Origin of the sequence: Roseomonas sp. AR75, from assembly GCF_005222815.1 — a bacterium.
In the GTDB taxonomy this organism is placed as follows: domain Bacteria; phylum Pseudomonadota; class Alphaproteobacteria; order Acetobacterales; family Acetobacteraceae; genus Falsiroseomonas.
Genome location: NZ_STGB01000004.1, coordinates 995,025 through 1,195,907 on the forward strand (window position 1 = coordinate 995,025; position 200,883 = coordinate 1,195,907).

General features: G+C 70.6%; 181 protein-coding genes and 1 pseudogene. 111 read left to right on the top strand and 71 right to left on the bottom strand.

Annotated elements, in window-relative coordinates:
• Nucleotides 1-155 precede the first annotated feature (155 nt).
• The 3 genes from E4T13_RS18770 to E4T13_RS18780 are packed head-to-tail and all read left to right on the top strand — an operon-like array spanning nt 156 to nt 3,213.
• On the top strand, nt 156-1,166 hold the full coding sequence (locus E4T13_RS18770) for a tripartite tricarboxylate transporter substrate binding protein (protein ID WP_137179800.1): 1,011 nt from the start codon (nt 156-158) through the stop codon (nt 1,164-1,166).
• A gap of 53 nt (nt 1,167-1,219) precedes the next feature.
• Nucleotides 1,220-1,711, top strand: coding sequence for a tripartite tricarboxylate transporter TctB family protein (locus E4T13_RS18775; RefSeq protein ID WP_137179801.1), 492 nt, complete (start codon nt 1,220-1,222; stop codon nt 1,709-1,711).
• Complete coding sequence (locus E4T13_RS18780) at nt 1,708-3,213, top strand: tripartite tricarboxylate transporter permease (protein WP_137179802.1); 1,506 nt, start codon at nt 1,708-1,710, stop codon at nt 3,211-3,213. The genes E4T13_RS18775 and E4T13_RS18780 overlap by 4 nt, the downstream gene beginning before the upstream one ends.
• Before the next feature lie 23 nt (nt 3,214-3,236).
• Here E4T13_RS18780 and E4T13_RS18785 read toward each other — a convergent pair whose 3' ends face one another.
• Nucleotides 3,237-4,172 carry a lipid kinase gene (locus E4T13_RS18785; RefSeq protein ID WP_137179803.1) on the bottom strand — a complete coding sequence of 312 codons (936 nt, stop codon included), beginning with the start codon at nt 4,170-4,172 and terminating at the stop codon, nt 3,237-3,239.
• A 32-nt stretch (nt 4,173-4,204) separates the two neighbouring features.
• A complete protein-coding gene (locus E4T13_RS18790) occupies nt 4,205-4,951 on the bottom strand; it encodes a phosphatase PAP2 family protein (protein WP_240791192.1) in 747 nt (248 codons plus the stop codon).
• A gap of 450 nt (nt 4,952-5,401) precedes the next feature.
• On the opposite strand from E4T13_RS18790, the gene E4T13_RS18795 reads away from it, so the two are divergent.
• From E4T13_RS18795 to E4T13_RS18810, 4 genes are all read left to right on the top strand, one after another.
• On the top strand, nt 5,402-5,953 hold the full coding sequence (locus tag E4T13_RS18795) for a superoxide dismutase family protein (RefSeq protein WP_137179804.1): 552 nt from the start codon (nt 5,402-5,404) through the stop codon (nt 5,951-5,953).
• A gap of 176 nt (nt 5,954-6,129) precedes the next feature.
• Complete coding sequence (locus E4T13_RS18800) at nt 6,130-7,374, top strand: c-type cytochrome (protein ID WP_240791193.1); 1,245 nt, start codon at nt 6,130-6,132, stop codon at nt 7,372-7,374.
• Nucleotides 7,371-7,748, top strand: coding sequence for a cytochrome c family protein (locus E4T13_RS18805; RefSeq protein WP_206030220.1), 378 nt, complete (start codon nt 7,371-7,373; stop codon nt 7,746-7,748). The genes E4T13_RS18800 and E4T13_RS18805 overlap by 4 nt, the downstream gene beginning before the upstream one ends.
• A gap of 118 nt (nt 7,749-7,866) precedes the next feature.
• Nucleotides 7,867-8,313 (top strand): helix-turn-helix domain-containing protein, encoded by a 447-nt coding sequence (locus E4T13_RS18810; RefSeq protein WP_137179805.1) that lies wholly within the window; start codon nt 7,867-7,869, stop codon nt 8,311-8,313.
• 34 nt (nt 8,314-8,347) lie between these two features.
• Here the strand turns inward: E4T13_RS18810 and E4T13_RS18815 are convergent, their stop codons facing one another.
• On the bottom strand, nt 8,348-8,572 hold the full coding sequence (locus tag E4T13_RS18815; protein ID WP_137179806.1) for a bacterioferritin-associated ferredoxin: 225 nt from the start codon (nt 8,570-8,572) through the stop codon (nt 8,348-8,350).
• A gap of 183 nt (nt 8,573-8,755) precedes the next feature.
• Between E4T13_RS18815 and E4T13_RS18820 the strand changes: the two genes are divergently transcribed.
• From E4T13_RS18820 to E4T13_RS18835, 4 genes are read left to right on the top strand one after another with little or no spacing between them, the layout of a single operon-like run.
• Complete coding sequence (locus E4T13_RS18820; RefSeq protein WP_170985072.1) at nt 8,756-9,880, top strand: ABC transporter substrate-binding protein; 1,125 nt, start codon at nt 8,756-8,758, stop codon at nt 9,878-9,880.
• A complete protein-coding gene (locus tag E4T13_RS18825; RefSeq protein WP_206030221.1) occupies nt 9,877-10,944 on the top strand; it encodes an iron ABC transporter permease in 1,068 nt (355 codons plus the stop codon). Before E4T13_RS18820 ends, E4T13_RS18825 begins: the two co-directional genes overlap by 4 nt.
• On the top strand, nt 10,941-11,714 hold the full coding sequence (locus E4T13_RS18830; protein ID WP_137179808.1) for an ABC transporter ATP-binding protein: 774 nt from the start codon (nt 10,941-10,943) through the stop codon (nt 11,712-11,714). Before E4T13_RS18825 ends, E4T13_RS18830 begins: the two co-directional genes overlap by 4 nt.
• Nucleotides 11,711-12,484, top strand: coding sequence for a class I SAM-dependent methyltransferase (locus E4T13_RS18835; protein WP_137179809.1), 774 nt, complete (start codon nt 11,711-11,713; stop codon nt 12,482-12,484). The genes E4T13_RS18830 and E4T13_RS18835 overlap by 4 nt, the downstream gene beginning before the upstream one ends.
• Before the next feature lie 4 nt (nt 12,485-12,488).
• Here E4T13_RS18835 and E4T13_RS18840 read toward each other — a convergent pair whose 3' ends face one another.
• The 3 genes from E4T13_RS18840 to E4T13_RS18850 form a co-directional block, all read right to left on the bottom strand.
• Complete coding sequence (locus E4T13_RS18840; protein ID WP_137179810.1) at nt 12,489-20,966, bottom strand: Ig-like domain-containing protein; 8,478 nt, start codon at nt 20,964-20,966, stop codon at nt 12,489-12,491.
• Between the two features lie 334 nt (nt 20,967-21,300).
• Nucleotides 21,301-22,248 (bottom strand): aldo/keto reductase, encoded by a 948-nt coding sequence (locus E4T13_RS18845; RefSeq protein ID WP_137179811.1) that lies wholly within the window; start codon nt 22,246-22,248, stop codon nt 21,301-21,303.
• 35 nt (nt 22,249-22,283) lie between these two features.
• The gene (locus E4T13_RS18850) at nt 22,284-23,051 is read right to left on the bottom strand and encodes an enoyl-CoA hydratase/isomerase family protein (RefSeq protein ID WP_137179812.1); all 768 of its coding nucleotides are present in this window, start codon (nt 23,049-23,051) and stop codon (nt 22,284-22,286) included.
• Nucleotides 23,052-23,210: 159 nt separating this feature from the next.
• On the opposite strand from E4T13_RS18850, the gene E4T13_RS18855 reads away from it, so the two are divergent.
• The 4 genes from E4T13_RS18855 to E4T13_RS18870 all read left to right on the top strand — a co-directional run bounded on the left by E4T13_RS18855 (nt 23,211) and on the right by E4T13_RS18870 (nt 28,405).
• Nucleotides 23,211-24,461 (top strand): sarcosine oxidase subunit beta family protein, encoded by a 1,251-nt coding sequence (locus E4T13_RS18855; RefSeq protein ID WP_137179813.1) that lies wholly within the window; start codon nt 23,211-23,213, stop codon nt 24,459-24,461.
• A gap of 68 nt (nt 24,462-24,529) precedes the next feature.
• The gene (locus E4T13_RS18860) at nt 24,530-24,790 is read left to right on the top strand and encodes a sarcosine oxidase subunit delta (protein WP_137179814.1); all 261 of its coding nucleotides are present in this window, start codon (nt 24,530-24,532) and stop codon (nt 24,788-24,790) included.
• Nucleotides 24,787-27,765 (top strand): sarcosine oxidase subunit alpha family protein, encoded by a 2,979-nt coding sequence (locus tag E4T13_RS18865; RefSeq protein WP_137179815.1) that lies wholly within the window; start codon nt 24,787-24,789, stop codon nt 27,763-27,765. The genes E4T13_RS18860 and E4T13_RS18865 overlap by 4 nt, the downstream gene beginning before the upstream one ends.
• Nucleotides 27,758-28,405, top strand: a complete 648-nt coding sequence (locus E4T13_RS18870; RefSeq protein WP_137179816.1) for a sarcosine oxidase subunit gamma — start codon at nt 27,758-27,760, stop codon at nt 28,403-28,405. Before E4T13_RS18865 ends, E4T13_RS18870 begins: the two co-directional genes overlap by 8 nt.
• Here the strand turns inward: E4T13_RS18870 and argH are convergent.
• Genes argH through E4T13_RS18900 form a run of 6 tightly spaced genes read right to left on the bottom strand, consistent with a single transcriptional unit; the run spans nt 28,382 to nt 34,686 of the window.
• A complete protein-coding gene (argH, locus tag E4T13_RS18875) occupies nt 28,382-29,890 on the bottom strand; it encodes an argininosuccinate lyase (protein WP_137179817.1) in 1,509 nt (502 codons plus the stop codon). The two genes, E4T13_RS18870 and argH, sit on opposite strands and share 24 nt — an antisense overlap.
• A 26-nt stretch (nt 29,891-29,916) precedes the next feature.
• Nucleotides 29,917-30,627, bottom strand: a complete 711-nt coding sequence (locus E4T13_RS18880) for an amino acid ABC transporter permease (protein WP_206030222.1) — start codon at nt 30,625-30,627, stop codon at nt 29,917-29,919.
• The gene (locus E4T13_RS18885; protein WP_137179818.1) at nt 30,624-31,286 is read right to left on the bottom strand and encodes an amino acid ABC transporter permease; all 663 of its coding nucleotides are present in this window, start codon (nt 31,284-31,286) and stop codon (nt 30,624-30,626) included. Before E4T13_RS18885 ends, E4T13_RS18880 begins: the two co-directional genes overlap by 4 nt.
• 9 nt (nt 31,287-31,295) lie before the next feature.
• Complete coding sequence (locus tag E4T13_RS18890; RefSeq protein ID WP_206030223.1) at nt 31,296-32,129, bottom strand: transporter substrate-binding domain-containing protein; 834 nt, start codon at nt 32,127-32,129, stop codon at nt 31,296-31,298.
• On the bottom strand, nt 32,126-33,502 hold the full coding sequence (locus E4T13_RS18895; RefSeq protein ID WP_137179819.1) for an FAD-binding oxidoreductase: 1,377 nt from the start codon (nt 33,500-33,502) through the stop codon (nt 32,126-32,128). Before E4T13_RS18895 ends, E4T13_RS18890 begins: the two co-directional genes overlap by 4 nt.
• Nucleotides 33,499-34,686 (bottom strand): PLP-dependent lyase/thiolase, encoded by a 1,188-nt coding sequence (locus E4T13_RS18900; protein WP_137179820.1) that lies wholly within the window; start codon nt 34,684-34,686, stop codon nt 33,499-33,501. Before E4T13_RS18900 ends, E4T13_RS18895 begins: the two co-directional genes overlap by 4 nt.
• A 71-nt stretch (nt 34,687-34,757) precedes the next feature.
• On the opposite strand from E4T13_RS18900, the gene E4T13_RS18905 reads away from it, so the two are divergent.
• Nucleotides 34,758-35,651, top strand: a complete 894-nt coding sequence (locus E4T13_RS18905; protein ID WP_170985073.1) for a LysR substrate-binding domain-containing protein — start codon at nt 34,758-34,760, stop codon at nt 35,649-35,651.
• Between the two features lie 98 nt (nt 35,652-35,749).
• Here E4T13_RS18905 and E4T13_RS18910 read toward each other — a convergent pair whose 3' ends face one another.
• A complete protein-coding gene (locus E4T13_RS18910) occupies nt 35,750-36,757 on the bottom strand; it encodes a tripartite tricarboxylate transporter substrate binding protein (protein ID WP_137179822.1) in 1,008 nt (335 codons plus the stop codon).
• 154 nt (nt 36,758-36,911) lie between these two features.
• Here E4T13_RS18910 and E4T13_RS18915 point away from each other — a divergent pair, with 154 nt between their 5' ends.
• The 3 genes from E4T13_RS18915 to E4T13_RS18925 all read left to right on the top strand — a co-directional run bounded on the left by E4T13_RS18915 (nt 36,912) and on the right by E4T13_RS18925 (nt 41,996).
• Nucleotides 36,912-37,838, top strand: a complete 927-nt coding sequence (locus E4T13_RS18915; protein WP_137179823.1) for a LysR family transcriptional regulator — start codon at nt 36,912-36,914, stop codon at nt 37,836-37,838.
• 74 nt (nt 37,839-37,912) lie between these two features.
• On the top strand, nt 37,913-39,967 hold the full coding sequence (locus tag E4T13_RS18920; RefSeq protein ID WP_240791194.1) for a hydantoinase/oxoprolinase family protein: 2,055 nt from the start codon (nt 37,913-37,915) through the stop codon (nt 39,965-39,967).
• Nucleotides 39,968-40,025: 58 nt separating this feature from the next.
• The gene (locus E4T13_RS18925; protein ID WP_206030224.1) at nt 40,026-41,996 is read left to right on the top strand and encodes a hydantoinase B/oxoprolinase family protein; all 1,971 of its coding nucleotides are present in this window, start codon (nt 40,026-40,028) and stop codon (nt 41,994-41,996) included.
• Nucleotides 41,997-42,002: 6 nt separating this feature from the next.
• Here E4T13_RS18925 and E4T13_RS18930 read toward each other — a convergent pair whose 3' ends face one another.
• The 7 genes from E4T13_RS18930 to E4T13_RS18960 are packed head-to-tail and all read right to left on the bottom strand — an operon-like array spanning nt 42,003 to nt 51,474.
• Entirely contained in the window at nt 42,003-43,268 is a 1,266-nt protein-coding gene (locus tag E4T13_RS18930) for an enolase C-terminal domain-like protein (RefSeq protein WP_137179826.1), read from the bottom strand.
• Nucleotides 43,268-44,425, bottom strand: a complete 1,158-nt coding sequence (locus tag E4T13_RS18935; RefSeq protein WP_137179827.1) for an enolase C-terminal domain-like protein — start codon at nt 44,423-44,425, stop codon at nt 43,268-43,270. The genes E4T13_RS18930 and E4T13_RS18935 overlap by 1 nt, the downstream gene beginning before the upstream one ends.
• Nucleotides 44,422-45,636: a mandelate racemase/muconate lactonizing enzyme family protein gene (locus E4T13_RS18940; RefSeq protein WP_137179828.1), complete on the bottom strand. Its 1,215-nt coding sequence runs from the start codon at nt 45,634-45,636 to the stop codon at nt 44,422-44,424. Before E4T13_RS18940 ends, E4T13_RS18935 begins: the two co-directional genes overlap by 4 nt.
• Nucleotides 45,633-47,417, bottom strand: coding sequence for an ABC transporter ATP-binding protein (locus tag E4T13_RS18945; protein ID WP_206030225.1), 1,785 nt, complete (start codon nt 47,415-47,417; stop codon nt 45,633-45,635). Before E4T13_RS18945 ends, E4T13_RS18940 begins: the two co-directional genes overlap by 4 nt.
• Nucleotides 47,418-47,419: 2 nt before the next feature.
• Nucleotides 47,420-48,556: an ABC transporter permease gene (locus tag E4T13_RS18950; RefSeq protein WP_240791195.1), complete on the bottom strand. Its 1,137-nt coding sequence runs from the start codon at nt 48,554-48,556 to the stop codon at nt 47,420-47,422.
• On the bottom strand, nt 48,553-49,539 hold the full coding sequence (locus tag E4T13_RS18955) for an ABC transporter permease (protein WP_137179829.1): 987 nt from the start codon (nt 49,537-49,539) through the stop codon (nt 48,553-48,555). The genes E4T13_RS18950 and E4T13_RS18955 overlap by 4 nt, the downstream gene beginning before the upstream one ends.
• Before the next feature lie 3 nt (nt 49,540-49,542).
• The gene (locus E4T13_RS18960) at nt 49,543-51,474 is read right to left on the bottom strand and encodes an ABC transporter substrate-binding protein (RefSeq protein WP_206030226.1); all 1,932 of its coding nucleotides are present in this window, start codon (nt 51,472-51,474) and stop codon (nt 49,543-49,545) included.
• A 187-nt stretch (nt 51,475-51,661) separates the two neighbouring features.
• Here E4T13_RS18960 and E4T13_RS18965 point away from each other — a divergent pair, with 187 nt between their 5' ends.
• The 4 genes from E4T13_RS18965 to E4T13_RS18980 are packed head-to-tail and all read left to right on the top strand — an operon-like array spanning nt 51,662 to nt 55,252.
• A complete protein-coding gene (locus E4T13_RS18965) occupies nt 51,662-52,399 on the top strand; it encodes a FadR/GntR family transcriptional regulator (RefSeq protein ID WP_206030227.1) in 738 nt (245 codons plus the stop codon).
• Nucleotides 52,396-53,283, top strand: a complete 888-nt coding sequence (locus tag E4T13_RS18970) for an SMP-30/gluconolactonase/LRE family protein (protein WP_137179831.1) — start codon at nt 52,396-52,398, stop codon at nt 53,281-53,283. Before E4T13_RS18965 ends, E4T13_RS18970 begins: the two co-directional genes overlap by 4 nt.
• Before the next feature lie 13 nt (nt 53,284-53,296).
• On the top strand, nt 53,297-54,436 hold the full coding sequence (locus tag E4T13_RS18975; RefSeq protein ID WP_137179832.1) for a mandelate racemase/muconate lactonizing enzyme family protein: 1,140 nt from the start codon (nt 53,297-53,299) through the stop codon (nt 54,434-54,436).
• A 15-nt stretch (nt 54,437-54,451) separates the two neighbouring features.
• Nucleotides 54,452-55,252: an SDR family NAD(P)-dependent oxidoreductase gene (locus tag E4T13_RS18980; RefSeq protein WP_170985074.1), complete on the top strand. Its 801-nt coding sequence runs from the start codon at nt 54,452-54,454 to the stop codon at nt 55,250-55,252.
• 6 nt (nt 55,253-55,258) lie between these two features.
• On the opposite strand, the gene htpG is transcribed toward E4T13_RS18980, so the two are convergent.
• The 4 genes from htpG to E4T13_RS19000 all read right to left on the bottom strand — a co-directional run bounded on the left by htpG (nt 55,259) and on the right by E4T13_RS19000 (nt 60,264).
• The gene (htpG, locus tag E4T13_RS18985; protein ID WP_137179834.1) at nt 55,259-57,088 is read right to left on the bottom strand and encodes a molecular chaperone HtpG; all 1,830 of its coding nucleotides are present in this window, start codon (nt 57,086-57,088) and stop codon (nt 55,259-55,261) included.
• Nucleotides 57,089-57,181: 93 nt separating this feature from the next.
• Nucleotides 57,182-58,303: a mechanosensitive ion channel family protein gene (locus tag E4T13_RS18990; RefSeq protein WP_206030228.1), complete on the bottom strand. Its 1,122-nt coding sequence runs from the start codon at nt 58,301-58,303 to the stop codon at nt 57,182-57,184.
• 156 nt (nt 58,304-58,459) lie between these two features.
• Nucleotides 58,460-59,161, bottom strand: coding sequence for a TVP38/TMEM64 family protein (locus E4T13_RS18995; RefSeq protein WP_137179835.1), 702 nt, complete (start codon nt 59,159-59,161; stop codon nt 58,460-58,462).
• The gene (locus tag E4T13_RS19000; protein ID WP_137179836.1) at nt 59,158-60,264 is read right to left on the bottom strand and encodes an FAD-dependent oxidoreductase; all 1,107 of its coding nucleotides are present in this window, start codon (nt 60,262-60,264) and stop codon (nt 59,158-59,160) included. Before E4T13_RS19000 ends, E4T13_RS18995 begins: the two co-directional genes overlap by 4 nt.
• A gap of 29 nt (nt 60,265-60,293) precedes the next feature.
• Here E4T13_RS19000 and E4T13_RS19005 point away from each other — a divergent pair, with 29 nt between their 5' ends.
• The 5 genes from E4T13_RS19005 to E4T13_RS19025 all read left to right on the top strand — a co-directional run bounded on the left by E4T13_RS19005 (nt 60,294) and on the right by E4T13_RS19025 (nt 64,284).
• Nucleotides 60,294-60,713, top strand: coding sequence for a VOC family protein (locus E4T13_RS19005; RefSeq protein WP_240791196.1), 420 nt, complete (start codon nt 60,294-60,296; stop codon nt 60,711-60,713).
• On the top strand, nt 60,710-61,897 hold the full coding sequence (locus E4T13_RS19010) for a CynX/NimT family MFS transporter (RefSeq protein WP_137179837.1): 1,188 nt from the start codon (nt 60,710-60,712) through the stop codon (nt 61,895-61,897). The genes E4T13_RS19005 and E4T13_RS19010 overlap by 4 nt, the downstream gene beginning before the upstream one ends.
• A 75-nt stretch (nt 61,898-61,972) precedes the next feature.
• Nucleotides 61,973-62,797 carry a transporter substrate-binding domain-containing protein gene (locus E4T13_RS19015; RefSeq protein ID WP_137179838.1) on the top strand — a complete coding sequence of 275 codons (825 nt, stop codon included), beginning with the start codon at nt 61,973-61,975 and terminating at the stop codon, nt 62,795-62,797.
• An 86-nt stretch (nt 62,798-62,883) separates the two neighbouring features.
• Nucleotides 62,884-63,552, top strand: a complete 669-nt coding sequence (locus E4T13_RS19020) for an amino acid ABC transporter permease (protein WP_170985075.1) — start codon at nt 62,884-62,886, stop codon at nt 63,550-63,552.
• A gap of 3 nt (nt 63,553-63,555) precedes the next feature.
• The gene (locus E4T13_RS19025; RefSeq protein WP_137179840.1) at nt 63,556-64,284 is read left to right on the top strand and encodes an amino acid ABC transporter permease; all 729 of its coding nucleotides are present in this window, start codon (nt 63,556-63,558) and stop codon (nt 64,282-64,284) included.
• Here the strand turns inward: E4T13_RS19025 and E4T13_RS19030 are convergent.
• The 4 genes from E4T13_RS19030 to E4T13_RS19045 are packed head-to-tail and all read right to left on the bottom strand — an operon-like array spanning nt 64,229 to nt 67,978.
• Nucleotides 64,229-65,164 (bottom strand): dihydrodipicolinate synthase family protein, encoded by a 936-nt coding sequence (locus E4T13_RS19030; protein WP_137179841.1) that lies wholly within the window; start codon nt 65,162-65,164, stop codon nt 64,229-64,231. The genes E4T13_RS19025 and E4T13_RS19030 overlap by 56 nt on opposite strands.
• Nucleotides 65,161-66,270, bottom strand: a complete 1,110-nt coding sequence (locus E4T13_RS19035) for an FAD-binding oxidoreductase (RefSeq protein WP_137179842.1) — start codon at nt 66,268-66,270, stop codon at nt 65,161-65,163. The genes E4T13_RS19030 and E4T13_RS19035 overlap by 4 nt, the downstream gene beginning before the upstream one ends.
• Nucleotides 66,270-67,709: an NAD(P)/FAD-dependent oxidoreductase gene (locus E4T13_RS19040; RefSeq protein WP_137179843.1), complete on the bottom strand. Its 1,440-nt coding sequence runs from the start codon at nt 67,707-67,709 to the stop codon at nt 66,270-66,272. The genes E4T13_RS19035 and E4T13_RS19040 overlap by 1 nt, the downstream gene beginning before the upstream one ends.
• Entirely contained in the window at nt 67,706-67,978 is a 273-nt protein-coding gene (locus E4T13_RS19045; RefSeq protein ID WP_137179844.1) for a 2Fe-2S iron-sulfur cluster-binding protein, read from the bottom strand. Before E4T13_RS19045 ends, E4T13_RS19040 begins: the two co-directional genes overlap by 4 nt.
• A gap of 74 nt (nt 67,979-68,052) precedes the next feature.
• Here E4T13_RS19045 and E4T13_RS19050 point away from each other — a divergent pair, with 74 nt between their 5' ends.
• The 8 genes from E4T13_RS19050 to E4T13_RS19085 all read left to right on the top strand — a co-directional run bounded on the left by E4T13_RS19050 (nt 68,053) and on the right by E4T13_RS19085 (nt 75,347).
• Nucleotides 68,053-68,793, top strand: coding sequence for an amino acid ABC transporter ATP-binding protein (locus tag E4T13_RS19050; RefSeq protein ID WP_137179845.1), 741 nt, complete (start codon nt 68,053-68,055; stop codon nt 68,791-68,793).
• 14 nt (nt 68,794-68,807) lie between these two features.
• Nucleotides 68,808-69,719, top strand: coding sequence for a DUF6282 family protein (locus E4T13_RS19055; RefSeq protein WP_137179846.1), 912 nt, complete (start codon nt 68,808-68,810; stop codon nt 69,717-69,719).
• A 148-nt stretch (nt 69,720-69,867) separates the two neighbouring features.
• Complete coding sequence (locus E4T13_RS19060; RefSeq protein WP_137179847.1) at nt 69,868-71,430, top strand: sensor histidine kinase; 1,563 nt, start codon at nt 69,868-69,870, stop codon at nt 71,428-71,430.
• A gap of 10 nt (nt 71,431-71,440) precedes the next feature.
• Nucleotides 71,441-71,833, top strand: coding sequence for a response regulator (locus E4T13_RS19065; protein WP_137179848.1), 393 nt, complete (start codon nt 71,441-71,443; stop codon nt 71,831-71,833).
• 67 nt (nt 71,834-71,900) lie between these two features.
• A complete protein-coding gene (locus E4T13_RS19070; RefSeq protein ID WP_240791197.1) occupies nt 71,901-72,677 on the top strand; it encodes an SDR family NAD(P)-dependent oxidoreductase in 777 nt (258 codons plus the stop codon).
• 159 nt (nt 72,678-72,836) lie between these two features.
• Nucleotides 72,837-74,042, top strand: a complete 1,206-nt coding sequence (locus E4T13_RS19075; RefSeq protein WP_137179849.1) for an acyl-CoA dehydrogenase family protein — start codon at nt 72,837-72,839, stop codon at nt 74,040-74,042.
• Nucleotides 74,035-75,036 (top strand): phosphotransferase family protein, encoded by a 1,002-nt coding sequence (locus E4T13_RS19080; RefSeq protein ID WP_137179850.1) that lies wholly within the window; start codon nt 74,035-74,037, stop codon nt 75,034-75,036. Before E4T13_RS19075 ends, E4T13_RS19080 begins: the two co-directional genes overlap by 8 nt.
• Nucleotides 75,036-75,347 carry a DUF6285 domain-containing protein gene (locus E4T13_RS19085; protein ID WP_137179851.1) on the top strand — a complete coding sequence of 104 codons (312 nt, stop codon included), beginning with the start codon at nt 75,036-75,038 and terminating at the stop codon, nt 75,345-75,347. The genes E4T13_RS19080 and E4T13_RS19085 overlap by 1 nt, the downstream gene beginning before the upstream one ends.
• Before the next feature lie 3 nt (nt 75,348-75,350).
• Here E4T13_RS19085 and kynA read toward each other — a convergent pair whose 3' ends face one another.
• The gene (kynA, locus tag E4T13_RS19090) at nt 75,351-76,187 is read right to left on the bottom strand and encodes a tryptophan 2,3-dioxygenase (RefSeq protein ID WP_137179852.1); all 837 of its coding nucleotides are present in this window, start codon (nt 76,185-76,187) and stop codon (nt 75,351-75,353) included.
• A 61-nt stretch (nt 76,188-76,248) separates the two neighbouring features.
• Between kynA and E4T13_RS19095 the strand changes: the two genes are divergently transcribed.
• From E4T13_RS19095 to E4T13_RS19110, 4 genes are read left to right on the top strand one after another with little or no spacing between them, the layout of a single operon-like run.
• Nucleotides 76,249-77,400, top strand: coding sequence for an aminotransferase class V-fold PLP-dependent enzyme (locus E4T13_RS19095; RefSeq protein ID WP_137179853.1), 1,152 nt, complete (start codon nt 76,249-76,251; stop codon nt 77,398-77,400).
• Nucleotides 77,401-77,432: 32 nt separating this feature from the next.
• On the top strand, nt 77,433-77,753 hold the full coding sequence (locus E4T13_RS19100; RefSeq protein WP_137179854.1) for a hypothetical protein: 321 nt from the start codon (nt 77,433-77,435) through the stop codon (nt 77,751-77,753).
• 56 nt (nt 77,754-77,809) lie between these two features.
• Nucleotides 77,810-78,799 carry a 4-hydroxythreonine-4-phosphate dehydrogenase PdxA gene (gene pdxA, locus E4T13_RS19105; protein WP_137179855.1) on the top strand — a complete coding sequence of 330 codons (990 nt, stop codon included), beginning with the start codon at nt 77,810-77,812 and terminating at the stop codon, nt 78,797-78,799.
• Nucleotides 78,796-79,527: a pyridoxine 5'-phosphate synthase gene (locus E4T13_RS19110; protein ID WP_137179856.1), complete on the top strand. Its 732-nt coding sequence runs from the start codon at nt 78,796-78,798 to the stop codon at nt 79,525-79,527. Before pdxA ends, E4T13_RS19110 begins: the two co-directional genes overlap by 4 nt.
• Here E4T13_RS19110 and E4T13_RS19115 read toward each other — a convergent pair whose 3' ends face one another.
• Nucleotides 79,528-79,878, bottom strand: a complete 351-nt coding sequence (locus E4T13_RS19115; RefSeq protein WP_137179857.1) for a hypothetical protein — start codon at nt 79,876-79,878, stop codon at nt 79,528-79,530.
• A gap of 159 nt (nt 79,879-80,037) precedes the next feature.
• Entirely contained in the window at nt 80,038-80,466 is a 429-nt protein-coding gene (locus E4T13_RS19120; protein WP_137179858.1) for a cyclic nucleotide-binding/CBS domain-containing protein, read from the bottom strand.
• Between the two features lie 184 nt (nt 80,467-80,650).
• Between E4T13_RS19120 and E4T13_RS19125 the strand changes: the two genes are divergently transcribed.
• The 10 genes from E4T13_RS19125 to E4T13_RS19170 all read left to right on the top strand — a co-directional run bounded on the left by E4T13_RS19125 (nt 80,651) and on the right by E4T13_RS19170 (nt 89,331).
• Nucleotides 80,651-81,670 carry a dipeptidase gene (locus E4T13_RS19125; protein ID WP_137179859.1) on the top strand — a complete coding sequence of 340 codons (1,020 nt, stop codon included), beginning with the start codon at nt 80,651-80,653 and terminating at the stop codon, nt 81,668-81,670.
• 53 nt (nt 81,671-81,723) lie between these two features.
• Complete coding sequence (locus E4T13_RS19130) at nt 81,724-82,500, top strand: SDR family oxidoreductase (RefSeq protein WP_137179860.1); 777 nt, start codon at nt 81,724-81,726, stop codon at nt 82,498-82,500.
• Nucleotides 82,497-82,901: a dihydroneopterin aldolase gene (gene folB, locus E4T13_RS19135; RefSeq protein WP_240791198.1), complete on the top strand. Its 405-nt coding sequence runs from the start codon at nt 82,497-82,499 to the stop codon at nt 82,899-82,901. The genes E4T13_RS19130 and folB overlap by 4 nt, the downstream gene beginning before the upstream one ends.
• A 293-nt stretch (nt 82,902-83,194) precedes the next feature.
• Nucleotides 83,195-85,075 carry an excinuclease ABC subunit UvrC gene (gene uvrC, locus E4T13_RS19140; protein WP_137179862.1) on the top strand — a complete coding sequence of 627 codons (1,881 nt, stop codon included), beginning with the start codon at nt 83,195-83,197 and terminating at the stop codon, nt 85,073-85,075.
• A gap of 94 nt (nt 85,076-85,169) precedes the next feature.
• Nucleotides 85,170-85,748 (top strand): YqaA family protein, encoded by a 579-nt coding sequence (locus E4T13_RS19145; RefSeq protein WP_137179863.1) that lies wholly within the window; start codon nt 85,170-85,172, stop codon nt 85,746-85,748.
• 68 nt (nt 85,749-85,816) lie between these two features.
• On the top strand, nt 85,817-86,431 hold the full coding sequence (gene pgsA, locus E4T13_RS19150) for a CDP-diacylglycerol--glycerol-3-phosphate 3-phosphatidyltransferase (protein ID WP_137179864.1): 615 nt from the start codon (nt 85,817-85,819) through the stop codon (nt 86,429-86,431).
• A 52-nt stretch (nt 86,432-86,483) separates the two neighbouring features.
• On the top strand, nt 86,484-87,152 hold the full coding sequence (locus E4T13_RS19155) for a hypothetical protein (protein ID WP_137179865.1): 669 nt from the start codon (nt 86,484-86,486) through the stop codon (nt 87,150-87,152).
• Between the two features lie 12 nt (nt 87,153-87,164).
• Entirely contained in the window at nt 87,165-87,416 is a 252-nt protein-coding gene (gene moaD, locus E4T13_RS19160; protein WP_137179866.1) for a molybdopterin converting factor subunit 1, read from the top strand.
• Between the two features lie 5 nt (nt 87,417-87,421).
• Nucleotides 87,422-87,880 carry a molybdenum cofactor biosynthesis protein MoaE gene (locus E4T13_RS19165; protein ID WP_137179867.1) on the top strand — a complete coding sequence of 153 codons (459 nt, stop codon included), beginning with the start codon at nt 87,422-87,424 and terminating at the stop codon, nt 87,878-87,880.
• Nucleotides 87,881-87,885: 5 nt separating this feature from the next.
• On the top strand, nt 87,886-89,331 hold the full coding sequence (locus E4T13_RS19170) for a hypothetical protein (RefSeq protein ID WP_206030230.1): 1,446 nt from the start codon (nt 87,886-87,888) through the stop codon (nt 89,329-89,331).
• Between the two features lie 13 nt (nt 89,332-89,344).
• On the opposite strand, the gene E4T13_RS19175 is transcribed toward E4T13_RS19170, so the two are convergent.
• The 3 genes and pseudogenes from E4T13_RS19175 to E4T13_RS19185 form a co-directional block, all read right to left on the bottom strand.
• Nucleotides 89,345-89,698, bottom strand: a complete 354-nt coding sequence (locus E4T13_RS19175; RefSeq protein ID WP_137179868.1) for a nuclear transport factor 2 family protein — start codon at nt 89,696-89,698, stop codon at nt 89,345-89,347.
• Between the two features lie 51 nt (nt 89,699-89,749).
• Nucleotides 89,750-90,298 (bottom strand): annotated as a pseudogene (locus tag E4T13_RS19180) (N-acetyltransferase family protein); the annotation flags it as partial.
• Nucleotides 90,299-90,311: 13 nt separating this feature from the next.
• On the bottom strand, nt 90,312-91,214 hold the full coding sequence (locus E4T13_RS19185) for a branched-chain amino acid aminotransferase (protein WP_137179870.1): 903 nt from the start codon (nt 91,212-91,214) through the stop codon (nt 90,312-90,314).
• A gap of 186 nt (nt 91,215-91,400) precedes the next feature.
• On the opposite strand from E4T13_RS19185, the gene E4T13_RS19190 reads away from it, so the two are divergent.
• From E4T13_RS19190 to E4T13_RS19200, 3 genes are read left to right on the top strand one after another with little or no spacing between them, the layout of a single operon-like run.
• Nucleotides 91,401-91,979: a MarR family winged helix-turn-helix transcriptional regulator gene (locus tag E4T13_RS19190; protein WP_240791199.1), complete on the top strand. Its 579-nt coding sequence runs from the start codon at nt 91,401-91,403 to the stop codon at nt 91,977-91,979.
• A complete protein-coding gene (locus tag E4T13_RS19195; RefSeq protein WP_137179872.1) occupies nt 91,976-92,701 on the top strand; it encodes a response regulator in 726 nt (241 codons plus the stop codon). Before E4T13_RS19190 ends, E4T13_RS19195 begins: the two co-directional genes overlap by 4 nt.
• A 1-nt stretch (nt 92,702) precedes the next feature.
• Nucleotides 92,703-94,064 carry an ATP-binding protein gene (locus E4T13_RS19200; RefSeq protein WP_408906392.1) on the top strand — a complete coding sequence of 454 codons (1,362 nt, stop codon included), beginning with the start codon at nt 92,703-92,705 and terminating at the stop codon, nt 94,062-94,064.
• Between the two features lie 79 nt (nt 94,065-94,143).
• On the opposite strand, the gene E4T13_RS19205 is transcribed toward E4T13_RS19200, so the two are convergent.
• The 6 genes from E4T13_RS19205 to E4T13_RS19230 all read right to left on the bottom strand — a co-directional run bounded on the left by E4T13_RS19205 (nt 94,144) and on the right by E4T13_RS19230 (nt 97,878).
• Complete coding sequence (locus E4T13_RS19205; protein ID WP_137179873.1) at nt 94,144-94,578, bottom strand: phasin family protein; 435 nt, start codon at nt 94,576-94,578, stop codon at nt 94,144-94,146.
• Nucleotides 94,579-94,646: 68 nt separating this feature from the next.
• A complete protein-coding gene (locus tag E4T13_RS19210; RefSeq protein WP_137179874.1) occupies nt 94,647-95,264 on the bottom strand; it encodes a TetR family transcriptional regulator in 618 nt (205 codons plus the stop codon).
• A gap of 24 nt (nt 95,265-95,288) precedes the next feature.
• Entirely contained in the window at nt 95,289-96,089 is an 801-nt protein-coding gene (proC, locus tag E4T13_RS19215; RefSeq protein ID WP_137179875.1) for a pyrroline-5-carboxylate reductase, read from the bottom strand.
• A gap of 46 nt (nt 96,090-96,135) precedes the next feature.
• Nucleotides 96,136-96,738: a PEP-CTERM sorting domain-containing protein gene (locus tag E4T13_RS30240; RefSeq protein ID WP_206030231.1), complete on the bottom strand. Its 603-nt coding sequence runs from the start codon at nt 96,736-96,738 to the stop codon at nt 96,136-96,138.
• Nucleotides 96,739-96,846: 108 nt separating this feature from the next.
• On the bottom strand, nt 96,847-97,353 hold the full coding sequence (locus tag E4T13_RS19225) for a YbjN domain-containing protein (protein WP_137179876.1): 507 nt from the start codon (nt 97,351-97,353) through the stop codon (nt 96,847-96,849).
• 198 nt (nt 97,354-97,551) lie between these two features.
• On the bottom strand, nt 97,552-97,878 hold the full coding sequence (locus E4T13_RS19230) for an accessory factor UbiK family protein (RefSeq protein WP_137179877.1): 327 nt from the start codon (nt 97,876-97,878) through the stop codon (nt 97,552-97,554).
• A 137-nt stretch (nt 97,879-98,015) separates the two neighbouring features.
• Here E4T13_RS19230 and rfaD point away from each other — a divergent pair, with 137 nt between their 5' ends.
• The 7 genes from rfaD to E4T13_RS29955 all read left to right on the top strand — a co-directional run bounded on the left by rfaD (nt 98,016) and on the right by E4T13_RS29955 (nt 103,817).
• Entirely contained in the window at nt 98,016-99,008 is a 993-nt protein-coding gene (gene rfaD, locus E4T13_RS19235; RefSeq protein WP_137179878.1) for an ADP-glyceromanno-heptose 6-epimerase, read from the top strand.
• A 6-nt stretch (nt 99,009-99,014) separates the two neighbouring features.
• Nucleotides 99,015-99,818 carry a prolipoprotein diacylglyceryl transferase gene (gene lgt, locus E4T13_RS19240; RefSeq protein WP_137179879.1) on the top strand — a complete coding sequence of 268 codons (804 nt, stop codon included), beginning with the start codon at nt 99,015-99,017 and terminating at the stop codon, nt 99,816-99,818.
• A gap of 4 nt (nt 99,819-99,822) precedes the next feature.
• Nucleotides 99,823-100,824 (top strand): class I SAM-dependent methyltransferase, encoded by a 1,002-nt coding sequence (locus E4T13_RS19245; protein ID WP_137179880.1) that lies wholly within the window; start codon nt 99,823-99,825, stop codon nt 100,822-100,824.
• Nucleotides 100,821-101,588, top strand: coding sequence for a peptidoglycan editing factor PgeF (gene pgeF / locus E4T13_RS19250; protein WP_137179881.1), 768 nt, complete (start codon nt 100,821-100,823; stop codon nt 101,586-101,588). The genes E4T13_RS19245 and pgeF overlap by 4 nt, the downstream gene beginning before the upstream one ends.
• Nucleotides 101,589-101,647: 59 nt before the next feature.
• The gene (locus E4T13_RS19255; protein ID WP_137179882.1) at nt 101,648-102,604 is read left to right on the top strand and encodes a hypothetical protein; all 957 of its coding nucleotides are present in this window, start codon (nt 101,648-101,650) and stop codon (nt 102,602-102,604) included.
• Nucleotides 102,605-102,732: 128 nt separating this feature from the next.
• Entirely contained in the window at nt 102,733-103,665 is a 933-nt protein-coding gene (locus tag E4T13_RS19260; protein ID WP_137179883.1) for a ribose-phosphate pyrophosphokinase, read from the top strand.
• Complete coding sequence (locus E4T13_RS29955; RefSeq protein WP_170985076.1) at nt 103,665-103,817, top strand: hypothetical protein; 153 nt, start codon at nt 103,665-103,667, stop codon at nt 103,815-103,817. The genes E4T13_RS19260 and E4T13_RS29955 overlap by 1 nt, the downstream gene beginning before the upstream one ends.
• Before the next feature lie 36 nt (nt 103,818-103,853).
• Here the strand turns inward: E4T13_RS29955 and E4T13_RS19265 are convergent, their stop codons facing one another.
• Nucleotides 103,854-104,555 carry a cysteine hydrolase gene (locus tag E4T13_RS19265; protein ID WP_137179884.1) on the bottom strand — a complete coding sequence of 234 codons (702 nt, stop codon included), beginning with the start codon at nt 104,553-104,555 and terminating at the stop codon, nt 103,854-103,856.
• 65 nt (nt 104,556-104,620) lie between these two features.
• Between E4T13_RS19265 and E4T13_RS19270 the strand changes: the two genes are divergently transcribed.
• From E4T13_RS19270 to E4T13_RS19280, 3 genes are all read left to right on the top strand, one after another.
• A complete protein-coding gene (locus E4T13_RS19270; protein ID WP_137179885.1) occupies nt 104,621-105,493 on the top strand; it encodes an amidohydrolase family protein in 873 nt (290 codons plus the stop codon).
• A gap of 115 nt (nt 105,494-105,608) precedes the next feature.
• On the top strand, nt 105,609-106,670 hold the full coding sequence (locus E4T13_RS19275; protein ID WP_240791200.1) for a patatin-like phospholipase family protein: 1,062 nt from the start codon (nt 105,609-105,611) through the stop codon (nt 106,668-106,670).
• A gap of 3 nt (nt 106,671-106,673) precedes the next feature.
• Complete coding sequence (locus tag E4T13_RS19280; protein ID WP_137179886.1) at nt 106,674-108,128, top strand: GntP family permease; 1,455 nt, start codon at nt 106,674-106,676, stop codon at nt 108,126-108,128.
• On the opposite strand, the gene E4T13_RS19285 is transcribed toward E4T13_RS19280, so the two are convergent.
• Nucleotides 108,120-109,166, bottom strand: coding sequence for an AI-2E family transporter (locus E4T13_RS19285; protein ID WP_206030232.1), 1,047 nt, complete (start codon nt 109,164-109,166; stop codon nt 108,120-108,122). The genes E4T13_RS19280 and E4T13_RS19285 overlap by 9 nt on opposite strands.
• Nucleotides 109,167-109,231: 65 nt before the next feature.
• On the opposite strand from E4T13_RS19285, the gene E4T13_RS19290 reads away from it, so the two are divergent.
• The 14 genes from E4T13_RS19290 to E4T13_RS19355 all read left to right on the top strand — a co-directional run bounded on the left by E4T13_RS19290 (nt 109,232) and on the right by E4T13_RS19355 (nt 129,109).
• Nucleotides 109,232-110,791, top strand: coding sequence for a carboxylesterase (locus E4T13_RS19290; RefSeq protein ID WP_137179887.1), 1,560 nt, complete (start codon nt 109,232-109,234; stop codon nt 110,789-110,791).
• 69 nt (nt 110,792-110,860) lie between these two features.
• Nucleotides 110,861-111,952, top strand: a complete 1,092-nt coding sequence (locus tag E4T13_RS19295) for an efflux RND transporter periplasmic adaptor subunit (protein WP_206030233.1) — start codon at nt 110,861-110,863, stop codon at nt 111,950-111,952.
• Complete coding sequence (locus E4T13_RS19300; RefSeq protein WP_137179888.1) at nt 111,949-115,014, top strand: efflux RND transporter permease subunit; 3,066 nt, start codon at nt 111,949-111,951, stop codon at nt 115,012-115,014. Before E4T13_RS19295 ends, E4T13_RS19300 begins: the two co-directional genes overlap by 4 nt.
• A 109-nt stretch (nt 115,015-115,123) precedes the next feature.
• The gene (locus E4T13_RS19305) at nt 115,124-116,374 is read left to right on the top strand and encodes a patatin-like phospholipase family protein (RefSeq protein WP_137179889.1); all 1,251 of its coding nucleotides are present in this window, start codon (nt 115,124-115,126) and stop codon (nt 116,372-116,374) included.
• A gap of 181 nt (nt 116,375-116,555) precedes the next feature.
• Nucleotides 116,556-117,938: a M20/M25/M40 family metallo-hydrolase gene (locus E4T13_RS19310; RefSeq protein WP_137179890.1), complete on the top strand. Its 1,383-nt coding sequence runs from the start codon at nt 116,556-116,558 to the stop codon at nt 117,936-117,938.
• Nucleotides 117,935-119,467, top strand: coding sequence for an AbgT family transporter (locus E4T13_RS19315; protein ID WP_137179891.1), 1,533 nt, complete (start codon nt 117,935-117,937; stop codon nt 119,465-119,467). The genes E4T13_RS19310 and E4T13_RS19315 overlap by 4 nt, the downstream gene beginning before the upstream one ends.
• 9 nt (nt 119,468-119,476) lie before the next feature.
• A complete protein-coding gene (locus E4T13_RS19320; protein ID WP_137179892.1) occupies nt 119,477-121,291 on the top strand; it encodes an SLC13 family permease in 1,815 nt (604 codons plus the stop codon).
• A 122-nt stretch (nt 121,292-121,413) separates the two neighbouring features.
• Complete coding sequence (locus tag E4T13_RS19325; RefSeq protein WP_137179893.1) at nt 121,414-123,492, top strand: hydantoinase/oxoprolinase family protein; 2,079 nt, start codon at nt 121,414-121,416, stop codon at nt 123,490-123,492.
• On the top strand, nt 123,489-125,048 hold the full coding sequence (locus E4T13_RS19330; protein WP_137179894.1) for a hydantoinase B/oxoprolinase family protein: 1,560 nt from the start codon (nt 123,489-123,491) through the stop codon (nt 125,046-125,048). Before E4T13_RS19325 ends, E4T13_RS19330 begins: the two co-directional genes overlap by 4 nt.
• A gap of 23 nt (nt 125,049-125,071) precedes the next feature.
• Nucleotides 125,072-126,040, top strand: coding sequence for a tripartite tricarboxylate transporter substrate binding protein (locus E4T13_RS19335; RefSeq protein ID WP_137179895.1), 969 nt, complete (start codon nt 125,072-125,074; stop codon nt 126,038-126,040).
• Nucleotides 126,040-126,771: a class II aldolase/adducin family protein gene (locus E4T13_RS19340; protein ID WP_137179896.1), complete on the top strand. Its 732-nt coding sequence runs from the start codon at nt 126,040-126,042 to the stop codon at nt 126,769-126,771. Before E4T13_RS19335 ends, E4T13_RS19340 begins: the two co-directional genes overlap by 1 nt.
• Nucleotides 126,768-127,730, top strand: coding sequence for a tripartite tricarboxylate transporter substrate binding protein (locus E4T13_RS19345; RefSeq protein ID WP_170985077.1), 963 nt, complete (start codon nt 126,768-126,770; stop codon nt 127,728-127,730). Before E4T13_RS19340 ends, E4T13_RS19345 begins: the two co-directional genes overlap by 4 nt.
• 1 nt (nt 127,731) lies before the next feature.
• Nucleotides 127,732-128,064 (top strand): cupin domain-containing protein, encoded by a 333-nt coding sequence (locus tag E4T13_RS19350; RefSeq protein WP_137179898.1) that lies wholly within the window; start codon nt 127,732-127,734, stop codon nt 128,062-128,064.
• Nucleotides 128,057-129,109 (top strand): dihydroorotate dehydrogenase, encoded by a 1,053-nt coding sequence (locus tag E4T13_RS19355; RefSeq protein WP_137179899.1) that lies wholly within the window; start codon nt 128,057-128,059, stop codon nt 129,107-129,109. Before E4T13_RS19350 ends, E4T13_RS19355 begins: the two co-directional genes overlap by 8 nt.
• Here the strand turns inward: E4T13_RS19355 and E4T13_RS19360 are convergent.
• The 9 genes from E4T13_RS19360 to E4T13_RS19400 all read right to left on the bottom strand — a co-directional run bounded on the left by E4T13_RS19360 (nt 129,073) and on the right by E4T13_RS19400 (nt 138,641).
• Entirely contained in the window at nt 129,073-129,912 is an 840-nt protein-coding gene (locus E4T13_RS19360) for an IclR family transcriptional regulator (protein ID WP_170985078.1), read from the bottom strand. The genes E4T13_RS19355 and E4T13_RS19360 overlap by 37 nt on opposite strands.
• A gap of 111 nt (nt 129,913-130,023) precedes the next feature.
• Complete coding sequence (locus E4T13_RS19365; RefSeq protein ID WP_137179901.1) at nt 130,024-131,157, bottom strand: M20/M25/M40 family metallo-hydrolase; 1,134 nt, start codon at nt 131,155-131,157, stop codon at nt 130,024-130,026.
• On the bottom strand, nt 131,154-132,824 hold the full coding sequence (locus E4T13_RS19370) for an FAD-binding protein (protein WP_170985079.1): 1,671 nt from the start codon (nt 132,822-132,824) through the stop codon (nt 131,154-131,156). The genes E4T13_RS19365 and E4T13_RS19370 overlap by 4 nt, the downstream gene beginning before the upstream one ends.
• Complete coding sequence (locus E4T13_RS19375; protein WP_137179903.1) at nt 132,821-133,969, bottom strand: Xaa-Pro peptidase family protein; 1,149 nt, start codon at nt 133,967-133,969, stop codon at nt 132,821-132,823. Before E4T13_RS19375 ends, E4T13_RS19370 begins: the two co-directional genes overlap by 4 nt.
• Nucleotides 133,953-134,798 carry a hypothetical protein gene (locus tag E4T13_RS19380; RefSeq protein WP_137179904.1) on the bottom strand — a complete coding sequence of 282 codons (846 nt, stop codon included), beginning with the start codon at nt 134,796-134,798 and terminating at the stop codon, nt 133,953-133,955. Before E4T13_RS19380 ends, E4T13_RS19375 begins: the two co-directional genes overlap by 17 nt.
• Nucleotides 134,798-135,583 carry an ABC transporter permease gene (locus E4T13_RS19385; protein ID WP_137179905.1) on the bottom strand — a complete coding sequence of 262 codons (786 nt, stop codon included), beginning with the start codon at nt 135,581-135,583 and terminating at the stop codon, nt 134,798-134,800. The genes E4T13_RS19380 and E4T13_RS19385 overlap by 1 nt, the downstream gene beginning before the upstream one ends.
• A 2-nt stretch (nt 135,584-135,585) precedes the next feature.
• Nucleotides 135,586-136,494, bottom strand: coding sequence for an ABC transporter permease (locus E4T13_RS19390; RefSeq protein WP_137179906.1), 909 nt, complete (start codon nt 136,492-136,494; stop codon nt 135,586-135,588).
• Nucleotides 136,487-137,545, bottom strand: coding sequence for an ABC transporter ATP-binding protein (locus tag E4T13_RS19395; protein WP_170985080.1), 1,059 nt, complete (start codon nt 137,543-137,545; stop codon nt 136,487-136,489). The genes E4T13_RS19390 and E4T13_RS19395 overlap by 8 nt, the downstream gene beginning before the upstream one ends.
• A gap of 19 nt (nt 137,546-137,564) precedes the next feature.
• Nucleotides 137,565-138,641 carry an extracellular solute-binding protein gene (locus tag E4T13_RS19400; RefSeq protein WP_137179908.1) on the bottom strand — a complete coding sequence of 359 codons (1,077 nt, stop codon included), beginning with the start codon at nt 138,639-138,641 and terminating at the stop codon, nt 137,565-137,567.
• Nucleotides 138,642-138,740: 99 nt separating this feature from the next.
• Between E4T13_RS19400 and E4T13_RS19405 the strand changes: the two genes are divergently transcribed.
• Nucleotides 138,741-139,529 carry an SDR family oxidoreductase gene (locus tag E4T13_RS19405; protein ID WP_137179909.1) on the top strand — a complete coding sequence of 263 codons (789 nt, stop codon included), beginning with the start codon at nt 138,741-138,743 and terminating at the stop codon, nt 139,527-139,529.
• A 63-nt stretch (nt 139,530-139,592) separates the two neighbouring features.
• Complete coding sequence (locus E4T13_RS19410; RefSeq protein WP_137179910.1) at nt 139,593-140,621, top strand: ABC transporter substrate-binding protein; 1,029 nt, start codon at nt 139,593-139,595, stop codon at nt 140,619-140,621.
• Here the strand turns inward: E4T13_RS19410 and E4T13_RS19415 are convergent.
• Nucleotides 140,584-141,765, bottom strand: a complete 1,182-nt coding sequence (locus tag E4T13_RS19415; protein WP_137179911.1) for an NADH:flavin oxidoreductase/NADH oxidase — start codon at nt 141,763-141,765, stop codon at nt 140,584-140,586. The two genes, E4T13_RS19410 and E4T13_RS19415, sit on opposite strands and share 38 nt — an antisense overlap.
• 101 nt (nt 141,766-141,866) lie before the next feature.
• Here E4T13_RS19415 and E4T13_RS19420 point away from each other — a divergent pair, with 101 nt between their 5' ends.
• Nucleotides 141,867-142,754, top strand: coding sequence for a dipicolinate synthase subunit DpsA (locus E4T13_RS19420; RefSeq protein ID WP_137179912.1), 888 nt, complete (start codon nt 141,867-141,869; stop codon nt 142,752-142,754).
• 16 nt (nt 142,755-142,770) lie between these two features.
• Here the strand turns inward: E4T13_RS19420 and E4T13_RS19425 are convergent, their stop codons facing one another.
• From E4T13_RS19425 to E4T13_RS19440, 4 genes are read right to left on the bottom strand one after another with little or no spacing between them, the layout of a single operon-like run.
• Entirely contained in the window at nt 142,771-145,872 is a 3,102-nt protein-coding gene (locus tag E4T13_RS19425) for an efflux RND transporter permease subunit (RefSeq protein ID WP_137179913.1), read from the bottom strand.
• 3 nt (nt 145,873-145,875) lie between these two features.
• Entirely contained in the window at nt 145,876-148,995 is a 3,120-nt protein-coding gene (locus E4T13_RS19430; RefSeq protein WP_137179914.1) for an efflux RND transporter permease subunit, read from the bottom strand.
• Complete coding sequence (locus tag E4T13_RS19435; protein WP_240791201.1) at nt 148,992-150,404, bottom strand: efflux RND transporter periplasmic adaptor subunit; 1,413 nt, start codon at nt 150,402-150,404, stop codon at nt 148,992-148,994. The genes E4T13_RS19430 and E4T13_RS19435 overlap by 4 nt, the downstream gene beginning before the upstream one ends.
• Nucleotides 150,401-151,792: an efflux transporter outer membrane subunit gene (locus E4T13_RS19440; RefSeq protein ID WP_137179915.1), complete on the bottom strand. Its 1,392-nt coding sequence runs from the start codon at nt 151,790-151,792 to the stop codon at nt 150,401-150,403. Before E4T13_RS19440 ends, E4T13_RS19435 begins: the two co-directional genes overlap by 4 nt.
• 337 nt (nt 151,793-152,129) lie before the next feature.
• Between E4T13_RS19440 and E4T13_RS19445 the strand changes: the two genes are divergently transcribed.
• From E4T13_RS19445 to E4T13_RS19490, 11 genes are all read left to right on the top strand, one after another.
• Nucleotides 152,130-152,912, top strand: coding sequence for a GntR family transcriptional regulator (locus tag E4T13_RS19445; RefSeq protein WP_137179916.1), 783 nt, complete (start codon nt 152,130-152,132; stop codon nt 152,910-152,912).
• Nucleotides 152,912-154,939 (top strand): hypothetical protein, encoded by a 2,028-nt coding sequence (locus E4T13_RS30245; RefSeq protein WP_206030234.1) that lies wholly within the window; start codon nt 152,912-152,914, stop codon nt 154,937-154,939. Before E4T13_RS19445 ends, E4T13_RS30245 begins: the two co-directional genes overlap by 1 nt.
• Nucleotides 154,936-155,721 carry an ABC transporter ATP-binding protein gene (locus E4T13_RS30250; protein WP_206030235.1) on the top strand — a complete coding sequence of 262 codons (786 nt, stop codon included), beginning with the start codon at nt 154,936-154,938 and terminating at the stop codon, nt 155,719-155,721. Before E4T13_RS30245 ends, E4T13_RS30250 begins: the two co-directional genes overlap by 4 nt.
• Nucleotides 155,718-156,497, top strand: a complete 780-nt coding sequence (locus E4T13_RS19455) for an ABC transporter permease (protein WP_170985081.1) — start codon at nt 155,718-155,720, stop codon at nt 156,495-156,497. The genes E4T13_RS30250 and E4T13_RS19455 overlap by 4 nt, the downstream gene beginning before the upstream one ends.
• Nucleotides 156,494-157,261: an ABC transporter permease gene (locus E4T13_RS19460; RefSeq protein WP_170985082.1), complete on the top strand. Its 768-nt coding sequence runs from the start codon at nt 156,494-156,496 to the stop codon at nt 157,259-157,261. Before E4T13_RS19455 ends, E4T13_RS19460 begins: the two co-directional genes overlap by 4 nt.
• Before the next feature lie 22 nt (nt 157,262-157,283).
• Nucleotides 157,284-158,312: an ABC transporter substrate-binding protein gene (locus tag E4T13_RS19465; protein ID WP_170985083.1), complete on the top strand. Its 1,029-nt coding sequence runs from the start codon at nt 157,284-157,286 to the stop codon at nt 158,310-158,312.
• Nucleotides 158,309-159,328, top strand: coding sequence for a Gfo/Idh/MocA family protein (locus E4T13_RS19470; RefSeq protein WP_170985084.1), 1,020 nt, complete (start codon nt 158,309-158,311; stop codon nt 159,326-159,328). Before E4T13_RS19465 ends, E4T13_RS19470 begins: the two co-directional genes overlap by 4 nt.
• Nucleotides 159,328-160,350, top strand: coding sequence for a Gfo/Idh/MocA family protein (locus E4T13_RS19475; protein WP_137179920.1), 1,023 nt, complete (start codon nt 159,328-159,330; stop codon nt 160,348-160,350). The genes E4T13_RS19470 and E4T13_RS19475 overlap by 1 nt, the downstream gene beginning before the upstream one ends.
• On the top strand, nt 160,347-161,327 hold the full coding sequence (locus tag E4T13_RS19480) for a Gfo/Idh/MocA family protein (RefSeq protein ID WP_137179921.1): 981 nt from the start codon (nt 160,347-160,349) through the stop codon (nt 161,325-161,327). Before E4T13_RS19475 ends, E4T13_RS19480 begins: the two co-directional genes overlap by 4 nt.
• Nucleotides 161,324-162,067 (top strand): dienelactone hydrolase family protein, encoded by a 744-nt coding sequence (locus E4T13_RS19485; protein ID WP_170985085.1) that lies wholly within the window; start codon nt 161,324-161,326, stop codon nt 162,065-162,067. The genes E4T13_RS19480 and E4T13_RS19485 overlap by 4 nt, the downstream gene beginning before the upstream one ends.
• 75 nt (nt 162,068-162,142) lie before the next feature.
• On the top strand, nt 162,143-164,764 hold the full coding sequence (locus tag E4T13_RS19490; protein ID WP_137179923.1) for a PAS domain S-box protein: 2,622 nt from the start codon (nt 162,143-162,145) through the stop codon (nt 164,762-164,764).
• Here E4T13_RS19490 and E4T13_RS19495 read toward each other — a convergent pair.
• Entirely contained in the window at nt 164,749-166,317 is a 1,569-nt protein-coding gene (locus E4T13_RS19495) for an ABC transporter substrate-binding protein (protein ID WP_137179924.1), read from the bottom strand. The two genes, E4T13_RS19490 and E4T13_RS19495, sit on opposite strands and share 16 nt — an antisense overlap.
• Complete coding sequence (locus tag E4T13_RS19500) at nt 166,310-167,416, bottom strand: ATP-grasp fold amidoligase family protein (RefSeq protein WP_137179925.1); 1,107 nt, start codon at nt 167,414-167,416, stop codon at nt 166,310-166,312. The genes E4T13_RS19495 and E4T13_RS19500 overlap by 8 nt, the downstream gene beginning before the upstream one ends.
• 475 nt (nt 167,417-167,891) lie before the next feature.
• Between E4T13_RS19500 and E4T13_RS19505 the strand changes: the two genes are divergently transcribed.
• Nucleotides 167,892-168,485 carry a PEP-CTERM sorting domain-containing protein gene (locus E4T13_RS19505; RefSeq protein WP_137179926.1) on the top strand — a complete coding sequence of 198 codons (594 nt, stop codon included), beginning with the start codon at nt 167,892-167,894 and terminating at the stop codon, nt 168,483-168,485.
• Nucleotides 168,486-168,589: 104 nt separating this feature from the next.
• The gene (locus E4T13_RS19510) at nt 168,590-169,576 is read left to right on the top strand and encodes an NAD(P)-dependent oxidoreductase (protein ID WP_137179927.1); all 987 of its coding nucleotides are present in this window, start codon (nt 168,590-168,592) and stop codon (nt 169,574-169,576) included.
• A 52-nt stretch (nt 169,577-169,628) separates the two neighbouring features.
• Here the strand turns inward: E4T13_RS19510 and E4T13_RS19515 are convergent, their stop codons facing one another.
• From E4T13_RS19515 to E4T13_RS19540, 6 genes are all read right to left on the bottom strand, one after another.
• Entirely contained in the window at nt 169,629-170,564 is a 936-nt protein-coding gene (locus E4T13_RS19515) for an MBL fold metallo-hydrolase (protein ID WP_137179928.1), read from the bottom strand.
• 13 nt (nt 170,565-170,577) lie between these two features.
• Entirely contained in the window at nt 170,578-171,549 is a 972-nt protein-coding gene (locus E4T13_RS19520; protein ID WP_137179929.1) for an MBL fold metallo-hydrolase, read from the bottom strand.
• Nucleotides 171,550-171,666: 117 nt separating this feature from the next.
• A complete protein-coding gene (locus tag E4T13_RS19525; RefSeq protein WP_240791202.1) occupies nt 171,667-172,938 on the bottom strand; it encodes a class I SAM-dependent RNA methyltransferase in 1,272 nt (423 codons plus the stop codon).
• Nucleotides 172,935-173,345: a DUF2721 domain-containing protein gene (locus E4T13_RS19530; RefSeq protein WP_137179930.1), complete on the bottom strand. Its 411-nt coding sequence runs from the start codon at nt 173,343-173,345 to the stop codon at nt 172,935-172,937. The genes E4T13_RS19525 and E4T13_RS19530 overlap by 4 nt, the downstream gene beginning before the upstream one ends.
• A 10-nt stretch (nt 173,346-173,355) precedes the next feature.
• Complete coding sequence (locus E4T13_RS19535; protein WP_137179931.1) at nt 173,356-174,564, bottom strand: acyl-CoA dehydrogenase; 1,209 nt, start codon at nt 174,562-174,564, stop codon at nt 173,356-173,358.
• Between the two features lie 82 nt (nt 174,565-174,646).
• Nucleotides 174,647-176,239 carry a DEAD/DEAH box helicase gene (locus E4T13_RS19540; protein ID WP_408906395.1) on the bottom strand — a complete coding sequence of 531 codons (1,593 nt, stop codon included), beginning with the start codon at nt 176,237-176,239 and terminating at the stop codon, nt 174,647-174,649.
• Nucleotides 176,240-176,781: 542 nt separating this feature from the next.
• Here E4T13_RS19540 and E4T13_RS19545 point away from each other — a divergent pair.
• Nucleotides 176,782-177,486 (top strand): alpha/beta fold hydrolase, encoded by a 705-nt coding sequence (locus E4T13_RS19545; protein ID WP_137179933.1) that lies wholly within the window; start codon nt 176,782-176,784, stop codon nt 177,484-177,486.
• Here the strand turns inward: E4T13_RS19545 and E4T13_RS19550 are convergent, their stop codons facing one another.
• The 4 genes from E4T13_RS19550 to E4T13_RS19565 all read right to left on the bottom strand — a co-directional run bounded on the left by E4T13_RS19550 (nt 177,487) and on the right by E4T13_RS19565 (nt 181,413).
• Entirely contained in the window at nt 177,487-178,347 is an 861-nt protein-coding gene (locus E4T13_RS19550; RefSeq protein WP_306768503.1) for a S1C family serine protease, read from the bottom strand. It lies immediately after the preceding gene.
• An 81-nt stretch (nt 178,348-178,428) separates the two neighbouring features.
• Entirely contained in the window at nt 178,429-179,193 is a 765-nt protein-coding gene (radC, locus tag E4T13_RS19555) for a RadC family protein (RefSeq protein WP_137179934.1), read from the bottom strand.
• A 230-nt stretch (nt 179,194-179,423) separates the two neighbouring features.
• On the bottom strand, nt 179,424-180,230 hold the full coding sequence (gene map / locus E4T13_RS19560; protein ID WP_137179935.1) for a type I methionyl aminopeptidase: 807 nt from the start codon (nt 180,228-180,230) through the stop codon (nt 179,424-179,426).
• Between the two features lie 292 nt (nt 180,231-180,522).
• Complete coding sequence (locus E4T13_RS19565; protein WP_137179936.1) at nt 180,523-181,413, bottom strand: methyltransferase domain-containing protein; 891 nt, start codon at nt 181,411-181,413, stop codon at nt 180,523-180,525.
• A gap of 141 nt (nt 181,414-181,554) precedes the next feature.
• On the opposite strand from E4T13_RS19565, the gene E4T13_RS19570 reads away from it, so the two are divergent.
• The 5 genes from E4T13_RS19570 (at nt 181,555) to E4T13_RS19590 (ending at nt 185,505) form a co-directional block, all read left to right on the top strand.
• Nucleotides 181,555-182,169: a cysteine dioxygenase gene (locus tag E4T13_RS19570; protein ID WP_137179937.1), complete on the top strand. Its 615-nt coding sequence runs from the start codon at nt 181,555-181,557 to the stop codon at nt 182,167-182,169.
• A 5-nt stretch (nt 182,170-182,174) separates the two neighbouring features.
• Entirely contained in the window at nt 182,175-183,749 is a 1,575-nt protein-coding gene (locus tag E4T13_RS19575; RefSeq protein WP_137179938.1) for a rhodanese-like domain-containing protein, read from the top strand.
• Between the two features lie 73 nt (nt 183,750-183,822).
• Complete coding sequence (locus E4T13_RS19580; protein WP_240791204.1) at nt 183,823-184,647, top strand: ComF family protein; 825 nt, start codon at nt 183,823-183,825, stop codon at nt 184,645-184,647.
• Between the two features lie 32 nt (nt 184,648-184,679).
• On the top strand, nt 184,680-184,937 hold the full coding sequence (gene grxC, locus E4T13_RS19585) for a glutaredoxin 3 (RefSeq protein WP_137179939.1): 258 nt from the start codon (nt 184,680-184,682) through the stop codon (nt 184,935-184,937).
• A gap of 82 nt (nt 184,938-185,019) precedes the next feature.
• Nucleotides 185,020-185,505 (top strand): DUF1178 family protein, encoded by a 486-nt coding sequence (locus tag E4T13_RS19590; protein ID WP_137179940.1) that lies wholly within the window; start codon nt 185,020-185,022, stop codon nt 185,503-185,505.
• 1 nt (nt 185,506) lies between these two features.
• Here E4T13_RS19590 and E4T13_RS19595 read toward each other — a convergent pair whose 3' ends face one another.
• Both E4T13_RS19595 and ubiG read right to left on the bottom strand, forming a co-directional pair.
• Complete coding sequence (locus E4T13_RS19595) at nt 185,507-186,598, bottom strand: hypothetical protein (protein WP_137179941.1); 1,092 nt, start codon at nt 186,596-186,598, stop codon at nt 185,507-185,509.
• A gap of 3 nt (nt 186,599-186,601) precedes the next feature.
• Nucleotides 186,602-187,324 carry a bifunctional 2-polyprenyl-6-hydroxyphenol methylase/3-demethylubiquinol 3-O-methyltransferase UbiG gene (gene ubiG, locus E4T13_RS19600; RefSeq protein ID WP_137179942.1) on the bottom strand — a complete coding sequence of 241 codons (723 nt, stop codon included), beginning with the start codon at nt 187,322-187,324 and terminating at the stop codon, nt 186,602-186,604.
• A 134-nt stretch (nt 187,325-187,458) separates the two neighbouring features.
• Here ubiG and E4T13_RS19605 point away from each other — a divergent pair, with 134 nt between their 5' ends.
• The 11 genes from E4T13_RS19605 to E4T13_RS19650 all read left to right on the top strand — a co-directional run bounded on the left by E4T13_RS19605 (nt 187,459) and on the right by E4T13_RS19650 (nt 196,914).
• Nucleotides 187,459-188,703 (top strand): aspartate kinase, encoded by a 1,245-nt coding sequence (locus tag E4T13_RS19605; protein ID WP_137179943.1) that lies wholly within the window; start codon nt 187,459-187,461, stop codon nt 188,701-188,703.
• Between the two features lie 71 nt (nt 188,704-188,774).
• Complete coding sequence (locus E4T13_RS19610) at nt 188,775-189,764, top strand: nitronate monooxygenase family protein (RefSeq protein ID WP_240791219.1); 990 nt, start codon at nt 188,775-188,777, stop codon at nt 189,762-189,764.
• A 98-nt stretch (nt 189,765-189,862) separates the two neighbouring features.
• On the top strand, nt 189,863-190,894 hold the full coding sequence (locus E4T13_RS19615; RefSeq protein WP_137179945.1) for a helix-turn-helix domain-containing protein: 1,032 nt from the start codon (nt 189,863-189,865) through the stop codon (nt 190,892-190,894).
• Nucleotides 190,895-190,993: 99 nt separating this feature from the next.
• The gene (gene ispG / locus E4T13_RS19620) at nt 190,994-192,124 is read left to right on the top strand and encodes a flavodoxin-dependent (E)-4-hydroxy-3-methylbut-2-enyl-diphosphate synthase (RefSeq protein WP_137179946.1); all 1,131 of its coding nucleotides are present in this window, start codon (nt 190,994-190,996) and stop codon (nt 192,122-192,124) included.
• Nucleotide 192,125: 1 nt separating this feature from the next.
• The gene (locus E4T13_RS29960; protein WP_170985086.1) at nt 192,126-192,293 is read left to right on the top strand and encodes a hypothetical protein; all 168 of its coding nucleotides are present in this window, start codon (nt 192,126-192,128) and stop codon (nt 192,291-192,293) included.
• A gap of 15 nt (nt 192,294-192,308) precedes the next feature.
• Nucleotides 192,309-192,626, top strand: coding sequence for a nucleotidyltransferase family protein (locus tag E4T13_RS19625; RefSeq protein WP_137179947.1), 318 nt, complete (start codon nt 192,309-192,311; stop codon nt 192,624-192,626).
• A gap of 6 nt (nt 192,627-192,632) precedes the next feature.
• Complete coding sequence (locus tag E4T13_RS19630) at nt 192,633-192,986, top strand: DUF86 domain-containing protein (RefSeq protein ID WP_137179948.1); 354 nt, start codon at nt 192,633-192,635, stop codon at nt 192,984-192,986.
• A gap of 50 nt (nt 192,987-193,036) precedes the next feature.
• Entirely contained in the window at nt 193,037-194,281 is a 1,245-nt protein-coding gene (gene hisS, locus E4T13_RS19635; protein WP_137179949.1) for a histidine--tRNA ligase, read from the top strand.
• On the top strand, nt 194,278-195,333 hold the full coding sequence (prfA, locus tag E4T13_RS19640) for a peptide chain release factor 1 (protein WP_137179950.1): 1,056 nt from the start codon (nt 194,278-194,280) through the stop codon (nt 195,331-195,333). The genes hisS and prfA overlap by 4 nt, the downstream gene beginning before the upstream one ends.
• Nucleotides 195,334-195,340: 7 nt before the next feature.
• Nucleotides 195,341-196,240, top strand: a complete 900-nt coding sequence (gene prmC, locus E4T13_RS19645; RefSeq protein WP_137179951.1) for a peptide chain release factor N(5)-glutamine methyltransferase — start codon at nt 195,341-195,343, stop codon at nt 196,238-196,240.
• A gap of 194 nt (nt 196,241-196,434) precedes the next feature.
• Nucleotides 196,435-196,914: a DUF4167 domain-containing protein gene (locus E4T13_RS19650; protein WP_137179952.1), complete on the top strand. Its 480-nt coding sequence runs from the start codon at nt 196,435-196,437 to the stop codon at nt 196,912-196,914.
• A 115-nt stretch (nt 196,915-197,029) separates the two neighbouring features.
• On the opposite strand, the gene E4T13_RS19655 is transcribed toward E4T13_RS19650, so the two are convergent.
• Nucleotides 197,030-197,782 (bottom strand): MOSC domain-containing protein, encoded by a 753-nt coding sequence (locus E4T13_RS19655; RefSeq protein ID WP_170985087.1) that lies wholly within the window; start codon nt 197,780-197,782, stop codon nt 197,030-197,032.
• A 120-nt stretch (nt 197,783-197,902) separates the two neighbouring features.
• Here E4T13_RS19655 and clpB point away from each other — a divergent pair, with 120 nt between their 5' ends.
• Nucleotides 197,903-200,500, top strand: coding sequence for an ATP-dependent chaperone ClpB (clpB, locus tag E4T13_RS19660; protein ID WP_137179954.1), 2,598 nt, complete (start codon nt 197,903-197,905; stop codon nt 200,498-200,500).
• Nucleotides 200,501-200,883: the final 383 nt, after the last annotated feature.

Consider the following 200,883-nt stretch of genomic DNA (forward strand, 5'->3'; position numbering starts at 1 on the left):
TCCCGATTCCCGCGCAATTCGGCGACGACGCTTGCCGCATGCGCCGAGGGAAGGCAGAGGATGGTTCCCACGGGCGCAGGCTGACGGCAGGATGCCCCGGTTCGCGATTTGGCGCGGCAGGGGCCGCCGCCGTACAGGACGAGGGAGGAAAAGACATGATCACCCGCAGGAGCCTCGGCGGCCTTGCCGCGCTTCCGCTGCTCGCCGGAAGCCGGATGGCGGCGGCGCAGGAGGCCTATCCCACGCGCGACCTGCTCGGCCTGATCCAGTGGGGCGCGGGCGGGGCGACCGACGTCACCGCCCGTGCCGTCACGCCGCATGTCGAACAGGCGCTCGGCGCGAAGATCGTGCTGCAGAACCGGCCCGGCGGCAGCGGCGCCATCGCGATGACTGCGGTGCACACCGCGCCGGCCGATGGCTACACGCTGCTCTACGCGGCGGAGAATCCGCTGCTGTATGGCGTGCTGAACCTGTCCCGCATCGACCTGGTGAACGAGTTCTACGCGGTCAATGTGCTCGCGCGCGGCGTGCCCGTCATCGTCGTCAATGCCGACAAGCCCTGGCGCACGCTGAAGGACCTTGTAGCGGACATGCGGGCGAATCCCGGCCGCATCCGCATGGCCGGCACCGGCCCGGGCGGCCAGCCGCATGTGGTCAGTTCCATGCTCTCCTCGCTCGGCAACATCCGCCACATCTCGATCCCCTTCGATGGCGAAGGGCCGGGGCTGACGGCGCTGCAGGGCGGCCACGCCGACTTCATGCCTGCCGGCTCCGGTGCCGCGGCGCAGCATGTGCGCGCCGGCCGCCTGCGTGCGCTGGCGGTATGGAATACCGAGCCGCTGCCGAGCTTCCCGGGCGTGCCGCCCGCGACCGCGGATTTCCCGGAGTTGGCGCGCTTCATGCCCTGGGGGTCGTTCTACGGTGTGTGGGTCCGCCGCAGCGTTCCGGAGGACCGTCGCGCCAAGCTGGTTGCCGCGTTCAAGGCCGGCGCGTCCAATCCGCAATTCGTCGAGCTGATGCAGGGCAACGGCAACGTCGTGATGAACATCTCCGGCGATGAGGCGGACAACTTCCTCAAGCGCTGGCAGTCCGTGACCACCTGGACGCTGCAGGAGGCCGGCGCGGCGCGCACCTCGCCGGCCGAGCTCGGCATTCCCCGGCCGTGAAAAGCGGGCGCCCCGGCTGACCCGGCCGGGGCGCCGCCAAGGGGAGGTTTGCCATGGAAGAGACCACGCGCCGGCGGCAACCGGGCGAGACGGTGTTCGGCTATCTGCTGCTGCTGTTTGGGCTCTTCGTCGCCACCGAGGGCTACCGCATCGACGGGCTGTACTCGCCGAGCGCCGCGGGCATGTTCCCGGCGCTGGCCGGGGGCGTGATGGCGCTGTCGGCGCTCGCCATCATCCGGCGCACCCATCGGATGAAGCCGGCCCACATACCCGAAGGCTCTGGCACCGCGCGCGAATTCCTGCGACGCACCACGCCGACGGACGTCGCGGTGATGGCGCTGCTCATGCTCGGCTACATGCTGGCACTGGAACCCTTCGGCTTTCCGGTTGCGTCCTTCGTGTTCCTGTTCCTGGCGATCTTCTACCTGCATCGCGGTTCCCTGCTCGCCACGCTGCTGATCTCCGCGGGAACGCTCGCCGCGGTGTATCTCGTGTTCCGCGTGCTGTTCACCGTCGTGCTGCCGACGGGTTGGCTGTTCCGATGAGCGAGGGCCTCACCTATTTCCTGATGTCCTGGACGGATCCGAAGCTGCTGCTGCTGACCGCGGCCGGCACCTTCGCCGGCATCTATATCGGCGCGATCCCAGGCCTCTCCGTCACGATGGCCGCTTCCATCCTGATCTCCTTCACCTTCTCCTGGGACGTGAACCCGGCCCTGGCGTTGATCGCCGGCGTCTACATGGGCGGCGTCTATGGCGGATCGCGCAGCGCGATCCTGCTGAACATCCCCGGCGCGCCGGCGGCGATCGCCACGGCGCTGGATGGCTTCCCGCTGGCGAAGCGCGGCGAGGCCGGTGTCGCGATCGGACTGACGACCGTCACCTCCTTCTTCGGCGGCTTCGTCGGCATCATCGCGCTGGCCGTCGCGGCGCCCGCGATCTCGGAATTCGCGCTGCTGTTCGCGCCGCGCGACTACCTGCTGCTGGCGATGATGGGCCTGCTGCTGGTGGGCAGCCTGTCCGGCGAATCGCTCGCCAAGGGCCTCTATGCCGGCGCGCTCGGCATCGCGCTCGGCATGGTGGGCATGGACCCGATGACGGCGGAGGGCCGGTTCACCTTCGGCACGGTGCAGCTGATGGGCGGCATTCCCTATGTCGCCGCGATGATCGGCTTTTTCGGCGTGTCGGAGGCGCTGGCGCAGCTGCACAACCTGAAGGTCGCGCCGGTCAAGCAGAATGTCTCTCGCATCCTGCCCTCCTGGTCGCTGCTGCGGCGCTACATGCCGCTGTCGCTGCGCAGTTCCGCGATCGGCGTGGTGATCGGCGCGCTGCCGGGCACGGGCGGCGACATCGCCGCTCTGATGGCCTATGATCAGGCGAAGCGGACGGTGAAGAATCCCTCCCGGCCCTTCGGGGAGGGCGCCTATGAAGGCGTCGTTGCGCCGGAATCGGCGAACAACGCCGCGGTGGGCGGCGCCTACATCCCGATGCTGACGCTGGGCATACCCGGTGATGCCGTGACCGCGGTGATCATCGGCGCGCTGTTCATCCACGGGCTGAAGCCCGGCCCGATGCTGATGATCGAGACGCCGCACCTGTTCTGGTTCACCGTCGGCAACCTGACGCTCGCCAATGTCTTCATGCTGATCTTCGGCCTCACCGGCGTCCGGATTTTCGCCAAGGTTGTGGAGACGCCGCCGGGCATCCTCATCCCGCTGATCATGATCCTGTCCGTGGTCGGGACCTACGCGATCCAGAACAGCGTCGTGGATGTGTACTGGATGCTGGGCTTCGGCATCTTCGGCTACTTCCTGAGGACCTACGGGTTCCAGGTCGGCCCGGTGGTACTCGGCATGATCCTGGGCCCGCTGATGGATACATCCTATCGCCGCGCAATGATCTCGGCGGGGGACGACCCGATCGCCTTCGCACTGGAATTCGTGACCAGCCCTCTCTCGCTGGTGCTGACGCTGGCCGTGACGCTTCTGCTGCTGGGCCAGACGCCAGTTTGGCGCGGGCTCAAGGGCCGCCTTACACGCCAGGGCTGATGGCCCCCACAGGCCGTCACATGCTATCGCGCCGGCTCCCGTCCTCCCGAAGCATCAGGCTGGTCTTCGGGCACAAGCACCTCCACCGCCTGGCGCAGGATCCGGAACCGCGCCGGCGTGGTGGTGAGCAACTCGCCATCCGCATCCACCTTGCGCGCGCGGCGGGTGTGGATCTCGACCTCGTCGCAGGCGAGGGTGCGCACCTGGCGCCAGCGCCCGTGCTGGCCGCGGCGCAGTGCGGGCAGGATCGGTGCGAGCCACCAGGCGCGATCGAACTCCAGGCTGTAGAGATGCAACAGGCCGTCATCCGGCTCGGCGGTCTCCTCCACCACCATGCCGGCGCCGTAGTAGCGGCCGTTGCCGACCGCGACCTGCAGCGTGCGCACGACGTCCACCTTGTCGCCGCAGCGGATCTCCACCCGGAAGGGCCGGAAGCGCGGCAAGGCGCGCAGGGCGGCAAGAGCGTAGGCCAGCCTGCCCCAGCGCCGCTTCAGGTCCGTCGTCAACTCACGGGTGATCGCGACGCTCAGCCCGATGCTCGCGACGTTGAAGAAGGGACGGCCATTGACCTCGCCCAGGTCGATGCTGCGCCGGTTACCCGCGAGGATGATCCGGGCCGCTTCGTTCGCATCCGGCGGGATGCCGAGGGTGCGCGCAAGGTCGTTCGCCGTGCCCAAGGGCAGGATGCCGAGTGGCAGCCCGACGTCGCGCATGGCGGCGGCGGCCGCATTCATCGTGCCGTCGCCGCCGCCCAGCACGACCAGATCCACCTCGCTCGCCATCCGGCGGATGAGATCCGGCATCGCGGCGTGCCCGGGCCAGGCGTGATGCGCCAGGCGCAGGCCGCCGGCGGCGAGCACATCCACCGCCTGGCGCATCGCATGCCGGGCCTCGCGGCTCTTGGCGTGACAGATCAGCAGGGCTCGGCGGGCTTCGCCCGACGGCAGACTCGCGTTCATTCCAACTCTCTCCGGCACACGTCGCGCAGCGATCAAAGCGTTCCGGCTCCGGCTTGGTTCCGCGTCCGCTCGATGCGACCGGATCGCTGCAGCAGCCGTGCGACGAGCCAGGACGCCAGGGCCCATGCCGCACCGATGGTCCAGCCGGCGAGGACGTCGCTCGGCCAATGCACGCCCAGATAGATGCGCGTGATGCCGACCAGCAGCGTGAGCAGGATCGCCGTCGACAGCACGTAGAGCTTGAGTCGCAGCCGAGGTTCGACCCGCGCGAGGAGCACGCCCAGGGTGAGATAGACCACCGCCGCCATCATGGAGTGTCCGCTGGGAAAGCTGGCGGTGGCGACATGCATGCCGTGCGGCACCAGATCTGGCCGCGGTCGGTCGAACAGGTCCTTCAGGGCGAAGCTGACAAGCATGCCGCTGAGGGTCGCACCCAGCAGAAGCCAGGCGGCGCCGTGCAGTCCGCGAAGCCACAGGAAGGCGGCGACGGCCAGCGTCAGCAGGGCAAGCACCACCGTGCTGCCGAGCGCCGTCAGGTCGCGGCCCGTCTCTTCCAGCCATGGCGGCCCGAGCGGATCTGCGGGGTTGCCGGGGGCACGCAGCAGCAGCAACAGCGCGCGGTCGGCGGCGACGGTGTCGCCTTCGAGCACCTCGCCGGCGAGCTCGGCGAAGGCCCAGATTCCGGCGGCGGCCAGCAGCATCACGACCACCGTGCGCGCTTCCACGCGATCCGCGATCGCGTCGGCGGCCCACCGCAGCTTGCGTCTGCCCGATGGCACAGCGCCGGGTTCCCGAGGCTCCCGCAGCCTGGTGACCTTCACCTCTTCCGGTGTCGGCTTCGCTTCGCCAGTGCTGCCACCTTCCGGCATGACCGTCGCCGCACTGTCCCGCGCCGTGCGTCGCCATGGAAAGTCGCCGACCATCCTCGCCACGAAGCGCGCCCCATGCTCTCGTGCGGCGTTCCTTCGCCACCGGGGGCCTCCAACGCCCGGCGGCGAACCATTGTTCCGGCGCAGCGCGGCAGCGCGCGGAACCTGTGCCACCTGGACCGGTTGAGGCATGCGCGCCGGGACGGCATCGCGATCGGCAGGCGGTTCACGATGCCGACAGCGGCGCGGCGCGGCTCCGCCGGCAGCACTGGATCAAGTCGGGGTTACGTAGCAGCGCGGATTTCGCAGCGGCGCCGGACCGCGCACATGCGTTCTCCCTTCAGCACATGGAGACCTCCGATGCGTCTGTTGGCCGGCCTTGCCGTGGTCGTCGCCCTGCCCTTCTCGGGCGCCGCGGCGCAGTCCTCCCTGCAGCCGAGCCTGCCCTCCGGCACGCAGCAGGCGCAGGCGAGCTTCGTGAACGCGCAGGGCCAGCAGGTCGGCACGGCGCACCTCGCGCAGACACCGGCCGGCGTGCTGATCACGCTCGACCTGCGCAACCTCTCGCCCGGCGTTCATGCGTTCCACATTCATCAGACCGGGCGCTGCGACGCATCCGGCGGCTTCCAGTCCGCGGGGGGCCATTATGCGCCGCGCGGGAATCAGCATGGCTATCTGGTGCAGGGCGGGTCCCATGCCGGCGACATGCCGAATCAGCTTGCCGCCCAGGACGGCACGCTGCGCGCGCAGGTGCTGAACGACAAGGTGACGCTGGGCCAGGGCGAAGGCTCGCTGTTCGATTCCGATGGATCGGCGCTGATGCTGCATGGCCAAGCGGATGATTACCGCAGCCAGCCTGCCGGAGATGCCGGCAGCCGGGTAGCCTGTGGCGTGATCGAACGTCGCGGTTGATCGCCGCGCCCATTGCGGTTCCGGAGCCTCGCCTTCCGCCACGCCAAGCACGCCAATGAGGCGGGCGCCCCCGCAGCAACGGCAGGCACACCCGTGGCGTTCCGATGCGCGGAGGGCGCTGCCGTGGTGCGAGGAAGATCTGCGATCGAGCCATTCGCGGTGGTGCCCGCCGCACCATGACGGAACTTCGCCGCGACGAAGCCGCGCTGTCGCGGTCACGGATGCGCGCCTGGATCGATGCATTCCGCATGGATTTCGGCGACCTTGTGCTGCATCTCCTGCTGCACTGGCGGCTGATCCTCGGGCTGCTGGCCGCCGCCCTGGTCGGCGCGGTACTGTTCGCGTGGTCGGGCTTCTACAGCGTCGCGGCCAGCACCGGCCACTATCCCTTCTTCCGCAGCTTCCTGGCCTTCGCGCTGGAACGGTCGGTGGAATGGCACGCCGATGACGAGCGCGCTCCGCCGCTGGACGATCCGGCCATGGTGCGGCGAGGAGCGGGCCACTACCAGGGCGGCTGCGCGCCCTGCCACGGCGCGCCCGGCCATGCGCGCAATCCCATCACCCGGCGGATGCTGCCGGAACCGCCCTACCTGCCGGATGTGGTCGCGCGCTGGACGCCCGCTCAGCAATTCTGGATCGTGCGGCACGGGATCAAATATGCGGGCATGCCGGCCTGGGTCGCCCTGGGGCGGGAGGACGAGGTGTGGTCCGTCGTCGCCTTCATGCAGCAGCTTCCCGGCATGGATGCGTCGCGCTATCGCACGCTCGCCTTCGGCGACACCGCCTCCGAGACAACGCAGGCGGCGGAGGGGTTGCGCTTGCTGCTGCTGAACGGCCCCGCCGGCAATGGCATCGCGGCCTGCGCGCGCTGCCATGGCATCGGCGGCGACGGCGCAAGCGGCGCGTTCCCGAGATTGGACATCCAGGAGGCGGACTATCTCTACGAGGCGTTGAAGGGCTACGCGCTGGGTGTGCGACCGAGTGGCATCATGCAGCCGGTCGCAGCCGAACTGAACGACGCGGAGATGCGCCTGCTGGCAGAGCATTATGCCAGCCAGCCGCCTCGGCTGCCTGAGTTGGTGGCGCCGTCGGAGCAACGCGCGCTGGGCGAGCGCATCGCCCTGCAGGGCATGCGCGAACGCGGCGTCGCCGCATGCGCGGCCTGTCACGGCCCGAGGCAGGGCCCGTCGCAGCCGCTCTATCCGCGGCTTGAAGGGCAGCACGCCTCCTACATCGCGCAGCAATTGCGGCTGTGGATGAGCGGGGTGCGCGGCGGCCGTCGCGAGACGCCGCTGGCGCATGTGATGGCGCGCGCCGTCGGGATGGACCCGCGCAATCCGCCCGCGAGCGCGCCGCTCGACGAGGCCAGCATACAGGCCGTGGCGGCGTGGTACGCCGCACGGCCGGCGGCCGGGCAATGAACATCCTGCCGGGGTGGGCTGCGGCGCTGTGCAGCCTCGTGTGGCTCGCCAGCTGCGGTCCGGGCGACGTCGGCGAAGCGTCAGCCCTGGTCGAGGGGGATCCGGTAAGCGGACGGCGTATCATCGCGCGGCTGGAATGCGGTGCCTGCCATGCGATACCCGGGGTGCGGCCGGCCCGGGGTCGCGTCGGGCCGACCCTGCACGGCTTCGCGCGGCGCGGCTACATCGCCGGGCAGTTTCCGAACCGTCCCGCCGTGCTGGTGCAATGGATCGCCGATGCGCCGCGGTTGGATCCACGCACCGCCATGCCTGCCTTCCGCCTGAGTGCGCGCGAGACACGTGACATCGCGTCCTATCTCTACACGTTGCGGTGAGGGCGCAGTTCGGGCCGAGGGCGAGCACGCCTTCGCAAACCCGCTCGCGTCTGGTCGTCGCCTCGGAGCCGGGGCCACTCTATCTCCGTGTCATCAGCCCGGATGGAGGCGCAGCGTGATGGAAAGACTCTCGATCGGCGAGCTCGCCCGCGCCACGGGTGTGAAGCCCACGACGATCCGCTGGTATGAGCAGGAGGGGTGGCTGCCGCCGCCGTCCCGCACCGGCGGCGGCCATCGCAGCTATGGCGAGGCTCATCTGCGCCGGCTCGGCTTCATCCGCCATGCCAGGGAACTCGGCTTCGACAGCCAGGCGATCCGCGCGCTTCTGGATCTGGCCGAGCATCCCGGCGCCGATTGTGGCGCCGCGCATGCCTTGGCCATCGCGCAGATCGCCGCGATCGATGCCCGCATGCGGCGGCTTGCCGCGCTGCGCGCGGAACTGGCCCGGATGGCGGAAAGCTGTGCGGGCGGCGTCATCGGCGACTGCCGCGTGATCGAGACACTGGCCGATTTCGGGCACGGCCATTGCAGCGATCCCGGCCACGGGACGCAGGCCGGCCGGTAGCCATCGATCTGCGGCGGCGGGATCGCAGCGCCGCTCAGGATGCGGCGTTGGCGGCGAGCCCTTCGCGCAGGATCGACAGCATCAGGCGCGTGCAGTTCGCGCATTGCGCCCCGCAGCCGCAGGTGGCGAAGACATCCTTCGGCCGGGTCGCGCCCGCAGCCGCGGCGGCACGGACTTGCCCGTCGGTCAGGGCATTGCAGAGGCAGACATACACGCCGGCGATCTCCTGCGTTGTGTGGGCGGTCCTGGCGGACCGCATGGGCTGGCCGTGTCGATCTACCGCAATTGCGAGTGAGTCGCAACATGCTAAAGTGCCTCTCAGGCCATCTTGTGAATGAGACTCACTCGCAGTAATGCTTGCCGCCCGCGCCGTGCAGGCGCCCGCCCGAGGATCATCGCGATGGCCGGAACGTCAGCCCTTGGCTCGCCCACGCGGCGCAGGATGCTTGCAGGCCTGGCCGCAACGGCCGGCTTCGCCGCTTCCGGCATCGCGCCGGCGCGTGGCGCCACGCCCATCGAGGTCACCGACATCGCCGGACGCAGCGTGACGCTGCGCGCGCCGGCGCGGAAGATCATCCTGGGTGAGGGGCGGCTGATGTACGGGTTCAGCACCCTGGTCCCGCGCGCCCCCTTCGAGCGCATCGTGGGCTGGGCCGAGGACATGGTGCTCTATGACCCGGCCACCTGGCGCAAGCTGAAGGCCGGCTTCCCGCAGGCCGAGCGGATCCGGCGCTTCAGTTCGGCCGTCAATGCGGATTTCAGCACGGAGCAGGCCATCGCGCTGGACCCCGACCTCGTGCTGTTCCCGCTCTCCGCCTATCAGCGGATCGAGGCGACCGGCACCATCGGCAAGCTGGCGCGCGCGGGCATCCCGACCGCGATCGTGGATTTCCGCGAGCAGGCCTCGCATACCACGGCACCCAGCATCGAGGTGCTGGGCAGGCTTCTGGGCCTGGAGAACGAGGCCCGCGCCTTCAACGACTTCTACCTGCGGGAGACGCGACGCGTTTCGTCGCGCGTCTGGAACCTGCCGCCTGCCCGCCGAACCACGGTCTTCATGGAGCGCGCGGCCGGGATCGATCCGAACAATTGCTGCATGACCTTCGGCAACGCCAATCTCGGGGTGATGCTGCAGGATGCCGGCGGCATCAACTGGGGCGCGGCGCGCTTCCCCGGCCTCGGCGGCACGGTGAATCCGGAGGCGATCTTCACGGACGATCCGGAGGTCATCATCGGCACCGGCGCCGACTGGTCGGAGAGCACGCCCGGCTCGCGCGGCGTGCCCTTCGGCTACGAGGCGACGCCGGAGCGCGTCCAGGCGGCGTTGCGCGCGCTGGCGGAACGGCCTGGCTGGCCGCAGCTCAAGGCGGTCCGCAACAAGCGCTTCTACTCGATCTACCATCAATTCTACACCAGCCCGGCGCATCTGGTGGCGATGCAGGTCTTCGCGAAGTGGCTCTATCCGGCCAGCTTCGCCGACCTTGATCCGGATGCCACCTGGCGCGCCTATCACGAGCGCTTCTCGCCCATCCCGCTCTCGGGCGTGTTCTGGGCACAGCTCGCGTGAGCGCCGCGACGGCGCCGGGGCTTGCCGGCGCCGCCACGCGCCGGGCGGGCTCCCGCGCGCTCTGCCATGCCGGATTGCTGGCGATCGCCGCAGCGACGGTGCTGGCGCTCATGCTGACCGATCTGGGCACAGGCCCCGGCGCGCTGACCGCCGGCCAGGTCATGGGCGCCTTGCTCGATCCGGCGGGCAGCCCGCCGAGGCTGGTGGTGATCGTGTGGGAGATTCGCCTGCCGGTAGCGCTGCTGGCGGCGGTGATCGGCGCGATGCTCGGCCTGGCCGGCGCGCAGATGCAGACCATCCTGGACAATCCGCTGGCGGACCCCTTCACGCTCGGCCTGTCCTCGGCGGCGGGGGTGGGCGCTTCCGTCGCGATCGTCACCGGTCTCTCGGTGCTGCCGGCGACCGGGCCGACGCTGGTGATGGCGAACGCCTTTCTGTTCGCCTTCGGCGCCGCCATGCTGGTGCATGCCTTCACCCTGTGGCGTGGTGCGACGTCCGAGACGATGATCCTGTTCGGCATCGCGCTGATGTTCACTTTCAATGCGTTGCTGGCGCTGCTGCAGTACCGCGCCTCCGAGACTCAGCTGGTGCAGATCGTCTTCTGGATGATGGGATCCCTGCAACGCGCCAGCCTGGGCGGCATCAGCGTGGCGGCCGGGGTGCTGGCGATCTGCGGCCTGCTGCTTTGGCGCCGGCGCTGGGCGCTGACGGCGATGCGCTTCGGCGACGACCGCGCCGCGAGCCTCGGCGTGGACCCGCGCCGCCTGCGGTTGGAAGTGCTGCTGCTCGTCGCGCTGCTGTCCGCGACCGCGGTCTCCTTCGTCGGCGTGGTCGGTTTCGTCGGGCTGGTCGGGCCGCATGTCGCGCGCATGCTGGTGGGCGAGGACCAGCGCTGGTTCGCGCCGATGGCAACCCTGGCCGGGGCGGCGATGCTCTCGGCCACGTCCATCGTCTCGAAGACGCTGTCGCCCGGCATCATCTACCCGATCGGCATCATCACCGCCCTGATCGGCGTGCCCTTCTTCCTCTCCCTGGTGCTGGCGAAGCGGAGTGTCGCGCGATGAGCGGACTTTCCATCGAGGATCTGCACGTCGCCTATGGCCGGCGCGCGGTGCTGCGCGGCGTGAACGCCGCGGCGCTGCGCCCTGGAACCGTCACGGCGCTGCTGGGCCCGAACGCATCGGGGAAGTCCACGCTGCTGCGCACCGTCGCCGGACTGAAGCGGCCGAGCGCCGGACGGATCCGGCTGGACGGCGAGGCGATCTGCGGCCTCGGCCTGGCGGCCCGGACGCGGCTGGTGCGCTACGTGCCGCAGAGCTTCGCCTCCGCCGCGCGGCTGACCGTGTTCGACGCGGTGCTGGTCGCGGCGCGGACGGCAGGTGCGACCGGCCCTTCGGCCCGCATCATGGCGAAGGTCGAGGCAATCCTCGCGCGCGTGCGCATCCCGCATCTGGCGGCCCGCATGCTCTGCGATCTCAGCGGGGGTCAGCAGCAGCTCGTCGCACTGGCGCAGGGCCTGGTGCAGCCCGCCCGCGTGCTTCTGCTGGACGAGCCGACCAGCGCGCTCGATCTGCGTCACCAGCTGGAGGCGCTGGGGCTCCTGCGCGAGATCGCGCGCGCCGAAGGCCATGTGGCGATCGTCGCGCTGCATGATCTCTCGCTCGCTGCCCGCCACGCCGACCGCGTGCTGCTGATGGATGGCGGGACGGTGGTGGCGGATGGCACGCCCGATTCGGTGCTCGGCGATCCCGTCTGCGGCAGGACCTATGGCGTGCGGCTGCACACGGAAACCTCGCGCCATGGCACGCTGCTGATCGACGCCGCGCTGCCATGACCCAGGCAACGGGGCGGAACTTCGATCTCAAGGAGGAGATCCGGGCCTACTGGTCCGATCGTGCGCCGAGCTTCGACTCCGCGGCGGGCCACCGGATCGGTGATGCCGACGCGGCGGCCTGGCATCGCCTGCTTGCCCAGGGGCTTGGCCCGCTGCAGGGCCGCAGCGTGTTGGACCTGGCCTGCGGCACCGGCGAGGTCAGCCGCATGCTGCTCGAACAGGGCGCCAAGGTCACCGGCGTGGATTTCGCGGAGCCGATGCTCGACCGCGCCCATGCGAAGCTGGCAAGGCGCGGCTGGAGCGGCCGGCTTGCGGATGTCGAGACTCTGGCCACGCTGCCGGATGGCGCCTTCGACGGTGCGGTGACGCGGCACCTGGTGTGGACGCTGACCGATCCCGCCGCCGCATTCGCTGCGTGGCGGCGCGTGCTGAAGCCGGGCGGGCGGTTGCTGGTGGTGGATGGCGACTTCGTGGGCGAGACGCTGCGCGGCAGGCTGCTGCGCCGGCTGGCGAGAGCGCTCGGCGGCCCGCCCGCGCCGCGCACGGCCAGTGCGGAGACGCACCAAGCCATCCTGGCCCGCGTGCACTACAGCGCCGGCCTGTCCTGCGCGCGGCTCACCGAGGACCTTCTGCGCGCCGGCTTCGCCGAGCCGCGGCCACTCAACGTGACGCGCATCTACCTGCGCGGCCTGCGCGACGTGACGCTGGCCGAGAAGCTGCGCCTGCTGGCGCCCACGCGCTTCGCGCTGTCCGCGCGCAAGCCCGCCTGACGGGTCAGGCCACGACAAGGATATCCGTCGCGGCCAGCGCCGGTTGCAGGGCGAGGGTGGCGATGGCGACGGCCGCCCCCCCGCTGCTGCCATCCGCATCCCAGCTCAGCACGCCGGTTGCCGCGTCGTAGAGAAACTGCGGCATCGCCGCATTGGGCGCGCCCGGCGCGAGGCGCGCCGCATCCAGGGTGCCGAGCGGCAGCATTCCGCCGAAGCCGGCCGAGGAGATCCAGATCGCATCCTGTCCGGGCGCGAAGCCGAGGATGAGATCCTCGCCCTCATCCGGCGCGTCGAAGCGGAAGGCGTCCGCCCCCGCTTCGCCGGCGAGCGTGTCGTTCCCCGCGCCGCCCGCAAGAACATCGCCGCCGAGGCCGCCGAGCAGCCGGTCGGCTCCACTACCGCCCAGCAGCGTGTCCGCGCCGCCGAAGCCGAACAGGCTGTCCTCGCCATCCGCGCCCTGCAGCAGGTTGCCCGCCGCGGTGCCGAGCAGCCGGTTCGCGAGCGCATTGCCCGTGCCGTCCGTGGCGCTGCCGAGCAGGACCAGGTTCTCGACCTCCTCCGGCAGGACCAGGCTGATGCGGGACTGCACGGTGTCCACGCCGCCGCCGGCCGCTTCCACAAGCATGTCTCCGGCATTGTCCACCAGGAACAGGTCGTCGCCCGATCCGCCTTCCATCGTGTCGGCGCCGAGCCCGCCATCGAGGATGTCGTCGCCGCCTTCGCCGCGCAGCCGGTTGGCACCGGCATTGCCGATGATGAGGTTCCCGAGCGCATTGCCTGTGCCGTCGGCAGCGCTGCCGATGAGCACCAGCTTCTCGACCTCCGCATCCAGCGTGTGGCTCACGCGCGCCTGCACGATGTCGACGCCACCGCCCGGCAGCTCGACCACCCGGTCGCCGGCATTGTCCACCACGAACAGGTCGTTGCCCGCGCCGCCCTCCATCGTGTCGGCGCCGAGCCCGCCATCGATTCGGTCATTGCCGTCCTCGCCGCGCAGCAGGTTCGCGGCGTTGTTGCCGTTGAGCCGATTGGCAAGAGCATTGCCGGTGCCCTGCAGCGCGGCGCTGCCGAGGATCAACTGTTCCACATTCGCGGGCAGCGTGTAGTCCACCAGCGCCAGGACGACGTCATACCCGCCATTCGCGGCTTCGCTGATGACGTCGCCGATCGTGTCCACGACATAGGCGTCGCCACCGCCATTGCCCTCCATGCTGTCGGATCCCTCGCCGCCGATCAGCCGATCCGCGCCGCCAGAACCGATCAGCGTGTCGTTGCCCAATGCGCCGGAAAGCAGGTTGCCGGCCGCATTGCCGATGATGAGGTTGTCGCGGGCATTGCCGGTGCCGTCGATCGTGTCCGCGCCGAGCAGCACCAGGTTCTCGAACTGGCCCTGCAGCGTGAAGGAGACGCGGCTATGCACCGTGTCCGTCCCGCCATCCACGCCCTCCAGCAGGATGTCGCCGGGCTCGTAGACATAGGTGTCGTTGCCGTCGCCTCCGACCATCGTGTCCGCGCCGCCGGCGCCATCCAGCGTATCGTCGCCCGCCATGCCATCGAGGCGGTTGGCTGCGTCATTGCCGAGAATCGCATTGTCGCGGTCGTTGCCGGTGCCGGTGATCGCGGCGTCGCCGAAGAACGTGAGATCCTCGACATGCGCCGGCAGCGCATAGCCGATGTTCGTCAGCACGAGGTCGCGGCCCTCATCGGCCTGTTCCTCGACGACATCGCCGGGCGCGAGCACCGTGTAGATGTCGTTGCCGCCGCCCCCGGCCAGGGTGTTGTCGCCAGGGCCGCCGATCAGCCTGTCATTGCCCTCGCCACCGCTCAGCGAATCCGCGCCAGGCCCGCCGAACAGCGTGTCCGCGCCGTCGCCGCCATCCAGCGTGTCGTCGCCCTGCTGGCCGCGCAGCGTGTCGTTGCCTCCGAAGCCGAAGAGCTGATCCGGCCCGGAATGGCCGATCACCTCGTCATCGGTGCCGAGACCGCCCAGCGGAATGGGATCGCCCTCATCGTCGAAGAACACGTCCGGCCGGCTGGTGTCGAATGCGATCACGGCCCAGGTGGCGGGGTTGACGATGCGCAGCACCTGCGTCGCGTCCCGCGAAGCAAGGCCGCTTCCGGTCTCCGTCGCGCGCACGACGAAGACATCCTCCAGGTACTCGGCGCCGGCGAAGTCCAGCGGCGCATCCTGCACATAGGTGAAGCCGCCATCCGGCAGCAGGTCCAGCGTGCCGAAGCTGGGGCCGCTGACCAGCGAGAGGGAGAAGTCGTCGCCTTCCGCGTCCGCGGCCAGCACATCGCCATCCAGCGTGCCACCGGGGGAGAGCGGATAGAGCAGGGAGGCTATGTCAGGGGTGTCGTTCACCGGCGTCACGGCGATCGCGACGCGCTGCGTGGCGATGCCGTCGCGTGTCAGGGGATCCACGCCCTCGCCCGCGATCTCGGCGCCGGATGTTCCCGCAAGCTCGCGGAAGCCGAGGCCGGTCGTCGCGACATAGGCGAAGCTGCCCATGTCGCCGGAGCCGTCTCTGGGCCCGCGGTAGTACAGCGTGGCCAGCGTCTCCGGCGACAGCGTGTCGCCGAGCGCCACCACCTGCTCGATCAGCACGGTCAGGCCCGTTCCCGCGAAGGCGGGGTCGGGCGTGCGGAAGAACACCGTGCCCTGCGTCGGCAGTTCCGTCACCGTGATGGTCAGGGCATGGCCCAGCGGATCGAAGGGCGCGTCGATGCCCAGCGCGACGCCGGCAACCGGCGGGTCTGGCGGTAGGCCGAGCACGCGGTCGGGCGTGCCGGGCGCCGCGCCCTCCAGGGCATAGGTGAAGGTATCCGCCGCGGTGCCGTAATCCTGGCCTGCCAGAACCTTCAGCGCTGCCAGGTCGGATGCGGCGAAGCTGTCGCCGACGGCGAGCGGCGTCCCATCGGGGCGGAGCAGCTGCGCGGTCCCGGGCAGCGCGACGACGCGATACAGGGCGCCGGCCGCGACCTCCGCCGCGGGCGCCCGCGCATTCAGCCCGAACGGCTCGCGCGCATCCTCGGCGATGTGGAGGCTGCGGTCTGCCTGCACGACAGGATCAAGGCTGTCGAGGCGGATCTCCTCGCCGCCGATGATGACGCGCTCGACGCCGATCAGCTCAAAGATCGCCGGCGCGGCATCTGCCAGCTCGATGACATGGTCCATCGGTGGGATCGCGCCCAGGGCGATCGGCGTGTTGTCCTGCGGCGCATAGAGGCTGCTCACGCCGTTGAAGTCGATGATCTGCTGCGGCGTGACGATCTGCGGGCTGAACATCAGGTCGCCGAGGCGCAGCACGCGCGCGCCGTCCGGCGTCAGGATCAGCTGCACCAGGCCTTCGCCCTCGAAGACCACGGTGTCGACGCCGGTGTTCTCGGCGCCGTCGATGACCGTGGTGCGGAGATCGACGGGAAGGAGTTCGTAGGAGCCGTCAGGCGTCTGGCCGACATGGACCGTGTCCGCGCCGTCGCCGAGTTGGATCGTCTGCCCCATGCCCGTCAGCTGAACGCTGTCGTCGCCCGATCCGAGCAGGATGGTCGCTGGGCCGATGCCGAGCAGCGTCAGGGTGTCGTTGCCCGCACCGAGGTCAAGCTCGGTGACTGGCCCGCCCGGCGGCAGGGCAGTCTGCAGGAACCGGGCGGGATAATCGAACTCGACCCGCCGGACTGCGCCGCCTTCGCTCAGATCGAAGACGTCGATCTGAAGGGCAATGGTGGGTTCCGCCACGATCGGTGCAAGCGAGAGGTCGAGCAGCACGGTGTCGGCATGCGCGGAGCCGAGGAAGCGCTCGGCATTCGCCGCCTGATCGCCGGCGGCATGATTGCCCGCGGGCAGGCCCAGGCCGCGGTTGTCGAGCACGATGCCGCTTCCCGCCGCCATCAGGTTCAGCGTGACTCCTTCCGGCGCCAGCGCGTAGCTGACGGTGTCGAAGCCACCGCGCCCGTCCATGGAATCGGCGCCGCCCATACCCTCGAAGACGTTGTCGCGCGCGTCGCCGAGCAGCGTGTCCGCGGCGGCGCTGGCTATGACGTTCTCGATGCCGAACAGCGTCGCCTTCTCGATGAGGTCGTCATTACCGCGCAGCCAGTTCGCCTCGCCATAGACCACGCGCTGGCCGGTGACGGTGCTGATCGTGGTGTTGGCCGGCGCCGCATCGAGGTCCACCACGGCGCGCGCCGTCGGCGCGACGGAGGGGTAGAAGCTGAGGCCGCGGTCGAAGCGCAAATCGAGCGTGTCGCTGCCGGCACCGCCCCAGAGGAAGGAGCCGAAATCGGTGATGCTGCTGGAACTGCCGACTTTTACTTCGCCCACATTGACGCGCGGGGAAGCGCTGGTGGTGGTGGCGTCCGGATCCAGCCCGCGGAGCTGGTTCAGCAGCGTGGGCACGCCGGTCGGGCCGAGGAAGCCGCCGCCGCGACGGGGGATCCCGCCTTGACCGGGGAAGGAGAAATCGTTCGAGAGGCTCTCGCCCTGGCCGAAGCCGAGCCGGTCGTCGCCAGCACCGCCTTCGATATAGTCGTCGCCGCCGTTGCCGAACAGCGCGTTGTCCCGCGAATTGCCGAAGATGCGGTCATCGTTCTGCGTGCCGATGATGCCTTCGATGCCTTGGAGCGTATCGTAGGAAAGGGTGGTGGCGGCGGAACGCAGCGAGGTCGCGGTGTTCACGCTGAGCACGGAGCCGGAGTAGCTGCTGCTCCGGATGTCGTCGTTGCCGTTGTGCTTGTCGAGGTAATCGGCCTGCGTCTGCCCCTGCGCAAGCGGCAAGGGAATGCTCAAACCGATGATCGCGCTTCGCGTGAAGCCCGAATAGATCTCGCTCACGGGCGCATAGCCGTCGTTCCACCCGGTCTCGATGCCGAGGAAGCCGCTATGCGTGTAGTCGAAGCGGCCGCTGCCGCTGACCGAGGTCAGCCAGATCTGCGAGCGCAGCTCCGGCGCGATGATGGAAGCGAAGCCGGCTGCGCCGCCTTCGTCCAGCCGGGCGGAGAGATAAGGTGCGTCGGTCACCCTGTACGTGAAGGTCAGGTCGCGGTCGGTCGTTCCGATGATGTCGCCGAAGATGTTCTCCGTGATCGTCTTGTAGCGGCCCTTGCCGCCGACGCTGCCGGTGAGAACCTTGTTGTTCACCTCGAAGGCGGCGATGTCGAAGCCGTCGCCGCCGACGAAATTGCCGTTGCCCGTGACATTCGCCGCTTCCGCATTGGCAAGCAGGACACGGGCGAACAGGTCGTCGCCGCTGCCGCCGAGCAGCATGTCATTGCCGCCCTGCGCGGCGAGCCGGTCGTTGCCTCCGCCGCCATCCAGCGTTTCCGTGCGGGTGGAACCGATGAGGATGTCGTCGAAATCCGTGCCGGTGACGCGCTCGATTCCGGTCAGCAGGTCGCCTTGCGCCTCTCCGCGATAGCCGCGGCCGATGCCCTCGACATCGAGGTCGATGAACACGCTGGTCGGGGCGTCCGCATAGCTGACCCGGTCGGTTCCCAGTCCACCTGCCATGGAGTCGGCGCCGCGCCCGCCGATCAGCAGGTCGTTGCCGTCGCCCCCCGTGAGCGTGTCGTTGCCATCCCGTCCTTCCAGCGTCGCGGCACCGATGGGAATGATCGGAAAGTCGTTGAAGTCGCCGCCATCCAGCGTGTCGGCGGCCGAAGGTGCCACCTCCAGCCGGTTGCCTTCGGCGTCGCCGATCAGCCGCGTCGGCGTCGAGAGCGCGCTGCGCAGGTTCTCGAAGCCGGTGAGCTCCGCCATCACGCCGCCGGCGTCCGAGACGATGCCGAGGGACAGGTCGATGAGCGTCGGCAGCTTCGGCCCGTCCGCGACAAGCTCCAGCCAGTCCTCCCCCTCGCCGCCATCGAGCAATCCCGGCATGCTGCCCGCCCGCCATCCGCCATTGCCGATGATCACCAGGTCGTTGCCGGCGCCGGCACGCAGCACGAGGTCGAGCTGGCGAAGCAGGATTTCGTCTTCCCCGCCGAGCGTCTCGATTTCGGCAAGCGCGCCCAGCGCGTCAGCGACCTGGTCGATGCGCACCAGGTCGGCCGCGTCGGTCAGGCGCAGGCGCTCGATGTCGCTGAGGAAGGTCACTGCCCATACGGGCGCCTGCGGCGTGCCCGGCCGCAGGACCACATAGGGGACGAAGCCTTCGGGCGGCGAGCCGGCCCACACGGCCACGCCGGCGCGCTCGCCCGCGCGGATGGTGGCCGACAGGTCGCCGCTGAGGACGCGCCCGTCGAGGCCGCCGAAGTCGAGCACGTCCTGGCCGTCGCCACCCTCGATCGTCGCCGCGCCTTCGCCGGGCTCGATCGTGTCGGCGCCGCCGAGGCCGCGGATGCTGTCGGCTCCGGCGAAGCCGATGATGCGGTCGTCGCCCTCCGTGCCGTCCAGCGTGTCGGCCTGCGGCGTGCCGAGGATCGCGTCGCCGAACTCGGGCGCCGGCGGCTCGGCGCCGAGCACGAAGCTCGCCAGGTGGCTGTCCTGCAGCCGAAACGCCTTGTTGTAGAGATCGACGATCTCGAGGTTCAGCAGCGGGAAGGATTCGCGGAACAGCGGGCCGAGATCGATGTCGAAGCCGGCGCCGAGGGTGAAGGGTCCGATGTCGATGCTGGCATCGAATTCCGCGCTGGCCGCGAGGCCCGAGAGCAGCAGCGAGAGGTCGAATTCCAGGCCGGTACGGTTGGTGGCCAGCGGATAGGCCTGCGTCTCCACCTCCACGAAGGTGGTCTCGCCGTCGTAACGCAGGCTGAGCGCGCCAATGTCGCGCAGGAAGGGCGTTTGCTGCAGCGGCGAGACCACCTCCGCCACCTGCTGGCGATACAGGCTGTCCGACGGATCGAAGGCGACCGGGATGATCTCGATCTGCGCGCCGGCGCCGCTGCCGCGGCTGATGCGGTAGCCGACCTCGACACCGCTGAGATCAAGCTCGACCGTCTGGTCTTCGCCCAGGATGGGCGCGCTGCGCGCCATCACCGTCCCCGCATCGAGGTCCAGCCATTCGGTCGTGCCGGCAGGCCGCCAGACCATGCGGCCGCCGATGCTGCCGGTCTGGCCGGTGAAGGCGCCGGGGATGCCGTCCTCGAAATCCACGAACAGCTCGAGATCCCGCGCATAGGTCAGGTTCTGCGACGCCAGGTCCCGCAGCTCCGCTTGCACCGCCGCGTCCTGGAAGACGCCGGTCGGGTCGTAGACGAGCTGCCGCTCGACCTGCACGACGTCGACGAACTTCTCCGCGCCCTTGCTGCCGTCATCGTTCAGCGCATAGAAGCTCAGGCGAGTGCGCAGCTCCGGCGTCAGGGTGAATTCCTGCACCAGCGGCAGTACCGCTTCGAGTTCCACGTCGAACAGGTTGTAGTAGAAGCCCGCCGAGAAGCTGAGCGGGCCGATGCTGCCTTCCAGCGGCGGAAAGCCGAACTCGAGCGGGGGAAAGGCGCCGCCGGTTGCGAATGTGATGAGCCCGTCCACGTCGAGGACGAGGCGCGCGAGATCGTCCTTGTTGCCCTCCGCGATGTTGTTCCCGTCGGCATCCAGGTCCTCGACGATCTCGCCGTTCAGCAGCTTGCGCCTGGGGTCGGTGACGAAGACGCCGTCGAGCAATTTCGAAGCGGTGTTGATGCTGGGAACGAGGATGTCGATGGAGCCGAGATCGATGCCGGAAAGATCGGGTTCCTCCTCCTCCTCCTCCTCCTCCTCCTCGTCATCCTTGGGCGGGACCTCCTCGCCTTCCTCCTTTACCTCGGCCTTCGGCTTCTCCTTTGCCTTCGGTGAGGAGACGAAGGTGTTGAGTGGGACGCTGATGCCCGCGAACTGGTCGTTGGCGTCGTAGGCCGGGTCGAGGCCGGCCATGTCCACCAGCTCCTCGGTGGTGACGCCGAGCAGGTTGACAGGGTCCGCCGCGCCTTCCGCGGTCTGTCGCGCCGTGTCCACCGAGATGAGCGGGATGGTCGTGCTCGGCGAGAAATCGGCCAGCTTGTAGATCCGGTTGTTGCCGGCGACGCCGAGCTCGGCTGCGAGCAGCACATCGAGGGCGGCGACCAGGTCGAGCTGGAAGCGCAGGCTCGGGAAGCTGGTGGTGAAGCCGGAGTCCTGGCCGAAATCCGGTGTGCCGGCGAAGTAGATCGAGACGATCTCGTTGTTGTCCGCGACCGGATCCAGATCCGGAAATGACAGCGCGAGGTCGTACGGCAGGATCGCATCGATCGAGCCGGGGTCGAAGGCGGCGGTGATGTCGAGGCCGAAGACCGCGCGCAACTCGCCGAACAAACGGGCCCGGAACAGCTCGACATTGCCGATGAAGGGGAGGTTCGCGGAGACCGCGCCGCCGAGGCTGAACGGCCCGCCGAAAGGCGTCGGGCGGCCCACGCCAAAGAACTCATGATAGGGCTCCGGCGGTTGATTGCCGCCGAATTGTCCACCCGAGGGTTCGAAGATTACCGAGTCCAGGAGTGAGACATAGCCGTCGCGGTAGGTTGTTCCCATGGCGGTCCAGCCTGTCCCCTGAGTCTCGAGCCTCCCATGCTCGGCTCTTGGACTAGAGCTATGCTCGATTGAGCTGGAGTGACAATGGTTTATGCCGCAGCGCCGGACGCCGTGATGGGACTATATTCGGCCTTCACAGCAAGCAGGCGGCAACAGTTCTGTATCGTATTGCGAGACCTCGCTGCCCATACGCGACGGAAGCCGTGTTCGAAGGCGGGATTCCGCCTGATGCAGCCGGCGCGCGCGGCGGCCAAGCGGCACCGAGGAAGCGGCGAGACGCCGCTCCCACCTCACGTCAACGTGAGTGCGCCTCAGATCAAACGGAGAACCCGGTTCAGGTTGCGTGGCCGGTGATGCGGTCGATCTCCGCGGCGTCGTCGGAGCCGAGCGTCCAGGAGCCCGCCGCCGCATTCGCACGCACCTGCTCCGGCGAAGTCGCGCCGGCGATGACGCTCGCGACGGGTGCGCGCGACAACAGCCATCCGAAAGCAAGTTCCAGCAGGCTTCGACCGCGCGATTCTGCGAAGTCAGCCAGCTTCTCCGTCGTTCCCCAATTGGGCTCGGTCAGGTAGCGGTCGGCCAGGCGCTGCGTCTTCGTCAGCCGCGCGCCTTCCGGCATCGTCGCGTTGCGCCGGTACTTGCCGGTGAGCAGGCCGCTCGCCAGCGGGAAGAAGGGCAGCAGGCCCAGCCCATGCGCCCGCATCGCGGGCAACAGGTCGGCCTCGTGCTTGCGCACCAGCAGCGACATCTCATCCTGGCAGGAGACGAAGCCGGAAAGCCCGATGCTGCGCGCGGTCCAAACCGCCTCCACCACCTGCCAGGCCGGCAGGTTGCTGCAGCCGGCGTAGCGGATCTTGCCCGCGCGGATCAGGTCTTCCAGCGCGCGCAACGTCTCCTCGATCGGCGTGCGTGGGTCGGGCCGGTGCTGCTGATAGAGGTCGATCCAGTCGGTCCGCAGCCGCTTCAGGCTCGCCTCGACCGCGGCGATGATGTAGCGGCGGCTCGCGCCGGCGAGGCGTCCTTCGTCGTCCATCGGCATGGCGAATTTCGTCGCCAGCACGATGTCCTTGCGCCGCGGCCCGAGGATCTCGCCCAGGATCGTCTCCGACCCGCCGCGCTCGCCATAGACATCGGCCGTATCGAACAAAGTGATGCCGGCATCGAGGGCGGCATGGACAACGGCGCGGCTCGGCTCCAGCCCGATGCGACCGCCGAAATTGTTGCAGCCGAGCCCGATGGCGGACACCTGCAGGCCGGACCGGCCGAGATTGCGGATCTCCATGGCGACGACTCCTTTCCGGGACTTCGAAGCATCGTTCATACGCCCCCAGGCCGGGCGAGGAAGCCCCGGGCGCCCGCGGTCAGGCTGCCGGCCGCGAAGTTCGCGGCATGCGCCTCATGCGCGTGGCGCACCATGTCGACGAAGCGCGTTTCCGACATCTCGCGCCACCAGGCCCGTGTGAGCGCCAGGCCGCCGGGCGGCTTCGCGGCGAGCGAGGCGGCCAGATCCGCCACGCGCGCATCCAGCCTTGCGGAGGGCAGCACCTCATGCACCAGGCCGAGCTGCAACGCCTCCGGCGCTCCAACCCAATCGCCGGTAAGGACGAGACGCTTCATCGCAGCCTCGCCCACCACCTCGCGCAGCAGGAAGCTGCCCATGATCGCGGCAGAGCCGATGTTGAGCTCGGTCATGCCCATGCGCAGATCCTCCGCTGCGATGCGCAGGTCGCAGAGCAGAGCAAGCTGGAAGCCGGCACCCGCCACCGGCCCGTGCAGCCGCGCGACCAGCGGCCTGGTCATGCGGCGCATGCGATCGTAGAGGCGCGCATACGCCTCGATCCGCTCATGCGCCGCCGTGGCGTCCAGCGCCGCACTCTCCTTCTGGTCCTGGCCGGCGCAGAAGGCCCGGCCTTCGCCCCGCAGCACGATGCAGCGCACGGCCGGATCGTCCTCCAGCGCCGCGAAGGCCTCCGTCAGGTCGCCGCGCTGCTGCCGGTTCAACGCATTGAGCACCGCTGGACGGTTGAGGGCGATGGTGGCGAAGCCGTCCGACAGTGTGATCGAGAGCGCGTCGAAGCTGCGCATAGCAAGGGGCCCTTCGCTCGTGCTGCCAGGCGGCAGCTTGCGCAAGCCTGCCTGCGGCGGCAAGGGAAGCGTGTCTGGAGCGGCGCGCGAATCCGCGGCATGCTGCGCTTCGATGGATCTCGCCTTTCGGGAAGACCCGGGGCGGCTGGCGGCGGACCTATGCGCTACTCGATCTTCAACCTGCTCAGCAACGCCGTCGCCGGCAACCGGCTATGGACGCCCGCCTGGCGCGATCCACCGCCAAAGTCGCAATACGATACGCTGATCGTCGGCGGCGGCGGCCATGGGCTCGCCACCGCCTACTACCTGGCGAAGGAACACGGCATCACCGATGTCGCCGTACTCGAGAGGGGCTATGTCGGCTCTGGCAATGTCGGGCGGAACACCACGATCATTCGCTCCAACTACCTGCTGCCGGCCAACACGCATTTCTACGAGAAGTCGCTGCAGCTCTGGGAAGGGCTGGAGCAGGACATCAACTACAATGCCATGGTGTCGCAGCGTGGCGTGCTGAACCTGTTCCATTCCGATGGGCAGCGCGACGCCTATGCCCGGCGCGGCAACGCGATGCGGCTGGCCGGCGTGGACGCCGAATTGCTCGACGCGGCCGCGGTGCGCGCGATGGTACCGGGCATCGACATGGAGAGTGCGCGGTTCCCCGTGAAGGGCGGCCTGCTGCAGCGGCGCGGCGGCACGGTGCGGCACGATGCCGTCGCGTGGGGCTATGCCCGCGCGGCGGACCTGCGCGGCGTGGACATCCTGCAGCACACGGAAGTTACGGGCATCCGTGTCGAGCAAGGCCGCGTCACCGGCGTTGAGACGACGCGCGGCTTCATCGGCGCAAGGCGCGTTGGCCTGGCGGCGGCCGGCAATTCCGGCCGCGTCGCCGCGATGGCCGGGCTGCGCCTGCCGATCGAAAGCCACGTGCTGCAGGCCTTCGTGAGCGAAGCGGTGAAGCCCGTGCTCGACACGGTCGTCACATTCGGCGCGGGGCATTTCTATGTCAGCCAGTCCGACAAAGGCGGGCTGGTCTTCGGCGGCGACATCGACGGCTACAACAGCTACGCGCAGCGCGGCAGCCTGCCGGTGGTGGAGGAGGTGATGGAGAGCGCCGTGTCGCTGTTCCCGGCCTTTTCCCGCCTGCGCTACCTGCGCCAATGGGGCGGTGTGATGGATATGAGCATGGATGGCTCGCCGATCATCGACCGCACGCCGATCGAGGGTCTCTTCCTGAATTGCGGCTGGTGCTACGGCGGCTTCAAGGCGACGCCCGCCTCCGGGTGGTGCTTTGCGCACACCATCGCCACCGGCGCGCCGCACGCGCTGAATGCCGGCTTCCGCCTGGACCGCTTCGCCACCGGTGCGGTGCTGGACGAGAAGGGCGCCGGCGCCCAGGCCAACCTGCACTGAGGGCGCGGTCCGATGACCGAAGCGCTGGATGCGCGGAGGTCTGAATCGGACCGCCAGAGAGAGGCAGCATGCGGATCACCTGTCCCCATTGCGGGGCGCGCGGAAATGACGAGTTCACCGTGCTCGGCGCCGCCGATCTTGTTCGACCTGCTGCCGATGCGCCGATGACGGATTGGATCGCCTATGTGCATGAGCGGGAAAACAACCGCGGCCCGCATCGCGAGCTCTGGCACCACCAGGCCGGCTGCCGCGCCTGGCTGGTGGTGGAGCGCGACACCGCCACGCATGCCGTAATTGCGGTGCGCGCCGCGCGGGACGGCGTGGCATGAGCGCGCAACCATGGCGCCTGAAGCAGGGCGGGTTGATCGATCGCAGTCTTACGTTCGACTTCCGCTTTGACGGGAAGCGCTACCAGGGTCATCCCGGGGACACGCTGGCTTCCGCGCTGCTGGCGAATGGCGTGCGTCTTGTCGGGCGGTCCTTCAAGTATCACCGCCCGCGCGGCATCCTTTCGGCCGGCCCTGAGGAGCCGAATGCGCTGGTGGAATTGCGCAAGGGCGAAAGGCGTGAACCGAACACGCGCGCGACGCAGATCGAACTGTTCGAAGGGCTGGAGTCGCGCAGCCAGAATCGCTGGCCCTCGCTGGGCTTCGACCTCGCTGCGGTGAACGGGTTGCTCGGCCCGCTGATCTCGGCCGGCTTCTACTACAAGACCTTCATGTGGCCCGCCGCCTTCTGGGAGAAGGTGTATGAGCCGCTGATCCGCCGCTCCGCAGGGTTGGGCCGCGCGCCGCAAGGCGCCGATCCCGACAGCTACGAGCGTGCCCATCTGCATTGCGACGTCCTGGTGATCGGCGGTGGTCCGGCGGGGCTGATGGCGGCCCTCGCTGCCGGTCGCGCCGGTGCGCGCGTGGTGCTGGTGGAGGAGGATTCCGCCCTCGGCGGCCGCCTGCTCTCCGAGCGGGAGGAGGTGGACGGCCAAGCAGGCGTGGACTGGGTGCGCGTGGCGGAGGATGAACTCGCCGGGCTGCCGCGCGTCCGCATTCTCCGCCGCGCCAGCGCCTTCGCGCTGCTCGACGGTGGCGTGGTGGCGGCGATGGAGCGCGTAGCGGACCACCTGCCCACGCCGCCTGCCCACCTGCCGCGGCAGCGCTACTGGAAGATCGTCGCGCGGCGCGTGGTGCTGGCCGCCGGCGCGATCGAGCGGCCCGTCGTGTTCGGCGGCAACGACCGCCCCGGCGTGATGCTGGCTGGTGCCGTCCGCAGCTACGTCAATCGCCACGCCGTGCTGCCGGGCCGGCGCGCGGTGGTGTTTACCGCCGGCGACGATGGCTGGCGCTGCGTGGCGGACCTCGCGCGCGCCGGTGCGCGGATCGAGGCGGTGGTGGATGCGCGCGCCGAGGTGCCGCGCGCGCAGGCGGTGCTTGCCGAGGCGCTGGGTGCGAGGCTGGTGGCTGGCGGGCGCGTGGTCGGCACGCAGGGTGGACGGCACCTCACCGCCGTGCGCATCGCCGATGCGCAAGGTCGCGAGGATGGTGTCGGCGCCGATCTTCTCGCTGTCTTCGGCGGCTGGAACCCGTCCGTGCACCTGTCCTGCCATCTCGGCGGCAAGGCGCGCTGGAGCGAGGCGATCCATGCCTTCATCCCCGGCGCGCTGCCGTCAGGGATGGGCGTAGCCGGTGCGGCGGCAGGCGCCTTCTCCACCCATGCGGCGCTGGCGGAGGGTGCGCGCGAAGGCGTCGCCGCGGCACGCGATTGCGGCTTCGCCAGCAACGGCCCCGGGGTGCCGCGCGCGGAGGACGCGCCGTCGGATCTCGTGCCGCTGTTCCATGTGCCGCGCGGGCGCGGCAAGGCCTTCGTGGATTTCCAGCACGATGTGACGGACAAGGATGTGGCGCTCGCGCATCGCGAGGGCTTCCGCAGCGTCGAGCATCTGAAGCGCTACACCACGCTCGGCATGGCGACGGACCAGGGCAAGACGGCGAATGTCACGGGGCTCGCGGTGATGGCCGGCCTCACCGGTCTCGGCATCGCGGGCAGCGGCACGACCACGGCGCGCCCGCCCTGGACGCCAGTGGCGATCGGCGCCATCGCGGGTCCTCATCGCGGCAGGCATTTCCGGCCGGCGCGCCGCACGCCGCTGCATCACTGGGCTGCGTCGAACGGCGCGAGCTTCGTCGAGGTCGGGCCCTGGTATCGCGCGGAATGGTATGCTCGCCCTGGCGAGGCGGGCTGGCGTGATAGCGTGGACCGGGAGGCGCTGGCGGTGCGCGCCGGCGTCGGCCTCTGCGACGTCTCGACGCTCGGCAAGATCGAGGTGGTGGGCCCGGACGCGGCGGCGCTGCTCGATCTCATCTACGCGAACACGATCTCGACGCTTGCCGTCGGGCGCGTGCGCTACGGGCTGATGCTGCGCGAGGACGGCTTCGTGATGGATGACGGGACCGTCGCGCGCCTGGCGCCGGACCGCTTCTTCGTCACGACGACCACGGCCAATGCCGGCAGGGTCCTGCAGCACATGGAGTTCTGCCACCAGGTGCTGCGGCCCGCGCTGGATGTCTCGCTGCTGTCCGTCACCGACGCCTGGGCGCAGGTCTCCATTGCCGGACCACGCGCGCGCGACCTGCTGGCCGCCGCGCTGGATCCCGGCACCGACCTCTCGAACGCGGCGCTGCCGCATATGGGCTGTGCGGCCGTCGCGGTTGGCGGCGTGCCATGCCGGCTGTATCGCCTCTCCTTCTCCGGCGAGCTGGCCTATGAACTCGGAATCCCGGCCGACTATGGCGAGGCCGTTGTTGCGCGGCTGATGCAGGCCGGCGCACCCTTCGGTGTCACGCCCTACGGCACGGAGGCGCTCGGCGTGCTGCGCATCGAGAAGGGCCACCCCGCGGGCGGCGAGCTGAACGGCCAGACCACGGCGCGCGATCTCGGCCTGGGGCGCATGGTGTCATCCCGAAAGGACTGCATTGGGCGCCGCCTGGCGGAGCGCCCTGCGCTGACCGATCCGGAGCGCCCGGTGCTGGTCGGACTGAAGCCGGCGGATGGCCGCACGCCGATCCGTGCCGGTGCGCATCTGTACGACGTCGGGGCACAAATCGTCACTGCAAACGGAAAGGGCCATGTCACATCCGCCTGCTTCTCGCCGACGCTCAGCATGCCCGTAGCGCTCGCGCTGCTGAGACGTGGTGCGGACCGCATCGGCCAGCGCATCCGTGTGCTGGACCCGGTGCGCAACGGGGATCTTGAGGCCGAGATCTGCTCGCCCGTCTTCGTCGATCCGGAAGGAGGCCGCACGCGTGGATGAGGTCGCGATGCGCCCGCGCGCGCCGCTTGCGGACGCGCTGGTGGCCGGACGATATGGCCGCGCGGAGGTCACGCCCGGCGTTTGGCTGAGCGAGCGCACGGATCTTGCAGCTGCGACCGTTGCGTTGCGCGCGGGGCATGCCGACGCACTGGCCGACCGTCTGCGCGCGCTTTTCGGACTGGATCTGCCGCAGCGGCCGGGCTGTGCCGCCGACAATGCGCGCGAGGTCGTCTGGACGGCGCCGGGCCAGTGGCTGGCGCTGGATGCGGTGCGGCGCGGCCTGGCGCGCTTCGGCTTCGCGCAGGATCTTGCGGCGGCGCTTGGCGATGCGGCTTCGGTGACGGACCTCACCGGTGCGCGCGCCATCCTGCGCCTGTCCGGCCCTGGCGTGCGCGACACGCTGGCCAAGCTGGTGCCGGTGGACCTCGACGCCTCCGTCTTCCCGCCCGGCAGCGCGGCGGTGACGCTGGCAGCGCATATCGGCGTGACGCTCTGGCGGCCACCGAACGCCGAAGGCGCATGGGACCTCGCCTGCTACCGTTCCTTCGGCGAGAGCCTCCTGCACGCCGTGCAGGAAGCCGCCGCGGAGTTCGGCTGCGAGGTCAGCGCCGCGGCTTCATCCATCGACGAGGGCGCGTAGCGCCGCGTCGCGCTCGGCCTCGGCCGCCGCGATCCGGGCGCGCCAGGAGGCGAGGCGTGCTTCGTCCTCCGCCAGCCGGCCGGCCATGCGCTCCGCCATCCGCCGCACCTCGCCAGGCGCGGTGCCGCCGCGGATGGCGCGCGCGGCCACCGACTGCGCGGGGTCAAGCGCCTGCGCCACCTGCGCGGCGTCGAGGCCCGCCTTGCGCCCCGCCACCTCCTCCGCGGCCTCGTCCACGATCGCGACGGTCGCCTCATGCGCGCCGCGGCCGGCCTCCATCAGCCGCCGCACGACCGCGCCGGCGACATGATGCGCCGTGCGGAAGTCCATCTCGGCGCCGCGCACCAGCGCATCGGCGAGGTCGGTGGCTGTGGAGAAGTTGGCGCGGGCGCGCGCCAGCATCAGCTCCGGCTTCGGCTCGGCGGTTGCCGCCGCGATGCCGGCCAGCGCCAGGGCACGCTCCGTCTCGGCCAGCGCCGGCCAGATCATCGCCTGGCCTTCGCGATGCGCATCCAGCGTGTTGGTGAAATGGCTGCCGCGGATGATGCTGCCGGCCGAGGCGAAGGCGGCGACGACATGGCCTGCCTTGCCCTTCAGATGCTCCAGCACCACCGGGTTCTTCTTCTGCGGCATGATGGAGGAAGTGCCGCAGACGGAATCCGGGAACTCGATGGAGGAAAACTCGTGGCTGACCGCCACATGCATGTCTTCCGCAAAGCGGCTGAGCGTCAGCGCCGTCTCCGCCGCAGCGGCGACGACCTCCAGCGAGAAGTCGCGGCTGGCGACGCAATCCAGCCCATGCTCCAGCACGCCGTCGAAGCCGAGCAGCGCGGCGACAAGGTCCCGATCCACCGGGAATGTGGTGGTCGCCAGCGCCGCCGCGCCCATCGGCGAGAGGTTCACCCGCGGCCAGGCATCCATCAGCCGCGCCGCATCGCGCTCCAGTGCGGAGGCAAGGCCCGTCAGGTAGAAGCCGAAGGTGATGGGCTGCGCCGGTTGCAGATGCGTGTAGCCAGGCATCACCACATCGGCAAAGAGCGTGCCACGGCCAAGCAGCGTGCGGCGCAGGGCGAAGGCGCCATCCAGCAGGCGCAGCACGGCGTCGCGGATGCGCAGCCGGTCCAGCGCCGCGGAGAGATCGTTGCGGCTGCGTGCGATGTGCAGGCGACCCCCAGGGTCCGACCCGACCAGCTCGATGAGGCGCGCCTCGACGTTGAAATATGCGTCCTCGCGCGAGGGATCCGGCGTGATCGCGGCCGCGCCATCCTGGTCCAGGCGCAGCAGCCCGCCCGCGATCGTCTTCGCCTGGGCCGGCGTGACGATGCCCTGGCGCGCCAGCATGACGAGATGCGCGGCGTTCAGCGCGCCGAGATAGGGGAAGCTCAACACGAGTTCGCCGGCAAGGCGGGGGCGGTAGATGTGTTCCAGAACCTCCGGGGCGATGCCCTGCGAGAGGCGACGGCTGACTTTCGATTCGTGTGACATGGCGTGTGACGGCTTTCCGGTAGCGATCAGAGGCGTGAGGCGTCGGGCGCGCGGATGGTCGTGGCGGAGGCACGGCCGAGCCGGCGTTCCAGCCGCCGCGACGCCCAGGTGAGGACGGAGCAGATCGAGAAATAGACGAGGAGGACGAAGCCGTAGATCTCGAAGGCGGGGTTGATCCCCTGCATCACGGTGCTGCGTTCGATGATGAGCCCGCCGGCCTTCAGGAACTCCGTCACGCCCACCAGGGCGCCAAGCGAGGTGGACTGGATGATCAGCGCCAGCAGCCCAGTGAAGGCCGGCAGCACCGCGCGCAGCGCCTGCGGCCACAGGATCAGCAGGTAGATCTTCCACACCCGTAGCCCGAGCGCGGTTGCGGCTTCCCGCTGCCCCTTCGGCACGGCGTTGATGCCGCCGCGCACGATCTCGGCGCCGTTGGCGCCGCCCCACAGGGAGAGTCCGAGCGCCACCGCGGGGAAGGGCTCCAGCGGCACGCCCAGGAACGGCGCGCCAAAGAAGATGGTGAAGATCGTGACGATCAGCGGGATGTCGCGGAACGTCTCCACATACAGCGCCACCAGCACCCGCACCCAGCGCGACTTCGCCGTCGCCAGCGTGCCGAGCACGACGCCGAGGATGGTGGAGGAGAGCAGCGTGACTGCCGCCAGCAGCAGCGTGGCGCGCAGCCCGATCAGCAGCAGTGGCGCATTCTCGACGATAAGGGCCAGGCCGTAGCTCATGCGCGGAAGGGCCGCTGCAGATGGTGCTCGATGACCCGCACCGCCGCGCTGAGCGACAGCACCAGCACGAGGTAGCCGACCAGCAGGACGGCCAGCATCTCGAATGCCCGGAAATCGCTGGCGATACGGTCGAAGGCGACACCGGCCAGGTCGCGCAGGCCGATCGCGGAGACATAGGCGCTGTTCTTCACCAGCGAGACGCAGGTGTTGAGCATCGACGGCAGCCCCGTGCGCACCGCGAGCGGCAGGCCGATCTTGCGCAGATACTGCCCGCGGGTGAGTCCGAGGGCGCGCGCCGCCTCGCGCAGGCCGGGCGCGACGGCCGCAAGGCCGCCGCGGACGTTCTCGGTCTGGAAGGCGCCGGCCCAGAGCGTCAGCGCCAGCACGCCCGACCAGAACAGCGACAGCGTCAGGCCGATCGCCGGCAGGCCGAAGAACACGAAGAAGAGTTGCACGAGCAGCGGCGTGTTGCGGATGAACTCGACATAGGCCGCGAAGACCTGCGACAGCACCGGCACGCGCATCACGCGCATGCTGGCGCCGAACAGGCCGATCAGCACCGACAGTACCATGGCGATCGCGCTGATCTGGATGGTCAGCAGGAAGCCGGCGCGCAGCGCCGGCATCTGCTGCACCAGGTAGCCGATGTCGAACTCCACCGAACTGGCTCAGCGCGCGTTCGGCCGCGGCTCCATGAAGGCCGCGGTATAGGGCGCGCGGATCTCGGCCGGCACCCACTTCTCGAGCCAGGCAGTGTACAGGCCCTCGCGCTTCATGCGATCCAAAGCAGCGTTGATCCAGGCCATCCACTCCGGCTCGTTCTTCCGCACGCCGACCGCAGCGTCGGAAACGGCGAAGGGCTCGCCGACCATGCGCAGATTCGGGTCGCGCGCGGCGATCACGATCAGTGTTGCGGCATCATGCGCATAGGCGTCGCCGCGGCCCTGGATCAGCGACTGCAGCGCATCGGACGCGGTGTTGAGGCGCAGCGAGTTCAGCCCGGGCATGTTGGCGTCGAACCACGCCGCCTGGGTCGTGCCGCTCAGCATGATCACCGTGCGGTTCCGCACGTCGTCCAAGGTGCGGATCGGGCTGTCGCGCTTCACCAGCATGTCGGATCCGCCCCAGCGATAGGCGTTGGAGAAGTCGATCACTCGCGCGCGGTCCGGCGTGACGCCGAGCGTGGCGATCAGCAGGTCCACGCGGCGCGCATTGAGCTGCGGGATGCGGTTGGCCGCGGTGACGCATTGCAGTTCGATCTTGTCGGCGCTGCCGAAGGCCCAGGCCGCCATCTGGCGCGCCATCTCCACCTCCACGCCGGCGAAGCCGCCATCCGGGCCGCGGAAGCCGTAAGGGGGCTGGTCGCATCGCACGCCGGCGCGAAGCACGCCTTGGTCACGGATGGATTGCGGCAGCGGCGGCATCTGCTGCGCCATGGCCTGCCCCGCCGCGAGACCGAGCAGCAGCGCCCCGGCCGCGAAACTCCTGCGCAAGATGTTCATCCCTGTGCCTCCTTCCTGGATGTGGTGGTGATGGGCCGGCCGGGTCGTCCCAGCCGTTCTGCCACGACCTCCGCCGGATTGGCGGTGAAGTCGCGGAGGTGGTAGGCGGCGCTCGCCATCTGCACGAAGGCCGCGGTGTTGGTCAGCGGCGGCACGGCGGGGAAGGGAATGTCGGCGAAGAAGGCGCGCCGGTTCGTCCGCCCCAGGATGAGCTGCGCCGCATGCCAGCCGAGGAAGCTCATCAGTGCCACGCCGTTGCCGTTGCATCCCACGGCGTGCATCACGCCGTCCTTCTCCGCCACATGCGCGATGCGGTCCGCGGTCATCGCGACATAGCCGCCCCATGCATGCGTGATGCGCACCGCGGCCAGTTCCGGCCAGAAGCGCAGCATGCGCGCGCGCAGCGCATGCGCCAGGTATTTCGGCTCGGTCTGCAGCGCTCGCGGTCGGCAGCCGAACAGGATGCGCGTGCCGTCCGGCGAAGGGCGCGTGTAGGTGAGCTCCTTGCGGCTGTCGGTCACCATGCGCCGGCGCGGGATCAGCCGGTCCATCATGCCGGGGGGCAGGGGCTCCGTGGCGATCTGGTAGCTCATCACCGGCACCAGGCGCTGGTGCAGCCATGGGCTGGCGCGGTCGGTGTAGCCGTTGGTGGCGTAGAGCACGTGCTGCGCGCGGATATCGCCGCGCTCGGTCCGTACGGCGTGGCCGTCGCCCTCGCGATGCGTGCCCAGCACGCGCGCATGGCTGAACAGCCGCGCGCCCGCGCCGCGCGCCGCGTCGCGCAAGGCGCGGTTCAGCTTGGCCGGATGCACGCCGCCGTACTCCTCCACCACGAAGCCGCCATGAAAATAGTCGCTGCCGACTTCCTCGTGCTGCTCCTCGCGCGAGAGGATGCGGATGGTGACGCCGGTGCGCTCATGCAGCGTCGCCGCGTTCTTCTTCAATGTGTCGAGGTGCTTCGGCGTGAAGGCGCCGAAGAAGCGGCCGCAGAGCTGCAGGTCGGCGTCGAGCTTCTCGCGCGCGATCAGGTCCTTCAGGAACTCGAATGTCGCCTTGCTGTCCTCCAGCGCGGCAACCTGCTTCTCCACCGGCAGGCCCTTCAGCGCGGCGCTCAGCACCAGCTTCTGGCCGGAGCTCACCATGCCGCCGGAGCGGGAGGAGGCGCCGCCGCCGAGTGGCCCGGCATCCAGCACCGCGACGGAAGCCCCGCCGCGCGCCGCTTCCAGCGCGGCAGAGAGCCCGGCGAAGCCGCTGCCGATGATCACCAGGTCGCAGCGCGCGGGGAGCGGTTCGTCACGCGCCGTTTCCGGCGGCGCGGCGTCCCACCAGTAGGGTTGCGCCAGGAAGCCGGGATGGAACGCGGTCTCGCTCATTCAACCAACTCCAGCGGCGGCGGCGCAGGCGCATCCGCGTCGCGTGCGGCGGCCGAGGTGCCGATGATCACGATGCGCGCGCCCGCCTCGAGCCGCGATGCGACGCGCGGCAGCGCCGCGAAGCCGGCCGCTGCGCAGAGTTCCAGGAAAAGCCCGTGGCGCGTCGCAAGCTCGGCCTGTGCGGCCTCGGCCGCTTCGTCCGAAACCACCACCGCCCAGCCCCGTGTGTCGCGAACGGCGCGCACAGCCTGGTCGGTCGTCGTGCCGCCCGCCGTCGAGGCCTGCCGTGTGCTGCCGGGAAAGCTGTCGGTGCTGTGCGCCGTGCCGGCCAGCACGGCCTCAAGTCGCGGGAACGGCTCGATTGCGATCAGCCGCGGGCCGGCATGCGGCCAAAGGCCCGCATCGCGCAGCGTCGCGAAGCCGGCGGCGAGGCCCCAGATCGTGTCGCCGCGGGCGGTCGGCACCAGGATCGCGTCAACGCCATTGGGCATCTCCGTCGCGATCTCGAAAGCGAGGGTGCGATAGCCCTCCACACCCCAGGCGCTGCTGCCCACCGGCGGCAGCGCATGATTGGTCGCGGGATACCAGCCCTCGGCCGCAAGGCGCGCGGCGAGCCTCCAGCGTTCGAGGCTCTCCCATACGCCGAGCACGCGCGCGCCATGCGCATGCAGTGCGCGCCGCACGGCAGCCGGCACGGCGGGCGTGACGACCACGGCGCAGCCGATCCCCGCGCGCGCCGCATACGCCGCCAGGGAGATCCCGGCATTGCCGGAGGAGGCGCAGACCACGCCCGGCGCGCCGATCTCCTGCGCGCGCGCCACGACCAGGGGCGACATGCGGTCCTTGTGGCTGCCGGTCGGGTTCATCCACTCGGCCTTGACGGCCAGCGCACGGAAGCCTGGTGGCCCGACGAGCGGAATAAGCGGTGTGCCGCCTTCGCCCATGTCCGCCCAGCGCAGATAAGGCAGCCAGGCACCGGCCGCCTGCATGCGCGCGCCGGCGGGCGGCAGGGCACGCGCACCCGGTGCGTAGATCGCGGCGAGGCTGGTCGGCGCGCCGGCCGCGCGGGCGCGCGGGCAGCCTTCCGGCCAGTCGGCGACCGGCAGGTCCGGTCCGCCATCGAGCGGGCGGAAGCCGAGCAGGTCCGGGTTCCGCAGGATCGCCGCACCATTCATGGCCGCCATTGACGGCCCACCTGCGCCATGCCGTCAAATGCCTTGTGTCGCAGTTTCAATGCACCGGAGGCATGGCAAGCATGGAGCTGAAGCAGGTGGAGGCATTCCATGCCGTCGCGCGCCATGGCGGCTTCTCTCGCGCTGCGCGCGCGCTGGATGTCGGGCAGCCCTCGCTGACGCGCTCCGTTGCGCGGCTGGAGGCCAGTATCGGCTTCCCGCTGTTCCTGCGCGGGCAGGGCGCCGCGCGCCTCACCGCCGAAGGCGAGGCCTTCCTGCGCGAGGTGGAGCGCGCCTTCACAGGGCTCGAGCGCCTGCGGCGCGCCGCGCAGGACATCCGCAACTTCGGCACGGGCCGGCTGCGCCTGGTCTGCCTGCCGGCGCTGGCGGGCGGCGTGGTGTCCGGTGCGCTGGCGCGCTTCCTGCACGACCGCCCTGGCGCGACCGTCGCGTTGCAGGTGCGGCCATCCACCACCGCCTATGACTGGGTGGGCACGCGCCAGGCCGATCTCGGCGTGGCGGCGCCGCGCAGCGGCTTCCCGGCGGTGGAGGAGCAGCCCTTCATCGCGCTGTCGGGCGTGCTGGTGGTGCCGCGCGGTCATCGCCTGGCGCGGCGGCGCACGCCGATCGGACCGCGCGACATCGCCGAGGAACCCTTCCTCGCGCTCGCGCTGGAAGATGGCACGCGCCATGCGTCGGACGAGGTGTTCCGCCGGGAAGGCGTCGCGCCCCGCATCCGGCTGGAGACGCAGTACAGCAGCACGCTGTGCCGTCTGGTTGCCGCCGGGCTTGGCGTGGCCATCGTCAATCCGCTGGTCGCGGCCGATGAGGCGCGCGGCCTGCCCATCGTCGCGCTGCCCTTCCTGCCTGCCGTCTCCTTCCGGTATCTGCTGTTGCGCCCGCGCGGCGGCGGGCGCGACAGGCTGGCGGAGGCCTTCGCGTCGGAACTGCTGGCCGACGCGGAGCGCGCCGGGTGAGGCTACTCGACGTGCGCGCCCGCATCTGCGCGCTTCTCAGGCAGCGCACGGCACCTCGATACACCGCGTGGTGATCGCGGTGGCGCCCTCGGCCAATGTCAGTCCGCCCGCGCGCCGGAGGCCTGCACCAGGGGGCGCCATGCGACGACCTCCTCCTGCACGAAGGCACCGAAGCGCTCCGGCGTCCAGCCTCGCATCGGCGGCGTGCCCATCTGGTTCATGCGCGCGGCGATGGCGGGATCGGCCAACGCGTGTTCCACGGCGGCGGCCATGCGGTTCACGATCGGGCGCGGCGTCGCGGCAGGCGCGAACAGGCCGAACCAGGAATACGCCTTGTACTCTGGCACGCCCGCCTCCCGCATCGTCGGCACGCCCGGCAATTCGTCCGAGCGCTCATCGGCCGTGATGAAAAGGCAGCGGGCCTGGCCGGATTCGTGATGCGGCCGCAGCAGACCGTAGATGTCGTGCATGTACTGGATCTCGCCCGCCAGCAGCGCGGCAATGGTCTGCGCGCCGCTGCGATAGGGCACATGCTCCACCTGCGCGCCGATCCGCGTGGCGAAGTTCGCGCTGGCCAGGTGCCCCGTCGCGCCCACGCCGTTGCTGCCGTACTGGTAGCGGCCGGGATTGGCCCGCAGCGTGTCGATCAGTTCCTGCGCGGTGCGCACGGTGAAGTTGCGCGTGGTCACGCAGAGCGTCAGCGGCACCCAGATGGTCGGCGCCACCGCCGCCAGGTCGCGCACGGGATCATAGGGCAGGTTGCGGTAGAGCGTCGCGGCGATGCCGGTGGAGGAGAGCGTCGCATGCACATAGGTGTAGCCATCCGGCGCCGATTTCGCGACGTGATCCGTGCCCACGGTGCTGCCCGCGCCGGGCCGGTTCTCGATCACCACCGGTTGGCCGAGGAATTCGCTCATCTTCGGCGCCATCGCGCGGATCGAGATGTCCGTTCCGCCACCCGGACCGAAGGGGACCACGATGCGGATCGGCTGCGTGGGCCAGGCCGGCTGCGCCGCCGCCGGCATCAGCGGCGCGCCGAGCAGCAAGGCGGCGAGGGCGCCGAGCAGCCTACGGCGTGGCGTTGTCGGCGCGGGTGGACAAGGCATCGAGCGATCTCCCGTTGCTGCGCGAAGCCGTCCGGAGGAGTGCGGAGCGGCCCACCTCAAGGCGCGAACGCTACCGATGCGCTTTGCCGCCTGTCCACACGGCAATGCACATGCAAGCATAATGCGGCCTTATGACTCCTGCGGAGCCGTGGCGATGAATGCGCGCCAGATCGAAGCCTTCCGTGCCATCATGCGCTCCGGTACGCTGACCGGCGCCGCGCAGGCGCTGGGTGTCTCGCAGCCGGCGCTGAGCCAGCTTCTGCTGCATGCCGAGGACCAGCTCGGATTCAAGCTTTTCCAGCGCCTGCGCGGCCGGCTGGTACCGACCCCGGAAGCGGAGCAGCTTCTTCCGGAGGCCGACCGGCTGCACCAGGACATCGAGGGATTCCGCCGCTTCGCGCAGGAATTGCGCCGCGGTCGCGCCGGGTCCGTACGGCTCGCGGCCTCCGCACCGCCGGCGCTCTCCTTCGTGCCGCGCGCCCTGGAGGCCTTCCGCGCCGCCTCGCCGGAGGTGCGGCTGGTGTCCTACGTCGTGCCGGTGGATGTGCTGACGGAGATGCTCGGGCGCGGCGATGCCGACCTCGGCGTGGCGATGAGCGATCGCCCGCGCCCGCTGATCCGCAGCGAGACGGTCGGGCGCAGCGAGATCGTCTGCGTGCTGCCGGCAGGCCACCGCCTGGCGGCACGGCGCGCCGTTCAGGCGGCGGACATCGCCGGGCAGACGCTGGTCTCCTATCGCGGCGACAGCCTGCCAGGCGAATTGCTCGGCCGCGCGCTGGCGCAGGAAGGGATCAGCTTCCGTCCGCAGATCGAGATCGACGTGTCCGTGATCGCCTTTTCCTTCGTGCAGCAGGGCATGGGCATCGCCCTGGTGGACGGGCTGCTGCCCTGGCAGTCCTTCAACGGCGTGGTGGTCCGGCCCTTCCGTCCGCAGGTCGCGCTGCCGATCACGCTGATGACGCCGACGCGCAAGCCGGGCTCCATCGCCCAGCAATTGCTGCGGGCGCGGCTGAAGGAGGCGTTGCGCGACTACGCCGCCTCCCCCGCCGCGCGTGGTCTGCTGCGCGCCGCCGGCGCATAAGGCGGCCTTATCCGCTGCTGCCCACTCCACCGTGGACGCGGGCCCGCGCGCCTGGAAGACTGCGGCCGCGAAAGATGGGACGGGTGCGCATGGGCTGGCGGCTGGGTGTGGATATCGGCGGCACCTTCATCGATTTCTGCGCGCTCGACGAGGACAGCGGGGCGCTGCGCACGCTGAAGGTGCTGACCACGCCGGCCGACCCGGGGCGCGAAGTGATGGAGGGTCTCGGGCGCCTGCAGTCCGAGCACGGCCTCGATCCCGCGGCGATGACGGCCTTCGTCCACGGCACGACCGTGGGCATCAACACGGTGATCCAGCGCAAGGGCGCGCCGCTTGCCCTGTTCGCCACCGCCGGCTTCGAGGACGTGATCGAACTCGCGCGGCTGCGCATGCCGGATATGTATTCCATGCTCTGCACCCGTGCCGATCCGCTGGTGCCGCGCGACCGCATTTTCGGCATTGGCGGACGGATCCTGTCGGACGGCACGGAGGCGGAGCCATTGTCGGAAGACGATATCCGGCGCGCCGCGGCGCTGGCGAAGCAGCGCGGCGCCGAGGGCGTGGTCATCGCCTTCCTGCATGCGTGGCGCAACCCCGCGCATGAGCAGGCGGCGAAGGCGTTGCTGCGACAGGTGGCGCCGGACCTGTTCGTGTTCGGCTCCGCCGAGGTCTGGCCGGTCATCCGCGAATACGAGCGCACCACCACCACGGTGCTGAACGGCTATGTCCATCCCCGCGTGGATGGCTATCTCGACCGCCTGGAAGGCGCGCTGCGCGAGCGTGGCGTGCCAGCTGCGCCGATGATCACCAAGTCCAACGGCGGCATCATGGCCGCCGCGCTGGGCCGCACGTCGTGTGTCGGAATGCTGCTGTCGGGCACGGCCTCCGGCGTGATGGGCGCATCCTTCCTGGCGCGCCAGGCGGGGGTGGCGAACGCGCTGACGCTGGATATCGGCGGCACCAGCGCCGATGTCGCCCTGGTCATAGAGGGCGAGCCGCAATACGGCTCGGGCGAGATGATCGGCGAGTTCCCGCTCCATGTGCCGAGCGTCTCGGTCACCTCCATCGGCGATGGCGGCGGCTCGATCGCCTGGGTGGATGGGTTCGGCATGCTGAAGGTGGGGCCGGAGAGCGCCGGCTCCACGCCGGGCCCCGCCTGCTACGGGCGCGGCGGCGATCGCGCGACGATCACCGATGCGATGGCCGTGCTCGGCTTCCTCGGCCACACGCCGCTCGCCTACAGCTCCGTCGCGATGGACCGCGGCAAGGCGCAGGCTGTTGTGGGCCGCCTGGCGCAGCAGCTCGGCCTCGGGCTGGAGGAGACCGCCGAGGCCATCGTGGAGGTCTGCGTCTCCTCGATGTTCGCCGAAGTCAACAAGCTGATCGCGCGCTACGGCGTGGACCTCCGGGACTTCACGCTGATGCCCTTCGGCGGCGCCGGCCCGATGCTCGGCTGCCTGCTGGCGCGCGAACTGGGCATGGCCAGCGTGATGATTCCGCGCCGTCCTGGCGTGGTGAGCGCGCTGGGCGGGCTGATCGCGGATGTGCGTAACGACTTCATCCGCACCCTGTTCCTGGACGTGGCTGCGGAAAGCCTTCCGGCGCTGCGCGCGGCGCTCGCGGACCTCGCCGCCCAGGCCGAGCGCTGGTTGCGGGAGGAGCAGCGCTTCACCGGCGCTGCGACGATCAGCCTGCTCGCGGAGATGCGCTATCAGGGCCAGTCCTTCGAGCTGGAGTCCGGCATCGACCCCGCCTGGATCGAAAGCGGCGCGCTGGACAAGGTGGCCGAGGCCTTCCATCGCCAGCATGAGGCCGTCTACGCCTTCGCCGATCGCGCGCAGCCGGTGCAGCTGGTAAACCTGCGCCTGGTCATCGCCGGCGCCACGGCCCCGCCCGACTTCCCGCCGGAGCCGCTGGCGAAGGATCAGCCCGTGCCGGAAGGGATGGTGGAGGTCTTCCACGACGGGGCGCGACGGCGCATGCCGCTGTTCCTGCGCGAGAAGCTGCGCCACGGCCACGTCTTCGCCGGCCCCGCGGTGGTGGCACAGGAGGATGCGACGACGTGCATCCCCGCCGGCTTCACCGCGCGCTGCGACGCTTATGGCAACCTGCTTCTGGAGGCAGCATGAACGGCGCCGCTGCACGCCTGCGCGTGCTTTGCACGCCCCGCCGCTCGGAGGCAGCGTGATGGACAAGGTCACCCTGCAGGTCTTCGCCAACCATGCGCGCGCCGCGGCCGAGAACATGGCCTACACGCTGTACCGCACGGCGCATTCCACCTTCGTGAAGGAGACCGAGGACTTCACCGTCCAGATCACCGACCCGGACGGGAATGTCATCGCCGTGCCCATGGATCTCGGTGCCACCTGGTATCCTGGCCTGTACTACGGACGCGCGATCCGCATGATCGCAGAGGGCTACGAGCCCGGCGACATCGGCTTCACCAACGATCCCTACAGCGGGTTCCTGGCCACGCATGCGCCGGACATGCACATGTGGAAGCCGATCTTCCACGAAGGCGAGATCGTCGCCTACGCCACCGGCCACATCCACAATACCGACATGGGCGGGGCCGTGCCGGCCAGTCTGTCCCGGGCGCTGACCGAGATCCACCAGGAAGGCATCCGCTTCCCGCCGATGAAGATGGTGCGCGCCGGCGTGCTGAACGAGGAAGTGCTGCGGGTCATGCTGCTCAACGTGCGCAAGCCGGAGCAGAACCTGGGCGACCTCAAGGCCTTCCGCGGCGCGCTCGACACCGGGGAGCGGAAGATACGCGCGATGCTCGCGAAGTTCGGTGTGGAGGGCTTCCGCAAGGGATGCATCGGCCTGCTGGACTATGCCGAGCACCAGGCGCGGGAGGTGCTGCGCTCCATACCCGATGGCGACTACGATTTCTGCGACTACTGCGACGAGGACGGCCCGAACGGCAACCCAGTGCGGCTCGCGCTGCGGCTCTCGATCCGTGGTGACAGCGCGGTGCTGGACTTCACGGGAACCGACCCGCAGTTGCAATCCGCGCTGAACGTGCCCACCGGCAGCGACCCGCGGCACACGCTGCTGCTGGTTGGCGTCTACTACGTGCTGACCGCCCTGAAGCCGGACATCCTCCTCAATTCCGGGCTGACACGGCCCTTCACCTGCATCGCGCCGGAAGGCACGGTGGTGAACCCGGTCTTCCCCGCAGCGGTCGGCATGCGCAGCCTGACTTGCGCAAGGCTGCGCAGCCTCGTCTTCGGTGCCTTCGCCCGTGCGGTGCCGGAGCGCATGCCGGCGGCGCCGGCCGGCAATTCCTCCATCCTGAACGTGATGACCACGGACAACCGCACGCATCGCAGCGTGCTGGCCGCGATCAATCCCGTGGTCGGCGGTGCCGGCGGCTTTCCGACGCGCGACGGCACGAACGGCTCGGGCGCCGATGCCGCGTATCTCAAGAACACGCCGATCGAGATCACTGAGACCGAGGTGCCCATCCGCATCACGCGCTATGGCCTGATGCCGGATTCCGGCGGCGCCGGGCGCTGGCGCGGCGGGCTTGGGACCGCGCTCGACTTCACCGTCTTTGCGCCCAATTCCCGCGTGACGGCGCGCAACCGCGACCGCTGCAAGTTCCGCCCCTGGGGGACACTGGGCGGCAAGGCCGGCAAGCCTTCCGACTTCGTGCTGAACCCGGGTACGGCGCGCGCGCGTGTGCTCGGCAACATCGACACGGTCACGCTCGATCCCGGCGAGGTGCTGCACATCCACTCGCCCGGCGGTGCCGGCCGCGGCAGCCCGCTGGATCGGGAGCCTGAGCGCGTGCTGCGCGACGTGCGCTACGGCTACGTCTCGGAAGCCTCGGCCGAGGCCGAATACGGCGTGGTGATCCGCGACGGCGCGGTGGACGACGCCGCAACGGAAGCGCGCCGTTCCGCCATGCGTGCGGAGGAGACCGGCGCATTCTATCATTTCGGCCCCGAGCGCGAAGCGCATGAGGCGATCTGGACGCCGTCGGCCTATGCCGAATTCACCGCCATCCTGGCCGCGCTGCCGGTGCATTGGCGCTTCTTCGTGAAGACGCGCCTGTTCGAGCAGATGCGCGAACCTTCGGCGGAGGATTGCGCAAGCCGGGTGCGGGCTGCCTACGAGGCGCTGCGTCGCGCGACGCCAGGCCTGCCGTAGCGCGCTTCACCAGCGCGGGCGCTTGTCCTGCCAGTCTGGCTGGTATTTGCGCATCTCGGTCCCGTCGTCGCGCTTGCGGATGCCGCAGCGCCGCCAGTCCTCGTGCATGGCGGCGAGCTTCGCGCGGTCCAGCGTCACGCCGAGGCCAGGGCCGGGCGGCAAGCGCAGCGCGCCATCCGTGATCGGCAGCTTGCCGCCCTCGATCAGGTCGTCCTCGAGCCAGGGGTAATGCGTGTCGCAGTCATAGGTGAGGTTCGGCGTCGCGGCGGCGAGATGCGCCATCGCCGCCAGGCTGATGCCGAGATGCGAGTTGGAGTGCATGGACAGGCCCAGTCCCCAGACCGCGCAGATGCGCGCGAGCTCACGGCTGGCGCGCAGCCCGCCCCAGTAGTGATGGTCGGAGAGGATCACGCGCACCGCGTCCTGGCGGATCGCCGGCGCCAGATGCGCCCAGGCGACGACGCACATGTTGGTCGCCAGCGGGATCGGGCAGGCGGCCTGCACCGCCGCCATCGGCGTGATGCCCGGCACCGGGTCCTCGAGATACTCCAGCACCGGCAGCATCTTCGGCAGCAGCTTCAGCGTGGTGTGGACATGCCAGGCGCAGTTCGGATCGATGCGCAGCGGCGCATCGGGGAAGGCGGCGCGCAGCGCCAGCAGCGCCTCCACCTCCGCCTCCGGCTCCAGCACGCCGGCCTTGAGCTTGAGCGAGCGGAAGCCGTGCAGCGCCACCATGCGCCGCGCCTGCTCCACGACGCCTTCCGGCGTCAGCGCCTCGCCCCACGGATCGGCGGGAATCGAGGGATCGAAGCGATGCCGCTCGAACTTGTAGAACAGATAGGCCGCGAAGGGGATGCTCTCGCGCACCTGCCCGCCCAGAAGCGATGCGACGGGCAGGTTCAGATGGCGCGCCAGCGCATCCGTCGCCGCGACCTCGAAGGCGCCGAAGACTCGCGCCACCAGCATGTCCTGCCCGGTGCGGGAGGAGGACTCCTTCGCCGAGATGGTGGTGGCCCCGCAGGCCGCCTGCGCCGCGCGCTCCATGCCCGCAAGGTCGGAGACGTCGAGGCCGATCAGCGCCGGCGCCGCGGCTTCCAGGCAGCGACGGATTCCGTCATCGCCATAGGTCTCGCCGAGGCCCGTGATGCCGCCCTCGATCGTCACCTCGATGATGGAGCGCAGGCACCAGGGCTCGTGCACGCCCGCGGCGTTGAGCAGCGGCGGATCGCGGAAGGCAACCGGGGTGACGGCGACATGCTCGATGCGCGGCATCAGGCGTTCCCCACGCGATGGGCGGCGATGTAGTCGAGATCGAGCGCGTGGCCGAGGCCGGGCTCCTGCGAGAGATGCACGCAGCCCTCCGCATCCATCGGATCGTCGGCGCGCGTCAGGTAGGGTGGCGGCGCGTCGTAGTCGAGGAAGGGGTGCAGCAGGCCGCGCTCGTAATAGGTGGTGTTGGGGATCGCGCCGCAGACGGCGAGATTGCCCGCGCCGGTGCCGTGGATCTCGCAGCTCATGTTGAAGCTTTCGGCGGTCGCCGCGATCTTCAGGCAAGGCGTGATGCCGCCGACGCCCCACACGCCGCAGCGGATCATGTCGCAGGCCGCACCCGCGATCCACTCGGCGCGTGTCCAGTGTTTGCCCGGCATGCTCTCCGGCCCGAGGATGTTGAGCGAGAGCTGGTCCGACAGCCAGCGATAGGAGGAGAGTGAGGCTTCCTCCATCGGTTCCTCCATCCACAGGAAGCCGAGTTCCTGCAGCCTGCGGCCGAGCCAGGCCGCATCTTCGCGCGAGTACCAGTGCGAGGGATCGAGCATCAGCGGGATGTCGGGCCCGACAGCCTCGCGCACCGCGGCGCAGGCCTTGTAGTCCATGCGCACGTCCGGCGCGCCGGGGATGGGCGGCATCCAGGTGTGCAGCTTCACCGCCCGGTAGCCGCGCACGCGCACCAGCCAATCGGCGTAGCGTGCGTAATCCTCCGGCGTGCGCAGCCCGCCTTCCAGATCGTCGCCACACATGGTGCTGCCGTAGGCCAGGATGCGGTCGCGCATGCCGCCCGCGAGTTTCCACACCGGAGCGCCGAGCAGCTTGCCCGCCAGGTCCCATAGCGCGAGATCCGCCGCGCAGAGCACGCGGTCCGTGAAGCGCTGCCCGCTGCCGCGCTGGCTCTTGTACAGTGCGCGCCAAAGCTTCTCCCGCCGCAGGGGATCGGCGCCGATGAGGACAGGCCGCACGAAGGCCGCCAGCAGCCCTTCCTCCACATCGGCGGGCGCTGCGAGGGCGCGGCCGATCGTGCCGTCCTCCGCTTCGATCTCCAGCATGGCGGCGCGGGCGATGGTCTCCTCGCCGGGATGCGCGTGCCCGTCGCTGTCGCGCGCGATCCGGCTGGGATAGGTGAAGACGGTGCAGGCGACGCGGACAATCCTCACCCCCAGTGCCCCCGCAGCCGCCGGGCGCGGGCGCGCCGCGTCTGGACGTAGTTGTGCTCCGCCGCGGTGCCGGGCTCGAAAGCCTGGCCGTCATCGGGAAAGGTCGCGACGTTGCGCACCGAGGGATGCTTCGCGATCTCCTCGAGCACGAGGTCCACGCCGAGCCCGGGCGCGTCCGGCACGGGCAGGCAGCCATCGACGGTCCGCAGCGCCGGCGTCACCACCTGCGCCCGGCCTGGCCAGTCGAACGCCACGCGTTCGAGCATCAGCGCATTCGGGATCGTGGCCATCACATGCAGCGCCGCGAACTCCGCAACGGGCCCCAGCGAGCCGGAATGCGGCGCCACGCTGATGAAATGCGCCTCCGCCATGGCCGCCATCTTCCGCATCTGCGTGATGCCGCCGGCGCGCCCGGTGTCGGGCTGGATCACGTCGACCAGCTCGCGTTCGATATAGGGCCGCATGCCCCACAGCGTCGCCACGCGCTCGCCGGCGGCGAGCGGAACGCTGACCGCATCGCGCACGCGGGCCAGCGCGTCCAGGTTCTCGGGCGCCACCGGATCCTCGTAGAAGAGGATGTCGAGCTTCTCCAGCTCGCGCCCGACGAGGATCGCGTCCTGCGGCGTCATCCAGGACGGGCCATGCGCATCCACCATGACATCGACCTCGGGACCGACAGCCTCCCGCACTGCGGCGACGGCGTCGATGTCCACCGCGCCGGTGAAGCCGACCTTCACGCCCTTGATGCCGAGCGCCATCAGTTCGCGCGCACGTTCCGGTGTCTTCGCATGACCATAGACAGGGATGCGATCGCGGAAGCGCCCGCCAAGCAACTGCCACACCGGCAGGCCGAGCGCCTTGCCCTTGATGTCCCACAGCGCCATCTCGATGGCGCTGAGCGCGCCGCCACCCACCGTGCCCAGCAGCCCATGGCCCATGGATCCGAGATAGAGCTTGTGCCAGAGGCGATCGACGTCGCGCGGATCCTCCCCGATCAGCAGGCTGGCGTAATCCTCCACCGCGGCGCGCACCACGCGGGGCCAGCCGGAGCCCTCGCCGACGCCGTGGATGCCTTCATCGGTGAGCACGCGCACGAAGAGCCAGTTGCGCGACCCGCCGTGGCCATCCGCGCCACGGCTGGTGCCGAGGCCGGGCACGGCCGGGCGCGCGCCGACCTGCAGCAGATGCGTCTCGACGCCGGTGATCTTCATGCACCCTCTGTGTAGCGATGGCGGCCGGTCATGCCGCGATGCCGCGGGTCCGGATGCGGCACGGCGGAGAGCAGCGCGCGCGTATAGGCGTGCTGCGGGGCGGTGCAGACGGCCTCGGTCTCGCCGATCTCCACCACCTTGCCGCGGTACATCACCGCGACGCGGTCGCAGAAGTACCGGATCACGCCGATGTCGTGGCTGATGAAGAGGAAGGAGAGGCCGAGCCGTTCCTGCAGATCCAGCAGCAGGTCCAGCACCTGGCTGCGCAGCGAGACATCGAGCGCCGAGGTCGGCTCATCGGCCACGATGACACGCGGCTCGAGCGCGATGGCGCGCGCGATGCCGATGCGCTGCCGCTGGCCGCCGGAGAAGGCATGCGGGTACCGCTCCATCGCCGAGTCCGGCAGCCCCACCATGTCCAGCAGTTCCGCGACACGACGCTGCAGCGCGGCCCCGCGATGGGTGCCGTTCACCAGCATCGGCTCCCCGACGATCTGCTCGACCGTCATGCGCGGGTTGAGGCTGGCGAAGGGGTCCTGGAACACCATCCGGATCTCCCGCCGCAGCGGCCGCAAGGCGGATTCGCGCATGCCAAGAAGATCGATGCGCGAGCCGTCCCGCCCGACATACTCGATCCGCCCGCCGAGGCCCTGGAACAGTCCCATCACGCAGCGTCCGAGCGTGGTCTTGCCGGACCCGCTCTCGCCCACGATGCCCAGCGTCTCTCCCGCGTGCAGATCCAGGGTGACATCGTCCACGGCAACAACCGGCGGAGCTGCCGGCCGGAACATGCGCCGCGCCGAGGGAAACACCTTGCGCAGCGCATCCAGCCGGAGGATCGGTGCGCCGGGCGGCTTCGTCGCGCGCATCGCGAGCCGCCGCGGCGAGGGCCGGTCCAGCGCGCGCACGGCGCCCAGCAGCATGCGCGTGTAGTCGTGCTGCGGCCGCTCGAACACATCGAGGATTCCGCCGCGCTCCACAACCTGCCCATGGCGCATGACCGCGACCTCGTCGGCCATTTCCGCCACCACGCCCATGTCGTGGGTGATCAGCATCACCGCCATGCCGTGGCTCGCCTGCAACCGCCTTATCAGGTCCAGGATCTCGGCCTGCGTCGTCACATCCAGCGCGGTGGTCGGTTCGTCGGCGATCAGCACGGAGGGGTTGCAGGCCAGCGCCATCGCGATCATCGCACGCTGGCGCATGCCGCCCGAGAACTCGAAGGTGTAGCGGTCGACCGCCGTCTCGGGCCGAGGGATTTCAACCTGGCGCAGCAGGTCAATTGCCCGCTCGCGCGCGGCGCGCTTGCCCAGGCGGTCATGCAGCCGTATCGCCTCGATGATCTGCGCGCCGATGGTATGGACCGGGGAGAGCGAACTCATCGGCTCCTGGAAGATCATCGCGATGTCGCGGCCGCGGATGGCGCGGATCGCCGCGCTGCGCGCCGGCATGGCGGAAAGCTCCACCACCTCCTCCGCGCCGCCCGACGCGGCCGCGCCCTTCGTCGTATGGTGCCGGTGCAGCAGCACGCGTCCGGCGGCGATGCGCCCGGGCTGATCCAGGATCTGCAGGATCGCGCGCGCCGTCACGCTCTTGCCGCTGCCGCTTTCCCCGACCACCGCGAGCGTCCGCCCGGCGCGGAGCACGAGGTCCACGCCATCCACCGCGCGGAACACGCCGCGGCGCGACGGGAAATCCACGGCGAGCTCCTGCACCTCCAGCACCACCGGCGCGGCCTCGGCCTCTCCCGGCGACCAGGCTGCCTGCATCGTATCGGGCATGGTCAGCGCCCGTCCTGCGCATAAGGATCGGCCGCGTCCCGCAGGCCGTCACCAAGGAAGTTGAGCGCCAGCACTGCCAGGCAGACGGCGCCACCCGGGATGAACAGCCAGGGCGCCTGCGCGATGGAGCGGATGTTCTGCGCCTCCTTCAGCAGCACGCCCCAGGAGATCGTGGGCGGTTGCAGCCCGAGACCGAGGAAGGAGAGGGAGGTCTCCGCGAGAATCATCAGGGGGATCGCCAGCGTGATCGAGGCGATCACATGCGAGGCGAGCGAGGGGAGCATGTGGCGCCAGATGATGCGCGCCTGGCTGCAGCCATCCAGCCGCGCCGCCGTGACGAAGTCCTCGCTGCGAAGCGCCAGGAAGCGGCCGCGCACCACGCGCGCGAGCTCCGTCCAGGTGACCAGCGACAGGATGATGGTGATGGCAAAGTAGCGCGTGAGCGGTGACCAGTCCTGCGGCAGTGCGGCGGTGAGGCCGAGCCAGATCGGGATCGTTGGCAGCGACAGGATGAACTCGATCACGCGTTGGATCGCCATGTCCACCGTGCCGCCGTAGTAGCCGGAGATGCCGCCCAGGAGCAGGCCGAGAACCAGGCTCATCGCCACGCCGACCAGGCCGATGGACAGCGATATGCGCGCGCCATGGATCACCCGGCTGAGCATGTCGCGCCCAAGCCGGTCCGCGCCGAACAGGTAGAAGCGCTCACCAGGCTCTGCGGCGGTGAGGAGGCGCCGCTCAATGGTGACCAGTCCTGCCAGCTTCACCGGCTCCGCCCGGCCGAAGAAGCGCAGATAGATGCGCCTGTCGGGGTCGGGCACGAAGCTCTGCTCCAGCGTGAAGCGGTCGCGGACGAGGCGCTGCCCCTGCACCCAGGGGCGGATGCTCCAGGAGCCGTCCGGCGCGGTGTCGATGAAGTGGATTTCCTGCGGCGGATGGAACACCGCGCGCGCATTGGCGGCGTCCGGATCGAACGGCGCGAAGAACTCGGCGAAGGCGCCGACCGCATAGAGCGCGACGACCAGATACAGCGACCAGCGCGCAAGCCGGTGGCGCCGGAACGCCCACCACATCAGCTTCCACTGGCTTGCCTGCTCCGCCGAGCGGTGCTCCCGCGGGTCGGTGACTGCGATGCTCACTGGTAGCGCACCCGCGGATCGATCAGCGCCAGGAGGATGTCGGAGACGAGCATGCCGATCACCGTCAGGCTGCACAGCAGCAGGATGAAGGCGCCCGCCAGGTACATGTCCTGCGCCAGCAGCGCCTGCAGAAGCAGCGGCCCGGCCGTGGGCAACGAAAGTACGAAGGCCGTGATCACCGCCCCGGAGATCAGCTGCGGGAATGCCCATCCGATCGTGCTGACGAAGGGGTTCAGCGCCAGGCGCACGGGATAGCGCATCAGCAGGGTGAACTCCGAGAGTCCCTTCGCGCGCGCGGTCACCACATAGGGCTTGTGCAACTCATCGAGCAGGTTCGCGCGCATGATGCGGATCAGGCTGGCGGAGGAGGAGGTGCCGAGGATGATCACGGGAATCCAGAGATGCGCCAGCAGGTCGAGCAGCTTCCCCCAGCTCCAGGCCGCGTTCTGATACTCCTCCGAGAACAGGCCGCTGACATCGGCGCCGAAATACACCACGCCGATGTACATCAGCACGAGCGCGATCAGGAAGTTGGGTGTCGCCAGCCCGATGAAGCCGAAGGTCGTCGCGATGTAGTCGCCGATGGAGTATTTCCGGACGGCGGAGAAGATCCCCACCGGAAATGCCACCGCCCAGGTGAACAGCAGCGTGCCGAGCGCGAGGCAGACCGAAAGCCCCATGCGTTCCCAGATCAGGTTGGACACCGGCTGCTGCCATTCGAAGCTGATGCCGAAATCGCCCTGCAGCACGCCGGAGATCCAGCGCCAGTACTGCACGAGGAAGGGCTGGTCGAGCCCATAGCGCTGGCGCAGCGCCTCCAGCCGGCCCTGGTCCACCTCGTCGCCGGACGCGGCAAGCGTCGCGGCGAAGCTGGTCAGGTAGTCTCCCGGCGGCGCCTGGATCAGCGCGAAGCTGACCAGGGAGACCGCAATCAGGAACGGCACCGTCCAGAGGACTCTCCGGACGATGAACGTCAGAAGCATCCGTCAGCGCCGGCGCTGCGGGGTGGCCCAGAACCAGGTCTGCGGCAGGGTGGGCGCTGGCGTCGGATAGTACCAGGATGACGGCATGGAGGGCGGCACGTTGACCAGTTGCGTGCTCGCGATGCCGTAGGTCGGCAGCGACTTGGAGACGCTGAACACCTCGAACTCGTCGGCCGCGATGTCCGCAACGCGGGACATCAGTGCGCGCCGTGCATCGGCATCCACCGTCGCGCGCGCCTGGTCATAGAGGCGCATGCGCTCGCGCACCGAAGCCGGCGGTTCCTCCCCCTGCGTGCCGCCGCTGCGGTACCACTGCACCCAGGGAATGCCCCAGCGGCTGTCGTGATGCACGGGCACGATCTGCTGCGGGATCTCGCCCGGCACCCAGCTCGCCTGGCCGCCCCACACGGCGGCGTCATGCTCGTTGCCCTCGGAGGTGCGCTGATAGAAGAAGGTGCGCTCCAGCGGGTTCACATCCATCGCCACGCCGATGCGGCGCCATTGCTGGCTGATGAGCTGGAGCATGTCCACCTGCTCCGGCTGCAGAGTCGGGATCACGTCCACCTTGAAGCGCAGCGGCTTGCCGGAGGGCAGCAGACGGATGCCGTCCGGCCCGCGGCGCAGGCCGAGCGCGTCCAGCAGCCGGTTCGCCTCGGCCGGGTTGTAGTCGAGATACTGCGTGGCCAGCCGGCGGTGGAAATTCGGGTGGTTCTCGAAGGGCCCATTCTGCCACGGCTCGCCTTCGCCCAGCAGCGCCGTCTCGATCACCGCCTTGCGGTCGATGCCGAGCGACAGCGCCACGCGGAAGTCGCGCGTGTTGAACAGGCGCCGCCATTCCGGATCGCGATGCGTCAGGTTGAGGTTGATCACCATGTTGGTGCCGCCGACGGACGCCGCCTCGATGAAGCGGAAGCTGCCGCGGTCGCGGTTCTGCGCCAGCACGGGGCGGTTCGACGGCGCGTCGAGATGGCGGATCTGGAAGTCGATGCGGCCGCCGATCGCCTCCAGCACCAGGCTCTGCACATCCTGCGCGATCGGCGCGAAGAGCTCGTCGATGTAGGGAAGCTGGTTTCCGGCAGTGTCCACCTGCCAGAAATACGGGTTGCGCGTCATCACCACGCGCGTCGCGCCGCCGACATAGGGCTCGCGCACCACCCAGGGGTCGAGCGTCGGGCGGTCCGGGTTGCCCCAGCGCGAGGGGATCTCGATGTCGCCGCAACGCGCCATGAACAGGTTCTGCCAGTCCGCCGCATTCGCCGCACGCACGAGGTCGGCGACGTTCGGGTTGTACTTCGGCAGGAACTGGCTGCAGTAGTGCTTCGCATACAGCACCGGATGCTGCCCGAGCGGCGAGGCAAGCTCCGCCAGGAAGTCGCCATAGGGCTCGGCGAAGGTGAAGCGGACGGTGAAGTCGTCCACCTTCTCGACCTGGACATTCTGCCCGCCCGCCTTGTAGCGCGGCGGCGTCGGCGCCAATGCGCCGGCCAGGACGACATCCTCCATGTTGAACATCACGTCGTCGGCGGTGAACGGCGTCCCGTCCGACCAGCGCATGCCGCGGCGCAGATGGAAGGTGAAGACGCGCGCATCGTCGCTCACGTCATAGGCGCGGGCGACGTTCGGCACGATGCGCGTGTATTGCGGATCCCAACGCACCAGCCCCTGCGGCCCGACGACGCGCAGGATGTGGTTGTGGTCAGAGCTGCCGCGCAGCCCGAAACGCAGGCGGCCGCCATATTCGCCGACGCGATCGAGTGGCGTGATCACTTCCGGCTGGCTGCCGATGCGTTCCGCCAGCGGCGGCAATTCGCCGCGCGCCACGCGTTGCGCCAGCGCCGGCGCTTCATGCGCGTTCTGCGCGGCGCCCGGTGCGACCAGGCCCAGGGCCAGCGCACAGCCCATGGACAGGCTGAGCAGGCTGCGTCTCGGCGTCATGCGACTTCACCCTCCCTGCGGCCGTCGTGTTCGGCGTGCCGCGCATCTTGGACCGCGAAAGGCTCCGACAGCGCTGGGAAGTTGTCAAACTGATTTTCGTGCAGTTAGACTGATTGCCGATAAGTCATCCGCATGGGAGGTCATGTCCGCACCGCGTCCCAGCCCGGCACGCTCCCGCGATGCGCCTGTGTCCCTGGCGCCGCGGGGCAGGCGCGAAGCGGCCACGGCGCCGCTGCCTGACCGCGACAGCCTCTACGAGGCGTTGCTCGGGCGCATCCTGTGCGGAGACTACGCGCCGGGAGAGCGGCTGCCGAGCGAGGAAGTGCTCGCCGCCGAGTTCGGCGTCTCCCGGCCCGTGCTTCGGCAGGCGCTGGCGCGGCTGCGGGAGGAGGATTTCATCTCCTCGCGCCGCGGCTCCGGCTCCTATGTGCGCCGGCCGGAAGAGGCGGACCCGGCGCCTTTCGCGCCGATCTCCTGCGTCGCCGACATCGAGCGATGCTTCGAATTCCGCCTCACCATCGAGTCGCGCGCCGCGGGCCTTGCAGCACGCCACCGGGGCAAGGCGCAGCTTCAGGCGCTGAAGGACGCCCATGCGCATCTCGAAGCCGTGCTGAAGACCGGCGCGCTGGGCAACGAGGCGGATTTCCGCTTCCATGACGCCGTCGCCGACGCCACCGGCAACCGCTTCTTCCTGGAGACGCTGCACGTGCTCCGGCCTCACATCGACACCTGCATGCGCATGCTGCCGCGGTTGGCGCAGCGCCGCTCGCCGGCACGGATCGCAAGCGTCCGGGCGGAACACCGCGCGATCCTGGACGCCATCCTCCTCGGCGACGCCGACGCCGCGGAACGCGCCATGGCCACGCATATCGCGCGGGCGCAGCGCCGCATCTTCGAAGGCGATTCCGGAGACGGGAGGCGATGACGCAAGCCCGCATCGAGCGCGTGGGCAGGGTCACCGCGCGCACGGGCGAAGGCGCGGTGTGGGATGTGGCGGACCAGGCGCTCTGGTGGGTGGACATCCCCGCCGGCCTCGTCCATCGGCACGATGCGTCCGGAATCGAGCAGAGTTGGGAGATCGGCGAGGCCGTCGGGTGCCTCGCGCGGCGGGAGGCCGGCGGATTGCTGCTGGCCACGCGCAGCGGCTTCCACCTGTTCGATCCCGCGACCGGCGCGCGCACGGCCATCGCCGATCCCGAGGCGGACCTGCCGGAGAACCGCTTCAACGACGGCGTCACGGATCCGCGCGGCCGTTTCTGGGCCGGCACCATGAAGGATCAGGGCGAGCCCGCGGCGCGCGGCACCTTCTGGCGCATCGATGCCGATCGCGCCGTCACGCGCGGACCCGACGGCTTCTGGACCACCAACGGCCTGGCCTTCGCGCCGGACGGGCGGACCATCTACTTCTCCGACAGCAATCCCGCCATCCGCACGATCTGGCGCGCGCCCTACGATCTCGACGCCGGCACCATCGGCCCGCGCACCGTGTTCTTCGACACGCACGCCGTGGCCGGCCGGCCGGATGGCGCGACGATGGATGTCGATGGCTGCTACTGGATGGCTGGTGTGGGCGGGTGGCAATTGGTCCGGATCACGCCAGCCGGCCGGGTCGATCGCATCGTGGAGATGCCGGTGGAACGGCCTTCGCGCCCGATGTGGGGCGGGCCACGGCTGGATACGCTCTATGTCACCTCTATCGGTGCGGGGCTGACGCCGGGAACGGAGGCACGGCAGCCCGATGCCGGCGGCCTCTTCGCCGTCACGGGGCTCGGCACCGGCGGCCTGCCGCAGACCCGCTTCGCCGGCTGAACGAGGGAACGCCATGCGCATCACCGGCCTTCGCAGCTTCATGACGCGCGACCGCGACCGCCCGCGGGTGATCGTGGCGATCGACACCGACGAGGGCATCACCGGCTGGGGCGAGTGCTACAACCACGGGCCCGACCGTGCGCTGCCGCCGGTGCTGGAATACCTCGCACTGCAGATTGGCGGTGAAGACCCGCGCCGCATCGAGTACCTCATCCTGAAGATGCTGCAGAAGGCGCGCTTCCCGCCCGGCGCCATCGGGCTGGCGGCGATCAGCGCCATCGACCATGCGTTGTGGGATATCAGCGCGAAGGCGCTCGGCGTGCCGGTGTTCATGCTGCTCGGTGGCCATGCGCGGGAGCGCGTGCGCGTCTATCTCGGCGTCTACAGCGCACCGGAGCCGGAGGAGGTGCGCGACCACTGCCTGAAGATGCAGGCCGAGTACGGCCTGACGGCCTTCAAGCTCAGCCCCTTCCGTGCCGATGTGAACCAGGTGCCCTGGCGCGAGGTGCTGCGCAGCACGACGCGCTGGGTCGAACGGCTGCGCGCGATCTGCCCCGACCATTTCGAATTCGCCTTCGACGCGCATGCGCGCCTTTTCGAGCCGTGGCAGGCGGTGCAGCTCGGCAACGCGCTCGCCCCCTTCGATCCGCTGTTCTACGAGGAGCCGATGCGGCCGGAGAACATCGAGGCGTGGGGCCGGATCAAGCCGCAGATCGCCTGCCCGCTGGCCACCGGCGAAAGCCTCTACAGCCGCTTCGAGTTCCTGCGCCTGTTGCAGGTGGGCGGCGCCGACATCATCCAGCCCGACATCTGCGTGGTCGGCGGCTTGCTGGAGATGCGCAAGATCGCGGCGCTGGCCGAGGCGCATTACGTCACCGTCGCGCCGCATAACCCGATGGGGCCGCTCGCCACCGCGGTGAACGTGCATTTCTGCGCGGCGCAGCCCAACGTGAAGATCCTGGAGTACCGCCTGCCGCAGCAGGCACCGTATGTGCGCGACCCCTACCTGCCGCGTGACGGCCATCTCGACCTGCGGCACGACAGGCCGGGCTGGGGCGTGGAAATGGACGAGGCGGTCCTGTCGGAGGACCGCTACATCCATTGGGAGCGGAAGCTGCCGCGCCGGCCGGATGGTTCCACCGGCTACTGCTGACGGCATATGGCGGCGATGGCAGCAGACAGCGACCGCAGGATCGCGCTGATCACCGGCGGTGCCGGCGCCATCGGCGTGGCGACGGCGCGGCGCCTGGCGCGCGACGGCATCCTGCCCGTGCTCGCGGATCGGGACGAGGCCGCTCTCGATGCGGCCGTGCCGGCTTTGCGCACCGAGACGGGAATGCCCGTGCTTGGCATCCACGCCGATCTCGCCGACCGCGCGGCCCCCGCCGCGGTGATGGCGCGGGTCGAGTCCGTCTTCGGGCGGCTCGACTGCCTCGTGAACAACGCCGGGCTGAGCCGCGCCCGCCGCATCGGCGCAGTGGAACTGGACGACTGGGACGCGGTGATGGCCGTCAATCTGACCGCGCCGATGCTCCTGGCTCAGGAATCGCTCCGCTTCTGGCAACGCCTGCGCGGCGGCAGCATCGTCAACATCGCCTCGCGCGTGTGGCTGAGCGGCGCCGGGCCTGCCTACACGGCCTCCAAGGCGGGCCTCGTCGGGCTCACCCGCTCGCTTGCCGTGCAGCTCGGCCCGCTCGGCGTCACGGTCAATGCGGTGGCGCCGAGCTATCTCGGCAGCGCCTTCAACTTCTCAGGCGGTGCGGCGGCGATCCGGCGCGCGGAAGCCGAGCATATCCGCCTCGGCGTGCTGGACCGCATCGGCACGCCGGAGGACGTGGCCGGCGCCATCGCCTTCCTCTGCTCGCCCGATGCGCGCTTCGTCACCGGCGAGGTGATCCATGTCTGCGGCGGCGCGCAGCTTGCCGCGCGCCCCCAGGACAGCGCCATCGCCGACGGCAGCGCGCGCTGAGCCGCCTTAGCGCGAAGCCAGTGCCGCGGCCACCTTGCGCGCGAAGCCCGCAGGATCGCGCGGCGCCTCGCCATCCTGCACGCGCGCCAAGTCCAGCAGCAGGCCAGCACTCTCCCCCAGCGCGGTGTCGGTCGCCGCGCCTTCGGCCAGCTTGCGGATCAGGGGATGGCGCGGATTCACCTCCAGCACCGGCAGGCCGCCGCCGAAGCTGCGCCCGGCGCGGCGCAGCATGCGACCCATCTGCAGGTCCGGCCCATGCTCGGGCGCGGCGAGCACCACGGCGCTGTCCACCAGGCGATCCGTCGCGCGCACGGCGCTGACGTCCTCCTTCAGCGCCTCCTGCAGCCGCGGCAGCAGCAGCGTGACATCGGCCGCCTCGCCGGCCGGCGCGTCGCCGGCAACCGCGGAGAGATCCACGCTGCCCTGGGTGATGCTGCGGATCGGCTTCTCCTCGAAGCTGCCGAGCTGTTCGGGCCAGAAGGCGTCGATGCCGTCGGACAGCAGCAGCACCTCAACGCCCTTTGCGCGGAACCCCTCGAGCTGCGGTGACTTCGCGAGCGCGGCGGGGTCCTCGCCCACCAGGAAATAGATCGCCTCCTGCCCTTCCTTCATGCGTGCGACGTAGTCCGCCAGCGATGCCCAGCCATCCAGCGCGGAGGAGCGGAAGCGCAGCAGCATCGCGATGTCCTTGCGGTGCTCGGCATCCTCCCACACGCCTTCCTTCAGCACCGGGCCGAAATTCTCCCAGAACTTCGCATAATCGTCGGCATCCTTCGCCTTCGCCTTCAGTTCGGACAGCACGCGCCCCGTTGCAGCCTTGCGGATGCGCGCCAGCACCGGCGTGGCCTGCAGCATCTCCCGGCTGACATTCAGCGGCAGGTCCTCGGTGTCCACCACGCCCTGCACGAAGCGCAGCCAGTTCGGCAGCAGCGCCGCCTCCTCCGTGATGAACATGCGGCGCACATGCAGCCGCACGCGGCTCTCGCGCGTCTCCTCCACCGCCATGAAGGGCTTCGCGCCCGGGATGAACAGCAGCGCCGAGAAGTCCAGCGTGCCCTCGGCGCGCCAGTGCAGCGTCGCCCAGGGCTCGTCGAAGGCATGCGCGACATGGCGATAGAAGTCGCGATACTGGTCGGCTGTAACCTCGGCTCGCGGCTTGCGCCACAGCGCCGTTCCCTCGTTGGCCGGCTCGTCCTTGCCGTCGCGCAGGACCGTGATGGGAATGGTGATGTGGTCGGCCCATTTCCGGATGATGGCCTGCAGCCGCCAGGGATCCAGGAACTCCTCGGCGTCCGACTTCATGTGCAGCACGATGTCGGTGCCGGCCTCCGCGCGGGAGGCGGGCGCCAGCGTGTAGTCGCCCTTGCCTTCGCTGGCCCAGCACCAGGCATCTTCTGCGCCCGCCCGGCGCGACGTCACCTCCACGCGGTCCGCAACCATGAAGGCCGAGTAGAAGCCCACGCCGAACTGTCCGATCAGGCTAGGCTTCTCGGCTGTCGGTGCTTCCGCCAGCGACCTGGCGAAGGCCAGCGTGCCCGACCGCGCGATGGTGCCGAGATGCTGCGCCAGCTCCGCCTTGCTCATGCCGACGCCGAAATCGGAGATCGTCAGCGTGCGCGCCGCCTTGTCCGGCACCACGCGCAGTATCGCGTTGTCGGGCAGCGGCGGCGCATCGCCGGTCAGCGCCTCGAAGCGGCGCCGGTCCATCGCATCCGCAGCGTTCGCGACCAGTTCGCGCAGGAAGATCTCGCGCTCGGAGTAGAGCGCATGCACCACCAGATCGAGCAGGCGCCCCACCTCGGCGCCGAATTCATGCCGTTCGACGGTCTCGTCCACGCTTCGCACTCCGCATCGGTCCAGGCGGCGCGCGATATGCGAGAGGCGTGGCGAATTTTCAACCGTGCGGGAAGCGCCGGTGCCTTCCTTCGCCTATGCCGCCTTCCGTTCCTGCACCCAGGCGGCGCCCTTCGGCAGCCGTTCGATATCCGCCCTGCGCCTCGGCAACGCCCCGGGGTGTTCGGCCTGGAGCCAGCCGATCACCTTCTCCCGCACCTCGCAGCGCAGGTCGAAGGCGCGGCCCGCACTGGCGGCGCTGACCAGCATGCGAACCTCCATGGTCTCCTGCCGGAAGTCGGTGATCTGCAGGTTGATTACCTTGCCGTCCCACAGCCGCGATCCGCGCGCGATCTCCTCCAGCTTCGCGCGCAGCGCGGCGATCGGCGCGGTGTAGTCCAGATACAGCATGACCGAACCGATCAGGGCCGAGCTTTCACGCGTCCAGTTCTGGAAGGGGCGCTCGATGAAATAGGCCAGCGGTAGCACCATGCGCCGCCAGTCCCACAGCCGTACGACGACATAGGTGGAGGTGATCTCCTCCACATTGCCCCACTCGCCCTCCACGATCACTGCGTCCTCCAGCCGGATCGGCTGCGTGACGGCAAGCTGGATGCCGGCGATCAGGTTCTTCAGCAGCGGCTGCAGCGCGAGGCCCACCACCAGGCCGGCGGCTCCGGCGGAGGCCAGCAGGCTGACGCCGTACTGCCGGACGGAGGGAAAGGTCATCAGCCCGATCGAGACAGCCAGCACCACGATCAGCACGGCCGCCACGCGCTGCAGGATGCGCGATTGCGTCACATGCTTGCGCGCCAGCAGGTTGTCGTCCGTGTCCAGCTTGAAGCGCCGCAGATGCAGCGTGGTCCAGATGCGCAGCGCCGTCAGCGCAACCCATGCCACCAGGCCGATGAAGCACAGCAGCAGCACGTGCCGCACTGCCGCGGCCTCGGCGAAGGTCAGCGGTGCGATGCTGGCGGCAGGGCCGACGAAGATCACGATCAGCGCCAGCCGGGTCGGTCCCTTCGCCCGGCTCACCAGGGACCGCCAGAACAGGTCGCGATCCCTGACCAGCCGCGTCGCCGCGCGATGCAGCAACGCGTGCGCGCCGATGGCGAGCGCCACCGCGATCAGCAGCACCAGCAGGCTGGTCAGCCAGTTCGGAAACCACGCAAGCGAATCCACGGCGCTGCGCGCATACCCGTCGAGTTCTGTCAGCACTCCCCGCTCCCCTTCATGTCGCGATGACCGGAGCGCGTCGGCCCGTGGCGCGCGCCGAAGGGCGATGCCCTCTGTCTCCAGGTCACATCCGAAGGCGTGGGAGGGACCGAAGTTCCGTCCCTGGGTGGGACCGGGCCCGCGTTCCCTGCTCTCCCGTCAACTGCGCGTGAAGCGGCGCCGCAGCGGGATGGCCGCGAGGGAGAGCGCGGCAAGACCGAGCAGGGCGCCCAGGATCCGCGGTGTCAGGACGCTGCCGATCTCGAAGTCGCGCCCGGCGGCCAGCACCTCGCCCAGTCCTGCGCCTGCCAGTGCGAAGACGGCCGTGCCGGGGATGATCCCGAAGAAGGTCGTGGCGACGAAGACCGGCAAGCGGACACCCGCGAAGGCCGGCACCAGGTTGACGAGGAAGAAGGGGAACAGCGGCACCAGCCGCAGGACAAGCAGATAGGACGCAGCCTCCTGCTGGATCGCCTCCGCCAGACGTTGCGCACGCGGCCCGAGCCGCGCCAGCGCATCTGCGCCGAACAGCCGGCGGGCGAAGAGGAAGACCAGCGTCGCGCCGACCGTGGCCGCCACCACCGTCAGCCCCGTGCCGAGCGCCGCGCCGAACAGCAGGCCGCCCGCCAGCGTCATCACGGTTGCGCCGGGCAGGGAGAAGGCAACGACGGCGACATAGGCCAGCACATAGGCCGCCGCGGCCAGCACCGCATGCTCAGTCACGAAGCCTGCCAGCGCCGCGCGATGCCGCGCGAGCGTCTCGAGCGAAAGCAGCCCGCCCAGCGGTGTCAGCCGCAGCGCCGCCAGCAGCGCGACGATGCCCAGCGCGATCCAGACGCGCCGGTCCCGAAGCCATCTCATCGGCCGTTCCCCTGGTAGCGCGCCATGAAGCGCCGATCGAGCCAGTCCTTCCACCACCACACCCAGCGCCCGCTGAAGACCAGGCCGTTGCGCGTGCCCAGCGCGCGCCCGTCGCCCAGCGAGAGCAGCACCAGCCAGTCGCGCTGCGGAACGTAGTCCTCCAGCGTCCGACCCTCTGCCGCGGCGCGCAGGTTGCGCGCCAGCACCGGGCCCTGGCGCACCGCGACCACGCCCGATTTCGGCAGCGGCTTCGGCAGCAGGCTGGAGACATCGCCTGCGGCGAAAACGTTCGTGCGGCCGGTGACGCGCAGGCTCGGCTCCACCAGCAGGAAGCCGGCGGCGTCACGCGGCAACCCGCTATGCGCGAGCCACGGCGCCGCCGCGGCGCCGGTCGCCCAGAGCACCGCCTCCGCCGGAGCCATCTCGTCGCCGATGCGAAGCCCGGCTTCGGTGACCGCAGCGACATCCTGCCCGCTGCGCAGCGCGATGCCGCGCCGCGCGATTTCGGCCGTCACGCGCCGGCGCAGCGCCGCGGGCTTGTCGGGCAGCAGCCCTGCGCGACCCACCGCCAGGACCACGCGCACGCCGCGCGGCCCGAGTCGGGCCGCCATGGCCAGCGCCATCTCGCAGCCCGCCGCGCCACCGCCAACCACGGCCACGGTCTGGCCCGCCCGCGCCTCGGCGAACAGCGCATCGAGGCGCGGCAGCAGCCCGTCGATCGGCTTCAGCGGGAGCGCATGCTCGGCCGCGCCCGGCACGCGCGAGACATCCGGCGTCGCCCCCGTGTCGATCGAGAGCAGGTCGTAGGGTATCGGGGGGCCATCGGCGCGCAGAACAAGCTGCGCCTCGGGATCCAGCCCCTCCACCCGGTCCAATACGAGGGACGCGCCGGCGCGTTCGGTCAGCGCGCGCGCATCGATCAGCGCCTGGTCCGGCCGGTACAGTCCCGCCGCCACGCCCGGCAGCATGCCGGAATAGGGCGAGTGCGACTCGCGCGTGACCAGAACCGCCCGCCAGCCCGCCAGGGGCCGCTCGGCGAGTTGCCGCAGCACTTCGACATGCGCATGGCCGCCGCCGGCCAGCACCAGGGTCCGTTCCGTCATCTGCCTCACGCCATGTCGCAGAAGGGGACATGGCGCGATCCGCGTTCCTGCGCGAGAGTGCCGCCATGCAGACCTATCGCTTCGACCATCTCCACCTGCGCAGCCCCGATCCGGAAGCCGCCGCCCGCGTCTGGACCACGGCCTTCGGCGCCGAGGTCAAGGCGCGCATGCAGGCAGGCCCCTGGCTGCGTATCGTCCTGGACCTTGCCGGGGTTACGCTGTTCATCGAACAGGTGGCGCCCGGCACGCATGCGCCGCCGGCGCCGCCCTTCCTGGGGCTGGAGCATCTCGGCCTCGGCACGGACGACCTGGACGCCGCCATCGCGGACCTCGCGGCGAAGGGCGTGCCCCTGGTCTCCGGCCCCGCCGAGCCACGGCCGGGCGTGCGCATCGCCTTCTTCGCCATGCCCGACGGGGCGCGGGTGGAACTCATCGAGCGCCGCGCTTGAGCGAGCCGCGCAGCCGGTGGCTGGCGATCGCCGCCATCGTCTTCGCGGGCTTCGCTGCTGCCGCGCAGATCGGCAAGGTGCCGGCGGCGATGACGACCATCGCCGCCGAGTTCGATTTCCCGCTCGCCGCGGCGGCGCTCGTCGTGTCGCTCGCGTCGCTGCTGGCGGCGACCGCCGGGCTGGCCATCGGGCTTGGCGTCGCGCGCATCGGCGTGCGGCGCGGGCTGCTCGCGGGGCTCGCCATGGGCGGTCTGGCAGCCACGCTGGCACCGCTGACGCAGGGCGCCCTGCCGCTGCTGGCCATCCGCGTGGCGGAAGGGGCGGGCTTCCTGCTGGTCGTGGTGTCCGCCCCCTCTCTCGTGGCCGTGCTGGCGGCACCGCGGGACCGCTCCTTCGCGATGGGCCTCTGGGGCTGCTTCATGCCGGGCGGCATCGCCATCGGTCTTTCCACCGCGCCGGTTGTGGAGGCAGCGGGCTGGCGCGCCGCCTGGTTCGTCTGCGCCGCGATGCTGTCGGTGGCGCTGCTGCTCTGCTGGCGCGTCGTTCCCGCCGTCGGCGCGGCGACATCCGGCGCCCGCGCGCCGCTGGGCCGATTGCTGCGCGACCTGATCGCGGCGCGTAGCCCGCTGCGCGTCACCGGCGCCTTCGGCGCCTACAGCGTGGTGTATTTCGGCCTCGCCGCCTTCCTGCCCGCCTATCTCGAATCGCTCGGCATGGGAACCGGCCGGGCCGGTGCGGCGGCGGCCCTTGCGGCGCTTGCGAACCTTTCGGGCAATCTCGTCGCGGCGGCACTGATGCGGCGCGGCACGGCGCCGGAGCGCCTGCTTGGCTTCGCGGCGCCCGCCATGGGCGGCCTGGCTGCCGCGGTCTTCCTCATCCCGTTGCCCCTCATGGCGGCCGGCGTGGCGCTGCTGGCTTCCGCCATCGGCGGCCTGGTGCCGGCTGCCTGCTTTGCGCTGATCCCGGCCAGCGTCCCGCGGCCCGATCTCGTCGCGCCGGCGGTTGGTCTCACCATCCAGGGCAACAATCTCATGCAGCTTATCGCCCCGCCGCTGCTCGGCGCGCTGGCGGGCCTCGGCTGGGCGCTGGTCGCGCCGCCGCTGCTGCTGGCGGGATGCGTCGCGGGGGCGATGGGGCTGGTCCTCGCGGCGGGCGGGTTGCGGAGTGTTGAGCCCTCGCCCTAGCCTCCCCGCGCGGCGCAGCAGACGCCGCCAGGGAAGCCACGCCGGCCCGGCACGTCCAGCGTCAGGAGACCATTCATGCCCGCCTTCGATCGCCGCGCCCTTTTCGGCCTTACCGCCGCAGCGGCCGGTTCCGCCCTGCTGCCTGCCGCAGCCGCCGCACGCCCGCTGGAGCAGGTGCTGTCCACCAAGCGGCTGCGCGCCGGAATCAACCCGACCCTGCCGCCCTTCGGCACCTTCAACGAGCGCAACCAGATCGACGGCTTCGATGCCGACATCGCGCGCGAGATCGCCAGGCAGATGGGCGTGGAGCTGGAGATTGTGCAGGTCGGCAGCCCCGACCGCATCCCCTTCCTGCAGGCCGACCGAATCGACATCGTGCTGGGCGCCATCACCCGCACGGTGCAGCGCGCGCTGGTGATCGACTACACCCAGCCGCTGCACACGCAGTCCGTCGTGGTGCTGACCAAATCCTCCGGCACGGCGATCCCGATCACGAAGCTTGCCGACCTCAACAACCGCCAGGCGCGGCTGGTGCAGGTGCGCGGCACCATCGGCATTCCCTGGATCCAGGCGAATGCGCCGCAGGCGCAGGTGACGCTGCTGGACAACTACCCCGACACGTTCCGCGCCATGGCGCAGGGCCGCGCCGACGCGATGGTGGACGTGATGGAATCCGTCGTGATCCCCATGCGCAACTTCCAGGTCCCCTGGAAGATCCTGGACGAGGTGATCGCCAGCACCTGGGTCGGCATCGGCGTGCAGAAGGGCAACACCACGCTGCGCGATGTGCTGAACATCGTGCTGTTCGAGATGCATCGCAGCGGCTTCGTCAACACCACCTGGCAGAAGTGGTTCGGCGAGCCGATGAAGACGCCGATCCCGTTCAATCCGATGTTCTGATCGTGCATCTCCCTCCCCCGCATGCGGGGGAGGGCCGGGGTGGGGGCGGCGCGCCCTCCGTCATCCAGTAGCGTCGAGAGCTGCCCTTGTCCCTGCAATACGGCCAGGTCCTGCAATACCTGCCCGACTTCCTCGTCGGCGCGGGCGTGGCGCTGTGGATCGCAGCCGTCGCCTTTGCGGGCGGGTTGCTGATCGGCCTGTTCGGCGCGGCCGTGCTGACCTTCGGCCCCTGGCCGGCGCGCGCGGCGGTCGGCGCCTATGTGCGCTTCTTCACCTGGACGCCGCAGCTCGTGCAGATCTTCTTCCTGTTCTTCGCGCTGCCGGAGGCCGGCATCATCCTCTCGCCGGTCACCGCCGTGCTGATCGGCATGACGCTGAATGCCGGCGCCTACCTGACCGAGATCGAGCGCGGCGGCTTCGCCAGCGTGCCGCGTGCCGAGCTGGACGCGGCGGAGACGCTGGGCTTCAGCCGCATCCAGACGGTGTGGTACGTGATCGCGCCGCATGTGATCCGCGCGCTGTACCCGGCGCTGTCCAACCAGTACATCATCATGACGCTCGGCACCTCCATGGCCGCGATCTTCGGGGTGGAGGAACTGACGGGCCGCGCGCTGAACGCCAACGCCATTTCCTTCCGCTCGGTCGAGATCTTTTCGCTCGTCGCGCTGATCTACATCGGGCTGACCATCGTGGCCTCCACGCTGTTGTGGCTGGTGGGGCGCTGGCTGTTCCGCATCAGGGCGAAGGTGTTCTGAGCCATGTCGCCCTGGGACATCATCGTCGCGGAAGCCCCGCGCTTCTTCACTTGGTGGAACATCCGCTTCCTGCTGGAGGCGATGCTGAACACCATCGTCGCCAGCGTGCTCGGCTGCGCCATCGGCTACGCATTCGGCTTCGTGCTCGCTGCGCTGCGCCTGCCGCAGCTCGTGCCTTTCGCGCCGCTGCGCGCGCTCTGCATCCTCTGGGTGGAGATCTTCCGGCGCATCCCCTTTCTGGTCCTGCTGCTGCTGGTCTTTTTCGTCAGCCAGTTCGCGAAGCTGGAAGCGCCGCTCTGGGTGGTGGCGGTCGTCGCGGTTGCAATCCGCATGTCCGCGCTCGCCGCGGAGAATGTCCGCGCCGGCCTGGAATCTGTACGTCCCACGCAGTGGGAGGCAGCGCTGACGATGAACCTGCCGCCATGGACGGTCTTGACGAAGATCGTGCTGCCGCAGGCGTGGCGGGTGATCCTGCCGCCCTCCATCGCCCATGTGCTGTCGATGGTGAAGGAGACGTCGCTGGTCAGCCAGATCGGCTTCATCGAGATCACCTTCGCCGCGAAGATGCTGACGCAGCGCGGCTTCTCGGCGCTGCTGACCTACGGCACGGCGCTGGTGCTGTATTTCATCCTCGGCTGGGCGCTGGCCACGCTGGGTCGTTATGCGGAACGACGGCTCACAGGCCGGAAGCCCGCATCGCCTCCCGCAGCATCGCCGCTTCCGGCGGGCTGACCGGCGGCTGCGGCGGGCGCAGCGCGGGGTCCGGGATCACGCCCATCTCCGCGAGGCACCATTTCAGCCGCGCCGTGGCCCGCCCGCCCGGCGGTGCGCCGTAGATCGCTTCGGCCAGGGGTTCCAGCCTCTCGTGCAGGGCGCGCGCCTGCGCCAGGTCGCCGGCGCGCACGGCCGCGTCCAGCGCCACGATCTCGTCCGGCAGCACATCCGCCAGCGACACCAGCGAGCCATCGGAGCCATGCACCATGCAGGCCAGCAGATGCTCGTCGCCGCTGGCGCAGAACGCCACGTCCGGCCGCCTTGCCTTGCAGATGCGGCGCAGCGCATCGTAGCGGTCCACCTCCCAGGACCCTTCCTTCACGCCGACGACCTCCGGCAGGTCGAGCAGCGCGGCGAAGGTGTCTTCCGTGAAGGCCATGCGGCCGGCACCGTGATGCGCGGCGAACAGGAAGGTCGGCATGCCCGGAACGGCGGCCAGGATGGTGCGGTGGTGCAGCAGCGCCATTTCCGTGGTCTGCGCCAGGGCGAAGCCGTTGGGCAGGAACACCATGATCGCATCCGCGCCCGCCGCCCGCGCTTCCCGCGCTTCCTCCGCCGCTTCTAGGCTGCTTTCGGCGTTCACCCCCGCGACGACGATGCGCGAGGCGCCGACCGTCTCGACCGCCACCTCCAACGCCCGCCGCTTCTCGGCGCGGGACAGCACGAAATTCTCGCCGGCATGGCCGTTCATCAGCACGCCCGCGATCCCGGGTCGCAGCACGCAATGCGCGGTGTGGCGCGCATAGGCCTTCCAGTCCGGCGCGAAATCGGCGCCCGCCATCGGCAGGACGGTGGAAGGATAGATGCCGTGGAACCGCGTCGCGCCGTCGGGAATCATGCGTGCTCCATCGCGAGAAGCCGATCGATCGGGAACAATGGCATCTCCGGCGCCTCTCCCAGCACCGCCTGGGCCAGCAGTTTTCCGAAATACGGGCCGCTGGTGTAGCCGGAATGCACGCTGCCGATGATCCAGGCATCGGCCACGCCGGGGATCGGCCCGATGGCAGGAAGCGCATCCGCCGTCTCGGCTTCCAGGCCCAGCCAGGCGCGCACCACCCGTGCTTCGCGCAGCGCCGGGATGGTGTAGGCCGCGAGCCGCACATTGCCCGAGAAGTTCTCTGCCCGCACGGCGAGCCCGCCGCGCTGGCGGTCGCCGATGCCCTGCCAGCCTCCGCCGATCAGCACCGTGCCGTTCGCATACTGCTTCAGCGACAACAGGCCGGAGGCGACGCCCATCACCGTGCGCATCGCCGGCGCGATGCGCTCCGTGACGACAAGCTGGTTGATCAGCACCTTGATCGTCAGTGTCACGCCGAGCCAGGCGGCCATCTCCTCCAGCCACACGCCGCCGGCCAGCACGATGCGCTTCGCCTGCAGCGGGCCGCTTTCCGTCTCCAGCACGAAGCGCCCGGCCTCGCGGTCGATGCCCCAGACGGCGCGGTTCTCGAACAGTGCGACGCCTGCATTCAGCAGTGCCGGGCGGAAGGCGCGGCCGGTGAGATAGGCGCTCGTGAAGCCGTCGATCGGGCAATGTCCCGCCAGCAAGACGCGGTCCGACAGGCCGGGCTCGATCTCCATCGCCCGCCCGCCGGAGATCAGCTCGATCGGCGCGCCGGCCGCGCGGCGCGCCTGTGCCCGGGTTTCCAGCAACGCGGCTTCCGCCTCGGTGAAGGCGACCGAAAGCCCCGGGCAGGCCACCGCCAGCACGCTGCCGCCATCGCACCATTCGGGCATGCGCAGCCACATCTCATGCGCGCGCAGCGCGTAGGGGATCAGCGCCGCGCGGGTCATCTGCATGGTCAGCGTGCCGGCATTGACGCCGGAGGCCTCGCGGCAGATCGCGCCGCGATCCAGCAGCGCCACGCGCATGCTGCCGCGCGCGAGGTGCAGCGCGGTGCTGCACCCCATCACGCCGGCGCCGATCACGGCGACGTCGAAGGCCATCAGAGCGGCGCCGGCGCGGGGACGGGGATGTCGGCGTAGTCGAAGTCGCCCAGCACCGCCTCCATCGGCACGGGACGCAGCGGCAGGCGCCCGGTGGCGAAGCCCGCGCGCTCCCGCCCGCCGACGCGTCGTGCGACAAGCTCCGCCGCGGCTTCGCCGCAGACGCGGCCCTGGCAAGGCCCCATGCCGCAGCGAGTGAACTGCTTGAGCTGGTTCATCTCGGTCGCGCCGTCATCCAGCGCGGCCTCGATCTCCGCCCGCGTCACGCCTTCGCAACGGCAGACCACGGTTTCCGGCGCGATGGCGTCCACCAGCGCGGGGCGCAGCGCCATCATCCGCGCCATCGCCGCACCGCCCTGTGCCGCGCGCCAGTGTTCCAGCGCAGGCCGTCGCCGCGCCCGCGCATGGGCGCGGCCATCCAGCAGCCCCAGGTCGCGCAGCGCCGCCAGCGCCGCGAGCCGTCCGGCGGCCGGCGCCGCCGCCGCGCCTCGCACCCCGCCGCCATCGCCCGCCACATACAGCAGCGGCACGGAGGTGCGGCGGTCCGCATCCAGCACCGGCACCCAGCCGCCGGACTCACGCGCGTAGCGATGCGCCGCCCGGAACACGCGCGTCGCCTCCGTCGCCGGCACCAGCCCGTGCCCGACACAGAGCGCATCGCAATCGAAGCTCTCGGAGGTGCCGCCCGACAGCGCCTGCAGACGCACGCGCTCCACGGCGTCGGCGCCTTCCGCCGCGACCACGCGATGGGCCGCAAGCACCGGCACGCCCTTTGTTGCCAGCGCCGCGCGCCAGGCGAGCCCGCGCGCCAGCAGGTCCGGCCGGGCCGTGAGCGTCGGCAGCGCGCGCGCCCATTCACCCTGCGTGGCGAGGTCCGCGATCGCCGCCACCTCGGCGCCCGCCTTCAGCAGCTTCGCCGCCACGGCGTAGAGCAGCGGTCCCGCGCCGGCGACCACCACGCGCCGCCCCGGCAGCACGCCCTGCGCCTTCAGCAGGATCGTCGCCGCCGCCAGGCCGATCACGCCGGGCAGTGTCCAGCCTGGAAAAGGGATGATCCGCTCGTGCGTGCCGGCGCACAGGATCAGCGCGCGCGCTTCGAGGGTAAGCGGTGCGCCGTCGGGCGGCAGCGCGTCCACCCGGAAGGGCAGGGGCGGCGCGCCCTGGGGGACCAGCGGCCCCCCGCCGAGCCCCCAGACGCGATGGCCGAGCAGCAACGTCGTGCCGCTGGTCGCCAGCGCCGCGCGCAGCGCATCGCCGGCGCGGCGGTCGGGATCGGGGGGCACCAGGAATCCCGGCGGCGCCGCGCGATACACCTGCCCGCCCGGCGCCGGGCTTTCCTCCAGCAGCACCACGCGAGCGCCACGCCGCGCCGCCTCCGTCGCCGCGGCCATGCCCGCCGGGCCGGCGCCGAGCACGGCGAGATCGAACGGCGCGCTCATGCCGGCGTCACCGCCATGCCGGCGCGCACCGGCACCAGGCAGGCCTGCGCCAGCCTGCCATCCACGCGCACCAGGCATTGCTGGCAGGTGCCCATCATGCAGAAGGCCGCGCGCGGCGAGCCCGGCCCTTCGCCCAGGCGACGCAGGCCGGCCGCGATCAACGCGGCGGCGAGACTCTCGCCCACCGGCGCACGCAACGTCGCGCCGTCGAAGCTGAAGGCCACCTCGGCCGGGCGCGCCACGCTGGCGATTCGCAGGGATCCGCTCACAGGGGGAGGATAGTGACGCTTGCGCGCGCGTCCATGCTTGACCCCTCGCGCCGCCGCCCGGACACTTCGCGCCGATGGGCTTCCTGAGCATCGAAGGGCTGAGCGCCAGCCATGACGGCCGCAACGACGTGCTGCGCGACATCTCCCTCCGGGTCGGGCAGGGCGAGGTCGTCGGCCTGATCGGCCCGTCCGGCTCTGGCAAATCCTCGCTGCTGCGCGCGCTGGTCGGGCTGCTGCGGCCGCGCGCCGGGCAGGTCAGCATCGCCGGGCAGAAGGTGGATTACGCCAGCCGCGCGAGCCTGCGCGCCGCGCGCGACCGCTTCGCCATCGTCTTCCAGCAGTTCAACCTGTTCCAGAACATGACCGCGCTGCGCAACGTCGCCATCGCGCCCACCCTGGTGAAGAAGCGCCCGGTGGCGGAGGTCGAGGCGGAGGCGACGCGCCTGCTGGAACGCGTCGGCCTCGGCGCCAAGCTGCACGCCTACCCCGATGAGCTCTCCGGCGGCCAGCAGCAGCGCGTGGCCATCGCCCGCGCCCTCGCCCTCAAGCCCGACATCCTGCTGCTGGACGAGGTCACCAGCGCGCTGGACCCCGAACTCGTCACGGAAGTGCTGGACGCGATCCGCGCACTGCGCGACGAGGGCATGACGATGCTGGTCGTGTCGCACGAGATGGCCTTCATCCGGGAGGTCGCGAGCACCGTCGTCTTCATGGATGCCGGCCGCGTGGTCGAGATCGGCCCGCCTTCCCGCATCTTCGGCGCGCCGGAGAGCCAGCGCCTCAAGGACTTCACCGCGCGCATCCTGCGCCATTGAGAAGGACGGCAGCGATGCCCTACTCCCCGCCCGGATCGCACCTGCTCAAGGGCGCCATCGACTGCCACGTGCATTGCGCGCCGCATCTCAACGGCCGCTCCGTCAACGTGTTCGAGGCGGTGCGCCAGGCTGCCGCCGCGGGCATGCGCGCCATCGGCATCATGTGCAACTTCCAGAACACCTCGGGCTTCGCCGCGCTGGCGAATGACGAGCTCGGCCATCTCGGCTGCCACGCCTTCGGCGGCGTCATCATGCAGCCGACGGCGGGCGGCGTGACGCTGGAGGTCGCCAAGGCCGCCATCGGCTATGGCTACGGCCCCGGCACCGGCGCCCGCTTCGTCAGCCTGCCCACCCACCACACCCGCTACATCGCCGAGAAGGAAGGCCGCAGCCCTGCCTTCCTGGAAACCACCTTCCAGGTGCCGGCCAGCGGCAAGGTGCCCGATCCCGTGCCCGCGATCATGGAGCTCTGCGCCGAGCGCGACGTGGTGTTCGATTGCGGCCACGTCTCCGGCCCGGAAGCCGTTGCCCTGGCGGAGGAAGCGAAGCGCCGCGGCGTGACCCGCCTGCGCACCCATGGCAGCCGCTACGCCGAGGACGAGATCCGCGCCATCACCGCGCTCGGCGGCTATGTCGAGCTGACCTTCTTCATCCTGACCCACGCAACCCAGGTGGGGCTGACCCATGTTGATGAGGAAAAGCACCGCATCTCCGGCGGCGCCACCATTCACGACTATGCCCCCCGCATCCGCGCGGCCGGCGACCGCTGCATCCTGTCCTCCGATGCCGGCGTCTACCTGCTGCCGCCGCCGGTGGAGGCATTCCGCGAATACCTGTTGCTGGTGGAAAGCGTGGGGTTCAGCGAAGCCGAGATCCGGCGCATGACCTCGACGAACCCCGCGGTCCTCTTCGGCCTTCAGGGCTGACACGTTCCGCGTGTGTTTCTGCGCAACGATACGCGCGGCGCGATCAAGCTGACGTGACTCACGAAGCCGTGTGCTGGACACGGGCGGCGCGGGCGGCGACGTTCCGTTACACTCGCGGCGCCAATCTGCGCGCAAGGCATCGATCTCCATGATCTCGACGCTGGCGGCCTTCGGGGCGCCCTCTCTTGCGGCACCGGGCCTGTGCGTGCTCGTCACGCCCCAACTGGCCTGGCTGCACCTTTTGTCGGATGTGGCGATCGGCTTGGCCTATCTCTCCATTCCCGCCGTGCTGCTCGTGGTGCTGCTGCGCCGGCGTGACCTGGCCTATCCGTGGATCGTCGGGCTGTTCGCGCTGTTCATCACGGCCTGCGGGCTGACCCATCTGATGCATGCCTGGACGATGTTCAGCCCGGCACCGGCGACTGACACGCTGCTGAAGGCCATCACGGCGGTGATCTCCGTCGCCGTCGCCGTCCTGCTCTGGCCCATCCTGCCGCGTCTGCTGGCGCTGCGCTCGCCCGCCGCCCTGGCGCGCGAGGTGGAGGAGCGACGGGCGGCGGAGAGCCGCGCCCGCGCCTCCGAGGCCCGCATGGCCGCCTTCATCGCGAACCTCGCGGAGGCTGTCTTCGTCGTGCGCGTCTGGCCGGGCGGCAATATGGAGATCGAGACGGTCAACCCGGCCTTCGAACGGATCTTCGGCGTCCGCTCAGCCGACCTCGCCGGCGCCACACCGGAACGGGTGCTGCCGACCTCCCTGGTCGAGCAGGCGCTGCCGCGCTGGCGCATCGCGGCCGAACGCGGCGAGACGATGGAATACGAACTCACAGGCGACCTGCCTGTCGGGCGGCGCAGCTGGCAGACGGTTCTGGTTCCGCTGCGCGGACCGGATGGCCGCGTCGAGCGCCTGCTCGGCTCCGCCCGTGACGTGACCGCGACACGCCGGTTGCAGGCGAGCCTGGTGCAGAGCGCCCGGCTGGCCACGGTCGGCACGATGTGCGCCGGCCTTGCGCACGAGGCGAGCCAGCCGCTGAACACCGCCGCGCTCTGGCTGCGGCGCGTGCGGGCGGTGGCGCGGGACCTGGCGCCGGAGCCGAAGGCCGCGCTGGTGCGTGCCGTCGCCGTGCTGGAGGAGCAGATGCAGCGCGCCGGCGAACTGGTGTCGCGCATCCGCGCGCTGGCCGGCGCCGAGCCGGGCGTCGAGGAGAGCTTCGACGCGGTGGAGGTGGTCGGCGCCGCGATCCGCGCCGCCACGCCAGGCGCGGCTGCGCGCGGGATCAGCCTGGCCCTTCGCGGCGGCAACGCGCCGATGCCGGTCCGCGGCAGCGCCGCCCGGCTGGAGCAGGCGCTACTCAACCTGCTGGCCAATGCCGGCGACGCGATCGAGGAACGGCGACGCCTGCAGCCGAATGCCCCGGCGCGGGTGGAGGTGGATGTGCGCGATGACTCCGGCCGCGTGCTGATCACGCTGCGCGACAGCGGCGCCGGCATCCCCGAGGCGGTGCGCGATTCCATCTTCGATCCCTTCTTCACGACGAAGGATCCCGGCCGTGGCATCGGCCTGGGCCTGCCCTTCGCCGCCGCGGCAGCCCGCGCGATGGGCGGCAGCATCGAGGCCTGGACCCCGCCGGAAGGCGGCGCCTGCTTCCGCATCGAGCTGCCTCTGGCCGAGGCGCCCGGGGCTTCCGCCCCGCTTGGCGCCGTGATCGCGTGAGAGGCCGGGCATGACGGCGGCGCCCAGCATGCCACGGCGTATCCTGCTGGCCGAGGACGAGGTTCTGGCGGCCCTGGCGATCCAGGACGAGTTGCAGAGCGAAGGCTATGCGGTGGATGTCGCGCCGGACGGGCAGGCTGCGCTGGAAGCGGCAAGGCGCGCCATGCCGGACCTTCTGCTGACCGATCTGCGCATGCCGCGGCTGGATGGCATCGGGCTGATCCGCGCGCTGCGCGGCATGGCGCCGCTGCTGCCAGTGGTGGTGATGACGGGCTACGCCCCCGCCGGCGGCACCGCCGCCTTCCGCAACGATGGCGAGGGTCCCGTCGCGCTGTTCTCCAAGCCGCTGGACATGGATGCCCTGCTGGAGGAGCTCCGCCGGCTGCTGCCCTCCGCGGGCTGACGCGCTAGGCTCGCGCGCTGGAGCGAAGGGGGCGCATGCGGATGACCGATATTCGGATCGGCGCGGGGTGGCGGAGTTGCGCGGCGTGACCGTCTCGTTCTCCCTGGCCGGCCGGGTGGCGCTTGTCACCGGCGCCTCGGGCGGCCTGGGGCGGCACTTCGCCCGCGTGCTGCACGGGGCCGGTGCCCAGGTGGTGCTGGCCGCCCGGCGCCTCGACGCCGTCGCGGATGCGGCGGGGGCGCTGGGCGAGCGTGCGATGGCGGTGGCGCTGGACGTGACCGACGCCGCGTCCATCGCCGCCGCGCTGGATGCGGTGGAGGCGCGCTTCGGGCCCTGCGACCTGCTGGTGAACAACGCCGGCATTGCCGTGACGCGGCCCTTCCTGGACCAGACCGAGGCCGATTGGGACCAGGTGATGGACGTCGACCTGCGCGGCGCCTTCGTCATGGCGCAGGCGGCGGCGAAGCGCATGGTCGCGGCGGGGAAGGGCGGCGCGATCGTCAACATCGCCTCCATCGGCGGGGTGCGCATCATCCCCGGCGTCGCGGCCTACACCGCGGCCAAGGCCGGGCTGATCCAGCTGACGCGCCAGATGGGCGTGGAACTGGCGCGCCACCGCATCCGCGTGAACGCCATCGCCCCCGGCTACATCGAGACCGACATCAACCGCGACTTCTTCGCCAGCGAGGCGGGCCAGGCAATGATCCGGCGCGTGCCCCAGCGCCGCCTGGGCACCGTGGACGACCTGACGGGGCCACTGCTGCTGCTGGCCAGCGACGCCGGCGCCCACATGACCGGCAGCGTGGTGACGGTGGATGGCGGCCACAGCGTCAATCCGCTGTAGCGCCAAGGGCTTCGCCAGACGTCTCCCTCCCCCGCTTGCGGGGGAGGGTTGGGGTGGGGGGCCGCGCGATCTTCCCCGCCCAGCCGCCCCTCAACCCTCCCCCGCACGCAGTGGAGGGCCTACTGTGCGCCGAACGCCAGCGCAGCCGGAACACGCCCGATGGACTTCTCACTTCCGCCCGATATCGATGCCGTCCGGGCCAAGGTCCGCGCCTTCGTCAATGACCGCCTGATCCCGCTCGAAGCCGACCGGGCCAATTACGACGAGCACGAGAACATCCATCCGGGCGTGCTGAAGCGCCTTCGCGCCGAGGCGAAGGCGGAGGGGCTGTGGGCTTTGCAGATGCCGAAGCACCGCGGCGGCGGCGGGCTGCCCGTGGTCGGCATGGCCGCCTGCTACGAGGAGATGAACCGCTCCATCTTCGGCCCCGTCGTGTTCAACAGCGCCGCACCCGACGACGGCAACATGATCGTGCTGGAGAAAGTCGCGACGGAGGCGCAGAAGGCGCGCTGGCTGCAGCCCATCGTGGACGGCGCCGTGCAGTCCAGCTTCGCGATGACCGAGCCCGATGGCTGCGGCAGCGATCCCGGCCTGACCTACACGCGCGCCGAGCGCGTCGGCAACGACCGCTGGCGCGTCACCGGCCGCAAGCACTACATCACCGGCGCCGGCGAGGCGCAGCATTTCCTGCTGATTGCCCGCACGAGCGACGACGAGCGGCGCGGCCTGACTTGCTTCCTGTTCCACGCCGACCAGCCGGGCTGGCGCATCGTGCGGCGGATTCCGATCATGGGGCCGGAGGAACATGGTGGCCATTGCGAGCTGGAATTCGACGGGCTGGAGATCCCCGACGAGAACGTGCTGATGGGCGTGGGCGACGGCCTCAAGCTCACGCAGATCCGCCTCGGCACCGCGCGGCTGACGCACTGCATGCGCTGGACCGGCATGGGCCGCCGCGCGCTGGAGATCGCGATGGAGCGCATCCGCCACCGCGACAGCTTCGGCCTGAAGCTGATCGACCGGGAGAGCGTGCAGGGCCTGATCGGCCAGGCCGCGATGGAGCTGGAGATCGGCCGCCTGCTGACCATGAAGGCGGCCTGGGTGCTGGACCAGGGCGGCTTCGCGCGCAAGGAAGTCTCGATGGCGAAGATCGTCGTCGCCGATGCGCTGCACAAGGCGGTGGACACCGCGCTGCAGTTGCTCGGCGCGCGCGGCTATTCCAAGGACACGCCGGTCGAGTGGATGTATCGCTACGCCCGCCAGGCGCGCCTGGTGGACGGCGCGAGCGAGGTGCATCGCATGGTGCTGGCGAATTTCCTGCGCCGCGAGGGCACCGATTTCTTCCAGTGGGGCGCGCATGGATGAGGCAGCGCTGACGCGGTTGCGCGACTGGCTTGCTGCCGCGCAGGGCGACCCATCCCTGCGCAGCGCCAACGCACGAAAGTTGTCGGGCGGGGCGATCCAGCAGAACTGGGCGCTCGATGTCGAGACCATCGGCGGGCCGCAGCGCTGGGTGCTGCGCACCGACAGCGCCGCGGTGCTGGCCGTCAGCCTGCCTCGGACTGCGGAATACGCGCTGCTGCGCGCCGCCTGGGCCGCCGGCGTGACGGTGCCGGAGCCGCTGTATCTCTGTGCCGATGCGCGCGTCATCGGTGCGCCCTTCTTCGTCATGCGTCGCGTGGAAGGGACTGCGCTCGGCCCACGCGTGGTGAAGGATTCCGCGCTTGGCGGCGGGCGCGAACAACTCGCGCAGGCTCTCGGCCGCGAACTCGCGTGCATCCACCGCATCCGACCGCCGCGCGCCGATCTCGGCTTTCTCGGCGATCCGCCCGCCGATGCCGGCCGCGCCGCCATCTCGACCCTGCGCGGCCGGCTGGACGATGCGGGCACGCCGCGTCCGGTCATCGAATGGGGCTTGCGTGCCGCGGAACGCCGCGCGCCGCCACCGGTGCCGCCCGTTCTGGTGCACAACGATTTCCGCACCGGCAATTTGATGCTGGACGCCTCCGGCGTCACCGGCGTGCTGGACTGGGAATTTGCGGCGTGGGGCGATGGCCATGCCGATCTCGGCTGGCTCTGCGCGAAATGCTGGCGCTTCGGCAATGTCGCGCAGGAAGCCGGCGGCCTCGGCCCGCGCGCCGCGCTCTACGAGGGCTACGCCGCCGAAAGCGGCGCCCCGGTGGAGGATGCCCGCGTGCGCTGGTGGGAGCTGATGGCGCATCTGCGCTGGGCGGTGATCGCCGCCGACCAGGCGCAGCGCCACCTCTCCGGCGAGGAGCGCAGCCTGGAACTCGCCCTCACCGGCCACATCGTGCCCGAGCTCGAATGGGAGATCCTGGCCATGGCGGACGCGCCCTGATGCTCGAACGCCCCGACGGTCCCGACCTGCTGGCCACCGCGCGCGAGGTCCTGCTGAAGGAATTGCTCCCCGCCCTGCCGCCGGAAAGGGCCTTTGCCGCGCGCATGGTGGCGAACGCCATGGCGATCGCCGCGCGGGAGGCCCAGGCCGACCTCTCCGCCCTGGCGCCGCGCGACCTCGCGGTGCTGGCGCGCGCGATCCGCGAAGGCCGCCACGATCCCGGAACGCCGACGCATGACGCGGTGCGCGCCTGGCTTGGCGACTATGCGCGGCTGCGCGCCTCGGTCAGCGCGCCGAAGGCCCTGGGCTGAGCATCACAACGTGCCGCGCACGCTCCACAGTTCGGGGAAGAAGCGCTTCTCCAGCGCCAGGCGCAGATAGGCGACGCCGGCGCTGCCGCCCGTGCCCTGCCGGCCGCCGATGATGCGCTCCACCGTGGACAGATGGCGGAAGCGCCAGGTCTGGAAGGCGTCCTCCAGGTCCACCAGCTCCTCCGCCAGCTCGTACAGGTCGAAGTGGCGCTGCGCGTCGCGGTACACCTCGGCCCAGGCAGCCTCCACCTGCGGATCGGGCGTGTAGGGCCGGGTCAGGTCGCGTTCCAGCACCGCCTGCGGCACCGGCAGGCCGCGCCGCGCCAGCAGCCGCAGCGCCTCGTCGTAGATCGAGGGTTCCGCGAAGGCCTTCGCCAGCCGCCCGTGCAACTCCGGCCGGTGCGCATGCGGCTTCAGGTACAGCGCCTCCCGCGCGCCCATGCGGATCTCCAGCAGCCGGTATTGCCAGGACTGGAAGCCGGAGGAACTGCCGAGCGAGGCGCGGAAGGCGAGGTAGTCGTGCGGCGTCATGGTGGTCAGCACCTCCCATGACTCGATCATCTGCTTCTGGATGCGGCTGACCCGCGCCGTCGCCTTGAAGGCCGGGCCGAGCACATCGGCGCGGATGCGGTCCATCGCCAGCTCCAGCTCATGCAGGATGAGCTTCATCCACAGCTCCTGCACCTGGTGGATGGTGATGAACAGCAGCTCGTCATGCTGGCCGGAGAGCGGCTTCTGGGCCCCGAGCAGCGCATCCAGGCCGAGATAGTCGCCATAGCTCATCTTGCGGGCGAAATCGGTCTCGATCCCCGCCGTCGCGCGCGTCGAATCCTCGGCCATCGCAGCCTCCTGCTTCGCGTCGTATCTAGGCGCGCGTCGCGGCTTCGCACATATGCGGGTCATGCTGGACCTGCGCGCGCATTTCTCCCGCTTCCTCGGCGCCGAGCCGGACCGGCTGCACTTCGCGGCGCACAGCCACCACCCCTGGCCCGATGTCACGCGCGCCGCGCAGCTTGCCGCCTGGGACGTCGCGGCCAGGCTGCAGGACGACAAATGGGTGGAGATCCTCGGGCCGGTGCTGGACGGCCTCCGCGTCAAGGTCGCGCGCGAGCTGTGCCTGCCCGATCCGCGCACGCTGGTCTTCGCGCCGAACACGCATGAATTCGTCGTCCGCATCCTGTCGAGCCTGCCCACCGGGCGCCCGCCCCGCATCCTCACCACGGATGCCGAGTTCCACAGCCTGACAAGGCAACTGGCCCGGCTGGAGGAGGAAGGGCTGGTGCAGGTCACGCGCGTGCCCACCGCGCCGCACGAAACCTGCCTCGAGAGGCTGGCGGCGACGGCGCGGCAGGGCTTCGACCTGGTCTGGGTCTCGGAGGTCTTCTTCTCCTCCGGCTTCGCGCTGGAGGGGCTGGAGGCGCTGGCCGAGGCGGCGGGCGAGGCGGTGCTGGTGCTCGATGGCTACCACGCCTTCATGGCGCGCCCGGTGGACCTGTCGCGGCTGGCTTCGCGCGCCTTCTACACCGCGGGCGGCTACAAATACGCCATGGGCGGGGAGGGTTGCTGCTTCCTGCACTGCCCGCCGGGCTGGCTGCCCCGGCCCCGCGCCACCGGCTGGTACGCCGCCTTCGGCGCGCTTGCCGGCCCGCAAGGCGAGGTCGGCTACGCCGGGGATGGATGGCGTTTCATGGGCGCGACATTCGATCCTTCGGGGCTTTATCGCCTTTCCGCGGCGCTTGGCTGGTTCGATGCGCAGGGGCTGACCGCGGCCATGGTGCGCGACCACGCGCATGCGCTGCAGGCGCGCTTCGTGGGCGGTCTGGGCGACACAGGGCTCGAGCCGGCGGCGCTGGTCGTGCCGCTGGACGAGAAGCGGCGCGGCAATTTCCTGACCTTCGACCTGCCCGACGCCGAGGTGTTCCAGGCGCGGCTTGCCGCGGCCGGCATCGTCACGGACCGGCGCGCAACGCGGCTGCGCTTCGGCTTCGGGATCTACCAGACGGCGGCGGAGGTGGACGCGCTGCTGGACAGGATGCGCGGGATCGCGGCGTAGTCTGCGGCTGCCCAGATCGCGGGAGAGACGTCGTGGCGACCCTGTCCGGCCTGCTGTCCTTCGTGGGGCTGTTCCTTGCGGTATTCCTGGCGCCGTTCCTTGCACCGGCCCTGTTCGTGCTGGCCTTCCTCTTGCGAAGCCGGCGATGGGCCATCGCGGCGCTCAGCACGGCCGCGATCTGGGCGGTGGGCATCGCCTTTCTCTTGCCCGGCACGAGTGACCCGAAGTTCTGGTACGTCTTTACGTGGTTGGCGATCTTGAGTGTCTGCGTGGCTGGAGTTGGGCTGCTGGTCGCGATCTTCGCGGCCCTGGCACATCCGGTGCGCGGGAGGGAGCGCGACGGAGCAGGGTAACGCCGCGCATGGCATCGCCCTTGCCCGTCTGACGAGGCGGGCGCAGAGGGAAGTCGATGAAGGCTCCCTCCACTCTCGCCCTGACCATGGGCGAGCCCGCCGGCATCGGCCCCGAGATCACGCTCGCCGCCTGGCGCGCCGTCCGCGCCGCGGGACCCGTGTTTCTCCTCGTCGGCGATCCGGCGCTGCTGCCGGGCGCGCCGCTGGCGATCATCGAGCGGCCGGACCAGGCCGCCGAGGCCTTCCCCCACGCGCTCCCCGTGCTGCCGCTGCCGCTCGCCGCGCCGGCGACCCCGGGCAAGCTCGACCCGCGCAACGCGCCCGCCGTCATCGCCGCCATCGAGCAGGCGGTCGCCCTCGCCAAGGCGGGACGCGCGGGCGGGGTGGTGACCAACCCGATCCAGAAATCCGTGCTGACGGCCGCCGGCTTCCCCCATCCCGGCCATACCGAGTTCCTCGGCGAGCTCGCCGGAACGGGCGTGCCGCCGGTGATGATGCTGGCCTGCCCCGGGCTGCGCGTGGTGCCGGTGACCATCCACATGTCGCTCAAGCGCGCCGCCGCCGAACTGACCACCCGGACCATCGTCACCCAGGGCCTGGTGGTGGCCGAGGCGCTGCGGCGCGACTTCGGCATCGCCGCGCCGCGCCTGGTGGTCGCCGGATTGAATCCCCATGCCGGGGAGGACGGCACGATGGGCCGCGAGGATATCGAGATCGTCGCCCCCGCCGTCGCCGCGCTGCGCGAGGCGGGGATCGCCGCGCGCGGGCCGCTGCCGGCCGACACGCTGTTCACGCCGCGGGCGCGCGCGACCTATGACTGCGCGCTCTGCATGTATCACGACCAGGCGCTGATCCCCGTCAAGACGCTGGACATGGATGGCGGGGTGAATGTGACGCTCGGGCTTTCCATCGTTCGGACCAGCCCGGACCACGGCACCGCGCTCGACATCGCGGGGAAGGGGCTCGCCGATCCCGGCAGCCTGATCGCCGCGCTGCGCATGGCCGCCGACATGGCCCGACACCGTGCCGAAGGAGGTGCCGCATGAGCCCGCTCAAACTCTCCATCAACATCGACCACGTGGCGACGCTGCGGAACGCCCGCGGCGGCACCCACCCCGATCCGCTGGCCGCGGCGCAGGCGGTGCTGGAAGCCGGTGCCGATGGCATCACCGTGCACCTGCGGGAGGACCGTCGCCACATCCGCGACCACGATGTCGAACGCCTGCGGGCGGCCATCGCAGCGCCGCTGAACCTGGAGATGGCGGCGACCGAGGAGATGGTCGCCATCGCCGAGCGCCTGAAGCCCGCCGATTGCTGCATCGTGCCGGAGAAGCGCGCCGAACTGACCACCGAGGGCGGCCTCGACCTGCTGCGCGCCGGCCCGTTCCTGGCCAGCGCGATCAAGCGCCTGAACGCCGCCGGGATCCGGAGTTCGATCTTCGTCGAGGCCGACAAGGCGCAGATCGAGGCTGCCGCCGCCCTCGGCGCGCATGCCATCGAACTGCACACCGGCGCCTATGCCGATGCCGCGCCGGAAGACCGTCCCGCGCTGCTCGCGCGCCTCGCGGAAGGGGCACGCATCGCAGCGGCCTCAGGCCTTGCCTGCCATGCCGGCCACGGCCTCTCCTTCGAGACCATCGGCGGCATCGCGCGCATCCCCGAGGTCTCGGAAGTCTCGATCGGGCACTTCCTGGTCGGCCAGGCAGTGTTCACAGGCCTGCCCGAAGCAGTGCGCCGCATGAAGGGCCTGATTGCCGAGGCCCGCGCGGGCTGATCAGGCGGCGCGGCGCTCCGGCGTGGTCGCGGCCCGAACCGAGGCCGCCCAGCGCGGAGCGGCGGCGAGGAACCGGTCGAGCTCCGCGGGGGCGAGCGCCTCGACATGTTCCGAGGCGGTGGTGGCGGCCGGATCCCAGCTCCGCGCCACGCGCAGCACGACCTCGGCCGCCTTGGCCGAGGCGGCCTCCCGCGGTGCCAGCGCCAGCATCCGTCGGGCCGTGACCAGCACGCGCGCCCCGGCATCGAGGCGCATGCGCTCGGCCATCCCGCCCTCGGCGAGTTCGGCCATAGCCGCCATGACGAGGCCGGGCTCGGCCCTCACCACAGGCTGCACCGCGACATGAGGCATTCCGCGCCCGCTCCTTCTGACGATCCATCGACCATGCCGCACGGCGCCCGCCGCGCCATGCATCATCTGGGATGGGGACGCACCAGGCCCGCTGCAAGTCTCATCCTCACGAAACTTCAATCCGGCAGCCATGTACCTCGCGGCGCCGCGCGCGCCGGATCAGCGCAGCATCTCCCAGTAGCCGTTCTCCTCGTTGAGCCGGGCATGCTCCACGGCGCGGAAATCCCCGCGGGAGACCACGCCGACCAGCACCCCGTCCTGCACCAGCGGCAGGTGGCGGAAGCCCCCATCCTGCATCAGGCGCAGTGCCTGGATCGCCCCGGCGCCGGGCGCCAGCGTGACGGGGTCGCGAGTCATGGCGTCCGCGAGCTGCGTCTCCGCCGGGGGCAGGCATTCCGCGCCGATCCGGCAGATCGCGTCCCGCCCGGTGAAGATCCCGAGCAGCTTGCCGGCCGGATCGGTGACCAGCACGCAGCCGATGCGGTTCGCCCGCATCGCCCGGCAGGCGTCCTGTACGGTCGCGTCGGGTCCAAGCGTCACCGGGTTGCGGCGGTGCAGCACCACGTCTTCGAGCGGCCGGTCGCGCATCGCGTCCTCCGATGGTCCTTGCCCGCCGCCACGCCGGCAGCGCAGGGGCCGGATCGTGTGACGGGACCATGATGATGGCGCGACGCCTCCATGACAGACAAGTCATGACGCCGTGGGAGGGTCCGACCGGTTGACGCGGCCCCCGCCCCATCCCAGCCTCCGCCGCGAGGAGAACCCCATCGACGTGTCCGAGACCGAGGAAGCCGCGCGGATCCATGCGGAGACGCTGACGCTCGACACCCATGTGGACATCCCCTGGCCCGACCCGCCGGACCCGGCGGGCGAGACGAAGCGGCATGTCGATTTCGGCAAGATGCGCCGTGGCGGGCTCGGGGCGGTGGTCTTCATCGCCTATGTCCCGCAGGGCCCGCTGACCGAGGAGGGCCACGCCGCCGCCGCGGCCCGCGCCGAGGCGATGCTGCGGCACATTGCCGCCACCGCCGGCGGCGACCGCGACTTCTGCGCCGATGCGCCCGCGCTCGAGCGGGCGAAGGCCGCGGACCGGCTGGCCGTGCTCTCGGCCGTGGAGAACGGCTACGCCATGGGGAACGACCTCGGGCGCCTGGCGCAGTGGCGCCGCCTCGGCGCGATCTATGTCACCCTCACCCATAACGGCCACAACCTGCTTGCCGACAGCGCCATCCCGCGCAAGGACCTGGGCGACGCCGCGGAACGTCACGGCGGCCTCTCCGCGCTTGGCCGCCAGGCGATCGCGGAGATGAACCGCGTCGGGCTGCTGGTGGATGTCAGCCACGCGTCCCGCGCGGCGATGCTGCAGGCGGCCGAGGCCTCCCGCACGCCGATCGTCGCCACCCATGCCTGCTGCGCCGCGCTGCGGCCGCATCCGCGCAACCTGGACGACGCGCAACTCGACGCCCTGAAGGCGGTCGGCGGCCTGGTGCAGATCACCGCCGTCTCCGCGTTCCTCAAGCCGCCGGCGGCCAGCGGCAACGGGCCTGCTGCCTCGGTCGCCGATTACGTGGACCATGTGGACCATGCCGTCCGCCGCATCGGGATCGACCATGTCGGCCTTTCCTCGGATTTCGACGGCGGCGGCTGGCTCAGCGACTGGCCGGATGCCGCCCGCTCCCGCGCGGTGACTGCCGAGCTTCACCGCCGCGGCTACGGCGCGCGGGAGATCGGCCTGCTCTGGAGCGGCAATTTCCGACGCCTGATGCGCCTGGCCGCGCGGCAGGCCGGCTGATCGGGCGCCGTGCCATAGGCAGCAACGCCGGACGCCCCCATCTGCGCGCGGCCATGCCGATCCCCGACACGATTCCCCGCGCCGCGCTCGTCACCGGCGGCGCGAAGCGCCTTGGCCGCGCGATGGCGCTGGCCCTGGCCGATTCCGGCTTCGACATCGCGCTGCACTATGCAGCCAGCGGCGCGGAGGCCGAGGCGACCGCCGCCGAGATCCGTGCCCGGGGTCGCCGCGTTGCCACCCTGCGCGCTGACCTGGCGCAGGAGGGGGAGGTGGCGCGGCTGCTGCCGGATGCCCAGGCGGCGCTCGGGCCGGTCGGGGTATTGGTCAACAACGCCTCGACCTTCGAACGCGACGAATGGGACGACGCCACGCGGGAAAGCTGGGACCGCCACCTGGAACCCAATCTCCGCGCCCCCTTCGTGCTGGCCCAGGCCATGGCGAAGGCGCTGCCGCAGGGGCGGGAAGGCGTGGTGGTGAACCTGCTGGACCAGCGGGTCTGGTCGCTGACGCCGCATTTCGTCTCCTACACCGTCTCCAAGGCGGCGCTCTGGACGCTGACCCAGACGCTGGCCCTGGCGCTGGCGCCGCGCATCCGCGTCAACGGCATCGGGCCGGGGCCTGCCTTGCCTTCGCCGCGCCAGACGGCGGAGCATTTCGCGCGCCAGGCCGCTTCCGTGCCGCTGCGGCGCGCCACCTCGCCGGAGGAGGTCGCGGCGGCACTGCTGGCGATCCTGTCGCTGCCCTCGATGACCGGGCAGATGATCGCTCTCGATGGCGGCCAGCATCTGCAATGGGCCCCGATGCGCGACCCGATGGACATGGTGGAATGATGTATGTGCCGGATGCCGAGCGCGGCCGCCGCGTGGTCTTCGTCCGCGGCCTGGAACTGATGGCGCGGCTTGGCATCCACCCGCATGAGAAGGCCGCGCCGCAGCGCATCCGCGTGGATGTCGAACTGCTGGTGCAGGACGAGGCGGCGCCGGCGGCGGTGGGCCCCGATGACTTCCGGCGCGTGGTGGACTACCAGCGCCTGGTGGAACTCGCGCGGGACGTCGTCGCGGGGGGGCATGTTCTCCTGGTCGAGACGCTGGCGGAGCGCATCGCAGCCGCCGCGCTGGCCGATGACCGGGTGGAACGGGCTCGCGTAACGGTTGAGAAACCCGAGGCCTTCATGGATGTCGCCGGCGTCGGGGTCATGGTGGAAAGGCGCAGGCACCTGAAGGACTTGTGAGCCGGCAGCGTGATTTGTCCACCGACTTGACGCCTTCGTGAGATGACGCGCTGCAATGCGGGTTGCAGCCCTCCCGGTGGCAGCATGGCAATCCGGCACAGAGCTTTTTCACGCCAGATCAATAGGTTAACAATTCTGCACAAAATACGTGCACGGCGATGTGACTGGCGGATGACGGCCGTTCCCGGGGCTTTGGCCCCGTTCCGCCCACAGACTTGTCCACAGCTTCGGTGGACAACGTCGCGCCTCCCGCGGCTGGGCGCGGCATCGCGGCCGGGCCATATCCTGCACGCATGACTTGTGAGGCCGACACCCCGGAGCCTGCCCCTGTCCCGCCCGGGCGGGCGGCGATCGAGCGTGCGCTGCCTACCCTGCCCTTCGCGCCGGGCGTCTATCGCATGCTCGATGCCAAGGGCGACGCGCTCTATGTCGGGAAGGCGCGCAGCCTGCGCCGCCGCGTCGCCGCCTACACGCAGATCTCCCGCCTGCCCGAGCGCCTGCGCCGGATGGTGCACGAGACCCGCAGCCTGGAAGTGGTGACCACCGCCAGCGAGGCCGAGGCGCTGCTGCTGGAAGCCAATCTCATCAAGCGCCTGCGGCCGCGCTTCAACATCGTCCTGCGTGACGACAAATCCTATCCCTGGCTGGTGATGCACGAGGACCACCCCTATCCGCAGATCGCCAAGCATCGCGGCGAGCGGCGCAAGGGGTCGAGCTACTGGGGCCCCTTCGCCTCCGCCTGGGCGGTCAACCAGACGCTGACGGCGCTGCAGCGCGTCTTCCTGCTGCGCTCCTGCCGCGACACGGTGTTCGACAGCCGAACCCGCCCCTGCCTGCTGTTCCAGATCAAGCGATGCTCCGCCCCCTGCGTGAAGCGCATCAGCGAGGCCGACTATGCCGCGCTGGTGCGTGAGGCGAAGGAGTTCCTCAGCGGCGGCACGCCCAGCATCCAGAGGCGGCTGGCGGCCGAGATGGAAGCGGCGGCGGAAAAGCTGGAATTCGAGCGCGCGGCGGCGCTCCGCGACCGCATCCGCGGCCTGACCCATGTGCAGGGCCGCGACCGCGTGAACCTGGACGGCGTCGGCGATGCCGATGTGGTCGCGCTGCACCAGATGGCCGGCCAGTCCTGCGTCCAGGTCTTCTTCTTCCGGGGCGGCCGGAACAACGGCAACCGGCCGTATTTCCTGACGCATGCCAAGACCGACCAGTCGCCGGAAGAGATCCTCGGCGCCTTCCTCGCCCAGCTCTACGACGACCTGCCGCCCCCGCCGCTGGTGCTGGTCAGCCATGAGCCGAAGGATGGCGCCATCCTGGCCGAGGCGCTGGCGCTGAAGGCCGGCAGGAAGGTCGAGATCCACCGGCCCCAGCGCGGCGAGAAGCGCTCGGCCGTGGAGCACGCCGCCACCAATGCGCGGGAGGCGATCGAGCGCCGCATGGCCGAGGGCGCGGCGCAGACCGAACTGCTCGGCGGCGTCGCCCGGCTGTTCGACCTGCCCGACACGCCCGAGCGGATCGAGGTCTACGACAACAGCCACATCATGGGCACCAATGCCTATGGCGTGATGGTGGTGGCCGGCCCGGCCGGCTTCCTGAAGCAGCACTACCGCAAATACGGGATCCGGGATGCGAAGCCGGGGGACGACTTCGCGATGATGCGCGAGGTCTTCGACCGCCGCTTCGGCCGCGCCCTGAAGGAGGATCCGGAGCGCGAGAGCGGCACCTGGCCGGACCTGGTGCTGATCGATGGCGGCGCCGGCCAGCTCTCGGCGGCGCGGGAGATCCTGAACGAGATGGGGCTGCACGACATCCCGCTGGTTGCCATCGCCAAGGGGCCGGACCGCGATGCCGGCCGCGAATGGTTCCACCAGACCGGCAAGGAGCCGTTCCAGCTGCCGCCGCGGGATGCCGTGCTCTACTACCTGCAACGCCTGCGGGACGAGGCGCACCGCTTCGCCATCGCGTCCCACCGCGCCGGTCGGTCCAAGGCGATCACCCGCAGCGAGCTGGACGAGATCCCCGGCGTGGGCAGCGCGCTGAAGCGGAAGCTCCTCAACCATTTCGGCTCCGCCCGCGGGGTGCGCAACGCCGCCCTCGAGGATCTGGAGAATGCGCCGGGCATAGGCCCTGCGGTGGCGCGCAAGATCTACGGGCATTTCCACCCGACGGATGGGTGACGCCCGATCATGTAGCGAATGTCACGCGCCCCCGGCTTGCAGCGCCCCGGATCACCATCGCAATGCTGGGCTGCCCCGCCGGAGCCCGCCCGCCTTGCTGCATGCCCTCTATGCGCGCGTCATGGACCTCGCGCAGCGCCCGCAGGCGCGTTTCTGGCTCGGCGCCGTCAGCTTCGCCGAGAGCAGCATCTTCCCCATCCCGCCCGACGCCATGCTGGTGCCGATGGCGCTGGCCCGGCCGGACCAGGCCTGGAAGCTCGCCACGATCTGCACCGTCGCCTCGGTGCTCGGCGGCGTGGTGGGCTATGCGCTGGGGTTCTTCCTGTTCGAACTCGTCGCCCAGCCGGTTCTGACGGCCTATGGCTACGCCGACGCGCTGATCCGCTTCGAGGACTGGTTCCAGCGCTGGGGCGCCGCGGTGATCCTGATCAAGGGGCTGACGCCGATCCCCTTCAAGATCGTCACCATCGCGGCGGGCGCCGCGAAGATGGATTTCGCAACCTTCCTCCTGACCAGCCTGGTGACCCGCGCGGCCCGCTTCTTCCTGCTCGCCGGACTGATCCGCCGTTTCGGGCCGGCGGTGCGCGACTTCATCGAGCGCCGCCTGGTGCTGGTGACCAGCACCGCCGCGGCGCTGGTGATCCTGGGCTTCCTGGCGCTGCGCTACGTGTGATCGCGGGACCGGCAGGGCATGCCCGTCCGCCTCGCCCGGCGCGCGCCGTTCTGCTACAGGGGAAGCGCATGCCGACGGATCTGCCGAACCTCCTGACGCTGTCGCGCATCGCGGCGATCCCCGTGCTCGTCGCGCTGGCGGCGCTGCGCGAACCCTGGGGCGACCTTGCCGCCTGCGTCGTGTTCTCGGCCGCCGCCATCACCGACTACTTCGACGGCAAGCTGGCCCGCCAATGGCAGCAGACCAGCGCCTTCGGGCGCATGCTGGACCCCATCGCGGACAAGCTGCTGGTCGGCGCGGCGCTGATGCTGCTGGCCGGGATGGGGCGGCTGAGCATGCTCGGCCTGTTCCCCGCCATCGTGATCCTGCTGCGCGAGATCCTCGTCTCCGGCCTGCGCGAATACCTCGCCGGGCTCGCGGTCGGCCTGCCGGTGACGCGGCTGGCGAAATGGAAGACCGGCTTCCAGATGGGCGCGCTCGGCACGTTGCTGGCCGGCGACACCGCAGCCTCGGTGCTGCACCTGTCCTTCCTGCCGGTCTCCCTGATCGGCGAGCTGATGCTCTGGACGGCGGCGGTGCTGACGCTCGTGACCGGCTGGGACTATCTCCAGGCCGGGCTGCGCCATGTCGGCGCCGACGAGCCGGGACGCACCAACCAGCCGAGCGAACCGGCGCGCTCTTGAGGCTTCGGCCCAACGGCCGCATCTTGTTGCAAACCCACGATCGGGACGGCCCATGCTCATTGCGAACCGCAGCGCCCGCAAGGTCCCCGGCCCCACCGGCATGGGTGGCGTCGTGCCGGCGCTCGGCCTGGCGCTGCTGCTCGGCGCCTGCTCGCGGCCCGATGTCGGCTTCGTCGATTCGATGTGGTCGCCTTTCAATCGCGGCCCGACCATCGTCACCACCGACAGCGTCACGGTCCAGCGCGTGCGGGGCAACGAGGTGGAAAGCGCGCCGATGCTGCCGGAGCCCGGCAATGTCTGGCCGGAGCAGGAAGCGCCGCGGCCCACGCTGATGAGCGGCCCGGAAGAAGCTTTCCGGAACATCCCCGAATACCGCCCGCAATTGATCGAGCCGGTGCCTCCCGCACGCTCCCCGGTGCCGACGCCGAATGCGCGCGGCTCCTCGGATCCGATCGCGCCGCTGCCGGCGCCGTCCCAGGCCAGCCGCGTTCCCGCGGCAGAGCCGCCGCGCGCCGTCGCCCCGCCGCCGCCGCCGCGCGCGGAGGGTAGGGTGCTGACCGATCCCGCCGGCCGCCCGGCCATCGGCACCGGCTCGGCGGGCAACATCACCGGCGCGACGCAGCCCGGCGTGGGCAGCAGCGCGGTGATCCGCGACGGCAATGTCGAGACCTGGATCGGGCCCGACGGCCAGGCCCGGACCCGGGTCGTGCCGCCGCGCTAGCGGCGCCGCGCCGTGAAGATTCTCTATTTTGCCTGGGTCCGGCAGAAGATCGGCCTCGCCGAGGAGGAGGTCTCCCCGCCGGCCGAGGTGCGCGATGTCGCCGGCCTGATCGCCTGGCTGGCCGGCCGCAGCGCCGGGCACGCCGCCGCCTTCGCCGACCCGCGTCAGGTGCGCGCGGCGGTGAACCAGGATTTCGCGACGCCCGCCCAGCCGGTTCAGCCCGGCGACGAGGTCGCCTTCTTCCCGCCTGTGACCGGCGGGTGACGACGATGCCCGTCACGCCCCGCGTCCTGGTGCAGGCAGCGCCCTTCGACCTGGCGGCGGAGACGGCGCGGCTGCAGGGCGGGCGTACGGATGTCGGCGGCCTCGCCAGCTTCCTCGGTATCTGCCGCGGCGATGGCGGACTCGTGGCCATGGTGCTGGAGCACTATCCCGCCATGACCGAGCGCGCTTTGACGCGCATCGCGGAGGAGGCCTGCGCGCGCTGGCCGCTGACGGGTTGCACGGTGATCCATCGCCACGGGCGCCTCGTGCCGGGCGATCCGATCGTGCTGGTGCTGACCGCAAGCGCGCATCGTGCGGCCGCGCTGGAAAGCTGCGCCTTCCTGATCGACTGGCTCAAGACGAAGGCGCCCTTCTGGAAGCGCGAGGAATTCGCCGGCGGCGCGGAGCGCTGGGTGGAGGCGAAGGCCGAGGACGACGCCGCGGCAGAACGCTGGGCGCGCTGATCCCCGTGCGCATCCTCGCTGTCCTGGCCGGGGCGCTGCTGCTGGCCTGGCCGGCCTTCCTGAACGGCTATCCGCTGGTGTTCAGCGACACCGGCGCCTTCCTGCACCAGACCGCGCCGCCGCCCTCCGGCCCGCTGGTGATCTGGGACAAGCCGCACATCTACGGCCCGGTGCTGCACGCCTTCCACTGGCGCGTGACGCTCTGGGCGCCGCTTGCGGCGCAGGCGGCCATGATGTCCTGGCTGCTGTGGCTGGTGCAGCGCGCGCTGCGCGGCGCGGCCGCGCCCTGGCTGCACCTGGCGGTCTGCGCGGCGGCGGCGCTTCTCACCACCGCGCCCTTCACCGTCGCGCTGCTGATGCCCGATGTCTTCGCGCCGGCGGTGCTGCTGGCGCTGCTGCTGCTGGGCTTCTGCCGCGATGCGCTGACCCGCGCGGAAACGTGGTTGGTGGCACTCATCGCCACGCTCGGCATCGCGGCGCATCTGTCCCACTTGCCGCTGGCGGCCTCCGTCGTCGTCATCACGCTGCTGCTGACGCGCCGGCTGCGCCCGGCGTTGCGCACCGCGTTGCCGATCCTGGGCGCGGTGCTGCTGCTGCTTGCGACGAATTGGTGGGGGCATGGTCGCGCCGTGCTCTCGCCGCATGGCGCGACCTTCGCATTGGCGCGGCTGCAGGCCGACGGACCGGCGGCGGCGGTGATCCGCGCGCGCTGCCCGGACTCCGGCTGGTATCTCTGCGCCTTCGCCGACAGGCTTCCGATGGACAGCGACGCCTTCCTCTGGTCGCCCGACAGCCCGGTGAACCGCGGCCCGGACGGCACGCCGCGCTTCCTCGGCGGTGCGCTGCTCTCGGTGGAGGCGGGCGCGATCGTCGCGGAGACGCTGCGCAGCCGCCCGCTCGAGGTGGCGCAGGCGATGCTGCGCAACACGCTGGCGCAGCTCGGCATGGCGACGGCGGGCGACACGCTGGGCGACGACCATCTCCGCGCCGCGCTGCGGCCGCGCATCGCGGAGGCGTTCCCGCCGCGCGAGCGTGCCGCCTACGACGCCGCGCTGCAGCCGCGCGGCCTGCTGCGCGAAGCGGTCGCGCCGGTGCTGTGGCTGCACGGGCCGGTGCTGCTGCTCGGCGCTGCGCTCGCGCTGCTCGCATGGTGGCGCGCGGCGCTGCGGCATGATCTGCGCCGCCTCGGCCTCGTGGTCGGCCTGCTGGTCGGCGTCACGGCGAACGCCTTCGCGACCGGCGCCCTCTCCAAGCCGCATCTCCGCTACGAGGCGCGCATCCTGTGGCTGATGCCCGTGATCGCCGCGCTCGCCCTTCTGCCGCGCGCCGGGCCGCGCGAGGACAGCCGAAGCGTCGGACCTGCCGGCCGGCCAGGCCCGGCCGAGGCCGCGAATGCGGCCCGCGCCGAGTGGCGCGCAAGCCAAGCGCCCGGAGGGCGCGCCGGCGCTTGAGGCGCCGGAAGACTCAATAAAAGAAGCGCTCCTCCACCACCTTGCCGTCGCGCACGGTATAGAGGCCGATCTCCTTCATCTGGGTGCGCTCGCCGGTCTGCTTTGCGGTCACGTCCATCTCGAAGATCAGGGCGAAGGCGTCGCCGTTGACGAAGGGCCCATGCGTCGCGCCGCCATGGAACTCGTGGTTGGCATACCACCAGTCGCTCTTGCCCTTCACCGCCGCACGTCCCTCCAGCCGCGCCATCGGCCCATCCATCGCCTCGATCGAGACGACGTCGTCGGACCAGAAGCGCGCCCCGGCCTCCTCATGCTTGCCATCCTTGCAGAGCGCGGCGAAGGCCTCTGCGATTTCGCGGGTGGTCATGGCGTCCTCCTTCGGGAATCGCGCGAGGCTACGGAAGATGTGTGACGCTTGTCATCGCGGATTCGCGGCGGCGGCGATCAAGCGTCCGATGTCCTCCCAGGCGCAGCGCCGCTCCGACACCGGCTGGCCAAAGCTGGTGCCGTATTCGGGCGGGCCGACCTGGGCGCCGAGCGTGCGATAGAAGCGCAGCGCCCCGGTGTTCTCGGCAAAGACCCGCAGGTCGGCCTCGGCACAGCCGCGCGCCTGCAGGCGCAGCGCCGCCTCGCGCAGCAGGGTGCGACCGATCCCCGCCCCGCGCAGGCCCGGCCGCACATGCAGATTGTCCACATGCGCGATCCGACCGTGCCGCCAGGCCGCACAGAACCCCACGGCGTCGCCGCCGAGCAGGGCCAGCACGACGACGCCGGGCAGCGGCCGCAGCCTGAGAGCCCTGTCCCAGTGCGCGGCCATGGCGTCCGGCGCCTCGCCGTCGAGGAACGCGTCCTCCAGCAGGCCGCGATAGGAATCCTGCCAGGAGGCGAGGTGCAGCGCGGCGATCGTCGCCGCATCCGTCTGGCGCGCGGCGCGGAGCCGCAGCGGCAAGGCCGTCCTCCTTCCCGCCCGGCGGCGGCGTTCAGGCCGCCAGCCGCATCGCCACCTCCTCCGGTGGCAGGCGGACCAGCGCCTCGTAGTCCTGCAGCAGTGTCGCCGTGATCCCGGCCGGCGTGAAGCGGTGTTCGCCGACCTGGCGCACGGGTGTGATCTCCGCCGCGGTGCCGGCCAGGAAGACCTCGCTCGCCTTCGCCAGGTCGGCCTGCGGGATGGTCCGCTCCACCACGGCGATCTGTCGCTTGCGGGCCAGCGCCATCACCGTGCGGCGGGTGATGCCGTCCAGGAAGTTCACCGGCGTCGGCGTGTGCAGCGCGCCGTCGATCGCCAGGAAGACATTGGCGCCTGTGGCTTCGCTGATGTCGCCCTTCCAGTCCAGCATCAGCGCGTCGTCGAAGCCTGCGGCCTCGGCGGCGTGCTTGGAGAGCGTGCCGATCATGTAGAGCCCGGCCGCCTTGGACGCCGTGGGCGCGGTCTCCGGATGCGGGCGCTTCCACTTCGCCCAGTCCAGCCGCACGCCCTTCATGCGGTTGTCGCCGAACAGATTGGGCCAGGCCCAGGCGGCGATCGCCAGATGCACCTGGCTGCGCGGCGCGGCGACGGAAAGCTGCTCGCTGCCACGCCACGCGACGGGGCGGACATAGGCGTCGGTCAGGCCGTTCCGCGCCACCGTCTCCTGGCAGGCCGCATCGATCTCCGCGGCGGTCCAGGGCAGTTCGAAGCCGAGGATGCGGGCGGAGGCGATCAGGCGCTCGGTGTGCTCGCGCAGCTTGAAGATATGGCCGGAATAGGCGCGCTCCCCCTCGAAGATGGCGGAGGCGTAGTGCAGGCCGTGGGTCAGCACATGCAGCCGCGCGTCGCGCCAGGGAACGAAGTGGCCGTCCTGCCATATCCAGCCGTCGCGGTCGTCGAAGGGCACCAGGGACATCGGGCATTCCTCCTGCGGATGAGCGCCGGCGCCCGCCGCCTCATCGCCCGGCAGCGCGCCAGTCGCTACGCATCGGCACGCCCTTGCCCTATATCCGCAGGAGGGGCGCCATGCGATGGACGGAGTGTGGCGGCCCGGGGAAAATGCGTCAACAATGCTGACCAAATTCCGACCCAACGGGAACGCATGACGGCCATGCCGAAGGGCGCAGCGCAGGCCTTGCTGGCCGCAGCCGAGAGCGAAGCAGGCACGCGCGGCGCTCCGCCGCCCGCCGGGCGCAACCTGCTCTTCCTGCGGGAGGAGGAGCTGCGCCTGGCGCAGGACCTGCTGTTCTTCGGCTATCGCGACTTCACCGCCGGGGCCGATGCGATCCTGGCCGATCTCGGCATGGGGCGCGCGCATCACCGGGTGCTGCATTTCGTCGGTCGCTGGCCGGGGATCACCGTGGGCGACCTGCTTGGCATCCTGGCGATCACCAAGCAGTCGCTCGGCCGCGTCCTGACGCCGCTGGTCGAGGAGGGCTACGTCACCCAGGCGCCCGGCCGCACCGACCGCCGCCAGCGCCTGCTCTCGCTGACGGAGAAGGGCGCCGCCCTGGAGCGCCGCCTGTTCGAGCGCCAGCGCGAGACCATCATGCAGGCCTATCGCGAGGCCGGCCCGCAGGCGGTCGAAGGTTTCCGCCGCGTGATGCGCGGGCTGATGGGGGAGGAGGCGCGCGCGGCGCTCGCGCGGCTCGAAGCGCCGGCGGAGCGGGAGGGCAAATGAGCCAGGCTGCCGTGACCGAGAGCCCTGCCGAGCCGCCGCACCTCCTCGTCGTGGACGACGATGCGCGGCTGCGCGCGCTGCTGCAGCGCTTCCTGGCGGAGCAGGGATTCCGCGTGACCGGCGCGGCCGATGCCGCGGCCGCGCGGCACGCGCTCGCCAACATGTTCTTCGACCTGGTCGTGCTGGACGTGATGATGCCCGGCGAGACTGGTGTCGAACTGGTGGAGAGCCTGCGCCGCGACGGCAAGGACATGCCGATCCTGATGCTCACGGCGCGCGGCTCGCCGGACGACCGCATCGCGGGGCTGGAAGCCGGGGTGGACGACTACCTCGCCAAGCCCTTCGATCCGCGCGAGCTGGCGCTGCGCATCCGCACCATCCTGCGGCGCGCCGCGCCGCCGCCGGTGACGGAGCCCACGGCCGGCCCGGTGCAGCTCGGCAGCCGCTGGTTCGACACGCAGCGCGCGGAGCTGCGCGGGCCGGAGGGCGTGGTGCGCCTGACCGGCGGCGAGCAGGCGCTGCTGGCGGCGCTGGCCGCGCGGCCCAACGAGGTGCTGAGCCGCGAGGACATCGCCGAGGCGCTCGGCACGCCCGAAGCCGGCGAGCGCGCCATCGACGTGCAGGTCACGCGCCTGCGCCGCAAGATCGAGCCCGACCCGCGCGAGCCGCGCTTCGTTCAGACGGTGCGCCACCGCGGCTACGTGCTGCGCCCGGGGATCTGAGGTGAAGCTCGACCGGCTGCTGCGCTTCCTGATGCCGCGCGGCCTGCTCGGCCGCAGCCTGCTGATCATCCTGCTGCCGCTGGTGATCCTGCAGGGCGTCGCGCTGCAGGTGTTCTACGGTTCGCATCTCGACGTGATCTCGCGCCGCCTGGCCGGCGCCGTGGCCGGCGAGCTCTCCTTCGTCGTCGAGTTGCTGCAGCGGGACCCGTCGCCGGAGAACCGCGCCTGGGTGTTCCGCGAGGTCGCCTGGCGCTTCGACATGGCGCTGGCCTTCGAAGCCGGCGCGACGCTCGGCCCCACGCCGGACCGCGCCACCTCCCTGCCGCTGCTGCCGCTGGAGGAGGATCTGGCGCGCGCGATGAGCGAGCGCGTCGGCCGTCCCTTCGACGCGGACTGGGTGACGGACCCGCGCAGCGTCATCATCCGCATCCAGCTTCCCGGCGGCGTGCTGCACGCGGAAGCCCCGCGCAAGCGGCTGTTCAGCGGCACGCTCTACTACTTCACCATCTGGCTGCTCGGCACCTCGGCGCTGCTGTTCCTGGTCGCGGCGCTGTTCATGAAGAACCAGGTGCGCGCGATCCGCCGCCTGGCCGGCGCCGCCGAGGCTTTCGGCCTCGGCCGGGACTTCGGCGCGATCAAGCCGGAGGGCGCGGCCGAGGTTCGCCAGGCGGCGCACGCCTTCAACAGCATGCAGGAACGCATCCGTCGCTTCGTCGCGCAGCGCACGGAAATGCTGGCCGGCATCAGCCACGACCTGCGCACGCCGCTGACGCGCATGCGCCTGGCGCTGGCGGTGCTGCCGCGCACCGAGGAGGAGGAGGAGGACGTCGCCGCGCTGACCCAGGACGTCGAGGAGATGGAGCGCATGGTCGCCGCCTATCTCGCCTTCGCCCGCGGCGAAGGAGGCGAGCAGTCGCGCCCGGCGGACCTTGCCGAGATCGTGCGGGACGTGGCGCAGAAGGCGCGCCGCGACGGTGCGGAGGTGGCGGTGGAGGCGCCGGGTTCGCTGGTGCTGCCGCTGCGCCAGGATGCGCTGCGACGCTGCCTGGCGAACCTGCTCGACAATGCGCGCAAGCATGCGCGGCGGATCGCCGTGGCAGTGACCGAGGCGCCGCGTGAAGTTGCGGTCGCGGGCGAGCGGCCAGCGGCGGGCTGGGCGCAGGTGACGGTGGATGACGATGGGCCGGGCATCCCGGAAGCGCAGCGCGAGGAGGCGTTCCGGCCCTTCGCCACGCTCTCGGCCGGCGGCACCGGCCTCGGGCTGGCCATCGCCCGCGACATCGCCCGCGCGCATGGCGGCGACATCGTGCTGGAGGACAGCCCGCTGGGCGGGCTGCGCGCGCGGGTCAGGCTGCCGGTGTAGTTCCTGGTGAGGGCTCACGGCCCCCACCCCAGCCCTCCCCGGCATGGCGGGGGAGGGAGACCGGGGCGCGACCGGCCTTTCAGCCCTGCCCGGCTTTCCCCGCCATCTGCTTGATCTCGTCCATCGCCTCGGCGAAGCGCTTGTTGAGCAGGGCCAGCGCCTCGCCATTCGACTTCTGGATGAGGTCGGCGATCTCCTTCATGTTGCCGACCGCCCGCTCATAGCCGGCCTTCAACAGTTCGGCCTGGCGCGTCGCGCGCTCCTGCGGGTTCTCCGTGCCGCCCATGCTGCGCATGGCCTCGGTCATCTCGCCCATGGCGGACTGCACGATCTCCATGTGCCGCCGGGCGACCGCCTGCGCGCCTTCGAGCGCCACCTTGTTGGCGGCCGAGAGTGCCTCCAGGTTGCGCCGCTGGGCCTGCGCCAGGCTTTCCAGATCCGCAAAATGCGGCAGCCGGAACTCGGCGAACATCTTCATGACGTCTTCGGGCTTGACCGGGAAGCGGTCGGACATGGCGGAAGTCTCCCTGGCTTCGGCGCGATCCTATCCCCTTGCGCGCCCCGGCAGAAGCGCAACCCGTCTCACGCCGCCGTGGAGTCCTCGGCGACGGGCGACGGGGAGAGGTCGCCGCCGATCAGGCCGAAGCTGCGCGCGGCCTGCTCCGCCCGTTCCAGTGCGCGGTCGAGCGCGGCCATGGTCGGGCCGAGCTCCTCCGACTCATCCTTCGACCAGACATTCACCACGCGGATCCACACCAGGCTCAGCCCCGCCGCACGCAGCCTGCCCTTGATCCCGCCGCTCTCGATGCCTGCGGCGTCGAGCATGCGCTCCATGCTGCGTTGGAACACCGGGGCCAGCGCGCCGGCCAGCACAGCGTCCGTATACATCTCGACCATCAGGCGCTTCAGCCCCGCCTTGCAGGGCGCCAGCGCGTCCAGGCCACGCATCAGCACGTCGAACAGCCGGTCGCGCGGCGTGCCGCCCTGGTCGGGCAGGGTGCCGGCCACGACCTCGTCGGTGACTTGCTCGCCGAACAGCCGCAGCAGGCCGAGGCGGGAGGGGAAGCGCCGGGTCAGCTCGCCCGCGGGAATGCCGGATTCCGCGGCCAGCCGCCCCGGCGTCACGCCGCGCCAGCCATGCGCGGCGATGACGCGGAACAGGGCCTCGATCAGCTTGGCGTCGGGGTGCTGCATGTCCATGCGCCAATCGTGGGGATGACCGCGCTAGCCGGCAAGCTCGCGGGAGCGCGCGGTGGCGGCCGCGATCGCCTTCGAGATGTGCTCGGGCCACGCGCTCTGCTCCATCAGCACGGCCAGCGCGCGTTCCGTGGTGCCCTTCGGGCTGGTGACGTTCTTCCGCAGTTGCGCGGCATCCTCCATGCTGGCGGCGAGCAGGGCGCCGGACCCGGCGACGGTCGCCCGTGCCATCCGGCGGGCAAGGTCGGCCGGGATGCCCTGCTCGGCCGCCGCCTTCTCCAGCAGCTCCGCCAGCAGGAAGACATAGGCCGGGCCGCCACCGGACACTGCGGTGACGGCGTCGAGCAGCCCTTCCTCCTCCACCCAGGCGACCTCCCCGGTCGCGGCCAGAAGCGCGTGGGCGAGGGCGCGCTGCGCGGCTGAGACGCCGGGACCGGCGAATGCCGCCGTGAAGCCCTGCCGCACCGCGGCGGGCGTGTTGGGCATGGCGCGGACAATGGCCGCGCCCTCGCCGAGCAGGCCGCGCATCACGGCGACGGTCTTGCCGGCCATGATCGAGACGAAGACGGCGCCGCCGGCGAAGCGGGCATAGTGCGGCAGGCTTGCGGCGGCTTCCTGCGGCTTGGTGGCGAGGATGACGGCGACGGGCGCGAAGTCGGCGGGGATCTCCGTGGGCGTTCGGACCAGCGTGGCGCCTTCCGGCGCTTCGGCGAGGAAGGGGTCCACCACCACGGCCCGGGACAATCCGCGCTCGCGCCATCCCGCGAGCATCGCACCGCCCATCTTGCCGCAGCCGACGAGGAGTAGGGGGGGAAGCGCGTCCGTCATGCGGCCGAGACTCGCCGGGGCCGCGCCGGCTGGCAAGCCGGACCGGTCAGCCCGCGGCGCGTCGCCGGCGCGCTCCCGCCAGGCCCACCAGCCCGGCGCCGAGCAGCAGGGCCGTGGCCGGTTCCGGCACGCCGGTCGGTCCGACCACCTCGATCGTGATCGAATCACCGAAGGTCTGGCCGCCCCAGGAATACACATAGGTCCCGGGCGTCAGGCCGAGCGTGGCGAAGGTCTGGTTCTCGAAGATCATCGTCGCCGCGAGCAGGGTGCCGCTGACATAGCCCGCTGGCACCACCAGGCGGCCATTACCGGCATTGACGCCGATGGTGTCGCCGCCGCCCACCGTGGTCTGCGCGCCAGCGCCCGGGCCGAAGGCGGCCGGGCCGGAAAGCCCGCCATAGATGTCGAACGGCCCGTCCAGGCGGGTGAGGAAGCCGATGTTCGGGCTGATCTCGTTCAGCGTGTCGTTGTCAGACCCGACGAAGGACAGCCCGGAAAGCTGCAGGGAGCCGCTGCCGTCGACCTCTACATCGGGGCCGTTCTGCTGGACGGTGAAGGTGAAGGCCGCCTCGGCCGGCGCGGCCGCCGCCACGGCAAGGCCGCAAGCGGCAGCGAAGACCGCGGCGTTCAGACATGCTGGCAAGCGCATCGCTCGTCCTTCCTCCCCGCCCGAAATCCTGGCGGCGCGAAAAGAACGCAGCGCGTATCGATCCGTCAACCCATTCCGCGACGCTGACGATGTCGTGAGAAGGCCGGGCTATGCCTCGCCGACGCAGTCCAGCATCGCCGCCTGCAGCGCCTCGGCCGGGGCCTTGCCGCCCCAGAGTACGAACTGGAAGGCGGGAAAGAACCGCTCGCACTCGGTCAGCGCGATGTCCACCATGTCCTCCAGGCTCTCGGCGGAGGCGCCGGGCGCGCCGCGCAGCAGGACGGAATGGCGGAACACCGGCACGCCGTCGTCGCTGTCGATACCGAAATGGCCGATCCAGAGCTTCTCGTTGGCGAGCGAAAGCAGCTCGTAGAGTTTCTCCCGCTTCTCGGCCGGCACCTTCAGGTCGAAGGCGCAGGAGAAATGCATGGCGCTGATCTCGTGGGACCAGGAGAAATACAGGCCGTAGTCGCACCATTTGCCCGGCGCCTCGGCGGCCATCTCGCTGTCGTTGCGGCGGTCGAAGGCCCATTCGTTGGAGGCGATGATCTGCTCGATGATGTCGAGCGGATTGGCCGAGCGCTCCAGCGTCTCATGGCTGAGATAGGCGGACATGCGGCACCTCCTTCGCCCGGTCGGACGCGCGACGGGAAATCCCGTCGCGGATCCCGAAAGGATTCCCGATGCCCGGCCGGGCACCGAGGTGTGGGGGCTTGCCACCCCGAATCGCCACTAGGGGTAGACTACGCAACCGCGAAAGCGGCTCGCAAGAGTCGCTTTTGTGTTATCCTCCAATTGCTTGTGGACAACCTTTCACGGCGCCTCCTCAGGACCGGCCGCATCCTCCCGCGGAGCCTCCAGCGCCGCGACCCTTGCTTCCAGCTCCGTCACGCGGTGGGCCAGCACCTCCGCCTGCTCCCGTGCGCGCCGGGCGACCTCCAGCGCGGCATCGAGGTCCTCGCGCCGGACGAGGTCCAGGCGCTGCACCATCGCCTCGGCCTGGGCCTTGGCGATCGCCTCCGCCTCGTTGCGCATCGCCGCCATCACCGAGAAGGCCCCACCCGCCATGCCGGCCAGGTCGTCGAACAGGCCACGCTTGCCGCCGCGCCCGCCCTCGCTGCCGTCGCTGCCATTCGCCATCGCAAACCTCCTTGCCCGGGCCGCTGCTTGTGCGCCCGCAATGCCCAGCCCTATACCGCCGCCGGCGGCGGGTCGGCGGACTGCTTACCCCGCCCGTGCCGCCAAGGCAGCCTGCACAGGAAACGGATCGCCCGCCGATGTATCTCGTGACCGGCGGTGCCGGTTTCATCGGGTCGAACCTCGTCGCCGCGCTTGCCGCGCGTGGGGCGGAGGTGATGGTCGTGGACCGGCTGCGCGAAGGCGCGCCGGGGCGCGAGAAATGGCGCAACCTGGCGAAGCACAACGTCGCCGGCATCCTGCCGCCGGAGGAGCTCGAGGATTTTCTCGCCGCCGCCGGGGATATCGAGGCGGTGCTGCACATGGGCGCGATCAGCGCCACCACGGCCACCGACGGCGACCTCGTGGCCGCCACCAACATCACCCTGCCGCTGTTCCTCTGGGCCGCCTGCGCCGAGCGCGGGGTGCCCTTCATCTATGCCTCGTCCGCCGCGACCTATGGCGACGGCACGCAGGGCTTCGAGGACGACCCGCGGCCGGAGGCGCTGGCGGCGCTGCGCCCGCTCAATCTCTATGGCTGGTCGAAGCTGGTGTTCGACCGCCGCGTGGCGGACATGCTGGAGCGCGGCACGCCGAGCCCGCCGCAATGGGCGGGGCTGCGCTTCTTCAACGTCTATGGCCCGAACGAGTACCACAAGGGGCGCATGGCCTCGGTGGTGTTCCACAAGTTCAACGAGGTGCGGGGCGGCGCGCCGGCGCGGCTGTTCCGCTCCGACCGGCCGGGCATCGCCGATGGCGAGCAGAAGCGCGACTTCGTGCATGTGGACGACTGCGTCGCGGTGATGCTGTGGCTGCTGGAGAATCCGGAGGCGAGCGGCCTGTTCAATGTCGGCTCCGGCCAGGCCCGGAGCTTCCTCGACCTGGTGAACGCGATGTTCGCCGGCATGGGCCGCCCGCCCGAGATCGAGTTCGTGGACATGCCCGCCGATCTGCGGGGGAAATACCAGTATTTCACCGAGGCACCGGTCGGACGGCTCCGCGAGGCAGGCTATGACCAACCGATGATCCCGCTGGAGGAAGGCGTGGGCAGCTACGTCCGCGACTTCCTGATGCAGCCCGACCCGCATCGCTGAAGCGCCATGTTCCCCGTCATTGCCTTCCCCGCGATCGACCCGGTCGCGCTCGAGATCGGTCCCTTCGCGCTGCGCTGGTATGCGCTGGCCTATATCGGCGGCATCGTGCTGGGCTGGTGGCTGGCGCGGCGGCTCTGCGCATTGCCGCCGGTGGCAGCCACGCGGGAGCAGGTGGATGACGCCGTCACCTGGGTGACGCTCGGCATCATCCTCGGCGGGCGCCTCGGCTATGTGCTGTTCTACCGGCCCGGGTTCTACATCACCGCGCCGTGGGAGGCGCTGTATGTCTGGCAGGGCGGCATGTCCTTCCATGGCGGCATGCTGGGCGTGGTCATCGCGCTGCTGTGGTTTTGCCGGCGGCGGGGGCTCGACCCGTTCCTTTTCGCGGATCGGGTGGTGACGGTGGTGCCGATCGGCCTGTTCCTCGGCCGCCTCGCCAATTTCGCCAATGGCGAGTTGTGGGGACGCGTGACGGACGTGCCCTGGGCGATGGTCTTCCCGCATGGCGGGCCGGAGCCCCGCCACCCGAGCCAACTCTACCAGGCGTTCCTCGAAGGGGTGTGCCTCTTCGCGCTGCTGATGGTGCTGGTGCGCATTCCCGCGATCCGGGCCCGCCCGGGCCTGCTGAGCGGCGTATTCCTGTGCGGCTACGGCGTGGCGCGGCTGGTCGGCGAGGTGTTCCGCCAGCCGGACGCGCATCTGGGTTTCCTCGTCGCGGGCATCACGATGGGCCAATTGCTCTCGCTGCCGATGATCGCCGTGGGGGTGTGGCTGATCCTTCGGGCGCGGGCACGGCCGGCGCTCGCCTGAGCCCATGGAACGGCTCGACCGCTTCATGGCACGCGCAGTCGCCGCCTATTACGGCCGGGGCGCGGAGCCTTTCGGGCGCGCCGGCGACTTCACCACCGCCCCAGAGATCTCCCAGGCCTTCGGCGAGGTGCTCGGCGCCTGGTGCGCCGTGCTGTGGGAGAGGATGGGCCGGCCGGATCCGGTGATCCTGGCCGAGTGCGGACCGGGGCGCGGCACGCTGATGGCGGATGCGTTGCGCGCCTTGGCCCAGGCCGCGCCGGCCTTCCGCGCCGCGGCGCGCGTGCATCTCGTGGAGCAGTCGCAGAGCCTGCGCGCGGCGCAGGCGCGCCTGCTCGGCGCCGCGGTCACGGCCTGGCACGACGATGTCGCGACGCTGCCGCCCGGCCCGATGCTGCTGCTGGGCAACGAGTTCCTCGACGCGCTGCCGATCCGCCAGTTCATCCGCCGCGCCGGCATCTGGCAGGAGCGCTGGGTGGCAGACGGCGCCTTCGCGGAGCGCCCCGCCCTGGACGCGCCCGATCTGCCGGCGGACGCGCCCGATGGCGCGGTGAAGGAGGTGAGCGAACCCGCCTTCGCCTTCATGCGCGCGCTGTCGGCCAGGCTCGCGGCGCAGGGCGGCGCGGCGCTGCTGGTGGATTACGGCGCGGCGGTGCCTGCCTTCGGGGATACGCTGCAGGCCGTGCGGGCGCATCGCACCGGCCTTGACCCGCTGGCCGAGCCCGGCACGCGGGATCTCACCGCGCATGTGGACTTTCCGGCCTTGGCCGAGGCTGCCAGGGGCGCCGGCGCCAATGCCTTTGGCCCGATTCCGCAGGGATTGTTGCTCCAGCGCCTCGGCCTGATGACGCGCGCCGCCATGCTGGCGCAGGCGCGGCCGCGCATGGCGGGCGAGATCCTGTCGGGGGCGGAGCGGCTGGTGACCTCCGAAGGGATGGGGCGGCTGTTCAAGGCGCTCGCGCTCTGCGATGCCCGTCTCGGGCCGCCGCCCGGATTCGAGGAGCCATGACCCCGCCTTTCCTGACCGCCGATCTGCCGGTGCCGCATGGCTTCTTCACGCGGCAGGGCGGCGTCTCCTCCGGACGGTTCGCCAGCCTGAACTGCTCGCTGTCGGGTCGCGACGATCCCGCTGCGGTGAAGGCCAACCGTGGCCGCGCCGCCGATGCGCTGGGCCTCGCGCCGGATCGGCTGTCCGGGCTCAACCAAGTGCACGGGATCGCGGTGGCGACGCTGCGCGCGCCCTGGCCGGAGGACGACCGGCCCAGTGCCGATGCCATGGTCACGGACCGGCCTGGGGTGCTGCTCGGTATCGTCACCGGCGATTGCGCACCGGTCCTGTTTGCCGATGCGACGGCCGGGGTTGTCGGCGCGGCCCATGCCGGGTGGCGCGGCGCGGCGGCCGGCGTGATCGAGGCGACGCTGAATGCGATGGAGGCGCTCGGCGCGGCACGCGGGCGCGTCGCCGTGGCGATCGGCCCCTGCATCGGGCAGGCGAGCTACGAGGTCGGCCCCGATCTGCGCGAGGCGGTGCTGGCCGCGACGCCTGCGGGCGAAGCCTGCTTCGCGCCGGGCCGGCGGGAGGATCGCTGGCAATTCGACCTGCCGGGCTACTGCCTGCTGCGGCTGCGCGATGCGGGCGTCGGCGGGGCCGCCTGGCTCGGCGAGGACACGCTGGCGAACGAATCGAAATACTTCAGCCATCGGCGGGCGACGCTTGCGGGCGGGGGGCCGATCGGCCACCAACTCTCGGCCATCGCGCTGGGGGAGAGGTGAGGCGTTGCCCTACGTGATCATGTTCACCTTGATGATCGTCCTGACCCTGATGGTGTCCTGTGCGTTCATCTAGGCGCGGGCTGCTGTTGGCGCTGGGTGGCGCGGCGACGCTCGCGGCCTGCGGCGACCTGCCGCAGCCCTTCCGCGGCCAGCCCGGCCGGCTCGGCGCGCGCCTGGCGAGGCCGCCGGCCTATCGCCTCGCTGTGCCGGCGCCGGAGGCCGCGCTGCTGTCGAATGACGATGCGCAGGCCTATGCGCGGCTGCTGGCCGAGGCGCTGATGGCGCAGGAGGTGCCGGCGGTGGATGGCCCGGCCTGGCCGCTGGACTGGCAGGTGGTGGTCACCGCCTCCGCCGAGGCCGGACGGGTGGTTCCGCGCTACACCTTGCGCGACGCCGACGGAAACCCGCTGGGCGAGCATGCCGGCCGCGCGGTGCCCGCCAGCGCCTGGGCGGATGGCGGAGAGGAGTTGCTGCGCAGCGCCGCGACGGAGGCCGCCCCGGCGCTGGCGACACTGGTCGGGCGAGCCGATTCGCTGCGGCGGACCGGCGATGAGCGCGCCGTGGGCGTCGGCCCACCGGTTGTGTTGCTGAAACCGGTACGCGGCGCCCCCGGCGACGGCAACCGGAGTCTCACGGCGCGGATGGCGGAGCGCCTGGCCGGCCTCGGCCTGCAGGTCCAGGACCAGGCCGAGGGCGCCGGCTACGCGGTGGAGGGCGTGGTCACCGTGACGCCGCCGGAACGCGGCATGCAGCGGGTGGAGATCGTCTGGACGGTGTCGCGCCGCGATGGCTACGACCTGGGTCGCGTGCTGCAACTGAACGAGATTCCGGCCGGGAGCCTCAACGGGCTGTGGGGCGATATCGCCTTCGTGGTGGCGGACGAGGCTTCGGGCGGCGTGCGCGACGTGATCGCGAATGCTGGCGGCATCGCGCCGCCCGAGGCGGCCGCCCAGCAGGCGGCGTCGTCCACGCCAGCGCCGGGCGCTCCGGCGAACCCGCCGGCCGCCGCGCGTTGAGGCGGTAGGGCGGCCATGCGCCACGGTCACGGCGGCGCGATGGACACCCGAATGTCACGTTGCTATCCGAACGCGCGACCGCGCGGGCTGCCGCGCGGCGGCTCGACACCTCCCCGGGGCCTCGCCGCATGAAGATCATCGCCTGCAACAGCAACCGCCCGCTTGCCGAGGCGGTGGCCGCGGCGCTCGGCATGCCGCTCACGCAAGCCTCCGTCCGGCGCTTCGCCGACATGGAAATCTTCGTCGAGATCCATGAGAATGTCCGCGGCGAGGACGTGTTCGTCGTGCAGTCCACCAGCTATCCGGCGAACGACAACCTGATGGAGCTGCTGATCATGCTGGATGCGCTGCGGCGCGCCAGCGCGCGGCGCATCACGGCGGTGATTCCCTATTTCGGCTATGCGCGGCAGGACCGGAAATCGGGCAGCCGCACGCCGATCAGCGCCAAGCTGGTGGCGAACCTGATCGTCGAGGCCGGCGCGCACCGCGTGCTGACGATGGACCTGCATGCGGGGCAGATCCAGGGCTTCTTCGACATCCCCGTGGACAACCTGTTCGCCGCGCCGCTGTTCGCGCGCGACATCCAGGAACGCTTCGCCGGGCGGGAGTTGATGGTCGTCAGCCCCGATGTAGGCGGCGTGGTGCGCGCCCGCGCCATCGCCGCACGCATCGCGGCGGACCTCGCCATCATCGACAAGCGCCGTCCGCGCGCCGGCGTCTCCGAGGTGATGAACGTGATCGGCGAGGTGGAGGGCCGGCACTGCATCCTGGTGGATGACATCGTCGATAGCGGCGGCACGCTGTGCAACGCCGCCGAGGCACTGCTGAAGCAGGGCGCGAAGAGCGCCAGCGTCTATGTGACGCATGGCGTCTTCTCCGGCGGCGCGGTGGCGCGCGTCGGCGCGGCGCCGATCGAGACGATGGTGGTGACGGATTCCATCCTGGCGACGGAAGCGGTGCGCGTCTCCCGCAACATCAAGCAACTGACGATCGCTGCGCTGATCGCCGAGGCGATGAAGCGCATCAGCGAGGAGAGCAGCGTCAGCGACCTGTTCAGCTGATGCGGCTCGCGGCGATGCTGCTGGCGGCGTTGCTGCTGGGCGCCTGCACGGCGGAGCAGGTGCATCGCTCCGCCCTCTCCGCCTGCCGCGCCTCCCCGAACACCTGCACCGATCCGGGCGCGATTCCCGAAAGCCGCACGCCCGGCCTGTAGCGCGCGTTACGCGGCCGGGCGGGGGCGCGGCCGGCTTCAGTCGCTCATCGCCCCGCCCTGCAGCAGCGCGATCACCTGATCCGCGGCCAGCACGTCGCCGAAGAACTCCAGAAAGGTATTGAGCGTCGCCTGGTGCGCCGCGCGATCGCGGGCGGCATTCGCATCGGCGATCATCACCGTGTCGTAGCCATGCTGCATGGCGTCCCGCGCCGTGCTCTCGCAGCAGACATTTGTCAGCGTACCCGCGACCAGCACCGTGGTGACCTCGCGCCCCTTCAGCCAATCCGGCAGCGGCGAGGCGCCCGGGCCGAAGGCGGAATAGCGGCATTTCGGGAAGACGAAGTCGCCGGCCGCGACCTCCAGCCCCGGATCGAGCGCATGTAGCGGATGGCCTTCGCGCAAGCCTTCCAGGATGCGCTGCGCCAGACCGGGCTCCACCATGCGGCGATAGAAGGCGGGCCAGCCGCCATCCGCGCTGGCGTCGAAGGTGCCGCGGGAGAACGCCACATGCCCGCCCGCCGCGCGCAGCGCCGCCGCTACCGCATTGATCGCCGGCACGATGGAGGGCGCGTCGCCGGTGCCGGAGGGCGCACCCTGCTGCGTGAAGGCCAGCTGCATGTCCACCACGACCAGCGCCGTGCGTGCGGGGTCGAGCCGCGTGGTGACATGCACGCGCCCGCCCCGCCGCGCCCGCACGCGCGCCAGCAGCTCGGCCGGGAAGATCGCTTCGGGTCGCATGCTGGACTTGCTCCGCTTCGCGCCCGATCCTCGCGCGACCGACAGGCTGCGCCAAGGGAGCGGACGTGTCCGACGACATCCTCGCCATCGACACCGTGGTGAATCCGCTGACGCCGGAGATCGTTGCCTCCCGCCCGGCCTGGAGCGGCAATTTCCACACCGGCACCTTCAAGCAGGAGAGCACGGTCCGCGCGGGCTACACGAAGGAGGCGATGCTGGCGATGCTGGACGAGGCCGGGATCGGCCGCGCCTTCCTCGTCGCCGCGAAGATCGGGCAGCTCGGACTGCAAGGCTCCTGGCATCTCGATCCCGCCATCGTCGCGGATCTCGTGCAATGGCGGCCGGAGCGGTTCAGCGGACTGGTGGGGCTCGACCCGACCCAGGGGATGCCGGGTGTGCGGGAGCTGCGGCGCTGGGTGCGCGACCACGGCTTCATCGGCGCGCATGGCTATCCGCACTGGTTCGAGCTGCCGCCCGACCATGCGAAATGGTACCCGTTCTATGCCGAATGCTGCGAGCTCGGCGTGCCCGTGCAGCTCCAGGTCGGGCAGTCGCTGGTCTATGATCCGGCGCGGCCGCTGCGCTCCGTCGGGCGGCCGATCACGCTGGATTCGGTCGCCTGCGACTTCCCGGAACTCAAACTGGTGGGAATCCATATCGGCATCCCCTGGCATGACGAGATGATCGCCATGGCCTGGAAGCACCGCAACGTCTTCATCGTGGCCGACGCGCATGCGCCGAAGCACTGGCCGGAGAGCTTCGTGCGCTACATCGACAGCTACGGGCAGGACAAGGTGATGTTCGGCACCGACTTCCCGGTGCTGATGTTCCGGCGCATGCGGGAGGAGGTCGCCGCCCTCGGCCTGCGCCCGGGGCCGCTGCGGAAGTTCCTGCGCGACAACGCGCTGCGCGTGTACGGTCTCGGCCAGGGCGGTTGAGCCGCCTGGTCTTTGGGATGCAGCGTCAAGAGCTGGGACGCCCGGTTGGTCCCCGCCCGGGAGATCGGCGCTAGGTGTTTTTGTGCACTGCAACATCCGGTCGGGGAGCCATCCGGTGAAGCCGCCCAGATCCGCGGCGCGCCATGCGCGCGCCCCCACGCGCCGCGACCGCGTCCTGGTGGACTACGCCCTGCAGGGCGGCGGCGCGCATGGCGCCTTCACCTGGGGCGTGCTGGACCGCCTGCTGGAGGAGGAGTGGCTGGAGATCGAGGGCATCTCCGGCACCTCCGCCGGCGCGATGAACGCGGCGGTGCTGGCCAGCGGCTACGCCAAGGGCGGCGCGCCTGGGGCGCGCGAGGCGATGGCGGAATTCTGGCGCCGCGTTTCCCGCGCCGCGACCTTCAGCCCGTTCCAGCGCGGGCCGATCGACGTGATGCTGGGGCGCTGGACGCTCGACAACTCGCCCGCCTTTCTGATGATGGACATGCTGGCGCGCGTCGTCTCGCCCTATGACGTGCCTGCGATCGGCGGGAATCCGTTGGCGGATGTGCTGAACGAGAGCGTGGATTTCGCGGCGCTCGCATCCGGGCCCGTGAAGGTCTTTGTGACCGCGACCAATGTGCGCACCGGGCGCGGGCGCATCTTCCGCAACGCCGACATCACGGCGGAGGCGCTGCTGGCCTCGGCCTGCCTGCCGCAGCTGTTCCAGGCCGTGGAGATCGACGGCGAGCCCTATTGGGATGGTGGCTTCGCGGGCAACCCGACTCTGTTCCCGCTGGTGAACGAGCTCACCTCGGACGACACGATCCTGGTGCCGATCAACCCGATCGAGCGGCCCGGCACGCCGCGCAGCGCGCGCGACATCCTGGACCGGGTCAACGAGATCTCCTTCAACGCCGTCGCGCTGAAGGAGCTCAAGATGCTGGCCTTGCTGCGCAAGGTGGCCGATCCCGGCAACACGGAAGGCGCGGCCTGGGCGCGGATGCGCATGCATGTGGTGCGCAACAACGTCATGGTCGATCTCGGCTATTCCTCCAAGCTGAATGCCGAATGGGCCTTCCTGGAGATGCTGCGCGACGAGGGCCGGAAGGCCGCGCAGGCCTTCCTCGATGCGCATGCCGAGGATATCGGCAGGCGGTCCTCGCTGGATTTCGACAGTCTCCTCGACGGCGTCTGAGCCATGGGCCTGCTGGGGATCCTGCTCGGCCTCGCGCTCCTCGTCTGGCTGGCTTATCGCGGCTGGAGCGTGCTGCTGCTGGCACCCGCCGCCGGCCTGGTCGCGGCCGCCTTCGCCGGGGAGCCGCTGCTGGCGCATTGGACGCAGACCTTCATGGGCAGCGCCGCGCGCTTCGTCGCGCAGTTCTTCCCGCTGTTCCTGCTGGGCGCGCTGTTCGGCAAGCTGATGGAGGACAGCGGTGCGGTGAACGCCATCGCCGACTTCATGACCACGAAGCTCGGCGCGCAGCGCGCGGTGCTGGCGGTGGTGCTGGCGGGTGCCATCGTCACCTATGGCGGCGTCAGCCTGTTCGTCGCCTATTTCGTCCTGGCGCCGATGGCCGCCGCGCTGTTCCGCGCCGCCGACATCCCGCGCCGCCTGATGCCGGCCGCGGTGTGCCTCGGCAGTTCCACCTTCACCATGTCCGCGCTGCCGGGCACGCCGGCGATCCCGAACACCATCCCGATGCCCTTCTTCGGCACAACACCCTTCGCGGCGCCGGGGCTCGGCCTGATCGCCTCCGCGGTGATGCTGGCGATCGGGCTGTGGTGGCTGGATCGGGCCGAGAAGCAGGCGCGGCGCGCCGGCGAAGGCTTCGGCGATCCCGTCCCGCATGCGGCCGACCAGGCCGCCGATGACCCGCTGGTGCGCGAACGCGCCGTCGCCGCGCGCGAATTCGACCCGGCCGAGATCCATCGCAGCGAAGTTACGCCGCGCACGCCGCCGATCCTGCTGGCCGCACTGCCGCTCGTCGTGGTCGTGCTGGTGAACCTGCTGATGTCCTTCGTCGTGCTGCCGCGCATGGACACGGCCTTCCTGGCGGAGCCGCGCTTCGGCGGCATCACGCTGTCCGCCGTTGCCGGCGTCTGGGCGGTGGCGACGGCGCTGGCCGCGGCGATCCTCACCCTGGTCGTGCTGAATGGCTGGCGCGTGCCTTCGTTGCGCGCGACAATGGATGCCGGTGCGAACGCCGCCGTGCTGCCGGTGGTCAGCGTGGCGAGCCTGGTGGGCTTCGGCGCCGTCGTCGCCGCCATGCCGGCCTTCGAGGCGGTGCGCGACTGGGTGCTCGGCATCGGCGGCGGGCCGCTGGTCTCGCTGGCGGTCGCGACGAACATCCTGGCGGCGCTGACCGGCTCGGCCTCCGGCGGCCTCACCATCGCGCTGGAAGCGCTGGGGCCGACCTACATGGCTTTGGCGGCAGAGCAGGGGATCGATCCCGGCCTGATGCACCGCATCGCCGTGATCGGCGCCGGCACGCTGGACATCCTGCCGCACAACGGCGCGGTCATCACGCTGCTGGCGGTGTGCGGCTGCACCCACCGCGAGAGCTACAGGGACATCGTGATGGTGGCGATCGTCTCCTCGATCGCCGCGCTGGTCACGGTGATCCTGCTGGGCAGCCTGTTCGGCTCATTCTGACAGGGGCCGCTCCTCGGGCAGCGGGTCCTCGCGGCCGGAGAGCAGGTCCGCCACCCAGCGGCTGGCCGGGAATTCCTCGCACACCACCAGGATGGCGATCAGCACGGGTGTGCCGATGAAGGCGCCGGGGATGCCCCAGAGGAAGCTGCCGAGGAACACCGAGACCAGCACCATGAAGGGCGAGACGGCCAGCCGCGCGCCGGTCAGCCGCGGTTCGATGTAGCTGCCGCCGAGGAACTGGATCACCTGCAGCACCGCGAAGACCGTCACCGCCACTTCCCAGGTGCCGAACTGCAGCACGGCGAAGATGGTGGGGAACAGCGTCGCGATCAGCGGGCCGATGAAGGGGATGTAGTTCAGCACCAGCGCGATGGCGCCCCATTCCGCCGCGAGCTCCAGCCCCATCGCCGCGGCGAAGGCCCAGACCGCAAGGCCGGTCAGCACGCTCATGAAGGTGCGCACCAGCATGTAGGTGCGCAGCTTCTGCGCGGTGCGTTCCGCCGCGCGCAGCAGCGCCGCCGCGTTGCCCGGCCCCAGCCGCAGCATCTGACGCTTGGCGACGTCCACCTCCAGCAGGCCGAGCATGACATAGACCAGCGTCAGCAGGATGAAGCTGACCAGGCCCTGCAGCTGCGACAGCACGGCCTGCGCCACGCCCACCATCCAGCGCGCGTCGAACTGTCCGGCCAGCGCGCCGGCGGCCTCGATCCCGCGCGCATCCAGCCACGCCATCTTCTGCGCGAACAGCGCCTGCAGCATCGCGGCATTCCCGACGATGGAGGAGCCGACGCGGCCGAAGGCCCAGGCCACCAGCCAGGCCAGGCCAAGCAGGGCGACCAGCGCGACGATCATCGTCACCAGCAGCGCGGCGATCTTCGGCATGTGCCGCTGCGCCTTGCCCTGCAGCGGCCAGACCAGCGCGATGGAGAACAGCGCGAAGACGATCGGCGCCACGATGGATTGCGCCAGCGCGACGGCGGTCGCGACCAGGATCGCGGTGCACAGGCCGATCATGATGCGCATCGGGCGCCCGTCCATCCATGCCTCGCCTTCGCGTGCGCCGCCAGCTACGGTCAGGCGGGACCGTTGCGCAAGAGGGCCGCATGAACATCCGCGCGGGAACGGCGAGGTTGCTGCGCTGGGGGATCGGCGCGGTCGCGCTGCTGCTCGTCGTGTTCTTGGCCCTGCGTGCCTATGATGTGCAGCGCGGCCCAGCCTTGCGTCCCTGGCATGTGCATGTGCCGCCCGAGATGGACCGCGCGGCGATGGCGACGGCGGACTGGGATGCCTGGATGGCAGCGGAAGGCCGCGCCTTCGACGATGTGCGGCGCGCGGTGACGGACCGGCTGGATGCCGCGGACCGCGTGCCGGCCAACCGCTACTTCGCCGACAGCCCGCTCAACCCCGCAAACTTCTCCGCCGACTGGAACCGCTCCATCATCCTGACGCCGGAATCCGCCCCGCGCGGGGCGGCGGTGCTGATCCATGGCATGACCGACGCGCCCTATTCCATGCGCCACCTCGCGGAGCTTTACCGCGCGCAGGGCTGGGTGGCGGTGGTGCCGCGCATGCCCGGCCACGGCACCGTCCCGGCCGGCCTGACCGATGCGACCTGGGAGGATTGGGTCGCCGCGACCCGCCTTGCGGTGCGCGCCGCGCGGGCCCGCGCGGGGCAGGGGGCGCCGCTGCATCTGCTTGGCTATTCCAATGGCGGGGCGCTCGCGCTGAAGCACGCGCTCGACGCCATCGAGGACCCCGGCCTGGATGCGCCGCAGCGCGTCGTGCTGGTCTCGCCGATGATCGGCGTGACGGCCTTCGCGCGCTTCGCCGGCCTCGCCGGCCTGCCCGCGCTGCTGCCCGCCTTCGCCGGCGCCGCCTGGCTGGACCTGCTGCCGGAGTTCAACCCGTTCAAATACAACTCGTTTCCGGTGAACGCCGCGCGGCAATCCTATGAGGTCAGCACCGCCGTGCAGGAGCAGACCCGGCGGTTGGCGGCGGCCGGGCGGCTCGACCGCCTGGCGCCAGTGCTGACCTTCCAGTCCGTGGTGGATGCCACCGTCAGCACCCAGGCGGTGGTGACGGCGCTGTATGCGTTGCTGCCGGCCAATGGCAGCGAGCTGGTGCTCTTCGACATGAACCGCGATGCGAAGCTCGGTCCGCTGGTCTCGCCGCAGGCGGCGCTGGCCGTGGAGCGGCTGTTGCCCGCCGCGCCGCAGCGCTTCCGCATGACGCGCATCACCAATGCCGCGCCAGGTTCCTCGGCGGCGGTGGCCCATGTGACGGAGGCTGGCGCGACCACGACGCAGGAGATCACGCTCGGCCTCGCCTGGCCGCGGGAAGTGTTCTCGCTCTCGCATATCGCGCTGCCCTTCCCGGTGGAGGACGGGCTCTACGGCCTTGCGCCCGATCCGGCCGACCGCTTCGGCATCAATCTCGGCGCGCTGGCGGCGCGGGGGGAGCGTGGGGTGCTGGTGACGGGCCTCGACACCCTGCTGCGGATTTCCTCGAACCCGTTCTTTCCTTACCTGCGCGACCGCGTGGCGGAGGGCATCGTGATGGGCGGCGCGGCGGCGCGCGCGAATGGGACAGCCGGCGCAACGCTGGGACGCGGCGCCCATGACGCTGCACATCCCGTCGCCGCAGATGCGCCGAGGATACGGTAGAAGCGCGCAATGAGCTTCTGGCCGTCGTTGTCCCGCTGTAGCCTCCTGCCTGCCGAGTGGAACCAGGTCATGCGCATGCCGACAGCGTTGCCGACAGGACGCCGCACCCTGCTGCTGCTGCCCGTGCTGCTGGCGGCCTGCGGGGATCCCGCGCCGCCACCCGCGCCCGAGCCGCGGCCGGTGCGCGTGACCACCGTGGAACCGCGCCAGGGCGGCGAGGTGGTGTCGCTGACCGGCACCATCCAGGCGGAGACCGAAGCCAATCTCGGCTTTCGCATCGACGGCCGCATGATCGAGCGTCTGGTGAATGTCGGCGACCGCGTGCAGGCCGGCCAGGTGATCGCGCGCCTCGATCCCACGAATGAGGAGAACAACCTGCGCGCCGCCCGCGCCGCGCTGGCCGCGGCCGAGGCGCAGCTGGCGGAGGCGCAGAACAACTATTGGCGGCAATCGGAGCTGCTGCGCGACGGCTGGACCACGCGCCAGCGCTACGACCAGGCGTTGCAGCAGCGGCAGACCGCGCGCAGCGCGCTGGATTCGGCACAGGCCCAGGCCAACATCGCGGAGAACCGGCTGGGCTATACCGAGCTCGTGGCCGATGCCTCCGGCACCGTGACAGCGCGCGGCGCGGAGCCGGGCGAGGTGGTGGCGCCGGGCCGCATGATCGTGCGCATCGCCCGCCAGGGCGGGCTGGATGCGGTCTTCGACGTGCCGCCGGTGGTCAAGGACCAGGCACCCTCCAATGCGGTGATCGAGGTCGCGCTGACGCTCGACCCCGCCGTGCGGGCACAGGGGCGCGTGCGGGAAGTCTCGCCGAGCGCCGATCCGGTGACCGGCACCTTCCGCGTGCGGGTCGGGCTGAACGATCCGCCGCCGGCGTTGCGCCTCGGCTCGACGGTGACGGGGCGCATGCAGCTGGATGGCGGTGCCAATATCGCGATCCCCGCCAGCGCGCTGACGCGCAAGGACGATCAGCCGGCGGTCTGGCTCGTGGACCCGGCGACGCAGACCGTCGCGCTGCGCAACATCGAGGTGCTGCGGCACGACCCTGCCCGTGTTGTGGTTGGCTCCGGCCTGACGCAGGGCGAGGTGATCGTCACCGCGGGCGTGCAGGCGCTGCGGCCCGGCCAGAAGGTGCGCCTGCTCGGGGCCGCGCCGTGATCGGTCCCAACCTCTCGGAGTGGTCGATCCGGCGGCCTTCGCTGGTCGTCTACTTCATGCTGGTCGCGGTGATCGCGGGCGGCCTGGTGTTCTTCAAGCTCGGCCGCAACGAGGACCCGGCCTTCACCTTCCGCACGATGGTCGTCTCCGCGGCCTGGCCCGGCGCCACGATCGAGGAGACGCTGCAGCAGGTGACGGAGCGGCTGGAGCGTACGCTGCAGGAAGCGCCGAACGTCGACACGCTGCGCAGCTACACCATCGCCGGCCAGACCACGATCTTCGTGGACCTCAAGGATTCGACGTCCCCCGCAGCCGTGCCCGACAGCTGGTACCAGGTGCGCAAGCGCATCGGCGACATGCGCCACACCCTGCCGCAGGGCGTGATCGGGCCGGGGTTCAACGACGATTTCGGCGACACCTTCGGCATCATCTTCGGCTTCACCGCCGACGGCTTCACGCAGCGCGAGCTGCGCGACCAGGTGGAGGCCGCGCGATCGCGCCTGCTGCGCGTGCCCGACGTCTCAAAGGTCGAGGTGCTGGGCGCGCAGGACGAGGTGGTGTTCATCGAGTTCTCGCTGGAGCGGCTGGCCGGCCTCGGGCTGAACTATCAGGCCTTGGTCGGGGCGCTCAGGGCGCAGAACCTGGTGCAGCCCGCGGGGCTGGTGCAGACCGGGGAGGAGCGGCTGGCGATCCGCGTCTCCGGCGCCTTCCAGAACGAGCGTGACATCGCGAACGTCACCTTCGCCGCCGGGGACCGGCTGATCCGCCTGACCGACATCGCCGAGATCCGGCGCGGCTTCGCCGACCCGCCGCAGCCGATGTTCCGCGTCAATGGGCAGCCCGCGATCGGGCTTGCCGTGGCGATGCGCGAGGGCGGCGACATCCTGGCGCTGGGCCGGAACCTCCGCGCGGAGATGGCGGCGATCACCCGCGACCTGCCGGTGGGCATCGAACCCTTCCTGGTAGCCGACCAGGCGGAAACGGTGGACATCGCCATTGGCGATTTCACCGAGAGCCTGTGGCAGGCCGTCGTCATCATCATGGTCGTCAGCTTCATCGCGCTCGGCGTGCGTGCCGGCGCGGTGGTGGCGCTCTCCATCCCGCTCACGCTGGCCATCGTCTTCCCGCTGATGCTGGCGGCTGGGATCGACCTGCAGCGCATCTCCCTCGGCGCGCTGATCATCGCGCTGACGCTGCTGGTGGACGATGCGATGACCACCATCGACGCGATGATCCGCCGCCTCGCCGCCGGCGACAGCAAGGGCGATGCGGCGACCTTCGCCTATCGCAACCTGGCAGCGCCCATGCTGACCGGAACGCTGGTGACGATCGCCGGCTTCGTGCCGATCGGCTTCGCAGCGAGCTCCGCGGGCGAATACACCTTCTCGATCTTCGCCGTGGTCGGCATCGCGCTGGTCGTCTCCTGGTTTGTGGCGGTGCTGTTCGCGCCGCTGCTGGGCATGGCCATCCTGAAGGCGCCGAAGCCCGCAGCGGATGCGGCGCCGGCCAAGCCCGGCGCCATCCTGCGCGCCTATGCCGGTTTCCTGACATGGGCGATCCGCCTGCGCTGGCTCACGCTGCTGCTGGCCGTGGTCGCCTTCGTGGCCGCCGTCTATGCGATCCGCTTCGTGCCGCAGCAGTTCTTCCCCTCCTCCGACCGCACGGAGCTGCTGGTGGACCTGACGCTGCCGCAGAACGCCTCGATCCACGCGACGGAAGGCGTGGTGCAGCGCCTGGACGCGGCGCTGGCGCAGGATCCGGACGTGGCGCACTGGTCGAGCTATGTTGGCCGCGGCGCGATCCGCTTCTATCTGCCGCTGAACGCCCAGCTGCCGAACCCCTTCTTCGCGCAGGCCGTGGTGGTGGCGAAGGACCTCGATGCCCGCAAGCGCCTGCAGCCTCGGCTGGAGGCCTTGCTGGCCGAGCAGTTCCCCGCCGCCGTCACCCGCGTCTATCCGCTGGAACTCGGGCCGCCGGTCGGCTGGCCGGTGCAGTACCGTGTCGTCGGGCCGGAGATCGAGACGGTGCGCGGCATCGCGCTGGATGTCGCGCAGGCCATCGCAGCCAATCCGAACGCGCGCGACGTGAATTTCGACTGGATCGAGCCCTCGCGCCAGCTTCGCGTGGTGGTGGACCAGGAACAGGCGCGCCAGCTCGGGCTGAGCTCGGCGGCCGTTTCCGCCGTGCTGAACGCGGCCATCACCGGATCGGTGATCACCCAGATCCGCGACGACATCTACCTTGTCAACGTGCTGGCGCGGGCCACCGCCAATGAACGCCTGTCGCTCGATACGCTGCGCTCGATGCAGGTGCCGATCCCGGGCGGGCGGACCGTGGCGCTCGGGCAGTTCGTCACCTTCGACTACGGCCAGGAATACCCGCTGATCTGGCGCCGCGACCGCGTGCCGACGCTGACCGTCCAGGCGGATGTCCGCGCAGGCATCCTGCCGGAGACGGTGGTCACCGATGTCACGCCGCGCATCGATGCGCTGCGCACGCGCCTGCCCGCCGGCTACGAGATCCAGCTCGGCGGCATCGCCGAGGAGAGTGCGGAAAGCCGCGCCTCGGTCATCGCCGTGGTGCCGGCCATGATCGTGATCATGCTGACGGTGCTGATGTTCCAGCTGCAGAGCTTCGCGCGGCTGGCGATGGTGGTGGCGATCCTGCCGCTGGGCATCATCGGCGTGGTGATCGCGCTGCTGGCCTTCGGGCGTCCGCTGGGCTTCGTCGCGATCCTCGGCATCCTCGCGCTGCTCGGCATGATCGCGAAGAACGCGGTGATCCTGATCGTGCAGATCGAGCAGGACCGCAGCGAGGGGCTCGGCCTGCGCGATGCCGTGATGGCCGCGGCAACCTCGCGCCTGCGCCCGATGCTGCTGACCGCGCTTTCCACCGTGCTGGGCCTGGTGCCCATCGCGCCGACCGTCTTCTGGGGGCCGATGGCCTTCGCGATCATGGGCGGGCTGCTGGTGGCGACGCTGCTGACGCTGGTGGTCCTGCCGGTGCTCTACGTCGTCGCTTTCGAACGCGAATCCCGCGCGCCGGAGCTGGCGCGGGGCTGAGCTGCCGCGACCCGATCCGGCCAGGGCGGTTGAGCCGCCCGCAGCTACCGCGCTAGGTTGAGCGCGATGCGCGCGGTGTCTCTCCGCGCCGGCCGCCGGGAGGGAGCGCATGGAACGACCTGTCGTGACCTCGGCTGCGCGCCTGCTCCTCCTGCTGCTGATGCTGTCCGGCCTCGCTGCCTGCGCCAGTATCGCACGCCTCGATCCGCCACCCCCGCTGGCCGCGGAGGAAGCGGCGATCTTCGGCATCCCGAATGCGCGCTTCATGGCCGATGGTCCTGTCGCGCCCTGGGAGCAGGAGGCGGCGGCGGCGGCCACGCGCCGCCGCGCCGCGGATGCGCAGGCAGGGCGCGTCAGCCTGCCGCCCGCGAACTACCTGGCGCTGTCCGGCGGCGGCGACAACGGTGCCTTCGGCGCGGGGCTGCTCACCGGCTGGAGCGAATCCGGCACGCGGCCGGAATTCGACGTGGTCACCGGCATCTCCGCCGGCGCGCTGATCGCGCCCTTCGCCTTTCTCGGCTCCGCCTACGATCCTCAGCTCCGCGCGGTGTTCAACGATGTCGGGCCCGGAGACATCCTGGTGGTGGGGCGCATCGTCACCGCGCTGCTGTTCGGCGAGGCGATCGCGGATGCCTCGCCGCTCTATCGCCTGATCGAACGCCATGCCGATCAGGCGATGCTGGAGGCGATCGCACGGGAGTACCGTCGCGGCAGACTTCTGCTGATCGGCACCACGAATCTCGACATCCGGCGCGCCGTGGTCTGGAACATCGGTGCGATCGCCGCCAGCGGCCATCCCGAGGCGCTGGGCTTGTTCCGGCGCATCCTGCTGGCCTCGGCCTCGGTGCCCGGCGCCTTTCCGCCGGTCTTCATCGACATGGAGCTGGAAGGCCGCCGCTTCCAGGAGATGCATGTGGATGGCGGGGCCGCGATGCAGGTGTTCCTCTACCCGCCCTCCCTGGACCTGCGTCGCGCGGCCGCTGCTTGGGGCGCGCAGCGCCAGCGCACAGCCTGGGTGGTACGAAACGGGCGCATCGATGTGGAGAGCGCGCCGACCAACCGCAGCGTGTTCCGCATCGCGCGGCGCTCGGTGGAAACGTTGCTGCACTACAGCGGCATTGCCGACATCCATCGCATCCACCTGACGACGACGCGCGATGGCGTTGCGTTCCGGCTTGCGGCGATCGGACCCGACTTCGACGCACCGCGGGAGGGTCCCTTCGATCCGACGTTCATGCGTGCGCTCTTCGCCTATGGGCGCGAGCAGGGGCGCTCCGGCGCCGCATGGATGGACAGGCCGCCGCCGGTCGGCATCATCGCACCCGACCCCGAACCGGGGCTGACGGCGCTTGCGCCGTAGCGGGATTCGCTCGCGGCGCGCACGGACAAGCTGCATAATGCTGGGACGCGTGGCGTATGTGCCGCCCCGCGGCGGGGGCTAGCCTCGCGATCCGGCTGCCGCGACCGCCATGGTCGGCTGTTCGCGCGCGCGGAGGCGCCGAGTGCGCCTGCACGAATGAAGTGCCTGCTGGAGGGCGCGAATGTCCGAACTCGATAAGGTCCTCGCCCATATCGATGGCGATTTCGACAAGGCGCTGGAACGGCTGTTTGCCGTGCTGCGCATCCGCTCGATCTCGACCGATCCGGCCTATGCCGAGGAATGCCGGAAGAACGCGGAATGGCACGCCGAGGATCTGCGCGGCATCGGCTTCGAGGCCAGCGCGCGTGCGACGCCCGGCCATCCCATCGTCGTCGGCCATCATCGCAAGGGCAGCGGCCCCTCCGCGCTGTTCTACGGCCATTACGACGTGCAGCCGGTGGACCCGCTCGAGCTGTGGGAAGACGATCCCTTCGATCCGAAGATCAAGACGCTGGCCGACGGCACGAAGGTGATCGCCGCGCGCGGCTCGGCCGACGACAAGGGCCAGCTCATGGCCTTCGTCGAGGCCTGCCGCGCCTGGAAGGCCGTCACCGGCAGCCTGCCTATCCCGGTCTCCATCCTGCTGGAGGGCGAGGAGGAATCCGGCGGCGTGAACCTGCCCGGCTTCCTCGACGCGAACACCGCTGAACTGAAGGCCGATATCGGCCTGATCTGCGACACCAACATGTGGGATGCGCAGACGCCGGCCATCGTCACCATGCTGCGTGGGCTCTGCGGCGAGGAGATCTTCATCCACGCCGCCGACCGCGACCTGCATTCCGGCTTCTATGGCATGGCCGCGGCGAACCCGAACCGTATCCTCGCGAAGATCCTGGCCGACCTCTACGACGCGGACGGCCGCATCACGCTGCCCGGCTTCTACGACGGCGTGCCGGAACTTCCGGAGAGCCTGAAGACCCAGTGGGAGACGCTTGGCTTCACCGTGGAGGGCTTCCTCGGCCCCATCGGCCTGTCGATCCCCGCCGGCGAGAAGGGGCGCAGCGCGCTGGAGCAGGTCTGGTCGCGCCCGACCTGCGAGATCAACGGCATGGGCGGCGGCTACCAGGGCGAGGGCTTCAAGACCGTGATCCCCGCGATGGCCAGCGCGAAGGTGAGCTTCCGCCTGGTCTTCGACCAGGACCCGCACGCCATTCGCAGGGCCTTCCGCGAGCATGTGAAGGCGCGCATTCCCGCTGATTGCCGCGTGGAGTTCAAGGAACACGGCTCGGGCCAGGCGATCCGCTTCCCCGACACCGACCCCGCCTTTGCCAAGGCGCGCGAGGCGCTGTCCGACGAATGGGGCAAGCCGGCAGTCTTCATCGGCGGCGGCGGGTCCATCCCCGTCACGCACCAGCTCAAGACCTCGCTTGGCATGGATGTGGTGCTGGCAGGCTTCGGACTGGACGACGACCGCATCCACAGCCCGAACGAGAAATACAATCTGGAGAGCTTCCGCAAGGGCATCCGGTCCTGGGCGCGCATCCTGGAGGCGCTCTCCCGATGAGCGAGGCCGCCGCGCCGAAGACGGGGATGCAGAAGATCCTCGACACGGTGGAGCGCGTGGGCAACCGCGTGCCGCATCCGGTGATGATCTTCGTCTACCTGATCGGCATCGTGATCGTGCTGTCCACGATCCTGTCGCTGTTCGGCGCGCAGGTGAGCTACCAGGCCTACAACCCCGCCACCGGCGACATCGAGCCCGCCTTCACCGCCGCGCGGAGCCTTCTGACCATCGAGGGCATCCGCCTGATGTACACCGGCGTGGTCGCCAACTTCATGGGCTTCAACGCGGTCGGCGTGATCATCGTGGCGATGGTCGGCGTCGGCGTCGCCGAGGAAGCGGGCCTCGTGAAGGTGCTGATCCGCAAGCTTGTGATCGTCGCGCCGCGCTGGGCACTGACCTGGATCCTGACCTTCGTCGGCATCCTCTCCTCGGTCGCCGCGGATGCCGGCTACCTGGTGCTGATCCCGCTGGCGGCGGCGGCGTTCCTGTCGGTCGGCCGGCATCCGCTGGCGGGCCTTGCGGTGGGCTTCGCCTCGGTCGCGGCGGCGTTCCTGGTGAACATCCTCATCGTGCCGGTGGACGGCATCCTGACCGAGATCACCAACGACGCCATTCGCCTGGTGGACCCGAGCAAGTCGATCGACCTGGCCGCGAATGTCTGGTTCTCCATCGGCTCGACGCTCCTGCTCACCGTGCTGATCGTGGTGATCACCGAACGCGTGATCGAGCCGCGGCTCGGCGCCTATACCGGCGACTACCAGGTACCCGGCGAGAACGTGCTGAGCGAAGCGGAATATCGCGGCCTGCGCTATGCCGGCTTCGCGCTGCTCGCCGTAATGGGCTTCATCGCCCTGCTGCTGCTGCCGCCCGGCGCGCCGCTGCGCAACCCGACGACCGGCGCGATCATCAGCGGATCGCCCTTCATGAACAGCCTGATCGTGTCCATCGCGCTGATCTTCCTGGTCACGGGCGCAGCCTATGGGCGCGGCGCCGGCACGATGCGGACCGCGAACGACGTGATCGCGGCGATCCAGAAATCCATCGCGGGCCTGGCCGGGCTGATCCTGCTGCTGCTGGTGATCAGCCAGTTCATCGCCTTCTTCAACTACACCAACATGGCCACGCTGGCGGCGGTCTCCGCGGCAAAGTTCCTGGAATGGCTCAGCCTGCCTTCCATCGCGCTGATCATCGGCTTCGTCATTGCGGTGTTCGGCATCGACCTGATCATCACCGCCGCCATCGCGAAGTGGGCGATCTTCGCGCCGGTCTTCGTGCCGCTGCTGATGCAGCTCGGCGTGGAGCCGGAGGTGGTGCTGGCGGCCTATCGCGTGGGCGACAGCCCGATGAACGCGATCACGCCGCTCAATGCCTATTTCGCGATGATCGTAACCTTCGCGATCAAGTACCAGAAGGAGGCGGGCGTCGGTACGGTGATCGCGCTGATGCTGCCCTATGTCATCTGGATTTCCCTTGTCTGGACCATCTTCCTGGCGGGCTGGTATCTGCTCGGCCTGCCCTGGGGCGTGTGAGCGCCGGGCATGAACGACATCCTGGTCCTGGTCGCGATCGTGTCGGCGGCCGTGGTCCTGTTCGTCTGGAACAGGATCCCGGTCATCCTGGTCGCGCTCGGCGTCGGGATGGCGCTGTTCGCCTCGGGTATCGTCACGCTGAACCAGGCGCTGTCGGGCTTCGGCGACCCCGCGGTCATGTTCATCGCGACCCTCTTCGTGGTCAGCGCCGCGCTGGACCGAACCGGCGTCACTGCCTGGGCCGGGCAGGCGCTGATCAAGGGCGCCGGTGAGGACAGCCGCGCGCGGCTGATGGCGCTGATCGCGCTGCTGGTCGCCGTGCTGACCGCGCTGATCAGCCTGAACGGCGCGGTGGCGGCGCTGCTGCCGGTGGTGGTGGTGATGGCGGTACGGCTGGGGCGCCAGCCTTCGCAGCTGCTGATGCCGATGGTGTTCTCCGCCCATGCCGGCTCGCTGCTGGCGCTGACGGGATCGCCGGTGAACGTGCTGGTCTCCGAGGCCGCGGCGGATGCGGGCGTCGGCACCTTCGGCTTCTTCGAGTTCACCATCGTCGGCGTCCCGCTGCTGCTGGGCACCATCGCCATCGGCATCCTGCTTGGCCAGAAGCTGCTGCCGCATCGCGGTGGTCCCTCGATGAGCGCGGATTTCAGCCGCCACGCGGTGACGCTGGTCGAGCAGTACGGCCTCTCGCGCGACGTGTTCCGCATGCGTATCCGCAAGACCTCCCCGCTGGTCGGGCAGCCAACCGATGCGCTGGACCTCTCACCCTTCGAGGGCATGCGGCTGCTCGCCATGCAGGAAGGCGAGACGGGGGAGCGGTTGCGTCGCGCGAACTTCGCCGAAGGCGACCACCTGCTGATCGCCGGTCCGCCGGAAGCCGCAGCCGCCATCGGCGCGCAGCTGCATCTGGCCTTCCGGCTGGAGAACGCCGCGGCCGACATCCAGGATTCGCTGTTCAACCGCAGCTCCGGCCTGGCCGAGGTGATGCTGCCGCCGCGCTCCGAGCTGATCGGCCGCACCTTCTATCCGGGCATGGTGACCGAGAGCGGCGACCTCGTCGTGATCGCCGTCAATCGTGGCGGGGAGCCGTTGGGCCGCCATGCCGTGGTGCTGCAGGCGGGCGACACCATCCTGCTGCAGGGAAGCTGGAAGGCGCTCGACACGCATCTGAACGACCCGCAGGTGCTGGTGGTGAACTCGCCGGACCTGGTGCGCCGCCAGGCCGTGCCGCTCGGCGCCGGCGCGAAGCAGGCGATTGCCGTGCTGGCGGTGATGGTGCTGCTGCTGGCGACCGGCATCGTGCCGCCGGCGGTCGCAGGCCTGCTGGCCGCGGCGGCGCTGGTGCTGACGGGCGTGCTGAGCGTGGAGCAGTCCTACCGCGCCATCGACTGGACCACGGTGATCCTGGTGGCGGCGATGATGCCGCTGTCGGCGGCGATGGAGCAGACCGGCGCGGCGCGCCTGATGGCCGATGGCCTGGTCGCCGTGGCCGGGGAGGCCAGCCCGCGCGTGCTGCTGGCCGCACTGTTCGTGCTGACCGCCATCCTCGGGCAGCTCATCAGCAACACCGCGACGGCACTGATCATCATCCCCGTCGGCGTCGCCGCGGCCACGGGCATCGGCGTCTCGCCCGCGCCGGTGCTGATGAGCATTGCGGTCTGCTCGGCTGCTGCCTTCCTCACGCCGATCGCGACACCGACCAACCTGATGGTCATGCGGCCCGGCGGCTATGAGTTCGGCGACTACTGGAAGTTCGGCCTGCCGATGATGGCGTGGTTCTTCGTCGTCGCCGTCGTCCTCGTCCCCTTCGTCTGGCCCTTCTGATTCTTCTGGTTCGTCAGGCGGGCGGCCGGCGCGGGTGTCGCTTGTCTTCGCTTGAAATGCGGGACAACGTCCTGTAAAACGTGACGTAACGCAGCGGCCCCGGAGGGCCGAGGGAGGAAGCCGTGCAGGCGCAGGCGGGCTATGCGCTGGCCGTGGATATCGGTGGAACCTTCACCGATGTGGTGCTGCGCGGCCGTGACGGACGGGCGGTGACGGACAAGACGCTCACCACCCATCGCAACCTGCTGGAAGGGTTCTTTCGCGCCGTCGACCTGGCGCTGGACCGTGCCGGCATCGCGCCGCGCGCGGTGGACGACGTGACCGTGCACGCGACCACGCTGGTGACGAACGCCGTCATCGAGCGCCGCGGCCCCCCGACCGCGCTGGTCACTACGCGCGGCTTTCGCGACGTGCTGCGCATCCGCAACGAGCACCGCTACGACATGTTCGACCCGCAGATCGAATATCCCGATCCGCTGGTCCCGCCGGAGCTCACCTTCGCGCTGGATGAGCGCGTGCTGGCCGATGGCCGCGTGACGAAGCCGGTGGATGCCGACGAAGCCGCCGCGCTCGCGCGAGAGCTTGCGGCGCGCGGCGTGCAGGCCGCGGCGCTCTGCCTGCTGAACGCCTATCGCAACGGCGCCAATGAACGCGCCGCGCGCGATGCCATGCTGAAGGCGGTGCCCGCGCTTCACATCGCGCTGTCCTGCGACGTCTCGCCGCAGATCCGCGAATATCCGCGTGCCTCCACCACGGTGATGAACGCCTACACCCAGCCCCTCGTCGCACCCTATCTGGAGGCGCTGGCGGCGGAGCTGGCGCGGCGCGGCTTCCCGAACCGGCCGCTGATCATGCTCTCCAATGGCGGCGTCGTCGGCACGCAGGTGGCCGGCGCCTTCCCGGTGCGCATGATCGAGAGCGGGCCCGCGGCCGGCGCGTTGGCCGCGACGCATTTCGCCGAGCTGCTCGGCCTGGATCGGCTGCTGTCCTTCGACATGGGCGGCACCACCGCCAAGGCTTGCCTGATCCTGGACCGCAAGCCGCTGGTCGCCGGCGAGTTCGAGGTGGACCGGCGCTACCGCTTCAAGCCCGGCAGCGGTTTCCCGATCACCATTCCATCGGTGGACATGATCGAGATCGGCGCCGGCGGTGGCTCCATCGCGCGGCTCGACAATCTCGGCCTGCTGAAGGTCGGGCCGCGCAGCGCTGGCAGCGAGCCCGGCCCGGTCTGCTACGGCCGCGGCGGCACGGAGCCGACGGTGACCGATGCCGATGTGGTGCTCGGCCTGCTGGATGCGGACCGCTTCCTCGGCGGCGACATGAAGCTGGATCGCGCGGCGGCAGAGGCCGCCTTCGCGCTGCTCGGCGCGAAGCTGGGCGTGGATGCGTCGGCGGCCGCGCGCGGGGTGTTCGAGGTGGTGTGCGAGAACATGGCCGGCGCGGCGCGCGCGCATGCGACGGATCGCGGTCTGGACTGGCGCGGCCTGCCGATGCTGGCCTTCGGTGGCGCCGGCCCGGTGCATGCCTGCCGCGTGGCGGAGCTGCTGGATTGCCGCCAAGTGGTCTTCCCGCCGATGGCGAGCGTGCTCTCCGCCTTCGGCACGTTGGTCTCGCCGGTGCGGCTGGATCTGGTGCGCTCAGCCCTCGCACCGCTCGGCACGATGGATTGGACGGAGGCGCGCCGGCTCATCGGCGGCATGGCGGAGGAGGGAAGGGGCGCGCTCGCCGAGGCCGGCGTGCCGGCCGCAGGCGCGACGCTGACGCTCGCGGTGGATTGCCGCTATCGCGGCCAGCAGAACGAGGTGACGACGGAGATCCCGCTTTCCGTCGCCGAGGCCGGCGACGCCGTCGCGCTGCGCGCCGCCTTCGAGACGGCGTATGAGGCGCTGTACGGCATCCGCCTGCCGGATGTGGAGGTGGAGGTCGTCACCTGGCGCCTTGCCGCGCGCGGCCCGTTGCCTGCCGCGCCGCCCCCGCCCGTGCCGGGCGGGGCGCAGGCCGCGCCGCGCGCGCATCGCCGTGTCGGAGTGGAGCCCGCTTTGCCGGAGGTGCCGGTGTACGACCGCGTGGCGCTCGCGGTGGGACAGCGCATCGCCGGCCCGGCCATCATTGAGGAACGCGAGACCACGCTGGTGATCCTGCGCGGCTGGTCGGCGGCGGTGCACCGGACCGGCGCGGTGATCGCGGAGCGCGACGCATGACAAGCCTCGACGGCATCACGCTCGAAATCCTCTGGTCGAACCTGATCGCGACGGTGACGGAGCAGGCGCGCGCGCTGCAGCGCATCGCCTTCAGCCCGATTGTGCGGGAGGCCGGTGATCTCGCCACCGCGCTGTTCGACCGCCAGGGCCGCATGGTCGCGCAGGCCGTCACCGGCACGCCCGGCCACATCAACAGCCTCGGCATGGCCGGGCAGCATTTCGTCAAGGCTTTCCCGCCGGACACGCTGGTGCCCGGCGATGTGCTGATCACCAACGATCCCTGGCTTTCCGCTGGGCATTTCTTCGACATCACCGTGATGACGCCGGTGTTCCGCGGCGATCGCTGCATCGGCTTCTTCGGCAGCACGATCCACCACACGGACATCGGGGGCTACGGCGTCGGCGCCGGCGCGCGGGACGTGCATGAGGAAGGGCTGTGGATCCCGCTGGCGAAGCTGTACGAGGCAGGCCGGCCGAATGCGTTGCTGCACGACATCATCCGCCGCAACGTGCGTACCCCCGAACACGTCGCGGGTGATCTCGCCGCGCAGGTCGCGGCCGGGCGCGTCGGCGCGGAGCGGCTGAACGCACTCTGCGATCGCCACGGCTTCGACGACATCGAGGCGCTGAGCGAGGCCGTGCTCGAACGCTCCGAGCAGGCGACGCGCGAGTCCATTCGCGCGCTGCGCCCCGGCACCTTCCATGGTGAAAGCGTGTTCGACGTGCCCGGCGGTCAGAAGATCACCTTGCGCTGCGCCGTGACGGTGGACGCCACGCTTGGCGAACTCACCATCGACTTCGCCGGCTCCTCGCCCGAGGCGCCGATCGGCATCAATGTCGTGCTGAACTACACGGCGGCCTACGCCAACTTCGCCGTGCGCGCCTGTCTCGACCCCGACCTGCCGAACAATTTCGGCAGCCTGAAGCCGGTGAAGGTGATCGCCCCTGAGGGCAGCATCGTGAACTGCCGTTACCCCGCGCCGGTGAATGCGCGCCACGTCGTCGGCATGTACGTGCCCTTCCCGGTGTTGAAGGCGCTGCATCAGGTGATGCCGGATCGCGTGGTGGCGGAAGGCTCGGGCGCGGTCTGGACCATCCAGATCCAGGGCCGGGACGAGCAAGGGCGGCCCTTCACCTCGTCCATGTTCAACTACTCCGGCGGCATGGGCGCGCGGCGCGACAAGCCGGGGCTCGACGCCACCTGCTACCCCACCGGCGTCGCGGCCGTGCCGGTCGAAGTGCTCGAAGCCGCCATGCCCATCGAGTTCACGCGCAAGGAGCTGCGCCCGGGATCGGGCGGCGAGGGCCGGCAGCGCGGCGGCGACGGGCAGGTGATCGGCTATCGCATGCGCACCCGTGACCCGTGGCTGCTGAACGTCGTCGCGAGCCGCACGGAACTCGGGCCCGAGGGCCTGGAGGGCGGCGCGCCGGGCCGGGCCGGGCGCTTCCTCGTCAATGGCACGCCGGTGAACGAGGCACGCAAGATGCTGATGCAACCCGGCGACGAGGTGCTGATGGAAACGCCGGGCGGGGGCGGCTACGGTCCCGTCGGATAATCTTTGGGGGGGGAGAGCCGACCATGATCGGACGCCGTACGCTGCTGGCCGCCACGAGCGGCGTTCTCGCCATGCCCGGTATCGTGCGGGCGCAGGCGCTGTTCACACGCCCGATCCGCTTCGTGATCGGCTTCGGCGCCGGCGGCGCTGGCGACATCACCGTGCGCATGCTGCTGCCGCACATGCAGGCGGAACTCGGCCAGACCATCGTGGTGGACAACCGCCCGGGCGCCGGTGGCATCATCAGCGCGGAATTCGTCGCGCGCTCCGCGCCCGACGGCCACACGATGTATCTGCTGACCACCAGCAACATGGCCGCGCCCGCCTTCTTCCGCACCATTCCTTTCGACGTGGCGAAGGACTTCGTGCCGGTCGGCCGCATGGTCTGGTACGACCACGTCATCGCCGTGAACCCGCAGCTTCCGGTGCGCGACCTGACCGAGCTGATCGCCTATGCGAAGGCGCGGCCCAACCAGCTGAACATCGCCTCCATCGCCGTCGGCAATGCGCAGCACCTGGGCGTGGAGCTCTTCCGCGCCATGGCGCAGGTGCCGATGACGACCGTGACCTACCGCTCTACGCCGGAACTGGCGAATGCGCTGGCGACTGGGGAGGTGCAGGTGGCCGGCGAGCTGCTGGCGCCGCTGCTGCCGCAGGTGCAGGCCGGGCGCATCCGGCTGCTGGCGGTCACCGCGCCGACACGCTTCCCCTCGCTGCCGGATGTGCCGACCAGCGCGGAAAGCGGTCTGCCCGACTACATCGTGCGGTCGTGGAACGCCATCGTCTTCCCCGCCCGCACGCCGCAGCCGCAGGTGGAGGCGATGAACCGCGCGATCCGCCGCGCCCTCGGCGTGCCGGAGATCCGCGCGCGCCTGATCGAGCTCGGCGGCCTGCCGGAGCCTTCCTCGCCGGCCGAACTCGCCGCGATGATCCCGCAGGAGGTCGCGGCCTGGGGCCGCATGGCGCAGCTCGCCGGGGTGGAGAAGCAGTGATGGACGGCGTGACGCAAGATGCCGAAGCGCGGCTGCGCGAGGATCTGCTGCACGCCTATCACATCCTGGATGCGGATGGTCAGGCCAGCGGCATCGCCGGCCACCTCACGGCGCGCCTGCCAGGCGCTGACCGCTTCTGGTCGCATCAATGGGGCGTCGGCTTCGACGAGGTGCGCGCGGAGGGGCTGATCGAGGCCGACTTCGATCTCAGCACCACGCGCGGCGAAGGCAACGTGAACCCCACGCTGCACATCCACACCCGCATCTACCTGGCACGGCCGGACGTGACCTGCATCGTCCACACGCATGGCAAGGCCGGCGTGGCGCTCGGCTGCGCGGGCATGACGCTGGAGCCGATCACGCAGACCGGCGCGATCTTCGCCGACGACGTCGCCCTGTTCGACGAATTCCACGGCATCGTGCTCGGCACCGACGAGGGGGATGCGATCGCCGCGGCGCTCGGCGACAAGCGCGGGCTGCTGTTGAAGAACCACGGCGCGCTGGTGGTCGGCCGCAACGTCGCGGAGGCCTGCATCGGCATGACCGTGCTGGAATGGGCCGCCGATGTGCAGTTGCGCGCCGCCGCCGCGGGGAAGCTGGAACGCCTGGCGCCGGAGGCCGCCGCGCAATCCAAGCGTTTCCTGCTGGCGCCCGAGAATCTCGGGCTTCGCTGGGACTTCATGAAACGGAAGATCGGCCGGGCAAGGCCGTTCCTGGGAGGAACACGATGATGCGACGCGCCCTTCTCGCCTGCCTGCTTGCCTTCGCCGCCCTGCCGGCGGCCGCCCAGGAATGGTCGCCCAACCGCCCGATCCGCTGGATCGTGGGGTTCGCGCCCGGCGGCGTCGGCGACACCACGGCGCGCCTTGTCGGTGCGAAGCTGTCGGACCGGCTCGGCCAGCCCGTGGTGATCGAGAACCGCCCGAGCGCCGGCGGCATCGTGGCCAGCGAGACGGTCGCGCGCGCCGCGCCGGATGGCTACACGCTGCTGCTGGTGACGGCGACTGCGGCGACCGCCCCGCATCTGATGCGGACGATGCCCTACGACCCGATCAAGGACTTCACCTTCGTCACGCAGGTCGCGAGCTTCCCGCACATCATCGTCGTCGCGGCGAACTCGCCCTATCGCACGCTGCAGGACCTGATCGCCGGCGCCCGCGCAAATCCCGGCCGCATCAACCTGGGCTCGGTCGCGGTGGGCACGGCGCTGCATCTCTCGCTGGAACTGCTGAAGTCGATGGGCAACATCCCAGCCGAGATCGTCACCTACCGCTCCACCGGCGACCTGCTGAACGCGACGGCGACGGGTGATGTGACCGCGGCGATGGAAGTGGCAGCCACGACGATCGGGCAGATCACTGGCGGCCGGCTGCGCCCGCTGGCGGTCACCTCGCCGCAGCGCGCGACCGTGCTGCCGAACGTGCCGACCGTCGCCGAGAGCGGCCTGCCGGACTACCGCGTCATCACCTGGAACGGCATGGCCGGCCCGGCGAATCTGCCGCGTCCCATCGTGGATCGGCTCGCTGCCGAAGTGCGCGCGGTGATGGCGATGCCGGAGGTGCGCGACCGGCTCATCCCGCTGGCCGTCGAGCCCGCAGCGAACGGGCCGGAAGCGATGCTCCAGCTCATCACGTCGGACACCGAGATGTGGGGCCGGGTGATCCGCGCCGCCGGCATCGAGAAGCAGTGAGATGAACATCCCGAAGATCGACTGGAACGCCATCCCCTGGACGCAGGTGCGTCCCGGCGTTGAGCGCAAGGGCTTCACCGGCGATGGTGCAACCGTCGCGCTGCACCGGCTGATGCCCGGGCACGAGCCCCGGCCCCACAGCCATCCGAACGAGCAGATCGTCTGGATCATGTCCGGCACCATCGACTTCCATATCGCGGGCGAGGTGCACCGCCTCGGCCCCGGCGGGCTTCTCGTGGTGCCGCCCAACGCCATGCACCACGGCGTGGTGGTAGGCGACGAGCCCGTGATGAACCTCGATGTCTTCACCCCCGCGCGGCCGGAATATGCCTGACACGTCCATCGCCATCGGCGGCATCACGCTGAACAACCCGGTCATCATCGGCTCGGGCGACCATGTGATGACGGCGGGCGCGCTGCGTGCCGCGCGCGCCACGGGCGCCGGCGCCGTGGTGGCGAAATCGATCAACGAGAGCGAGGCGGCGAAGCGCCAGCTCGATGGCAGCGACCATGTGCTGCTCGACAGCCGCTGGAAACCGATCCCCTGGGATTTCGACCCGCCGGACGATGCGATGCTGTTCGGCCGCTCCGGCCTGCACCAGATGGCGTCCGACGCCTGGATCGCGGAGGTCGCGGCGCAGGACCGGGAAGCCGCGAAGACAGGGCAGTACGTCATCGGCTCCATCATCCTGGCCGCGCTGGAGACGGCCTGCGAGCTGGCGCGGCAATACCAGGCTGCCGGCATCCGCATCCTGGAACTCAACATCGGCGCGCCGCATGGCGACGAGGCGGTGAAGGGCGCGATCATCCAGGAACGCGCCGCGCACCGTGTGAAGGAGATCACCCAGGCGCTGCGCGCCGCCGTCACCATCCCGCTCTGGATCAAGCTGACGGGACAGAGCGAGGATGTCGCCGCGCTTGCCGCCGCAGCGAACGAAGGCGGCGCCGATGCGGTGATCGTGATGGGCCGCTTCATGGCGCTGGTGCCGGATGTGGAGACGCGCGCGCCGATGCTCGGTACCGCCGGCGCCATCGGCGGCCCCTGGGCGCTGGCGCTGACCTGCCGCTGGCTGGCGCAGACGCGCAAGCGGATCGGGCCGGACTTCCCGCTGCTGGGCACCAACGGTGCGCGCAGCGGCCTGGATGTCGCGCGCTTCCTGCTGGCCGGCGCAAGCGCGGTGGAGATGACCAGCGCGGTGATGTCCGGCGGCTTCGACGTCGCGCGCCGCGCCGTGCAGGAATTCTCCGACTATCTCGCGCGCACCGGCGGTAGCGCCAGCGACCTGGTCGGCCTCGCCGCGGACCGGCAGGTGGGCTACGGCGTGCAGCCCGACCGCCCCGGCTACTGGCGCGACTTCGTCCCGCCCGAGGCGCGGTAGCGCTCCGATCCCAGCCTTTCGCTGATCTCGCCGGCTGCCGCGTGCAGCGCGGCGAGCATCGGCCCATCCGGCGGATCGCGCACGAACTGCACCGAGCCGACCAGCCCGATCGATCCCGCCAGCACGTCGCCGGCCGCGAAGATCGGCGCCGCCAGCACGTTGATGCCGAGCAGCGTCTCCGATGGCGCCGTCTCCCACAGCCGCGCGCGCACCTGCGCCAGACGCGCGCGCAGCAGCGCGGGATCGGTCATGCTGACCGGCGTCGGGCCGTCCAGCTTCCCGGCCAGCGCACGGTCCTGCTGCTCCGCAGCCGAGAAGGCCAGCATCACGCGTCCCTGCGCCGAGCAATGCAGGGGCGGGCGATTGCCGGGCTGCACGGTGATGGAGACCTTGTTGGGCGCTTCCAGCGCATGCACCACCAGCGGCTCCCCGCCGGTTGGTACCGCCAGCAGCACCGATTGCCCCGCGGCATCGCGCAGCCGGTGCATCGCGGGTTCCGCCACGCGGCGCAGGTCGAACTGCTCGCCGGCGGCCTGGCCGATCTGGAACAGCCGCCAGGTCAGGTGATAGCGGTCCGTCGCGGAATCCTGCGCCACGAGGCCTGCCTTGCGCAGCGTGACCAGGTGCCGGTGCACACGCCCCTTCGGCTCGCCGAGTTGTCGCGCAAGGTCCGAGACGCCGAGCGCGCGCCCGGCCAGCGCCATCGCTTCCAGCACGCGCACCGCCATCAGGACGGAGCGGACGGCAGCCGTGCCTTCCGCATCGTCTTCCGTGGCCACCGCCTCTGCTGCCGCGGTGCTCATGCGGCGGCGGCGCCGATGGTTGGCACCGGGCCCAGCTGCCGTCTTCGGGCCTGCATGCGCCGGCCTCCTTTCGCTCCCTGCCCGAAGCATGCGTGTGCGCGGTCGGCGCGGTCAATCGCCCCGCTCGGGGCTGGCACCTTCGGCCAGGACACGGGCCAGGATGGCGCATTTGGCGAAGAGGCTGGAGAGGTCGACATGCTCTTCGTCGCTATGCGCGCGGCTGCCATGCGGGCCGAGGCCATCCACGGTGGGAATGCCGGCCGCCGCGATGTTGTTCCCGTCGGACGCGCCGCCGGACACGGCGAGGCCGAGCGGGAACCCCAGCGCATCGCCCGCGCGCTGGAACGCAGCGGCCGCAGCGAGCGAGGCGGCCGTCGCCTCCATCGGCGGCCGATGGAAGCGGCCGGAGAGCGTCGCGCTCGTTCCGGGCAGGCGGGGTGCTGCGACAAGCGTCGCGAGCGCCCGTTCGATCCTATGCTGCTCCGCCAGGCTCGGCACGCGCACATCGAGCATGAGCTCCGCTGCGCCGGCCACGACATAGGGCCAGGTGCCGCCGCGGAGCGTACCCACATTCACGCTCGTGCCCTGGTGTGGATCAACCAGTTCCGCCGCCTGCAGGGCGATGCGCGCCGCGGCGAGGATGGCGCTCGCGCCCTTCTCCGGCTCAGCTCCTGCATGCGCCTCGATTCCGGTCACCGCGATGCGGAAGATGCCGACGCCCTTGCGGCCGATGGTCAGCGCAGGGCCGGGGCGGCCAGGCTCCAGCACCAGCGCGAGGTCGTGCGCAGCCGCCTCCCGCAGGATCAGCGGCAGGGAGGATGCGCTGCCGGCCTCCTCGTCGCTGTTCATCAAGAAGGTGATGTCGTCCGGCAGAATCCCGCCCGCCGCGCGCCGCGCCGCATCGATCGCGAACAGGCCGAGGGCGAGCCCGCCCTTCATGTCGAGGATACCGGGGCCATAGGCGCGCTCGCCCTCGATGCGCACGCCGCGCGCCGCGCTGCCCTGCGGATGTACCGTGTCGAAATGCCCGACCAGCAGGATGCGTCGCCGCCCTTGGCCGCGGAGGCGCAGGATGCGGTGGTCGCCGGTCGCGCGCTGCGGATCACGCTCGGCCTGCATGCCGAAGGCGATCGCCTGTGCTTCCAGCGCGTCGCCCACGGCGTCGCAGAGCGGCTTGCTCTCCGTCGGGCTGTCCATCGCGACGATGCGGCGCACGAACTCGAGCAGCGCCGCGTTGTCGATCACGCGGCGACGCGCTCCGCGGCAACGAAAGCCACCTCGGGCACGCCATCCGCCCCGCGGATGAGGCGCAGCGTGCCGAGCCAGCCGGAGTCGTCGGGCTCGGGGCAGTCGTCGCGGTAATGCGCGCCGCGGCTCTCGCGCCGATGCAGCGCCGCGGTCAGCGACAGCAGCGCGGTGTCGCAGAGCGAGCGCAGCTCGCACCAGGCGCGCAGCGCGCGCCAGCCCGCGGCAGGGCCGCGCGCCTCCAGCGCCGCGGCCAGCGCCCCGACATGCGCGAGGCCGGAGCGAAGCCCCGTCTCGTTGCGCACGATCCCCAGGAAATCCCACATCGCCGTGCGCAGTGCCTTCAGCTTCTCGGCAAGCTCGGCCTCGGTGAATCCGCCATCCTCGCCGGCGTCCAGCCTGCGTGCCCAGCCTTGCGCGATCGCGCCCACATCGCCCCGCGGCAGCGTGCTGCGTGCCGCCGCCATCCGGCCCGCGCGGTCGCCGAACACCTGCGTTTCCGGCAGGGCGTTGCTGTTGATGCGGTTGGCGCCGTGGATGCCGCCGGCGACCTCGCCCACGGCGAACAGCCCATCGAGGCTCGCCGCGCCGTTCACGTCCACCGCCAGCCCACCCATCCAGTAATGCGCTTCCGGCGCGACGACGAAGGGGTAGGTGGCGTAGTCGATGTCCAGCTTCTTGATGTAGTGCGCCACCTTGGGGTTTGTGTCCTCGAACTCCGCGCGGGTCAGGGGGGAGAGGTCGAGCCGCACGCCCGGACCGCCCTTGCCCTCGACGCCGCGGCCGGCCTGGATCTCGAGGAAGATCGCGCGCGCCGCGACGTCGCGCGTGGTCGCCTCGCCGCCCTGCATGAAGCGCTCGCCGTCCTTGTTGTAGAGGCGCGCGCCGACAACGAAGGTGGAGGGCTGGATGGAGACGCGGCTGTTGGTGAAGGGATCGGTGCAGCGCCAGGGGTAGAACTGGATGAACTCCATGTCGCGCAGCACCGCGCCCGCGCGATAGGCCAGCGAGAATCCGTCGCCGGTGATGTCGACCGGGTTGGAGGTGACGGAGAACAACCGCCCCGCGCCACCCGTCGCCAGAATCACGGCAGGCGTCGCCACGCCGATCACCTTCCCGCCCTTGAGGTCCAGCAGGATGGCGCCAACGACCGAATCGACCTGGCGCACGACTTCCACCGCCATCACGCTTTCCAGCATCTCCACACCGGCCTCGGCCGTGCGCTCGGCCAGTGGCACCGTGTAGTCGGTGCCCTGGTTGTTGGGCGCGAGCAGCACGCGCGGGCGGGAATGATCGCCGGATGGCGTGACCTTGTACTGCGCGCCCTCGCGCTGGAACGCGCCGCCGGCTTCCTCGAGCGCGGTGATGCCCCAGGCCGCACCCTCGCACAGCGCGGCGACCAGCGCAGGATCGGCGACGCGCGCGCCGCCCTTCAGCGTGTCGGCCGTATGCAGCGCCGGGCTGTCCGTGGGATCGCCGCCGGGGAAGACGCCGGCATAGGCCGCGGTCGTCATGGCGGAGGAACCGCTGCGCCCCGCCTTGCCCTTCACCGCCAGGATCACGCGCGCGGCGCCTGCCTGCTTCGCCGCCAGCGCCGCGCGCAGGCCCGCGAGCCCCGCACCGATGACGAGGACATCCGCCTCGATCGTCTCGACCGCCTGCATCATCGCAACTCCAGCACCGGCACATGCCGCGTCAGGCATTCCACGCCGGTTTCGGTGACATGCACCGTGTGCGAGAAGCCGATGCCGGCCTCGCCGTAGTACCGCATCGCCACGGGGATGTGGAAGCACATGCCCGGGCGCAGCACGGTGGGGTCGTCCTCCTTCAGGCTGGCGATGGTGCCTTCCACCCAGGAGGAGAAGCCGATGCCGACGGAATAGCCTGCGCGCTTCCGGTAATTCTCCCACATGCCGGCACGCTCGATCACGCCGCGGCAGGAGGCATCCACTTCGGCCGAGGTTGCGCCTGGGCGCACGGCGGCGATCGCGGTCTCCAGCGCTTCCAGGCAGATATCGGCCATGTGCCGTATGCGCTTCTCCGGCGTGCCGATCACGGCGCTGCGCATCAGCGGCGCGTAGTAGCGATGGAAGGTGCCGCCGATCTCGATCAGCACGGTGTCGCCCGGTTGCAACCGGCGACGCATGAAGCCGGAGTGCGGCAGGCCCGCGCGATCGCCGGAGGTCACGATGGGATCGCGCGCCATCCATTCGGAACCGGCCTGCAGCATGGCGGCGTAGCTGGCTGCGGCGAGGTCGTTCTCCGTCGCGCCTTCCGCGCAGGCGGTGATGGCGGCCGCAGCGCCGGCATCCGTGATGCGGGCGGCTTCCCGCATGTACTGCACCTCGCGCGGCGACTTCACGATGCGCGCCTGCTCCGCGATGCCGGAGCCGTCCACCAGGCGCGGCAGCCCGGCCTGGAGCTTCCGCCAATGTGCCACGCGCAGGAAGCAGGCGGTCTCCTCCACCCCCACCACCTTCTCCGCCAGGCCGCGATCGCGCAGCGCGGCGAGGGTGACGGCGGTCGGGTCCTCCGTGTCGTCCCAGGTGATGACATCCGGCGTCCAGGCATAACGCTGCGCAAGGACGGATTCCAGGAATCGCAGAACCAGGAAGGGCTCGCGCTCCAGCGGCACGACGACGAGCTGGTAGTTGTGGTAGCCGAAGGTCTGGTAGCCGGTCAGATGGAAGATCGTCTCCGGCGCGGCGCAGACCAGCACCTCCACGCCGCGCGCCTGCATGGCGCTGCGCACGGCGGCGATGCGGGCGTCGTATTCCTCCTGCGGGAAGAACAGCTCACGCGTGATGGGCATGAAGGGGCTCCATCGCCTGCTCGGCGGAGATCACCCTGCCGCCATGGGCGCGAAGATGATCGATGAACTGAAGCGCGAGCGCGCGCCAATGCGGATCGGCCAGGCCGAAGCCGTGGGTGAGCAGGTTGCAGCGTGCGGGCTGGCCGCGGCGCTGCACGCGGGCACGGATCGCGTCCCAGACGGCGGCGAGCCGCGCGAAGTCCATGCGCTCCAGGAAGAGATAGTCACGATCGAGGTCGGTGCCCGTGCCGTTCCAGCCGATCGGCACGGCGAAAAGCTGGGTGCAGCGATAGCGGTGCGCGTCGGGCTCGGCTGGCCAGTCCACATGCTTCTCGGGCATTCGCAGCCCTGGGCCGGGGGATAGGTCCAGCCCGATGCCCATGCGGTCCAGCAGCGTGGGCAAGGCGGCGTTCCAGGCGAAGCTGCCGCTGCGGAAGGCGGCGATGGGCAGGTCGGCTCTGCGCGCCATCGCCATGCAGTCCACGATCACGCCGGTGATGTGATCCGCGTCACCATAGCGGTTCTTGCCGTCCGCCAGATCCTCATGCGGGTGCAGTGCGAGCGCCATGCCGCGATCCAGGCAGGAGCGCCATTCGTCGGCGTAAGGTGGATCGAAGAAGTCTCGCCTGTGGCGCGGGCTGGTGTGCAGCGTCACGACGGCCGGCGCGCCGGCTTCGGCCACGGCCTCGCGCATGGCGGCAAAGCGCGCAGCCATCAGCGTTGCATCCGGCGGCGGCGCGCCCGGCGTCTCGGGATAGAAGGCACGGCCGCCCAGCGGGCTCGGAGGGTCGCCGTCGATCAGCCAGACGATCTCGATCTCGGCAGCCATCAGTCCCGCCCCGCCAGATACTTGTAGACGCCGACGGTGCGGTCCAGCAGCACGAAGAACAGCGCGCCGCCGAGTGCCAGCAGGAAGGCGATGGCCGGGATCACCGGCGTCATGCCGCCGACATACATCCGCTGGAACATCTCCACCGGCAGCGTCCGCTGCCCGAGGGCGGAGAGGAACAGCGCCAGCGTCACGTTGTTGAAGGACAGGATGAAGGTGAAGATCGTCGCCGCGATCACGCCAGTCTTGAGCTGCGGCAACGTCACCTTGAAGAAGGTGCGCGCGGGGCCGGCGCCGAGGATCGCCGAGGCGCTTTCCAGCCGCCTGTCGAGCGCCGCGACGGAGACCATCAGCGTGCGGAAGGCGAAGGGCACGCTGACCACCAGATGCGCCAGCACCAGGCCGAGGAAGGTCTCCGCGAGTCCGATCCGCTCGAACCAGATCAGCAACCCCAGCACGAGCACGATCTGCGGGATCATGCGGGGGCCGGTGATCAGCGTCTCGATGGCGATGCGGCCACGGAAGCGGTTGCGCTCGATCGCGAAGGCGCAGGGAAGGGCGAGCAGCACCGCCGCCACGCCGGCCAGGGACGCCAGAAGGAAGGAGCGCATCACCGTGTCCAGCAGGACGGCGTCGCCCAGGATCGCCTCGAACCAGCGCAGCGAAAGGCCTTCGGGCGGAAACGCGATGCGGCGGCTGTCGGTCAGCGCCACGGGCAGGCTGATCGCGATGGGCAGCAGCATGAACACCACGACCAGCCAGGAGAAGATGCGCAGCGCCAGCATCGCTACGTCACCTCCCACTGCCCGCGCCGCGTCAGGCGGCCGGCCAGGACGGTGAAGCCGTAGGTGATCAGCGCCACCGAGACCAGCAGCACGAAGGCGAGTGCCGCGCCCATAGGCCAGTTCATCTGCTCCGTCCCATAGGAGAAGATCGCCATCGGGATCACGGGCACGCGCTGCGCCCCGATCAGGATCGGGATCAGATAGGAGGATACAGAGAGCGAGAACACCAGGATGGCGCTGGCGACGATGCCCGGCATGGTCAACGGCAGCATCACCGTGCGGAAGATGCGCAGGTTGGAGGCGCCGAGCAGCCGTGCCGCGTTGATCCGGTCCTGCGGCACGTTCTGCACGGCGGATGCCAGGATCAGCACGGCGAAGGGCAGGTGTTCATAGGTCAGCACCAGCACGAGGGCCGGGAAGCTGCGCAGCAGCCGCAGCGGGCCGTCGATCAGCCCCGCCCATTGCAGCGCCTGCTGCAGCACGCCGAAGGGGAGCAGCAGGATATACCAGCCGAGGATGCCGACGATCAGGTTGACGAAGATCGGCAGGAGGCACGCGACCGAGATGAAGGTGCGCTCCCAGGAGCCGCAGCGTGTCAGGTAAATCGCCACGGGATAGGCGATGAGCAGTGTGAAGATCACCGTCGCCAGCCCGACCAGCAGCGAGTTCACGGCCATCTCCGCGTGCAGCGGATCGGCAAAGACGGCGACGTAGTTCGCCAGCGTGACGTCCGGATCCGGCGTCCGCGGCATGGGGCGCGTCGCCAGCAGGCTCATGCGCAGCAGCTCGCCGAGGGGCAGCAGGAAGAAGATCAGCAGCAGCACCAGCACGGGCAGCAGCGGCAGCAGCCAGCGCAGCACGCCGCCTTCGCGGGTCCCGCTGCCCAGCGCGGAGAGGACAAGCCTAGTCATCCAGCAGCATCACGGCGTCGGGGGGGATGGCGAAGCGGTGCGGCGTGCCCGGCTGCGGCAGGCGGCCGCCCGGATCAGCCGGCAGCACCGCCTGGATCGCAAGCCCTTCGCAATCCAGCAGGCAGGCAACATGCGCGCCGCGGAAGCTTGCCTCGCGCACCAGGCCCAATGCTGCGTTCGGTGCGTCGGCCGGCGGGTCGAGGCGCACATGCTCCGGCCGAAACGCAAGGGTGCGGCGCGTATCGGCCGCAGGCGCGCTGCTCGCGGGCGTGAGATGCAGCGGGCCGGCAACGAAGGCCGTGCCGTCGCTCACCGCTTCCAGCACCGTCGCATCGCCCAGGAAGGTGCAGACGAAGCGCGTGCGCGGATCGCGCCACACCTCCAGCGGTGTGCCGAGGCGCTCGATGCGGCCGCCGCGCATCACGGCGATGCGGTCGGACATGGTCAGCGCCTCCTCCTGGCTGTGCGTGACCAGCAGGGTGGCGACGCCGAGCGCGGTCTGGATGCGCTTGATCTCCTGCTGCATCTCCCGCCGCAACGCGGCGTCGAGGTTCGACAGCGGCTCGTCCAGCAGCAGCAGGTCGGGCTCGGTCACCAGCGCACGCGCGAGCGCGACGCGCTGCTGCATGCCGCCCGAAAGCTGGGACGGGAATTTGCGCTCGACACCCGGCAGCCGCACGAGGTCCAGCATCGCACCCACGCGATGTGCAATGTCGCGTGAGGGCATGCGTTGCACCTCAAGGCCGTAGGCGATGTTCTCCGCCACCGTCATGTGCGGGAACAGCGCATAGGACTGGAACACCATGCCGAGCCTACGGCGTTGCGGCGGCACGTCGTTCACCACAGCGCCGCGCAGGCGGATGCTGCCTTCGTCTGCCGCCAGCAATCCCGCGACCAGGTTCAGCGTGGTGGTCTTGCCGCAGCCCGAGGGGCCCAGCAGCGTCACGAACTCGCCGCGGCCGATCGCGATGTCGAGCCCATGCAGTACGCGCTGCCCCTGGAAGGATTTCGCCAATCCCTCCAGGCGCAGGATGGGATCGGGCGCGGTCACGCCCGGGGCGGCGCCCTCCTCAGCGGATTTCACGCTGCCAGCGCTGGATCCATTGCGGCCGCACGCTGTTGATGGCCGACCAGTTGAGGTTCACCAGCTTGTCGAAATCCGCGGGCGTGAGGTTCACGCCGGCTCGCTCGGCATCCGTCACCCTCTCCCAGGTGGTGCGGGACGGGCTGGCGACGCCGCCGCCGCGCATCCGGCGCAGCTGGAAGTCATCGCTGTAGTAGACGTTGAGGTAGTCATAGGCCGCCGCCTCGCAGGGACCGCCATTCACCAGGCTGACGCCGCCGGGGACCACGGGCGCGCCCTCGGTCGGCATGGCGAAGCGCGTCGAGACGCCGGCCGCGGTCAGCGTCGGCGCCATGTTGTTGCCGGTCACCGCGACCCAGACCTCGCCGAGCTGCCACAGGTTCGACAGCTCGCTGGTCCAGGTGAAGATGGAGTGCAGCGAAGGCTGCAGTGCGCGCGTCGCGGCGAAGCCGGGGTCGATGTTCTGCTCGCCGCCGCCATTCTGCCGCGCCAGCATCACCAGCGCCGCGGTGCCCCAGGTGCTTTGCGGGGCGGTGATCGCGACGCGGCCGCGGAACTCCGGCCGGCGCAGATCCGCCCAGGAGGTGGGCGGCGCGATGTTGCGCCGGCGCAGCTCGTCGTCACGATAGATGATGCCCACGCCGATCACGTTGGTGGCGAGCACCACCGGCCGGCTCTGCGCATCGCGCGATGTCGCCCAGTCGAACAGCCGCTGCGTGTTCGGCGCGCGCGCAGGATCGATCGGCTTGCAGAGGCCCTGGTCGCATGCCTGGATGCCGACGGGCAGGTCCCAGTGCGCGATGCTGACACGCGCATTGCCGCCTTGCGCGGCAATGCGCTCCACCATGTTGGCAGAGCCGATCGCCTCGGCGACCAACTCGACGTTGTGACGTTCGCGGAGTTGCGGCGCGATCACCTCCATCACGTCCTCGCGGTGGCGCGGGAAGATGGAAAGATACACCTGCATCTGCGTGCAGGCCTGCTGTGCGGCGGCGATGCCGGCATCCAGCGTGACAAGCGCGACGCAGCCAGCGGCTGCGGCCAGTCTCGTGAAGCGGTTCATGTCACCTCTCCCTGTCTTGCGGCTCGCACTCTCCCGGATGGCGTGATTGGATCAGAATATCCGGCGCCCTCCAAGGGCAAGAATGCATGGAGTGACGGAATGGATCTGGAGCTTGCGGGGCGGCGTGCCCTGCTTCTGGGCAGCAGCCGCGGCATCGGCCTTGCCTGCGCGCAGCGCCTTGCGCGCGAAGGCTGCGCCGTCGCGATCCATGGGCGGGATGGCGCGGCGATCGCCGCGGCTTGCGATGCGATACGCGATGCCGGCGCGGCGGCCGTGCACGGCTTCGCCGCCAACCTCGCCGAGCCCGACGCCGTGACGCGCCTCGCGGAGGAGGCGCTTGCGGCGCTTGGCGGTCTCGAGATCCTTGTCGTCAACACCGGTCACCTGCCCTATGGCGGCTTCGCATCGCATGGCGATACGGCCTGGCATGACGCCTTCGACCTGGTGGTGATGAGTGCGGTGCGCGTGGTGCGCGCCTGCCTGCCCGCGCTGCGCACGGCGCAGGGTGCGGCCATCGTCTTCATCGGCTCCGCCAGCACGCGCGAGCCGCGGCTGCATCTTCTGTCCAACACCATGCGGGCCGCGGTGGCCGGGCTGGCGAAGACGCTGGCGCAGGAGTACGCGGGCGACGGCATCCGCGTGAACACGGTCGCGCCGGGCTACATCGCCAGCGGCCGCATCGCCGACCGTCTCGCCGCCATGACCGCGGAGGGAACGCCGCTGCCTGATGCCGAGCGCAGCATCGCCGGCGGCCCGCTGCCGCTCGGTCGCCTTGGCCGCACGCAGGAGATCGCCGATCTCGTCGCGATGCTCGCCAGTCCGCGCGCCGGCTACGTCACCGGGGCGACGCTGACCGCCGACGGCGGGCTCAACCGTGCGCTGTTCTGATTCCGGCTTGCGGTGTGGCACGCCGCGTGAAAGCCTGACAGCCGATTGAGACGGGAGACGACGATGCACTCCATCGCCCCACGCCGCACGCTGCTTCTCGGCATGGCCGCCGCCCTTGCCGCACCGCGCTTGGCGCAGGCCCAGGATGCGCGGATCCGCTTCGTGCTGAACTTCGCCTATGACGGCAGCACCGCGCCCTTCCTGTATGCGGAGAGCAAGGGCTACTTCCGCGAGCAAGGCATCGAGACGCAGATCGATTCCTCGGCAGGATCGGGCGATGCGATCACCCGCGTGGCATCCGGTGCCTATCAGATGGGCATCGGCGACATGGCCACGCTGGTGGAATTCGCGGCACGTCATGGCGAGACCGCGCCGAAGGCGGTGATGGTCATCCTGAACCGCTCGCCTTCCGCGGTGATCAGCCTGAAGGCTGCCGGGATTGCCAAGCCCACGGACCTGCATGGCAAGACGGTGGCCGGCGGCGCAGCCGATGCGCCATCCCGCCTGTTCCCGGCCTTCATGCAGATCAATGGCGTCGATGCCGCGCAGGTGACGCGCCGGCAGGTCACGCCGCAGTTGCGCGACACCATGCTGCTGACGCGGCAGGTGGACGCCGTCAGCGGCTTCGACAGCACAGTCTGGTTCAACCTCAAGGCCCGCGGCACGCGCTTCGAGGATGTGAACATCATGTACTATGTCGACTACGGCCTGGATTCCTATGCGAACTCCATCCTCGCCTCGCCGGCGCTGCTGCGCGACAATCCGGATGTGGTGCGCCGCTTCCTGCGTGCGGCCGCTCGCGGCTGGCGGGAGGCGATCGCAAACCCCGCGGAGGCGGTGAAGGCATTGCAGCGCGTGCAGCCGCTGGCTGACCTGGCCCTGGAAGCGGAGCGCCTGGACTGGGTCGGCCGGAACCAGGTGCTGTCCGCCGACACGCGCGCGCGCGGGATCGGCGACGCGACGCCGGAGCGGCTAGAAGCGACCATCCGCAACACCTCCAACGGCTTCGGCCTCGCGCGGACGCCGACCGTCGCGGAGATCTATGACGGCCGCTTCATTCCGCCGCAGGCTGAGCGGATGCCGCTGCGCTGATCTTCGCTACCTCCGCGCGCCGCTTCAGCCACCAGGCATAGCTGCGCGGCATCAGGTCCAGCGGGTTGCCGGCACCGAGTTCGGCGGCGGCATGAACGGGCCAGTTCGGGTTCCACATGAACTCGCGCGCCAGCGCCACCAGGTCGCAACGCCCCTCGGCGATGTAGCCGTTGGCTTGATGCGCTTCGGTGATCAGCCCGACAGCCATCGTCGAAATGCCGCTCTGGGCGCGAATGCGCTCAGCGAAGGGCACGTGGTAGCCGGGCACACGCGGCACCAAATGCAGCGTCAGCGGCCCCTCGATGCCGCCGGAGGAGCAGTCCAGCACATCCACCCCGCGCGTCTTCAGCTCGCGCGCCAGCACGATGGTATCGTCCAGCGACCAGCCGCCGAGCGCGCCGTCCACGCACGAGGCACGGAAGAACAGCGGGCGGTCGGCAGGCCAGGCGCCGCGCACCGCCTCCGTCAGCTCCAGCCCGAAGCGCATGCGTCCGGCGAGGTCGCCGCCATAGGCGTCGGTCCGCTTGTTGGTGATGGGCGAGAGGAATTGCTGGATGACATAGCCATGCGCGCCGTGGATCTCCAGCACGTCGAATCCGGCATCGAGGGTGCGTTGCGCGGCCTCCACATGCAGCGCGATGACGCGCCGGATGTCGTCGGCATCCATCTCCTTCGGCACCATCGCACCGTTCCGGAAGGGGATCGGGCTGGGTGCGATGCCCGCCCAGGGCGGCCGACCCTTCGCCGCATCCTCCTCGCCCAGCGGGGCGAAGCCGTCCCAAGGCGCGCGCGTGGCGACCTTGCGACCAGCATGGCCGAGTTGCATCGCGGCATGCGCACCCTGGCCATGGATGAAATCCGTGATGCGCCGCCAGGCCTTCGCCTGCGCATCGGTGTAGATGCCGGGGCAGTCATAGGTCTTGCGGCTCTTCTCGCTGACCGAGGTCTCCTCGCAGAACACCAGCGCCGCGCCGCCCATCGCGAACTTGCCGAGATGCACCAGGTGCCAGTCCGTCGGCGCGCCTTCCACCGAGCAGTATTGCGACATGGGCGAGACGACGATGCGGTTGCGCAGCGTCAGGCCGCGGATTTCGTACGGGGTGAACAGGGGCGCCATCGGCGCCGCGCCGGCTGCGTCGTCCATGGTGGTCTCCGTGGGGTCGCCGCAGGATCGCGCGGATCGCCCCCGTCGCCAAGCGGCGCGGGAGTTGCAAGGATGCCAGCGTTCGGATCGGAGGGGATCGCATGAGCGGATCGCTGGCAGGCAAGATCGTCGTCGTGCTCGGTGGCGACATGCGGATGCTGGAGCATGTCAACGGCGCCATCGCCGATGGCGCGACGGTGCGCCACCATGGCTGCGTGCCGCAGGCCGCCGGCATCAACGGCGCCGCCGCCTGCGCGACGCCGGCCGAGGCGCTGGCGGGCGCGCATATCGTCTCCTGCCCGATCCCTGGCGTCGGCGTGGACGGTGCGCTTTACGCGCCGCACGCCCCGGCGCCGATCCGACTGACGCCGGATCTGCTGCGCCATCTCGCGCCGGGCGCCGTGATCTTCTCCGGCCCGATGCCCGCGGAAATGGAGCACTGGGCGGAAGAGGCCGGCGTGAAGACGCTCGACTATTCCGAGGACGACCCGCTTTCCATCCTGCACGCCATCCCCACGGCCGAGGGCGCGATCAAGGTCGCCGTCGAGCATACCGCCGAGACGATCTGCGGGATGAAGACGCTCTGCATCGGCTACGGCCGGGTCGGCGTCAGCGTCGCAGCGGCGTTCCAGGCGATGAACGCCCGCGTCACGCTGGCGGCCCGCAACCCCGTCCAGCTCGCGCGCGCGGAATCGATGGGTCTCGACACAGTGCACACCGACCGCCTGGCCGAGATCGCGGGCGAGTACGACCTGATCGTGTCGTCGCCCACGGCTAAGCTTGTCACGCGCGCAGTGCTGGCCGCGGTGCGGCCCGACGCACTGGTGATCGACCTCCGCTCGCCGCCGGGCAGCGTGGATCACGACGCCGGCAAGGAACTCGGTCGGCGCGTCGTCTGGGCCCGTGCGCAGGCCGGCACGGCGCCGCGCACCGCGGGCCGCAACGAGTGGCGCGTGCTGACGCGGCTGTGGAGGGAGATGCAGGCGTAGCGCCGACCCCCACCGGTCAGGGCAGGCGCGGCGCGGTGGCCAGGCGTTGCAGCGGAGCGCGCCGCGCCGTCGCCAGCCGTTCCAGCGAGAGATACACGACGGGCGTGGTGTAGAGCGTCAGCACCTGCGACAGCAGCATCCCGCCGATGATCGTCACGCCGAGCGGGATGCGCAATTCCGCGCCCGCCCCTGTCGCGAAGGCGAGCGGCAGGGCGCCGAACAGCGCGGCAAGCGTGGTCATCAGGATGGGCCGGAAGCGTTCGCGGCAGGCTTCAAGGATCGCCTGCATGCCGCCCGCGCCGCCTGCGCGCTCGTGCTCCAGCGCAAAGTCCACCATCATGATGGCGTTCTTCTTCACGATCCCCATCAGCAGGATGATGCCGATCAGCGCGATCAGCGTGAACGGCAGCCCCGTGGCCAGCAGCGCCAGCAGCGCGCCGATCCCTGCCGTCGGCAGGGTGGAGATGATGGTGATGGGGTGGATCAGGCTTTCGTACAGCACGCCGAGCACGATGTAGATCGCCACCACCGCCGCCAGGATCAGCAGCGGCAGGCCGGACTGGAAGTCGCGGAAGCTGCGCGCGCTGCCCGCGAACTCGCCGCGGATCGTGGCCGGCATCTGGATGTCCAGCACCGCCTTCTCGATCGCCACCGACGCCTCCCCGAGCGAGACGCCCGGCGCCAGGTTGAAGGTGATGGTTGCCGCCGGGAACAGGCCTTGGTGGGTGATTGACCGCGGCGAGATGCCGCGCTCCAGCCGCGCCACGGCACCGAGCGGCACCGGCCCGTCGCGGCCGGGCAGGAAGATGCGATCGAGGTCCTCGGGCTTCTGCGTCAGTGCCGGATCGATCTCCAGCACCACGCGATACTGGTTGCGCGGGCGGTAGATGGTGGAGACCTGCCGCTGCGAGAAGGCGTTGTTCAGTGCCGATCCGATCGCCTGCACCGAGACGCCGAGCCGCGCCGCCGCGTCGCGGTCGATGATCAGGCGCGAGACGAGGCCGGTGCGCTGCTGGTCCGAGGAGACATCCTCCACCTGCGGCACGGTGCGCAACTGCCGCACCAGCGCCTCGCTCCAGGTGAAGAGGTCCTCCACGCTCGGCGAGAGCAGCACGTACTGATAGGACGCGTTGCCTTGCCGGCCTCCGACCACGATGTCGGAGACCGGGCGCATGAAGGTCTGCACGCCGCTGACGCGCGAGAGCGGCGCGCGCAGCCGGTTGATCACGTCATTCGCCGTCACGCCCGGCCGCTTCTCCTGCGGCACCAGCGCGATCTGAAGCCGGACATTGGCGGAGGATCCCCAGAAGCCGCCGCCACCCACCGCCGCGGAGACGTTCTCCACGGCCGGATCGGCACGGATCACCTCCATCACCCGCTGCTGGTAGATGGTCATCTGCTGGAAGGAGGTGTCGGGCTGCGCCTGGGCGGAGCCGAAGATCAGCGCGCTGTCCTGGTCCGGAAAGAAGCCCTTCGGCACCACCGTGTAGAGCCAGACGGTGCAGCCGATCAGCGCGACGGTCAGCGCCAGCATGCTGCGCCGCCAGCGCAGCACCACCGTCAGGCTGCTGATATAGCTCTCGATCAGCCTGTCCATGGCGGCTTCGAAGGCGCGGCCCAGGCGGCCAGGCGGTCGCGGCGCGCGGCTCGCCAGATGCGCGGCCAGCATCGGCGTCACGGTCAGGGACACGACCGCGGAAATGCCGACGGCGATGGACAGTGTCGCCGCGAATTCCCGCAGCATGCGCCCCACAAGCCCGCCCATGAACAATAGCGGGATGAACACGGCGACGAGGGAAAGGCTGATCGACACCACGGTGAATCCGATCTGCCGCGCCCCTTCCAGCGCCGCCTGCATCGGCTTCAGCCCGCGCTCGGTGTAGCGGGCCATGTTCTCGATCATCACGATGGCGTCGTCGATGACGAAGCCCACGGAGATGGTCAGCGCCATCAGCGTGAAGTTGTTCAGTGAGAAGCCGGCCAGCCACATGCAGCCGAGCGTGCCGAGCAGCGACAGCGGCACGGAAACCGAGGCCGCGAAGATCGCGGACTTGCGCCGCAGGAACAGCGCCACCACCAGCACCACCAATACGATGCTGATCAGCAGCGTGTGCTCCACCTCCGCCACGCTGGCGCGGATCGTCTGCGACCGGTCGCGCATGATCGCCACGTCGATGCCCGCGGGCATCCAGCGTTGCAGGTCCGGCAGCAGCGTGCGGATCTGGTCCACCACCTCCAGGACATTCGCATCCGCCTGCTTGAAGACGGTGACGATCACGGCCGGGCGGCCGTTGTAGAGGCCGCTCTGGCGCCGGTCGCGCGGGCCGGCTTCCACCCGCGCCACGCCGTCCAGCCGCACCACGGCGTCGCCGGATTGGCGCACGATGATGGCGCCGAATTCCGCCGGGGTGGTCAGCCGGTCGTTGACCGTGATCGTCGCCGCCTGCTCCGGCCCATCCACGATGCCGGTTGCCTGCGTGACATTCGCCCGCGCGATCGCCGTTCGGATCTGGTCCATCGAGACGCCGGCCGAGGCCGCCGCGGCGGGGTCGACCGAGACGCGGATCGCCGGCTGCTCCGCGCCGGAAAGGCTGACCTGCGCCGTGCCCGGCACCTGCGCGATGCGCGGGGCAAGGATGCTGTCGGCGGCATCATAGATCGCGCCCGGCGCCACCGTGTTGGAGGTAAGCGCCATGATCAGCACCGGCGCATCCGCGGGGTTCAGCTTGCGGAAGGAGGGCGGCGCGGTCAGGCCGGCGGGCAGGTCCGGCCCTGCGGCATTGATCGCCGCCTGCACGTCGCGCGCGGCGGAGGCGATGGAGCGCGAGAGGTCGAACTGCACGATCACATTCGTCGTGCCGAGGCTGGAGGTGGAGGTCATCTCCGTCACGCCGGGAATCTCGCCCAGGCGGCGTTCCAGCGGTGCCGCGACGGAGGAGGCCATGATGATGGGATCGGCGCCCGGTTGGCTCGCCGTGACCGCGATGGTCGGGAAATCCACCTTGGGCAGGGGCGCGACCGGCAGGTTGAAGAAGGCGGTAATGCCCGCCAGCGCCAGCCCGATGGCCAGCAGCGCCGTGCCGATGGGCCGCGCGATGAATGGCCCGGAGATGGACATCGCCTACTCGGCCGCCTGCGGCTGCGGGGCGGGCGGGGCGACCCGCGCGCGCAGGTCTTCCAGCGCCAGGTAGATCACCGGCGTGGTGTAGAGGGTGATCACCTGGCTCAGCAGCAGCCCGCCGATCACGGAAATGCCCAGCGGCAGCCGCAGCTCGCTGCCCGCGCCATGGCCCAGCACCAGCGGCACGGCACCCAGTATCGCGGCAAGCGTCGTCATCATGATCGGGCGGAAGCGCAGCAGGCAGGCTTCGGCGATCGCTTCCCGCGGGGTCATGCCGTGATCACGCTGCGCCTCGATCGCGAAGTCGATCATCATGATCGCGTTCTTCTTCACGATGCCCATCAGCAGCACGATGCCGATCAGCCCCACCACGTTGAGATCCAGCCCGAACAGCTGCAACGCCAGCAGCGCGCCGATGCCGGCGGAGGGCAGGGTGGAGAGGATCGTGATCGGGTGGATCACGCTCTCGTAGAGCACGCCCAGCACGATGTAGATGACGATCACCGCCGCCAGGATGAGCCAGCCCTGGCCGGCCAGCGAGCGCCGGAACTCCGCTGCGTCGCCGCCATAGGTACCGACCATCGTGTCCGGCATGCCGAGGCCGGCTTCGGCCTGCGCGATGGCCTCCATCGCCTCGCCGAGCGAGGTGCCAGGCGCCAGGTTGAAGCTCAGCGTGACGGCCGGGAACTGGTCCTGCCGTGTGACAGTCAGCGGGCCGGAGACGCGCTCGATGGTGGCGAGCTCGGCCAGCGGCACTTGCGCGGCGGACGTCACGCCATTCGCCGTGCTGCTGCTGCCCGGCACGCGCAGGCGGCCGACCATGGCCGGATCGCCGGCCAGCGCGGGATCGATCTCCAGCACCACGCGGTACTGGTTCGCCTGGCCGTAGATGGTGCTGATCTGGCGCTGGCCGAAGGCGCTGTAGAGCGTGTCGTCGATCGCCTGCATCGTCACGCCCAGCCGCGCGGCGCGGCCGCGGTCCACGGTGACGGCAAGGCGAAGCCCGTCCTCGCGCTGGTCGGTCGCGACGTCGCGCAACTCCGGCAGGGAGCGCAGCGTCTCCAGCAGCCGCGGTGCCCAGAGGAGCAGCTCCTGCGCCGAGGAATCCATGATCGTGTACTGGTACTGCGTGCTGGAGGGTCGCGTGCCGATCTGGACGTCCTGCACCGCCTGGGGATAGGCGACGACGCCGGGGATCGCCGCCAGCCTGGGCGCCAGCCTGGCGATCACCGCCTGGGTGTCGTCCAGCCGCTGGTCGCGCGGGCGCAGCACCACGGTCAGGCGGCCGGTGTTCTGCGCCTGATTGATGGTGCCCGCGCCGGCCACCGAAGCGACCGCCGTCACCTCCGGGTCCTCGGCCACCACCTCCGCCACGCGGCGCTGCAACTCCGACATGCGGCGGAAGGAGACATCCTGCGGCGCTTCGGTCGTGATCGCGATCAGGCCGGTGTCCTGCAGCGGCAGGAAGCCCTTCGGGATGGCGACGTACAGCCATATCGTGCCGCCCAGTGTCAGCAGCGCGAGAAGCAGCATCATGCCTTCGCGTCGCAGCGCCCAGCCGAGCGTCACGCCATAGCCGCGCCGCAGCGCCTCGAACGCCGCCTCGAAGGCGCGGTTGATCGCGCCGGGTCTCTCCTCCGCCGCCGGACGCAGCAGATAGGCGCACATCATCGGCGTCAGCGTCAGCGACACCACCATCGAGACCAGCACCGAGACCGACAGCACGATGGCGAATTCGCGGAACAGCCGCCCGACCACGCCTTCCATGAACAGCAGCGGGATGAAGACCGCGATGAGGGAGACGGTCAGCGACACGATGGTGAAGCCGATCTGCTTCGCGCCCTCATAGGCGGCCCGCAGCGGCGGCACGCCCTTCTCCACGAAGCGCACGACGTTCTCGATCATCACGATCGCGTCGTCCACGATGAAGCCCGTGGCGATCACCAGCGCCATCAGCGAGAGGTTGTCGATGGTGAAGCCCGCCACCGCCATGATGCCGAAGGTGCCCATGATCGAGAGCGGCAGCGCGAGGCCGGGGATGATGGTGGCGCGCAGCGTGCGCAGGAACAGGAAGATCACCAGCACCACCAGCACAACCGCGACCACCAGCGTCAGCTGGACCTCGAAGACCGAAGCGCGGATCATCTCGGTGCGATCCGCGACGACGGAAAGTTCCGTGCCGGCGGGCAGCGCGCGTTCCAGCGGCTGAAGCTGCGCGCGCAGCGCGGCGACGGTCGCGACGATGTTCGCGCCGGGCTGGCGCTGGATGTCGAGCAGGATGGCCGGCCTGCCGTTGAACCAGGCCGCGGTCTGGGTGTTCTCCAGGTCCTCCACCGCGGCGCCGACGTCGCGCAACCGCACCGGCGCGCTGCCGCGCCAGGCGATGATCACGTTCTCGAAGGCCTGCGGCGTCGTGATCTGGTCGTTCGCCATGACCGCGGAGGCCTGTTGCGGGCCGTCCACCGATCCCTTCGGCCCGGCGACATTCGCTGCGGCGATCGCGCTGCGCACATCCTCGAGGCCCAGCCCGTAGGAAGCCAGGCGCTGCGGGTCCACCTGCAATCGCACCGCCGGGCGCATGTTGCCCTGCACCGCGACGCGCCCGACGCCGCCGACCTGCGCCAGGCGCTGTGCCAACAGCGTGTCCACGATGTCGGACAGCCGCGCGACGGGCTGCGTTCCGGAGGTCAGCGCCAGCGTCAGGATCGGCGGGTCGGCGGGATTCACCTTCGCGTAGGTCGGAGGGTAGGGCAGCGTCGAAGGCAGCGTGCCGCGCGCCGCATTGATCGCCGCCTGCACGTCCTGCGCCGCATCGTCGATGTCGCGGCCCAGGTTGAACTGCAGCGTGATGCGGGAGACGCCGGGCCCGCTGACCGAGACGATCTCGTTCAGCCCGGCGATCTGCGCGAGCTGACGCTCGAGCGAAGCGGTGATGAGTACCGCCACCGTGTCGGGCGAGGCGCCCGGCAATTGGGTCGTGACCTGGATGGTCGGGAAATCCACTTCCGGCAATGACGATACCGGCAGGCGCAGATAGCCATAGATGCCCGCAAGCAACATCGCGATGGCCAGCAGCGAAGTCGCGACCGGCCGGGCGATGAAGGGCGCGGAGATGTTCATTGCGGCGCCGGTCGCGGCGCAGCGCTGGCCGGTGCCGCGCGCGGCGCGCCATCCGGCGCGGTGCCGGGCGGCGCTGCGTTCGTGGGCGCCGCGGGCGGCGTGCCTTCGGCACCCGGCCTGCGGCGGCGCGGCTGGTTCGTGGATGCCGGCGGCCGCACCGGCTCGGCGAGCAGCACCGGCGCGCCGGGCGTCAGGCGCAGCGCGCCTGAGGTGACCACACGCTCGCCCGGCTGCAGCCCGCGCTGCACCACCGCCTGCGTCCCGGTGGCGAGGCCGAGGATCAGCGGCCGCTGCTCCACCGTGCTGTTCTCCCGCACCACGAAGGCATAGGGGCCGTCCGGCCCGCGCTGTACCGCGACCAGCGGAATGGCGACGACATCGCGCAGCGTGGCGACCTGGAGCTGCACAGTCACGAAAGCGCCCGGCCACAGCCGCTCATCCGCGTTGGGGAAGGTCGCCTTCAGCCGGATCGTGCCGGTCGCCGCATCCACCTGGTTGTCCAGCGTGACGAGCTGGCCGACCGGATCGGGCAGCGGCGTGCTGCCGTCCAGCAGTGGAATCGCCGGCGGCGGCAGCTTCGCCACCACCTGCACCGGCCCCGCCGCGATGGCCTGCTGCACCTGCGCCAGCGCCTGCTGCGGCAGGGTGAAGATCACGCTGATCGGCCGGATCTGCGTGATCGTGACGATGCCGGAGGAGCTGGACTGCACGAGGTTGCCGAGATCCACCTGCCGCAGGCCGATGCGCCCGTCGATCGGCGCGCGGATCACCGTGTAGTCCAGCTGTGCCCGGGCATTGTCGATGGTGGCCTGGTCGTACTGCACCTGCGCTTCCAGCTGCGCCACCGTGGCCCGCTGCGTGTCGAGCGTCTGCTGCGAGGTGCCGTTGATGCGCATCAGCTGCTGGTAGCGCTGAAGGTCGCGCTGCGCATTGGCAAGCTGTGCCTCGCGCTGCGCCTTCGTCGCCACCGCCTGGTCCAGCGAAGCCTGGAAGGTGCGCGGATCGAGGCGAACCAGCACGTCGCCGGTCTTCGCCTCCTGACCTTCGGTGAAGGCGATCTCGGTGATGCGGCCGGTCACCTGCGGGACGACGGTGATGGTGTTGAAGGCCTGCACCGTGCCCAGCGCATCCAGCAGGATCGGCACGTCCGTCACGCTCGCATCCGCCGAGGTCACCGGCACGGCCATGCGCCCGCGCGGCGCACCGGACGGCGTGCTGGCGCTGGTGGAGGCGGGGGGCGGCAGGAAGGGCAGCATCCCGCGCTGCCAGGCGAACCAGCCGCCGGCGCCGAGCAGCAGGATCAGCAGCAGCCAGGGCCACATGCGGCGGCGGCCACGTGGCGGCGCCGTCGGCGTCTCCAGCGTGCGGGGCGCTTCCGTGGGGCGCGGCGGGCGGGGCACGTCGTTCATGTTGCGGGCCTCGTCCGGATCTGGCGCGCGGTGTCCACCGTCCAGCCGCCACCGAGCGCGATGAACAGCGCGGCCGCGGCCTGCAGCCGCGACGTCTGTGCCTGAGCCAGCGCGATGCGCGCGTTGAACAGGCTGGTCTGGGTGTTCAGCAGGGTCAGCAGGTCGATCGTGCCGGCACGGAACTGCGCATCCGCCACCGCAAAGGCGCGCTCGGCGGCCGCCACCCGCGCAGCCTGCAGGGTGACGAGGTCGCGGTCGTTGCGCAAGCCGGAAAGTGCGGTCTCGGTGTCCTGCAGCCCCGCCAGGATGGCGCGCTGATACGTCGCCAGCAGCTCGTCCCGCCGCGCCTGGCTCAGCGAGAGCTGGGCGCGCAGCGATCCGCCGTCGAAGATGGTCTGCGCGACGCTGGCGCCGATGCCGTAGATCGTCGCGCCCGGCCGCAGCAGCGTCTGCAGCGCGATGCTCTGCAGCCCGCCTTCCGCCGTCAGCGTGATGTTCGGGAACATCGCGGCGCGCGCCACCGTCACATCGGCGCTCGCGGAGGCAAGGCTGGCTTCCGCAAGGCGCACATCGGGCCTTCGCGCCAGCACTTCGGCGGGCAGACCCGGTGCGATGTCCGGAACGTCGATCGCCGACAGGCGCTGTGCTGCCACGGTGACCTCGGGCGGCGTCCTGCCCGTCAGGGTCGCCAGGGCGAAGGTATTCGCCTCGATCGCCCGCCGCAGCAGCGGCACCTGACCGCGCTGTTGCGCCACCACGGTCTCCTGCTGCGCCAGGTCGAGCCCCGTCGCGGTTCCCACCGAAAGCCTGCCGCGCAGGATCGCCAGCGTGCGTTCTGCCGCCGCGAGGTTCTGCTGCTGCACGGCGAATTGTTCCTGCGCGCCGAGCAATTCGAAGAGCGTGATCGCCACGGCGGATTGCGTCGCCAGCGCGACCGTGCCGAGGGCATATTCCGCTGCCGCCACGCTATCCCGCGCGGCCTGCTGCTGCGCGGCCAGCCTGCCCCAGAAGTCGACCTGGTAGCTTGCGCTGATGCCGCCGCCATAGCGCGTGCCGGCCTCCGCGGCCGTGCCGGGGTTGGAGGAGGTGCCGCGCGTCCGCGCCACCGAGGCGTCGGCGCCCACGAAGGGCAGAAGCTGCGCCCCGGCGATGCGCAGTGCCGCATCGGCCTGCCGCAGCCGGGCGACGGAGGCCGCCAGGTCCAGATTCCCCGCCATCGCGGCCTGCATCAGCCGGTCGAGCTCCGGCGCGCCGAAGGCCTGCCACCACGCCGGATCGGGGGCCTGCGCTGGGGCCGGTTCGGCCCTTCCCGCGACGAAGCGCGCGGGCGGCGCGATGCCGGATTGCGGCACCTCGATCGGCAAGGCGCAGCCGGTCAGCGGAAGCATCAGGGCCGCGACCATGGACGGGGCGCGGAAGCGTGGCGCGGACGGGCGTGGTGGCGCCGGCAGGCGCATCGGGAAGCGAGACAAGCCTGGGAATACCCCCTTGCTCCCCTAGGTGGGGCATTGCGAAGCGCCCGGCCAGTTTCGAAAGGAAACGAAGAATGGTGGCCCGTGGCGCAGCCGCTTCATGTCGTCGCCGGCGTGTCGAGACGCCGCGCTGCATGCCGGTGCGTGGCGTGCACGGATGCTTTGGGCTTCGGCGACAGGCTTGGCAAGCGCTGCGCGGCTTGCCGCTTGACCATCCCGTCAAGACGTATGAACGTTTGAATGGGAGGGCCGAATGCCGGCAGCGATGCAGGACCGACGGAAGGAGGACGCGGACCTCGCCTTGCCCCGCCTGCCCGCCTTCCGCCGCGACGCGGTGGTGCCGTTGCACCACCAGATCCACAGCCACCTCTCAGCAGCCCTTCGGGCCGGCCAGGTCCCGCCCGGCGCCGCCCTGCCTTCGGAGCCCGATCTCTGCCGCCACTACGGCGTCAGCCGCGGCACGCTGCGCCACGCGCTGCTGGAACTGGTACGGGAAGGCCTGATCGAGCGGCATCAGGGCCGCGGCTCCTTCGCGCGCGCGCCGAAGCAGGAAGGCGCCATCGCCGGGTCCTATCGCCGCTTCCGCGCCGAAGGGCCGCCGCTCGATCCGGGCGGACGCGTGCTGGCGCTGAAGCGCATGCCGGCGCCTGCCGGGGTTGCCCAGGTGCTCGGCCTCGCCCGCGGCCTGCCGGCCTGGCGCATCGAGCGGCTGCGCAGCGTGAAGGGGCAGCCCATCGCGGTTCAACTGTCCTGGCTGCCGGTGGCGCTCTGCCCCGAACTGGACCGCAGGGAACTGTCCGAACGCCATCTGCTGGACGTGCTTCGCGACCGGTGGGGCGTGGAGTTCTCCCACGCAGACGAGTTCATCGAGCCGACCGTGGCCGATGCGGTCACCGCGCAGCGCCTCGGCATCGCGCCGGGCACGCCGATGTTCCGGCTGGAGCGCCGCACCTACCTGCCCGGCGGGCAGGTGGGCGAGTATCGCCACGCGCTGATGCGCGGCGACATCTACCGCTATCGCGTGGAGTTGCGCTGATGGACTGGCAAGTCGACACCGATCTGCCGGCGGACGCCACGGCGGGCGCCCCGCTCGATTTCCGCATTGCCTTGCGCGGCGATGCGCTGCCGCCGGGCGCGAAGGTCGCGCTGGTCTGGCATTGGCCGGCCGATTGGGCGCTTGAGGCGCCGGGCGCGCTCACCGTGCAGGCCGATGGCGTGGCGGCGCCGTGGCAGCGCGGGCGCCGCGCCGACTGGCATCCCTTCGACCACGCCGCCATCGCGTCTCTGCCCGAGGGCGGCAGGCCGGTATTCATCGCGCGCGGCCTCGGCGTGCAGACCTTCATGGAGGAACGCGCGCCGCTCTCGCTGCGCATCGACCCACGCGGCGCCGACAGCTGGACCGAGGTGGCGCGGCTGCATCTGCGCGTGCTGGGTGGCGCCCCGCACATGTTGGTCGCGACGGCGCCGAGCGACGTCGCGGTGGGCGAATCCTTCGCGGTGCATCTGCGGGTGGAGGATGTCTGGGGCAACCCTGCGCGTTTCCCGCCGATGCGGGTGGAGATCGGCGGTGCATCCGGCACGATCCGCGCGGAGGAAGGCGCAATGCTGCGCCTGACGCTGCGGCTGGACGCACCGGGCGTGCACCGGCTGGCGGCGCGTACGGAAACGGGCCTGGTCGCGGAGAGCAACCCGATCCTCTGTCACGCCACGCCGCCTGCGCAGCGCCGCCGCTGGGGCGACATCCACGCGCAATCCAGCATCGGCTGCGGCGCGCGCGCCATCGCCGACTATTTCCGCCACGCGCGCGACTTCGCCGCGGCGGATTTCTGCAGCCACCAGGCCAATTGCTTCATGGTCACGCGCGAGGAATGGGCCGAGACCGAACAGGTGACGCGCGACCTGCACGAACCGGGCCGCTACATCACGCTCCTCGGCGTCGAGTGGTCCGGCGTGCCGGCGGTGGGCGGCGACCACAACCTGTATTTCCCTGGCGACGCGGCGGCGTTGCATCGCTGCAGCCACATGCTCGTGCCGGACAAATCCGATCTCGACACCGACCTGCCGCACATCACCGACGTGCATCGCCATTATGCCGGGCAGGACGTGCTGATGGCGGTGCATGTCGGCGGCCGCACCAGCAACCTGACCTGGCACGCGCCCGCGCTGGAACGCCTGGTCGAGGTCCATTCCACCCACGCGACCTCCGAGTGGATGGTGGAGGAGGCGATGCGGCGCGGCTGGCGCTTCGGCATCACCGGCGGCAGCGACGGCGTGGATGGCCGCCCGGCCGCAAGCCATCCCGGCCGCCATGGCGTGCGCAACCTGCGCGGCGGTCTCACCGCGGTCCCGTTGCCGGAACTCACGCGCCCGGCGCTGTGGGACGCGCTGCGCGACGGCCGCACCTATGGCACCAACGGCCCGCGTATTCTGCTCGATTTCGCCCGCGTCGGACCTGCACGGTTCCGGATCAGCGCGGAGGGCACGGCACCGATTGCCGCGATCACGCTTTTGCGTGGCAGCGCAGCGGCCGCGCGCGCTGCGCTGCCACCGCGCGATCCCGCGCCCTCCGACTGGTGGCGGCTGCGCTGGTGGGGTGCGGCGGGCCGCGGCAACTGGTCGCAGACGCGCATGACCTGGGATGGCGAGGCGACGGTCTCCGGCGCGCTGCTGCTGGACGCGAAGCCGTGGCGCTGGGACACGCCGAGCGAAGGCGTTGCGCGCCACGACGCCGCGCATGTCGCGTGGCGCTCCATCACCGCGGGAAGCTGGGACGGCGTGCTTTTGCGCCTGGACGAGATCGCGCCCGGTGCATCGCTGCACGTTGCCGCGCCGCCGCTCTCCGCCGAGCTGCCGTTGGACTCCGCCCGTGTGGAACGCGTCGGTGGTGGCGATCCCGCATCCCGGCTCGTACTGGAACGCCTGCCGATCCTGCCAGCAGCGCCCGGCTGGACGGGCGAGCTGGAAGACCCCGATCCCCGCGACGACCAGCCGCATTGGCTGCGCGTGGAGCAGGAGGATGGCGGCATCGCCTGGTCCAGTCCGATCTGGCCGGCGCCGCCGTGAGCGCAACCGGCTCCATCGCGGTGCGCGGCGTGGTCAAGCGCTTCGCCACCGATGCGGCGGGCCTGCCGCCCGTGCTGGACGGCGTGGACCTCGCCATCGCGCCGAACGAGTTCGTCGCGCTGGTCGGCCGCAGCGGCTGCGGCAAGACCACGCTGCTCAACATCATCGCCGGCCTGGACGCCGCCACCGAAGGCGAGGTGCTGGTGGATGGCCGCCCCGTGACGGGCCCCGGCGGCGGCAAGGGCGTGGTCTTCCAGGGCAATGCGCTGTTCCCCTGGCTGACGGCTGCCGGCAACGTCGCCTTCGCCGCGCGCAACAGCGGCCTGTCGCGCGCCGAGGCGCAGGCCCGCGCGACGGAGCTGCTGCGCCTCGTGGGCCTGGACGCGGCGGCCCAAAAGTATCCGGTGGAGCTGTCGGGCGGGATGCAGCAACGCGTGGCCATCGCGCGCGCCCTGGCGCTCGATCCCGCCATCCTGCTGATGGACGAGCCGTTCGGCGCGCTGGACGAGATCACAAGGCAGGAGATGCAGGAGGAACTGCTGCGCGTGTGGCAGGCGCGGCGCAAGACCGTGGTCTTCGTCACGCATTCCATCACCGAGGCGATGGTGCTGGCGGACCGCATCGTCGTGCTGGCGCCGCGCCCCGGCCGCATCGTGCTGGAACGCCGCCCCGGCCTGCCGCGCCCGCGCCGCCGCGGCGACCCGGCGCTCGCGCATCTCGCCGAGGAGATCTGGGACGCGCTGCGCGACGACGCCTGGGCGCCGGCGGAGATCCCGGCGTGAGGCGCGCGGCGCCTGCGCTGCTGCTCACGGTCGCGCTGCTCGCGGCGTGGGAGGCGGCTTCGGCCGCCGGCCTGCTCTCGCCGCTGCGCTTCCCCGCGCCGTCGAAACTGGCGTCGAGCTTCTACGAGCTGGCGGTGGAAGGCTTCCCCTTCGGCGCGCTGCTCGGCGACCACGCGCTGATCACGCTGCAGCGCGTGCTGACCGGCTATGTGCTGGCGGTGCTGCTGGCGGTGCCGCTGGGCCTGCTGATCGGCTCATCCCTGTTGCTGGATCGCATGACGGCGCCGGTCGTCGCCTTCTGCCGCTCCGTCGCCACGCTCAGCCTCCTGCCGCTCTCGCTCGTCTGGTTCGGCACCGGCGAGCCGCAGAAGGTGTTCCTGATCTTCTACGGCTGCTTCTGGGTGATGCTGTCCAACGTGATCGCCGGCATCAAGCTGGTCGATCCGCTGCTGCTGCGCGCCGCGCGCAGCCTGGATACGAAGCCGCACGACATCTTCTTCCGCGTCATGCTGCCCGCCGCCCTGCCGCGCATCGCCGCCGGCGCGCGCGTCGCGCTCGGCATGGGCTTCGTGGTGATCGTGGGTGCGGAGATGATCGGCACCACGATGGGCCTCGGCGCGCTGATCATGGAAGCGCGCACCTTCTACCGCAGCGACATCACCCTGGTCGGCATGGCCTGCATCGGGGCCATCGGATTCGCCATCGCCATCGGCTTGACGCGGCTGGAAGCCTGGCTGATGCCCTGGCAGCGGCCTTCGCCGGAGAAGCCGTCGTGAAGGCGCGGCTGGAAGCCTCGCCCGTGCTGGCCGGCACGCTCGGCGTCGCGATCCTGCTGCTGGCGTGGGAGGTCTGGGCGCGGCTGATCTGGCGCGACCCGACGACCTTGCCTTCGCCCACGCAATCCGTCGCCGTCGCGCTCGGCCTGATCGGCCCGGCGGAGCTTGCGGCGCATGTGCTGACCAGCCTCGCGCGCATCCTGGCCGGCTTCACGCTGGCCGCCATCGCCGGCATCGCCGCCGGCATCCTCTGCGGCCGCAGCGACCTGGCGGAGCGCACGCTGCGTCCGATCCTCGAAGCCCTGCGCCCGATCCCGCCGCTCGCCTGGATCCCCATCGCCATCATCTGGTTCGGGCTGGGCGAGGGATCGAAGGTCTTCGTGATCTTCCTCGGCGCCTTCTTCCCGGTCTTCACCGCCGCCTGGCGTGGCACATCGCTGGTGCCGCCGGTGCTGATCGCCGCGGCGCGCAGCATGGATGTGCGCGGACCCGCGCTGCTGTGGCGCATCGTGCTGCCCGCCGCGTTGCCGGACATCGCCGTGGGTCTGCGCGTCGGCTTCGGCCTGTCGTTCGGCGTGCTGGTCGCGGCGGAACTCATCGCGGCGGAGCGCGGCATGGGCTATCTGGTGATGGAATCGCGCCAGCTCGGCCAGCTGGGCGTCGCGATCTTCGCCATCTTCCTCATCGGCCTCGTCAGCCTGCTGGCCGATCTGCAACTCGCCGCCATCATCCGCCGCACCGTCGGCCGCTGGCGTCCGGTCTAGTGCCATGAACAGGGAGAGAGACATGCATCGCAGGACCATCCTCGCCGGAGTCGGCGCCGCCATCGCCGCCCCAGCCTTCGCGCAGGGCAGGCCGGAGACATCGAGCCTCGCGCTCGGCTTCGGGCTCGATCCGGTCTTCGCGCCGCACATCGTTGCCATGCAGAAGGGCTGGCTGCGCGAGGCCGGCTTCACCGAGGTCACCACGCGCAGCTTCACCGGCGGCGCGTTGGCCGGCGAGGCACTGCTTTCGGGCGGCATCCAGCTTTGGACACCGGGCAATCTGCCGCCGATCTCCATGGCGCATACCGGCATCCCCATCGTCGTGCTCGGCACCAACTGCATCGCGACGGCAGCCGAGCTGCTGGTGGCGCGGAAGGATGCGAACATCCGCGCGCCGGAGGACCTTTACCGCATCCGCATCGGCCTGCTGGCCGGTTCCACCGCCTCCGCGACGCTGCACAACCTGGCGAAGCACTACAACCTGGATGAGCGGCGCCTGCAGGTGGTCAACATGCCGCCGCCGGAGCAGCTTGCCGCGCTGAATGGCGGGCAGATCGGCGCGCTGCTGTGCTGGCAGCCCTGGGGCTACAATGCGCTGCGCAGCGACGCCAACGAGCTGCTGCACAGCGGCACGACCAGCAACTTCGCGTCCAACCGCGGTGCGGCGGTGCAGGTCTCGGCCACGCGTTCCATCTTCGTGGCCTCGCAGGATTTCGTGAAGCGCAATCCCAATGCGACGCGCGCGCTGATGGCGGTGCTGGTGCGGGGGCAGCGCTACGTCGCCGATCCCGCGAACCGCGCCGAGATCCTGCCGATGATCGCCGAGCAGACGCGGCAGCCACGCGAGCTGGTGGAGGCGATCTGGGGCCAGTACGTCTTCGATCCCGCCTTCGACCAGCCCTATGTCGCGGACATGGAGAACATGACGGCGTATCTGGTGGCCTCCGGCCGCGTGCGGCAGGCACGCAACCCGCTGGACTACACCTACACAGACCCGGTCGCCGCGGCCGATCCGGCGCTGGTGAAGGTGCCGGGCCGCTGGAAGCCGTGACGCTCGGCGTCGCCATCGCGGGCGCGGGCTTCATTGCGGAATACCACCTCGCCGCGCTGGCCCGCCTGCCCGAGGTGTCGCTGCGCGCGGTGATGTCGCGCCGGCTGACATCCGCCGAAGCCGTCGCGCGGCGCTTCGGCATCGGCGATGCAACCGACAGCCTGGATGCGTTGCTCGCGCGCGCGGATGTGCAGGCCGTCGTGGTGGCGACACCGGACGACACGCATGAGGCCGTCGCCAGCGCCTGCCTGGAAGCCGGCAAGGCCGTGCTGCTGCAGAAGCCGATGGCCGGCGACAGCGCCGCCTGCCGTAGGCTGATCGCGGTCGCCGAGCGCACCGGCAGCGACCTCCAGGTTTCCTGGATGCACCGCTACTTCGAGGAAGTGGACGCGGCGCGTGCCCTGATCGCGCAAGGGGCCATCGGCCGCGTCACCTCCCTCCGTCTGCGCAACGCCACACCCGGGCCGGATTGGGGCGCCTGGTTCTTCCAGGCTGGGCGCGTCGGCGGCGGCGTCGTGCTGCAACTCGGCGCGCATGGCATCGACCTGCTTGAGCACATGTTCTCCGACATCGCCACCGTCTCCGCGCACACCGCCACGCTGGTGCCGGTGCGGCGCCTGGCGGACGGCAGCGAGGTGCGCGTGGAGAACGCCGACAGCGCCTGGGCGACCTATCGCCTGGCCGACGGCATCGTCGCCAGCCACGAGATGTCGATGATCGAGGCCGCCGGCTGCGACCGCTTCCGCATGGAGATCTACGGCACGGAGGGCACGATCTGGCTGCGGACGGAGCGCGGTCGCCTGGCCGTGTTCACCCGCGATCACGGCTGGCGCATGCCGGACCTGTCGCAGGCCACGCTCGGCGTTGCGCATCACCGCCACTGGGTCGCGGGGCTGCTCGGTGCGGCGCCGAAGGCCGATACGGCGCGCGCCGGCCTGCGAAGCCTGCTGGTCGCCGAGGCGATCGCGCGTTCCCATATGGCATCGGGGACAGAGACAGTGGTGGAGGCCGTGTGATGATCCGCATCGCGATCCTCTCCTTCGCGCACTACCACGCGAATTTCTGGGCCGAGGAGTTCCGGGCGCAGGACGGCATCGAACTCGCCTGCGTCTGGGACGACGACGCGGCGCGCGGGCAGGATGCCGCCGCCCGCTTCGGCACGCGCTTCGAGCCGGACCTTGGCGCCGCGCTCGGCGCCTGCGACGGCGTCGCGATCTGTTCCGAGACGCGCCAGCACCTGATGCTGTGCCGCGAGGCCGCCGCCGCGGGACGCGCCATCCTCTGCGAGAAGCCCACCGCGCGGAACGTCGCGGAGGTTGACGCCATCGCCGAGGCCGCCGCGGCCACCGGCGTGCTGTTCATGCAATCCTTTCCCAAGCGCCTCGACCCCGCTTCCCACGCGCTGAGGCGCATCGTGGAGGAGGGAACATTGGGAAAAATCCACACCGTCCGCATCCGCCACGGCCATTTCTACGGCACCGCCGAGGATTTCCGGTCGCGCTGGTATGTCCGCATCGGCGAGAGCGGCGGCGGCGCGCTGCTGGACGAAGGCGTGCATGGCGCGGATTTCCTCCGTTGGCTGTTCGGCCCGCCGGCCAGCGTGATCGCCACGACCTCCGCCGCGACGCTGGGCCTCGAAGTCGAGGACAACGCGACCGCCGTCTTCACCTGGGCCAGCGGCATCACCGCCGAGCTCACCGCCAGCTTCCTCTTCGCCGCGGGATCGGATTCGGTCGAGCTCTACGGCACCACCGGCACGGCGCTGCTCGGCGGCGTGGATCTCGCCTCGCGCGACATCACGGAAGCGCCCTTCCTGCGCGTCTATGCCGGCGGTGACCGCGTCTGGCGCGCCGAGGATGTCGTGCCGCGCTTCAAGCAGGGCCGCTTCCACCACGCCAATGCCGCCGCCTTCGCCGCCTGCCTGCGCGACGGCGCCGCGCCGCCCGCCACGCTGGCGGACGGACGCGGCGCGCTGCTGATGATCGAGCGCGCCTACCAGGCCGCCGCCACCGGCGCCCGGCAGGAGATCGGCGCGTGATCAACGTGGTCATGCTGGGCTGCGGCGGCTTCGCGCGGCGCTACCACATCCCGGCCCTGCTGGCCGATGACGGCGTGCGCATCGCCGGCATCTTCGACCCGCAGCCGGCGGACGCCGTGCGCGCGATCTCCGCGCGCAGCGGCGCCGCGCTCGTCGCGCGGCTGGAAGACCTGCCCGATCTCGGTGGCACCACGCTCGCCATCGTCACCACGCCGCACACGCTGCATGCCGCGCATGTCGCCGCGGCGCTGGCGCGCGGCTGGCACGTGCTGTGCGACAAGCCCTTCGTGATGCATGCCGCCGAGGCGCGCGACCTCGCGGCCGAGGCCGAACGCCGTGGCCTGCGCAACGCCGTCGCCTTCAATCGCCGCTACGACCGCGGCTGCCTGCGCGCCAAGGCGGCGCTGGATGCCGGCGCCATCGGTCCGGTGCGCTTCGTGCAGACCATCCAGCTCGGCTACGAGCGCGCGGGCTGGTTCCTCGATCCCGCGCTCGGCGGCGGCGGTCCGTACACCGGCCGCGCCAGCCACCTGGCGGACCTCATCCCCTGGCTGCTGCGCCGAGCGCCCACCGCGCTGCGCAGCCGCGTGCGGCAGGGTCCGCCCGGCCGCAGCGACCATGGCGGCTTCATCGAGCTGCTGTTCGGCGAGCTCGAATGCCACATGACCTGCATCGAGGAAGGCTGGCATGGCTGGGACGAGATCCGCATCTTCGGCGAGTCCGGCCTGATCGAGCTGCATCGACCGCTGAAGTTCCCGCTCGGCTGGTCCTGCCGCATCCACAGCCAGGGCGGCGCGGCGATGGAATGGCTGGAGGCCGATCCGGTGCATGGCGACGCCACCCGCGACATGCTCGCGGCGCTGCGCAGCGGCAGCGCCGTCGCCTGCGATTTTCGCGCGGCCGTCACCTCCGTCGCCGTGGTGGAAGCCGCCTTCGCCTCTGGTCGCGACGGCGCTTGGAAGGCGCTTGGCGCATGATCCCGCTTTCGCTTGACATGGGCGGCGGCGGCGCGATGGCACTGCACGCCTTCCCGCCGCCGGCGGGCATGGCGCCGAAGGGCGGCGTGATCTTCTACATGGACGCCTTCGGCCTGCGCCCGGAGCTCGACGGCCTCTGCGAGCAGTATGCGCAGGATGGCTGGTTCGCGCTGCTGCCCGATCTCTACTGGCGGCTGCCGCGCCGCAGCTTCCCGGTGCCGCCGAGTGCCGGCGCGCCGCTCGATCCCGCCATGACCGAGGCGAACCTCGCCACCACCATGACGATGACCACCGCCGACACGCGGATCGTCCTGGATGACGCTGCGCGGCGCTTCGGCCTGCAGCGCTTCGGCGCCGTCGGCCATTGCATGGGCGCGCGCCACGCGCTGGCCGCCGCCACCGCCTGGCCCGACCGCGTGCTGGCGGCCGCCTGCCTGCATGGCGGGCGCATGGTGACGGAGGGCGCGGACAGTCCGCACCTGCTGATCCGCCGCTGCCCCGGCCCGCTCTACATCGCCATGGCGCGCGACGACGAGACCTGCCCCGAGGCGCATCAGCGCCTGCTGGAAGCGGAGGCGCAGGCGGCCGGTCCGCGCGTCACCATCGAGCGCGTCGATGCGCTGCATGGCTGGACCTTTCCGGAGCGCTATTGTTACGACGCAGCGGCAGCGCGGCGCGGCTTCGCCCATGTCCGCGGACTCTTCGGCGGTGCCATCGCAAGCCCTCCCACGGGATCGTGATTCGCCGGGAACGCGGCCGCAACGGTCGCGTTCCTGCGATGGGCGCTCCCGCCCGAAGGGTCTATATAAGCGCCGATGTCTGCCCCCCTCAGCACGCGCCTCGTCGCGCCCGCCTTCCTGGCCGGCGGCGGAGAGATGGGCGAGCGCATCCGCCGGCACGACTGGGCGGCGACGCCGCTCGGGCCGCTTGGCGCCTGGCCGCAGCCTTTGCGCGTCGCCCTCGGCATCTGCCTGCATTCCAGCTTCCCGACCGCGATCTACTGGGGGCCGGATCTGCGGCTGCTCTACAACGACGCCTGGGCGGTGATCCCCGCGGAGCGCCATCCCTGGGCGCTCGGTCGGCCGGCGCGCGAGGTCTGGGCCGATATCTGGGAGGTGGTGGCGCCGCAATTCGCGCGTGTGATGGACACTGGCGAAGGCTTTTCCACCTTCGACCAGATGCTGCCGATGCAGCGTGGCGGGCGCAAGGAAGAAACCTACTGGAACTACAGCATCACGCCGATCCACGGTGCGGACGGCCGCGTCGCCGGCATCTTCAACCAGGGCAACGAGACCACGGAGCGCGTGCTGGCGGAGCGCCGGCAGACCTTCCTGCTGGCGTTGGCCGATCGGCTGCGCGCCCTGTCCGACCCGCGGCAGGTGATCGCCGCCACGCAGGAAGCCCTCGGCCGCCATCTCGGCGCGAACCGCGTCGGCTACGGCGAGGTGGACGCCACGGCGCGCTGGCTGACGACCGACGGAAACTGGACCGACGGCGCCGTCTCGCAGACGCCCCGCACCCGCGACCTCGCTGCCTTCGGGCCGGAGATCCTGGCCACGCTGCGCAGCGGCAGCACGCTCGTCGTGCATGACATCGTGACGGACCCGCGCACCGCCACGCCAGAAAGCCGCGCCGCCTTCGCACGCATCGAGGCGGCGGCGGCGGTGGCGGCCACCTTCGTGCAGGGTGGCCGCGTCCGCGCCGGCCTCTTCGTGCATTCACGCAACGCCCGGCGCTGGTCCGACAGCGACATCCGCCTGGTGGAAGCCGTCGCGGAGCGCACCTGGGCGGCGGTGGAACGCGCCCGCGCCGAGACCGCCCTGCGGGAGAGCGAGGCGCGCTTCCGCATCATGGCCGATTGCGCGCCCCTGATGCTGTGGGTGACGGAGCCGGACGGAAGCTGCAGCTACCTGAACAGGAACTGGTACGACTATACCGGCCAGACCGAGGCCGAGGCGCTGGGCTACGGCTGGCTTGAGGCGGTGCATCCGGAGGACCGCGCCCGTTCCGCCGAGTGCTTCCGCGCCGCCAATGAGCGCAGCGAGGCGTTCCGCCTGGAATACCGCCTCCGCCGGCATGACGGCGCCTATCGCTGGGCCATCGACGCGGCGGCGCCGCGCTTCGGCGAGCACGGCGAGTTCCTCGGCTATGTCGGCTCCGTCATGGACATCGACGAGCGCCACGAGGCCGAGACGCGGCTGCGCGCCAGCGAGGAGCGCTACCGCAACCTGGCGGAGACGCTGGAGCACCGCGTGGCGGAGGCCGTTTCCGAACGCGCCCGCACCGAGGAGGCGCTGCGCCAGGCGCAGAAGCTGGAGGCGATCGGCCAACTCACCGGCGGCGTCGCGCATGACTTCAACAACCTGCTGACGGTGATCCGCTCCTCGGCCGACCTGCTGCGTCGCGACGACCTGCCGGAAGCGCGGCGCCGCCGCTACCTCGACGCCATCCGCGACACGGTGGACCGCGCCGCGCGCGTCACCGGCCAGCTTCTCGCCTTCGCGCGTCGCCAGGCGCTGCGCCCGCAGGTGTTCAGCGCGGCGGAGCGCGTGCTGTCGGTGACCGACATGCTGCGCTCCGTGCTCGGCTCCCGCGTGCGGCTGGCGGTGGATGCCGGCTGCGGCGACTGCCTCGTGCTGGCCGATCCCAGCCAGTTCGAGGCCGCGCTGGTCAACATCGCCGTCAACGCCCGCGACGCGATGGATGGGGAGGGGCTGCTCTCCGTCAGCGTGCGGCAGGTGGCGGGGATGCCGCGCATCCGCGGCCATTCCGGCGGAGCCGGGGATTTCGTGGCGATCGCGCTGGCCGACACCGGCTGCGGCATCCCGCCCGAGCGCATCTCCCACATCTTCGAGCCGTTCTTCACCACGAAGGAGGTCGGCAAGGGCACCGGCCTCGGCCTTAGCCAGGTCTACGGCTTCGCCAAGCAGTCCGGCGGCGACGTGGCGGTGGCGAGCGAGGTCGGCCGCGGCACCACCTTCACCCTCTACCTCCCGCGCGCCTCGCAGGAGGACGCCGTCCTGCTGCAGGAGGCGGAGGCGCAGGACGCGCCGGAGAGCGGCGAGGGGCTGCGCGTGCTGCTGGTGGAGGACAATGCCGAGGTCGGCGCCTTCACCGCGCAGATCCTGCGCGACCTCGGCTTTCCCACGGTGCTCGCGGCCAACACGGCGGAGGCGCTGGCGCGGCTCGAGGAGCCCGAGGCGCGCTTCGACGTGGTGTTCTCCGACGTCGTGATGCCCGGGCGCAGCGGCATCGAGCTCGGCGAGGAAGTGCGGCGGCGCTATCCCGGTGTCGCGGTGGTGCTGACCTCCGGCTACAGCCATGTGCTGGCCGAGGAAGGCCGCCACGGCTTCGAACTGCTGCACAAGCCCTATGCCGCGGCGGAACTCTCGCAGGTGCTGCGCCGCGCCGCGCGCAATGCTCAGCGCGCGGGATAGGCGGAGATCGCCAGCGTGTATTCGTCCGCGCGGCCGCGATAGCCGAAGCCGCGCCGCGTCGCCCAGGCGGCGCGCTGGAAATACAGCGGCACCAGCGCCCGGTCGGGAAGCGCGATATCGGTCGCGCGGGCCAGCGCTGCCGCGCGCCGTGCGGCATCCGTCTCCGTCATCGCCGCGTCCAGCGCCGCCTCGAACGCTTCGTTGGCGTAGCCGAGGAAATTGAGCTGCCCCCAGCCGCTCGGCCGGCCGCGGGCGCCAAGCAGCGCCCGCAGCGCCAGCGCGGCGTCGCCGGTCTCGGTGGACCAGCCATTCAGCGCGAAGCTGGCCTCGCCCCGGATCATGCGTGCGCGCAGCACGCTGTTCGGCAAGGCCGCCGGCTCCACCGACAGGCCGATGCGGCGCAGCATGGTCGCGACGGCCACCAGCACCTTCTCGTCGTTCAGGTAGCGGTCGTTCGGCCCGTGCAGCACCAGCCGCGCCTCTGCCGGCATGCCGGCCTCGCGCAGCAGCCGGCGCGCTTCCGCCGGGTCGAAGCGATCGGGCGGCAATGCCGCGCTGGCCCCCGGCCAGCCCGGCGGCACCACCTGTCCCGCGGGCTCCGCCGCCCCGCCCATCACCTGTTCCGCCAGGGCCGCACGATCGATCGCCAGGCTGATCGCCCGGCGCACCCGCGCATCGCGCAGCGGGTTCGGCTGCAGCGGCCGACCCGCCGCATCCGTGACGAACGGGGAGGCGTCGCGCGTCAGGTCCAGGTTGAGGAAGATGATGCGCGTCGTCGTCGCCAGCAGCAGCCCGATGTCGTCGCGCCGCGCCAGCACCCCCAGCGCGCTGGTCGGCACCTGCTCGATCAGGTCGAGTTCGCCCGCGAGCAGGCCGGCGACGCGCGAGCCCTCGTTCGGTCGCGGCAGGATCTCCACCCGGCTCCAGGGCTGCGCCGGGCCCCACCAGCCCTCGTTGCGCGCGAGCGACAGCGCGGTGCCGCGGGTCCAGCCGACCAGGCGATAAGGCCCGGTGCCTGTCACCGCGCCGGCGTTGAACGCCTCCGTGCCGAGGCCGGCGGCGCCGCGGGGGATGATCATCGCCGCGGTCAGGTCGAAGGGCAGGCCGGCATGCGGCGCGGCGGTGCGCAGGTCCAGCGTCGCCGCATCCAACACCGTCACCGACCGAAGCTGCCTGTAATAGGAGGCATAGCCCCCCACGCCGCCCGGCGGGTCCATCGCGCGCGCCAGCGATGCCGCGACATCGGCCGCGCCGAAGGGCTGGCCGTCATGGAAGCGCACATCGGCGCGCAGCCGCACCACCCAGCGCGTCGCATCCGCCGGATCCATCGTCCAGGACGCCGCCAGCCCCGGCACCAGGCGGTGCTGCGCGTCATGCGTCACCAGCGTCTCGTAGATGTGGCGCAGCGCCTGGACGTTGGGCGCCGTGGCGCTCTGGTGCGGATCGAGCGTGCGCGTCTCCACCGCCACGCCGATGCGCAGCGGTTCCGCCGCGGCACCGGTGCCGAGGAGCAGGCCGAGCAGCAGAAGGCCGGCGCGCGCGGCGTCAGCCACGCGACGCCGCCTCTGTCCACAGCCGGCCGAGGCGCAGGTCCCACTCCGCCGGCTGGAAGCGGCCGGAGCCGCCGAGCATGTAGGGGGTGAGTTCACCCACTTTCGGCCCCTCCGCCGTCAGGTAGAAATCCACCCGCAGATGGACGAAGCCGGCGCCGAGCTTCTCCGCCAGCGCCGCCAGGCGCTGCGCCGTCGCGCGCGGCAGGCTGTGATCGCCGGGCTGTCGCTTCATGCGCATCGGCAGGCGCCGGCCCTCGGTGTCGAACCAGGCGTCCAGCCGCTGCGGCGTTGCCTTGGGGCCGATCATCACGCGGATGATCTCGGGCCTGCCGCCGAAGGTCAGCACCTGCGCCTCCGGCGGGTCGCCGCCATCCGGGCCGCGGAGCATCGGCTCCGCCAGCAGCCGGCGTGGCAGGTTGCGATAGCCCCATTCCAGCGAGACGTCGAAATAGTCGGTCGCAAGCCACCGCCTCGCCAGAGCCTGGAGCTCGGCGGGATCGCGGTCGGTTTCCTGGCGCAGGAAGGCGATGGCGCCGGAGGAATGGCTTGGCTTGACCACGCAGGGCAGGGGCAGGTCGTGCCAGGGCACCGCCTCCGCCCGCGTCCAGACGCCGAGCAGGGGCACGACATACTCGGCCCCGGCCCGTTCGGCGATGACCTCGCGCACGCGCAGCTTGTCGTTCAGCAGGCGCAGGCGCGGGTCGCGGTCGAAGATCATGCGATGCAGCACGTGCTCGCTGAAGCCGATGGGCGGATCGAGCCGCGGCGGCTGGCCGTGCCAGGCGATGAATCGGCGCACCAACTCACGCTGCACCAGTCGCGGCCCGATCACCGGCAGGCGGCGCCAATGGCGGACTGCCCAGGGCTGGGCGTCCCACGGCAGGTCATTGCGTAGCCTGGCGTCGAGCCGGTCGATCGCCTGCCCCGGCAGGGCGCGCAGCCGGCGGAGCGGCGCCGTGAAGCGCCAGCTTCGGGAGGCGAGCAGGGCCGCGTGCTCGGCGCGCAGCGCGGCGAGCGCCGCCTCGCAGGCGGCAAGGCGCCGCGCCGTCTCCTCCGGCGCCGCATCCTGGTGCAGGCGTGCGTCCTGGGCCTCCGGCATCGGCTTGATTACAGCACGGCGCGCGCAGCGGGGCGATCGGGAACGCGCCAGGCCGTGCGCCCTACGCCGCCCTACGCGGCTTGGGCGAAGGCGGCAGCCCTTCGAACAACCGAGAGATGTGTCGTGCCGCGAGGCGTGCGTCGAAGTTTTTTACAGTTCGGCGGAGAGGCGGAAGCCTCAGGAATTCGTCGGAAAATGCTGTTTGCGCTATGTCTTTCGGTCGGATGGTAGCCGGCAGAATGAAGCAAGAGCTGGCGAGCCTCGCAGGGTCGCGCGCGGGACGATGCGCATAACCAATTGATTTCGAACAATCATGGGTGCGGTGGAGTGTCATCGAGTCGGAAAACTTGACAGTTCGACCGGCAGCGCCGCGATGGGGCGCGTAGCAAGCCGTTCATTTCCTTACATTGTCGGCGTTGGCACGTAATCTGCTTACATAGCCGTCTGCCTATCCAACAATGTAGAGGGGGCCAAAATGGCGCGACGCATGACAGGATTGTGGGGCTTCGGCAGCGCCGCAGCGCTGTCGCTGACCGCGATGTTCGCCACGACTGCCGTCCAGGCGGCACCGATCCTGATCGCGACGCTCGACAAGAACGAGTGCGCCGGGGCCGGCGGGTTCTCGAACTGCTACGCGACCCAGACGGGTACCAATGATGACGGGGACAAGCGCTCCAACAGCATCATCAAGGTGAACTCGGACGGTACCGGCGACAAGAGCACGAACTATCCCAGCATCACCGGTTCGGAACTGGATGTGCAGTTGCTGACCGGCAACGTGCTGCAGATCACCTACACCCAGACCAGCCCGGATCCGGATGCGCACTATGTTGCGATCTTCCAGGCCGGCACGACGAAGCTGTTCTATGATTCGTCCGCGATCCGCGAATGGACGGTCGATCTCGACGCCTATTTCCCCAGCAATCCCGGCTACTCCCATGTGACGCTGTTCAACAGCGCCTACACCCCGCCGCCCGATCCCGGCGTCCCCACGCCGGAACCGATGTCGCTCGCGCTGTTCGGCCTCGGCCTCGCGGGCCTCGGCTTGGCGCGTCGCCGCAAGGGCTGAGGCGCCTTCATCGCTCGTCCGGAAGGCCGGCCCGCAGGGGCCGGCCTTTCTTGTTTCCGATGCGCCCCGATTGACGCCGCCGGCGGCCATGCGAAACACCCCGCATGTCCTTCCACATCCTCGTCACCGCCCCGGACCTCGACGCCTCCGGGCGCAGCTTGCTGGACGCCGCCGGCTGCCGGCTGGACTACGTCGCGCCGGCCGGCGCGCGGGCGGTGATGGAGCGCATGCTCGCCGCCACACCCTATGACGGCGTGATCTCCCGCTTCATCCCGATCTCGGCCGAGGCCATCGCAAGCTGCCCGAGCCTGCGCGTGATCTCCCGCGCCGCGGCCGGCTACGACGCGATCGACCTTGCCGCCGCAACCGCGCGCGGCATCCCCGTGCTGGCCGCGCCCGGCGCCAATGCGCAGTCGGTCGCGGAATTCACCATCGGCCTGATGATCGCCGCCGCGCGCAACATCCCCTTCCTCGACCGCACCAGCCAGGCAGGGGGCTGGGAACGCGGCAGCCCGCTCGGCCTCGAGCTGTCGGGCCGCACCCTCGGCCTGCTCGGCTACGGCCGCATCGCGCAGGCGGTCGCGAGGATCGCGCTGGCCATCGGCATGCAGGTCGTCGCCTGGAGCCCGCGCCTGGCGGAGGCTGGCGAGATCGCGCCCGTGCAGCGCGCCGCCTCCATGGCCGAGTTGCTGGACCGTGCCGACGTGCTCTCCCTGCACGCGCCGCTCACCGCCGGGACGCGCGGCATCATCAATGCCGAGACCCTGGCGCGGCTTGGGCCGGATGCGATCCTTGTGAATACCGGCCGCGGCGAGCTGGTGGACGAGCCCGCGCTGGCCTCGGCGCTGAAGGCGGGCCGGCTGCGCGCCGCCGCACTGGATGTGCGGCCCGAGGAGCCGCCGCCACCCGTGACGGTGCTCACCGGCGTGCCCAACCTGATCCTGACGCCGCATCGCGGCGCGGCCACCACTGCCGCGCGCGCGGCGACGGCCCGGACCGCTGCGACGCAGTTGCTGGCCGTGCTACAGGGGCGCCCGTTGCCGGCGGGCGCCTGCGTCAACCCTCAGGTGCTGGGTGGCCCTGACGTTTGAGCGGACCGATTCAGACCTCCGGGGCTTTCGCCCCTTCGGTCATCGGGCCGCTTCAGGCGTTGGACGGCACCAGGCGATAGCCCGTCCCGGCCCGCTCCACGCGGCCGGTCGCCGGCATCGGGAAGTGGTAGCCTACCACCTGCAACCGGTCGGTCGCGGCGCGGTCGAGCAGGCGCTTGCGCGCCTCGATCGCCACGGGCGGGTCCATGTCGAAGATCGGCACCCACTCCGGATTGGTCATGAAGAAGAAGGGCGCGTTCACGACGTCGCCGATCACCAGAAGCTGGGCATTGCCGTCCGCCACGAGGAAGGAGTTATGCCCCGGCGAATGCCCCTCCGTCCCCAGGGCAGTGATGCCCGGCGCCACCTCGGCGCCCGGGCGGAAGGTGGTAACGCGGCCCTCATAGGGCGCGAATTTCTGCCGCACCATCGCGAAGCCGGGGCGGCGGCCGGGTGCGGCGCGGCTCTCCTCGCCGGCATCGTTCCAGAACGCCCATTCGCGCTCCGGCACCATCACCGGCGCGTTCGGGAAGGCGGCCTGGCCGTTCGCATCCGTCAGGCCGCCGATGTGGTCGCCGTGGAAATGCGTGTGGACGATCAGCACGACCTGCGCGGGGTCGAGCCCGGCGGCGCGCATGTTCGCGATCAGCTGGCTGCCCTGGATGCCGCGCCCGACATCCAGCATCACCAGCCCGCGCGGGGTCTTCACCACCGTCACGTTGAACGGGTTGTTCAGCGCCGGCCCCTGCAGGCCCGCGGCCTGCATCGCGGCGCTCACCTGGGCAGGCGTCGCATTGGTGATGAAGCCCTGCGTCGCATCGGGGCGCACGGCGATCCCGTCCGTGACGACGAAGGCTTCGAGCCCGCCGATAGGCACGCGGTGGAAGGCAGGGCCGGTCGCCTGCGCGGCGGCGGGCGAGAGGCCCGCGGCGAGCGGTATGCTCGCCGCGCCCATGGCGAGCGCGGCCCGCCGGGTGATGCTGGTCATGTGGTCTTCTCCCTCAGATGCCGTCGATCCAGTCGGCGGCGACATAGCGATAGCCCTGCCCGTCCCGGACAATCCGCCCGGCGATGGGGAAGGGGAAATGGTAGCCGGTGACCCAGATCCGGTCGGTCGCCGCGCGGTCCAACAGGCGGCGCCGGTTCGCCTCCGCGGCCTGCGGGTCCATGTCGAACACCGCATGCCAGCCGGGATTGCGCGCGAAAAGTTCCGGGCGGTTGGTGGTGTCGCTCAGCACCAGCAGCCCGGCGCCGCCATCGGCGACCTCGAAGGCGGTATGACCCGGCGTATGGCCATGCGCGGCGATGGCGCGCACCCCCGGCGTCACCTCGGCATCGCCGGCGAATTGCCGGATGCGGTTGCGATAGGGGCCGAAGCGGCGCTCCACCGCGGCGGCAATGCCGCGCAGCCCGTCCGGCATGCGGGCGATGCTGCCGGAATCGGTCCAGAAGCGCCATTCGGCTTCCGGTACTGCGATCTCCGCATTGGGGAAGACCGCCGCGTTGTCACGCGTCGTCAGCCCGGTGATGTGGTCGGGGTGGAAATGGCTGTGGACGACCAGCGTCACCTGCTCCGGCGCGATGCCGGCCGCGCGCATGTTGGCCATCGCATAGCCGCCGGTGGGGGACATCTGCCCGCCGGTGCCCGCGTCGAACAGCACCGTCGCCCGTCCCGTTTGCAGCAGCGTAAGCGAGAACGGGATTCGCAGCGGGTCGGTGCCCAGGAAGGCCTCGCGCGCCGCGCGCTCCGTCTCCTCGGCCGGCGCGTTGCGGATCAGGCCGGCGAGGGGCCGCTGGAAGTAGCCGTCATACAGCGTGGTGACGGTGAAGCTGCCGAGGCGGAAGCGGAAGAAGCCGGGCGTCGCGGGTGGCGTCGGCGTCGCCGCCGGCGCCTGGGCCAGGGCGGATCCTGCCCGCAGCAGCCCCGGCAGGGCGAGGGCAGCCGCCCCCGTCATGGCGATGCGACGGTTCATCCCTGGACCTCTCCCGCGGACTGATCAGCACGTCATGTCGTGTGCATGGCCCTGTTGCAAGGTATCGTTACGTTTTGCAGCATTGCGCCGGCAACCGAAGCCGGCCCGACGGCGCGCTCAGCGCCCGAACCCGACCACCGATTCCAGATGCGCCGACCAGCGGAACTGGTCCACCGGCGTCGCCGCCGTCACGCCGAAGCCCGCTGCGCGCAGTTCCGCGGCGTCACGCGCGAGCGCGACCGGATTGCAGGAGACATAGACCACATGGCGCAGCGTGCTGCGCGCGATCTGCGCCACCTGCTCCGCCGCGCCGCCATAGGGTGGGTCCAGGACCGCCACATCGAAGTCCTTCAGCTCCGCGGGCAGGAAGGGTTGGCGCACCAGGTCGCGGCGCAGCGCCTCGACCCGCGCAACCGCCTTCCGCGCCGCTGCATTCAGCGCGGCCGCCGCCTCCGCGCTGCCCTCCGCCGCCGTCACCCGCCCACGCGCCGCCAGCGGGAAGGACAGCGTGCCGATGCCGGCATAGAGATCGAGCAGCCTCGGCCGGACCGGCAGCTTCGCCGGCAGCGCCCGGAGCACCGCCGCGACGATCGCCGCCTCGCCCTCCCGGCTCGCCTGCAGGAAGGCGCCGGGGGGCGGCGCGACCTCGACGCCGCCGAGGGTGAGGCACACCGGCCCCGTCTGCGCCGCCGTCTCCGGCCCGTCCTCGCCGCGCGCCCAGGCGATTCGGGGGATGCCAAGCTGCACCGCCGCCGCGGCCAGCAGGCGGCGCCCGGTTGCGTCCAGGCTCGCATCGGTGCGCAGCAGCAGGTCCGGCCCGCTGTCGAGCAGGTTCACCACCGCCGAGCCCTCCCGCGCCAGCGCGGACAGGCGGCGCAGCACCACGCGCAGCTTCGCGATCAGCGTGAAGAGCTCGGGCTGCAGGATGTGGCAGGTCCGGAGATCCAGCACCTCCGCGCTGCCGCGCTTGTGGAAGCCGATGGCCACGCTCCCGTCCGGCCTGCGCCGCAGCGCCAGGTCGGCGCGGCGGCGGCTGTCGGGCGGCGTGACGAGGGTGTCGGCGACAAGCACATCGGCAAAGCCGGCGCGCGCCAGAGCGTCGCGCAGCCTGTCGCGCTTCCACGCGGCCTGGGCGACCAGATCCCAATGCTGCAACGCGCAGCCGCCGCAGCCCTCGGCGAAATGCGGGCAGGGCGGCGCGACCCGATCGGGGCTGGCCTGCAGGATGGCGTCCGCCGTCGCATGGCAGGCGCCTCCGCGCTTCGCACGGGGCGTCGCGCCAACGATCTCGCCGGGCAGCGCGCCGGCGACGTAGCAGGGTGTTCCATCCGGCAGCGTGGCGATCCCGTCGCCGCCGCTGCCCATGCCCGCGATGCGCAGTTCCGTCACAACTCGCCGCGGTCGAGCGCCCGGGCGGACAGCAGCATCTCCGCCAGCAGCAGCAGCAGGGTCACGGTGAGCAGCGCCATGCCGATCACCAGCAGGCCGACCACATGCACGCCGGCGCCGACCCCGAAGATCGGCTCCACGAAGGAGACGATCACCAGCAGGCAGAGCGAGATGGAGGCGACGATGCCGCAGACGATCGCGGCGAAGGAAAGCCGCCCGCGCATGCGCAGCAGCCGGCGCTGATGGGCCGAGGCGCCATCCTGCAGCGCCCGCTCCTGGTCGCCGATCCGCTGGAAGCGCGTGTTGAGCAGGTTCAGCACCGCCATGATGCCGCCGATCACGAAGGCCGGGGCGAGCGCGACCTGCAGCGCGCGCTCCACCGTCAGCAGGTCGTGGCCGGTCATCATGGCAGGGGCATCAGCCGCCGAAGGCGTTGAGCCCCGTCTGCGCGCGGCCGAGGATCAGCGCGTGCACGTCATGCGTGCCCTCGTAGGTGTTCACCGTCTCGAGGTTCATGACGTGGCGGATCACGTGGTACTCGTCCACGATCCCGTTGCCGCCATGCATGTCGCGCGCGACGCGGGCGATATCCAGCGCCTTGCCGCAGTTGTTGCGCTTCACCAGGGAGATCATCTCCGGCGAGGCCTTGTGCTCGTCGAACAGCCGCCCGACGCGCAGCACGGCATGCAGGCCGAGGGTGATCTCAGTCATCATGTCCGCCAGCTTCTTCTGGATGAGCTGCGTCTGCGCCAGCGGCTTGCCGAACATCTTCCGCCCGAGCGTGTAGTCCCGCGCCGCGTGCCAGCAGAATTCGGCGGCACCCAGCGCGCCCCAGGCGATGCCGTAGCGCGCGCGGTTCAGGCAGGAGAAGGGTCCAGCGAGGGACTTCACGCCCGGCAGGCGGTTCTCCTCGGGAACGAAGACCTCGTCCATCATGATCATGCCGGTCGTGCTGGCACGGAGGGAAAACTTGCCCTCGATCTTCGGGAAGGTCAGGCCCTTCATCCCGCGCTCCAGGATGAAGCCGCGCAGCACGCCCTCGTCGTCCTTCGCCCAGACCACGGCAACGTCGGCGATCGGCGAATTGGTGATCCAGGTCTTGGAGCCGCTGACGAGATAGCCGCCATCGACCTTCTTCGCGCGCGTGCGCATGGAAGCCGGGTCGGAGCCCGCATCCGGCTCGGTCAGGCCGAAGCAGCCGACCCATTCGCCCGTGCGCAGCTTCGGCAGGTATTTCTGACGCTGCTCCTCCGACCCGAAGGCGTGGATCGGGAACATCACCAGGGATGACTGCACGCTGAAGGCGCTGCGGTAGCCGGAATCGACGCGCTCGACCTCGCGCGCCATCAGCCCGTAGGCAACATAGGACACGCCGGCGCAGCCATAGCCTTCAAGCGTGGCGCCCAGGAAGCCCATCTCGCCGAACTCGTTCATGATCTCGCGATCGAAATGCTCATTGCGGTTCGCCATGAGCACGCGCGGCATCAGCTTTTCCTGGCAGAACTCGCGCGCGGAATCGCGGATCATCCGCTCGTCTTCCGTCAGCTGCTCGTCGAGCAGCAGCGGGTCGTCCCACTTGAAGGGCGGCAGCGCCGACTTCTTCGCGACCGGGGCGACGACGTTCATGGATTCCTCCTCGCGGCGCGGCAGGGGCCGCGCAGGGCAATCTAGGCGCTTGCCGCGGCGGGACAACCGCGGCCGGCGCGGCTCAGGCCGCCTCGGCCTCGGTGTCGCCGGCAGCTTCCGGCGTGGCGTCGCGCTTGGGGCGCGGGATCGCGATCAGCATGAACGCCGGCACGCTGTCGCCGAAGCCCTGCACCGCAGGGCCGAGGTCGTCACGGCGGTCGCGGCGATACTCCTCGCGCGGGCGCCGGTCTTCACGGCGCGGCTCGGGGCCGCGGTCGTGGCGGCGCGCATCGTCACGCCGGGGACCATCGCGCCGTGGCTCCGGCCCACGCTCCTCCCGCCGGGGCGCGGCGGCCTCGGCGGCGATGCGCTCGTCGCGGCCGCGCTCGCGGCCCTCGCGGCCCTCTCGGCGCGGTGCAGCATCGCGGCGGTCGTCGCGCCGGCCGCGATCCTCGCGCCCGTCACGCCCGCGGCCGCCCCGATCACCACCGCGGTCGCCGCCACGGCCCATCACCTTGCCGCCGCGGCCGCGGCGCAGCTTGGCACCCTCCGCGATCTCCTCCGGCGTCACCGGATCGAGGCCCTCGATCTCCATGCGCGGGATCGGCGTGCCCGTCAGCTTCTCGATCGCGGCGAGCGACTTCGCATCCTCCGGGCAGGACAGCGTGAAGGCGTGGCCTTCGCGCCCCGCGCGGCCGGTGCGACCGATGCGGTGCACGTAGTCCTCGGCGTGGAAGGGCACGTCGAAGTTGAACACATGCGAAAGACCGCCGATGTCGAGGCCGCGCGCCGCGACGTCGCTGCACACCAGCAGCTTGATGTCGCCGGCCTTGAAGCGGTTCAGCGTGGCGAAGCGCTGCGACTGGTCCATGTCGCCATGCAGCTCGCCGACGGAGAAGCCGTGCTTCTTCAGCGACTTGTAGAGGATGTTCACGTCGATCTTGCGGTTGCAGAAGATCAGCGCGTTCTGCACTTCCTCCTTCCGCAGCAGGCGGCGAAGCGCCTCCCGCTTGTCGTGCTCGCGCACCCAGACCAGGCCGGTGACGATGGTGGTCGCCACCGAAGCCGGGCGGGAGACGCTGATCTCCTTCGGGTTCGACAGGAACTGGTCCGCCAGCCGCCGGATCTCCGGTGCCATCGTCGCGGAGAAGAACAGCGTCTGCCGCATCTTCGGCAGGAAGGATACGATGCGCTCGACATCCGGGATGAAGCCCATGTCGAGCATGCGGTCGGCCTCGTCGATGACGAGCACCTTGCAATCCGCCAGCAGGATGCGGCCGCGGTCGAACAGGTCCAGCAGCCGGCCGGGCGTGGCGATCAGCACGTCCACGCCCTTCTCCAGCACATCGCGCTGGTCGTTCATGCTCTCGCCGCCGATCAGCAGCGCGTGGTTCAGGTTCAGGTGCTTGCCGTATTTCACGAACTGCTCGGCGACCTGCAGCGCCAGCTCGCGCGTCGGCTCCAGGATCAGGCTGCGCGGCATGCGCGCCTTGGCGCGCGACCCGGCGAGGATGTCGAGCATCGGCAGGGTGAAGCCGGCGGTCTTGCCCGTGCCGGTCTGCGCCACGCCCATCACGTCGCGGCCCATCAGGACGATCGGGATCGCCTGTTCCTGGATCGGCGTGGGGTAGAGATAGCCCGATTCGGCGACGGCACGCAGGATCGGCTCGGACAGGCCGAGATCGGCGAAGGTGGTCTTCGCGGCCTCCTCGGCGAGCTGCTCGTCCTCCGCGGTCGGACCTTCCTCGTCGTCGTCGGAGTCGTCGTCGGAGTCGTCGTCCTCGCCGTCGGCGCCGTCGTCATCCTCGCGGTCGTCGTCGTCGTCGCGGCCGTCATCCTCGTCCCGCGAGTCCTCCTCCCGCGACTCCGCGGCCGCCGCTGCGACGACAGGCTCCGCCCTCGGCTCCTCCGGAACCGATGCGGCGGCCTGCGATTCCGCGGGCGCCGCGACCTCGTGTTCCGGGGCGTCGGGGTTATGCTCGGTCTCGGCCGCGCGCGGGGCGGTCGCGTCGCTCTGTTCGGTCAAGTGCGGTCTCTGTCGGCCTCGTGCCTGGCGGCGCTGCGGGCCCGCGATAGGGCCTGCGCCGGCAGGATTGCCCCGCGGGCGCAATGGACGGCGCGCGGAGCCTGTGGGAACGCGGGGCATATGCGCCGAAGCGGCCCGAAAATCAAGCTTGGCGCCTTGCCCGGGCCGGGCAGCCGACCCAGGGTCGGCGCATGACCGCGACCCCCACGCTTCTCTTCCTGCCGGGACTGCTCTGCGATGCGCGCCTCTGGCGCGACCAGGTCGCGGCCTTCTCCGGCGACATCGCCTGCCGCGTCGCCGACCTTGCGCATGACGACAGCGTGGGCGCGATGGCGGCGCGCGCCTTGGCGTCCGTGCCGGGGGACGGCCCGATTGCCGTCTGCGGCCTGTCCATGGGCGGCTATGTCGCCTTCGAGGTCTGGCGCCATGCGCCGCAGCGGGTCGCGCGGCTGGCCCTGTTCGACACCTCCGCCCGCCCCGACACGCCGGAGCAGACCAGGCGGCGCCGCGCGCTGCTGGCGCTGTCCGAAAGCGGCATGTTCCGGGGCGTCACGCCGCGCCTGCTGCCGCAACTGCTGCATCCCGACCATCTCGGCACACCGCTTGCCGCGGACGTCATGGCGATGGCCGAGCGCGTGGGCCGTCCTGCCTTCCACCGCCAGCAGCGCGCGATCATGCACCGCCCCGACAGCCGCCCGGACCTGCCGCGCATCGCGGTGCCGACGCTCGTCGGCGTCGGCGAAGGCGACATCCTGACGCCGCCGCACCTGGCGGAGGAGATGGCGGCGGCGATCCCCGCCGCGCAGCTCGTCCGCTTCGCCCACGCCGCCCACCTGCCCTCGATGGAGCAACCCGAGGCGGTGACGGCTGCGCTCCGCGATTGGCTCGCGCGATAGCTACCCCAGGCAGCGCAGGAACAGCACCGAGGGATGCACCTGCTCGCCGACCTCGGCGGGCGTGCGCGTGGCGGGGTCGGACAGCCGCGGCTCCACCCGGTTCTGCCGCAGGAACTGCAAGGCCTCGCTACCCTTCACGGCGAAGTTCACGTTCTGCGGGATGTCGCCGGTCTGCTGCGCAACGCGCTGCGCGTTCAGCTTCGAGACGATGACGCCCACCACATTGCCGCCGAGGTCGAGCAGCGGCCCGCCCGAATTGCCCGGCTGCACCGGCGCGCTGATCTGGTACTGCTGCTGGTTGTCGCGCAGCCCGGCCAGCGCGGAGATCTCGCCCGTGGTCAGTGTCGGGCCCGAGGAAAGCAGGCCGGCCAGAGGGAATCCATAGGTCACGACGTTCTCGCCACGGCGAAGGTTGCCTTCGCGCCGGAAAGCCAGCGGCGGCCCGGCCTCGTTCGGCACCTCCAGCAGCGCCAGGTCGCGATTGCGGTCGGTCGCCAGCACGCGCGCCGTCAACTCGCGGCCATTGGCGGTGCGCAGCCGCACGCCGCGGCAATCATCCACCACATGGAAGTTGGTCAGCGCCCGCCCGGGTGCGACGACGAAGCCGGTGCCGGTGGACAGCGTCCGGCCGGTGCCGCCGGGCGGCGTGGGCGGCGGCGCGCCCGGCTTGCCTGCGACGGCGGGGGCCGGCGCCGTGGCCAGCGGCGGCGGCTTGGCGGAGGGCAAGGGCGGGAAGGCCGCCGGCGCAGGCTGCGCCCGCGGCATGTTGGATGGCGGCGGCTTGCCCGGCACGTCCTGCGCCAGGGCGGCGCCGGCAGCCAGGCCGATCATCAGGGCAGGCAGGAGGGCGTTGCGGCGCATCGTGAGGGAACCATGCCGAGAGCGAAGCATCACGGTCAATCGTGGCGGATGTTCGTTACTGTCAGCCTTCCTGCCGCCGCGTCACAGCAGCCCTTCGCGCCGGAACGAAAGATGCCGCCCGTTGCCGATGATCAGGTGGTCGTGCAGCACGATCCCGAGCGCGGCGGCGGCAGCCTTCACCTCCGCCGTCATCTCGATGTCGGCGCGGGACGGTGTCGGATCGCCGCTCGGGTGGTTGTGCACCAGGATCAGCGCGGTCGCGCCGAGTTCCAGCGCGCGCTTCACCACCTCCCGCGGATAGACCGGCGTGTGGTTGACGGTGCCGCGCGCCTGCGCCTCGTCCGCGATCAGCCGGTTCTTCGTATCCAGAAAGATGACCCGGAACTGCTCGATCGGCTCCCGTGCCAGCGCTGCGGTCAGGTAGGCGAGCAGCCTGTCCCAGTTGTTCAGCACCGGCAGTTCCTGCGCCTCGGTGCGCAGCATAGCGAGTGCCGCGGCCTGCGCCGCCTTGATGGTGCCGGCGGCGCCGGGGCCGACGCGCTCCACCTCCTGCAACTCCTCCGGCCGGGCGGCCAGCACGCGGGCCAGGCTGCCGAAGCGGGCGATCAGCGCCTTGGCGACCGGCTTGGTGTCCTGCCGCGGATAATTGGCGAACAGCAGGACCTCCAGCACCTCATACTCGGCCAGCGCCTCCGCGCCGCGCGCCAACAGGCGTTCGCGGATGCGCTCGCGATGGCCGAGATGGCCAGGCGCTGGCTCCGGCCCGGGCGTGCCAAAGACCGCCTCGGGCGCGAAGTCCAGCAGGTCGGGTCCGGCCTCCGCGAATTGCCTTGGTCTGCGCGCCATGCACGCGCAGCCTGCACGGACCCAGGCGGATATTCAACCAGTGAGCGTCGTTTCCGCGCCCTTGATGACCAGCCTGCCCCAGCCGAGCCCGCAGTGGCGCGGCGACCCCTTGGGCCGGGCGAATCGCACGATGCCCGGTCGAAGCGCCGCGATCGCGGCGAAGGCATGTGCCTCGACGAGAACGGATGCAGCGCGCAGCAACTGGAGCGTCACGCCGTGCGGCGCGGCGATCAGGCGCGGTAGGGCGGGCGGTGCAGCCCGGCGGGCGAGACTGTGAAGATCTCCACCCCGTCCTCGGTCACGCCGACCATGTGCTCGAACTGCGCGGAGAGGGAGCGGTCGCGCGTCACGGCCGTCCAGCCGTCGTCCAGGATCTTCACCTCCGGCCGCCCGGCATTCACCATCGGCTCCACGGTAAAGAACATGCCGGGCTTCAGTTGCGGGCCTTCGCCGGGGCGGCCGAAATGCAGCACGTTCGGCGGCTCGTGGAAGCGGCGCCCGATGCCGTGGCCGCAGAAGTCGCGCACCACGGAGAAGCGGTTCTTCTCGACGAAGGCCTGGATCGCGTGGCCGATATCGCCGAGCGTCGCGCCTGGGCGGATCGCCGCGATGCCGCGCATCATCGCCTCATAGGTCACGTCCATCAGCAGCCGCGACTTGGTGGAGGCCGTGCCCGCCACGTACATGCGGCTGGTGTCGCCATGCCAGCCATCGAGGATGACGGTGACGTCGATGTTGACGATGTCGCCCTCGGCCAGCACGCGCTCGCCCGGGATGCCGTGGCAGACCACGTGGTTGATCGAGGTGCAGGAGGACTTCGTGTAGCCGCGATAGCCGAGCGTCGCCGGCGTCGCGTGGTTCGCAACGACGAAGTCATGGATGATGCGGTCGATCTGCTCGGTCGTCACGCCGGGCTTCACATGCGGCGTGATCATGTCGAGCGTCTCCGCCGCCAACTGGCCGGCGCGCCGCATGCCCGCGAAATCCTCGGGGCGATGGAGGGTGATGCGGCGGGCCTCGCCGCTCTGCTGTTCCATTCTCTCTAAGAAATCCGGGCGCGGTCTCGGGAACCGGCCGAAGATGCGCGTCGGCCCCTGCCATTGCAAGGCGCGAGGCGGCAGGGCGGCCATGCACGCGAGGGGCGTGCGATTGTCTCAATCTTAAGACGGCGCGTGGCAGGGAGGGGCAATCCGCAAGGAAGGTTCGCCCGATGGTCTCCTGCACGCCCCGCTCGCTCCTCGGCCCGGTCCGCCGCGCCGTGCAGGCCAAGGTGGCCGGGACGGGCTGCTGCTGCGCAGGCGATGGCGCGACGCCGCAGGCTGACGCCCTTCAGCCCGGCCGCTCGCCGGTCTTGCGCTCCACCGTGCCGAGCGCCTCGGCCAGGCGATGCGTCGCGCTGCCGGGGCGCGCGGGCTTCTGCTGGCTCTCATGCGGTGCCCAGGCCGTCAGCATCAGCAGGCGCAGGCTGGGCGTGATGCCCTCCGGCCCCTGTGGCAGCGCGGCGGCGGCCATCGGGAACAGGGCGCGCGGCGGCGTCCGGCGATCGGCGGCCAGCGTCGCATTCGCCTCCCCCGCGGCGCGGAGGTCGCGGAACAGGCCGAGCGCGGTCCGGTAGGCGATCGGCACCTCCTCCTGGTCCGCCACCGGCAAAGCGAAGCCGGCGCGCTGCAGCAGCCCGGCAGCGTCGCGCAGATCGGGGAAGGGAGACACGCGCGGCGAGATGCCCCCGCGCAGCGCTGTCTCCGATTCCGCCAGCGCCGTGCGCAGCGGCTGCAGGGTCCCGAGCCCCGGCAGGGATGCCAGGAAGAGACCGTCCGGCGCCAAGGCCCGGCGGATCTGGATCAGCGCGCCAGGCAGGTCGTTCACCCAGTGCAGCGAAAGGCTCGCCACGATCAGGTCGAAGCTCGCGGGCGCGAAGGGCAGGACTTCCTCATCCGCCGAGACCGGCAGGCCGCCGCCATGCTCCGCCATGGCCGGCGACAGGTCCGCCGAGACCACGAACGGAATTCCTCGCGCGGCCAGGCGCGGCGCGATGGCCCCGCGCCCGCCCAGGTCCAGCGCGCGCGCGAAGCGCCGTGTCGTGTCGTCCAGCCGGTCGAGCAGCCTGTCCGCGCAATCCTCCAGGATCGGCGCGACGGCGCCGACCGTCCGCGCCGCCCGGTCGCGCCGCAGCCGCACCAGGCGGCGGTCGAAGACCTGCATCGGATCGGGGCCTGGCATGCCGGGCAGATGCGCCCGCTTCGCCAGCGGGGCAAGGCGGAGTAAGCTTTGCTCCGGAAGGCTCTGGCGGCCCGATGACCGGAGGGGTGTCAGCCCCGCCGGTCTGAATCGGCCCGCCCGACAGGCATAGGGAGTGCCAAGATGAACGCCACCGATGTCACCGCGGCCCGAACCGCCGCCGTTGCATCCACCGTGGACCGCATTCGCGCCATCGAGGCGAGGGAGGGCGTCACCCGCGCCTCGCTCTCGAAGATCCGCGACGAACTGCTGAAGCTCGCCGCGCAGGAGCACCTGTTCCCCTCCGCCAACTTCCCGCCGCCGCCGGAGGGCCAGAAGGGCTCGAACCGCTACCTGCTGCAGGAGGATCCGGGCAACCGCTTCGCGCTCTACATGAACGCGCTCAATCCCGGGAACACGACCAAGCCGCATGACCACACCACCTGGGCCGTCGTCGTCGCGGTGGACGGGCAGGAACTGAACAAGGTCTATGAGCGCACCGATGACGGCTCCGACCCGGAGAAGTGCGCGTTGCGCGTGCGGGAGGAGGTCATGGTGGAGCCCGGCCGCGGCATCTGCCTGATGCCGGAGGACATCCACTCCATCCACACCACCGGCAGCGTGCCCACGCGACACCTGCACATGTATGGCCTGGCGCTGGAGAAGCTGGACAACCGCAAGGGCTACGATCCGGAGACGGGCGCGGTCGTGCCGTACAACAAGAACTTCATGAAGCCCACCGCGACCGCGAAGGCCTGAACCCCATGGCTGCCCCGCGCGTCGCGCCGGCGACGCTCAAGGCCTGGCTCCGGGATGGCGCCGAACTCGCCATCCTCGATGCGCGGGAGGAAGGCGAGTTCAGCACCGGGCACCTGTTCTGGGCGGTGCCCTGCCCGCTGTCCGTCGCCGAGCTGCGCGCCCCCGCCCTGTTGCCGCGGCGCGACGTCCGCGTGGTCTGCACCGATGCCGGCGAGGGCCACGCCGACCGCCTCGCCACCGTGCTGAACGGCATCGGATGCCCGAACACGCATGTGCTCGAAGGCGGCACCGCAGGCTGGGTCGCGGCCGGCTACGAGCTGTTCTCCGGGATCAACGTGCCGTCCAAGGCCTTCGGCGAATGGGTCGAGCATCACTACGGCACGCCCTCCGTCGATGCGGCGGAGCTGCACGCCCTGCAGCAGGCCGGCACGGATCTGGTCGTCGTGGACAGCCGGCCGCTGCCGGAATTCCGCAACATGTCGATCCCCGGCGCCATCAACGTGCCTGGCGCCGAGCTGGCCTATCGCGTGCCATCCCTCGTCACGCGGCCGGACACGCTGGTGGTGGTGAATTGCGCCGGCCGCACGCGATCGATCCTCGGCGCCGAGAGCCTGCGCCAGGCGGAGTTGCCGAACCGCGTGGTCGCGCTGCGCAACGGCACGATGGGCTGGGAGCTGGCGGGCTTCGCCTGCAACCGCGGACGGGAGGAGCGCTATCCCGCCGGCACGCCCGCCGATGCGGAGGCAAGCCTTTCCCGTGCGCGGCGCTTCTCGTCGCGGCAGGGCGCGAAGGTGATCGACCTGGATGGCCTGCATCGGCTGCGCGCGGAGACGCGGCATACGACCTACCTCTTCGACGTGCGCGATCCCGCCGAGTTCGCGGCGGGACACCTGGCCGGGGCCCGCAGCGCCCCGGGCGGGCAGCTCGTGCAGGCCACCGACCAATGGGTGGCGGTGCGGCATGCGCGCATCGTCGTGGCGGACGACACCGGCACCCGCGCGCACATGACGGCGGGCTGGCTGCGCCAGCTCGGCGGCTGGGAGGTCTTCGTGCTGGAAGGGGCGATGGCCGGACGGCAGGAAACCAGCCTGCCGCCCACCCTGCCGCCGGCGACGCCGCGCGTCTCGGTGGCGGAGCTTGCAGCGCTGCTCGGCGAAGGCGGTGCGAGCGTGGTGGATCTCGGCCGCTCGCTCGCCTTCCGCGCGGGTCACATCCCCGGCGCGGTCTGGGGCGTGCGCACCCGGCTGCGCGGCATCGCGGCGAAGCTGCCGACCGACCGGCGCGTGGTGGTGGTGGCGCCCGATCCGTCCCTGGCGGCGCTCGGCGTGGCGGAGCTGCGCGGGCTGGTGCCGATGCCCGTCGCGGCGCTTGAGGGCGGCACCGCCGCCTGGGCCGAGGCCGGATTCCCGATCCATGCCGACCGGAACGATCCGCCAGACGAGGCCTGCGTGGATGCCTGGCTCCGCCCGTATGACCGCAACCACGGCGTGGAGCAGGCGATGCGCGCCTATCTGAGTTGGGAGGTGGAACTGGTCCGCCAGATCGAGCGCGACGGCGACGCGAAGTTCGGGCAGTGGTGAAGCGAACCCATAGCGCCGCCCTCTCCCTCCCCCGCAGTGCGGGGGGTTCGACGCACCGCTTCGAACGCCGAAGTTGCGGCGGCCTGCCGCCGCATACGCAGGCTGGTCGGGGTGGGGGCAGCGCCGCCTGAATCCGGCGCGGCAGGTCTTCCACCGCCTGGGCGGCGCCGTCCTCGACGCGCTGCTGCCGCCGCACTGCCTGACCTGCGACAACCCGGTGGAGCGGCAGGGCACGCTCTGCGCCACCTGCTGGCGCGACCTGCACCTGCTCACCCCGCCCTTCTGCGCCTGCTGCGGCGTGCCCTTCCTGCATGCTGGCCAGGCCGGGCCGGGCGGGCTCTGCCCCGCCTGCCTGGAACGGCGCCCGGTCTACCACGTCGCCCGCGCCGCGTTCCGCTACGACGCGGGCGCGAAGCGCCTGCTGCTGCCCTTCAAGCATGCCGACCGCACCGACCTCGCCGCCACCCTCGCCGGCCAGATGGCGCGCGCGGCGCCGGATCTTCTGGCGCGCGCCGATCTGCTGGCGCCGGTGCCGCTGCATTGGCGGCGTCTCGTCTCGCGCCGCTACAACCAGGCGGCCCTGCTGTCCGGCGCCCTGGCGCGACATGGCCGCAAACCCTGGATTCCGGACCTCCTGCGCCGCACGCGTCCGACGCCGAGCCTCGGCGAACGCGGCGCGGCGGAGCGGGCGCTGCTGGTGGAGGGCGCCTTCGCGGTGCGGGCTGCGGCGCGTGCGCGCATCGCCGGAAGCCGCGTGCTGCTGGTGGACGACGTGATGACCTCGGGCGCCACGGTGGAGGCCTGTGCCGAGGCCCTGCTCGCCGCCGGCGCCCGGGCCGTGGATGTGCTCGCTGCCGCCCGCGTGCCGGACCCGCGGCTCGAGGGCGGGCGCCCTTGACGGCGGCCGCGCGCGGCGCGACCTGAGGGCGCATGGCCAAGGTGGAAATCTACGTCCAGGACTTCTGCCCGTACTGCGCGCGGGCGGTGTCCCTGTTCCAGAAGAAGGGCGTTCCCTTCGAGGAGATCTACGCCCCGCACGGCTCCGCCGCGCGGAGGCAGGCGATGGAGCGTTCCGGCGGGCGCACCACCGTCCCGCAGGTCTTCATCGACGGCCGGCATATCGGCGGGTCGGACGACCTGCTGGCGCTGGACCGCAAGGGCGGGCTGGACCCGCTGCTGGCGGGGTGACCGGGTGCTGGCACTCGCCAAGGCAGAGTGCCAGGCCATATAGTGTCACAGGGCCGCCACAGGCGGCTGCCAGGGTGCCGGGATGATCCACTACAAGCTGCGCTGCGACGCGGGACACGAGTTCGAGAGCTGGTTCCAGGACAGTGCCGGCTTCGAGAAGCTGGCGCAGGCCGGGCTGGTCGAATGCGCCGTCTGCGGCAGCACGCAGGTGTCGAAGGCGCTGATGGCGCCGGCCGTCGTTTCCAGCCGCAAGAAGGCGAAGGCGCCGAAGGTCGAGGCGCCGCCCGCCGCCGCCGCGGTGCCCGCGCCGCCGGAGGGCGCGCAGCGCGTGGCGGCCGGCCCGATGCCGCCGCAGATGATCGCCATGCTGCAGCGCCTGCGCGCCGAGGTGGAGAAGAGCTGCGACTACGTCGGGAAGGACTTCGCCGAGGAGGCGCGGAAGATTCATGCGGGCGAGGCTGAGGCCCGCGGCATCTACGGCGAGGCCACGGACGCCGAGGCCGAGGCCCTGGCCGAGGACGGCATCGAGGTCGCACGCCTGCCCTGGGTGCCGCGCGCGGACGGGTAAGCTAAAATATCTCGTCTTTGTCGTCCTGAGTAAACGATAATTTCTTTCGAGGTGCGGTTGTTGGACCGACGGCGGTCCCGCTTACTGATAGCATCTTTGAAGCGCTTGACGCCGTCAGTAGCGGGAGATGCGTCAGCTTTTGTTGCAACGCCTCTCCCTCACTGACCAAGCGGCGTAAGGTCCCGTTCGCATCGACTAAGTCGCGTTCAAGCAAATCGAGTCGAATTACAACGCCGGGCGCGTGCGGGATATCATAGGAGGTCTTTTCTTCATCAAGAACTAGACAACAATCCCCGGAAGATATACTGAACCCCCCTGATTTGCGACAAAATCGACTTGCTAAAAACAAGCCGAATCCGCTATTCCTCCACATATCATTTTTATTTTGTCGATGCAGTCGATCGGGTGATCCGGACACTCCAGGCAAGAGCGCAAAGTGAATAGCATCGCGCGCGCAATTTATTTGCAAACTGGAATTTCTTCTCAACGAACATTCAATTCCTACGCCGGTATCGCTAAGAGCTACTTGTATTCGCTTCTGGCTCGGCCAATACTGTCCGCAGATATAGAATGCGCGGGCGTTGCTGTGCTCAAAGACATTACGTATCATTTCCCGCAGAGAGAATCTCAGTAACTGATGGACATCTATCTTCGCCTCGTTGTTCCTGAAGAGGAGATCGACAAGGGTGCCCGCGTAAGTCGAGATGGCAATTCCAATTTCTTCTGAGTTATTGCGCGCTTTGCGTAGTAGTTGCCGAACTGGGACACGTGTAATCGCGATATAATTATCGTTCTGCCTAGTTTCGCGAAGTTCTTGGCGCCTGCCTTCTAGGTAATCCATCAATCGAAAATGCCGAAAATACCCTGCCGACGCAGCAGGAAAATTGACGAAATCCAGCTTTACGTCCCTGTATAGATGTCTAAAATATGTGACCCTATGGCCCAGCAATAGCATGTTGAATGGACGCGTAAAACGCCATCGCGCTGCATCTATAGTAATGTGTTCATGATTAGAATTTTCATATAGCTCCTCTATAAATTCGGCCGTACCGCGCAGCGTCGAAATAGGAGGGGCTTCGATGATGACTGACATTGCTTACTCTCTCTTGGCCGCGACCAAGTAGTTGACGCCGAGGTCCCGCGTCTCCCGCCAGCGCCCCGTCAGCGGATCCATGCTCATCCCCGCGAGATCGGTCACCGCCAGCCCCGCGCGGCGTAGCCCCGCGCCGAGCTCGCCCGGTGTGACGAACATCCGCCAGTCATGCGTGCCAACCGGCAGCATCCGCAGCACGTATTCCGCCCCGACCTTCGCCATCAGGAAGGACCGCGCCGTCCGGTTCAGGGTGGAAAGCAAAACCTGCCCCCCGGGCTTCGCCAGCGCCGCCAGCGCGCCGAGGAAGGCCGCGCGGTCCTCGACATGCTCGATCACCTCCAGCGCCACCACCGCATCGTATCTTTTGTCCGTTGCCGCCAGGTCTTCCGGCGTCCCCTCCTGATACCCGATCTCCAACCCGCCGGCCGTCGCATGGGCACGCGCCGCCTCCAGCGCCTCGCCGGCCGCGTCCAGGCCGGTGACCCGTGCCCCCATGCGGGCGAAGCTTTCGGAGGCGAGCCCGGCGCCGCAGCCGACATCCAGCAGGGTGAGCCCTGACAGGTCCCGCCCGGTCCGCCCATTCGCCTTCGCGATCCGCTCCGCGATCCAGCCGGTGCGCAGCGGGTTCATCCGGTGCAGCGGGCGCATCGGCCCGTCCGGGTCCCACCAGCGATCCGCCAGGGCGCCGAACTTCCGGATCTCCGCCTCGACCGCCGTGCCTGTCATGCCTGCTCCCGTTCCGCCGCCGGTTGCCCGGCGCACGCGTCGCGTTTATCTGGGCGCCCCCGGCGGGGCGCAACAGGCGGCCCCGTCCCAACCCCTTTGCGCCCCGCGCGTCGGCAAGGCCCCCGGATCCAGGCATGGCCCGCATCGTGATGAAGTTCGGCGGCACCTCCGTCGCCGACCTCGACCGCATCCGCAACGTGGCCAACCGCGTCAAGCGCGAGGTGGAGGCCGGCAACGAGGTGGCCGTGGTCGTCTCCGCCATGGCCGGCGCCACCAACCAGCTGGTGAAATGGTGCTCCGACCTGTCGCCGCTGCACGATGCGCGCGAATACGACGTGGTGGTCGCCACGGGCGAGCAGGTGACGATCGGCCTTCTCGCCATTGCGCTGCAGACCATCGGGGTCGATGCCCGGTCCTGGCAGGGCTGGCAGATTCCCATCGTGACCGATGCCGCGCATGGCAAGGCGCGGGTCGAGAGCATCGACGGCACGCTGCTGATCGAGCGGATGCAGGAAGGCCAGGTCCCGGTGATCGCCGGCTTCCAGGGGCTGGAGCCCGGCCGCAACCGGATCACCACGCTCGGCCGCGGCGGGTCCGACCTTTCGGCGGTGGCCGTGGCCGCTGCGGTGAAGGCCGATCGCTGCGACATCTACACCGATGTGGATGGCGTGTACACGACCGACCCCCGCATCGTGCCCCGCGCGAAAAAGCTCGAGAAAATCAGCTACGAGGAGATGCTGGAACTCGCCTCGGTCGGCGCCAAGGTGCTGCAGACGCGCTCGGTCGAGCTCGCGATGAAGCAGCGCGTGCGCGTGCAGGTGCTTTCCAGCTTCGAGGACAAGCCAGGCAGCCTGGTCGTTGACGAGGACGAGATCGTGGAACAGCCCATCGTGTCCGGCATCGCCTATTCGCGCGACGAGGCGAAGGTGACGCTCCGCCGCGTGCCCGACCGGCCCGGCATCGCCGCGCATGTGTTCGGCCCGATGGCCGCCGCCAACCTGAACGTGGACATGATCGTCCAGAACATCGGCGCCGACGGCACCACGGACATGACCTTCACCGTCGGCCGCGCCGACCTGCCGCGCGCCAAGGACCTGCTGGAGAAGCAGCGCGCGGATATCGGATACGAGGCGCTCGTGACCGATGCCGAGGTCGCGAAGATCAGCGTGGTCGGCATCGGCATGCGCACCCATGCCGGCGTCGCCTCCACCATGTTCAAGGCGCTGGCCGAGAAGGGGATCAACATCCAGGTGATCTCCACCTCCGAGATCAAGGTCAGCGTGCTGATCCCCGTGGACTACACCGAACTCGCCGTCCGCGCGCTGCATACCGCATACGGCCTGGACGGGCCGGAGGCGCCGTCCCGCGGCGAAGGCTGACCGCGATGGACGCTGCCTTGCCGCAGGGTGCGGCACCGCCGGATTGGGCGCTGGCGGAGATCGACGCGCTGATGGCGCGCGGCGCCGCCTTCTTCGGCAGCCGCTATGCCATCATGGGCGGGGCGATGTCCTGGGTGAGCGAGCGCCACCTGGTCGCCGCGCTGTCCAATGCCGGCGCCTTCGGCGTGATCGCCTGCGGCGCGATGGAGCCGCCGCGCCTGGCCGAGGAGATCGCCGCGACCCAGGCGATGACGGACAAGCCGTTCGGCGTGAACCTGATCACCATGCATCCGCGGCTGGACCAGCTCGTCCAGACCTGCCTGGAGCACAAGGTCGGGCACATCGTCTTCGCCGGCGGCATCCCGCCCGGCGCGGCGATCAAGGCGGCCAAGGATGGCGGGGCCAAGGTGGTCTGCTTCGCGCCCGCGCTCGCGCTGGCCAAGAAGCTCGTGCGCTCCGGCGCCGATGCGCTGGTGATCGAGGGCAGCGAGGCGGGCGGGCATATCGGCCCGGTCAGCCTGAACGTGCTGGCGCAGGAGATCCTGCCGCATATCCGCGACGTCCCGGTCTTCGTCGCCGGCGGCATCGGCCGGGGGGAGGCGATCCTTGGCTATCTGGAGATGGGGGCGTCCGGCGCGCAGCTCGGCACCCGTTTCGTCTGCGCCACGGAGTCCATCGCCCATCCGAACTTCAAGCGTGCGTTCATCCGCGGCGCCGCGCGCGACGCCCTGCCCACGGTGCAGCTCGACGAGCGCTTCCCGGTGATCCCCGTGCGCGCCCTGCAGAACGAGGGCACCAAGCGCTTCCTGGAGCACCAGGCCGAGACCATCCGGCGCTTTCTGGCCGGCGAGGTGGAGAAGGCGGCCGCGCAGCTCGACATCGAGCATTACTGGGCCGGCGCGCTCCGCCGCGCAGTGATCGACGGTGATGTCGAGAACGGGTCCCTGATGGCGGGCCAGAGCGTGGGCATGGTGACGCGCGAGCAACCGGCGGCGGAGATCGTGCAGGAGTTGATCTGGCAGGCGGCGACCGCGCTCGCAGCGCGGCGTCGCGCGTCCTGATTGTCTGAAAGCATGACGCGTGTCACCCAAATGATACTGAACGATTTCCCGACGATTCGGTTTGCGGACAGCCGGTTCGCGCGGTAGGTGTCGGTGCCGTGCCCTATGATCTGAAGCGCATCCCGAGACAGGCCGAGGACAGCGGCGCCGAAGCCGCGCGGATCGGCGACGCCCTCCGCGAGGCCCGATTGGCGCTGGGCCTTTCCATCGAGGACGTTGCGGCCCAGTTGCGCATCCGCCGCCCGCATCTTGAGGCGCTGGAGGAAGGCCGCGTCCGCGACCTGCCCGGCGTCGCCTATGCCGTCGGCTTCGTCCGCACCTATGCCGCCGCGCTCGGCCTCGATGCCGATGAGGTCTCCCGCCGCTTCCGCGAGGTTGCGGGGCCGGCCGCGGCAAAGCCGAAGCTCGTCTTCCCCGAACCCGTGCCCGAACGCGGCATGCCGGCCACCACCGTGATCCTGACCGGCGCGGCCATCGCCATCGGCGCCTATGTCGCCTGGTTCAACTGGTCGAGCGGCGGCGACCGCGTGGTGGATGTGGTGCCCCCCGTGCCGCCCCGGCTGGAGACGGCGGCGGAGCAGGGTCGCGCCCAGTTGCCCGGCCGCGACCTGCCGCCACGGCCGGAGCCGGGCTCGCTGCCGCTGGCCGCCCTGCCGCCGCCCGGCGGGCTGCCGACGCCGACGCATGGCGCCAACACCTCCGCGCAGGCCGCCACCATGCCGGCGGCGGTGTTGCCTCCGGCCGCGCCCGCTGTTCCGACTGCCGCAGCGCCGGAGCAGCCGGCGTCATCCGCCGCGGCGCCGATCCCCGGCGTGCCGGAGGGCACCCGGATCGTGCTGCGCGCGCGGGCCAACAATCCGGAAGGCGCCTGGGTCCAGGTGCGCGATCCCCGCGGTGGGCGCGTGCTGGTGAACCGCGTGCTGCGTCCGAACGAGGTCTGGGCGGCGCCGCTGCGCGAGGACCTGCTGCTCGACACCGGGAAGGCCGACGGCCTGGAGATCCTGGTGGACGGCCAGCCCCAGCCGACGCTGGAAGGCCTGGTCGGCGTGCGGCGCAATATCGCCCTCGACCCGGAACGGCTTCGCCAGCGCCTGGTACCGGCCACCGCCGCGGCCACGCCGCGGAACTGAGCCCTGGTCGCGCGGCGCCCCCTGTGACGGCGCCGCCCGGGGCCATATGCTTGCGGCGCAGCGGCCCGCCGGGTTGGGCCTGACGCAAGGAAAGGCCGGATGTCCTATCGCCCCTACCAGCAGATCCTGCGGCGCAAGTCCCGGCTGATCCATGTCGGCAGGGTCCCCGTCGGCGGCGATGCGCCGATCAGCGTGCAGACCATGACCAACACGCCGACCGAGGACGCCAAGGCGACGATCGAGCAGATCCGCCGCTGCGAGATGGCCGGCGCCGATATCGTCCGCGTGTCGGTCCCGACGGAGGAAAGCACCGCGGCGCTGCACGAGATCGTGCGCGAGGTAAACGTGCCGATCGTGGCGGACATCCACTTCCACTACCGCCGCGCGATCGAGGCCGCCGAGGCCGGCGCCGCCTGCCTGCGCGTCAACCCCGGCAACATCGGCACCAAGGACCGCGTGAAGGAGGTGGTGAAGGCGGCCCGCGACCATGGCTGCTCGATCCGCATCGGCGTCAACGCCGGCTCGCTCGAAAAGCACCTGCTGGAAAAATACGGCGAGCCGAACCCGGAGGCGCTGGTGGAAAGCGCGCTGTGGCACGCCGCGCACCTGCAGGAACTCGACTTCCACGAGTTCAAGATCAGCGTGAAGGCGTCCGACGTCTTCCTCGCGGTCGCCGCCTATCAGCAGCTGGCGGAGGCCTGCGACCACCCGCTGCACATCGGCATCACCGAGGCCGGCGGCAAGCGCGCCGGCACGGTGAAATCCGCGATCGGGCTCGGCTCCCTGCTCTGGGCCGGCATCGGCGACACGCTGCGGGTGTCGCTGAGCGCGGAACCGGAGGAGGAAGTCTCGGTTGGCTGGGAGATGCTGAAGTCGCTGCATCTGCGCCATCGGGGGGTGAAGGTGATCTCCTGCCCGTCCTGCGCGCGGCAGGGTTTCGACGTGATCCGCACGGTGGAGAAGCTGGAGGAGCGTCTGGCGCATATCGACCAGCCGATCAGCCTTTCCATCATCGGCTGCGTGGTGAACGGCCCGGGCGAGGCGCTGATGACCGATATCGGCCTCACGGGCGGCGGGGCAGGCACGCACATGGTCTATGGCATGGGCAAGACCAGCCACACCGTCAGGACCGAGGAGATGGTCGAGCATATCGTCGGCCTGGTCGAGGCCCGCGCCGAGGCCATGAAGGCGGCCAAGGCCGCCGCGGTCGAGCAGCAGGCGGCGGAGTGAGGTGAGCGGCCTTTCCGCAGCCGCGCTGATCGTCGCGCGGCTGCGCCCACCGCCGGTGCCGGGGCTGGACGAGGATTTGGCACACCGGGATTGGGCCGTGACGCGGCTGGGCTGCGTGCTGGCGATCCAGCTGGTGCTGTTCGTGGTCCTGACCCTGGCGGTGCGTTGACGGAGGAATTCGGCGATGCACCCCGAGATCCTCCGCCACAAGGATGCCATCGCCGAGCTCTGCCGGCGCTTCGGCGTGACACGGCTGGAGGTCTTCGGCTCCGCCGCGCGCGGCGAGGATTTCGACCCGGCGCGCAGCGACGTGGACCTGCTGGTGGAGTTCACGCCGGAGGCCCGGTTCGACTTCGCGGGCTTCGGCGACTTCAAGGACGCGCTGGAGGCCGAGCTTGGCCGCCCGGTGGACCTGCTCGACCGTGCCGCGATCGAGCAAAGCAGGAACTACATCCGGCGCGCGAACATCCTCGGCGATGCCGCGCCGATCTATCCGGGCTGACCTGCGATGGCGAGGCCGGAGAAGGGCGATCCCGGCTTCCTGCTCGACATGCTGCTGGCGGCGGAGGACGCGATCGGCTTCGTGGCAGGGATGGACGAGGCCGCCTTCCGTGCGAGCGCCCTGCATCAGGCGGCGGTCCTTCGCTGCGTGTCGGTGATCGGCGAGGCAGCCAACCGGGTGTCGAAGGAGTTTCGCTCCGGCACGTCGCAAGTGCCGTGGAAAGCCGTGATCGGCATGCGGCACAAACTCGTCCATGACTATGCAGAGGTTCGGCTGGATGTCGTCTGGCGTGTCGTGAGCGTCGAACTCCCAGCGCTCGCCGCTGCCCTGCGCCCCTTGGTGCCGCCCGAGCCGCGCTAGGTCGCCGCCCCCCTTGCCCCGCGTCGCGCCGCGCGACACAACCCCGCCCTATGGCCAGCCCGCTTCAGCCCGTCCGCGGCACCCGTGACCTCATCGGCGACGATTTCCGCGCGCATCACCATGTGGTCGAGACCGCGCGCCGCGTCTCCGCGCTCTACGGCTTCGAGGAATGGTCCACGCCGATCTTCGAGGACACCCGCGTCTTCAGCCGCGGCCTGGGCGACACCTCCGACGTCGTCTCCAAGGAGATGTATTCCTTCGTCGACCGCGGTGGCGACTCCATTACCTTGCGCCCCGAAGCCACGGCGGGGCTGTGCCGCGCGCTGGTCTCGAACGGCCTCGCCCAGTCCAACCTGCCGCGCAAGGTGTTCTACACCGGCCCGATGTTTCGCTACGAGCGGCCGCAGAAGGGGCGCTACCGGCAGTTTCACCAGATCGACGTGGAGGTGCTCGGCGCCGCCGAGCCGCTGGCCGACGCCGAGGTGATCGCCTGCGGCTGGGACGTGCTGAACGCGCTCGGCATCGCCGATGGCGTGGTGCTGGAGATCAACACCCTCGGCGACACGGAAAGCCGCGACGCCTACCGCGCGGCGCTGGTGGCCTATCTCTCCGATCACCGCGCGTCGCTGTCCGAGGACAGCCAGGTGCGGCTGGAGAAGAATCCCCTGCGCGTCCTGGATTCCAAGGACGAGACCGACAAGCGGATCGTCGCCGGCGCGCCGGTGATGCGCGACCACCTGACCGCCGACGCCGCGCGCTTCTACGAGAAGGTGCTGGGCTATCTCGCGGGCTTCGGCGTGCCGTTCCGGCAGAACGACCGCATCGTGCGCGGCCTCGACTACTACAGCCACACCGCCTTCGAATTCGTCACCGACCGGCTCGGCGCGCAGGGCACGGTGCTGGGCGGCGGCCGCTACAACGGCCTGGTCGAGGAGATGGGTGGCCCGCCCACGCCCTCCGTCGGTTGGGCCGCGGGGATCGAGCGCCTGGCCATGCTGCTCGCCGCGCCGCCGTCGGCGCCGCGCCCCGTCGCCGTGATCCCGGTGGCCGAGGCGCAGGAAGCCGAGGCGCTGGCGCTGGCGCAGCGGCTGCGCGCCGCTGGCGTCGTCACTGAGGTCGCCTACAAGGGCAACCTCAAGCGCCGCATGGAGCGCGCCAACAAACTGCACGCGCGGGCCGCGCTCATTCTCGGCGAGGACGAGGTGGCCGAAGGCGTCGTGCAGTTCCGTGACCTCGATGCCGGGGCGCAGGAGCGGCTGAGCCCTGACGAGGCGGTCAAGCGCCTGCGCGCATGAGCCTGCCCCAGAAACTCGACCGCCTGCTGAACCGCGCCGACGAACTGCGCCATCAGCTCAACACCGCCGATGGCGCGCAGGTTGGCGCGATCTCGCGCGAGCTGTCGGAACTCGATCCGCTGGTCGAGAAGGTGCAGGCCTACCGCGCCGCCGAACGCGCGCGAGACGAGGCGGAGGCGATGCTCGGCGACCCCGAGCTAAAGGAGCTGGCCGAGGCCGAGTATCTCGACCTCAAGGACCGGCTGCCGGCGCTCGAACGCGAGATCAGGCTGATGCTGCTGCCGCGCGACATCGCCGATGAGCGCAGCGCGATCCTGGAAATCCGCCCCGCCGCCGGCGGCGACGAGGCCGCGCTCTTCGCCGCCGAGCTGTTCGGCGCCTACCAGCGCTACGCCGCCCGCCAGGGCTGGCGCTTCGAGGTGCTGGACTACGATGAGAGCGACCTCGGCGGCGTGAAGGGCGCGACGGCCAGCATCGAGGGCCGCGGCGTCTTCGCGAAGCTGAAATTTGAATCGGGCGTGCATCGCGTGCAGCGCGTGCCCGCCACCGAGAACCAGGGCCGCATCCACACCTCCACCGTCACCGTCGCCGTGCTGCCGGAAGCCGAGGATGTGGACGTGCAGGTGAACGAGGGCGACCTGCGCATCGACACCTACCGCGCCTCCGGCGCCGGCGGCCAGCATGTGAACAAGACGGATTCCGCCGTGCGCATCACGCACATCCCCACCGGGATCGTGGTCGCGATGCAGGAGGAGAAGTCGCAGCACAAGAACCGCGCCAAGGCGATGAAGGTGCTGCGCGCCCGGCTGTTCGACGCGGAGCGCACCCGCCTGGACTCTGCCCGCGCTGCCGATCGCAAGGGCCAGGTCGGCACCGGCGACCGGTCCGAGCGCATCCGCACCTACAACTTCCCCCAGGGCCGCGTCACCGACCATCGCATCGGGCTCACCATTCACAAGATCGACCGCGTGATGCTCGGCGAGTTCGACGAGGTGATCGAGGCGCTGGTCGCCGAGGACGAGGCCGCGCGGCTCGCTGCCGACGCGGAATAGGGCGCGCATGGCCTGCGATCCCGGTGAGACCATCGGCGCCTTCCTCTGCCAGGCCGGCCAGATCCTGCGCGCCGCCGCCATCGAGAACCCGCGCCTCGAAGCACGCCTGCTGCTCGGCCACGCCCTGGGCGCGACGCCGGAGCAGCTGATCCGCGACTCGCGCGCGCCCGTGCCGCCAGACGCCGCTGCGCGGTTCCACGCGGCGATCGCCGCCCGGCTGGATGCCACGCCGGTCGCCCACATCCTCGGCAGCCAGGGCTTCTGGACCCTGGACCTGGCCGTCTCCCCGGCCACGCTGATCCCCCGCCCCGACAGCGAAACCCTGGTGGAGGCCGCGCTCGACCTGTTTCCCGATCCGGCCGCGTCGCTGCGGGTGCTCGATCTCGGCACCGGCACCGGCTGCCTGCTGCTGGCCGTGCTGGCGGAGCGGCCGAACGCCGTCGGGATCGGGGTGGACCTGATTCCGGAGGCCGCAGCCCTCGCCGCCGCGAATGCCCGTCGCAGCGGCCTGGACGACCGCGCCGCTTTCCTGGCCGGGAACTGGGACGCCGCGCTGTCCGGCCGCTTCGACCTGGTCCTGTCCAACCCGCCCTACATCGAATCGGGCGCCATTGCCGGCCTGATGCCCGAGGTTGCCCGGCATGAGCCGCGTTCGGCCCTGGATGGCGGGCCGGACGGTCTGGGCGCGTATCGGCTTCTGGTCGCAGCCCTGCCGCGGCTCCTGCAGGCCGGCGGGGCGGCGGTGCTGGAGCTCGGCACCGGCCAGTTGCCGGCCGTGGAGGCCCTGGCGCGGGAAGGCGGACTGGTCGTGGACTCCTGCCGCCCCGACCTTGCCGGCACCCCCCGGGCGCTGGTCCTGCGGGCGGGCGAGAAAAAATGCATTGGCGAGGAGGCGCCGGCGCATTAGGTTGCGCTCTGCGGCCCGGGGTGCATGAATGCGCCCAGGTAGCGCCGGCCCCGCGGAGGGGTATCGGCTCCCCCGGAACGGGGGCGCCCTTGCGGAACCGGCGGCCGCAGCGACGCAACCCGATGAATCCGCGTTCCCGGTCGGGGTCATGCCTGCCCGTGGCCGCCTTTTGCGAGACGGCGATCGTCCGAAACATGAACATGAAACGCATGCGCAGCCGCGGCAGCCATCGGCACGGAGGCGGCGGTGGAGGCGGCGGCGGCGGCGGTGGCGGAGGCTACCGTCACAGCGGCGGGCACCAGCCGCTCAACCGCAACCACGTCTTCGACAGCAATGGCCCCGATGTCCGCATCCGCGGCACGGCGCAGCAGCTCTTCGAGAAATACCTGCAGCTGGGACGCGATGCGACCGGCGCCGGCGACCGGGTGATGGCGGAGAGCTACTTCCAGCATGCGGAACACTATTTCCGCATCCTCAACGCCATGAACCAGGCCCAGCAGCAGCAGGGCGGCCAGGCGCCGCATCACCAGCAGCGGCGCTACCAGAACGGCCCGGAGCAGGAGGGCGGCGAAGGCGGCTCCGACCAGCCCGAGGTCAATGGCCACGCCAACGGCCATGCGCTGGAAGGTGAGCCCGGCCCCGCCCCAGCCGAGGAAGGCACCGACCGGAGCTGAGCCCTTGTCCCTCCCCCGGATGTGGGGGAGGGCGAAGGGCTCCGTCGGGCGGCGGACCCGGCAAGCCGCGTCGCTGGCGCGGCAGGGTGCCGGCACACCCTGCCGGCGCGTGGATCTACCCGACCACTTCCAGCGCGTCGCCCACCGCGACCGTCCCGCCTTCCAGCACGGTCGCATACACGCCCATATCCGCGTGGCCGTACTGCTTGCGCAGCCACAGCGGCGGCTTGGCGTCGCGCTCGGCGGTCTCGGGGTTCACCTCGGTCGCGGCGCAGCGCTGCGTGCGCTTGAACACCCTCAGCCGCGCCTTGCCGAGCAGCAGCTCCCGCCCGACCCAGTCCAGCTCCTCGAAGGCGGCGCCGCCGGAGAACAGCAGGTTGGCCCGGAAGCGCAGCGGATCCAGCGCCATGCCTGCCCGCTCGCCGAGATCCGCGATCGAGGCGAGGCCGATGATCGAGACGGCCTTGTCCGGGATATCCGTGAAGGCATGGCCCGGCACCTCCGCCAGGGTGAGCGCGCCGCGCGCATCCTCGCCCATAAAGGCCGTGAGCCACGCCTGTGCGGCCTGCCTGCCCTCCGCCGTGCGGAGATCGGCGGCCAGCCGTGACTCCCCCGCCTGCAGCAGCAGGACGTCCCAGTGTGGGTCGTAGGCGGCATGGACCGCGGCGATCCCGGCATTCACCGCCAGGCAGGCGAAGTTGCGCTTCGGCAGCCATTTCGGCGCGGCCGGATCGAAGGCGCTGTCGCCTTGGGCGAAGGCGAAGCGCCGGTCATGCGGCAGGCCCTGGCCCTCCGTCAGTTCGACCGCTTCCATGTATTCGGGCGAAAGGCCCTTCACCGGGTAGCGTGCAATTTTCTCGACGCGCATCCGCGCTTCCCTTGAATCGGCCCAGGTTCGCATACCATTTTTCGATCCAACAGGTGATCCTTCCGTCGCCCGATCGGGGGCGGGAGGCACCACAGTTCCGCTCACGAGAGGGATCTGAGGATGGACATAGAGAAATTCACCGATCGCGCCCGCGGCTTCCTGCAGGCCGCGCAGACGATTGCGATCCGCGACTACCACCAGCGCATCACGCCCGAGCACCTGCTGAAGGCGCTGCTCGATGACGAGCAGGGCGCCGCGGCCGGGCTGATCCGCGCCGCCGGCGGCGATCCCGCGCGCGCCAAGGCAGCCATCGAGGCCGACCTGGCGAAGCAGCCCAAGGTCTCGGGTGGCGGCGCCGGCCAGCCGCAATTCACCCCCGAAGTCGTGCGCGTGCTCGACGCCGCACAGCAGCATGCGCAGAAGGCCGGCGACGAGTTCGTCGCGCAGGATCGGCTGTTGCAGGCGCTCGCCGCCGTGGACAGCCCCGCCGCGCGCGCACTCCGCGCCGCCGGCGTGCAGCTGCCCGCGCTGGAGAAGGCGGTGACGGAGCTGCGCAAGGGCCGCACCGTGGACAGCCAGAACGCCGAGGAGCAGTTCGACGCGCTGAAGAAATACGCGCGCGACATCACGCAGGCGGCGCGCGAGGGCAAGCTCGATCCGGTGATCGGCCGCGACGAGGAGATCCGCCGCACCATCCAGGTGCTGGCCCGCCGCACCAAGAACAACCCCGTGCTGATCGGCGAGCCCGGCGTCGGCAAGACCGCCATCGTCGAGGGCCTTGCGCTGCGCATCGTCAAGGGCGACGTGCCGGAGGCGATCAAGGACAAGCGCGTGATGGCGCTGGACCTCGGCGCGATGGTGGCCGGCGCGAAGTATCGGGGCGAGTTCGAGGAACGCCTGAAGGGCGTGCTCAAGGAGGTCGAGCAGGCCGCCGGCGACATCATCCTCTTCATCGACGAGATGCACACGCTGGTCGGCGCGGGCAAGGCGGATGGCGCGATGGACGCCTCCAACCTGATCAAGCCGGCGCTCGCCCGCGGCGAGCTGCACTGCGTCGGCGCGACGACGCTCGACGAGTACCGCAAGCATGTCGAGAAGGACGCGGCGCTGGCCCGCCGCTTCCAGCCGGTCTTCATCGGCGAGCCGAGCGTGGAGGACACGATCAGCATCCTTCGCGGCATCAAGGACAAATACGAGACGCATCACGGCGTGCGCATCACCGACAGCGCGCTGGTCGCGGCCGCCACGCTGTCCAACCGCTACATCACCGACCGCTTTCTGCCGGACAAGGCGATCGACCTGGTGGACGAGGCGTCCTCGCGCCTGCGCATGCAGGTGGACAGCAAGCCCGAGGAACTCGACGCCGTCGATCGCGACCTGACGCGCCTCAAGATCGAGCGCGAGGCGCTGAAGAAGGAGCAGGATGCGGCGAGCCGCGACCGGCTGCAGAAGCTGGAGAAGGAGCTCGCCGAGATCGAGGAGCGCTCGCGCGAGCTGACCGCGCGCTGGGACGCCGAGAAGGGCAAGGTCCAGGCGACGCAGAAGGCGAAGGAGGAGCTCGACAAGGCGCGCACCGAGCTCGAGCTCGCGGAGCGCAAGGGCGACTACGCGCGCGCCGGCGAGCTGAAGTATGGCGTGATCCCCGGGCTCGAGCAGCAGATCGCTTCCGCGGGCGATGGCGACGGGCGGCTGGTGAACGAGGCGGTGACCGAGGAAGGCATCGCCGCAGTCGTTTCGCGCTGGACCGGCATCCCGGTCGAGAAGATGCTGGAAGGCGAGCGCGCGAAGCTCCTGCGGATGGAGGACGTGCTGCGCAAGCGCGTCGTCGGGCAGGAGGAAGCGCTGGAAGCGGTCTCCAAGGCGGTGCGGCGCGCGCGCGCCGGCCTGCAGGATCCGAACCGCCCGATCGGCAGCTTCCTGTTCCTCGGCCCGACCGGCGTCGGCAAGACCGAGCTGGTCAAGACGCTCGCGAACTTCCTGTTCGACGACGAGCGCGCGATGACGCGCATCGACATGTCGGAATACATGGAGAAGCACAGCGTCAGCCGCCTGATCGGCGCACCGCCCGGCTATGTCGGCTACGACGAGGGTGGCGCGCTGACGGAAGCGGTCCGGCGGCGCCCCTACCAGGTCATCCTGTTCGACGAGATCGAGAAGGCGCATGACGACGTCTTCAATGTGCTGCTGCAGGTGCTCGACGACGGGCGGCTGACCGACGGCCAGGGCCGCACGGTGGACTTCCGCAACACGATCATCGTGCTGACGAGCAACCTCGGCAGCCAGGCGATCGCGGAACTGCCGGAAAGCTCCGACATCGACGCCGCACGTCCCGCGGTGATGCGCGCGGTGCGTGAGCGCTTCCGGCCGGAATTCCTCAACCGGCTGGACGAGATCGTGCTGTTCCGGCGCCTGGCGCGCGGCGACATGGCGGCGATCGTGGACATCCAGCTCGAACGCCTGCGAAAGCTGCTGGCGGATCGCAACATCACGCTGGAACTCGACGAGAGCGCGCGCGAGTGGCTGGCGGAGGCCGGCTACGATCCGACCTATGGCGCGCGTCCGCTGAAGCGCGTGATCCAGCGCAGCCTGCAGGACAGGCTGGCAGGCCTGCTGCTGGAAGGCACCATCCGCGACGGCGAGCGCCTGTTCGTCACCGCCGGCCCGGATGGGCTGGAGGTGCAGCCGGCGGTGGGCGACTCCCAGCGCGCGGCGGCTTGAGCCCAGCGGCGCGCGTCAAGCATGCAGCATCGGATGGCTGCCATGACGCTCGCCGCATGGCAGCGCGTTGACAGGCTCGGAGCGGGCCCGTAGAAGCCCGCTCCACCGACGGACCCCACGGTTCGCCGGTTCGCCGAAAAGGCAGGGCTTGAAAACGGCGGCTTCGGCCGCTATCTTCGTCGCCCTCGCCACGGATCGGCGAGATCCCATCACCGATGAGGTGGTGCCCCTGGTTGGGCGACCTGCCCGGGGTCAGGGACTTGTTCTTTCAAACTGTGCATCGGCGAGGGGAGTATAGCTGGTTACCTTATTCGGACTGTGTGTGCCTGAGAGGGTGCGCGCGGTGGGAAGGGTGGCCGGATGGAGATGTTGGTGTTTTTGAG

Coding starts and splice junctions, on each gene's coding strand:
- E4T13_RS19110 (WP_137179856.1), top strand. CDS start 78,796: ATGAGCCCGCTCAAACTCTCCATCAACATCGACCACGTGGCGACGCTG.
- hisS (WP_137179949.1), top strand. CDS start 193,037: ATGGCCAGCCCGCTTCAGCCCGTCCGCGGCACCCGTGACCTCATCGGC.
- E4T13_RS19035 (WP_137179842.1), bottom strand. CDS start 66,270: ATGGCCTTCGACGTCGCCGTGATCGGCGCCGGCGTGATGGGGTGCAGC.
- E4T13_RS19210 (WP_137179874.1), bottom strand. CDS start 95,264: ATGGACATGCAGCACCCCGACGCCAAGCTGATCGAGGCCCTGTTCCGC.
- pdxA (WP_137179855.1), top strand. CDS start 77,810: ATGAAGGCTCCCTCCACTCTCGCCCTGACCATGGGCGAGCCCGCCGGC.
- E4T13_RS30240 (WP_206030231.1), bottom strand. CDS start 96,738: ATGCGCTTGCCAGCATGTCTGAACGCCGCGGTCTTCGCTGCCGCTTGC.
- E4T13_RS19655 (WP_170985087.1), bottom strand. CDS start 197,782: ATGCGCGTCGAGAAAATTGCACGCTACCCGGTGAAGGGCCTTTCGCCC.
- E4T13_RS18860 (WP_137179814.1), top strand. CDS start 24,530: ATGCGGATCACCTGTCCCCATTGCGGGGCGCGCGGAAATGACGAGTTC.
- E4T13_RS19565 (WP_137179936.1), bottom strand. CDS start 181,413: ATGCCAGGCCCCGATCCGATGCAGGTCTTCGACCGCCGCCTGGTGCGG.
- E4T13_RS19595 (WP_137179941.1), bottom strand. CDS start 186,598: ATGTCAGTCATCATCGAAGCCCCTCCTATTTCGACGCTGCGCGGTACG.
- E4T13_RS19060 (WP_137179847.1), top strand. CDS start 69,868: ATGATCTCGACGCTGGCGGCCTTCGGGGCGCCCTCTCTTGCGGCACCG.
- E4T13_RS18815 (WP_137179806.1), bottom strand. CDS start 8,572: ATGCGGTCCGCCAGGACCGCCCACACAACGCAGGAGATCGCCGGCGTG.
- E4T13_RS19280 (WP_137179886.1), top strand. CDS start 106,674: ATGGGCCTGCTGGGGATCCTGCTCGGCCTCGCGCTCCTCGTCTGGCTG.
- E4T13_RS19175 (WP_137179868.1), bottom strand. CDS start 89,698: ATGACCACCCGCGAAATCGCAGAGGCCTTCGCCGCGCTCTGCAAGGAT.
- E4T13_RS18770 (WP_137179800.1), top strand. CDS start 156: ATGATCACCCGCAGGAGCCTCGGCGGCCTTGCCGCGCTTCCGCTGCTC.
- E4T13_RS19065 (WP_137179848.1), top strand. CDS start 71,441: ATGACGGCGGCGCCCAGCATGCCACGGCGTATCCTGCTGGCCGAGGAC.
- E4T13_RS19315 (WP_137179891.1), top strand. CDS start 117,935: ATGAGCGAGGCCGCCGCGCCGAAGACGGGGATGCAGAAGATCCTCGAC.
- E4T13_RS19095 (WP_137179853.1), top strand. CDS start 76,249: ATGCTGGACCTGCGCGCGCATTTCTCCCGCTTCCTCGGCGCCGAGCCG.
- E4T13_RS18930 (WP_137179826.1), bottom strand. CDS start 43,268: ATGCCGCGCATCGAGCATGTCGCCGTCACCCCGGTTGCCTTCCGCGAT.
- E4T13_RS19510 (WP_137179927.1), top strand. CDS start 168,590: ATGTCCTTCCACATCCTCGTCACCGCCCCGGACCTCGACGCCTCCGGG.
- E4T13_RS19000 (WP_137179836.1), bottom strand. CDS start 60,264: ATGACGGAACGGACCCTGGTGCTGGCCGGCGGCGGCCATGCGCATGTC.
- E4T13_RS18940 (WP_137179828.1), bottom strand. CDS start 45,636: ATGAAGATCACCGGCGTCGAGACGCATCTGCTGCAGGTCGGCGCGCGC.
- E4T13_RS19605 (WP_137179943.1), top strand. CDS start 187,459: ATGGCCCGCATCGTGATGAAGTTCGGCGGCACCTCCGTCGCCGACCTC.
- E4T13_RS19265 (WP_137179884.1), bottom strand. CDS start 104,555: ATGCGACCCGAAGCGATCTTCCCGGCCGAGCTGCTGGCGCGCGTGCGG.
- kynA (WP_137179852.1), bottom strand. CDS start 76,187: ATGGCCGAGGATTCGACGCGCGCGACGGCGGGGATCGAGACCGATTTC.
- E4T13_RS18780 (WP_137179802.1), top strand. CDS start 1,708: ATGAGCGAGGGCCTCACCTATTTCCTGATGTCCTGGACGGATCCGAAG.
- E4T13_RS19475 (WP_137179920.1), top strand. CDS start 159,328: ATGATCCGCATCGCGATCCTCTCCTTCGCGCACTACCACGCGAATTTC.
- E4T13_RS18975 (WP_137179832.1), top strand. CDS start 53,297: ATGCGCATCACCGGCCTTCGCAGCTTCATGACGCGCGACCGCGACCGC.
- E4T13_RS19485 (WP_170985085.1), top strand. CDS start 161,324: ATGATCCCGCTTTCGCTTGACATGGGCGGCGGCGGCGCGATGGCACTG.
- E4T13_RS18920 (WP_240791194.1), top strand. CDS start 37,913: ATGGGACGGGTGCGCATGGGCTGGCGGCTGGGTGTGGATATCGGCGGC.
- E4T13_RS18880 (WP_206030222.1), bottom strand. CDS start 30,627: ATGAGCTACGGCCTGGCCCTTATCGTCGAGAATGCGCCACTGCTGCTG.
- E4T13_RS19445 (WP_137179916.1), top strand. CDS start 152,130: ATGCCGGCAGCGATGCAGGACCGACGGAAGGAGGACGCGGACCTCGCC.
- E4T13_RS19025 (WP_137179840.1), top strand. CDS start 63,556: ATGTCGCCCTGGGACATCATCGTCGCGGAAGCCCCGCGCTTCTTCACT.
- E4T13_RS19015 (WP_137179838.1), top strand. CDS start 61,973: ATGCCCGCCTTCGATCGCCGCGCCCTTTTCGGCCTTACCGCCGCAGCG.
- E4T13_RS19205 (WP_137179873.1), bottom strand. CDS start 94,578: ATGTCCGACCGCTTCCCGGTCAAGCCCGAAGACGTCATGAAGATGTTC.
- E4T13_RS19630 (WP_137179948.1), top strand. CDS start 192,633: ATGGCGAGGCCGGAGAAGGGCGATCCCGGCTTCCTGCTCGACATGCTG.
- E4T13_RS19490 (WP_137179923.1), top strand. CDS start 162,143: ATGTCTGCCCCCCTCAGCACGCGCCTCGTCGCGCCCGCCTTCCTGGCC.
- E4T13_RS19355 (WP_137179899.1), top strand. CDS start 128,057: ATGCCTGACACGTCCATCGCCATCGGCGGCATCACGCTGAACAACCCG.
- E4T13_RS19245 (WP_137179880.1), top strand. CDS start 99,823: ATGGAACGGCTCGACCGCTTCATGGCACGCGCAGTCGCCGCCTATTAC.
- E4T13_RS18960 (WP_206030226.1), bottom strand. CDS start 51,474: ATGACGCCGAGACGCAGCCTGCTCAGCCTGTCCATGGGCTGTGCGCTG.
- uvrC (WP_137179862.1), top strand. CDS start 83,195: ATGACTTGTGAGGCCGACACCCCGGAGCCTGCCCCTGTCCCGCCCGGG.
- E4T13_RS19520 (WP_137179929.1), bottom strand. CDS start 171,549: ATGAACCGTCGCATCGCCATGACGGGGGCGGCTGCCCTCGCCCTGCCG.
- E4T13_RS19420 (WP_137179912.1), top strand. CDS start 141,867: ATGAGCGGATCGCTGGCAGGCAAGATCGTCGTCGTGCTCGGTGGCGAC.
- E4T13_RS19545 (WP_137179933.1), top strand. CDS start 176,782: ATGACCGCGACCCCCACGCTTCTCTTCCTGCCGGGACTGCTCTGCGAT.
- E4T13_RS19500 (WP_137179925.1), bottom strand. CDS start 167,416: ATGCCGGAGGCCCAGGACGCACGCCTGCACCAGGATGCGGCGCCGGAG.
- E4T13_RS19400 (WP_137179908.1), bottom strand. CDS start 138,641: ATGAACCGCTTCACGAGACTGGCCGCAGCCGCTGGCTGCGTCGCGCTT.
- argH (WP_137179817.1), bottom strand. CDS start 29,890: ATGTCACACGAATCGAAAGTCAGCCGTCGCCTCTCGCAGGGCATCGCC.
- E4T13_RS18890 (WP_206030223.1), bottom strand. CDS start 32,129: ATGAACATCTTGCGCAGGAGTTTCGCGGCCGGGGCGCTGCTGCTCGGT.
- E4T13_RS19570 (WP_137179937.1), top strand. CDS start 181,555: ATGAACGCCACCGATGTCACCGCGGCCCGAACCGCCGCCGTTGCATCC.
- E4T13_RS19410 (WP_137179910.1), top strand. CDS start 139,593: ATGCACTCCATCGCCCCACGCCGCACGCTGCTTCTCGGCATGGCCGCC.
- lgt (WP_137179879.1), top strand. CDS start 99,015: ATGTTCCCCGTCATTGCCTTCCCCGCGATCGACCCGGTCGCGCTCGAG.
- E4T13_RS19195 (WP_137179872.1), top strand. CDS start 91,976: ATGAGCCAGGCTGCCGTGACCGAGAGCCCTGCCGAGCCGCCGCACCTC.
- E4T13_RS19465 (WP_170985083.1), top strand. CDS start 157,284: ATGCATCGCAGGACCATCCTCGCCGGAGTCGGCGCCGCCATCGCCGCC.
- E4T13_RS19345 (WP_170985077.1), top strand. CDS start 126,768: ATGATGCGACGCGCCCTTCTCGCCTGCCTGCTTGCCTTCGCCGCCCTG.
- E4T13_RS19650 (WP_137179952.1), top strand. CDS start 196,435: ATGAACATGAAACGCATGCGCAGCCGCGGCAGCCATCGGCACGGAGGC.
- pgeF (WP_137179881.1), top strand. CDS start 100,821: ATGACCCCGCCTTTCCTGACCGCCGATCTGCCGGTGCCGCATGGCTTC.
- E4T13_RS19425 (WP_137179913.1), bottom strand. CDS start 145,872: ATGTCCATCTCCGGGCCATTCATCGCGCGGCCCATCGGCACGGCGCTG.
- E4T13_RS18810 (WP_137179805.1), top strand. CDS start 7,867: ATGGAAAGACTCTCGATCGGCGAGCTCGCCCGCGCCACGGGTGTGAAG.
- E4T13_RS19085 (WP_137179851.1), top strand. CDS start 75,036: ATGCTCGAACGCCCCGACGGTCCCGACCTGCTGGCCACCGCGCGCGAG.
- E4T13_RS19080 (WP_137179850.1), top strand. CDS start 74,035: ATGGATGAGGCAGCGCTGACGCGGTTGCGCGACTGGCTTGCTGCCGCG.
- E4T13_RS18820 (WP_170985072.1), top strand. CDS start 8,756: ATGCTTGCAGGCCTGGCCGCAACGGCCGGCTTCGCCGCTTCCGGCATC.
- E4T13_RS19380 (WP_137179904.1), bottom strand. CDS start 134,798: ATGGCTGCCGAGATCGAGATCGTCTGGCTGATCGACGGCGACCCTCCG.
- radC (WP_137179934.1), bottom strand. CDS start 179,193: ATGGCGCGCAGACCAAGGCAATTCGCGGAGGCCGGACCCGACCTGCTG.
- E4T13_RS19115 (WP_137179857.1), bottom strand. CDS start 79,878: ATGCCTCATGTCGCGGTGCAGCCTGTGGTGAGGGCCGAGCCCGGCCTC.
- E4T13_RS19155 (WP_137179865.1), top strand. CDS start 86,484: ATGCTCATTGCGAACCGCAGCGCCCGCAAGGTCCCCGGCCCCACCGGC.
- clpB (WP_137179954.1), top strand. CDS start 197,903: ATGGACATAGAGAAATTCACCGATCGCGCCCGCGGCTTCCTGCAGGCC.
- E4T13_RS19165 (WP_137179867.1), top strand. CDS start 87,422: ATGCCCGTCACGCCCCGCGTCCTGGTGCAGGCAGCGCCCTTCGACCTG.
- E4T13_RS19385 (WP_137179905.1), bottom strand. CDS start 135,583: ATGCTGGCGCTGCGCATCTTCTCCTGGCTGGTCGTGGTGTTCATGCTG.
- E4T13_RS18795 (WP_137179804.1), top strand. CDS start 5,402: ATGCGTCTGTTGGCCGGCCTTGCCGTGGTCGTCGCCCTGCCCTTCTCG.
- E4T13_RS18845 (WP_137179811.1), bottom strand. CDS start 22,248: ATGGAGATCCGCAATCTCGGCCGGTCCGGCCTGCAGGTGTCCGCCATC.
- E4T13_RS19185 (WP_137179870.1), bottom strand. CDS start 91,214: ATGTCCCTGGTGCCCTTCGACGACCGCGACGGCTGGATATGGCAGGAC.
- E4T13_RS18915 (WP_137179823.1), top strand. CDS start 36,912: ATGAATGCGCGCCAGATCGAAGCCTTCCGTGCCATCATGCGCTCCGGT.
- E4T13_RS19005 (WP_240791196.1), top strand. CDS start 60,294: ATGGCGCGATCCGCGTTCCTGCGCGAGAGTGCCGCCATGCAGACCTAT.
- E4T13_RS19260 (WP_137179883.1), top strand. CDS start 102,733: ATGAAGATCATCGCCTGCAACAGCAACCGCCCGCTTGCCGAGGCGGTG.
- E4T13_RS30245 (WP_206030234.1), top strand. CDS start 152,912: ATGGACTGGCAAGTCGACACCGATCTGCCGGCGGACGCCACGGCGGGC.
- E4T13_RS18805 (WP_206030220.1), top strand. CDS start 7,371: ATGAACATCCTGCCGGGGTGGGCTGCGGCGCTGTGCAGCCTCGTGTGG.
- rfaD (WP_137179878.1), top strand. CDS start 98,016: ATGTATCTCGTGACCGGCGGTGCCGGTTTCATCGGGTCGAACCTCGTC.
- E4T13_RS19370 (WP_170985079.1), bottom strand. CDS start 132,824: ATGATGCAGGCGGTCGAGACGATCGAGGCGGATGTCCTCGTCATCGGT.
- E4T13_RS19405 (WP_137179909.1), top strand. CDS start 138,741: ATGGATCTGGAGCTTGCGGGGCGGCGTGCCCTGCTTCTGGGCAGCAGC.
- E4T13_RS18910 (WP_137179822.1), bottom strand. CDS start 36,757: ATGCCTTGTCCACCCGCGCCGACAACGCCACGCCGTAGGCTGCTCGGC.
- E4T13_RS19610 (WP_240791219.1), top strand. CDS start 188,775: ATGGCGCGCGGCGCCGCCTTCTTCGGCAGCCGCTATGCCATCATGGGC.
- E4T13_RS18895 (WP_137179819.1), bottom strand. CDS start 33,502: ATGAGCGAGACCGCGTTCCATCCCGGCTTCCTGGCGCAACCCTACTGG.
- E4T13_RS19590 (WP_137179940.1), top strand. CDS start 185,020: ATGATCCACTACAAGCTGCGCTGCGACGCGGGACACGAGTTCGAGAGC.
- E4T13_RS19335 (WP_137179895.1), top strand. CDS start 125,072: ATGATCGGACGCCGTACGCTGCTGGCCGCCACGAGCGGCGTTCTCGCC.
- grxC (WP_137179939.1), top strand. CDS start 184,680: ATGGCCAAGGTGGAAATCTACGTCCAGGACTTCTGCCCGTACTGCGCG.
- pgsA (WP_137179864.1), top strand. CDS start 85,817: ATGCCGACGGATCTGCCGAACCTCCTGACGCTGTCGCGCATCGCGGCG.
- E4T13_RS18840 (WP_137179810.1), bottom strand. CDS start 20,966: ATGGGAACAACCTACCGCGACGGCTATGTCTCACTCCTGGACTCGGTA.
- E4T13_RS19330 (WP_137179894.1), top strand. CDS start 123,489: ATGACAAGCCTCGACGGCATCACGCTCGAAATCCTCTGGTCGAACCTG.
- E4T13_RS19120 (WP_137179858.1), bottom strand. CDS start 80,466: ATGCGCGACCGGCCGCTCGAAGACGTGGTGCTGCACCGCCGCAACCCG.
- E4T13_RS18900 (WP_137179820.1), bottom strand. CDS start 34,686: ATGGCGGCCATGAATGGTGCGGCGATCCTGCGGAACCCGGACCTGCTC.
- E4T13_RS18785 (WP_137179803.1), bottom strand. CDS start 4,172: ATGAACGCGAGTCTGCCGTCGGGCGAAGCCCGCCGAGCCCTGCTGATC.
- E4T13_RS18850 (WP_137179812.1), bottom strand. CDS start 23,051: ATGCGCAGCTTCGACGCGCTCTCGATCACACTGTCGGACGGCTTCGCC.
- E4T13_RS18775 (WP_137179801.1), top strand. CDS start 1,220: ATGGAAGAGACCACGCGCCGGCGGCAACCGGGCGAGACGGTGTTCGGC.
- E4T13_RS29955 (WP_170985076.1), top strand. CDS start 103,665: ATGCGGCTCGCGGCGATGCTGCTGGCGGCGTTGCTGCTGGGCGCCTGC.
- E4T13_RS19075 (WP_137179849.1), top strand. CDS start 72,837: ATGGACTTCTCACTTCCGCCCGATATCGATGCCGTCCGGGCCAAGGTC.
- E4T13_RS19435 (WP_240791201.1), bottom strand. CDS start 150,404: ATGAACGACGTGCCCCGCCCGCCGCGCCCCACGGAAGCGCCCCGCACG.
- folB (WP_240791198.1), top strand. CDS start 82,497: ATGATGTATGTGCCGGATGCCGAGCGCGGCCGCCGCGTGGTCTTCGTC.
- E4T13_RS19055 (WP_137179846.1), top strand. CDS start 68,808: ATGCCCTACTCCCCGCCCGGATCGCACCTGCTCAAGGGCGCCATCGAC.
- E4T13_RS18995 (WP_137179835.1), bottom strand. CDS start 59,161: ATGAGATGGCTTCGGGACCGGCGCGTCTGGATCGCGCTGGGCATCGTC.
- E4T13_RS19190 (WP_240791199.1), top strand. CDS start 91,401: ATGACGGCCATGCCGAAGGGCGCAGCGCAGGCCTTGCTGGCCGCAGCC.
- E4T13_RS18855 (WP_137179813.1), top strand. CDS start 23,211: ATGCGCTACTCGATCTTCAACCTGCTCAGCAACGCCGTCGCCGGCAAC.
- E4T13_RS19430 (WP_137179914.1), bottom strand. CDS start 148,995: ATGAACATCTCCGCGCCCTTCATCGCCCGGCCGGTCGCGACTTCGCTG.
- E4T13_RS19350 (WP_137179898.1), top strand. CDS start 127,732: ATGAACATCCCGAAGATCGACTGGAACGCCATCCCCTGGACGCAGGTG.
- E4T13_RS19285 (WP_206030232.1), bottom strand. CDS start 109,166: ATGGACGGGCGCCCGATGCGCATCATGATCGGCCTGTGCACCGCGATC.
- E4T13_RS19040 (WP_137179843.1), bottom strand. CDS start 67,709: ATGAGCGCGCCGTTCGATCTCGCCGTGCTCGGCGCCGGCCCGGCGGGC.
- E4T13_RS18830 (WP_137179808.1), top strand. CDS start 10,941: ATGAGCGGACTTTCCATCGAGGATCTGCACGTCGCCTATGGCCGGCGC.
- E4T13_RS19535 (WP_137179931.1), bottom strand. CDS start 174,564: ATGAACGTCGTCGCCCCGGTCGCGAAGAAGTCGGCGCTGCCGCCCTTC.
- E4T13_RS19515 (WP_137179928.1), bottom strand. CDS start 170,564: ATGACCAGCATCACCCGGCGGGCCGCGCTCGCCATGGGCGCGGCGAGC.
- E4T13_RS19230 (WP_137179877.1), bottom strand. CDS start 97,878: ATGGCGAATGGCAGCGACGGCAGCGAGGGCGGGCGCGGCGGCAAGCGT.
- E4T13_RS18905 (WP_170985073.1), top strand. CDS start 34,758: ATGGAGCTGAAGCAGGTGGAGGCATTCCATGCCGTCGCGCGCCATGGC.
- E4T13_RS19530 (WP_137179930.1), bottom strand. CDS start 173,345: ATGATGACCGGCCACGACCTGCTGACGGTGGAGCGCGCGCTGCAGGTC.
- prmC (WP_137179951.1), top strand. CDS start 195,341: ATGGCCTGCGATCCCGGTGAGACCATCGGCGCCTTCCTCTGCCAGGCC.
- E4T13_RS19440 (WP_137179915.1), bottom strand. CDS start 151,792: ATGCTTCCGCTGACCGGCTGCGCCTTGCCGATCGAGGTGCCGCAATCC.
- E4T13_RS18865 (WP_137179815.1), top strand. CDS start 24,787: ATGAGCGCGCAACCATGGCGCCTGAAGCAGGGCGGGTTGATCGATCGC.
- E4T13_RS19225 (WP_137179876.1), bottom strand. CDS start 97,353: ATGTCCGCCTATCTCAGCCATGAGACGCTGGAGCGCTCGGCCAATCCG.
- E4T13_RS19415 (WP_137179911.1), bottom strand. CDS start 141,765: ATGGACGACGCAGCCGGCGCGGCGCCGATGGCGCCCCTGTTCACCCCG.
- E4T13_RS18970 (WP_137179831.1), top strand. CDS start 52,396: ATGACGCAAGCCCGCATCGAGCGCGTGGGCAGGGTCACCGCGCGCACG.
- E4T13_RS19340 (WP_137179896.1), top strand. CDS start 126,040: ATGGACGGCGTGACGCAAGATGCCGAAGCGCGGCTGCGCGAGGATCTG.
- E4T13_RS19505 (WP_137179926.1), top strand. CDS start 167,892: ATGGCGCGACGCATGACAGGATTGTGGGGCTTCGGCAGCGCCGCAGCG.
- E4T13_RS18835 (WP_137179809.1), top strand. CDS start 11,711: ATGACCCAGGCAACGGGGCGGAACTTCGATCTCAAGGAGGAGATCCGG.
- E4T13_RS19375 (WP_137179903.1), bottom strand. CDS start 133,969: ATGCCCATCACGCGTGAGCTGTTCTTCCCGCAGGAGGAATACGACGCC.
- E4T13_RS19550 (WP_306768503.1), bottom strand. CDS start 178,347: ATGCGCCGCAACGCCCTCCTGCCTGCCCTGATGATCGGCCTGGCTGCC.
- E4T13_RS18925 (WP_206030224.1), top strand. CDS start 40,026: ATGGACAAGGTCACCCTGCAGGTCTTCGCCAACCATGCGCGCGCCGCG.
- E4T13_RS19575 (WP_137179938.1), top strand. CDS start 182,175: ATGGCTGCCCCGCGCGTCGCGCCGGCGACGCTCAAGGCCTGGCTCCGG.
- E4T13_RS19290 (WP_137179887.1), top strand. CDS start 109,232: ATGAACATCCGCGCGGGAACGGCGAGGTTGCTGCGCTGGGGGATCGGC.
- E4T13_RS19360 (WP_170985078.1), bottom strand. CDS start 129,912: ATGAGCACCGCGGCAGCAGAGGCGGTGGCCACGGAAGACGATGCGGAA.
- E4T13_RS18800 (WP_240791193.1), top strand. CDS start 6,130: ATGACGGAACTTCGCCGCGACGAAGCCGCGCTGTCGCGGTCACGGATG.
- E4T13_RS19390 (WP_137179906.1), bottom strand. CDS start 136,494: ATGACTAGGCTTGTCCTCTCCGCGCTGGGCAGCGGGACCCGCGAAGGC.
- ubiG (WP_137179942.1), bottom strand. CDS start 187,324: ATGACAGGCACGGCGGTCGAGGCGGAGATCCGGAAGTTCGGCGCCCTG.
- E4T13_RS19310 (WP_137179890.1), top strand. CDS start 116,556: ATGTCCGAACTCGATAAGGTCCTCGCCCATATCGATGGCGATTTCGAC.
- E4T13_RS19320 (WP_137179892.1), top strand. CDS start 119,477: ATGAACGACATCCTGGTCCTGGTCGCGATCGTGTCGGCGGCCGTGGTC.
- E4T13_RS18955 (WP_137179829.1), bottom strand. CDS start 49,539: ATGCTTCTGACGTTCATCGTCCGGAGAGTCCTCTGGACGGTGCCGTTC.
- ispG (WP_137179946.1), top strand. CDS start 190,994: ATGTCCTATCGCCCCTACCAGCAGATCCTGCGGCGCAAGTCCCGGCTG.
- E4T13_RS19305 (WP_137179889.1), top strand. CDS start 115,124: ATGGAACGACCTGTCGTGACCTCGGCTGCGCGCCTGCTCCTCCTGCTG.
- proC (WP_137179875.1), bottom strand. CDS start 96,089: ATGACGGACGCGCTTCCCCCCCTACTCCTCGTCGGCTGCGGCAAGATG.
- E4T13_RS19050 (WP_137179845.1), top strand. CDS start 68,053: ATGGGCTTCCTGAGCATCGAAGGGCTGAGCGCCAGCCATGACGGCCGC.
- prfA (WP_137179950.1), top strand. CDS start 194,278: ATGAGCCTGCCCCAGAAACTCGACCGCCTGCTGAACCGCGCCGACGAA.
- E4T13_RS19030 (WP_137179841.1), bottom strand. CDS start 65,164: ATGATTCCCGACGGCGCGACGCGGTTCCACGGCATCTATCCTTCCACC.
- E4T13_RS18945 (WP_206030225.1), bottom strand. CDS start 47,417: ATGCCCGATACGATGCAGGCAGCCTGGTCGCCGGGAGAGGCCGAGGCC.
- E4T13_RS19625 (WP_137179947.1), top strand. CDS start 192,309: ATGCACCCCGAGATCCTCCGCCACAAGGATGCCATCGCCGAGCTCTGC.
- E4T13_RS19130 (WP_137179860.1), top strand. CDS start 81,724: ATGCCGATCCCCGACACGATTCCCCGCGCCGCGCTCGTCACCGGCGGC.
- map (WP_137179935.1), bottom strand. CDS start 180,230: ATGGAACAGCAGAGCGGCGAGGCCCGCCGCATCACCCTCCATCGCCCC.
- E4T13_RS19295 (WP_206030233.1), top strand. CDS start 110,861: ATGCGCATGCCGACAGCGTTGCCGACAGGACGCCGCACCCTGCTGCTG.
- E4T13_RS18980 (WP_170985074.1), top strand. CDS start 54,452: ATGGCAGCAGACAGCGACCGCAGGATCGCGCTGATCACCGGCGGTGCC.